General features: G+C 44.7%; 197 protein-coding genes (2 of these 197 only partly in view). 75 read left to right on the top strand and 122 right to left on the bottom strand.

The features are described from left to right. Positions 1 to 75: the 3' end of a PhnA domain-containing protein gene (locus AACR11_RS04545; RefSeq protein ID WP_005451748.1), read on the top strand. 483 nt of this gene lie to the left of the window's left edge; 75 of the gene's 558 nt are visible here — the last part of the coding sequence; its start codon lies off the left edge, out of view; its stop codon occupies positions 73 to 75. Between the two features lie 194 nt (positions 76 to 269). Further along, a complete protein-coding gene (locus AACR11_RS04540) occupies positions 270 to 1,175 on the top strand; it encodes a homocysteine S-methyltransferase family protein (protein ID WP_033001381.1) in 906 nt (301 codons plus the stop codon). Between the two features lie 5 nt (positions 1,176 to 1,180). On the opposite strand, the gene AACR11_RS04535 is transcribed toward AACR11_RS04540, so the two are convergent. The 4 genes from AACR11_RS04535 to AACR11_RS04520 form a co-directional block, all read right to left on the bottom strand. Beyond that, positions 1,181 to 1,879, bottom strand: coding sequence for a DUF1223 domain-containing protein (locus tag AACR11_RS04535; protein WP_079325565.1), 699 nt, complete (start codon positions 1,877 to 1,879; stop codon positions 1,181 to 1,183). Between the two features lie 137 nt (positions 1,880 to 2,016). Next, positions 2,017 to 2,208, bottom strand: coding sequence for a hypothetical protein (locus AACR11_RS04530; RefSeq protein WP_005451745.1), 192 nt, complete (start codon positions 2,206 to 2,208; stop codon positions 2,017 to 2,019). A gap of 278 nt (positions 2,209 to 2,486) precedes the next feature. Beyond that, entirely contained in the window at positions 2,487 to 3,506 is a 1,020-nt protein-coding gene (locus tag AACR11_RS04525) for a TerC family protein (protein WP_017819595.1), read from the bottom strand. 529 nt (positions 3,507 to 4,035) lie between these two features. Continuing rightward, positions 4,036 to 5,778, bottom strand: a complete 1,743-nt coding sequence (locus AACR11_RS04520; RefSeq protein WP_029789361.1) for a bifunctional metallophosphatase/5'-nucleotidase — start codon at positions 5,776 to 5,778, stop codon at positions 4,036 to 4,038. Positions 5,779 to 6,315: 537 nt separating this feature from the next. On the opposite strand from AACR11_RS04520, the gene AACR11_RS04515 reads away from it, so the two are divergent. Next, a complete protein-coding gene (locus AACR11_RS04515) occupies positions 6,316 to 7,950 on the top strand; it encodes a DUF2813 domain-containing protein (protein WP_005451741.1) in 1,635 nt (544 codons plus the stop codon). A 127-nt stretch (positions 7,951 to 8,077) separates the two neighbouring features. Here AACR11_RS04515 and AACR11_RS04510 read toward each other — a convergent pair whose 3' ends face one another. Then, positions 8,078 to 8,557: a DUF1097 domain-containing protein gene (locus AACR11_RS04510; protein WP_005451739.1), complete on the bottom strand. Its 480-nt coding sequence runs from the start codon at positions 8,555 to 8,557 to the stop codon at positions 8,078 to 8,080. 297 nt (positions 8,558 to 8,854) lie between these two features. After that, the gene (locus AACR11_RS04505) at positions 8,855 to 9,760 is read right to left on the bottom strand and encodes a LysR substrate-binding domain-containing protein (RefSeq protein ID WP_005441888.1); all 906 of its coding nucleotides are present in this window, start codon (positions 9,758 to 9,760) and stop codon (positions 8,855 to 8,857) included. Positions 9,761 to 10,046: 286 nt separating this feature from the next. On the opposite strand from AACR11_RS04505, the gene focA reads away from it, so the two are divergent. Then, positions 10,047 to 11,498, top strand: a complete 1,452-nt coding sequence (focA, locus tag AACR11_RS04500) for a formate transporter FocA (RefSeq protein WP_005451736.1) — start codon at positions 10,047 to 10,049, stop codon at positions 11,496 to 11,498. Positions 11,499 to 11,595: 97 nt separating this feature from the next. Here focA and AACR11_RS04495 read toward each other — a convergent pair whose 3' ends face one another. The 3 genes from AACR11_RS04495 to AACR11_RS04485 form a co-directional block, all read right to left on the bottom strand. Next, complete coding sequence (locus AACR11_RS04495; protein WP_005451734.1) at positions 11,596 to 12,165, bottom strand: YceI family protein; 570 nt, start codon at positions 12,163 to 12,165, stop codon at positions 11,596 to 11,598. Further along, positions 12,162 to 12,701 (bottom strand): cytochrome b, encoded by a 540-nt coding sequence (locus AACR11_RS04490; RefSeq protein ID WP_005451730.1) that lies wholly within the window; start codon positions 12,699 to 12,701, stop codon positions 12,162 to 12,164. Before AACR11_RS04490 ends, AACR11_RS04495 begins: the two co-directional genes overlap by 4 nt. Positions 12,702 to 12,875: 174 nt before the next feature. Next, positions 12,876 to 13,118, bottom strand: a complete 243-nt coding sequence (locus tag AACR11_RS04485; protein ID WP_009696700.1) for a DUF2164 domain-containing protein — start codon at positions 13,116 to 13,118, stop codon at positions 12,876 to 12,878. Positions 13,119 to 13,248: 130 nt separating this feature from the next. On the opposite strand from AACR11_RS04485, the gene AACR11_RS04480 reads away from it, so the two are divergent. After that, positions 13,249 to 13,881 carry a hypothetical protein gene (locus tag AACR11_RS04480; protein ID WP_005451726.1) on the top strand — a complete coding sequence of 211 codons (633 nt, stop codon included), beginning with the start codon at positions 13,249 to 13,251 and terminating at the stop codon, positions 13,879 to 13,881. A 197-nt stretch (positions 13,882 to 14,078) separates the two neighbouring features. Next, a complete protein-coding gene (locus tag AACR11_RS04475; RefSeq protein WP_009696701.1) occupies positions 14,079 to 14,867 on the top strand; it encodes an EAL domain-containing protein in 789 nt (262 codons plus the stop codon). A gap of 30 nt (positions 14,868 to 14,897) precedes the next feature. On the opposite strand, the gene AACR11_RS04470 is transcribed toward AACR11_RS04475, so the two are convergent. Then, positions 14,898 to 16,154, bottom strand: coding sequence for a DEAD/DEAH box helicase (locus AACR11_RS04470; protein ID WP_005451722.1), 1,257 nt, complete (start codon positions 16,152 to 16,154; stop codon positions 14,898 to 14,900). A gap of 75 nt (positions 16,155 to 16,229) precedes the next feature. Beyond that, positions 16,230 to 16,826: an acyl carrier protein phosphodiesterase gene (locus AACR11_RS04465; protein WP_009696702.1), complete on the bottom strand. Its 597-nt coding sequence runs from the start codon at positions 16,824 to 16,826 to the stop codon at positions 16,230 to 16,232. A gap of 609 nt (positions 16,827 to 17,435) precedes the next feature. Between AACR11_RS04465 and AACR11_RS04460 the strand changes: the two genes are divergently transcribed. Continuing rightward, positions 17,436 to 18,866, top strand: a complete 1,431-nt coding sequence (locus tag AACR11_RS04460) for a methyl-accepting chemotaxis protein (RefSeq protein WP_009696704.1) — start codon at positions 17,436 to 17,438, stop codon at positions 18,864 to 18,866. A 538-nt stretch (positions 18,867 to 19,404) separates the two neighbouring features. Here AACR11_RS04460 and AACR11_RS04450 read toward each other — a convergent pair. The 3 genes from AACR11_RS04450 to AACR11_RS04440 all read right to left on the bottom strand — a co-directional run bounded on the left by AACR11_RS04450 (position 19,405) and on the right by AACR11_RS04440 (position 22,650). Next, positions 19,405 to 20,073, bottom strand: coding sequence for an HAD-IA family hydrolase (locus AACR11_RS04450; RefSeq protein WP_026000203.1), 669 nt, complete (start codon positions 20,071 to 20,073; stop codon positions 19,405 to 19,407). A 240-nt stretch (positions 20,074 to 20,313) separates the two neighbouring features. Then, a complete protein-coding gene (locus tag AACR11_RS04445) occupies positions 20,314 to 22,068 on the bottom strand; it encodes an HD domain-containing phosphohydrolase (RefSeq protein ID WP_005451713.1) in 1,755 nt (584 codons plus the stop codon). Positions 22,069 to 22,140: 72 nt separating this feature from the next. Continuing rightward, complete coding sequence (locus tag AACR11_RS04440; RefSeq protein WP_009696706.1) at positions 22,141 to 22,650, bottom strand: hypothetical protein; 510 nt, start codon at positions 22,648 to 22,650, stop codon at positions 22,141 to 22,143. Between the two features lie 213 nt (positions 22,651 to 22,863). Between AACR11_RS04440 and AACR11_RS04435 the strand changes: the two genes are divergently transcribed. From AACR11_RS04435 to glgC, 4 genes are all read left to right on the top strand, one after another. Beyond that, positions 22,864 to 23,337 (top strand): CreA family protein, encoded by a 474-nt coding sequence (locus AACR11_RS04435; RefSeq protein ID WP_005451711.1) that lies wholly within the window; start codon positions 22,864 to 22,866, stop codon positions 23,335 to 23,337. Between the two features lie 130 nt (positions 23,338 to 23,467). Continuing rightward, positions 23,468 to 24,772, top strand: coding sequence for an inosine/guanosine kinase (locus AACR11_RS04430; protein WP_009700365.1), 1,305 nt, complete (start codon positions 23,468 to 23,470; stop codon positions 24,770 to 24,772). A gap of 237 nt (positions 24,773 to 25,009) precedes the next feature. Beyond that, positions 25,010 to 26,758 (top strand): formate--tetrahydrofolate ligase, encoded by a 1,749-nt coding sequence (locus tag AACR11_RS04425; protein WP_029789362.1) that lies wholly within the window; start codon positions 25,010 to 25,012, stop codon positions 26,756 to 26,758. A gap of 387 nt (positions 26,759 to 27,145) precedes the next feature. Continuing rightward, a complete protein-coding gene (gene glgC / locus AACR11_RS04420; RefSeq protein ID WP_079325563.1) occupies positions 27,146 to 28,360 on the top strand; it encodes a glucose-1-phosphate adenylyltransferase in 1,215 nt (404 codons plus the stop codon). Positions 28,361 to 28,461: 101 nt separating this feature from the next. Here glgC and AACR11_RS04415 read toward each other — a convergent pair whose 3' ends face one another. Both AACR11_RS04415 and AACR11_RS04410 read right to left on the bottom strand, forming a co-directional pair. Next, complete coding sequence (locus AACR11_RS04415) at positions 28,462 to 31,623, bottom strand: chitinase C-terminal domain-containing protein (RefSeq protein ID WP_029789364.1); 3,162 nt, start codon at positions 31,621 to 31,623, stop codon at positions 28,462 to 28,464. A 277-nt stretch (positions 31,624 to 31,900) separates the two neighbouring features. Then, positions 31,901 to 32,782, bottom strand: coding sequence for an AraC family transcriptional regulator (locus AACR11_RS04410; protein WP_005451701.1), 882 nt, complete (start codon positions 32,780 to 32,782; stop codon positions 31,901 to 31,903). A 181-nt stretch (positions 32,783 to 32,963) separates the two neighbouring features. On the opposite strand from AACR11_RS04410, the gene AACR11_RS04405 reads away from it, so the two are divergent. The 7 genes from AACR11_RS04405 (at position 32,964) to AACR11_RS04375 (ending at position 39,427) form a co-directional block, all read left to right on the top strand. Continuing rightward, positions 32,964 to 34,112, top strand: a complete 1,149-nt coding sequence (locus tag AACR11_RS04405) for an iron-containing alcohol dehydrogenase (protein WP_005451698.1) — start codon at positions 32,964 to 32,966, stop codon at positions 34,110 to 34,112. 266 nt (positions 34,113 to 34,378) lie between these two features. Continuing rightward, on the top strand, positions 34,379 to 35,017 hold the full coding sequence (locus AACR11_RS04400; RefSeq protein WP_005451697.1) for a lysoplasmalogenase: 639 nt from the start codon (positions 34,379 to 34,381) through the stop codon (positions 35,015 to 35,017). Positions 35,018 to 35,152: 135 nt separating this feature from the next. After that, positions 35,153 to 35,887 (top strand): amino acid ABC transporter ATP-binding protein, encoded by a 735-nt coding sequence (locus AACR11_RS04395; protein WP_029789366.1) that lies wholly within the window; start codon positions 35,153 to 35,155, stop codon positions 35,885 to 35,887. 3 nt (positions 35,888 to 35,890) lie between these two features. Then, on the top strand, positions 35,891 to 36,688 hold the full coding sequence (locus AACR11_RS04390; protein ID WP_005451693.1) for an amino acid ABC transporter permease: 798 nt from the start codon (positions 35,891 to 35,893) through the stop codon (positions 36,686 to 36,688). Between the two features lie 9 nt (positions 36,689 to 36,697). Further along, the gene (locus AACR11_RS04385) at positions 36,698 to 37,516 is read left to right on the top strand and encodes a transporter substrate-binding domain-containing protein (RefSeq protein WP_079325561.1); all 819 of its coding nucleotides are present in this window, start codon (positions 36,698 to 36,700) and stop codon (positions 37,514 to 37,516) included. A gap of 78 nt (positions 37,517 to 37,594) precedes the next feature. Then, positions 37,595 to 38,515 carry an amino acid ABC transporter permease gene (locus AACR11_RS04380; RefSeq protein WP_005451690.1) on the top strand — a complete coding sequence of 307 codons (921 nt, stop codon included), beginning with the start codon at positions 37,595 to 37,597 and terminating at the stop codon, positions 38,513 to 38,515. Positions 38,516 to 38,608: 93 nt separating this feature from the next. Next, positions 38,609 to 39,427, top strand: coding sequence for an EAL domain-containing protein (locus tag AACR11_RS04375; protein ID WP_009696716.1), 819 nt, complete (start codon positions 38,609 to 38,611; stop codon positions 39,425 to 39,427). Positions 39,428 to 39,542: 115 nt separating this feature from the next. On the opposite strand, the gene AACR11_RS04370 is transcribed toward AACR11_RS04375, so the two are convergent. Further along, positions 39,543 to 40,079: an RNA-binding S4 domain-containing protein gene (locus tag AACR11_RS04370; RefSeq protein ID WP_009696717.1), complete on the bottom strand. Its 537-nt coding sequence runs from the start codon at positions 40,077 to 40,079 to the stop codon at positions 39,543 to 39,545. Between the two features lie 126 nt (positions 40,080 to 40,205). On the opposite strand from AACR11_RS04370, the gene AACR11_RS04365 reads away from it, so the two are divergent. Next, positions 40,206 to 41,159, top strand: a complete 954-nt coding sequence (locus AACR11_RS04365) for an endonuclease/exonuclease/phosphatase family protein (RefSeq protein ID WP_029789370.1) — start codon at positions 40,206 to 40,208, stop codon at positions 41,157 to 41,159. Here AACR11_RS04365 and cra read toward each other — a convergent pair. Then, positions 41,149 to 42,144 carry a catabolite repressor/activator gene (cra, locus tag AACR11_RS04360; RefSeq protein ID WP_005451680.1) on the bottom strand — a complete coding sequence of 332 codons (996 nt, stop codon included), beginning with the start codon at positions 42,142 to 42,144 and terminating at the stop codon, positions 41,149 to 41,151. The genes AACR11_RS04365 and cra overlap by 11 nt on opposite strands. 419 nt (positions 42,145 to 42,563) lie before the next feature. Here cra and fruB point away from each other — a divergent pair, with 419 nt between their 5' ends. The 3 genes from fruB to fruA are packed head-to-tail and all read left to right on the top strand — an operon-like array spanning position 42,564 to position 46,451. Further along, positions 42,564 to 43,697 (top strand): fused PTS fructose transporter subunit IIA/HPr protein, encoded by a 1,134-nt coding sequence (gene fruB / locus AACR11_RS04355; protein ID WP_005451672.1) that lies wholly within the window; start codon positions 42,564 to 42,566, stop codon positions 43,695 to 43,697. An 11-nt stretch (positions 43,698 to 43,708) separates the two neighbouring features. Further along, positions 43,709 to 44,698, top strand: coding sequence for a 1-phosphofructokinase (gene pfkB / locus AACR11_RS04350; protein WP_029789371.1), 990 nt, complete (start codon positions 43,709 to 43,711; stop codon positions 44,696 to 44,698). A gap of 19 nt (positions 44,699 to 44,717) precedes the next feature. Then, entirely contained in the window at positions 44,718 to 46,451 is a 1,734-nt protein-coding gene (gene fruA, locus AACR11_RS04345) for a PTS fructose transporter subunit IIBC (RefSeq protein ID WP_017819581.1), read from the top strand. A gap of 175 nt (positions 46,452 to 46,626) precedes the next feature. Here the strand turns inward: fruA and AACR11_RS04340 are convergent, their stop codons facing one another. Further along, on the bottom strand, positions 46,627 to 47,121 hold the full coding sequence (locus tag AACR11_RS04340) for a hypothetical protein (protein WP_029789372.1): 495 nt from the start codon (positions 47,119 to 47,121) through the stop codon (positions 46,627 to 46,629). Beyond that, the gene (locus tag AACR11_RS04335; protein ID WP_029789373.1) at positions 47,112 to 47,939 is read right to left on the bottom strand and encodes a winged helix-turn-helix domain-containing protein; all 828 of its coding nucleotides are present in this window, start codon (positions 47,937 to 47,939) and stop codon (positions 47,112 to 47,114) included. Before AACR11_RS04335 ends, AACR11_RS04340 begins: the two co-directional genes overlap by 10 nt. A gap of 306 nt (positions 47,940 to 48,245) precedes the next feature. Here AACR11_RS04335 and AACR11_RS04330 point away from each other — a divergent pair, with 306 nt between their 5' ends. Then, complete coding sequence (locus AACR11_RS04330) at positions 48,246 to 48,809, top strand: porin family protein (protein WP_079325559.1); 564 nt, start codon at positions 48,246 to 48,248, stop codon at positions 48,807 to 48,809. A gap of 126 nt (positions 48,810 to 48,935) precedes the next feature. Here the strand turns inward: AACR11_RS04330 and AACR11_RS04325 are convergent, their stop codons facing one another. The 4 genes from AACR11_RS04325 to AACR11_RS04310 form a co-directional block, all read right to left on the bottom strand. Further along, positions 48,936 to 49,652, bottom strand: coding sequence for a hypothetical protein (locus AACR11_RS04325; RefSeq protein ID WP_005451660.1), 717 nt, complete (start codon positions 49,650 to 49,652; stop codon positions 48,936 to 48,938). A gap of 239 nt (positions 49,653 to 49,891) precedes the next feature. After that, positions 49,892 to 52,951 (bottom strand): multidrug efflux RND transporter permease subunit VmeV, encoded by a 3,060-nt coding sequence (vmeV, locus tag AACR11_RS04320; protein ID WP_005451657.1) that lies wholly within the window; start codon positions 52,949 to 52,951, stop codon positions 49,892 to 49,894. After that, on the bottom strand, positions 52,951 to 54,012 hold the full coding sequence (locus AACR11_RS04315) for an efflux RND transporter periplasmic adaptor subunit (protein ID WP_079325557.1): 1,062 nt from the start codon (positions 54,010 to 54,012) through the stop codon (positions 52,951 to 52,953). Before AACR11_RS04315 ends, vmeV begins: the two co-directional genes overlap by 1 nt. Further along, positions 54,012 to 55,085 (bottom strand): efflux RND transporter periplasmic adaptor subunit, encoded by a 1,074-nt coding sequence (locus AACR11_RS04310; protein ID WP_029789377.1) that lies wholly within the window; start codon positions 55,083 to 55,085, stop codon positions 54,012 to 54,014. The genes AACR11_RS04315 and AACR11_RS04310 overlap by 1 nt, the downstream gene beginning before the upstream one ends. 163 nt (positions 55,086 to 55,248) lie before the next feature. Between AACR11_RS04310 and AACR11_RS04305 the strand changes: the two genes are divergently transcribed. Further along, positions 55,249 to 55,974: a TetR/AcrR family transcriptional regulator gene (locus tag AACR11_RS04305; protein WP_079325555.1), complete on the top strand. Its 726-nt coding sequence runs from the start codon at positions 55,249 to 55,251 to the stop codon at positions 55,972 to 55,974. Between the two features lie 194 nt (positions 55,975 to 56,168). Here AACR11_RS04305 and gcvT read toward each other — a convergent pair whose 3' ends face one another. Both gcvT and AACR11_RS04295 read right to left on the bottom strand, forming a co-directional pair. Next, positions 56,169 to 57,287, bottom strand: coding sequence for a glycine cleavage system aminomethyltransferase GcvT (gcvT, locus tag AACR11_RS04300; protein ID WP_009696728.1), 1,119 nt, complete (start codon positions 57,285 to 57,287; stop codon positions 56,169 to 56,171). 260 nt (positions 57,288 to 57,547) lie between these two features. Next, positions 57,548 to 58,171: a helix-turn-helix domain-containing protein gene (locus AACR11_RS04295; protein ID WP_005431308.1), complete on the bottom strand. Its 624-nt coding sequence runs from the start codon at positions 58,169 to 58,171 to the stop codon at positions 57,548 to 57,550. A 379-nt stretch (positions 58,172 to 58,550) separates the two neighbouring features. On the opposite strand from AACR11_RS04295, the gene AACR11_RS04290 reads away from it, so the two are divergent. The 6 genes from AACR11_RS04290 to AACR11_RS04265 all read left to right on the top strand — a co-directional run bounded on the left by AACR11_RS04290 (position 58,551) and on the right by AACR11_RS04265 (position 67,101). Further along, positions 58,551 to 59,846, top strand: a complete 1,296-nt coding sequence (locus AACR11_RS04290; protein ID WP_005451650.1) for a serine hydroxymethyltransferase — start codon at positions 58,551 to 58,553, stop codon at positions 59,844 to 59,846. Between the two features lie 51 nt (positions 59,847 to 59,897). Further along, the gene (gene gcvH / locus AACR11_RS04285; RefSeq protein WP_005451648.1) at positions 59,898 to 60,278 is read left to right on the top strand and encodes a glycine cleavage system protein GcvH; all 381 of its coding nucleotides are present in this window, start codon (positions 59,898 to 59,900) and stop codon (positions 60,276 to 60,278) included. A 129-nt stretch (positions 60,279 to 60,407) separates the two neighbouring features. After that, positions 60,408 to 63,272, top strand: coding sequence for an aminomethyl-transferring glycine dehydrogenase (gene gcvP, locus AACR11_RS04280; protein WP_038898897.1), 2,865 nt, complete (start codon positions 60,408 to 60,410; stop codon positions 63,270 to 63,272). 433 nt (positions 63,273 to 63,705) lie between these two features. Beyond that, a complete protein-coding gene (locus tag AACR11_RS04275; protein ID WP_029789379.1) occupies positions 63,706 to 64,602 on the top strand; it encodes a HamA C-terminal domain-containing protein in 897 nt (298 codons plus the stop codon). Continuing rightward, on the top strand, positions 64,599 to 66,803 hold the full coding sequence (locus tag AACR11_RS04270) for a DEAD/DEAH box helicase (RefSeq protein WP_223295803.1): 2,205 nt from the start codon (positions 64,599 to 64,601) through the stop codon (positions 66,801 to 66,803). Before AACR11_RS04275 ends, AACR11_RS04270 begins: the two co-directional genes overlap by 4 nt. A gap of 46 nt (positions 66,804 to 66,849) precedes the next feature. Next, positions 66,850 to 67,101, top strand: coding sequence for a hypothetical protein (locus AACR11_RS04265; RefSeq protein WP_339367126.1), 252 nt, complete (start codon positions 66,850 to 66,852; stop codon positions 67,099 to 67,101). On the opposite strand, the gene AACR11_RS04260 is transcribed toward AACR11_RS04265, so the two are convergent. The 8 genes from AACR11_RS04260 to AACR11_RS04225 form a co-directional block, all read right to left on the bottom strand. After that, entirely contained in the window at positions 67,098 to 67,955 is an 858-nt protein-coding gene (locus AACR11_RS04260; protein WP_029789381.1) for a hypothetical protein, read from the bottom strand. The two genes, AACR11_RS04265 and AACR11_RS04260, sit on opposite strands and share 4 nt — an antisense overlap. A 337-nt stretch (positions 67,956 to 68,292) precedes the next feature. Beyond that, on the bottom strand, positions 68,293 to 68,772 hold the full coding sequence (locus AACR11_RS04255) for a hypothetical protein (protein WP_223295802.1): 480 nt from the start codon (positions 68,770 to 68,772) through the stop codon (positions 68,293 to 68,295). 16 nt (positions 68,773 to 68,788) lie between these two features. Continuing rightward, positions 68,789 to 69,229 carry an ankyrin repeat domain-containing protein gene (locus tag AACR11_RS04250; protein WP_029789383.1) on the bottom strand — a complete coding sequence of 147 codons (441 nt, stop codon included), beginning with the start codon at positions 69,227 to 69,229 and terminating at the stop codon, positions 68,789 to 68,791. An 87-nt stretch (positions 69,230 to 69,316) separates the two neighbouring features. Continuing rightward, on the bottom strand, positions 69,317 to 70,018 hold the full coding sequence (locus AACR11_RS04245; protein WP_029789384.1) for an SDR family NAD(P)-dependent oxidoreductase: 702 nt from the start codon (positions 70,016 to 70,018) through the stop codon (positions 69,317 to 69,319). 29 nt (positions 70,019 to 70,047) lie between these two features. Next, the gene (locus AACR11_RS04240) at positions 70,048 to 70,341 is read right to left on the bottom strand and encodes a putative quinol monooxygenase (RefSeq protein WP_029789385.1); all 294 of its coding nucleotides are present in this window, start codon (positions 70,339 to 70,341) and stop codon (positions 70,048 to 70,050) included. A 144-nt stretch (positions 70,342 to 70,485) separates the two neighbouring features. Beyond that, a complete protein-coding gene (locus AACR11_RS04235; RefSeq protein ID WP_029789386.1) occupies positions 70,486 to 71,700 on the bottom strand; it encodes an MFS transporter in 1,215 nt (404 codons plus the stop codon). Positions 71,701 to 71,915: 215 nt separating this feature from the next. Continuing rightward, complete coding sequence (locus tag AACR11_RS04230; protein WP_029789387.1) at positions 71,916 to 72,410, bottom strand: YcxB family protein; 495 nt, start codon at positions 72,408 to 72,410, stop codon at positions 71,916 to 71,918. Positions 72,411 to 72,651: 241 nt separating this feature from the next. Continuing rightward, the gene (locus AACR11_RS04225) at positions 72,652 to 72,912 is read right to left on the bottom strand and encodes a DUF5062 family protein (RefSeq protein WP_005376453.1); all 261 of its coding nucleotides are present in this window, start codon (positions 72,910 to 72,912) and stop codon (positions 72,652 to 72,654) included. A 423-nt stretch (positions 72,913 to 73,335) separates the two neighbouring features. Between AACR11_RS04225 and AACR11_RS04220 the strand changes: the two genes are divergently transcribed. Next, positions 73,336 to 74,283, top strand: a complete 948-nt coding sequence (locus AACR11_RS04220; RefSeq protein WP_029789388.1) for a hypothetical protein — start codon at positions 73,336 to 73,338, stop codon at positions 74,281 to 74,283. Positions 74,284 to 74,408: 125 nt separating this feature from the next. Here AACR11_RS04220 and accD read toward each other — a convergent pair whose 3' ends face one another. Continuing rightward, positions 74,409 to 75,278: an acetyl-CoA carboxylase, carboxyltransferase subunit beta gene (gene accD, locus AACR11_RS04215; protein WP_029789389.1), complete on the bottom strand. Its 870-nt coding sequence runs from the start codon at positions 75,276 to 75,278 to the stop codon at positions 74,409 to 74,411. A 109-nt stretch (positions 75,279 to 75,387) separates the two neighbouring features. Between accD and AACR11_RS04210 the strand changes: the two genes are divergently transcribed. Next, the gene (locus AACR11_RS04210; protein ID WP_009696751.1) at positions 75,388 to 76,281 is read left to right on the top strand and encodes a LysR family transcriptional regulator; all 894 of its coding nucleotides are present in this window, start codon (positions 75,388 to 75,390) and stop codon (positions 76,279 to 76,281) included. Positions 76,282 to 76,349: 68 nt separating this feature from the next. On the opposite strand, the gene AACR11_RS04205 is transcribed toward AACR11_RS04210, so the two are convergent. Both AACR11_RS04205 and AACR11_RS04200 read right to left on the bottom strand, forming a co-directional pair. Beyond that, on the bottom strand, positions 76,350 to 76,610 hold the full coding sequence (locus tag AACR11_RS04205; protein WP_009696752.1) for a nicotinamide mononucleotide transporter: 261 nt from the start codon (positions 76,608 to 76,610) through the stop codon (positions 76,350 to 76,352). Between the two features lie 149 nt (positions 76,611 to 76,759). Then, complete coding sequence (locus AACR11_RS04200) at positions 76,760 to 77,242, bottom strand: tetratricopeptide repeat protein (RefSeq protein ID WP_005451637.1); 483 nt, start codon at positions 77,240 to 77,242, stop codon at positions 76,760 to 76,762. Positions 77,243 to 77,417: 175 nt separating this feature from the next. Between AACR11_RS04200 and AACR11_RS04195 the strand changes: the two genes are divergently transcribed. Beyond that, complete coding sequence (locus AACR11_RS04195) at positions 77,418 to 78,032, top strand: 3'-5' exonuclease (protein WP_009696754.1); 615 nt, start codon at positions 77,418 to 77,420, stop codon at positions 78,030 to 78,032. A gap of 84 nt (positions 78,033 to 78,116) precedes the next feature. Here the strand turns inward: AACR11_RS04195 and AACR11_RS04190 are convergent, their stop codons facing one another. Both AACR11_RS04190 and AACR11_RS04185 read right to left on the bottom strand, forming a co-directional pair. After that, complete coding sequence (locus tag AACR11_RS04190; protein ID WP_029789390.1) at positions 78,117 to 78,347, bottom strand: hypothetical protein; 231 nt, start codon at positions 78,345 to 78,347, stop codon at positions 78,117 to 78,119. 151 nt (positions 78,348 to 78,498) lie between these two features. After that, positions 78,499 to 78,837, bottom strand: coding sequence for a winged helix-turn-helix transcriptional regulator (locus tag AACR11_RS04185; RefSeq protein WP_005451632.1), 339 nt, complete (start codon positions 78,835 to 78,837; stop codon positions 78,499 to 78,501). Between the two features lie 187 nt (positions 78,838 to 79,024). On the opposite strand from AACR11_RS04185, the gene AACR11_RS04180 reads away from it, so the two are divergent. Next, positions 79,025 to 79,465, top strand: a complete 441-nt coding sequence (locus tag AACR11_RS04180; protein ID WP_029789392.1) for a YybH family protein — start codon at positions 79,025 to 79,027, stop codon at positions 79,463 to 79,465. 2 nt (positions 79,466 to 79,467) lie between these two features. On the opposite strand, the gene AACR11_RS04175 is transcribed toward AACR11_RS04180, so the two are convergent. Continuing rightward, positions 79,468 to 79,887 carry a PaaI family thioesterase gene (locus AACR11_RS04175; protein ID WP_029789393.1) on the bottom strand — a complete coding sequence of 140 codons (420 nt, stop codon included), beginning with the start codon at positions 79,885 to 79,887 and terminating at the stop codon, positions 79,468 to 79,470. Between the two features lie 294 nt (positions 79,888 to 80,181). On the opposite strand from AACR11_RS04175, the gene AACR11_RS04170 reads away from it, so the two are divergent. Continuing rightward, positions 80,182 to 81,942 carry an ABC transporter ATP-binding protein/permease gene (locus AACR11_RS04170; RefSeq protein ID WP_009696758.1) on the top strand — a complete coding sequence of 587 codons (1,761 nt, stop codon included), beginning with the start codon at positions 80,182 to 80,184 and terminating at the stop codon, positions 81,940 to 81,942. A 440-nt stretch (positions 81,943 to 82,382) separates the two neighbouring features. Here AACR11_RS04170 and AACR11_RS04165 read toward each other — a convergent pair whose 3' ends face one another. The 4 genes from AACR11_RS04165 to AACR11_RS04150 form a co-directional block, all read right to left on the bottom strand. Then, the gene (locus AACR11_RS04165) at positions 82,383 to 83,795 is read right to left on the bottom strand and encodes a coniferyl aldehyde dehydrogenase (RefSeq protein ID WP_029789580.1); all 1,413 of its coding nucleotides are present in this window, start codon (positions 83,793 to 83,795) and stop codon (positions 82,383 to 82,385) included. A gap of 128 nt (positions 83,796 to 83,923) precedes the next feature. Further along, entirely contained in the window at positions 83,924 to 84,334 is a 411-nt protein-coding gene (locus AACR11_RS04160; protein WP_005451623.1) for a GNAT family N-acetyltransferase, read from the bottom strand. 3 nt (positions 84,335 to 84,337) lie between these two features. Next, positions 84,338 to 84,892 carry a GNAT family N-acetyltransferase gene (locus tag AACR11_RS04155; RefSeq protein WP_029789579.1) on the bottom strand — a complete coding sequence of 185 codons (555 nt, stop codon included), beginning with the start codon at positions 84,890 to 84,892 and terminating at the stop codon, positions 84,338 to 84,340. A 13-nt stretch (positions 84,893 to 84,905) separates the two neighbouring features. After that, positions 84,906 to 85,358, bottom strand: a complete 453-nt coding sequence (locus AACR11_RS04150; RefSeq protein WP_005451621.1) for an NUDIX hydrolase — start codon at positions 85,356 to 85,358, stop codon at positions 84,906 to 84,908. Between the two features lie 150 nt (positions 85,359 to 85,508). On the opposite strand from AACR11_RS04150, the gene AACR11_RS04145 reads away from it, so the two are divergent. Next, the gene (locus AACR11_RS04145; RefSeq protein WP_029789577.1) at positions 85,509 to 86,408 is read left to right on the top strand and encodes a DMT family transporter; all 900 of its coding nucleotides are present in this window, start codon (positions 85,509 to 85,511) and stop codon (positions 86,406 to 86,408) included. A gap of 85 nt (positions 86,409 to 86,493) precedes the next feature. Here the strand turns inward: AACR11_RS04145 and AACR11_RS04140 are convergent, their stop codons facing one another. Further along, entirely contained in the window at positions 86,494 to 86,808 is a 315-nt protein-coding gene (locus AACR11_RS04140) for a DMT family transporter (protein WP_005451619.1), read from the bottom strand. A gap of 622 nt (positions 86,809 to 87,430) precedes the next feature. Between AACR11_RS04140 and AACR11_RS04135 the strand changes: the two genes are divergently transcribed. Further along, complete coding sequence (locus tag AACR11_RS04135; RefSeq protein WP_029789575.1) at positions 87,431 to 88,795, top strand: endonuclease/exonuclease/phosphatase family protein; 1,365 nt, start codon at positions 87,431 to 87,433, stop codon at positions 88,793 to 88,795. 70 nt (positions 88,796 to 88,865) lie between these two features. Here the strand turns inward: AACR11_RS04135 and AACR11_RS04130 are convergent, their stop codons facing one another. From AACR11_RS04130 to AACR11_RS04065, 14 genes are all read right to left on the bottom strand, one after another. After that, on the bottom strand, positions 88,866 to 89,405 hold the full coding sequence (locus AACR11_RS04130) for a phosphatase PAP2 family protein (RefSeq protein WP_009701640.1): 540 nt from the start codon (positions 89,403 to 89,405) through the stop codon (positions 88,866 to 88,868). A gap of 184 nt (positions 89,406 to 89,589) precedes the next feature. Next, entirely contained in the window at positions 89,590 to 90,684 is a 1,095-nt protein-coding gene (locus tag AACR11_RS04125) for an NADH:flavin oxidoreductase (protein ID WP_020197252.1), read from the bottom strand. A 268-nt stretch (positions 90,685 to 90,952) separates the two neighbouring features. Further along, on the bottom strand, positions 90,953 to 91,825 hold the full coding sequence (gene cyoE / locus AACR11_RS04120; protein ID WP_029789574.1) for a heme o synthase: 873 nt from the start codon (positions 91,823 to 91,825) through the stop codon (positions 90,953 to 90,955). An 8-nt stretch (positions 91,826 to 91,833) separates the two neighbouring features. After that, positions 91,834 to 92,145 (bottom strand): cytochrome o ubiquinol oxidase subunit IV, encoded by a 312-nt coding sequence (gene cyoD / locus AACR11_RS04115; RefSeq protein WP_005443825.1) that lies wholly within the window; start codon positions 92,143 to 92,145, stop codon positions 91,834 to 91,836. Continuing rightward, the gene (cyoC, locus tag AACR11_RS04110; protein ID WP_005451611.1) at positions 92,145 to 92,744 is read right to left on the bottom strand and encodes a cytochrome o ubiquinol oxidase subunit III; all 600 of its coding nucleotides are present in this window, start codon (positions 92,742 to 92,744) and stop codon (positions 92,145 to 92,147) included. The genes cyoD and cyoC overlap by 1 nt, the downstream gene beginning before the upstream one ends. Continuing rightward, positions 92,734 to 94,770 carry a cytochrome o ubiquinol oxidase subunit I gene (gene cyoB / locus AACR11_RS04105; RefSeq protein ID WP_009704651.1) on the bottom strand — a complete coding sequence of 679 codons (2,037 nt, stop codon included), beginning with the start codon at positions 94,768 to 94,770 and terminating at the stop codon, positions 92,734 to 92,736. Before cyoB ends, cyoC begins: the two co-directional genes overlap by 11 nt. A 5-nt stretch (positions 94,771 to 94,775) precedes the next feature. Beyond that, the gene (cyoA, locus tag AACR11_RS04100) at positions 94,776 to 95,657 is read right to left on the bottom strand and encodes a ubiquinol oxidase subunit II (protein ID WP_079325551.1); all 882 of its coding nucleotides are present in this window, start codon (positions 95,655 to 95,657) and stop codon (positions 94,776 to 94,778) included. Positions 95,658 to 96,286: 629 nt separating this feature from the next. Further along, positions 96,287 to 97,045 carry an SDR family oxidoreductase gene (locus tag AACR11_RS04095; RefSeq protein ID WP_009696178.1) on the bottom strand — a complete coding sequence of 253 codons (759 nt, stop codon included), beginning with the start codon at positions 97,043 to 97,045 and terminating at the stop codon, positions 96,287 to 96,289. Between the two features lie 59 nt (positions 97,046 to 97,104). Continuing rightward, on the bottom strand, positions 97,105 to 98,010 hold the full coding sequence (gene mmsB / locus AACR11_RS04090) for a 3-hydroxyisobutyrate dehydrogenase (RefSeq protein WP_029789570.1): 906 nt from the start codon (positions 98,008 to 98,010) through the stop codon (positions 97,105 to 97,107). 11 nt (positions 98,011 to 98,021) lie between these two features. Beyond that, positions 98,022 to 99,146: an enoyl-CoA hydratase/isomerase family protein gene (locus tag AACR11_RS04085; RefSeq protein WP_029789569.1), complete on the bottom strand. Its 1,125-nt coding sequence runs from the start codon at positions 99,144 to 99,146 to the stop codon at positions 98,022 to 98,024. Positions 99,147 to 99,154: 8 nt separating this feature from the next. Further along, positions 99,155 to 99,943, bottom strand: a complete 789-nt coding sequence (locus AACR11_RS04080; RefSeq protein WP_009701914.1) for an enoyl-CoA hydratase — start codon at positions 99,941 to 99,943, stop codon at positions 99,155 to 99,157. Positions 99,944 to 100,011: 68 nt separating this feature from the next. After that, complete coding sequence (locus AACR11_RS04075; RefSeq protein WP_029789567.1) at positions 100,012 to 101,166, bottom strand: acyl-CoA dehydrogenase family protein; 1,155 nt, start codon at positions 101,164 to 101,166, stop codon at positions 100,012 to 100,014. Positions 101,167 to 101,183: 17 nt separating this feature from the next. Beyond that, entirely contained in the window at positions 101,184 to 102,677 is a 1,494-nt protein-coding gene (locus AACR11_RS04070; protein WP_029789566.1) for a CoA-acylating methylmalonate-semialdehyde dehydrogenase, read from the bottom strand. A 36-nt stretch (positions 102,678 to 102,713) separates the two neighbouring features. Then, positions 102,714 to 103,925 carry a thiolase family protein gene (locus AACR11_RS04065; RefSeq protein WP_029789565.1) on the bottom strand — a complete coding sequence of 404 codons (1,212 nt, stop codon included), beginning with the start codon at positions 103,923 to 103,925 and terminating at the stop codon, positions 102,714 to 102,716. Positions 103,926 to 104,215: 290 nt separating this feature from the next. On the opposite strand from AACR11_RS04065, the gene AACR11_RS04060 reads away from it, so the two are divergent. From AACR11_RS04060 to AACR11_RS04040, 5 genes are all read left to right on the top strand, one after another. Beyond that, positions 104,216 to 104,599, top strand: coding sequence for a MerR family transcriptional regulator (locus tag AACR11_RS04060; RefSeq protein WP_005440681.1), 384 nt, complete (start codon positions 104,216 to 104,218; stop codon positions 104,597 to 104,599). Positions 104,600 to 104,714: 115 nt separating this feature from the next. Continuing rightward, positions 104,715 to 105,884: an isovaleryl-CoA dehydrogenase gene (locus tag AACR11_RS04055; protein WP_029789564.1), complete on the top strand. Its 1,170-nt coding sequence runs from the start codon at positions 104,715 to 104,717 to the stop codon at positions 105,882 to 105,884. Between the two features lie 21 nt (positions 105,885 to 105,905). Further along, entirely contained in the window at positions 105,906 to 107,510 is a 1,605-nt protein-coding gene (locus AACR11_RS04050; protein ID WP_029789562.1) for a carboxyl transferase domain-containing protein, read from the top strand. A gap of 25 nt (positions 107,511 to 107,535) precedes the next feature. Continuing rightward, complete coding sequence (locus AACR11_RS04045; RefSeq protein ID WP_029789561.1) at positions 107,536 to 108,381, top strand: enoyl-CoA hydratase-related protein; 846 nt, start codon at positions 107,536 to 107,538, stop codon at positions 108,379 to 108,381. Beyond that, the gene (locus tag AACR11_RS04040; RefSeq protein WP_029789560.1) at positions 108,378 to 109,274 is read left to right on the top strand and encodes a hydroxymethylglutaryl-CoA lyase; all 897 of its coding nucleotides are present in this window, start codon (positions 108,378 to 108,380) and stop codon (positions 109,272 to 109,274) included. The genes AACR11_RS04045 and AACR11_RS04040 overlap by 4 nt, the downstream gene beginning before the upstream one ends. On the opposite strand, the gene AACR11_RS04035 is transcribed toward AACR11_RS04040, so the two are convergent. Together AACR11_RS04035 and AACR11_RS04030 are read right to left on the bottom strand one after the other, a co-directional pair. After that, positions 109,271 to 109,822, bottom strand: a complete 552-nt coding sequence (locus AACR11_RS04035) for a DUF2301 domain-containing membrane protein (protein ID WP_029789559.1) — start codon at positions 109,820 to 109,822, stop codon at positions 109,271 to 109,273. The two genes, AACR11_RS04040 and AACR11_RS04035, sit on opposite strands and share 4 nt — an antisense overlap. Positions 109,823 to 109,896: 74 nt before the next feature. Further along, positions 109,897 to 110,775, bottom strand: a complete 879-nt coding sequence (locus tag AACR11_RS04030) for a DMT family transporter (protein WP_061066365.1) — start codon at positions 110,773 to 110,775, stop codon at positions 109,897 to 109,899. A gap of 344 nt (positions 110,776 to 111,119) precedes the next feature. Between AACR11_RS04030 and AACR11_RS04025 the strand changes: the two genes are divergently transcribed. The 5 genes from AACR11_RS04025 to AACR11_RS04005 all read left to right on the top strand — a co-directional run bounded on the left by AACR11_RS04025 (position 111,120) and on the right by AACR11_RS04005 (position 116,319). Then, positions 111,120 to 111,290 (top strand): hypothetical protein, encoded by a 171-nt coding sequence (locus AACR11_RS04025; protein WP_009696160.1) that lies wholly within the window; start codon positions 111,120 to 111,122, stop codon positions 111,288 to 111,290. 469 nt (positions 111,291 to 111,759) lie between these two features. Continuing rightward, the gene (locus tag AACR11_RS04020) at positions 111,760 to 112,128 is read left to right on the top strand and encodes a c-type cytochrome (protein ID WP_029789556.1); all 369 of its coding nucleotides are present in this window, start codon (positions 111,760 to 111,762) and stop codon (positions 112,126 to 112,128) included. 15 nt (positions 112,129 to 112,143) lie between these two features. Continuing rightward, the gene (ccoN, locus tag AACR11_RS04015; RefSeq protein ID WP_005451576.1) at positions 112,144 to 113,553 is read left to right on the top strand and encodes a cytochrome-c oxidase, cbb3-type subunit I; all 1,410 of its coding nucleotides are present in this window, start codon (positions 112,144 to 112,146) and stop codon (positions 113,551 to 113,553) included. Position 113,554: 1 nt separating this feature from the next. Further along, positions 113,555 to 114,166 carry a cbb3-type cytochrome c oxidase subunit II gene (locus AACR11_RS04010; protein ID WP_017819537.1) on the top strand — a complete coding sequence of 204 codons (612 nt, stop codon included), beginning with the start codon at positions 113,555 to 113,557 and terminating at the stop codon, positions 114,164 to 114,166. Beyond that, positions 114,163 to 116,319, top strand: coding sequence for a cytochrome c (locus AACR11_RS04005; RefSeq protein WP_017188963.1), 2,157 nt, complete (start codon positions 114,163 to 114,165; stop codon positions 116,317 to 116,319). The genes AACR11_RS04010 and AACR11_RS04005 overlap by 4 nt, the downstream gene beginning before the upstream one ends. Before the next feature lie 308 nt (positions 116,320 to 116,627). Here the strand turns inward: AACR11_RS04005 and AACR11_RS04000 are convergent, their stop codons facing one another. The 4 genes from AACR11_RS04000 to AACR11_RS03985 form a co-directional block, all read right to left on the bottom strand. Further along, complete coding sequence (locus tag AACR11_RS04000; RefSeq protein ID WP_029789553.1) at positions 116,628 to 117,161, bottom strand: hypothetical protein; 534 nt, start codon at positions 117,159 to 117,161, stop codon at positions 116,628 to 116,630. After that, a complete protein-coding gene (locus AACR11_RS03995) occupies positions 117,155 to 117,541 on the bottom strand; it encodes an MAPEG family protein (protein ID WP_005449392.1) in 387 nt (128 codons plus the stop codon). Before AACR11_RS03995 ends, AACR11_RS04000 begins: the two co-directional genes overlap by 7 nt. Positions 117,542 to 117,739: 198 nt before the next feature. Continuing rightward, positions 117,740 to 118,645, bottom strand: coding sequence for an EamA family transporter RarD (rarD, locus tag AACR11_RS03990; protein WP_009696156.1), 906 nt, complete (start codon positions 118,643 to 118,645; stop codon positions 117,740 to 117,742). A gap of 82 nt (positions 118,646 to 118,727) precedes the next feature. After that, positions 118,728 to 119,450 (bottom strand): sulfite exporter TauE/SafE family protein, encoded by a 723-nt coding sequence (locus tag AACR11_RS03985; protein WP_029789551.1) that lies wholly within the window; start codon positions 119,448 to 119,450, stop codon positions 118,728 to 118,730. A 355-nt stretch (positions 119,451 to 119,805) separates the two neighbouring features. On the opposite strand from AACR11_RS03985, the gene AACR11_RS03980 reads away from it, so the two are divergent. Further along, on the top strand, positions 119,806 to 120,351 hold the full coding sequence (locus AACR11_RS03980) for a type II secretion system protein (RefSeq protein WP_009696154.1): 546 nt from the start codon (positions 119,806 to 119,808) through the stop codon (positions 120,349 to 120,351). A gap of 47 nt (positions 120,352 to 120,398) precedes the next feature. Here AACR11_RS03980 and AACR11_RS03975 read toward each other — a convergent pair whose 3' ends face one another. From AACR11_RS03975 to AACR11_RS03960, 4 genes are all read right to left on the bottom strand, one after another. Beyond that, a complete protein-coding gene (locus AACR11_RS03975; protein WP_005449396.1) occupies positions 120,399 to 121,379 on the bottom strand; it encodes a chemotaxis protein in 981 nt (326 codons plus the stop codon). A gap of 272 nt (positions 121,380 to 121,651) precedes the next feature. Then, entirely contained in the window at positions 121,652 to 122,374 is a 723-nt protein-coding gene (locus AACR11_RS03970) for a nitroreductase family protein (RefSeq protein ID WP_029789548.1), read from the bottom strand. Between the two features lie 101 nt (positions 122,375 to 122,475). Beyond that, complete coding sequence (locus AACR11_RS03965; protein ID WP_223295801.1) at positions 122,476 to 123,915, bottom strand: methyl-accepting chemotaxis protein; 1,440 nt, start codon at positions 123,913 to 123,915, stop codon at positions 122,476 to 122,478. After that, positions 123,858 to 124,391 carry an MCP four helix bundle domain-containing protein gene (locus AACR11_RS03960; protein ID WP_223295800.1) on the bottom strand — a complete coding sequence of 178 codons (534 nt, stop codon included), beginning with the start codon at positions 124,389 to 124,391 and terminating at the stop codon, positions 123,858 to 123,860. The genes AACR11_RS03965 and AACR11_RS03960 overlap by 58 nt, the downstream gene beginning before the upstream one ends. 365 nt (positions 124,392 to 124,756) lie before the next feature. Here AACR11_RS03960 and AACR11_RS03955 point away from each other — a divergent pair, with 365 nt between their 5' ends. Beyond that, entirely contained in the window at positions 124,757 to 125,365 is a 609-nt protein-coding gene (locus AACR11_RS03955) for a response regulator transcription factor (protein ID WP_029789547.1), read from the top strand. Here the strand turns inward: AACR11_RS03955 and AACR11_RS03950 are convergent. The 23 genes from AACR11_RS03950 to AACR11_RS03840 all read right to left on the bottom strand — a co-directional run bounded on the left by AACR11_RS03950 (position 125,362) and on the right by AACR11_RS03840 (position 160,387). Continuing rightward, a complete protein-coding gene (locus tag AACR11_RS03950; RefSeq protein ID WP_005449401.1) occupies positions 125,362 to 126,249 on the bottom strand; it encodes a LysR family transcriptional regulator in 888 nt (295 codons plus the stop codon). The genes AACR11_RS03955 and AACR11_RS03950 overlap by 4 nt on opposite strands. A 265-nt stretch (positions 126,250 to 126,514) precedes the next feature. Beyond that, positions 126,515 to 127,876 (bottom strand): GGDEF domain-containing protein, encoded by a 1,362-nt coding sequence (locus AACR11_RS03945; protein ID WP_079325549.1) that lies wholly within the window; start codon positions 127,874 to 127,876, stop codon positions 126,515 to 126,517. A gap of 11 nt (positions 127,877 to 127,887) precedes the next feature. After that, the gene (locus AACR11_RS03940; protein WP_005449405.1) at positions 127,888 to 128,487 is read right to left on the bottom strand and encodes a response regulator transcription factor; all 600 of its coding nucleotides are present in this window, start codon (positions 128,485 to 128,487) and stop codon (positions 127,888 to 127,890) included. Between the two features lie 4 nt (positions 128,488 to 128,491). Further along, positions 128,492 to 129,646 (bottom strand): EAL domain-containing response regulator, encoded by a 1,155-nt coding sequence (locus AACR11_RS03935; protein ID WP_029789545.1) that lies wholly within the window; start codon positions 129,644 to 129,646, stop codon positions 128,492 to 128,494. Continuing rightward, the gene (locus AACR11_RS03930) at positions 129,639 to 133,295 is read right to left on the bottom strand and encodes an ATP-binding protein (protein WP_029789543.1); all 3,657 of its coding nucleotides are present in this window, start codon (positions 133,293 to 133,295) and stop codon (positions 129,639 to 129,641) included. Before AACR11_RS03930 ends, AACR11_RS03935 begins: the two co-directional genes overlap by 8 nt. Before the next feature lie 334 nt (positions 133,296 to 133,629). Continuing rightward, entirely contained in the window at positions 133,630 to 137,565 is a 3,936-nt protein-coding gene (locus AACR11_RS03925; protein ID WP_079325547.1) for a zinc-dependent metalloprotease, read from the bottom strand. Between the two features lie 68 nt (positions 137,566 to 137,633). Then, a complete protein-coding gene (locus tag AACR11_RS03920; protein WP_029789541.1) occupies positions 137,634 to 138,473 on the bottom strand; it encodes a hypothetical protein in 840 nt (279 codons plus the stop codon). Positions 138,474 to 138,507: 34 nt separating this feature from the next. Next, complete coding sequence (locus tag AACR11_RS03915) at positions 138,508 to 139,338, bottom strand: ABC transporter ATP-binding protein (protein WP_079325545.1); 831 nt, start codon at positions 139,336 to 139,338, stop codon at positions 138,508 to 138,510. After that, positions 139,338 to 140,210, bottom strand: a complete 873-nt coding sequence (locus AACR11_RS03910; protein WP_050558520.1) for an ABC transporter ATP-binding protein — start codon at positions 140,208 to 140,210, stop codon at positions 139,338 to 139,340. Before AACR11_RS03910 ends, AACR11_RS03915 begins: the two co-directional genes overlap by 1 nt. A gap of 13 nt (positions 140,211 to 140,223) precedes the next feature. Next, positions 140,224 to 142,047 (bottom strand): extracellular solute-binding protein, encoded by a 1,824-nt coding sequence (locus AACR11_RS03905; RefSeq protein ID WP_017817593.1) that lies wholly within the window; start codon positions 142,045 to 142,047, stop codon positions 140,224 to 140,226. A gap of 16 nt (positions 142,048 to 142,063) precedes the next feature. Continuing rightward, positions 142,064 to 143,122: an ABC transporter permease gene (locus AACR11_RS03900; RefSeq protein ID WP_029789537.1), complete on the bottom strand. Its 1,059-nt coding sequence runs from the start codon at positions 143,120 to 143,122 to the stop codon at positions 142,064 to 142,066. A 2-nt stretch (positions 143,123 to 143,124) separates the two neighbouring features. Then, entirely contained in the window at positions 143,125 to 144,150 is a 1,026-nt protein-coding gene (locus tag AACR11_RS03895; protein WP_029789536.1) for an ABC transporter permease subunit, read from the bottom strand. Positions 144,151 to 144,714: 564 nt separating this feature from the next. After that, positions 144,715 to 146,004 (bottom strand): ATP-binding protein, encoded by a 1,290-nt coding sequence (locus tag AACR11_RS03890; RefSeq protein WP_029789535.1) that lies wholly within the window; start codon positions 146,002 to 146,004, stop codon positions 144,715 to 144,717. A gap of 15 nt (positions 146,005 to 146,019) precedes the next feature. Continuing rightward, a complete protein-coding gene (locus AACR11_RS03885; protein WP_029789534.1) occupies positions 146,020 to 146,715 on the bottom strand; it encodes a response regulator transcription factor in 696 nt (231 codons plus the stop codon). Between the two features lie 765 nt (positions 146,716 to 147,480). Then, the gene (locus AACR11_RS03880; RefSeq protein ID WP_029789864.1) at positions 147,481 to 149,406 is read right to left on the bottom strand and encodes a diguanylate cyclase domain-containing protein; all 1,926 of its coding nucleotides are present in this window, start codon (positions 149,404 to 149,406) and stop codon (positions 147,481 to 147,483) included. Next, positions 149,403 to 149,942, bottom strand: coding sequence for a YfiR family protein (locus AACR11_RS03875; protein ID WP_017819176.1), 540 nt, complete (start codon positions 149,940 to 149,942; stop codon positions 149,403 to 149,405). Before AACR11_RS03875 ends, AACR11_RS03880 begins: the two co-directional genes overlap by 4 nt. Then, a complete protein-coding gene (locus tag AACR11_RS03870) occupies positions 149,936 to 152,092 on the bottom strand; it encodes a TonB-dependent receptor plug domain-containing protein (RefSeq protein ID WP_029789865.1) in 2,157 nt (718 codons plus the stop codon). The genes AACR11_RS03875 and AACR11_RS03870 overlap by 7 nt, the downstream gene beginning before the upstream one ends. A gap of 237 nt (positions 152,093 to 152,329) precedes the next feature. After that, positions 152,330 to 153,094, bottom strand: coding sequence for a Fe(3+) dicitrate ABC transporter ATP-binding protein FecE (gene fecE, locus AACR11_RS03865; protein ID WP_017819178.1), 765 nt, complete (start codon positions 153,092 to 153,094; stop codon positions 152,330 to 152,332). A gap of 2 nt (positions 153,095 to 153,096) precedes the next feature. Further along, the gene (locus AACR11_RS03860; protein WP_029789866.1) at positions 153,097 to 154,068 is read right to left on the bottom strand and encodes an iron chelate uptake ABC transporter family permease subunit; all 972 of its coding nucleotides are present in this window, start codon (positions 154,066 to 154,068) and stop codon (positions 153,097 to 153,099) included. Next, complete coding sequence (locus tag AACR11_RS03855) at positions 154,068 to 155,042, bottom strand: FecCD family ABC transporter permease (protein ID WP_050582048.1); 975 nt, start codon at positions 155,040 to 155,042, stop codon at positions 154,068 to 154,070. The genes AACR11_RS03860 and AACR11_RS03855 overlap by 1 nt, the downstream gene beginning before the upstream one ends. 56 nt (positions 155,043 to 155,098) lie before the next feature. Next, positions 155,099 to 156,022, bottom strand: a complete 924-nt coding sequence (locus AACR11_RS03850; protein ID WP_029789868.1) for a Fe(3+) dicitrate ABC transporter substrate-binding protein — start codon at positions 156,020 to 156,022, stop codon at positions 155,099 to 155,101. 86 nt (positions 156,023 to 156,108) lie between these two features. Further along, positions 156,109 to 158,229, bottom strand: coding sequence for a TonB-dependent receptor family protein (locus AACR11_RS03845; RefSeq protein ID WP_029789869.1), 2,121 nt, complete (start codon positions 158,227 to 158,229; stop codon positions 156,109 to 156,111). A 121-nt stretch (positions 158,230 to 158,350) separates the two neighbouring features. Further along, positions 158,351 to 160,387, bottom strand: coding sequence for a TonB-dependent receptor (locus tag AACR11_RS03840; RefSeq protein WP_029789870.1), 2,037 nt, complete (start codon positions 160,385 to 160,387; stop codon positions 158,351 to 158,353). A gap of 241 nt (positions 160,388 to 160,628) precedes the next feature. On the opposite strand from AACR11_RS03840, the gene AACR11_RS03835 reads away from it, so the two are divergent. Genes AACR11_RS03835 through AACR11_RS03815 form a run of 5 tightly spaced genes read left to right on the top strand, consistent with a single transcriptional unit; the run spans position 160,629 to position 167,850 of the window. Continuing rightward, entirely contained in the window at positions 160,629 to 161,843 is a 1,215-nt protein-coding gene (locus AACR11_RS03835) for an ATP-grasp domain-containing protein (RefSeq protein WP_079325543.1), read from the top strand. Beyond that, entirely contained in the window at positions 161,840 to 163,651 is a 1,812-nt protein-coding gene (locus AACR11_RS03830) for an IucA/IucC family protein (RefSeq protein WP_029789874.1), read from the top strand. Before AACR11_RS03835 ends, AACR11_RS03830 begins: the two co-directional genes overlap by 4 nt. Positions 163,652 to 163,657: 6 nt before the next feature. Then, positions 163,658 to 164,857 (top strand): MFS transporter, encoded by a 1,200-nt coding sequence (locus AACR11_RS03825; RefSeq protein WP_029789875.1) that lies wholly within the window; start codon positions 163,658 to 163,660, stop codon positions 164,855 to 164,857. After that, positions 164,829 to 166,655, top strand: a complete 1,827-nt coding sequence (locus AACR11_RS03820; protein WP_029789876.1) for an IucA/IucC family protein — start codon at positions 164,829 to 164,831, stop codon at positions 166,653 to 166,655. The genes AACR11_RS03825 and AACR11_RS03820 overlap by 29 nt, the downstream gene beginning before the upstream one ends. Then, positions 166,648 to 167,850, top strand: a complete 1,203-nt coding sequence (locus AACR11_RS03815) for a type III PLP-dependent enzyme (protein WP_029789878.1) — start codon at positions 166,648 to 166,650, stop codon at positions 167,848 to 167,850. Before AACR11_RS03820 ends, AACR11_RS03815 begins: the two co-directional genes overlap by 8 nt. A 103-nt stretch (positions 167,851 to 167,953) precedes the next feature. Here AACR11_RS03815 and AACR11_RS03810 read toward each other — a convergent pair whose 3' ends face one another. Next, positions 167,954 to 168,826 carry an aldose 1-epimerase gene (locus AACR11_RS03810; protein WP_029789879.1) on the bottom strand — a complete coding sequence of 291 codons (873 nt, stop codon included), beginning with the start codon at positions 168,824 to 168,826 and terminating at the stop codon, positions 167,954 to 167,956. Positions 168,827 to 168,976: 150 nt separating this feature from the next. Here AACR11_RS03810 and AACR11_RS03805 point away from each other — a divergent pair, with 150 nt between their 5' ends. Next, on the top strand, positions 168,977 to 170,197 hold the full coding sequence (locus tag AACR11_RS03805; RefSeq protein ID WP_029789880.1) for an ROK family transcriptional regulator: 1,221 nt from the start codon (positions 168,977 to 168,979) through the stop codon (positions 170,195 to 170,197). Positions 170,198 to 170,288: 91 nt separating this feature from the next. Here AACR11_RS03805 and AACR11_RS03800 read toward each other — a convergent pair whose 3' ends face one another. Both AACR11_RS03800 and AACR11_RS03795 read right to left on the bottom strand, forming a co-directional pair. Next, the gene (locus AACR11_RS03800; RefSeq protein WP_029789881.1) at positions 170,289 to 171,716 is read right to left on the bottom strand and encodes a sugar porter family MFS transporter; all 1,428 of its coding nucleotides are present in this window, start codon (positions 171,714 to 171,716) and stop codon (positions 170,289 to 170,291) included. Positions 171,717 to 171,802: 86 nt separating this feature from the next. Beyond that, positions 171,803 to 175,117, bottom strand: coding sequence for a DUF5107 domain-containing protein (locus AACR11_RS03795; protein WP_029789883.1), 3,315 nt, complete (start codon positions 175,115 to 175,117; stop codon positions 171,803 to 171,805). A 421-nt stretch (positions 175,118 to 175,538) separates the two neighbouring features. Between AACR11_RS03795 and AACR11_RS03790 the strand changes: the two genes are divergently transcribed. From AACR11_RS03790 to cqsA, 3 genes are all read left to right on the top strand, one after another. Beyond that, positions 175,539 to 176,027: a type II secretion system protein gene (locus AACR11_RS03790; protein WP_017819190.1), complete on the top strand. Its 489-nt coding sequence runs from the start codon at positions 175,539 to 175,541 to the stop codon at positions 176,025 to 176,027. A gap of 328 nt (positions 176,028 to 176,355) precedes the next feature. Next, positions 176,356 to 177,300 (top strand): ribosome biogenesis GTPase YlqF, encoded by a 945-nt coding sequence (ylqF, locus tag AACR11_RS03785; RefSeq protein WP_005447133.1) that lies wholly within the window; start codon positions 176,356 to 176,358, stop codon positions 177,298 to 177,300. Between the two features lie 533 nt (positions 177,301 to 177,833). Continuing rightward, positions 177,834 to 179,015 carry an alpha-hydroxyketone-type quorum-sensing autoinducer synthase gene (gene cqsA / locus AACR11_RS03780; protein WP_026000191.1) on the top strand — a complete coding sequence of 394 codons (1,182 nt, stop codon included), beginning with the start codon at positions 177,834 to 177,836 and terminating at the stop codon, positions 179,013 to 179,015. 133 nt (positions 179,016 to 179,148) lie between these two features. Here the strand turns inward: cqsA and AACR11_RS03775 are convergent, their stop codons facing one another. Next, on the bottom strand, positions 179,149 to 181,194 hold the full coding sequence (locus AACR11_RS03775) for a hybrid sensor histidine kinase/response regulator (RefSeq protein ID WP_029789884.1): 2,046 nt from the start codon (positions 181,192 to 181,194) through the stop codon (positions 179,149 to 179,151). Between the two features lie 286 nt (positions 181,195 to 181,480). Between AACR11_RS03775 and AACR11_RS03770 the strand changes: the two genes are divergently transcribed. After that, positions 181,481 to 182,098 (top strand): HAD family hydrolase, encoded by a 618-nt coding sequence (locus AACR11_RS03770; RefSeq protein ID WP_017188910.1) that lies wholly within the window; start codon positions 181,481 to 181,483, stop codon positions 182,096 to 182,098. Between the two features lie 74 nt (positions 182,099 to 182,172). On the opposite strand, the gene AACR11_RS03765 is transcribed toward AACR11_RS03770, so the two are convergent. After that, positions 182,173 to 182,721 carry a GNAT family N-acetyltransferase gene (locus AACR11_RS03765; RefSeq protein WP_005447141.1) on the bottom strand — a complete coding sequence of 183 codons (549 nt, stop codon included), beginning with the start codon at positions 182,719 to 182,721 and terminating at the stop codon, positions 182,173 to 182,175. A 293-nt stretch (positions 182,722 to 183,014) separates the two neighbouring features. Between AACR11_RS03765 and AACR11_RS03760 the strand changes: the two genes are divergently transcribed. The 4 genes from AACR11_RS03760 (at position 183,015) to AACR11_RS03745 (ending at position 188,567) form a co-directional block, all read left to right on the top strand. Continuing rightward, complete coding sequence (locus AACR11_RS03760) at positions 183,015 to 184,139, top strand: acyl-CoA desaturase (RefSeq protein ID WP_050924210.1); 1,125 nt, start codon at positions 183,015 to 183,017, stop codon at positions 184,137 to 184,139. Between the two features lie 375 nt (positions 184,140 to 184,514). Next, positions 184,515 to 185,882, top strand: a complete 1,368-nt coding sequence (dcuC, locus tag AACR11_RS03755) for an anaerobic C4-dicarboxylate transporter DcuC (protein WP_005447145.1) — start codon at positions 184,515 to 184,517, stop codon at positions 185,880 to 185,882. Positions 185,883 to 186,108: 226 nt separating this feature from the next. After that, positions 186,109 to 186,699: a LemA family protein gene (locus AACR11_RS03750; RefSeq protein ID WP_029789887.1), complete on the top strand. Its 591-nt coding sequence runs from the start codon at positions 186,109 to 186,111 to the stop codon at positions 186,697 to 186,699. Next, positions 186,699 to 188,567: a M48 family metallopeptidase gene (locus AACR11_RS03745; RefSeq protein WP_029789888.1), complete on the top strand. Its 1,869-nt coding sequence runs from the start codon at positions 186,699 to 186,701 to the stop codon at positions 188,565 to 188,567. The genes AACR11_RS03750 and AACR11_RS03745 overlap by 1 nt, the downstream gene beginning before the upstream one ends. Before the next feature lie 65 nt (positions 188,568 to 188,632). Here AACR11_RS03745 and AACR11_RS03740 read toward each other — a convergent pair whose 3' ends face one another. Beyond that, positions 188,633 to 188,989 carry a hypothetical protein gene (locus AACR11_RS03740; protein WP_005447150.1) on the bottom strand — a complete coding sequence of 119 codons (357 nt, stop codon included), beginning with the start codon at positions 188,987 to 188,989 and terminating at the stop codon, positions 188,633 to 188,635. A 576-nt stretch (positions 188,990 to 189,565) separates the two neighbouring features. Between AACR11_RS03740 and AACR11_RS03735 the strand changes: the two genes are divergently transcribed. Continuing rightward, positions 189,566 to 190,798 (top strand): L-lactate MFS transporter, encoded by a 1,233-nt coding sequence (locus AACR11_RS03735; protein WP_005447152.1) that lies wholly within the window; start codon positions 189,566 to 189,568, stop codon positions 190,796 to 190,798. Positions 190,799 to 190,893: 95 nt separating this feature from the next. Continuing rightward, positions 190,894 to 192,492 carry a VRR-NUC domain-containing protein gene (locus tag AACR11_RS03730; RefSeq protein ID WP_079325541.1) on the top strand — a complete coding sequence of 533 codons (1,599 nt, stop codon included), beginning with the start codon at positions 190,894 to 190,896 and terminating at the stop codon, positions 192,490 to 192,492. A 282-nt stretch (positions 192,493 to 192,774) separates the two neighbouring features. Here AACR11_RS03730 and AACR11_RS03725 read toward each other — a convergent pair whose 3' ends face one another. Both AACR11_RS03725 and AACR11_RS03720 read right to left on the bottom strand, forming a co-directional pair. Beyond that, a complete protein-coding gene (locus tag AACR11_RS03725; RefSeq protein ID WP_029789890.1) occupies positions 192,775 to 193,848 on the bottom strand; it encodes a tetratricopeptide repeat protein in 1,074 nt (357 codons plus the stop codon). Between the two features lie 10 nt (positions 193,849 to 193,858). After that, the gene (locus tag AACR11_RS03720) at positions 193,859 to 195,181 is read right to left on the bottom strand and encodes an anaerobic sulfatase maturase (protein ID WP_029789891.1); all 1,323 of its coding nucleotides are present in this window, start codon (positions 195,179 to 195,181) and stop codon (positions 193,859 to 193,861) included. 176 nt (positions 195,182 to 195,357) lie between these two features. Here AACR11_RS03720 and AACR11_RS03715 point away from each other — a divergent pair, with 176 nt between their 5' ends. From AACR11_RS03715 to AACR11_RS03700, 4 genes are all read left to right on the top strand, one after another. Beyond that, the gene (locus tag AACR11_RS03715) at positions 195,358 to 196,146 is read left to right on the top strand and encodes a formylglycine-generating enzyme family protein (RefSeq protein ID WP_005447158.1); all 789 of its coding nucleotides are present in this window, start codon (positions 195,358 to 195,360) and stop codon (positions 196,144 to 196,146) included. A 154-nt stretch (positions 196,147 to 196,300) separates the two neighbouring features. Next, complete coding sequence (locus AACR11_RS03710) at positions 196,301 to 197,281, top strand: HAD family hydrolase (protein WP_029789893.1); 981 nt, start codon at positions 196,301 to 196,303, stop codon at positions 197,279 to 197,281. 138 nt (positions 197,282 to 197,419) lie between these two features. Next, on the top strand, positions 197,420 to 198,067 hold the full coding sequence (locus AACR11_RS03705) for an AcfA family outer membrane beta-barrel protein (protein ID WP_029789894.1): 648 nt from the start codon (positions 197,420 to 197,422) through the stop codon (positions 198,065 to 198,067). 17 nt (positions 198,068 to 198,084) lie between these two features. Next, the gene (locus tag AACR11_RS03700) at positions 198,085 to 198,420 is read left to right on the top strand and encodes a YgiW/YdeI family stress tolerance OB fold protein (RefSeq protein ID WP_029789896.1); all 336 of its coding nucleotides are present in this window, start codon (positions 198,085 to 198,087) and stop codon (positions 198,418 to 198,420) included. Between the two features lie 73 nt (positions 198,421 to 198,493). On the opposite strand, the gene yegS is transcribed toward AACR11_RS03700, so the two are convergent. The 20 genes from yegS to AACR11_RS03600 all read right to left on the bottom strand — a co-directional run bounded on the left by yegS (position 198,494) and on the right by AACR11_RS03600 (position 218,127). After that, entirely contained in the window at positions 198,494 to 199,396 is a 903-nt protein-coding gene (gene yegS, locus AACR11_RS03695) for a lipid kinase YegS (RefSeq protein WP_029789897.1), read from the bottom strand. A 9-nt stretch (positions 199,397 to 199,405) separates the two neighbouring features. Then, entirely contained in the window at positions 199,406 to 200,311 is a 906-nt protein-coding gene (locus AACR11_RS03690) for a LysR family transcriptional regulator (RefSeq protein WP_029789898.1), read from the bottom strand. Positions 200,312 to 200,450: 139 nt separating this feature from the next. Beyond that, positions 200,451 to 200,876 carry a bifunctional diaminohydroxyphosphoribosylaminopyrimidine deaminase/5-amino-6-(5-phosphoribosylamino)uracil reductase RibD gene (locus tag AACR11_RS03685; protein ID WP_029789899.1) on the bottom strand — a complete coding sequence of 142 codons (426 nt, stop codon included), beginning with the start codon at positions 200,874 to 200,876 and terminating at the stop codon, positions 200,451 to 200,453. Between the two features lie 201 nt (positions 200,877 to 201,077). After that, entirely contained in the window at positions 201,078 to 201,515 is a 438-nt protein-coding gene (locus tag AACR11_RS03680) for a F0F1 ATP synthase subunit epsilon (protein WP_005431788.1), read from the bottom strand. Between the two features lie 15 nt (positions 201,516 to 201,530). Beyond that, positions 201,531 to 202,916 carry a F0F1 ATP synthase subunit beta gene (gene atpD / locus AACR11_RS03675; RefSeq protein ID WP_017188899.1) on the bottom strand — a complete coding sequence of 462 codons (1,386 nt, stop codon included), beginning with the start codon at positions 202,914 to 202,916 and terminating at the stop codon, positions 201,531 to 201,533. 23 nt (positions 202,917 to 202,939) lie between these two features. Further along, the gene (atpG, locus tag AACR11_RS03670) at positions 202,940 to 203,800 is read right to left on the bottom strand and encodes a F0F1 ATP synthase subunit gamma (protein WP_005431811.1); all 861 of its coding nucleotides are present in this window, start codon (positions 203,798 to 203,800) and stop codon (positions 202,940 to 202,942) included. A gap of 21 nt (positions 203,801 to 203,821) precedes the next feature. Next, positions 203,822 to 205,360, bottom strand: coding sequence for a F0F1 ATP synthase subunit alpha (gene atpA, locus AACR11_RS03665; protein WP_009699258.1), 1,539 nt, complete (start codon positions 205,358 to 205,360; stop codon positions 203,822 to 203,824). A 12-nt stretch (positions 205,361 to 205,372) separates the two neighbouring features. Continuing rightward, positions 205,373 to 205,915 carry a F0F1 ATP synthase subunit delta gene (locus AACR11_RS03660; RefSeq protein ID WP_005431763.1) on the bottom strand — a complete coding sequence of 181 codons (543 nt, stop codon included), beginning with the start codon at positions 205,913 to 205,915 and terminating at the stop codon, positions 205,373 to 205,375. Between the two features lie 8 nt (positions 205,916 to 205,923). Continuing rightward, on the bottom strand, positions 205,924 to 206,394 hold the full coding sequence (locus AACR11_RS03655) for a F0F1 ATP synthase subunit B (RefSeq protein ID WP_005431830.1): 471 nt from the start codon (positions 206,392 to 206,394) through the stop codon (positions 205,924 to 205,926). A gap of 43 nt (positions 206,395 to 206,437) precedes the next feature. Continuing rightward, entirely contained in the window at positions 206,438 to 206,674 is a 237-nt protein-coding gene (gene atpE / locus AACR11_RS03650) for a F0F1 ATP synthase subunit C (protein WP_004727739.1), read from the bottom strand. A gap of 49 nt (positions 206,675 to 206,723) precedes the next feature. Continuing rightward, a complete protein-coding gene (gene atpB / locus AACR11_RS03645) occupies positions 206,724 to 207,491 on the bottom strand; it encodes a F0F1 ATP synthase subunit A (protein WP_005533315.1) in 768 nt (255 codons plus the stop codon). Further along, entirely contained in the window at positions 207,492 to 207,890 is a 399-nt protein-coding gene (locus AACR11_RS03640; RefSeq protein ID WP_005447171.1) for an ATP synthase subunit I, read from the bottom strand. Positions 207,891 to 208,489: 599 nt separating this feature from the next. Beyond that, positions 208,490 to 209,797: a BatD family protein gene (locus AACR11_RS03635; RefSeq protein ID WP_029789902.1), complete on the bottom strand. Its 1,308-nt coding sequence runs from the start codon at positions 209,795 to 209,797 to the stop codon at positions 208,490 to 208,492. Continuing rightward, on the bottom strand, positions 209,794 to 211,545 hold the full coding sequence (locus tag AACR11_RS03630; protein WP_029789904.1) for a vWA domain-containing protein: 1,752 nt from the start codon (positions 211,543 to 211,545) through the stop codon (positions 209,794 to 209,796). Before AACR11_RS03630 ends, AACR11_RS03635 begins: the two co-directional genes overlap by 4 nt. Beyond that, on the bottom strand, positions 211,538 to 212,629 hold the full coding sequence (locus AACR11_RS03625) for a vWA domain-containing protein (RefSeq protein WP_029789905.1): 1,092 nt from the start codon (positions 212,627 to 212,629) through the stop codon (positions 211,538 to 211,540). Before AACR11_RS03625 ends, AACR11_RS03630 begins: the two co-directional genes overlap by 8 nt. Further along, positions 212,622 to 213,173 (bottom strand): DUF4381 domain-containing protein, encoded by a 552-nt coding sequence (locus AACR11_RS03620; protein WP_029789906.1) that lies wholly within the window; start codon positions 213,171 to 213,173, stop codon positions 212,622 to 212,624. Before AACR11_RS03620 ends, AACR11_RS03625 begins: the two co-directional genes overlap by 8 nt. Next, positions 213,174 to 214,136, bottom strand: coding sequence for a DUF58 domain-containing protein (locus tag AACR11_RS03615; RefSeq protein WP_029789907.1), 963 nt, complete (start codon positions 214,134 to 214,136; stop codon positions 213,174 to 213,176). Between the two features lie 12 nt (positions 214,137 to 214,148). Further along, on the bottom strand, positions 214,149 to 215,132 hold the full coding sequence (locus tag AACR11_RS03610) for an AAA family ATPase (RefSeq protein ID WP_009697249.1): 984 nt from the start codon (positions 215,130 to 215,132) through the stop codon (positions 214,149 to 214,151). Positions 215,133 to 215,197: 65 nt separating this feature from the next. Beyond that, positions 215,198 to 216,514 (bottom strand): anaerobic sulfatase maturase, encoded by a 1,317-nt coding sequence (locus AACR11_RS03605; protein ID WP_029789909.1) that lies wholly within the window; start codon positions 216,512 to 216,514, stop codon positions 215,198 to 215,200. A 95-nt stretch (positions 216,515 to 216,609) separates the two neighbouring features. Next, positions 216,610 to 218,127: an arylsulfatase gene (locus AACR11_RS03600; RefSeq protein WP_029789910.1), complete on the bottom strand. Its 1,518-nt coding sequence runs from the start codon at positions 218,125 to 218,127 to the stop codon at positions 216,610 to 216,612. Between the two features lie 127 nt (positions 218,128 to 218,254). On the opposite strand from AACR11_RS03600, the gene AACR11_RS03595 reads away from it, so the two are divergent. Next, positions 218,255 to 219,124, top strand: a complete 870-nt coding sequence (locus AACR11_RS03595) for a LysR family transcriptional regulator (RefSeq protein ID WP_033001469.1) — start codon at positions 218,255 to 218,257, stop codon at positions 219,122 to 219,124. Here AACR11_RS03595 and AACR11_RS03590 read toward each other — a convergent pair. Next, the gene (locus tag AACR11_RS03590; protein WP_029789911.1) at positions 219,111 to 221,417 is read right to left on the bottom strand and encodes a multiheme c-type cytochrome; all 2,307 of its coding nucleotides are present in this window, start codon (positions 221,415 to 221,417) and stop codon (positions 219,111 to 219,113) included. The genes AACR11_RS03595 and AACR11_RS03590 overlap by 14 nt on opposite strands. 149 nt (positions 221,418 to 221,566) lie before the next feature. Beyond that, positions 221,567 to 223,114, bottom strand: coding sequence for an arylsulfatase (locus tag AACR11_RS03585; RefSeq protein WP_005447192.1), 1,548 nt, complete (start codon positions 223,112 to 223,114; stop codon positions 221,567 to 221,569). 346 nt (positions 223,115 to 223,460) lie between these two features. Between AACR11_RS03585 and AACR11_RS03580 the strand changes: the two genes are divergently transcribed. The 5 genes from AACR11_RS03580 to AACR11_RS03560 form a co-directional block, all read left to right on the top strand. Continuing rightward, positions 223,461 to 225,026 carry an arylsulfatase gene (locus AACR11_RS03580; protein WP_005447193.1) on the top strand — a complete coding sequence of 522 codons (1,566 nt, stop codon included), beginning with the start codon at positions 223,461 to 223,463 and terminating at the stop codon, positions 225,024 to 225,026. 265 nt (positions 225,027 to 225,291) lie between these two features. Next, positions 225,292 to 226,050 carry a response regulator transcription factor gene (locus AACR11_RS03575; RefSeq protein WP_079325539.1) on the top strand — a complete coding sequence of 253 codons (759 nt, stop codon included), beginning with the start codon at positions 225,292 to 225,294 and terminating at the stop codon, positions 226,048 to 226,050. Then, positions 226,047 to 227,387: a sensor histidine kinase gene (locus AACR11_RS03570; protein WP_005447208.1), complete on the top strand. Its 1,341-nt coding sequence runs from the start codon at positions 226,047 to 226,049 to the stop codon at positions 227,385 to 227,387. Before AACR11_RS03575 ends, AACR11_RS03570 begins: the two co-directional genes overlap by 4 nt. 108 nt (positions 227,388 to 227,495) lie before the next feature. Continuing rightward, positions 227,496 to 229,421, top strand: coding sequence for a TonB-dependent receptor domain-containing protein (locus AACR11_RS03565; RefSeq protein ID WP_029789916.1), 1,926 nt, complete (start codon positions 227,496 to 227,498; stop codon positions 229,419 to 229,421). Between the two features lie 131 nt (positions 229,422 to 229,552). Next, positions 229,553 to 230,686, top strand: the start of a protein-coding gene (locus AACR11_RS03560; RefSeq protein WP_029789917.1) for a fatty acid cis/trans isomerase. 1,224 nt of this gene lie beyond the right edge of the window; 1,134 of the gene's 2,358 nt are visible here — the first part of the coding sequence; it begins with the start codon at positions 229,553 to 229,555; its stop codon lies off the right edge, out of view.

Below are 230,686 nucleotides of genomic sequence, written 5' to 3'. Positions count from 1 at the left end.
CCTAAACTTGTTTCAGGTAAGGCAAACGGTGGTCAGTCAATGTACGTGATCGCTGAGTACTGCCGTAAGAAGTAATCCCAACATTACTTTCGAATTGAACGGGGTTCCAGTTGGAATCCCGTTTTCGTTTCTGCAGTCCGCACCTTTTGTCTTATCTAGCTCACTACTAATCTACCCACCTACACGACCTATCCTTTTCCGCTCGTCACTTTCGCTCATAGCCATTTTCATTTAAGGTTCAACAAGGAAGAATTAAGATGGACTGTAGTATGAAAAAGTTAACCATCCTTGACGGCGGTATGGGAAGAGAGCTGAAACGCATGGGAGCCCCATTCTCTCAACCACTTTGGAGCGCACAAACACTGATTGAATCGCCAGAATTCGTTTACCAAGCGCATAACAACTTTATCCACGCTGGCGCAGAGATCATCATTGCCAACAGCTACGCTTGTGTACCATTCCATCTGGGACAAGAACTTTACCAACAACAAGGTAGTGAACTAGCACGCTTTGCAGCCCAAATTGCTCGTGAATGTGCAGATAAGTCACCGGAACGCGTTCTAGTAGCTGGTTGTATTCCACCAGCGTTTGGGAGTTATCGACCAGATCTGTTCGAACCCAAATTAGGTGAAATCATTTTCAAGACTTTGTTTGAAGCTCAAGAAGATTATGTAGACCTTTGGCTAGCGGAGACCATATGCAGTTTAGAGGAGCTAAAGTGTTTACAAAGAGTCTTCACAAGCAGCACCAAACCTACTGCGTATGCCTTTTCTTTAAGTGATGACTCATTGGAAACCGCGTTGTTGCGCTCTGGGGAAACCGTTATCCAAGCCATTGAGCATATTGCACAAAGTGCAGACAACACCAATACCATCAGCGTTTACTTTAACTGCTCGGTACCTGAAGTAATGGCAAAAGCGGTCAGTGATACCAAAGCAGTTTTAGACCAACACAAGCTAGATATTGAAATTGGGGTTTACGCGAACAACTTCACCGCAATCAAATCTAATCACGAAGCCAACAGCGCATTACAAGCGATGCGAGAACTCTCACCAAAAGAGTACTTAACTTTTGCACAAAAATGGCATCGGTGCGGGGCAACCATTATAGGTGGGTGCTGCGGTATTGGACCAGAACACATCAAAGCGCTTTCGGATTGGAAGGCATCCCTCTAGTTCATTTATCGAATCTCACCCGCGACAGTCTGCACACGATTAAAAGTCCCTGGCTCAGTCACCCACGCCGCAACAGCATCAATGTTGTTGATGGGCTGATTGAGCTTAAACGTCCACTCTCCACTCTTTGAGCGACCTTGTTGTTTCTCCAATGCAACGAAATCATGCTCTAGTACTTTCCCTCGGTTTTCACCGCGCTTAACTGATGTAGTTTCATTACTTGAGAGAAACACAATCGTTGCGTCATACGAGCCTTTCTCTTCAAACCGTAAAGAGAATTGGTTGCCAGAGCGCTCTAGTGTCAATGATTGGGCTTTTACGTTGTCGTTGCTGGGTAATACGCGCTTGCGCCAATTAAAAAAGCCGCGCCATTCTTCACTATCAACGACAAATGCTGGAGTATAGACACTCCCTACCGCGCCATAAGCGCGATACAAACGTTGCAGCTGAGAGAATTCAGGCTTTGCAAATTTGTCTTTCCAACCAAGATAGTCCCAATAATCAACGTGGTATGCGACAGGAATGTACTTTTCCCACAAATCAGGGTTGGATTGAAACGTAGAAAGGTATTTGTCTGCAGGTGGGCAACTTGAACAGCCTTCTGAAGTAAATAGCTCTATCACTTGTGCGGGCTGTCCTTCATGAACCCAACTTTGTGATGCAGAAAGACTGGTAATAGCAGCAAGTGCAATCGCGTTAATCATAGGCAGCTCCTTTTCTTTGATACTGACTATGACCGTACGAGCAAGAGATAGCTTTCAATGCGGTCTTAGGTGTAGCGATTTCAGATACAAAAATGCCGGCGATTAAGCCGGCATTTCGAATTCGCTTTCCATTCAGATTAACGGTACATACCGATGTCTTTCTGAATGTGTGCAGATAGGTCTTCTGCGTAGTAACTGCGAGGTGCAGAGTTGTCTACGAAAAGAATATCCAGTAAGTGAGCAATCAATCCTTTGAAGTTAACCGCGTAGGTCTTCTTATCCATAGAGGTTGGTAAAGCTACATTTGTCATTTGCATTGCTTGTGCCATGATTGCCTCTCTATAAAGCAGTAATTTATTTTGTTGGTTGTATATTAGTCATTTTTTCTTTGAGCAAAAAATGACAAAATTTGGTTATTCAGATTAGTTTTTCTTATAAAACAATTCCGTTACAAACCATAAGAATACAAAATCCAACTAACCGCATACTTATTCAACAAAGCGAATCTTTAGTTGAATAACTTGGATTTACACAGGTAAATCCAAGTTTATTTGCAACATTTAATTAACCAAATATTCTTTTAAAGGATTTTGAATTTACAAAATACTTAAGAGTTTTGATTAGTAATTTTAACGCTAGAGCTATTGGTTTCTTTGTTCTTATAGATAGAAGCAATAACCGCTGTCGTCATCACTGTCACTAGGAAAGTTAATGACCAAACCGTTGGGATTTCGTATTGCGTACCAACCAGTAGCATCTTCACACCAATGAACATCATGATCACTGACAGCGCTGGTTTTAGGTACACAAACTTGTCCAACATTGCTTGCAGTACAAAGTACAGAGAACGTAAACCAAGCAGAGCGAACACGTTAGCTGCTAATACCAAGAACGGTTCACGCGTTACCGCAAAGATTGCAGGGATCGAATCCAGTGCGAACATCACGTCCATCACTGCAATCACACCAACAACGATCAGCATTGGCGTTGCAACCCACTTACCTGCTTGTTTCAAGATCAAGTGGTTACCTTGATACTCTTCTGTCACTGGTAAGAATTTACGAATGAACTGCTCAGGGTATGGGTTCACCTCTTCTTCTTCGCCTTTATCTCGCGCCAGTTTAATACCAGTCCAAATTAGGAATGCTGCGAATAGGTAAAGCACCCAATGGTATTGAGCAAGTAATTGAGCACCTACTGCGATCATGATTGCACGTAGAACTAACGCACCAATCACACCCCACAATAGAGCGCGTGGACGCAAATGCTCTGGCACCTTGTATTGCGCAAAGATGATTGCGAACACAAACAAGTTATCGACACTTAACGATTTCTCAAGCAAGTAACCAGTTAAGAATGATATGGTCGCTTTTTCGTGTGTATAAACGCTATGAGGCGCGTAATAATCCCAGAAGAAATAGATAGAGCCTGCAAAGACAAACGCTAATAAGAACCAGAATACGCTCCAACCAATTGCTTTTTTCATGGTAATTACGCCGCCACGAGTCTGATAGATATCGAGGGCGACTAAAACCAAAGTAAATAGACCGAATGCACCGTACATTGTCAGTGATTCTTGTAGTGGAACAGACTGGGATAATTGGGTGGTATTTTCGATAAGAGACATGCTTCCTCCCACGCGGAAGGACATTATTCGGGCTGACCTTCCGCAAACAATACAAACCAGCAGTCACATTACCCATGTGTCTGCTAGCCAATGAATGCGTTGGTCTCGTTGAAGTGATCACGTGATGAATCAAGTGACACCTTTATTTACCGGATAAGCTGATGCTTAACGAGATGACGATAAATAAACTTGCGCTAACTACTCCCCAAACGCCGCCATCATACCCCTGCTTGCGTCGATCTCCAACAAAAAATCGTTATCGATAAAAACAAAGTATTTTGTGAAGAATGTTTATCAACATCATGAATTCAAGCCGGTTCAGATACAAAAAAGGAGCACTTATGCGCCCCTCATTTGTTGAATAGTCGATCTTTAAAAACCAGTTAGCGGTACAAAGTAAACCAGTGTTGACCAAACTGCGACCCAAGCAACGACAACCGCTGCGTCAGCCCAATCTTTTTTCCACATACTCTCGTCCCTCTTCATCGCATGTGCATTAGGGAGTGAGCAAAAAAGATACCAATAACGGTTATTGATTCTTCTGCGAGTAAAGTTTGTGACTTTGGTTCAAACAGTTTGGTTCATCCGTTAGTAGTTCAACAAAGCAATCTGCCATGGAAAGATTACTGACAAAGCCTTCACCTTTCATATCCAGCAACGCTTCATAACCTTCTTTACCTTTCATAGTATAAGCAGACGAAGTACCACGGTACCAAACCTCTTCTTCCATCTCACACCAACGCTTACCATCAAAAATTTCTAGGTTTTTAATGCGTTGTCCTTTTGGCGCATCGGCTTGATATTCAAAGTTCAAATTATGTGTGTATGGGTAGCTACCAGAACCAGTACCTTCAACACCATTGTTAAGTGCATTATTGATCGCGCCTTCCAATGCTAAACGAACAACTTTGCCTTGCACGTCATAAAAACCGATAGGAACGGCAAATGGCAACAATCGTCCGGCAACGTCTGCCACGGTAATATTTCCCGGATTGAGAGAAGTACGCACACCTCCCGCATTATGAATGGCAAACTGAACCTTGTGCCCACGCTTGTTAAGCGCATACAAGAATGAATGCGCTACTGCTGGAGCAAGTTCGCTTCCGCCAAATTCGTCAGGAATACGTACATGGCGCTTCTTCTCTGCCACATTTGCAATTACTTGTGATTGAAGCTTACGCACTCTTGGGATGTACTTATCATTTAAGATCGCTTGTGTCTCTGGGTGCTTTTTACAAACAACTACGTTTGGTTGACCATGAATAAAGTCACATGCTTCTTCAAACACACCTTGGTCAAGCTGCTCATTTAGTGTCGAATCCCAGAAAATGCGTCTTCCGAGTAGCAATTCATTTTGACCACTTAACATGGTCGCGGTGCCATTTTCATCAAATTCAAGAACACAATGCCCCATGGTTAATGCGTGATAACCAGCTTGAACGACATAAGTATCGTTTACCTTGACGCCATATGGGTCATCTTCGCCTAAACCAATAGCGGTAAAGTTACCTTGTAACCTATGGCTGTGACCACCGACTATGATGCCAATGCCATCCACTTGAGCTGCAAGATCGAGATCCCCTTCATAACCTAAGTGGCTCAAAAGGATGATGTTTTTAATACCCGCTTGGTGGATGTTTTCAACAGTATGTTTTGCTGTTTCTATTGCAGAGATAAATGGTGTGTCGGCATCTGGGTTGGCAATATCGCTCATCTTGTCGATAGACAAACCAAAGATGGCAACTTTCTCTCCGTGAAATTCTTTCACCAGATATTGCGCGCTTTGAGTCTCAGTGTCGAAGCTCAATACGTTATCGCAATCGCCCATGCGGTGATCTTTAGTTGGCAATTCATTGGATAAGTCCCAGTTACCTGCAAGCAACGGGAAGTTGGTGCGCTGACAAAACAAAGCGACCGGTTCATTACCCATATCAAGTTCATGATTGCCCAGAGCCATCGCATCGATGTTAAGCGCGTTTAATAGGTCGGCGTTTGCTTTGCCTTTGAATAACGAGAAGTACAGAGTGCCCTGAAAACAGTCGCCAGCGTGTAAAAACAACATGCCCTGACCTTGACGTTGGGCATCATCACGAAGCTGTTCTACGCGTGTTGCGATACGTGAAAACCCACCAGCGCTCACGTAAGGCTCTAGTGTGCGTTCGTTATCAATATTGAGTTTTAGCTGTAATGACGTTGGCTCAAAGTAGGAATGAGTGTCATTGATGTGTGCCAGTTTGATTCTGACTGGCTTATGATTTTTATTCATTGTCATCTTCTCTCTTTTCATTCCGAAATGCCCAAGTGACCTCAAGACGCAGTATTCAGAGCGATGTCACTGATTTAAGTTCAAGGAAAACGATGCAGCGTAATAGTCATCTATTTCCCAATTGTTTGACAAAGAAATTGAATCAGTGACACGCTCCCTTCGGGCGAGTTGACTTGGTTTGTATACGTTGTTAACGCTTTTTAACTTAGGGTCACTAGGTTTTCAAATCGTTGCCTAGTCTACAAACCAAGTCATTCTCGCTGAACTAAGCATCTCGAGGTTACTTGGACATCATTATTAGAACTGAATCATGACAGAATCATGAATTTTATGAAACAGAGAAATTGTCATTTCATTTTTACGTGATCAAGATTCATCTTGCGTACAAGTTTGAAAGTGACTTTACGCCTAAACGGTCTCTATTCATAGGATGAATGCTCTTAAATTTGTGAACTGAGCTTAACTTGCCATGATCAATTTCATATATGCTTATGAGGAGCAAAAGAACTCTCGATAATTCAAATAATTGCAAGGAGGAGTGAGATGAGACTAGAACGCATCGAAATCTCTGGGTTTAGAGGCATTAAACGCCTTTCACTCTCTTTTGACGAACTGACGACCTTAATCGGTGAGAACACTTGGGGTAAATCCTCCCTACTCGACGCCCTGTCTCTCGCCTTACCTGCAGATGGCTCTCTCTATCAATTTGAAATGACGGACTTCCACGTCGACTATTCCATCTCGCACCCACAAACACAGCATCTTCAAATCGTACTCTGTTTTAAATCTCAAGATAAACAAGAAGTGAATGCTGGACGTTATCGTCGCATTAAACCTACATGGTGCATCAACGAAGACAACGAACACGTCATTTATTACCGTTTAAGTGCCAGTAGAGATGGCCACCACATCACAACCAAGTACGCATTCTTGGACTGTGATGGCGAAGCGAAGCAACTGCATCATGCAGAGAAACTCGCAATTGAACTGATGACCCTTCACCCAGTAATCCGATTACGCGACTCACGCCGTTTCCCCGAACCCAATCACATTAATGGTGACAACAAAAATGCTCGTATAGAAAAACGCATTAATAATACCTGCCGTCGCTTGTTTGCTATGCCTGGTCATGTGAACAAAGGTGAAGTTCGCAGCAGTCTTGATTCAATGCACACGTTAGTCGAGCACTATTTTGCATTCCGAAGCGTGAAGAAAGGTCACCCGAGAAAACCGCGAGACGGTCTGTTCTATGCCAGCCCTTCTGCTGAAAAAGGGTTATCGCAGTTTTTGAAAGAGACGAATAACAAGCAAACTCGCTTACTACTTATGGGATTGTTAAACGCGTACCTACAAGCCAAAGGCCCGACAGACTTAAGACGTTGTGCACGTCCCATCTTGATCATTGAAGATCCAGAAGGTCGTTTACATCCTACTCATCTATCCCGCGCTTGGAGCTTGTTGCAACTGCTTCCGATGCAGAAGATTCTCACCACAAACAGTGCCCGTTTACTTGGCTCTGTACCGTTGGCATCGATTCGTCGATTAGTTCGTTTGTCAGATCGAACCATTGCAAAGTCACTCAACACAAACCGCTTTAGTGTCGACCAACTCCGTCGGATTGGCTTCCACATTCGTTTTCATCGTGCTGGTGCCCTATTTGCTCGTTGCTGGCTATTGGTTGAGGGTGAAACAGAAGTTTGGTTATTTAACGAACTGGCACGTCAATGCGGGTATGACTTAGCGGCAGAAGGCGTACAAATCGTTGAATTTGCCCAGTCTGGGTTGAAGTCTCTGATCAAAGTCGCCAAAGAATTTGGGATAGATTGGCACGTCGTCACTGACGGAGATCCTGCGGGTAAGAAATACGCTCATACAGTAAGAGCGCATTTGGATAACGACCAAGAACGCCATCGCTTAACGGAATTACCTGACAGAGACATCGAGCATTTTCTCTATAACAATGGTTTCGAACTTTTCTTTAAGGACATTATCAAAGTTCCTCATGAGCATCCAATCCCAGCAAAGAAAGTCGTAAATCGCGTTCTGAAGAAACAAGCAAAACCCGATCTCGCCTTAGCGATTGTCGCTCATTGTGAGGAGCGAGGTGTAGATTGCATCCCTGTGCTACTGCGCTGGACGTTGAAACGTGTCGTTACCATGGCAAACGGAAACACCTAACAAGCGTATAAATAAAAAAAAGCACACCAACCTGGTGTGCTTGTATCAAGAATCAGTAATTTTGATTAACTGTATTGAGCGGGATAAGTCTCAACACACAGCGGATACAAATAAGATCGGGGGTTCACTACTGTACTTGCTCAGCGAGCGAAGAAGTAGCGGCTGATTTCGCATGTAACCAAAGTCCTGTTGCTTTCATTAAGTAGCCAAACACGCCACCTAAAATCAGCGATGGCACTACAAGTTGCCAATTGCCGTCTGCAGCAAAAGTGGCGCATGAGCCAATGAAAGTGCCAGGGATGTACGCTAGCCAAGCTTGTTTCGCTTGAATACACATAAAGAACGCAACTACAGCAGTAATTACATAACCGATAATCTCTACACCTACGTAAGTTGAACCGTAAATGATTACCAACGCCCAAAATACGCCTGTCATATTGGTGATCAAACTTTCTGCTAGCCCTTTTAAGCCACTTGTCGGGGATGCAAAGTAACTTGTACAGCCAAGAAAGCCTGCCCAAGACAACAGACCAAGAGAGATAGCGATCCAGCCCCATACGCCAGAGAGAATGCCAGTTGTAATTGAAATTGCTAAAAGTGTGGTCATGGTATTCTTACCCGCTTGACTAGTTTCGTACCACTTGGTTCGAAAACTGCCTTCATACATTGAAATCAGGCAGTCAATACTAGGCACATCCCTCATTGACTTCGGTGATCAAGATCGCATTAACATCCTATAACGTTGCATGTTTTACACGTTAAATTTGACGCAACCGATAAATCAACAGATTTCGAAAATAACAAAATCACAATAAATTGGGCGAAATAAGTAATAGATGACAAAAAAGGCCCTGCACAATGCAGAGCCTTTACTAAGATGCGATCATTTTGTTTCGAATATCGCTTAAAGCACTGAAGGTTTGCCTTTCATCATGCGTAAGCCTTCACGTTTGATGCAGTCAACCAATGGGTTTTCCGCCATATCAGCACGCCATATAAACGATAATGTTCGATCCATCTTCAGATCAGGTACGTTCAGCGCAACCAAATCACCAGCTTCAATGTAACGTTCTACATCAAGATAAGGCAGGCACGTCAAATACTGACCATTGGATACCAAGCTTCTTAGAACTGGAACATGTTCGTATTCACGCCACACGTCCAAATCTTCAATAAGATGGTGAATCGAACTATCAAAAATCTTGCGAGTACCAGAACCATGTTCTCGCAACACCCATTTCGCTTGTTCAAGTTGAGCTAAGCTCACTGATGAGTTACGCGCAAATGGATGGTGGGACGCTGCGACTACAGTAAGATGGTCTCGACACCAAATCTCTTGGTGTAAACGGTTATCGTCACAGCGACCTTCAATCACGCCCAGATCGTATTTGTAATCCAAGACACCATCGATGACGGCCTGAGTACTCTGTACACCTAAGGAGATACGCATCTCTGGAAAATCATTATCAATGATACTGATAAGGTCAGGAACTAGGTGTTCTGCAGGTGTTTGACTCGCGCCTAATCGAATGTGTCCACTCAACAAGTGTTGCTCGTAAAAACCCATTTCAATTTGTAGCGCGTCTTGCAGTAAACGCTTTGCTTTTGGTCTTAACCACATCCCCCAATGTGTTAAAGCCATTTGTTTGCCTTGCCTTTCAAATAAAGGTCTACCAAGCATTTTTTCCAACTGAGCAAGCGACATGCTCGTCGCCGATTGTGTCAGAGCCAGTTTATCCGCGGCCTGGCTTACACTGCCGGTATCTGCAACAGCGTCAAAAACCGCTAATTGCTTAAGTGAGTAGCGCAAAGTGTCCTCCCTAATTGGCGAGTATTCCCCATACTCTCGCAACCCAAAAATACATGCGTCGATACGCAATGAGGTTCATTTTACCTGCCTTTAAGAACTTATCAAATAATTTGATGAGGATTCTAAATATTATCAATTTTACCTGTAGCTCTGACCTGCTTAATCTGGATATGCGGTTCGGGAACACCGCAACAAAAAACAATAACACCTTCTCTTTCGAGTACAGAAAACGTCTCGATTTCACTAACCAAGGAGTTCATATGGAACCACAGACTAAGGAGTCATTATGGCGGTGACCAGCTCTCAAAATATCCAGTATTTCTCTCCAAAAGAAATGATGGCTGAAGCTGAGAAGTTTGCACTTAGTAAAGCAAACAAAACCAGCGGCATGACACTGGGTTTGGCAATTATGGCAGGCGCATTCATAGGTTTAGCATTCTTGTTTTACATCACAGTGACAACAGGTAGTGCGGATGCAGGTTGGGGTCTTAGCCGTCTTGCAGGTGGTTTAGCATTCAGTATGGGTTTGATACTCATCGTCATTTGCGGTGGTGAGTTGTTTACCAGTTCAGTGCTTTCGAGCATCTCATGGGCAAACAAACAAATCTCATTCGGCAAAATGTTGTCGATTTGGGGCAAGGTTTATGTAGGTAACTTCATCGGTGCAATGTTTTTACTTGCATTGGTAAGTGCGGCGGGCTTGTACCAAATGGATGCAGGTCAATGGGGCTTAAACGCACTCAACATCGCACAGCACAAACTACACCATACATTGGTACAAGCTTTTGCATTAGGCATTTTATGTAACTTATTGGTTTGTCTTGCAATCTGGCTGACATTCAGCTCGGCAAACGCTATGACCAAAGCAGCAATGACCATCATGCCAGTCGCGATGTTCGTTAGCAGTGGTTTTGAGCACTGTGTGGCAAACATGTTCATGGTACCGCTAGGTATCGTTATCGCAAACTTCGCACCGGAATCTTTCTGGACTGCGGTTGGTGTACCAGCTTCTCAATATGCAGATCTGAATGTCGGTCACTTCATCACTGCAAACCTAATTCCAGTGACTCTAGGCAATATCGTTGGTGGTGCAGTATTGGTTGGTTTAGCTAACTGGTGCATTTACCGTCGACCAGAACTTAAAGCAGCAAAAGTTGCATCAATTACAAACACTACAACACTCACGTCAGTTAAGGAACGCACTATGAAAAACGCATCGATTGTAAAAGAGATCATGAACCCTAGCCCAGTTACTCTGAGCGTAGAAATGCCAGTATCAACTGCACTAGATACCCTGTTGGACAACAATCTAATCAGTGCTCCTGTTGTTGACATTGAAAACCGTTTGGTTGGTTTCTTCTCAGCACACGACGTAATGGTTGAATTATGGTGCCAAGATTACATCCCAGCTCAAGAACAAAAAGTTGTCGATTTGATGAGCCGTGACGTAGTAGCAATTGATGCAAATGACCGCTTAGTCGACGTTGTTGAGTTCTTATGTATCGATAAAGAACAACTTTACCCAACGACGAGCATGGGCATGGCGACTCGCTTTACTTCTCTTTCTTTAGAAGAACGCGCGAAAAGTATCAAAGTAAGCAAGCCTCAAGTGCTGCCTGTACTAGAAAACGGTCTGATGGTTGGCGTGGTGACACGTAGTGAAGTTCTTAAAGCTCTTCGTCCGGTATATGGCGAGCGTCTAAACCTAGTTGAAGATAACGTTCTAGAAACAGCATAAAACTATTACAACTAGCAACTAACAACAAAAGTTGGCACCAATAAAAAAGCGCTCTATTTAGAGCGCTTTCTTTATTTATACACACAAGAGCAAGAAATTACTTCTTAATACCTTCGATGTGCAATTCCATATCAACGTAGCTCGATGAGCCCATTACAGGGATTTCGAAATCAGCAAGCTCAAGACGGGTTTGACCAATGAAGCCCGCACGCTCACCACCCCATGGGTCGTTACCCGCGCCAACAAATTCTGCTTCGATTGTGATTGGCTTAGTGACACCGTGAAGAGTGAGGTCACCTGTTACATCTAGCTTACCGTTGCCTTTGTCTACAACTTTTGTACTCTTAAACGTAGCTTCGCTGTATTTACCTGCATCGATGAAATCACCGCTACGGATGTGTTTATCACGCTCTGCATGGTTTGAATCAAGGCTAGTTGTATCAACCACTACGTTTACTTTCGAATCAGCAATGTTGTTTTCATCAAAAGAAAAGTCACCAGAAAATGTATTAAAACGACCTTTGATGAAACTGTAACCTAAGTGGCTTACTTTAAAGTTAATAGATGCGTGAGCGCCTTTCGTATCGATAACGTAATCTGCAGCGTTAGCACCAAACGGTAGTGCCATAGCGATTGCTAGTCCTGTAGCGAAAAGTGACTTTTTCATTTTGAAGCTCCTAACATTTTTCTTAATGTGTTGTCTTTATCGATAAAGTGATGTTTTAGTGCAGCAGCAGCATGCAAACCAGCCATTAGGATTACAGCCCAAGCTGCATAGAAGTGAATTTCACCCGCAATATCTGATTGACCAGGAAATAACTCCCCTGCGCCTGGTACCGTAAACCAATTAAAGACTTCGATACCGCGACCATCAGATGTTGAGATGAGGTAACCTGAAATAAAGATAGTGATGAGCAATAAGTACATCACACCATGTGCCGCCTTTGCTGCAGCCACTTCATAAGGTTTACCTTCTACTTTTGGTGACGCCGTCACATGTTTCCACACGATGCGAGCCAAAGTAAGTATTGCCAATAGAATGCCCACAGAGCGGTGATAATGTGGCGCCGTACGATACCATTCGCTGTAGTAGCTAAGGTCGACCATCCACAAACCCACAGCAAACAAACCGATAATGCAAAGTGCTGATAACCAATGCATAAATCGTGCAGGTAGGTTGTAGTTCTTTACCAGTGTTTCCATCTCACGTTCCTAGATATGTTCCTAAGTTGATGTTGAGCAAGAAACACAACATTAACTTATTTACCTTGTATGAAACAGATTATTTACCATCCTTTACATCTAACCAATATTGCTTGTTAAAACATCTTGTTCGAAAAATTTGAAGGAACTTAAAATCGTTTGTAAAACGTAAACTTAGATCTGAACTTCTTGTTCTATTTCATACAGTTCATCGCTCATTTCTAACATACGCCGTTCAATTACTGTTTTTGCATCTTCAATCCCTTTGTTGTAATAGATCGGTGCGAGTTTTTCTGTGATGAAATCAATCAAAAATTCGCTGTCAAATTGCCCGATTTCAAGACTCAGTTCGTCCTGCATGTAATCTTGAATGGCTGTCGCCAATGTTTCTTTTTGTGCTCTTTCTAGTTTGATCATATTTTACCTACGGAACTCTATTCTCAATTTTGATGTTTAGATCAAGAAGTTGCCTATCTAAATTAGTCTATCCTAAAAGGACTATGCTAACCTTTCGCCGTTCATATTGTTAACCGTTAAGGGATATTCTTTGCTACTCGACTTAGTCATTCAAAGTGTCAATGATTTTCAGGACGATTGTCTCAAACTGTGTGAGAAGCATTATCCTGCGGTACATAACCAAGGTATGAGTGAACACCATCTCGGTCTTGCATTTGCACGACGTATGGAGCACACATTTCGTCACTTTGGTTACAGTAGTATCATCAAACCAATTGAAGTACTTGATGCCCCAGATTTACCTCACCATTATCGCATCTCATCTGAAATTGGTACGGTCTGGGTATTAAGCCATCATATGGTCAGTGCAGGCAATTCATGCCGCGAAAACCTACTTTCTTCTATCACTGAATGGCAAAGTGAGTACGGCTATGCATTGCAGCCGAATGACTTACTATTTTTGGTGAGCGATCATTGGATCAGCCGCAGTAAAACCAGTCGAGAGTTATTACATTGGTGGATGGGTGAGCTACCTGAGCCAATTAATGAATATACCGAGCAAGGCATCACATTGTTTACCAGCGAGTCACAGCTTACCCATTCCCTGGATACGCGCTTTGGTATCAGCCCTTGCTACATTAAATTTGGACATCCTTTGCGCCGCTCAAACAAGCAACAACTGGTCAGAAAGTACCTTCAACTGTACGCGGTTTTACAGTGGTAACATCAAATTGCAACAGGTAGATTATCAGCCTATTCATCTATTTGTTTGAGGCTGATCGATATTTCCATTCAATACAAGCTAACTCTCTTGCCTTGACCCCTTCAGCACAATTAGATTCGACTTACTGAAGTAAAACTAGATGCACAACAATCAGTTAGGCATCAGTGAAAGTATCTTGGTCTAGGTTACAAACAATAATGATGAGTATCTCGCAGCTACTGGGCTGCATTTCAAAACAATTAGATGGACAATACGTCGCACAATATAAGCAACTGACGTTGAGAAGCGTATTTCAACCCATCTATCAGAAAGATCTTTCTATCATCGGTCTTGAGGCGCTGGTACGTATCAGCAATCAAGATGGGCTCATGATTAGACCAGACCAATTCTTTCACTCAACGAGCATCCCCAGTGAAGATCAAATCAATGTTGAGCGCTTAAGTCGACTCATTCACATCAGCAATTTCGGTCAGTCCAAGTTTAGCAATAAAAAGCTGTTCTTAAATGTCTTACCAAAAGCAGCAGAGATGCTGGCAAAAGACATGTCTTATAGTAATTTGCTAAATCAATCCATCGTCGAAGCCGGCTTGCGCCGAAAGCAAATCGTCATGGAGTTAGTTGAACTTGATGCAAGTGATGAAAACTTCCTCTACAAAGCTACGAAAGAGCTCAGTGATAATGGCTATATGCTTGCCATTGATGATTACGGAATTGATGCCTCAACGATTGAGCGCGTTAGATGCGTAAAACCGAACATCATAAAAATAGATCGGTCATTGCTATTGAGGTACGAAAATGGCGACTTTTCGTGTTTGATGGAGGCACTCTCGCTAGCGAGAGATGTGAACTCAAAAACCGTTATTGAAGGAATTGAAACCGAGCATCAACTTAACTTAATGAAAAAACTCGGTTTCGATATGTATCAAGGCTACTTATTAGCGATGCCTCAAACGCTTGAAGCGTACCAAGAAGCAAAGACTGCGTAATCAAGGTTATTGATAATCGCAATCACCTTTTTATTTTCGGTTTTTTCCGCGGTTTTTATGGATTGCCAGTTTTGCCTTCATCTTACGTTTTTCTGCAGAACGACTCTTACGACGACCACCACCACTATTACGTTCAGGTTCAATTTCTTCTATTAAGCTTGGTTCAAAGCCTTCTAACCACTCTTGCGGTAAGCGTTGGTCAAGCAGGTTTTCAATGGCATGCAATAGATACTCTTCATCACGACTCATCAAAGAAACCGCAAGACCAGATTTACCCGCACGTCCCGTACGACCAATACGGTGAACGTAGTCTTCCGCCTTAAATGGCATATCGAAGTTAACGACTTGCTCAAGTTGTTGAATATCTAAACCGCGAGCGGCAACATCAGTTGCAATTAACGCACGTACTTTACCTTCTTTGAACTCGTCAAGCGCACGTTGACGAGCACCTTGAGATTTATCTCCATTGATAGAGACCGCTTTAATGCCATCCAGTTTAAGCTCTTTAGCCAATTCGTCACTGCCTTGCTTAGTCTTGGTAAATACCAATACCTGCTGCCAGTTACGTGAACCAATTAAGTACGCTAGCAGTTCGCGTTTACGCTTCTTATCGACTGGGTAAACCATTTGTTTCACTGTTTCTGCCGTCGTATTTGCTGGTGATACTTCCACCTCGACCGGAGAATCCATCAATTTGTAAGCAATGGTTTTAATGCGCTTCTCAAACGTCGCTGAGAAAAGCATGGTCTGTTTCGTTTGCGGTAAACGACGAAGGATACGTTGCAGATCAGGCCAAAAACCCATATCCAACATACGATCCGCTTCATCCAAAACAAGGATGCCTGTTTTAGAAATGTTTACGTTGCCATTAAACAAATGGTCAAGTAGGCGCCCCGGTGTTGCGATAAGGATGTCTGCGCCCTCTTCAAGCTTTTTCTTTTGTACGCCAATACTCGTGCCACCGTAAACACACACTATTTTAAGATCAGTATTTGCTGAGTATTGCGTGAGGTTGTCCATCACTTGCTGAGCCAGTTCTCGAGTCGGCACGAGAATCAGTGCTTGCGGCGTGCCATTACGTTTCTGTTGCTGAACAGTCTGGATGATTGGCAAGCCAAATGCCGCTGTCTTACCTGTACCGGTTTGTGCAGCAGCAAGCAGATCTTTACCTTCCAGTACGTGTGGAATCGATTTTTCCTGAACAGGAGTCGGCGTAACAATATTCAAACCACCTAGGGTCTCAACCAACGGTTGTTCAATGCCAAGATCAGCGAAATTAACGGACATGATAAACCTCTTAATTTTTGGAGCGCAGAGTTTACCAGAGCGCCTTTGGGCATACTACCTTTAGCAGTCAATGCGTTATGAATTAATTAGCTGTTGATGATACTCAGCAGATTGACTCAACACATCTCGATACAGCGCAGCAAACTTCCCTTCCAATTGTTCATATTCATTATCCAGAACCTCAAACGTCGTCGTGAGGTCTGCCATACGCGGCGTTCTTTGCGACATCCGATGAAGGGCAAATTCGATGTTTTCTAAGTATTGATAAGACTGCAACCAACCACCACTCCACATACGACTATGTAACAACAAAAATCGTGGAGGCAGTTGTTCTGATATTTGTTCATTCACTTGAAGATAAGCATATTGAACAAAGGAATCTAAAGATTGCTCGCTAAATGAATACCAATGCTTGGCTAAACAGTGGTCCCAAAACATATCAAGAGCGATAGGTGCAAAGCGTCGTGCAACGCCAGTAAAGTGTGGTTTGCATTCTTCGACAATAGCGTGGTGATCGGTGATACGATCCACAAAACGATGGAGTTTAATACCATTGGAAATATCAGCTTGATATTGCTTGCTTGGATCTCCCTTTACGAAATCTCCAAGCAAGTTTCCCATTAAATGGCTATTACAGTGATCTGCAATATGCAGGTGGGCTAGAAAGTTCATTAGACGCTGTGAGTGGCCTTTTGGCTCGTCTTACATGAACTTAGTATAACGTCTGTAGTGACGCGGTGAGAGTACTAATTGTACTTATTCGGCTTCTTCTTCTGAGCCAATGTAGTCCGACAAGATAATACCGATTTCGAGTGCATCAAGCATCTCTAGGCATTCGTCGTTTTGGTATTGGTCGCTCATTGTGACCTCCTTTGTTTTACATCTCCTGAAGCATTCATGCTTCGATTCTACTGCCATAACTTCTTCTTTATCGATGACAGCAACTCCTTTTTATAACCTTTATATGACACATTCATGACAGCGAAAAGTAAAGTTTTGGAAAGCTATGACAGAAATCATAAGTAAACGTTTGCGGTCAATATTCCCAAAAAACCAGACACCAACGTCAAAGCACTACCATTTCATATGCATGCAATTGTCAGATTTTAATTAGTTTTCTGTCATTAATGGATATGATGTACCGTTATAGGTAGCTTCAGATCTCATATTTTGAAATCGATTAGCCACTTGTTACATATTTTGCTGATAAGCCGCGCATATTTTGTTTCGATATAACTATAAGTTTGTTCAACACCGTTTTCATCTCAAATGGAGCTATAAATGAGAGAAGTTGAGTTTAGAACGATAGACAGATTGTTTATCAAAATGTCTATCAACGACAAAATGTGGGTCATTTTCCTTCTGTTCCTAGTGACTTTAACTTCAGTGGCAGGCAGCCGCTATTTCAATGACATTCAACAATTTGAGCAGCAGTCGATCATTGCTGCGCAAGCTCGGCTTTCGGGTGTGGTCGAATCACAACCAGATAGCCTACGCAGCATCAATGGCGTTGTGAACGTAAGCTCGGTCAACGATGCGAAGTTTGAAAACGGTACGGTGACCGTTTATTCTTCATTAAAATCAGGTCAAGCTATTCAACTCACTGAAAACTTATCTAGCCAATATCAACAAGCGAAGTCAGGGGCTTTAACTACGTTCCTTCTAAGCTTACTTTGGGCTGTACCGTTCGCCCTATTCTCTTATTGGGTAGCAACCTTTATTGGTGGTGCTTTGTGGGTGTTGTACACAACAACTGAAAAGATTGGCGACGGCGATTTAACGTCACGATTAGGTTTTCATCCAGGGCGCGATGAGTTCGGCACTATCGGCTGTGCGCTCGATAAGTCAATGGATACTCTGACCGAGCTAGTAAACAGCGTAAAAGATAACGCAAATACCCTAAGCGAAACATCGGCTTCCTTCGAACAAGACATGAAGCTAAGCGAAACGCAAATCGCACATCAATACCAGACATTAGATTCTGTTGCGACGGCAATGGAAGAAATGACAGCATCAGCCAAAGAAGTATCGAGTGTTTCTCAGCAAGCAACGCTTCAATCAGACCAAGATGCGCAACAGATTGAGAACAGTCGTAACCGCGTACAGAGTGTTATCACCGAAATTGAAACTTTATCGAGCTACATTGAGCAAGCGTCAGCTTCTGTTGGCAGCTTGAACGAAAATACAACGCAAATTAACGACGTTATCACCACCATCAATGCGATCTCTGAGCAAACCAACCTACTCGCACTAAATGCAGCCATTGAAGCGGCTCGCGCTGGCGAACAAGGTCGTGGCTTCGCTGTGGTTGCTGATGAGGTTCGAACACTTGCAAGTCGTACCCAACAGGCAACGGTTGAAATTCAAGCTATGATCGAGAAGCTCCAGGTCGAGAGCCAAAACATTGCTTCTATTACAGATCGTACCGTTCAACAAGCGCAAACTAGTAGCCAACTGATTGATGAAATCGGCGGTGATGTAACAGCAATTGCTGACTCAGCACGTTCACTGATGGATATGAGTATTCAAATCTCAACCTCTGCGGAAGAACAAAGCGCAGTAGCAAACGACATTGCATCTGAACTGTCAGACATTCGTTCTCAATCTAATACGATCAGAGAAGTAGCAGAACAATCAACAAGTGGGGTTGCTGCGTTAACGCAAGCGTCTGTCTCACTTGGTGAAGTATTGAAACGCTACCGCACAGCATAATCGAAATTAAGACAAAAAAGGGCTCCGAGTAAGGAGCCCTTTTTATTTGTTGTGGATTTTATTGTTATACCCAAGTGACTTCAGAGCGTTGTCATTGATTCGAGAGCAAGGAAAACAACGCAAGGTACTATATGTAACCTTGATTCACTTGTAACTTTGATGCACTTGAGTATACAAATTTTGCTAATCAAGCATTATCTGGATATCAAATCACTTTACTTTGAAGTGAATCGAAATAATTCTCTGAACTTGATGAAAGAATGTTCAAAGGTTAGACGTTCCGCTATTCTAGATCTTGCCAATAAAATTTGCTGCTGGTGAACAATATGAATAATTACAACAAAACAAAAGACACTGATGATCTTCAGTGTCCCCTATGCCAATGCGATGAATATATGATTTCATCAGATGGCGAAAAATTCACATGTGCTTCTTGTGGATTCCATACAAAAAACTTTTCGTCTATCCAATGTTTGCATCAAACCCCGTTATTACAAACTAAATTCAAACACATCCATAGTTTAAGCAATGTTTGTCACTAAACTGAGCAGCCTAAGAGCTGCTCTTTTAGTTCATCAAGGTGTGAAATTTGAATAACGCGCTCATCGTTTACTAGATTAATCGGTGCGCCGTTATAAAGCTGAATGGTTCTTACGCCTGCATTTAAACCAGCTTCCACTCCTTTAGGCGTATCGTCAATGTACAAGCAATCACTAGGGAGAAAGCCCATATTCATTGCGCTGTACATAATGAGATCCGGTTCCGGCTTCCAACTATTCGCATCAAATGCAGAAAATACTTTGCCTTTAAATGCGTCCAATAGCCCTGTCAGCTCTAGTGAATACTCAATCTTGTCTTTAGGACCATTAGAAGCAACACAATATTCAATGTTGTGTGAATCTAAGAACTGAATAAGCCGTTTTGCCCCGTCCATTGGTTGCAAGTGACGCACAAATAGCTTTTGTAACTCTTCTCTATATTGCGGTTCAAGAACATCAATAGAGGCATTTACGCTCATCAACTCTTTCGCATCACGGAGAATGTCTGCCAACTTACCGCCTTTAAAATGCTCGACACACTCATCGAAGCTCATTTCAGCGCCATACTGACTAAACACATTCACCAATGCTTGGCAGCACAAACGTTCACTGTCTACCAAGGTCCCATCACAATCGAATATGACGCATTTAATATTGTTAATAGCCATACGCCAGTCCCCCGCCAACGAATATTACACACTCTGCTGTTCAATTAAGTTTGAACTTATTGACTTATTTATTTGTACTAAATATGTATACCCATGATAGGTAAGTTTAGAAATGTTTAAACGACAGACTTGGCATTTCGTAGAAATGAGAAAGAGCAATTAACATTTTTTTAAGCAAGATCACCGAATGAAGCGCCAAAATTAAGAAAGATGAAACTTCATTTAGCGTGGTAATTAGCATTAAACTTCGTTATCTGGGTACAAATAACGCACTTCTATAAAATCATCCAAATTATTTAACAGAAGCTGAGTCAAGACAGGGTCGAAGTGTTTGCCCTTTTCTTGCCTGAACAGCTCAACGACCTCTTCAGTTGTCCATGCGCGTTTGTAACATCGCTCGGTAAATAGAGCGTCAAAGACATCTGCAATCGCAACAATGCGCGCAAACAAGTGGATATCTTCACCTTTTAAGCCATTTGGATACCCAGTTCCATCCCAACGCTCGTGATGTTCGTGTGCGACGATGGCTGCAAGTTTGGTGATTTCACCTTCACGATTATTGAGTAACTCAAAGCCTTTCGTAGTGTGACGCTTCATGATCTCCCATTCATCTGCATCCAACTTACCTTTTTTATCTAGGATGGATTCAGGTACAGAGATTTTCCCCACATCATGCATTGGACTTATGACTTCAATCATTTCCACTTCGCGATGGCTAAGACCATAAAATTCCGCCAGAGTGGCAGATAGTCTCGCGACGCGCTTTACGTGCTGCCCAGTTTCCCCAGATCGGCATTCAATCGCCTCGCCCAATATGTGAATCATTTCCTTTTGAACACTCAACGTTCGCTTTTGTAGCGTTACGATCTTTCGATTCTTTTGGTCAATGACTTTACGTTGGCGCATGGTCATAAACTGACTGACGATGACCAGAAACAACAGAATAATCAGCGCACAAGCAAACAAGAGCAATTTGATGTTTACTTGAATCGCCGGTGGTGGCGCATTAATGATGTGTGCGCTTTCAGGAATATCGTAACGGCTGATTCCGTATTTTTGGATAGCAGTAAAATCGAGAACTGCCTCGGATATCAGCTCATCATCCACTTTGGTCATGGACAACCCCAATTTCCCAGCCATCAACTCAGCAGCCTCGTAGCCGTATTGTTCAGAGCGGTTGACAAAACCACCTAAAATGCCCGGTTCTTCGAGGTACATTTCCCACAGAACAAAAACTGGAGCGGCGCTTTTTGCACCAATAACATGCGCCACTTGTTGATAAGAGTGGTAATGCCCTTGCTCTGCCTCTGTATTAAAATGAGTGAGTAGAACCGCATCATTTGGGCTTATGTTCTCTAGTTGCTTTGATGCGTCATCAAGGGTTTCATCACGTAGCTCGATTAGGTTGATCTGAGGAAACTTTTTCATTTCCGCAACGACACGCTCATGAATAAGCTCAGACGTCATGCTACGATCAGCTAAGTAATAAAGGTTCTTGATTTGAGGACGTAGCTGGTTGATAAGCAGAATATTTTCGGCGACTCGGTCTTGTTCATAAAGCACGCTACCAGAAGAACTCAACGTATCAAGCGTGGCGTCCGCGTCATTTATTCCAACCGCTACGAGAGGGGTAAAACGTTCATCATTCGCAAGGTATCGCTTTGCAAACTGCAATGCGGCATCGTCAGAAATGATGACACCATCAAATTCATAGTCTTTGTATTTTAACTTAAGGTAATTGGCCATCCGTCTAAAATAGCCATCGGTATGCACTCGCTTTGCATCCAGATATTCAATCGACAGCTTTACTTCGCTGTTCGTTTGTTTGAAGCCCTCTTCTATGCCTTTTTGAATATCACTGGTCCATTGATATGAAGGCTCATAGGAGTGTAACACCAGTACTCGTTCGATTTCCCAATCAGTATTGTCAGCATTGACTGCGGCCGTCCCTAGGCACAACAAAAGACCCAATAAACGCGTCAAACGCTTAAACATGTTTTACCCAGCCGAGAAAAAGAAGATTTTGCACATTCTAAACATCGATTCCCCTCAGGGAACCGATATCGATCAATTTTCAATGACTATTGTTTCACTCAACTTTTGATCGTGGTTCAGCTTTTTTCCTAAATCACAGACAAACTGGCGTTTATCTAAATTTTGAGAAACCACTAAATCAGAAATAAGGGTGTTGCCTTCATATTGACTTACAATCGCGGCACCAACCGGCTCCCCTTCTTTAAATCCGACATACAACTCAAATTCTGGTGTAAGGATGATTTGGGTAAGGAACTCAACAATCATTTCTTGTTCGTGCTTGTCTGCCCAACGCTGCGATTGAAGAATTGAAAACATCACGGTAAGTCGATGAAAATCAACTAAGAATATGTCTTCTACCGATAAGTTTGACTCATTGTCTAAGAGCAACGTATTACTACTCACCTCGTAGGTTTTCTGCTCAAGCATACGATTGTAAATTTCACGACCTTCCAAACTTTCTTTAGTAGGGAATTCAACTTCTACTAAATCATGCAGCCACTCGTTTTTTCTTTTAATGCTTTCTAACTGTTGTTCGTTCATTTTCTTACCTTAAGCGCTGCTAGTTCAATTTTGGACAGCGTAAAAAAGACAGGACTTTGATTAGAAATGTAGTGCTCACCTGCTCTGGAGCGGTACATTAGCATGAAGCCTCTTACAAACCTAGCTAAACTCCTGAGGTAACGCCAAATTTTGTTTTAATCGTGTGCGTCTGATAAATTGAATCAATAAATTAGCCTATTTAAGGGATGAAAAATGAAAAAAAGCTTGCTTGCTTTAGGTTTGGTAACGGTCTTGGCTGGGTGTAGTGATAATGAAGTGGGCGACGTCTCACTAGGCATGTTCACAATGAAAGACATTAAAATTGGTCACCTACAAGATGAAGTAGTAACTGGCGTAACTTGTCATATTGCTTCTATTGAAGCGAACCTAAGTTTGTCTGATCCGAGTGACAGCTCAATCTCTTGTCGTCAAACCGGTGATATCACACCAGAAATGATTGCAAAAATAGACAAGAGCAAGTCAGGGGAAGTGGTATTCAAAAAATCGAAAAGTATCTTCTTTAAAACGATGAAAGTGCGTCGAATCTACGATCCAGAGAATCAAACGTTACTTTACTTATCATACACCACGAAAGAGACCGAAGGCAGCTTCAAACATAGCTTGTCAACGGTGCCATTATGGGGCACGAAAGCTTACGTCGAACCGACTGTAACTCCTACAAATTAACCCCAAATCGCTGCTAAAAACACCAGCCCGCTGCATTTTTCAGCGGGCGAATTTCTTTGTAATAAAACACAACGATTTTCAAAATTTTGTGATACAATCCCGCCTCTTTTTTTCTCACTCAAGAACAAGCATGAAGTTTCCTGGACAGCGTAAATCTAAACACTACTTCCCAACTCACGCTCGAGATCCATTAGTCAACCAAATTCGACAGGCGCCTAAGCTGTACCGCCCTACGATTGTCGGCGTTGGTCAAACCATCGTAGATATCGAAGCGCGCGTAGACGATGCGTTTTTAGAAAAATACAACCTTAGCAAAGGTCATTCTCTCGTTCTTGAAGAGAGCAAAGCAGACGCACTATATGAAGAGTTAGTAGAGCAAGGTCTGATTACTCATCAATACCCAGGCGACACTATCGGTAACACTCTGCACAACTACTCTGTATTGGCAGACAGCAAATCTGTACTACTTGGTGTTATGTCTAAGAACATTCAAGTCGGTTCTTTCGCATACCGTTACCTGTGCCGCACCTCTTCACGCATGAACCTTAACCACCTGCAAACTGTAGATGGTCCTATTGGTCGCTGCTACACCCTAATTTCTCAAGATGGTGAACGTACTTTCGCAATTAACGAAGGTCACATGAACCAACTAGCTCCTGACAGCATTCCTGAAGAGGTGTTTGAAAAAGCCTCTGCTCTTGTCGTTTCATCTTACCTAATGCGCGGTAAAGAAGATGACCCAATGCCAAAAGCCGTTCAAAAAGCGATCGACTTTGCTAAGAAGCACGACGTCCCTGTTGTACTAACGCTGGGTACAAAATACGTGATCGAAGGCAACGCTGAGTGGTGGCAAGAGTACATTCGAGACAACGTATCTGTTGTTGCAATGAACGAGGAAGAAGGCGCTGCGCTTACTGGAGAAACTGATCCACTTGCTGCCGCAGACAAAGCACTCGAGTGGGTAGACCTTGTTTTGTGTACTGCTGGTCCTGATGGTCTATACATGGCTGGTTACACCGAAGAACAAGTGAAACGCGAAACAACGCACGATATCCTTGAAGGCTCAATTGATGAGTTCAACAAGTTCGAATTTAGCCGTGCTATGCGCAAAGAAGACTGTAAACAGCCGATGAAAGTGTACTCTCATATCGGTCCTTACCTAGGTGGACCACTTGAGATTAAGAATACCAACGGTGCTGGTGATGCCGCGCTATCTGCTCTTCTGCACGACATGGCTGCCAACTCTTTCCACCAGAAAGAAGTTCCTAACTCAGAAAAACACGAAGTACGTTGTCTGACTTACTCTTCGCTATCTCAAATTTGTAAGTATGCTAACCGTGTAAGTTACGAAGTGCTAACCCAACACTCTCCTCGCCTATCCCGTGCTCTACCAGAGCGTGAAGATAGCTTAGAAGAAACCTACTGGGATCGCTAAGAACCAAGCACTTAGAGCGAAAAATATGCGAAGGTCACCGTTTGGTGACCTTTTTGTTTTGATCTAGCGCAGTATTTAGTGTTTTTTGTTATTATGTAGCACGCTAAGGCGCACGAACTGCTTTACACCTCTTATTTTACCAGTATTATTCTCGCGCAAACGTTTGCGCAACAGCAATACAGTCTTTCGATTGCTTGATGTTGAACGCCACGTGTTAGCCATTTTTTTGGAGTATCCATGCAGTCTGATATTGAAATTTGCCGAAACACACCGTTGTCTTCTATCGCTACTGTCGCAGCAAATGCAGGTCTTTTGCCGCACGAATTTGATACACACGGAAAACACAAAGCTAAAGTTCATCCCCAATGTCTTGAGCGCCTCAATACAAATCAAGACGGGAAGTTAGTGTTGGTCACTGCGATTACCCCTACTCCTTTGGGTGAAGGTAAGACCGTTACAACAATCGGCTTATCTCAGGGGCTATCTAAAATCAATCAATCGGTCATGGCATGTATTCGTCAACCGTCAATGGGTCCAGTATTTGGCGTTAAAGGTGGGGCTGCTGGCGGCGGTTACTCTCAAGTTGCACCAATGGAGGAGTTAAACCTGCACCTCACTGGTGATATCCACGCGGTTACCGCAGCGCATAACCTTGCGTCCGCCGCGCTTGACGCTCGTCTCTATCACGAACAACGAGAAGGCTACGCGGCGTTCGAGGCACGAACTGGACTAAAAGCACTTAAAATCGATGTTGACCGAATCACGTGGAAACGTGTAATGGACCACAACGATCGTGCACTACGCATGGTGAAGATTGGTCTAAATGAAGAAGGCAAGACCATTAACGGTTTTGAACGTAGTGAAGGTTTTGATATCTCCGCAGCCTCTGAGCTTATGGCTATCCTTGCCCTAGCAAAAGATCTTAAAGACTTACGTCAGCGTATTGGGCGTATTGTCGTGGCATACGATATCGAGGGACAACCGGTTACCACAGAAGACTTGCAAGTCGCAGGTGCAATGGCTGTCACACTCAAAGAGACAATAGCTCCAACATTAATGCAGACTCTAGAAGGTGTGCCAACCCTTATTCATGCAGGTCCATTTGCTAATATCGCTCACGGTAATTCCTCTATCATTGCAGACGAAATTGCTCTTAAACTATCTAGTTACGTTGTCACTGAGGCAGGTTTTGGTTCAGACATGGGGTTCGAAAAAGCTTGTAATATAAAAGCGGCGGCGGCTGGTCGAGCTCCTGATTGTGTTGTGATTGTTGCGACATTACGCGGCCTAAAAGCAAACTCCGGTCACTACGATTTGCGTCCGGGCATAGCTATTCCGGATTCGATTTTCAACCCCGATCAAGCGGCATTAGAAGCAGGGTTTGAAAACCTGAAATGGCACATCAATAATGTTCATAAATACGGTATTCCTGCTGTCGTTGCGATCAACCAATTTCCGCAAGATTCTGTAGAAGAGCTGTCTGAATTAGAGTCTTTAATAGAACGCTTTAATCCTGAAGTAAAAGTTGCCATCAGCACCGCATTTGCAAAAGGCGGTGACGGTGCCGTTGAGCTTGCTAAGCATGTTGTTGAAGCATGCGAGAATCCATCGGAGTTCACCCCTCTTTACACGAAAGAGCAATCATTGAAAGAAAAGCTGATGGCGGTCTGTGAAGCTGGTTATGGTGCATCAAATATCGAGATGAGCGATCTAGCAAAACAGCAGCTCAAGCACTTTGAAACGCTTGGCTTTGACGGCTTAGCTGTGTGCATTGCTAAAACGCCGTTGTCGCTCAGTACAGATTCAGCAATTAAAGGCGCACCTAGTGGCTTTAACGTTCCGATTCGCGAACTTCGCTTGTGTGCCGGAGCAGGCTTTGTATACGCACTTTCAGGAAACGTCATGACCATGCCAGGGCTACCAGACAAACCTGCATTTATGAACTTAGACCTTGATGATCAAGGTAACATCATCGGTCTGTCATAACCTCACTGCTGTTTTCTACAATGGACAGGAGCCTTTGAGCTCCTGTTTTAATTTCTGCTCGTTCCCCGTTACCTCATTGTTTTAACGCCGCTTTACATTGTAAATCGGGTTATAGACAACCTTTGGTCACTCCGACCTCACCAATTTAGTGCACGACATATTTCCCCACTCCCTAATATAGTGCAAAGTTAACGCTTCATTTATCAAAATATATTGATTTCATTGATAAAATTCTATGGCTCGAATCTTGTACTAGGGTATATAACAAAACGATTTCTAAAAACCAAAGGACACTCACTGTGCACATCGAATAGCAATCAGCAGTTGGCTAACTCCTCAAGCTTTAGAGCGCTTTCGAGGCACGTAAGATAAGGGAAAGGGAAGATTATGCAAGATGCACTCGCGGTAATTTTAGCCGGTGGTATGGGGTCAAGGTTAAGCCCTCTCACCGATGATAGAGCCAAGCCAGCGGTTCCTTTTGGCGGTAAGTATCGTATCATTGATTTCACGCTAACTAACTGTCTTCATTCAGGTTTACGCAAGATATTGGTTCTCACTCAATACAAATCACATTCACTACAGAAACACTTGCGAGATGGTTGGTCCATCTTTAATCCCGAACTTGGTGAGTACATAACGGCAGTTCCACCTCAAATGCGCAAAGGTGGTGCATGGTACGAAGGTACAGCCGATGCGATCTACCACAATATGTGGCTACTTTCGCGAAACGATGCAAAGTACGTCGTTGTTCTTTCTGGTGACCATATCTACCGCATGGATTACGCAGCGATGCTCGAAGAGCATAAAGAAAACGGTGCGAAGTTAACGGTCGCTTGTATGGATGTTCCTGTTGAAGATGCAACCGCCTTTGGGGTCATGGGCATCAAAGCGAATGGTTTGGTCGAATCTTTCGTCGAAAAACCAGAAAACCCACCTACTCTGCCAGATGATCCAACTCAAAGCTTGGCTTCTATGGGTATCTATATTTTTGATATGGACGTACTACAAGACGCTCTTGAAGAAGATGCGAAACTCGACGATTCCAACCATGACTTTGGCAAAGACATCATCCCAAAGCTCATCGATACTCAATCCGTTTACGCTTATAAATTCTGTAGCAGTAAAGGTCGTGTAGACAAAGATTGCTACTGGCGCGATGTAGGTACAATTGACTCTTTCTATGAAGCCAATATGGACCTTTTAGAACCCGTACCACCAATGAATTTGTATCAGCCTAACTGGGCGATTCGCACTTATGAAGCGCAATTTCCACCAGCGAGAACCGTTTCATCAGCCACTGGTAATGAAGGTATCTTTATAAACTCAATCATCGCCAATGGCGTTATCAATTCGGGAGGCTCTGTTCAGCACTCAGTGATAGCATCAAATGTGCGCATTCATGATAGTGCAACTGTCGTAGATAGCATTATTTTTGATGATGTCGAAGTTGGAGAAGGCTGTCAGTTGGTGAGTTGTATTATCGACAAGCACGTTCGAATTCCCCCTCATACTCAAATTGGAATAAACAAAATTGAAGACGCAAAGCGATTCCATGTTTCTGAAAAAGGCATCGTAGTTATTCCGGAAGGTTACCAGTTCTAGCTTTTTGCTCTCATGTAATCATCAATCGAGAAAAACCAAGCTCACCAAATAAAAAAGCGCGCGATGTAAATCGCGCGCTTTTGTCATCCACTCAAATTGGATTAGATATTACATACTGTTGACCAGCTACCATCACTACCCGGCTCTGATGCAGTCCACCAGTTTGCTTGGTATACCACACCATTGTGAATCACTTTGTCACCTTGGTTAGCGTGGCTTGGGTTACCTTGCCAATCAGTTTGTGGCAGGTCTGGGTAAGTAACTAACCCTGCAGTGTCACAAGTACCAGGCTCAGTACCACCACCACCGGTGCCAGAGTTTAAGTCACCAATTGGTAGATCTGGTTGCTCAAACTTAAACGCAAACTCTTTACCGCCAGAAATTACGGTGTAATTAGCAGGACCAGAGATTGGTAGGTAGTAAACCATATCGAGCTCGTAAGTACCGCCTGCTGGTAAGTCTTTCCATGCAGGTAGAGAGAAAGATACGCGATGCATAACACCATCTAGACCACCGATGTTGTTTGCACGAGTGTGACCAGAAGCAATCACACTTAGACCACCACCAGATTGATCTTTCGCGTTATCCGGTGCTGATACAGGAATATCAAACTGGAATTCTGTACCACCAGGAATCGCTTGACCAGTGTTGTTCGTAAACGTGATCTTAGGATTGATTGGGTAGTTTTGGTCACCAACTTTAAAGCCACCAACGCTAACAGCGATGTCTACTGCTTCTGTTGGAATCGGACCTGTCGCGATCTTGTTTCCGTAAGGCGTTGCAGACTTAAACTTATCGTAAATCGCCTTGGTCATCGTGTTACCCATGTGGTACTCACCATTACCTGCAGCACACGCTTGTTCAGTTGCATCTATCGTTGTACGGTTGCCGTTCGCATCTAGTACGTAACAGTTGTAGTCACCCGCAAGCTCCCAGAACATGATACCGCCGATCTCTTTATCGATAACGTAGTCCGCTTTCACTTCAACAGACGCTTTATCTTCTGTTGAAAGGAATACGCTCTTCTCTGCGTTCCATAGCCATGGAGCTACCGCAACATCATCATAGTTACGCGTGTAGGTACCAACCAGTTGGTCTGAAGGGTCGTTAACTGGATCTAGACCATACGCTTGAGCATAGGAACCCCAAATGCCTTTCTCTAGGTTCTTCGCGTGCCACATTGGGTTAGAACCTGCGCCCATTTCGTTGCCTTTAGGGTCAGTATCGTGCCACATGTTATCGATACCTAGAGCACCGTGACCACAGTTGTTCTTTTCACCTTCACCTGTACCAGGCGCACATTCAGACTGGTTTGGTAATGCTGCACGACCCCAAAGGCCGTTTTCACCACCTGTCACACCTTGCCAACCACGAGTATAGTAAGGAACACCAATGTTAATACGACCAGCCGGCATTGAACCGCGGAAGTAATGGTATGCCCAATCCGTGTTCAAGTAGCCGATACCACCGTAAGCCGCAGTGCCATATACATTCCACTGTGCTAGCTCAGAGTCTTTACCTGTATCGAACAGTGCCGCGTTATGACCCACGTGGTCGTTCCAAGCACCGTGTAAGTCGTAAGACATGATGTTTACGTAATCTAGGTACTTAGTAACGTCGAAGGTTTCCATACCACGTAGCAAGTAACCTGAAGAAGGCGCTGCAATCGTTAGCATGTAGTGATGACCATCTTGTGCTGATGCTGCATCCAACTTCTCACGAAGCACTTTCATAAGTTCTTGGTAAGACGCCCACAAGTATGGACGACGTGGTTCCATGAAGTCTTTATCGTAAGGATTACCCGCTCCTGCCATAGAAGTTGGGTACTCGTAGTCAATGTCTAGACCATCGAACTTGTAGGTACGCATCATTTCAACAGCAGATGTCGCAAACTTCTCGATACCCGCATGGTTGATTGAACCGTCTGCGTTAGTCGTCATCGTGTAGAAGCCACCGTCAGCAACACGGTTACCGTCTGCACCGAAGTGACCACCCGTTTCAGCCCAGCCACCAATAGAAATCAACGTCTTAACATCGTGTTTCTGTTTGTAAGTCGCTAATGCGCCAAAATGACCTTTAAAGCCTAGCGCTGGATCTACTTCAACACCCGGCCACGTTTTGCCCGTCGCTGGGTTAGTTGGATCATTCACATCGCCAACATTAACTTTGCCGTCAGAGCCGATGCTCACGAACGCGTAGTTGATGTGAGTTAGTTGATCCCAAGGGATGTCTTTAACTAGATATGCTGCTTGTGGGTCATCACCACTACGCCAGCTAGTAAAGTAACCGATGACACGACGTGGGTGATCGGCACCCATTTTTTCACGACCTTCTTCGTCGTAAATAGTACAGTAAGGTACATCTAGACCCGTTGTTTGGTACAGACCGTCAGGACGACAGTTCGACGTCACTGCGCCGCCATTGACGGTCAATGAAACAAGTGAAGAATCTGTTGTTGCGCCAGCATCGTCCGTTGCTTTCGCGTAAACAGATACACTACCCGCTTGTGCAGGCATAAAGTCAACGGCATAAGGTGCTGCTGTTGCGGTGCCGATCAACGCACCCGCAGCGAAGAATTCAACTTTAGCGACTGTGCCATCTGCATCAGCAGCATTCGCAGTTACCGTGACTGAGCCACCAAGTTCGATAGAAGTTGCAGATAGAGCAACATCAACGGTTGGGGCTTCGTTGCCTGGCTGACCTGCATTTACATTAAGAGTGACAGCACTAACCGCACTCACTGCATTTTTGTCATCATACGCTTTGGTAGAGAACTCGTGAGCACCTTCAGTTGCCGTCCATGAAGCCGTGAAAGGCGCTGCTGTTGCAGTGCCAACCAGCGCACCATCAACAAAGAACTCAACTTTACTGATTGTGCCGTCAGTATCTACGGCATCCGCAGCTAAGTTAACCACGTCACCGGCGGTGATCGAAGCCGACGCAGAAGGTGATGTTAACGTAACCGTCGGTACTTCATTCACAGGTGGATCGACAGGTCCCGTATCACCACATGCTCCTAGGTTTTCCCATTCACCCCACTGACCTGATTGCGCAGGGTTGTTGTTTTGGGTCCAATAACGCGCTTTGTAAGCGTTGTTTTCGTGTTGAACTTGGTCACCGCCATTGTAAACCTTTGACGAATCCCAAACTTCTAGAGGGGCACAATCAACCGCCGCATAGGTGTTGAAAGCCATTAGACAAGATGCAGTTAACGTACTGAGTGTAAATACACTCTTCACTGCTTTCCCGTTTCTAAGGTGCATATTGCTCTTCCTTAAGTTATTGTTAATACAATACAAAATACGCTTAACTACCGCGCACTATTACTTTTGTTTCGACGTAAAATAACTTAAGTACAACTACAGAGTTTCACACTATATATTTATAAATTTTCAGCAACACCTCTCAAGAATCCACTAAAACGTTGCAACAAAAGACATCTTATTTTGCACCAATAACTAATTTTATTACTCAAATAAATATGTCGATCGCAATTTATTAAAAAAGACGAAAAAAGTCGTAATTTTGAAATAAAGATCACTAAGCCTTTGTTGATCTTGGAGTTTCGTTAAAGTGGCGCTTGTACTCTCGACTGAACTGTGATGGGCTACTGTAACCAACTAAACGTGCTGCATCGTTTACCCGTCTTCCTTCTAACTGAATTAATTCGCGTGCTTTATTTAAGCGAACCTTTTTGATGTATTGCAGAGGTGATTCAAGCGTTACGCTTCGAAAGGCTTGATGAAACGCTGAAACACTCATGTTCGCTTCTTCAGCTAGCGTCTGAACATTTAGTTGTTCATGGTACTCTTGATGAACGCGGTTAAGCGCTTTCGCCACGCGCGCGTATGACCCTTCTTGATGTGCTAATTCGAACAAAACATGCCCTGACTCACTCACTAATGTTCGATATACAATCTCTTCCAATAACATGTCGCCAAGCATTGCAACTTCAAGGTCATCGCACAAAGCCGTCATCAAACGTTTACACGCATCCAGCATCTGCTCATTCATTCGAACTGACTTCAAACCACAACGGGTCTCGTCTTCACATACATTACTATAGCGTTGCGATTCCAGTTTCTTTACTAGCTTTTGCAGCATCGCAGGCGAGATATCAATTGAAATCCCGAGCAACGGCTCATTATCGACGGCAATGGCTTCACATTCTAAAGGCATAGGAACTCCAACCACCAAATAGTCATCTGGTCCGTAGCGAACTGGCGTCTGACCGATATGGATGTTCTTGTGTCCCTGCCCGAGAACAATGATTCCAGATTGATAAACAAAAGGTTGGCGGTTGTTACCTTTGCTACTGCGATAAAACCACACGCCGTCAATAGCGGTTTCTTTAATGCCTTCTAATTTATCCAAATCAAATTTAGTGGCGTACTGTTGCATGATCTGAGCAAGTGTCTTCATTGTGTCACTCCAATAACTTTCCACGCACTATACTTGGAGTTCTGATTACAGTTCCAGCACAACGAACACACATTTGTAGAAATAGGCAAAAAAATTACAGAAATCGACCTACTAAGGCGCATCGACGCGTACTAATATGCATGTATTCACTCTCCTCACAATGGAAGCAAGAGGTCTAATAATGAACTTTTCATACGTCAACCCAACTCAAATCTTCTTCGGACAAGGTCAAATCGCCGCAATTACAAACGCGATCCCTACCGGTCAAAAAGTACTTGTCATTTATGGTGGCGGTTCAATTAAGAAGAACGGTGTTTACGACCAAGTCGCGCAAGCTCTAGAAGGTCGCGAGTGGCTTGAGTTCTCAGGTGTAGAGCCAAATCCAACCAAAGAAACGCTAGATAAAGCCGTTGCAATCGTAAAAGAACAAAACGTTGATTTTATCCTTGCCGTAGGTGGTGGTTCGGTTATTGATGGTTCTAAGTACGTTGCAGCATCGGCAAAATACGACGGTGATGGCTGGGACATCATGGTTGGCAAACATCAAGTGACAGAAGCGACACCACTAGCTGCGATTTTGACACTTCCAGCTACCGGCTCAGAATCAAACATGGGCGCAGTTATCACCAAAAAGGAAACTCAAGATAAATTGGCGTTTCTTGCTCCTGCCGTGCAGCCTAAATTTGCGGTCCTTGATCCTGATGTAATGAAAACACTCCCAGAGCGTCAGTTGATCAACGGTGTCGTAGATGCATGGGTACACGTTTGTGAGCAGTACCTAACACTGCCTACTGGTGCAATGGTTCAAGACGGCTATGCAGAAGCACTACTGAAAAACCTAAAAGTTCTGGGCGAACAGTTTGAAGAACGTGACAACGACCAATGGCGCGCAAACCTGATGTGGACAGCAAACCAAGCACTCAACGGTCTAATTGGTAGTGGTGTTCCACAAGACTGGGCAACGCATATGATCGGTCACGAACTTACAGCATTGTGGCATGTTGACCACGCTCGTTCACTTGCAATCATTCAACCATCCCTACTTCGCAACCAAATGCAATTTAAGCGTCCTAAGCTTGAGCAAATGGGTCGCAACGTATTTGGTTTGTCTGATGGTGATGATTTGGCAGAGCGCACGATCCAAGCGATCGAAGCTTTCTACCACCAACTAGGTGTAGCAACCCAATTAGAAGGTTACGGTGATGACCGCGAAGCAGCAATTGACTCAGTGATCGCACAACTGAGCAAACATGGCATGACTGTTCTTGGTGAAAACCAAGCAATCGATCTTGAAAGCAGCCGCCAGATTCTTGACCTAGCAGTCGCTTAACGACTCAACCTATCAAAATACTGCCTTTTTTAACGGTATTGTGTCCTCGTAGACACAATACCGTTTTTTTATGTTAATTTAGCCGAACACTGACAATGCAATAAATATTGAACTTTTCTGCTAGAAAAATAACAAATAGGCGATAGTTCGATGTGTTTATGTAAGCCAATGACTAAAAACAAACCAAGTGCTTACTATTCGAAGTGTCCTTTTTAGCTTGCTCATCAAACATTGAGCGTAATGTCGTCTATTCAAGAGTTAATCGTATGTGGCTGATTGTCATTGCTTGTGCGCTCATACATATCATCAGCATTAAGACTGGTCCAAAGTGGCTGTTCTTTCTGACCAAACCACTGCCACTCATCGCTATGATTGGCATGTTACTCATGTCTCCAGCCAGTCACCTTCCTTACACAAAGTGGGTAATCTCCGGACTTTCGTTGTCTCTGATCGGTGATTTAATCATGATGCACCCAAAAGATAAGTTTGTTTTTGGGATCAAACTGTTTTGTCTCGCACAGATCAGTTACGCCTTGGGCTTCATTAATATGGCAGCCTGGCACTTCACCCCTTGGCTCCCATTTGCTGTATTCGGCGCTGGACTTTGCGCTTACTCATTCTTTAAGCCCGACTTGGGTAAAGAAAAATGGTCCGTTGCTAGCTACATCTTTGTTTTGATGACGATGCTATGGATGGCGATGGAGTATTACGCAAGTGGTAAAACACAATCGTCAGCTTTCGCGGTGCTTGGCAGTTTCATCTTCACTATGTCTGGCGTTGTGCTTGCCTTTGAGCGCTTTGGCAGCACTTCGATATTTTCACGTCAAGTCGTCATGACAACCTACTATTCAGCTCAGTTTCTGATCACCATGTCTGTCTTCGCGATAGTGATCCGTTTTCTTTAAAATTGACTACATTATCAGGTAGTTTTGTAATGAGTTATTTGCTCACCAGTTGGACAGTTTAACCCTTATAAACAGGTGCAATACGGTTAATAACTTGTTATTGTAGAAAGAAATTTATTCTAAAAGTTGGCAGCCTTGAAAGAAAAAAATATCGTTGTTGAATTCAGCGGCGTAAACAAGTGGTATGGAGAATACCACGCACTTAAAGATATTAATTTTTCAGTACATACCGGTGAAATCGTTGTTGTTTGTGGTCCTTCCGGTTCAGGTAAATCCACTCTTATTCGTTGTATCAATCACTTAGAATCTATCCAAGAAGGTGAACTCAACGTCTTTGAGCAACCAGCTAACGCCAAAACCCATAAGCCGGGTAAAGTCGGCATGGTGTTTCAACACTTCCATCTATTCCCGCATCTGACCGTTTTAGAAAACCTTACTCTCGCGCCAATTCGTACATTAAAACTGTCGAAGCAAGAAGCAGAAGAGCGAGCGATGCACTACCTCAAGCGCGTCAACATTGAAGAGCAAGCAAACAAATATCCGATTCAACTATCAGGCGGTCAGCAGCAACGTGTTGCCATTGCCCGTTCGCTTTGTATGGAGCCGGACCTTCTCTTATTTGACGAACCAACATCAGCACTTGATCCAGAGATGATCAACGAAGTATTAGATGTCATGGTAGAACTGGCGCATAGCGGCATGACCATGATTTGTGTGACGCATGAAATGGGCTTTGCAAAGAAAGTAGCGAATCGTGTTGTGTTTATGGACGAAGGTGAAATCATCGAGATGAACTCCCCCGTTGCACTATTTGAAACACCACAACACCCACGTACGCAAGCATTCTTAAATCAAATCCTGAGCTACTAGCCTATGGTTGTTCGAATCCTTAAACCGGTCTTACAAGCCATATTACAAATCGCGATTCTTTTGATTGCGATTATTTGGGTGCTCGATTCAGGAGCTCAAGCCATGGGCTACCAATGGCAATGGGAGCGCGTGCCCGACTACATTGCCTTCTACGAAGATGGTGAATGGTGGCCAGCAGAATTGGTCGATGGTCTCATCGTTACCTTAAAAATCTCTGCCATTAGTCTATTCTTCACTTTGGTCATTGGTTTAATCACCGCTTTATTGCGTTTGAGCAATTCCAAAGTAGGCAACGCGATTGGCACAGCTTATGTGGAACTGATTCGTAATACGCCGCTGTTGGTACAAATTTACCTGCTCTACTTTGTGTTTGGACCAGTCATTGGTTTAGATCGATTCAGCACTGCGGTGTTGGCGTTGTCGCTTTTCCAAGGTGCATATACGGCCGAGATCTTCCGAGCAGGCTTGAACAGCATTCCAAAAGGTCAATTTGAAGCAGCGAAGACCTTAGGTTTATCGCCTTTGTTTGCATACAAAGACGTGATCCTACCGCAGGTGCTTCAGCGCACCCTGCCGCCATTGACGAACGAAGTCGTGTCATTGATTAAAAACTCTTCGATTGTGAGTGTTATGGCAATCTTCGACTTAACGACCGAGGCAAGAAACATCGTATCGGAAACGGCGATGCCATTTGAAATTTGGTTTACTGTGGCAGCAATCTACCTTGCTCTCACATTATCACTTTCTGGCTTATCCGCTTGGCTAGAACACAAACTAGGAGCCAGTTGGCGCAAATTATAAGGAGATAACATGAAGTTATTCAAAGCGACCATTACTGCATTATTGGGGCTTGCGATTGCTCTACCTTCGTTAGCCAATGAGCAAGCAGCAACACCAAACGTAGATCTAATCAAGGAACGAGGCACACTTCGCGTTGGTATGTCGACATTCGTACCTTGGGCAATGCGAAATAAACAAGGCGAACTGATTGGCTTTGAAATTGATGTCGCTAAACGCCTAGCCGCAGATTCTGGTCTGAAGGTTGAGTTCGTACCAACAGCATGGGACGGTATCATCCCTGCTCTACTAGCCAAGAAATTTGACGTTATCATTGGCGGTATGTCGATTACTCCAGAACGTTCTAAGAGCGTACTGTTCACTGAACCTTACTCACACTCGGGTGTTCAAGTTGCAGCGAACAAAGAACTGGCAGCTGGCTTTAGCGAGTTTTCTGACTTTGATTCTCGCCGATTGAAAATTGCAGCTCGTCGTGGTGCTTTTACCGTTCAAGTAGCGCGTGAAACATTCCCGAAAGCAAAAATCCTTCAATTTGATGATGACGCACAAGCATTCCAAGAAGTTCTAAACGGCAATGCACATGCGGTGATTGCATCGAGCCCTAAACCTGAGCATGAAGCGATCAAACACGCGGATAAGTTGTTCATTCCATTTACTGAGCGTCTATCCAAAGGTAACGAAGCCTTTGCCGTTCGCTTAGGTGAAGAAGACAAAAAAGCCTTCTTCAACAAATGGATTGAAGCACGTACCCAAGACGGTTGGTTAGATGAGCGCTACGAATACTGGTTCTCAACACTGGATTGGCAAGACCAAGTGGCACACGGTCAATAAACGCAAAAACTAATACATCGAATACACAGACCGACTCGAATGAAGGGTCGGTCCTCTCTTTACTATCGGAGTCAAACCTTGAGCGGACAAACCACCACTCGTGTTGCACCAACCAAAACAAAGTCCGGCTTTTTCTTAAACCGTTTTAACCTACTTGATTGGGTGTTGCTTGCCATCTGCGCGTTAGTTGGGGGTTGGCTTTACCACCGCTCCACCGTAGGGGTGAACTACATCTGGCATTGGAAAGAAGCCATTGATTTGTTGTTTACTCCGCGTGCTGATGGTGGGCTGCCATATTTTTTTCAAGGCTTGATTTCAACGTTACGCCTGAGTTTATGGGGCATTAGCTTCGCACTTATATTAGGCACCCTACTTGGCTTAGCCCGCTTCTCGGAATCGGCTTGGTTTCGCACACCTGCCAACGCGTTTATTCAGTTGGTGAGAAATATTCCACCATTGGTATTCGTCTTTATTTTCTACTTTTTTATTTCAAACCAATTAATCCCGTTACTTGGGTTAGAAGATCTACTTCGCAACTATCGCGGCGAACCCAATGCACTGCAAAGCTTCTTCTTTGGTCCGGCGAATTTGTGGGAGAACCTAGCGTCAGGAGTTCTCTGCGTAGGCTTGCTCTCTTCCGCTTACATTGCTGAGGTGGTTCGTGCTGGTTTACAAAGTGTCGATAAAGGACAGTGGGAAGCCGCAGATTCTCTCGGTTTATCTCGTTGGGTCAAATATCGCTTTATCATTGCCCCACAAGTACTCAAAGCTATTACGCCAGCATTGGCAGGCCAAACTATCTCCTTAGTCAAAGACACATCTATTGTCTCACTGATTTCGATTCAAGAAATGACCTTCGTTGGTACCGAGATGGCAAACTCTTCCGGTTACATTTTTGAAATTTGGCTAATTGTGGGCTTGGTTTACTTTCTGATTTGTTTCGGTCTATCAATGTTTTTTAGATACATCGAGAAAAAATCGGAATCTATTTCAAATTAACTCAAAGGGCTTCAAAATTAAGACAGCCTAGCGCTTCAAATCCGAATTCCATCCTGTTACATTCGCTCTCATGCTATTTTTTTGGCGTTTTTCATGGAGTTAAAGAAGCAGTCCGATTACGAGCAATACATAAGGCAGGACAGCCTTGGCGAATATTACGTCGTGCTCAATCAATATACTTTCCATAGTGTTTATCAACCAATCTTCGATAAACACCAAAACATGATCGGGATGGAAGCCCTATTGCGCATTCGAGGCGCAGACGGAGCCAACATTCGTCCAGATCTTTTCTTTGCCGATGCCAGCATAGATACCTACTTCCGACTTTGTATGGAGTTTCTATCTCGGGCAATTCATATCCGAAACTTTGCACGTCATTTCGCAGGTTCGCCGATAAAACTATTTCTAAACGTCATGCCGCAAACCTTATTAACACTGACCAAAGACATGGGCTTTAAAGATAACGGTTTGCTGTATAAGCGGTTGCATGAGCTAGGTATGGAACCTTCTGATGTGGTCTTTGAAGTGGTTGAAGAGTCGTGTGGTGATACTGAATTACTGATCCAAGCGGTACAACTAATGCGAGCTAATGGCTTTCTCTTCGCCATTGATGACTTTGGTTCCCACCATTCTGATATGTCACGCGTTAAGCAACTCTGTCCCGACATTATCAAGATAGACCGTTCTTACCTTCTTGATTACTGCTCTGGCGATACGCTTGCGATTGCCAATGCAGTTGAACTGGCTGAAGAGATGAATGCGAAAGTTGTTATTGAAGGGGTTGAGGAAAACATGCAGCTCTCCGCTATGCAAGCGCTTAATCTTGATTACTACCAAGGCTTTTACCTAGCTAAGCCAAACTCGATCAACCACTGGACCAAACACGCGCAAAACAGCGAAGTTTTACACTAACCAATCAGCCCCAAATTCTTATCTGTCAAATCAACAACCGCAAAATACAAAAGCGCCGCCTTGGTCAATAACCGAAGCGGCGCTTGTGAAATTATCCGTGTTATAGACAAATCACTTAGAAGAAGTCGATAGAGTTACGCCCACTCTTTGGATCGCGACTCACTTGAGGCTTGTCTTCTTTCTTACCTTTCTTGGCAGATTGAGACAATGCTTCTTTCTGTGCCTTACGCTCTTTGTGCGCCGCTTTACGACCCGTCGATTGAGGACCTTTAGCTTTTTTCTCATTCTTATTCGAACGAGATTTTTCTTTACGCGCGTTTTGTGCGTCCTTCTTCGCCTTCTTCTCTGCTTTTTGCTCCGCAGTTTCTGGCTCAGTTACTGGCGCATCGCACACAACGACATAGTATTCTTGGTTGAACTCGAAGAAATCGCCGTCGTACATCTTGCGACGTTTGCGCGTTTCTAGCTCACCATTTACCGCAACATAACCTTCTTCGATGATGTGTTTTGCTTCACCACCGCCACTCACCAAGTTTGCGATTTTGAAAAGCTTGTACAGCTCAATTGGGTGCGCGTCGACGTCGATACCGATCGCTTCGATCTCAATCTCTTCGCCTTCTAAATACTCTTCGTGTTCGTAATCTTGGGTCATGTTCGTTACTCATTTTTCTTGATGAACGGAGTTTAAACGGAATGCGTACAAATAGAAACGTGATCTTCACTCAACTTGCCCAATTGGGTATATACTCACCCAATAACTCCTTGAACGAGCAATATTTTGTCTAATAAGAACTGCATTACCTTTGCCACCGCCAATCTGTTCAACTTTGTTGCTCCACCTGGCGCGTATTATGACTTCGAGAACATTTACTCCCTCGACGACTGGCAGGACAAACTCACTTGGACAAAATCACAGCTCGAGCAACTCGCCCCGGATATCATCGGCTTACAAGAAGTGTTCAGCATTGAAGAAACCAAAGCCTTCTTTACTACAATGGGATACCAGTACTTTGCCAGTATCGATACGCCGCATATTGAGGGGGACTACATCTACTCTCGTCCTGTAGTGGCAATCGCGTCCCGCTTCCCAATTGAAAGTTATGAAGCCGTCACTTTCGATAAAGAAACGCTCAACGCCTTCGGTGATTTCTCTGCGCCCCCTTTCAGCCGAAAACCAATTCGAGCAATCATCGTTCACCCTATCATTGGGCATATTGCAATTTATGTTACGCATTTAAAATCACAAAGACCGGCTGATTCAGAGACACCTGCAGATGCAAGCAAACCAATTGCGCGCTGGCTATCAACACAACAACGCGGTTGGGAAGCAGCCATGCTACGCGACGCAATGCAAAAGCAGTATGCACGCAACTCAATGCCCACCGTGTTAATGGGAGACATGAACCAAGCCATCACATCCACAAGCGTTAATAAGGTTTTGATTGAACATTACGGTGACAGCGTCACTGATTTACAACTAAATGATGGGTGGGAATTGCAAGTAGCGCCAACTCTGGAGCCACGCCCAGCAACGCATTACCACTTCGCAAAAGGAAATGTGTTGGACTACATCTTGCTATCGCAGGAATTCGATGCTCATGCAGATATATCGATAGCGGAAGTGACGAGATATCAAGTGCTGGATGCGCACTTAATTAACCCGTCTTTTGAGCGAGATAAAAACGCCAGCGACCACGCGTTTGTGGCGCTGACGGTAGAAATTAAGCTTTAGCGTCGATGTGGCGTTTCACAATCTTACGTGGAATCAACTCAACCCCAGCCTTGTAGCGTTTTGCAGACGCATTAAGCGCCAACTCCATCGCACTGTCGGCAATGAGTTCAAACTGCTGCGGTAACGAATTGATTTTGATTGGCAAAAAGTCTAATAAGCGGTTATCACCAAAGGTTGCTAAACGCACTTTCGCCATCAGCTCCGGCTTTTCTAACATAACGTCTAACACCCCTTCGAGTAAGGTGTATGACATAGTCACTAACGCATCAGGTAATTCGTCATTCGCAATCCAACTTTCTAGCACTTTCTTGCCTTCTTCTCGCGAGAAATGCTGACCATATCCTACCAGCACATCTTTGCTTTCTTGTTGGCAAGCAGAACGAAAACCCAATTCACGCTCTTTAGAAACTTGAAGTTCTGCTAAAGCGCCAATAAGCCCAATCGATTTGATTTCAGAGGACAAAACCGACTCAGTCAACTCAAATGCCGCGTCAAAATCTTCACTAATCACACAGCAAAAATGCTCATCATCCATTGGACGGTCAAGTGCAATAACTGGCGTGCCCGAGTTTTGCAGCTTTAAGTAATACTCACTGGCAGCCGGCATGCTACTTGCGACAAACAATGCGTCAATACGACGGCTAACCAATGCCTCAGCCACTTTCTCTTCCGTTTGCGGATTATCATCCGAGCAACCAATCAGGATTTGGTAACCTGCTTTACGAGAGTTTTGCTCTATCAGTTTTGCTAAACGTGCGTAACTGGTGTTCTCTAAGTCTGGAATGATCAAACCGAACGAACGCGAGTTTCCCGCACGTAAAGAAGAAGCCGCGTGATCCGGTTTGTAATTATGCTGCTCTACCACCGCCATGACTTTCTTTTGAGTCTTTTCGCTGATGCGGTATTTCTGCGCTTTCCCGTTAATCACATAGCTTGCTGTCGTCTTTGAAACCCCAGCTAATTTCGCTATTTCATCCAGTGTCATATTCTAAGCCCTATTCTGTGCGCAGGATCATATTAATACATCAACGATCCTTCGATAAGTTGAATTATATGCTGAACCGATTCAGTATAAAAGCTGAAAGGATTCAGCAAAACTTAAAAATTGACGAGAATCACCAAAAAACAGCAAGTGAGGTTTGCTTTGCTAGGCTTTAGGGGCAATCAATCACTTGATGATTAAGTTTTGATTTTAAAAACAGTTTCGCTGAGTGTTTTAAAAAATTTAACCAACTGCTGAATCGATTCAGTTCATTGTTAAAGCTAAGCAGTTTCGTAGCAAATAACGCTGGTTAACAGGAACAGCAGTTCAGCAAAGAATAGATAAACAAGGTTACGCATCGAAGAACGAGCCGCGTAGCCAAGATGAATTAGAAATAGATACCTTAAGGCTGGAGAAGCACCATGCTTAAGCTAAGTAAGAACGACATTACCCTATCTCAATCCGCTACAGATAAGTTTGAAGCGATTAAAAACATCGCTCAAAGCCTGACAGACAAGGGGCTGGTAGAACAAGGCTATGTAGAGGGCATGCTAAACCGTGAAAACCAAAACTCAACATTCTTGGGTAACGGCATCGCGATTCCTCACGGCACCACAGACACACGCTCAATGGTTAAAACCACGGGTGTTGCGGTTCACCACTTCCCAGAAGGTGTTGAATGGGGTGACGGCAATAAGGTTTTCGTCGCTATTGGTATCGCGGCAAAATCAGACGAGCACTTGGGCATCCTAAAGCAGCTAACAAAAGTATTGGGCGCAGACGGTGTTGAAGAGCGCTTACGCAATGCGAAAAGCGAAGATGACATCATTGCCCTACTTCATGGTGACGTTCAGCTAGAAGCAGATTTCGATGCCTCTCTAATTCAACTTCTCTTCCCTGCAAGCGACATGGTTCAAATGAGCGCGGTTGCAGGTGGCCTACTTAAGAATACAGGTTGTGCTGGTGCAGAATTCGTTGCGGATCTTGTGACGAAAACACCGACGCACCTTGGTCAAGGTCTGTGGCTAGTCGGTAGCGATAAGCAAGTAACTCGCACTGGTGTTTCTTTTGTATCAACAGCGAATGACTGTGAGTTTGAAGGCGAGAAAGTTCGTGCTCTAGTTGCGTTTGCTGCTTGCAATAACGCGCACCAATCGATCCTAAGCACAATTTCAAAGCTTGTGTTTAACAACGAACACAACAAGTTACTTGATGCTTCTGCAGAGCAAGTTCTAGCGTTATTCAAAGGCGAAGAAGTAGCAAGCGAAGCATCTGAAGATGGCAACACTGCAGTTTTCAAGATTAAGAACGCGCACGGTTTGCACGCTCGTCCGGGGGCAATGCTGGTCGCGGAAGCGAAGAAATTCGAATCAACGATCCGCGTTGCTAACTTAGATGGCGACGCTAAACCGGTAAACGCAAAGAGCCTAATGAAAGTTATTGCGCTTGGTGTAAAACACGGTCACCAGCTTCAATTCTCTGCTGAAGGTCCAGACGCAGCACAAGCTCTCGAATCCATCGGTAAAGCAATTGCTTCTGGTCTTGGTGAAGGTTAAGGGACGGATTCATGACAGCAACAATTTCATCGACAAAAGCAACAAACAAAGTCGTGACCATTACGCTTAACCCTGCCCTTGATCTAACGGGTTCACTGGATTCACTAAAAGTGGGATCGGTCAGTCTAGTAGATAAAAGCAATCTGCATGCTGCTGGTAAAGGCGTAAATGTCGCCAAAGTTCTGAGTGACTTAGGTGCGGACGTAACAGTGACTGGCTTTCTAGGCAAAGACAATCCTGAACTGTTCCATCAGCTTTTCGACGACATCAAGGTTCACAACGAGTTTGTTGAAGTCGAAGGCGCAACGCGCATCAACGTAAAACTGGTTGAGGCAGATGGTCAAGTCAGCGATATCAACTTCCCTGGTGTGCAAGTCACGCCAGAAGAAATCGCTCGCTTTGAACAAACCCTATTCCGCCTTGCAGAAACACACGATTACTTTGTTCTTGCCGGCAGCCTACCTGGCGGCGTAAGCGCAGAGCAATGTGCAACGTGGATTGAAGCGCTGCACCAACAAGGTAAGAAAGTGCTTTTTGATAGCAGTAAAGCCGCATTACGTGCAGGCATCGAAGCGCATCCTTGGTTGATCAAGCCAAACGATGAAGAACTCAGTGATTTTGTTGGCGAACATCTAGCCACACCAGAGCAATGCCAAACCGCGGCGCAAACACTTAGCGATAAAGGCATTGAGAACATTGTTGTGTCAATGGGCGCTGACGGTGTGATGTGGCTTAACCAAGGTGAATGGCTACGCGCACAACCACCAAGAATGAATGTTGTAAGCACAGTTGGTGCAGGCGATACGCTTGTTGCGGGCTTGTGCTGGGGTCACATGCAAGTGATGCCGAAAAACGATTTACTCCGCTTCGCTACCGCGCTTTCTGCTCTTGCAGTTAGCCAAGTTGGCGTAGGCTTAACCAGTCAGGAAGAACTGGAGAACATCAAGCTCCAAACACAAGTAACCGAGCTTTACCCTAATACTAACTTAGACAAAAACTAAGGAACAGAAGGTTATCAGTATGAATATTGCCATCATTACAGCTTGTCCAAGTGGTGTTGCGAACAGCATCATTGCGGCAGGTCTACTAGAACAAGCAGCCGCTAAGTTAGGTTGGAATGCGAAGATTGAATGCCAATCAAGCGTGATTGAACCAACTCGACTAACAGACGCTGACATTGAACAAGCAGAAGCGATCGTAATTGCGGCTAACACTCCAGTTGATACTTCTCGTTTCGTAGGTAAAAAAGTCTACTTATCAGATATCAGCGACGTAGCTAAAGACGCATCTGCTTTCCTACAAACTGCAGTAGAAAGCGCAGCAACCTTAGCGCAAGCAACAACTGTTGCGGCACCAGTTGAAAGTGCATCAGCGACGAAGAAAATCGTTGCAATTACGGCATGTCCAACAGGCGTAGCGCATACCTTCATGGCGGCGGAAGCACTGGAAGAAGAAGGCAAACGCCGCGGTCACCAAATCAAAGTGGAGACACGTGGTTCAGTAGGCGCGAAAAACCAACTCACTGACCAAGAAATCGCAGACGCAGATTTGGTAATCATCGCTGCCGACATCGAAGTGCCACTAGACCGCTTCAACGGCAAGAAGATGTACCGCACTAAAACAGGTCCAGCTCTGAAGAAAACCGCAGAAGAGATGGACAAAGCGTTTGAACAAGCAACCGTATACCAACATTCTGGCTCATCAAGCGCGTCATCAGCGACTGAAGAGAAGAAAGGCGCATACAAACACCTAATGACAGGTGTATCGCACATGCTCCCTGTGGTTGTTGCTGGTGGTTTGATCATCGCCCTATCCTTCGTATTTGGTATTGAAGCGTTTAAAGAAGAAGGCACATTAGCGGCTGCTCTGATGAACATTGGTGGCGGCTCCGCTTTTGCTCTGATGATTCCTGTACTTGCAGGTTACATCGCATTCTCAATTGCTGACCGCCCAGGTCTGGCTCCGGGTCTTGTCGGCGGTATGCTTGCAAGCTCAACTGGCGCTGGTTTCCTTGGTGGTATCGCTGCGGGTTTTATTGCTGGTTATGCCGCGAAGTTCCTTGCAGATAAAGTGAAACTTCCACAATCGATGGAAGCACTTAAACCGATTCTGATCATCCCATTTGTGGCAACCTTGTTCACTGGTCTAGTTATGATTTACATCGTAGGTGGTCCGGTATCAGGCATCATGAACGGTCTGACAGACTTCCTAAACAACATGGGTTCTGACAGTGCTGTACTACTAGGTATTATCCTTGGCGCAATGATGTGTTTCGACTTAGGTGGTCCAGTAAACAAAGCAGCTTACGCATTCGGTGTAGGTCTATTGGCTTCTCAAACTTACGCTCCTATGGCTGCAATCATGGCGGCAGGCATGGTCCCAGCACTTGGTATGGGTCTTGCGACATTTATTGCGAAAAACAAATTTGAACAAAGCGAGCGTGAAGCAGGTAAAGCATCATTCGTTCTTGGTTTGTGCTTTATCTCTGAAGGTGCAATCCCATTTGCAGCGAAAGATCCAATGCGTGTAATCCCATCATGTATGGCGGGTGGCGCACTAACGGGTGCACTATCTATGCTATTCGGTGCAAAACTAATGGCACCACACGGTGGTCTGTTCGTACTGTTAATCCCTAATGCAATTTCTCCGGTATTGATGTACTTGGTAGCAATCGCAGCAGGTACAGCGGTAACAGGTTTCACTTACGCGTTCCTAAAGAACAAAGCAGAAGCGAAACAACAAGCTGCTGCTTAATCTCCAACGGTCAGCTTGTGCTCACCTAAGCAACGATTGATTAACGATTAACAATGCCTCCCTCGATTTGGCATTCGACACCTCCCTCTGCTTCGGCATTGGGAGGTGTTTTTTATTGTAGAGAGGCGAACAGAAGCGTGGTCAGATAACTAAATATGAAAAAACGAATGGATGACTAAATGCGGTAACAAACAAAGTTACTTTCCTCTGCTTCGCTTTGATTGAAAAAGAACAAACGGTCATTTTCAACTTTATAAATAAAGTCCGTTTTCGTTCCAACATACGAGTTCATATCGCGGATAAACACTTCACTTTCTGTCGGTTGGTGATTCCAGCTTACCTTTTGATAATCCACTGATAACTCATGTCCATCGACCTTATACTTCCCATTGAAAATCATTTCGTATTCTTTACTTTCACCCGTCTTAGTCAGAAGTGAACCTTTTTGAAAGATATACATATCCCTATCGGAGCTAAACACCACTACAGAGCGATCTTTGATGTACTCGTATCGTCGATAGCCTTTCGTGATAAAGTCCTCTTCATAGGTCGCACAAGCCCAGCGGGACCCAGTAATCTCATCCGACTGAAAGTACTTTTGATGTACGACAACGCCAACTAAAACGAGTGTCAATCCGATATTAAGCACGGCAAGTTTGTTTATTTGCATATTGCGTCCGCCCTCCTCATGCTCTCCAAGATGGTCTCTTTTAACGATTCAATCTCAAGTGAGAAGTTAATGTAGTTGACGTTCTTATTGCTATTTTTAGCAAACGCAAAGGCACGCAAAATGTACGCACCTTCTTGATAAGCGGATTCGGAAACTCGTAAATAAACAATTGCCGGACAGACAGGAAATGAATCCTCATTCAGACTGGTTGCCAAAGCCAAAAGATTAAGCTCATCATGTTTGAGGTCGTAAAAATAAAAGTCCGTTTCAGAGACGGAAAAGTCGTGATATTCAGAATTATTGAGGAAATCAGGATGTGGCGCGAAAGGACGAAAATACAATGCTGATCCAAGTGCTAAAACAAGTAGCAAGCTCAGTATTGGTGCCAAGTTCAATGCCTTACCTCGCGATTCAGTTGGTCTTTGAACGGAAGTTCTAACCGTTTCGGCGGACTCTGGTTCCAATGTTTCTAAATCCGGGATCTGCACTTTTTGTTTAGTGGGTTTAGCGTCGTCATCAATTTCTAGTAAATAGCCAATTTTGCTAACGGTTTTTATCTTTACGCCTTTTGCATCCAACTGCCCTAGCTTCTTTCTCAAGCCCGAGATGACATTAGTTAGTGCTTGATCCGTGACTACCGAACCATCCCAACACGTTTCAAATAACTCCTCTCGAGTGACATGAACACCCTGCTTTTCAATCAACAGGTTCAACACTTGATAAGGGAGCGGTCTTAACGGTACATCACTGCCTCGTGAATTGGACAATTTCCTTGTCGTCGGATCGAGGATTAAATTGGCGAAATAGATTCTATGCATACAGTCTCACTATTTTCTCAACTCCTTGAATTATAGGTTAGGTTTGCAAAATCAAATCAGAAATCTCTCAGTGTTCACAATTCACACCATCGCACTGAATCACCCAGCAGCTCTGCATTGCATCATTAATAAATTACGATGAACAGCCACTGATTACACAAAAAACACACAATTTCGTAAGTATCTAAATCGATTGAAATTATTTGGTTTTTGTTTACTTTTAGTTTAGTTTTTCATCGCCTCACTCGGATAATGAACACTGTTTTAAACACAACAAGACAGACAGTAATACAGAGGTAAATAACAATGAGAAAAGCAGTCATCCTTCTTCTAGCACTAGGCAGTATTCAAGCCCAAGCAAATGACTCAAAAGACGTGTCCGGTTTTTATTTGGGAGGTGGTATCGGTAATACTACCTATAGCGATGATGACCCATTCACACAGCTCGATGGTGACGGTACAACCTTTAAACTTATCGGAGGGTATCAGTTCAATCGTATCGTTGGTGTTGAAGCTCAATACACAGATTATGGTGCTATTAAGCTTAAGCACACCCCGTTAGATTTGGATGTAAACAGTGTCTCCGTCGCGGCAAATATTGGTTATACCTTCGACAACGGTTTGCGACCATTTGCGACATTAGGCTTGGGATATATCTCGGTTGATATCCCGGAAGGGTTAGGACCTGACGAAGACGAGTTATTACTTCGCGTCGGCGCTGGTCTTGAATATACACCACATCAGCTTAGCAACATCACTTTCCGTGCGGCGTATGAGATGGACCACTTCAACGTCGATTCAACCCGTTCGAGCAAAGATACCGAAATCCAGATCGGCTCCTTCTATGCGGGCGCAACGTACAAGTTCTAATAATCAAAGAAAAAGCAAACACATAGAAACCACAAAGGGCGACACTAATTTTAATAGCTGTCGCCCTTTTCTTGTTCGGGTCTGTTTAACCGATACTTATTTTTTCATCATGTACTTTTGTACGACCTACTTCTGCATCGGTACCGCTTCAATATCGACATCCCCCGTGTTCATGTCTACCGTCGCTTGGTAGACACTGTGTGGGTCGCCGTAATGCTTAAACGTAAAATGATAAACATTGGCTGGCGTCCAAATTTCTTGGTCTTCTGCCGGCATAATGTCATAACCATCTTGCTGGTACAGTTCAGTTGCCATCACATAAGCAAGCGCAGTCTGTACCTTAGTATCACGGTCAATTTTTGGCTCTAACGACGGGTTACTTGGGTAAGTGTTACCATTGAAGCTCATTTGACGATAAGCGCCGTTGCTCCACACAATAAAGTCTTGCCAACCATTGCTGTAACTGTCAGCCAACACAACAGGCGTTCTAGTAACTGACATGCGGTTAAGAACCTTGCCGTTGTTGTCAAACATATACGCGCTACAACCGCCACTGCCGCAGAAATAGCGATCTTGAAGCAATACAAAGTGCTCCGCTACTCCATCGCTATTTAAATCCGCGGAGCCTGTTAGGTAACGAATTTTATCGTTTTCTAGAGAAAGCCCTTCTGGATTCAAAATGCTTTGGTCGATCCAAGTCGCGATAGTTGCCGCATCGACACTTTTGATTTCCACAGGTGCTTCAGAAGCTGTGGTATTTGTAGAAACACTGTCTGTAGAAGAACAGCCAATAAGCGTTAGTGAACCTAGAAGGAAGAGTCCGTGTAATCCACGATTTATCATTTGCGTTCGCTCTTTTAATCATGATGTTTTGTTAGTATACGCATCATTTATCAATCGCTTGCAAGAAAATCATAAAAATCCGTTAAGTGTTCACCAAACCACCCACTTTGTCTTTTTCGCTTTTATCTACTCTTTTTCTTCTCAAATCTCGTTTCTCATCCCTATACGCCAAGATCAAAAAAGCCCTGAGGAAAATCCCCAGGGCTAGGCAGGAATCTGACAGAAGTCAGGTTGGTCCCTTATGCAGTGGTTGGTTTGATCTTAAACAGAATTGCAAACATGACTGGAACGACAATCAATGTTAGCACTGTAGCAAAACCAAGGCCTGCCATAATCGTAATCGCCATTGAACCGAAGAAAGCATCAAACACGAGTGGAATCATACCCAGAATCGTTGTCAGTGCTGCCATACTTACTGGACGAACACGGCTAATCGCACTATCAACAATGGCTAAGTAAGGATCCTTGCCTGATTCAAGCTCAAGGTTAATCTGGTCTAGAAGTACGATACCGTTTTTCAGAATCATACCGCTTAAGCTCAGCAGACCAAGGAAAGCAGTAAAGCTGAATGGCATGTTTGTCGTCAGAAGACCAAACGCCACACCGATGATAGACAACGGCACCGTGAACCAAATAACCAGTGGTTTCTTTAATGAGTTAAACAGAAGCATCGTAATGATGAACATCAATAGGTAACCCATTGGCAATGAGCCAAACAGCCCTTCTTGCGCATCTTTTGATGACTCGTATTCACCACCCCAAGTAATTTCGTACCCTTCTGGAATGTGTAGCGCCATCACTTTTGGTTGTACACGAGCAAACAAGCTTGCCGCGGTATCGTCACTCAATACGTCGTGGTCAGCCAGTACCGTTAGAGTACGTTTACGGTCACGACGTTGAATCAACGGCTCATCCCAATCCAATTTCACACCGTCAATCACTTGATCAACTGGGATGTACGTCTGTAACGATGGACTCCAAATGTTCACGTTTTGCAGCGATTCAAAGTCAACACGCTCCGCTTCTGGTAGACGCGTCATGATAGGCAGAATATGCGTACCATCGCGTAAGAAGCCTAGTGTGCTACCGCCAAACGCCATTTGTAGCGTACTTGAAAGATCTTGCTTCGAAATACCTAAGCGACGCGCTTTTGATTCGTTAAATACCGGTACAAGCTCTTTAGTACGCTCACGCCAATCATGACGAATATTGCGAGCGCCTGGGTCAGTGTGCAGAATGTCTTCTACTTGTACTGCTAGCTCACGCAGCACTTGTGGATCTGGACCAGTAATACGTGCCTCAATCTTAGAAGCTGGCGACGGACCAAACTCCATCAGCTTGAACTGGAACGTTGGCTTATCAAACGTCTTCGCTAGATTGTCGTCTAGCTTGTGCAGAAGCTTGAACATGTTGTCACGGTCCGTAGTACGAACTTGGAACTGTGCGTAAGCTTCGTAACTCTTTTCCGGCTGGTAAGTCAGAGCGAAACGCTGCAAACCTTGACCAATCGAGGCAGAAACAAAATCAATATCATCTTGAGTACGAATGTAGCTTTCTACTTCTTCTGCTTTCTTGATGGTTTCACGAATATCTGTGCCTTCAGGCATCCACATATCAACGTAGAACATCGGTGTATTTGAAGGTGGGAAGAACTGTTGCTTAACACTACCAAACGCAACCACTGCACCCACAAGCAACGCCACCATGCCTGCAACGGTCAACCAACGGAAACGAAGAGCAAGCTTCAAAGACGCACCAAATGCAACGAATAACCAGCCTTTGTATGGGTCTTCGTCTTCAGCATCCGCGCCTTTGTCTTCTTCTTTCAATAGAAGATCCGCTAGGAAAGGCGTTAGCGTAATTGCAGTAATCCAGCTTAAAAATAGCGAGAAACACAATACCCAGAACAACGAGCCCATAAACTCACCCGTCGCGTCTTGAGATAAACCGATAGGTGCGAAAGCAGTGATCGCAATAACGGTAGCACCAAGTAATGGCCACTGGGTTTGTTTTACAATATCCGTTGCCGCTTGAACTTTAGTACGACCCTTCTTAAGACCAACCAATATCCCTTCGACAACAACAATGGCATTATCCACCAGCATACCGAGGGCAATGATAAGTGCCCCCAGCGAGATACGGTGCAGCTCGATATTGTTGTAGTTCATTAATATGAAGGTGCCGAATACCGTCAACAGCAGAACCAAACCAATGATCAAACCACTACGCAGCCCCATGGTGAACAACAGTACAATAATTACGATCGCAACCGCTTCTGCCAAGCTAATAACAAACGCTTTTACCGAGTCATCCACTTCTTGTGACTGGTTGTAGAAATAGTTCATATCGATACCAGCAGGCTTGATCGTTTCAAGGCTTGCCAGTTCCGCTTCAATACGTTGCCCCACTTCTACCACGTTCACACCTGATGCAAACGAGATACCAATGTTGATCGCTTTCTTACCGTTGAACAATAGAACATTACCCGGCTTTTCTTGAATGCCACGGCTGATGGTTGCAACATCTTTTAGGCGGATCAGATTACCTGTATCACGACCGTGAATAATCAGGTTTTCCAAGGCTTCTACGGTGTTTAGCGTGCCGCTAGGACGAATAATTAGACTCTCGCCGTTCACCATCACTTCACCAGCAGAAACCACATTGTTCTGTTGGTTCAGCAAACCAGAGATCACGTTCATGTCGAGGTTAAGCGCAGCTAAACGATCAAGAGAGATTTCAACGAAAAGCATCTCTTGCTGATCACCAGCAATGTCCACTTTGCCCACACCGTCGATAAGTTCAAGCTCACGCGTAAGTTGGTCCGCGTAACGCTTTAGTTCGATGTAATCGTAGTCATCACCTGTGAGCATTAACATCACGCCGTACACGTCGCCAAAGTCATCAATGATTTGCAGAGATTGAACACCTTGCGGCAAAGTTGGTTGCAAATCGTTGATCTTACGACGCATTTCATCCCAGATCTGCGGCAGTTCATCAGGACCGTAGTCCATCTTCATGCTCACCATAATCTGTGACATACCACTTGAAGACGTTGACGTAATCTTATCGATATAAGGCAACTTACGGATCTCTTTTTCAAGCGGATAAGTCAGTTCTTCTTCCACTTCTTTAGAGGTCGCGCCCGGATAAGTCGCAATCACCATCGCATCCTTAATGGTAAATGCCGGGTCTTCTAATCGACCAAGTTCTAAGAACGACGTTACACCGCCGATCGCAAGAATAACGATAAACAGCCAGCTGATGACTTTGTTCTTAATTGAGTATTCAGCAATGCTCATTATTGTACTTTCTCCACCACGTCCACATGCTTACCTTCACGAAGTTTGCGTAAGCTGGAATTCACTAATACATCGCCTTGAGCAACACCCGAGGACACAATCGCACCTTCACCATTAACTTGATTGATGGTCACGGCAACTTTTGTGACCGCGTCACCATTTAATTTCCAAACGAAAAACTCACCGTCATGACTGCCCGCTTGCAGCGCTGTCATTGGGATGTTGTAGCCATCAATAGACGTAATGCCTGCCGCTACCATATCAACCGACACGCTTACGCTTGTGCCCGGCAAAATCTCTTGCTCAGGCTGAGGCATCGTCAGGTACATTTGGTAAGTTTGTGTTTGGGCATTTGGCTCACTGGTGTGCTCCAAGTAGTTCAACTGATACCGCTTTTCATCACCAGAGAACGTTGCTTGAGGTTGGTAACTCATGCTTTGAGTGTTTGGATTCACCATTGCTAATACGTTATCTGACAGTTCAATACGAACGTACACTTTGTCACTTTGATAAAGGTTTAGAACCGGCTCACCAATCGCAACACGCTCGAAACGCTCTTTAAATACGTCAGAAACTTTGCCTGCAAACGGGGCAAACAAACGGGTGTAATTCAACTGGTTTGTCGCGTTATAGAAGTTCGCTTCTGCCAGCTCCTTGTTTGCCGTTAGTTCGTCTAGCTCCGCTTTCGAAATCATTTGGCGGCTGTGCAACTCTTCCCCACGTTTAAGCTGACGAATAGCAAGCGTGTATTGCGCCTCGGCATCATTGACTGCTTGCTTCTCTTTACTGTCATCAAGCTTAGCGATCATCTGACCTTCTTTGACTGTGTCACCAGCTTTCACCAACACATGTTGCACCTCACCGGCTCGACGAAACGCAATCGGAGTTTGTTCAGCAGGCACTACTTGTCCCTTAAAGGTACGGAACTGGCTCTTTACTGGAACATCGACAGAGACCGTCGACACATACAAAGGTTGTTCAACAACTGCCCCTTCGTTGCTGTTACAACCAGTCAGCACTGCAAGCGCAATAGCAGAAACTGTAAATAGTGAACGTTTCATTAAATACCTTCCTCACGAACCCAAGCTTTCACCACTTGACCTTCAACTAGGCGCTCAACACCCGCGATGACAACATAATCGTTCTTGTCTAGACCCGACTCCACACCACCATTTTTATTTAGTGACAAGGTCACTTTATTCACCTGTTGTGTTTCACTGTCCATCACCCAAACTTCGCCTTGAGTTTCGCTTTTGCTTACCCACGCCGCGCTTGGCAGCATTACAGCATCCGAAACATTTTGCTTAGCGATATGAACTTGACCTGTCATGCCCGTCAGCAAGTTACGATCAGACGGACGAGTAATGGTCACAATCGCTTCATAACTGTTAGTGTCTGCGTTTGGCTGAGTCGAAATCTCTTTGAATGTGCCTTGAATGCGATTGTTTGGTTCGCTGTCCATCGTTACCCACATTTCCGCGTCTTTTAATGTGTTCAGTGACACCGCTTCTGCATACGTGACGGGCAAAGTGAACGACACATCCAACGTGGTATTGTCGATAAGGTTTAGAATTTCTTGTTTCGCCGCGACAACTTGGTACGGCTTCACGTAGGTGTAAGAAACCACACCATCAAACGGTGCATGAATCTCTGTGTAGCTTAAGTCTGTTTTTGCTTGCTCAAGGTTTGCCAGTGCGGCTTTGTACTGGGTTTCTTGCTGGTCATAGCTATCAGTACTGATCAGCTTCTTGTTGTACAAACTTTTCGAGCGTTCCCATTGGGTTTTCGCTAACGAATATTGCGCTTGCGACGCATCAAGCGCCAATTGCAGATCTTTTGGGTCTAGCGTTGCAAGGACATCGCCCTGCTTCACTTCCTCGCCCATTCTGACGATCAACTTCTCAATTTCGCCACCAACCTGAAATGAAAGTTGGGCTCTGTACGTTGCATCTATTCGCGCAAGGAATGCATCGGAATCGGCAACAGTCAGATCATTAACAGCAAGTAATTTTACAGGTTTGATTAATGGCTCGGACGGTTCTGATACGGCTTTGTTACACCCTTTCAGCATCGTAGCGAGGCTCAATGCCACCGCTGCTCCGACAAATGTGCGCTTTAGGTATTGTTTTCGCACTGGCTTTCTCCATCGACTTTTTATTTACTACACAGCCGTGCAGTATAAGAATAATGAAAAAATGATCAACATATTTTCCATGTGGATAATAAAATAATTAGTCAAATCGTCCGGTTTCTGGTAAAAATAGGCGCGTTGAATAATATTCGGGAAAATTCGAACTATGACAGAGAGAAAGCAAGGCCGTAGGAGTGCTGAAGCCGCTGAGCAAACTAAGTGCCTGATTCTTAGAGTCGCGGCAGATATGTTCTGTGAGTTAGGTTATGAACGAGTTTCGCTTCGAAACATCAGTGAAAAGGCTGGTGTCTCCCAAAGTTTGATTCGCCACCACTTCGGAAGCAAAGAGAAAATCTGGCAAGCCGTAAGTGATGCCATGGACGAGTTCATGCAGGGTTACATGGCGCAGCTGGTTAACGAAATGCCAGCAAACACCCCGTCTAATCAAAAGATTTACCTATTCATGGTAAGAATGCTAGCGTTTGCGCTGGTTAACCCTCACCCAGTGCAGATGATTGCTGACGCGATTCGCCAAGGCGATGATGCGCTACTGCAATACTTCTTAAGATCGAAAGACGAATTTGCAGCGATTTTTACCGACCTCTTTGCTGACTACAATGTTGAGTACCCTGAATACCAAATCGATCAGTGGGAATCAAAATGGCAAATGCTGGTATTTGCTCATGGCGCGATTAGCCTAGCTCCAATGATGCAAGAGACATGGCCAGAAGACGCAAACAACCGCGACAAGATGCTGATCAGACACTGGGAATTGTTCAACACCATCATGGCAAGCCAATTTAGTGTGAATAAAGAAGACATGATTCACCCAGACAAATTGAGTGAAGTGGTTATCGATATGTGTTGCCCGATTGAAGAATTAAGCGCGTAATCAACACCTTCAGAATAACGTAAAAATGCCGAGCAATTTGCTCGGCATTTTTGTTTATACTTTTCGTTTCAAAGAGGAAACGAAATGGAACCTACTTAATAGTTGCTTATTCCTAAACGCGACACTATAGCTATACAGCGCGTGGGAAGTAGATTCCTAGTCTCGCTTTGGCTCGCTGAAATGACGAGCTTTAATTAACCACGGTAGTAGCGTTGCGGTACGAAAGGCATTTTTTCTACCGTCATTGGTAGCATCTTGCCGCGTACTTCTGCAAATAGCTCTGTACCGATAGCCGCAAGATCGGCGCGCACGTAACCCATAGAAACTGGCTTACCAGCATTTGGACCTGCTGTACCACTGGTTACTACACCAATCTTGTTGCCATCTGCATCGTACAGTTCTGCACCTTCACGCACAGGCGCTTTTGTTTGACCAACCAAGCCAATACGCTTACGAGCAACGTCTTTTGTTTCGATCTGCTTAAGAATGATGTCTGCACCAGGGAAACCACCCGCACGCTCACCATCTGCGCGACGTACTTTTTGGATGCCCCATAATAGGCTTGCTTCAACAGGAGTCGTCGTTGTATCTAAGTCATGACCGTATAGACACAGACCACATTCAAGACGAAGTGAATCACGAGCACCAAGGCCAATCCACTCTACTTCCTCTTCGCCAGTTAGCTTACGAGCAAGCTCTTCTGCTTTGTCAGCCGGTACCGAGATTTCGTAACCGTCTTCGCCAGTGTAACCACTACGAGAAACAATGCACTCAACGCCTAGTAGTTCAACTTTGCGAACATCCATGAACAGCATCTCTGCTACTTCAGGAGCAAAACGCGCTAGTACTTCTGCTGCTTTAGGACCTTGAATCGCAAGCAGTGCACGATCATCGATGATTTCCAGCTCAACGCCGGAAGGAAGATGCGCTTGAAGGTGTGCAATGTCTTGCTCTTTACATGCTGCGTTCACAACCACAAACAGATGGTCACCAAGGTTCGCGACCATCAAGTCATCCATGATACCGCCCTGCTCATTAGTGAAGAACGCATAACGTTGCTTGCCTGCGCCTAGATCTACGATATCAACAGGAACTAATGTCTCTAGGAAAGCTGCCGCACCATCGCCAATCAAACGAAGTTGACCCATGTGAGAAACATCGAACAGACCTGCTGCATCACGTGTGTGTAAGTGTTCTTTCTTAACGCCTAGTGGGTATTGAACTGGCATGTCGTAACCCGCGAACGGGACCATCTTTGCGCCTACTTCAACATGAAGTGCATGCAGTGGTGTTTTCAGAAGTTCTTGAGTCATTTTCGTCTCCATTTAGATAGACCCGAGAATGCTGTCGGCATTCAATGTGTTTCCAATAATAAACACGCTTGATTCAATTTTGCACGAACAAGACATCGCTCGACTTTCAAAAGTGTGACTTTTAACATTTTAATCACAACAAAACGCACAAAAAAGGCGCTCTGTTGAGTGAGATATCATCAACAGAGCGCCATCATAACGCATTAAAAACAGATAGCAATCGTTTGCTTTCACTATAGGAAATTTACAACTATTTATCACTATTTGGCAGTCACCCACAAAATGTGCGCGTCTTCCTCACTCACACTGGTCAACATATGACCCATGTTCGCATCGTAATACACACTGTCGCCTTCGCTTAATACAACAGGCTCATAGAACTCAGAATAAAACATAACCTCACCTGATAAGATGAGTAAAAACTCTTCCCCATCATGGCGAACCCAGTCTTTGTATTCGTCAAAACTGCGCGCACGGATTTGGCTCTTAAAAGGCATCATTTTCTTATTGGAAAGTTGAGTCGCCAGCAGCTCGTGCTCGTAAGTTTGGGTTGGGTGCGGTTTGCCCTCTTTCTTTTTGGTCACATCGCGACGCCCTGTCGCCACCTTTTTCCTTGGCGGTTCAAATAGTTGCGGCATATCGATCTGCAATCCGTGAGCTAGCTTTTGCATCGCTTGGAACGTAGGAGAAATCTGTTCATTCTCGATCTTACTTAGCGTAGAACGCGCAAGTCCAGTACGTTGGCTCGCCTCTTCCAAAGTGATACCAAGTTTAGAGCGGATATCTTTAATGCGCTGACCGAGCTTAAGCGGTTCAATATTTTGGTCTTGTTGCTCTTTCGCCAACGTCATTGACGGGTATTCATCGTAAATGCTTTCTGCCATAAATCCCTCTGTAAATATCCTTTATTCCTTCCTATTAGCATTGTGCATGAACCCTATAATGGATAAAAGTCCACCGAGTTAATTAAAGCGTGCTCTTGTTAACAAAACCAGAAATCTCGTTTCCTATAGGAAATTTTTGGTTGATTGTTCGTTCCGCAAGCGCTATGTTACCAACTTGTTAGATGTAGAGATGCACATTTCCGTAAGAGATTGGACAAGAGAAACCACAATCCGACGGAGTTTTAACCCACTTATTCGGGTCGAAAGTCACTCTGTTCTGCTATGCAGTTCAGCTGTTTTGAGGACAAATGAGCCACCATCGCAATCAAACAACTATTTCTACTGCGGGTTCATTTTCAGATTTGGAAGGTCAACTACCATGAACAAGAGTTACCCTAACCACAGCTTGGAAAACTTTTTCTCTACCAACCTCTCCGCGACAGATGACGCTGTCTTTGCTGGAATTCAGGCAGAATTCGCTCGCCAAAACGAACAAATCGAACTTATCGCTTCTGAGAACATCGTGTCTAAAGCGGTAATGCAAGCTCAAGGCACATGCCTAACAAACAAATACGCTGAAGGTTACCCAGGTCGCCGTTACTATGGTGGTTGTGAGCACGTAGATACAGTGGAAGCCATTGCTATCGAACGCGCGAAAAAACTTTTCAATTGTGAATACGCAAACGTTCAACCACACTCAGGCGCACAAGCAAACGGCGCAGTAAAACTGGCACTACTTCAACCTGGCGACACTATTCTTGGTATGTCTCTGGACGCAGGTGGTCACCTAACACACGGTGCACGCCCTGCACTTTCTGGTAAGTGGTTTAACGCAGTTCAATATGGCGTTGACCGCGAAACACTAGAAATCAACTACGAAGACGTTCGCCAACTAGCACTTGAGCACCAACCTAAAATGATCATCGCAGGCGGTAGTGCTATTCCACGTACTATCGACTTCGCAAAATTCCGCGAAATCGCAGACGAAGTAAACGCGATTCTTATGGTCGACATGGCGCACATCGCCGGTCTTATCGCAACAGGCGCGCACCCTAGCCCGCTTCCTCACGCACACGTGGTTACGACTACAACCCACAAAACACTGCGTGGTCCACGTGGCGGTATGATTCTGACCAATCACGAAGACATCATTAAGAAAATCAACTCAGCGGTATTCCCAGGTCTACAAGGCGGCCCACTAATGCACGTGATTGCTTCTAAGGCAGTGGCGTTCGGTGAGGCGCTTGGTCCTGAATTCAAAACTTATATTGATTCAGTGATCAACAACGCAAAAGTTCTAGCGGAAGTATTGCAAACTCGCGGTTGCGACATCGTAACCGGTGGTACAGACACGCACCTAATGCTGGTTGACCTTCGCCCTAAAGGCTTGAAAGGCAACAAAGCAGAAGAAGCACTAGAGCGTGCAGGTATCACGTGTAACAAAAATGGCATCCCATTCGACACAGAGAAGCCTATGATTACATCGGGCATCCGTTTAGGAACGCCTGCGGGTACAAGCCGCGGCTTTGGCGCTGAAGAATTCAAACTCATCGGTAATTGGATTGGTGACGTACTGGACGGTTTGGTTAACAACCCAGAAGGTGACGCAGAAGTAGAAAAACGCGTACGCAAGCAAGTGAAAGAGCTTTGCAGTCGTTACCCTCTTTACCAATAAAAGATTTATTAAATCAGAAACTATCCTGACAAGTTATTTGGAGATTAAGCAATGGACAAAACACTGAAGTTTACAGATAGCCACGAGTGGGTACGTGACAACGGTGACGGCACAGTAACTATCGGTATTTCAGAGCACGCTCAAGAGATGCTAGGTGACGTAGTTTTCGTTGACCTACCAGACGTGGAAGATGAAGTCGAAGCGGGCGAAAGCTTTTCTTTGGTTGAGTCAGTAAAAGCCGCTTCAGACATCTACTCACCAATCACTGGCGAAGTAGTTGAAATCAACGAAGAGCTAGAAGACAGCCCAGAGCTAATCAACGAAGAACCATACGAAGGTGGTTGGATTGTGAAAGTGAAGCTTTCAAACCCATCTGAGTTGGATGACTTAAAAGATGCGGAAGAATACCTAAGCTCTATCGAAGAAGAGTAATTAGGATGAGACGAAAGCTGTCCCCTAGCATAACGATTAGTGGACAGCTTTTTTTCTAGGTTCGGACGTATAATTTAGATTATCAGTAGCGTAAATCCGTTACCCGAACCAAGGAGTAGGTAAAGGACAATGACTGAATTACTTCAAAGCCTCAGCACACAGAATGAGTTCGTTGCTCGCCACAATGGACCAAACAAATCTGACCAACAAAAAATGTTGGAAGCGATCAACGCAGTAAGCCTTGATGCACTTATCGACGAAACTGTACCAGCGCAAATTCGCCTAGAGCAGCCAATGAGCTTGGCAGAAGCGAAAAGCGAAGCAGACATGCTGGCAGCAATGCGTAAGTTCGCCGATCAGAACCAAGTTAAACGTACATTCATTGGCCAAGGTTACTACAACACCTTCACGCCAAACGTAATCCTACGTAACGTGATGGAAAACCCAGGCTGGTACACCGCTTACACCCCTTACCAACCAGAGATCTCACAAGGTCGTCTAGAAGCGCTTCTAAACTACCAACAAATGGTAATGGATCTTACCGGTATGGAAATCGCGAACGCGTCACTGCTCGATGAAGCAACGGCAGCAGCAGAAGCGATGACACTTTGTAAGCGTGCGGGTAAGAGCAAGAGTAACGTATTCTTCGTTGCTGACGACGTTCACCCGCAAACCATCGAAGTGGTAAAAACTCGTGCGAAATTCATCGGCTTTGAAGTCCTCGTTGGTTCTCTAGAATCACTACCAGAGCAAGACGTATTCGGCGCGCTAGTTCAGTACCCAGGCACAACAGGTGAAGTTCGTGACCTAACGGACATCATCGCAAAAGCACAAGCGAACAAAACGCTGGTAACGGTAGCGACTGACCTATTGGCTTCTGCCCTACTAAAACCTGCGGGTGAAATGGGTGCAGACGTAGCAATCGGCTCGGCACAACGTTTCGGCGTTCCTATGGGTTACGGTGGTCCACACGCAGCCTTCATGGCAACACGTGACAAGCACAAGCGTACTATGCCTGGTCGTGTTATCGGTGTTTCTATCGATACCAACGGCAACCAAGCTCTTCGCATGGCAATGCAAACGCGTGAGCAACACATCCGTCGTGAAAAAGCGACATCAAACATCTGTACCGCTCAAGCTCTACTAGCGAACATGGCGTCTTTCTACGCGGTTTACCACGGCGCAGAAGGTCTACGCACGATTGCTCGTCGTACGCACCACATGACAGCCATCCTAGCTGCTGGTTTAACTAAAGGCGGCTTCGAGCTTGCTCACAACAGCTTCTTCGACACCATCACCATCAATACTGGTGCACAAACTGAAGAGCTATACGCAAAAGCACTAGCGGCAGACATCAACCTACGTAAGTTGGGTACTCAGCTAGGTGTAAGCTTCGACGAAACCACAACCGTGGCAGACGTAGAAGCCCTATTCGCAGTATTCGGCGTGAAAGAAGAAGTCGCAGCACTATCAACTGAAATTGCTGGCAACGAATTTGCAGCGATTCCAGAAGCACTGCGCCGCACAACAGAATACCTAACGCACCCTGTGTTTAACACACACCACAGCGAAACACAGATGATGCGTTACCTAAAACAGCTAGAGAACAAAGACTTCTCACTAACGCACGGCATGATCCCACTGGGCAGCTGTACGATGAAGCTGAACGCAGCAGCAGAGATGATTCCAGTAACTTGGCCTGAGTTTGGTTCGATCCACCCGTTCGCACCAGCAGAACAAGCAGCCGGTTACGCCGCACTAGCAAAAGATCTTAAAGAGAAGCTATGTGAAATCACAGGCTACGACGCATTCTCACTACAACCAAACTCTGGTGCATCAGGTGAGTACGCAGGTCTTATCGCGATTCAACGCTACCACGAAAGCCGTGGCGAAGGTCACCGCAACGTATGTTTGATCCCAAGCTCTGCGCACGGTACTAACCCTGCGACAGCATCTATGGTGTCAATGAAAGTGGTTGTTGTTAAGTGTGATGAAGAAGGCAACATCGACGTCACTGACCTAGCAGCGAAAATCGAGAAGCACAAAGACAACCTATCAAGCATCATGATCACTTACCCTTCTACGCACGGCGTATACGAAGAGCAAGTGAAAGAAGTGTGTGAAATGGTTCATGCAGCAGGCGGTCAGGTTTACCTAGACGGCGCAAACATGAACGCACAGGTTGGTCTAACAACGCCGGGCTTCATCGGCTCTGACGTTTCTCACCTAAACCTACACAAAACCTTCTGTATCCCACACGGTGGTGGCGGTCCGGGTATGGGTCCTATCGGTGTGAAATCGCACCTAGCGCCTTTCCTACCGGGTCACATTGAAAACGGTGCAGATGGCGAAAACTTCGCAGTATCCGCAGCAGATATGGGTAGCGCGTCTATCCTGCCTATCTCTTGGGCTTACATCGCAATGATGGGCGAAGCTGGCCTAACAGACGCAACGAAAGTAGCGATTCTGAACGCGAACTACGTGATGGAGCAATTGCGTCCTCACTACCCTGTTCTTTACCGTGGCTCAAACGGTCGTGTAGCGCACGAATGTATTATCGACATTCGTCCACTGAAAGAAGAAACAGGTATCAGCGAAGAAGACATCGCGAAGCGTCTAATGGACTACGGTTTCCATGCACCAACTATGTCGTTCCCTGTAGCAGGCACGCTCATGGTTGAGCCAACGGAATCGGAAGATCTAGAAGAGCTAGACCGCTTCTGTGATGCAATGATCGCAATCCGTGAAGAGATGGCGAAGGTTAAGAACGGTGAATGGCCGCTAGATAACAACCCGCTTGTTAATGCGCCACACACTCAAGTTGACCTAGCGAAAGATGAATGGGATCGCCCTTACTCTCGTGAGCTTGGCTGCTTCCCTTCTAAAGCAACCAAATCTTGGAAGTACTGGCCAACAGTAAACCGCGTAGATAACGTATACGGTGACCGTAACCTAATTTGCTCGTGCCCAAGCATCGATAACTACGAAGATTAATTTTTGTAGAGTCTAAATAGACAAAGGCCTGAAAGCGCTCCCGCTTCTCAGGTCTTTTTATTTTCTAACTGCAGTTTAGAAACTATGTAGCAGATTTTTCGTTTCAGTCAGTAAACCATCCGCACCGCAATAAAAATCACACCAGTAGATCTGTCTACTATTTGGGGATTTCATAATAGATAGACTCTGAACATGCCCACAACCTACACCCTATAAGTAACCCTCAAAATTTCTTTAAAGTTGGCTATAAGACTTTTACAGTCCTCTTGAGAAGCAAACGCTAACTAGAGGTTCGGACTATGCGTATTTCTAATTCAAAAGTTATCAAAGTCACAAATACAATTAGTTAGCTAAAAACAATTACTACCCACACTAAATATGGGTGTATTATGCCGATTATTTCATAATACTATCTGGAGCATCATAGTAGCCCATGGATCCCGTCTTAAAACCCCAACTATCCAATGCAGATGAAATAAAGAGTATTCTAAAAGAGTTACCAACGACGTTTTATCTAGAAGATGGTCGTCAAGTGAACACGCTACTTGTTTACCTTCCTTGTCACGAAGATGGAAAAGCTAGCTTGTCTGAGTTTTTTGAATGTATCAAAAATGGCATCCTACAAAACTATGTTTTTACATGTACCGAAATTGAAAAAAAACTTGGTAAAAGCAGTGAGACTGCGATGGACGAACTCTTTAACAAAGCTTTAAGAAAAATAAGTAAACATACAGCCCAAGGTGAACTTGGTGAACTAATTTTGTTCACATTACTTGACGTTTACTTATCAGCTCCAAAGATACTCAGTAAGGTATCGATGAAAGATAGAGCAACTATGCCTGTATTTGGGGCAGACGCCGTTCACGCTCAAATGGTTGATGGAAACTTTAGAGTTTATTTAGGTGAATCGAAACTTTACCAAAAGTTCAAGGCTGCAGCAGCAAGTGCTGCGTCCTCAATCAAGAGTGCAAAAGAAAAGTTTGGGGATGAGTTTGATCTCATTGAAAGCCATATGGACTTTCCTAATTTAGACGATGAACTTGAGGAATTGATATTAGATGCTCTAAACCCTTATACATCATCCGATAGTATTCAGCACATTCACTCTCCTTGCTTCATCGGCTTTACTCAGCCAGACATTATTTTTCAAAATGCTCCCGACTACATTGGTTCATATGAAAAAATAGCTAATGAGTACATCAACGACTTTTTTGGAAAAGTACAGAATAAGGGTCTTGATGTTAATGAAGTTACATTATTAATGTTGCCATTTACTTGTGTAAGCAAGCTGGTCGAAGAATTTATTGCTTACACAGGAATATATAAATGAACACTTTAGCAGATAAGGTAAACATCAAGATTTCTTCACACCCTGAGTTTAGTAAGGATAAAGAAACCCTCTTCAATACTTACGTAGCTTATCTTTTAAGAAACGAAATAGAGCTTGATAGGAACTTCGTAAAAAGAATAGTTTCTGTGATTCAATACTTTAGTAAGTCTACCGAACAAGAAACAAGGAGAGAGGCAGCTATTTTGCTGGCCATGCTACTTGATGTATCGGGAGACCTGTACCCTGAGTTAGTACCCATTGCTAAAAGCATGTTTATTGATTCAGGGGATTTTCCGAATATTTCTCTTCTAGAGCACCGTTATCCAGATGTGAAGATGGATTTGGGGTTTTATAACAATGCTAGGTTTGAGTTTAAGAAAAATCTCAACTCGGTTAAGGAACTTGACTTTCCATTGACCGATTTTCAAAGAATGCTGTGGGAAAACCTGGAGTCTGATGAGGATGTCCTCACTATCGCTCCTACTTCAGCGGGAAAGACTCATATAATATTGACATACTTAGTTAGAGAGGTATCTGAAAGCCCTAACGGTTCTTTCGCAGCAATTGTAGTCCCAACTAGGGCACTCATTTCTGAAGTATCTGGAAAGGTTTACGAAATAGCTAAAGGCTTTGGACAACACGAAAATATCGAAATATGCACAGTTCCACGAGATGACAAAGAATTTAGCGATAAAACGATTTTTGTTATGACACAAGAACGACTCTACGAGCTAATTCAGCGAGGAGACCTAAGCTTCAACTATTTATTCATAGATGAAGCTCATAACATTTCAGATAAAAGCCGAGGTGTACTTCTCCATTTGACTTTAGAAAAGCTTCTTGAAGACAGCTTTCCTCAAATCATTATTAGTATGCCTTCAGAAAGCTACAAGAACGCCTTTAGTTCAGTGTTTAGCGATATTGACTTCCACAAGGAGATAACAAGGCACTCACCTGTAGCAAAGATAATAATGTCAGTAAAACTGGCTGGTAGAAACATAGAGATATCGAGTAAAAACCTAAACCATACTGTAACTATACCAAAGGCTTTTACAGGGGTTAAGCTAGCAGACATAGTCTTAAGACTTGGTAAAGGACAAAGTAATATAATCTACAGAAATAAAACTAATTACTGTGAAGATACCGCAAGGGACATAGCAGAGCGAATCGATGAATTTGATGTTACAGATAACCTCGAAGAAGCGGCGGATTACATTGAAAGATTCATCCATGAAGAATTTAGTCTGGCAAATAACCTAAGAAAGGGAGTAGCTTTCCATTACGGCCCTCTACCAAGCTCTGTTAGAGTAATGATAGAGAATCTTGCGAAAGATGGAGAAGTTAACTTTATTGCATGTACTAGTACGTTAGCCGAGGGTGTAAACCTACCAGCTAAAAACTTATTCTTACAAAACCCAATACAGACCATTGTTGGAAAACCATCTGAACGCTTAGAAGATGTAAAGCTCAACAACATCACAGGTCGTGCTGGTCGAATGCTAGAACACTTCTCAGGAAACATCTTTCTCATTGATCCTGAAAACTGGACATTCAAAGATTACTTTGAAGACGATGAAGACGAAGAAAACAAACTACCTACATACTATAAAACCCTCAACACAGAGCTCACTGGAGTATTATATGCTCTATCTGGCACATATCCCCACGATGAGTCTGATCAATATAGGTTTTATACCATTGCGAACAAACTCATTAGGGAGTTCTCTAATGATGGACTAGAAAGCACCTTAGGCTCGAAAGAGTTATCTTTACGAGATGATGATATTGAGTTGCTATTGAAATCAGTAGATAAAGCTTACAGGTCGCTAAGAGTAGCACCGTTTACATTAGAAGCTAACCCAACTGTCGGTTACATCCAACAAAATAAATTGTTTAGCTTCTTAGATAATCTTGAAGACTTCAACGATTGGGTATTACCACATCCAAAGTCTCCTGATTTATATGAAGTACTACTTAGAGTAGCTCTTAAACTAAACGAACTGGGCGTATACATTAATAGTGATGAATACACAATCAATTACATATGCGTCATTTCATCTAAATGGGTTTCAGGAAAAAGCCTTAAAGAAATTATAACAGAACAGATTGCATGGGATAAAAGTAATACCGATTCTAGCAATGTTAACAAGTCTGTAAGAAACGTTATTAAAGTAATAAATAATGATATTAGGTTTATTTAGGCTTAGAAATGCTTTAAGCTGCTATCACTTGCTACTCACTAATAAAATGAATCAGAAAGGTACTGATAAGACAAGCGTAAAATTACATACCTATCTGGAGATCGGTGCTTGTGATGAAAACATGGTTAACCTTATCAATATGGGGCTCTCAAGAGAAGCTGCAAATGAGATAGAAGATTTGTTAGGAAGCACCTCAAAGATAGAAACCATATACCAGTTACTAGAGATGCTCGATTCTAAACCTCTTGACAACCTCCATCCAGTCACCAAGAGGGAGATAAGAACGCTAGCAGGCTAGCTGAATATTTGATGGATAGAGTCTAAAGCCGATCTTAAAACCTGCAATGAAGTATCTTGGTCAATATACTTATTTCTCAGCTTAAGATCGGCTTTATAATTCATAAAGGCGTTTCCAAAATCTAAATTAACTTTTTGGCCATCACTATCAACTCCTTTAACCTTAAGCAAAGTACACGCATCATTTTCAGACAAATAGTTAACAATTTCTATTAAACTTTCTTTATTTATGATGCTTTCAGGTTCATCGCTACAGTCTAAGTCGAGAGATAATTGAATATTATTGTCTATATAAGGAGCTGAGCCTAAATTCTTAATTAATAGTGGGGCATCATCAGATAAATCTGACAATGAAGACGAGTTTATTTTAAAATGAAGGCTACTATAATCTGGAAGTTCTCTTAGCTTATCGTATTCCTTTTCTTTCGGTATTAAAGATAGATCGATTTTCTCCGTCCGACTAGAATTAAACTGCTCTAAAGCGAATTTAGCCACACTTTTCAAGCTGCCAATAGGGCCTGTCGTAAAGCCAAGTATGAGTTTTTTCTCTGGAATTACACTGAAGTAGTAAGGATCGCCGATAATTCCTTGGTTTAAAGCTAGACCAGAAATTTCGCCATCTCGGGTTGCCTTTGTTTGCCAAGTATTCCTTTCTTTAACAACAGAAATAATGAAGCCATCGTTATGATTAGGGAGAGTTTTAATCAGATGCTTAACAGTTCTATTGGTTATAATTCTGGAGCACGATCCCCCTTCACAACTAACAGCGTAGTTGGCTGAAAAGCTATCGAAAAATGAGCTTGTTGCATCAATGGAAAAAAAACGTACAGTCACACTTTTTTTTAATTTGTTCATTTTAACTCCACTCAATTCCTAACAGAGTTATCGCCTGTATTAATGAACAGTATTTTAGCACGGTAACAACGATTGCGAAAGTTGAGTCACGATAATTTAAGACCTATATCTATGATTTTTCGGGCCTTGCTGTAGCCACTATTATCCCTACTCTATTCTGAAACGATAGATCTCACCTCCCATAACACATCACCACTAAACACCAAGCTTCAAGTTCGAAAAAGGCGAACCACTTGGCTCGCCTTTTCATTATTGGATGAGGTAACTGAGTTAGGATTGAGACATTTATTAGGGTGTTAAACCGAAGCTATTCAAGAGTGGATTATTCCTACCTCCCCTAGTCGCCAGTAAGGTTATTGCTCTTTACCACCGCAAGGTAGTTTTCAATCACTGGGTGATCGAACTGTTCCGATTCGTACATCACCCAGCGTTGGGCTACGGTGAGATCAGTAAACGACCCATCCTTGAAATCACCACGCCAACGGACATCAAACTCAGCGACATACTTACCTTCGCTAAGGTAAGAGACATCAATACTCTCGATCTCGTGGTCGTCAGACAACAATAAGTCATGTATCCAATGGTGCCATTCCATAAATTCTTGGCGAGAATGGATTTTGTAATCGGGAAAGTCGACTTGGATATTTTCATCAACGAGATCGGCAAATGCTTCTGCTGTCACTCGCACCTTTCCTACGGTTGCACGCTCATACATTGAGAACACGCGATATACAAAGCTCTTGATGTCGTTCTTGGTAAACTTGTGTTCCGCATACTGCTGAATCAATTTGTCGTAATCCGCCTTTTGATAATGCATTGTGGACACCTATTCCTTATTTAAGGCTTTGTAAGTAAGCCACGATTTCTGGTTTGTCTTCAGCGATTGCCTTTTCAAGTGGCGTATTACCATCTTTGCCTTTAATCGTGATATCACCACCATTGGCAACCAAGATTTTTAGTGCAGGTAGGTTGTTAGCCCATACCGCATCATGCAGTGGTGTGTATCCGTTTCTAGGGCCTACGGCGTTAACGTCATAACCTGCTTCAATCAGAAGTTCGACGATTCGCGTATTGTCTTGGAACATCGCGGCATGCAGTGCAGTTCCGCCGTAAGAATCTCTCTCATCTGGATCGGGATTGGTTTTCAATAACTCAATCACTTGAGCTTCATTGCCGTTGTAAGCAGCAAGGTGAATGGTATCTGCACAAAACGCTTGAAATGCTGCGGTGATGGCAACGGCTGCCAACGAGAAAATGACAATTAACTTTTTCATATTACCCACTATTTTGGTTTCTTGTTTTATCAGCTTCGATGCATCATAGAAGCCGTAACCTTGATTAAAGCTTATACCCATTAACGACTAGAATTCGATTTCTTCACCATCTCGGAAGAAGCCACCTGTTGGTCCATTTGCCGGCAAGTTTGCGGCCCAAGTTATGCCACTTGCCCCCTGCTCTACAGGTCGACCACCGCTTCCGCCCATGTCTGTCGCTACCCAACCCGGACAAACAGCGTTAACCAAAATGCCACTGCTTTTGAGTTGATTGGCCAACATTAAGGTCAATGAGTTAAGGGCGATCTTTGACATACTGTACGCAGGAGTGCTGCCAGTCTGGTTCTTAATTGCACCCGCCCCACTGCTGACGTTAACGATTCGAGCTTGTCGACTGTTTTGAAGCAAAGGTAAGAAGGCTTGTGTCATCCGCCATGCGCCATAAACATTGGTGTCCATCGCTTCTTGAACGGTATTGAGGTCTGCGTTCACGACGTTTTGCCAAGTGTCATAGTGAATGGCGGCATTGTTGATTAACACATCGACAGCAGAAAAACGTTGCTGAACAAACTCAACCAATTGGTCAACGCTCTCTTGGTTAGTAATATCAAGTTGCGCCGCTAGTAAGTTGTTTAAACCCAACTCTTCTACTGTTTGCTGTGCGTTGCTCAACTGACGAGCCGTAACAATGACGATGTCACCTTGCTCTGCCAATTGACGACCGACTTCTTTACCAAGGCCACGGTTTGCGCCAGTAACAATCGCGACTCGCTGGGTTGTGTTTTTCATGTCGAGTTCCTCGTCAGTTCTCTATCTGCTTACGCTTGGGTTTCAGTTGCTTCGAAGGTTTTCATCTCGACCGAATCAAACCATGGTCGAGCGAGCTCAAAATGCTCTGTCATGTGCGCTGTAGCCAGATGTGCCTGTAGTTGTTGTTCTGACTGCCATTCTTCATAAAGGAATAGTGTATTTTCGTCGTCTGCACTGATGTTTTGTTGATAGGTAATGCAGCCATCTTCCGCACGAACCACTTTTGCCAGCTCCGCCATGTGCTCGATAAAAAGCGATTTAAACTGAGGTTTTACTTTGCCTGTCACTGTAACGATGATCATAATTTTCTCTCTTACCTTGTGTAATCTGCGCTTCGATAGGATCTAGATTACTTAGTGTGTGTCGCAATAGATTGAAGAATCCTGCTTCGATTTTTGTACTTTATTGCTAGTGACTCTGAGCTCTGCTGGGTTTGGATCAGAGACTCATGCTTTCACTGTTTTTTTTATTGAGAATACCGCCAATGCAAACAGTGCGAACAACGCGTAAACCAGAGATACTTGGCTAAGATCGGTGCTATCAATCACATGAGTAAACAAGGCTGAGATTAGCGCACCAGCACCGAATGTTGTCGCTGTGTATAAACCGCTTGCCACACCTGCGTTTTCTTTGAAATCTGCCAGTGCATTTGCCGGACAGCTGCACAGAAGCATGGTGCAACCGATAGCAATAATCACCATAGGACCAATGAGAGAATACCAAGCTTGAATACCGCTCATAACAAACATCAATACACCGCCCGCCACAATCAATCCGAGTGAAAGTGCGATTAAAGCTTTAATGCTTAAGCGAGCGTTAATGGCTGGCGATAAGAAGCTACCAAGCATGAAGACTATCGCGATTGCCATAAACATTTGCCCAAACGCGACTTGTGATACTTCTAGCTTGCCCATTAGGTACATTGGCGCAACGGTCAGTAGGTAGATGAACAGGCTCTGAGCCACAAGCGCAAAGAATAGGAATGTCTTAAAGCGCGTATTCACAATAACGGCTGCGTAACGACGAATAAAGCCAGTGTTCGATGCTTCTGCTACCGATGATTGCTGCGCATTTTTGTCATTTGGCAGAGTCAAGAATATCCAAACAATGCTAACCACACTAAGTACCGACATGATCGTGAACAGCGTAAACCAAGAATTCGTCTCGACAATGTACGCACCAGCCAGCGGAGCACTAACCGGAACAAACGCGAGAATACCATTCAGGTAGCTGTAGGCTTTATTCAGGTGCTCGCCTTCAAATCGCATACGGATCAGAGCAAAGATCGCGGTAAAGCACGCGCTACCAGCAAAGCTTTGTAGCGCACGAAACGCCAAGAACTGCATCGCTTGGTCACTATCAATGGTCGAAATCATAAAAGAACTGAAAGCAAACAAAGCTAGACCAATCAGCGCAATGTTCTTTTTGCCGATGGTGTCAGCCATACCGCCCCAGAACAATTGCCCAAGCCCCCAAAACAACATGTAGATGCTGATCGCCATTGAAGGCACGCCTTGGTCAGAGAAGAATTCTCCGATTTGATATACCGCAGGTAAGAAGATGTCTAAGCCAAGTGGCAGAAGAGTGAAAAGAGGTAAACCCGCAAGAAGAGTCAGCCCGACACTGTTTGTCATTGGGGCTGTTTTTGCTGCTATCGTCATAATAACTGTCCTATCTACACCCTGAACTTTTCAAGGTGCTTTTCCAATAAGTTACGCACTCTGCGTCAATGGAATAAATGATATAGATAAGATGAGTTAGAACTAGATGATGAATAGCTAAATTATTATTAGGCAAAAGCTAACAATCTAGCTATTCAAAGCCAAGATCAAAAAAGGCGAACTCACTGGCTCGCCTTTTTGAAAGTAAAGATTTGTTAGCTCACTTTCGATGCAGTGTGCTGCTCTACCATAAACGCGATGACTTCTTCGTTTAAGCAAGATTTGCTGATGTATTGGCGTTGTTTACCAAGATGAAGGATAAAGCCCAAATCGGTTTGTTCGAGTTGGTCGATTTCATTCCAAGCGAGGCTGCGATCGATTTTACCGCTTTTGTAGCGCACGCCATCCGCGTTAACTTCAAACACCACTTTGTTGCCACGGCTTGAGCTGATGGTTTGGCGCCACAGCCACCAAGTTCTTTTGAAGTAAACACTGCACGCTTCAATTACACTCAATACGATAAAGAACCAACCCACATAACCGTTTGGTAGTAGCTCAAACTCCAATAAGACCACACCAAAAATAAGAAACAAGATCCCTTTCAGGTATGCGTGTGGGAACTTAACAGGCTGGCTAGTTTGATCATAACACTCTGCAAAGAACGGTTTGTCGAGTGTGTATTCTGTGGTGAATTCGAAATCTTTAGACATGTATGGTTACTTTAAGGTTTCTGTGAATGAGTCTACTTGGTTGCTCTCTCGCAACGCGTGCATTGTAGCGCTTCTCTTGGTTTATCTTTAGTCCTTTTGATTCTGTTTTGTAAATCAATAATAACGAAACATTCGAAGACCTCGGTACACTTACCAAGATCAAACAAAGCGAACCATTTGGCTCGCCTTGTTAATTAATGTTCTATGTTAATTAATGACCTATGCGACTTCTTGAGGTTTTCTACTTTAGAGGGTCGTTGTCTGGCAATGCACTGTGTATCCAGACTGCCAGTCGGTGTTTGATGCTTGCGCCGTCTAGCTTGCTTTCCGGTAGTGGCGTGATCTGTTTTGCATCAACCAAGAATAGGTAAATCGCTTTTACTCTTAGAGGTTGTGGTGACTGTGGAAGGTCAAAGCCTTGTAGCTTCGCCATCTTCCCACCAATCTCTAGTGCCTTCTTAACCAGTTTGTCTTCATTGTGAAGCTTGGAGCTTTTTGACATTGATAAATCCTCTTCTTCGCTTCAATTAAGAATACATGAAGTGTCACGTATGGCGTGTTAGTAAGCTCGCATATTAGTAAGATTCCCTGACATTGCAGCGCAACTGATTAAACAACGACCTAGCATGCTGATATTGGCGATACAGCAATGTAGGCAGGTCACTTCACCACATTGCTTCTGGTTTCAAAATGTCCCCTCTTTTTATGGTCTCTGAGCGTTTTCATTGGCTTTTTCTTTGAATCAATCTCAAACAAATAAATTTAAATGATAATTATTATCATATTTATACTTACTTTATAAAACCCTACTGATAAGCTCAGCTTTGCTTCTCGATGCTGAAATTGAGGGCGCTTACATCGGTCGAGTTAAACCTCTCTTCCGATTGAAAAATTAATAAAAACCATAAATAACAGGCTATTAACTATGAACATTAAAAGAAGCTTCGCCGGTCTGGCAATTTTCGCTGCATTTAACGCTACGGCTTACGAACACTATTCTGTGTTTAAAGATTACATTGACCAAGGTCTGGTCACTGCAAACCAATCTCGCTTAACACAAATAGCAAAGTCTAACCAAGGGCAACTGACTGTAGCTGGCGCGTACTCATACGATCAGCTAGGACGAGTAACACAGCGCGACTACGCAGACAGTACATTTGACTACGCCTATAACGATGCAGGCTTTTTGGAATCTGCGCGTGCGCTAATGAAGCACGGCTCAATCAACAGTTACGTAAGACACACCAAAGAAAACTTCATCTCTCAATACAGCTATAACGAACTTGGTCAAGTTGATGTTGAGAATAAGCAAGTCTTTCAGGATGAGGCTGCCGATCTTAACGGTACACCTATCGCGACATATCGAATTCAATATACGTATGGTGCTGATGGCAAACTTCTTCAACGCCGCCAAGTACCGCAGTCTGGCGACGATATGTCTGTTCGCGAATTTCATTACTCCTACCATGAAGATGGTAAGTTAAGAAAAATCCGTGAGGTTAAGCTCTCGACACCAAAGGAAAAGAGTACCCTCTTGCTGCAATACTACCCGAATGGCGAAATCAAAAAAGCAACTCAGAAGTTGTTCGGCAAAGGCACCAAAACCTTTGAAATGGAGTATGTGGATGATGGTTCATTGGTTTATGGTGTTTACTATGTAGATCCAGTGAAAGAGTGGAAAGTAGACTTAGATTTCTTTGGTCTTGCCTTCCATCCAATCAAATCAATGAAACAAACGGCTGGCGATGCAGTCAGCACATACCGCTATCAATACCAGAACAGCGACGGTGATACTCTGCCAGATGTGGCACTGCTAGAGGTCACACTGCCAAGCTTTAGCCAAACTATTCAGTACAATATGACGAATAGATAACGCTAAACCCTTCTCGAAGATATTCTCGTATCAGACTATCAAGGAAGACCGCGCTTCTGGTCTTCCTTGTTTCCCAGTAAAAAAACCGTGACAAAGCAGCAAGCTTATATGTCAACAAGACAAAGTTACCCTGCATCTATCTGGATACTTGTATTGGTCAACTTTGCTATTAGCCCACCTACTCGTTCTCGCATATCCCGCCTTTGTACGATCATATCAAGAGCGCCATGCTCAAGTAGAAACTCACTTTGTTGAAAGCCATCCGGTAGCTTTTCTCGCACGGTTTGTTCAATCACACGACGTCCTGCGAACCCGATTCTGGCTGCAGGTTCACCAATGTTGATGTCCCCCAGCATAGCTAAACTTGCAGAGACGCCGCCGAACGTTTGATCGGTCAATACCGAGATATAGGGCAAGCGTGCATCAGACAAACGCGCTAAGGCTGCACTGGTTTTTGCCATCTGCATTAACGACATTAAGGACTCTTGCATACGAGCGCCACCACAAGCTGAAAAACAAACTAATGCACAATTATCTTCTATTGCTGTATCGACGGCATCAACAAAACGAGCCCCTACGACCGACCCCATTGAACCTGCCATGAATGAAAACTCGAATGCACAGGTGACAATGGGTAAACCTAGTAGCTCGCCTTTCATTGCAACTAATGCATCTTTCTCTCCAGTATTCTTTTGAGCAAGTGCGATACGTTCTTTGTAGCGCTTTTTATCCTTAAAATTGAGCATATCTGTTGGCTCATACTCACTGCCAATTTCTATCCGCTCCCCTTTATCCAAAAAGCTATCCAAACGATGCCGCGCTGACATCCGCATATGATGTTGGCATTTTGGGCAAACGTCTAGGTTCTCCTTAAGGGCGAGCCGATACAAAACTTGTTCGCAAGAATGACACTTGGTCCATACCCCCTCTGGGATGGATGCTTTGCGCGTACTGATGATGCTCTTTTTATCTAATAGCTTTTCTAGCCAACTCATTAGGATCCTTCAACTTAGAAATAACGTTATCGAGCATTGTATAAACCTGTTTCAAGTAATAAAGTGCACTTTACGGGCTTTATAATCCAATAATATGGGATAAACCAAAATGCTTGAGAGAATTGATCAGCAATGGCTAAAGAGCTTCCATTGTGTCTATGAAAACAATAGCTTTAAGAGAGCCGCCGAGTTTTTATCCCTGCCGACTTCAAACGTCAGCCGCCATATTGCTTTACTAGAAGAACAACTTGATGTGCGATTGTTTGATAGAACAACCCGAAGAATATGCGCTACAGATGCCGGAGAGCACCTCTACATACGCACGCAACCTCTTTTGGACAAACTGAATGACGCGCTCGAAGAAGTCATGCAATACTCACATCAAGTCACGGGACAACTTAACGTTTTAATGCCAGATTCACCGGAGTTGGCGCGAGCGGTTGTCTCTTTCTGTTCTCAACACCCTGCGATTTCATTGAGTTGCGAGACCAACCTAAGCCCTAAAGAGGATTTGCTTGATGGGTTTGATGTTATCTTGAGTTTTCATCGTGGAAAACTTGAAGACAGCAATTGGATTGCCAAAGAGATTAAGCGCTGGTCTAGCGTTGTTGTCGCCTCACCTATCCTACTGCAAACATGCCAAAAACCTTACAAAATTAACGATTTAAAACACCTTCCTTGTATTAGCAGTTTTACGGCATTGAAAGGAACGCCTTGGGTTTTCAAAAACTCAGAAGGAGAGCAGATAACTCAACGAGTACAATCTGCATTTAAGGTTAATAGTGGGCAACTTGCTAAAGTCGGCGCGTTAGCAGGATTTGGCTTTGCTATTCTTCCCGAAGCGTTCTGCTATGAAGACGTACAATCCGGAGTACTGGAAGTCGTTGAACTTGAATACAAGCCAGAAGATTTGGTGTTATACGCCTTTTACGCTTCCAGAAAGCACGTAGCGAAGAAGATCCCGATGTTTATTGAGCATTTGAAACGTTTGTCGAGCATTTGAAACACTCAATACATAACAAGAACACTAAATAAACCCGTCCCCTCTCCTGCACTTGTTCAATTTACCGCTTATTGCTCAACTGGCGTCACTTTTGATTCGTCGTCAGGTTGAGACCACTTGATGATGGCTCGTAGGTTCATAGAGAAGAAGATGATATTGGCGATTATCATTGCCACGCTGCCTGTGAGATACCCGACTGCAACCCAACTGGTGTTTCCGCACATCATTAAGATGAAACCAATTTTGTTCTTGTTTCCGATTTGCCAAATGGCAAGAAACGTAAGTACCATCGCAACCCAGTCGATCCCATAGTACTGAAAGTATTCCATTGTCCTCTCCATGGATGTAACACTTTAAAGCGGTGAGCAAGCGCCTTAATGAAGCTTTAACACACCACTTTAATGATAAAAACAACACAGCGTAAATGCCGCGCGTAGTGAATCTTTTTTGAATATTTGATGATTACTAAAACCAAAAGCTACCAAGTTTTATCGAGATCTCGAGCGTACAAAGAAATGGCTCGCTGATACTCTTTAATTGCATCGCTGTTGGTGGTGGACACTAAGAGTTCGAGTAACAATGATGTGGCTTCTTTATGTCGACCCACATTGTAAAGACACATTGCATAAAAAGGCTGAACTTCGATCGCATTAGGGTATTCATCCAACGTTTGTTCAAAATAGCTTAATGCTTCTGAATACTCGCCAAGGCTTCGGTAGGTACTCGCTAAGCCGAACAACGCATCAAATCTTTCTACCGAAGAGAGTGTTCCTGAAAGTGCAGACAAGTAATGACCGATTGCTTCTTGCTCTTTGCCTTCATTGTCGTACGACCAAGCGATTTGTAAGTGCGCTTTTGCGGCAAAATGTTCATCGTCTAGTAGTGTTGTAAGTAACGCTCTCGACGCTTGATACTTAGCTTCTTTTCGCAGCTCAATTGCTTGTTTGATGATCGTTTCCATAATTTCCCTCGAAGCTAAAAGCGCTCGTTTAAAGAGCGCGCAATCGCAATGTCTTTGTTGGAATGAATCAAGAATAGTAAATAACCTAACTCACACAGTCTACCCATCATAACCTTTCTTTTTGTATCCGTTTCGTTGATACTCTTGCCCCTTATCGTTCAGTTGGAAAACTTTCATGCCCCAAGCTAACTCTGTTGTCGTACTCGACTTTGAAACCACTGGTCTCTCTCCGAATATGGGTGACCGCGCCATTGAAATCGGTGCAGTAAAATTAGTCGACGGTGAGGTTGTCGATAGTTTTCAGCAACTGATGAACCCAGGCTTTAGAGTCAGTTCTTTCATCGAGGGCTACACTGGCATTACCAATAACATGTTACGCACCGCACCAAGCTGCGATGAAGTGATGGCATCATTCAGCGAGTTCATTGCCGGTGAAAACCTTATCGCCCACAACGCATCTTTTGATAAGCGCTTCCTCGATGCGGAGCTTGAACGAATCAACTGTGGTTACTCAGGCGAGTTTGCATGCTCATTGCTAGTGGCAAGACGTTTAATTCAAGATGCTCCTTCTCATAAACTCGGAGAACTAGTTCGCTTCAAAAACATCGATAATGACGGCGTTTTTCACCGAGCGTTAGCCGATGCACAGATGACAGCAAAACTCTGGATTGAAATGGTCGAGGGCTTGGAGCAATCCGGCATTCACAATCCAAGCTTTAAGTTTATGCAAACCGTGAGTAAAACAGCGAAAGGGAAAGTCGATCTGCTACTCGCGAAAAACCGTGCTTAGATCTCGCGACTATGATGTTTGTTCTCAAGCATCATAGTAAAGGTAAATAATCTATGGTTGTTTATGATTAGAAATACCTAATCGTTAAGAGTCACGCTCGTTTTTCTTCATAAAACCTTGATACAGAGCTTCGAGCTTAGCATTCAGCCCCTCATCATTTTTTGCAGATACAGTACCTATCAAAGTCGCGCCGCTTGCCGTACCTATTGTTACATCAAAGTTTTCATTATCAGTACTTTCGACAAAGACATAGTTGTCGTTCTCTCTGTCGTAGAAAGAAGCAAAATTATCGTCAATAGATGTATTAAATTTCATAAATCAACCCGTCAAAACCGTAATGATTGTGACTCTTTTTTAAGGTCGGTAATACAGGTATATGTTAATTCTCAGTCTCATTCCACAATCAGATGCAATCAACATATCTATTAGTTTCTACATAAGGGTTCTAAGGGGTTAGATACGTAACCTACTCGGCATCCCAGTCATCAACTTTTTGGACTATGATGTCGACAACACTAGCAAACTCTCTGCCTTTTGGGGTTAAACCGTAATTCACAGTCACAGGGATAGTGTCTTCTTGTTTTCGCCAAACAAACCCATATTCGCACAGTAACTTCAAGCGTTCGGTGAGCACCTTGCTTGAAACCAGCGCCAATTGCTTGCGAATTTGACCGAATCGCATCTCTTCTTGTTGCCCGAGCAACCAAACGATGTGAGCGGTCCACTTAGTCGATATCAATGTTAAGTATTTATCCACGCTGCAATAGCCAACAGGCTGTACTTGATGATTTACTTTTGACGACATCGCCCTTCCCTAATCCGTTTTTTACCGCCAGTGTAATCAAACACTACACCTCAGACCATTAGTTACCTGAGAGTAACTAGTTACTTTTAGGAAGCTAATTTTAATTCGGAACTGACCGTTCTATCTTGAATTGGCAATTAGGCAAAGGGGCGAAAGCTGCCTGAGCCAATAATTAGAGGATTACGTTATGCGATATATTTTTCTGTTTATTTCTTTTGTCTCACTTGGTTTACATGCGGAGACGCTCTATCCGAAGCCACAAACACCATCAGAGTTACACGCATTATTTGGTCAATACTTTGCGGATAAAGATTTGGAGGGATTAGGAACACTTTTCCATCAAGATGCGGTATTTATTTTAGATAAAGAAGGCAATCAAGCCAAAGGGCAAGAAGCGATCAAACGCGTATTGGAAGGTTTTATGAAAGGCGATGTCACCATGCATACAAAGCGCATTTCCATCCACATTAATGATGACATTGCCATGGTGCGTTCAGATTGGGAAATAATGAACACTTCGCAAGGTGCAACTCAGACAAAAAACGCGATACAAGGAACGGCATTGGAAGTCATGCATTATGCAGATGGAGGTTGGGTTTATGTTATCGATAATCCCAATGGCTTTTGAGGTCAATATTCGGCGTCGACAACATGCTGCATGAACTTCGCTTCTGCTTTTGAGTAACATTGTTCCCCCACATAGATTTCGCTTTGCAGTAGAAACATTCCTCGTTTGCTCTTTACGCAATGCGCCTCAACGCGAATGATGGCATTAAGGGGAACCGGTTTGATAAAGCGAACCTCGAGCTTTGCTGTCATCGCACATATCTCTTGAGCAAAAAGGCAGTGGGTCATAGCCGTGTCATGCAAAGCGCAGATTGCTCCGCCTTGCATGACACCTTGATATCCCTGAACTTTCTCTGTTGGTACGATTTCGCACTGCACGCCGCCATTCGGCATCTGGGAAAACTGAACAGTATCGTTGGCGTTGAAAAATGGCTGGCAACACACTGCACACTGCTGGTGGTTTTTGGGGTTGTGGTGTGACATAAAATCCTTCTGTATCTGAGACGTCTCTGAACTTAAGCTGCTTTAATAAGAGCGTTCACGAATCATGCATCTAACTCAACATTCAAAGGCGAGAGGCGCTTATTCATTGGTAATGGGATATGAACTGTAGCCCTCATTATTAGCATATGCCAATAACAAATAGTGAGAAATTAGGTTCCATGAGACTGTGTTCTTTCTAACGAATGAACCGTGACTCGAATCGGACGCGCCACTGGTCACGTCTCAAAAAGTCGCTTACTATGCCAAGTACCTATAAAGCTTTGTGAGCTACTCATGAGCAGTAAAAATAATAAAAACCTTGGTATTCTTCTTAAACTCAACACCTTTATTTCGCCTTATAAATGGCGTGTCGCTGCTGCCCTAGTCGCACTTGTCGCGACAGCAAGCCTAACGTTGTCCGTCGGTTATGGCGTACGTATCTTGATTGACCAAGGCTTTGCTCAGCAATCATTACAAGAGCTAACCAACGCAATTCAGTTTATTGTTGCCGTCACTTTATGTATTGCCGTTGGGACGTTCTTCCGCTTCTACCTGGTTTCTTCGGTTGGAGAACGCGTCAGCGCAGATATTCGCCTTGCGGTGTTTAATCATGTGATTACCCTGCATCCGAGCTATTTTGAGACCAACAGCAGCGGCGACATTATGTCTCGCCTCACGACTGATACGACTCTACTTCAGAGCATTATTGGTTCGTCGTTTTCCATGGCGATGCGCAGTGCATTGATGTGCTTTGGTGCGATCATTATGTTGTTCGCTACTAACGTTAAGCTCACCTTGATAGTTTTGGCGTCTGTGCCTTTTGTCTTGGTGCCGATATTAGTTTATGGTCGGCGCGTTCGTGCTTTATCGCGTCAAAGCCAAGACACAATGGCGGATGTGGGCAGCTACGCTGGCGAAGCGATAGAACACATTAAAACGGTGCAAAGCTTTAGCTCAGAGCAGCATGAACGCGCAGCGTTTGCTGTCGAAGTAGAAAAAGCCTACGAGGTAGGCAGACAACGCGTCAAACAGCGCGCAATCTTGATCTCCGGCGTTATTGTGATTGTTTTCAGCGCTATTGCAGGCATGCTTTGGGTAGGTGGCAGTGACGTTATTCATGGCAAGATGTCGGCTGGTGATTTAGCTGCGTTTGTGTTCTATGCCATCATGGTTGCATCCTCTACTGCCACTATTTCTGAAGTGATGGGAGAATTGCAACGAGCCGCTGGTGCAACCGAACGATTGATTGAGATCCTGCAAGTTGAGAGTGATATCAGTGCACCAAGCCATCACCTTACTATTACCGACCGCATGCCTGCAGAAGTCACGTTTGACTCAGTGAACTTCAACTACCCTTCTCGCCCCGATCAGCCAGCTATTAAAGGATTAAATCTCAAAGCAGAACAAGGGAAAGTGTTAGCCTTGGTTGGTCCTTCTGGTGCCGGTAAAACAACGTTGTTTGAGCTGCTACAACGATTTTACGACCCGCAGCAAGGACATGTATTGTTTGGAGGTGAAGATATTCGACAGTTCGATCCTAACGATCTTCGCCGCCAAATGGCATTAGTCCCACAGCAACCCGCATTGTTTAGCCATGATGTATTCCACAATATTCGCTACGGTAATCCGGAAGCCACAGACGAACAAGTGATTGAAGCAGCAAAGAAAGCCCATGCTCATGAATTTATCGAAAAGCTACCTGACGGCTATCATAGTTTTTTAGGTGAGCGTGGCGTAAGGCTATCTGGCGGTCAAAAACAGCGAATTGCCATTGCTCGTGCAATTCTAAAAGATCCGAAAATTCTGCTGCTTGATGAAGCCACCAGCGCACTGGACAGTGAGAGTGAACATCATGTTCAACAAGCGCTTGAAGCCTTGATGAAAGACCGCACTACGTTGATCATCGCACACCGCTTATCGACAATTCAGCACGCAGATAAAATTGCAGTACTCGACGGTGGCGAACTGATTGATATCGGTAATCATCAATCATTGATGCAAAGCTGTGAACTGTATCAACGATTGGTCGCGTTGCAGTTTAAACATCTAGAATAGCGACGGCGTTTAACGCTAGCGATGTTAACGAAACAAAGAAACTATGCCCAAGTGACTTCAAGATGCAGGATTCAGAGCGTTGTCATTGATTCGAGAGTAAGGAAAACAACGCAGTGTAATAGCCAGCTCTTTCCAAGTTGTTTGACGCAGCAATCGGGTCAATGACACGCTCCCAAAGGGCGAGCTGCCTTGGCTTGTATACTTTGTTGCCGATTCTTGATTTAGACCCACTAAACCTTTAAATCGCCGCCGCGTCTACAAACCAAGTCAGTCTCGCTGAACCTAGCATCTCGAGGTTACTTGGGTATAAATATGAAAAAGCGCACCACGACGATATGTTAAGGTGCGCTTATTTGTTTGCCCAGCAGCTAATATGAGTCAGTCATAGACCTCCGGCTCTGCCGCAGAATGTTTTTCTTGAAGTTCCAATATCAATAGCGTTAACGCATAAAGAACTTTTGCAATGCTTTGATCGCCATGCCACGACGTTCCAGCAACATGCCTACACGAGGTAGCCACGTTGGTGTACTCAGGATGGTTTTGGCGTGACTAAAGGTTCTAAACCCTTCCTCGCCATGGTAGTGACCGATACCAGATTCACCAATACCACCAAATGGTGCGTCTTCCGCGCCAACGTGCAAAATCGTGTCGTTCACTCCGACCCCGCCACTGTGAGTGTTACGGATAATTCGCTCAATAATGCTCTTATCTTCTGACATGATGTAGAGCGCAAGTGGGCGTTGATTCTGGTTGATGTAGCTGATGACCTCTTGGATATCACGGTAAGGCTTGATTGGCATAAGAGGACCAAAGATCTCTTCCTGCATAATGGTCATCTCTTCCGAAACATTGGTGACTAAGTGCGGATATAATCGTCGACCTTCTGCTCTCGTTTCAGGCACGGTATGTAACTCCGCGCCCTTGGCTTTGGCATCTTCCAATACCGCCTTTAATCGGTCGTACTGACGCTGATTGATGATATGAGTAAAACCTTGTTCTTCTTGACCTTTGAGGTACAGCGCTTCAAAGCGTTGTAAGAAGAGCGCGACGAACTCGTTAACCCTTCCCTCTGGTACAAAGGCATAATCTGGCGCAACACAAATTTGTCCGGCATTGATGCATTTACCGAACAAAATCGCATCAACTGCTTTGTTCAAGTTAGCATCATCTGCCACGATAACTGGAGACTTACCACCAAGCTCCAAGGTAATTGGGGTTAAATTCTCCGCTGCAGCACGAGCAACCGCGCGACCAACATTAGTAGAGCCAGTAAACAGTAGGTGATCGAACGATAATTTGCTGAACGCTTGAGCCACTTCGGCTTCACCCTCAACCACCTCGACATCTTCAGGCAATGCTCGACAAATCTCAGAAATCACCTTGTTGGTCATCGGTGTAAATTCGCTGAGTTTCATCATCACTCGGTTACCTGCCGCAAGCGCGGTGACTAATGGCGATAAGCTGAGGATTACTGGGAAGTTCCAAGGCGAGATGATACCCACTACACCAACAGGTTGATATTCAACGGTGACTTTAGACGGGGCAAGTAACAGACCAGAATGACGGCGACTTGGCTTACACCACTTGTTGAGGCGTTTTAAGGTGTAATTGATTTGGGCAACCGTCGGCAATACGTCCGTCATTGCTGTATCAAATTCTGAGCGGTAACCAAAGTCCTCACTTAAGGCTTCCACCAGCGCTTGCTGGTTATTCAAAATAGTCTTCTTAAGAAGGTTAAGCTTTTGCTTTCTTGCCTCTAAACCCGGATAAGGTTCGGCATTGTATGCAGCTTTGAGCTTATCCAATTTTTGTTGCAGCAGTTGACCAACTTCGACGTCGACGATCGCATTCATGATTTTCTCCTTGTGCACCCAATCTAGGGCAATGTCGCACTTATGTATGATTTAAAGTTAACATAAGGGCAACATCCTGACTATTAACGCAATAAGGAAGTTAGAGTTCAAACTCAGATTTGTTTCGGTTAAAGCGCAAGTTTCATCTTGTAGTAAGAGACGTCAGATTTGTAGAAGCGTTCGCCTTCAACGTTCATCCCAAATTTTTCGTAAAAAGCCAGTGCGGATTCTCTCGCATCGCACCAGAAATATTCAACAGGTGAGAACTTAAGACTTTCTAACACATATCGAATCATGGATGAACCAATACCCAACCCTTGATACTCAGGCAAGATAGCAAACTTGCGCAATCGAGCTTGATTGTCATCTCGGTATATCGACGCCACCCCCACCAATACGCTGTCGACGAATGCGCCAAAATGCTCCGCTTCCTCGTCGCCCTCTACTTTGCAATGTTCGATGGGTTTATTTGCCCAAAGTACTTGATGGCGAATTGGCATCGCATCTTGCCAAGTGATTTTATCTATACTGATGTTCATGCGTTACGACTCTCTCAAATGCAATTCATAAATGCCCAAACGCTGACTAGCGTCGAGCATCTCAAAATCATGATCAATGTATTCCTTTAGCGTCGCACCAGCGCGCTCTGCAATTTTGATGCTTGGTATGTTGTCTTCCATGCAATGAAATTGGATCGCTTTGGCATTGCCTCTTTCTCGAATCAGTGGCACCAAACTCATCAAGACCAAATCAATTATTTGATGACCCCGACCTTTCTCCGCCAACCAATATCCAATCTCGGTCGCTTTGCTTTGTGTTTCGATGCCTTTGATACCAAGCACACCGACAAACTCTTGATTTAGTTTTATCGCAAACCAATAAGCATCGAGAGCATTGGAATTAATCCGTTGAGAAATATACGCCACCGCTTCTCTACGGTTAGTGACCCAGTCTGTCCAAGGTAGATATTGAGATAAACTCTCCCGACTCTCATTAACCACAGAGAGCAAGGTAGAAGCATGCTTAGTCAGTAAAGGCTCAATGGAAATACGCTCAGTAATTTGTAGCGCCTGATGTTGTTCATAGCCTTGGTACATAGTGATTCCGTAGTTAACTTTGCTTAATCAAAGTGAATGGCGTCAGTTCGCTTTCAACATAGTGTTTCCATACATGCTCGTACAGGTGATGTTGATTGGCAAATGGTACGAGTTGTTTTGCCTCTTCTAACGTGCACCAACGGTAGTCGGTATGTTCATGATTAAGCGTTACTGTTTGATTTGGTTTGCAGAATAATACAAAACAAGGAATAACCATGATTCGATTCTTGTGCGCTTCATAAAACTGTTCGAGAAAGTCTGCAGTATGAAGCTCTACATCTTCAATCTGTGTTTCTTCCTTAAGCTCTCGTACGATCGTTTGCCAGCCAGTTTCCCCCTCTTCGACACCACCAGCGACATGACACCAATAGCCGCCTTTCACTCGTTCTAGTAATAGCATTTTCTTTATGCCGTCGAATTCAGAAATCACCACACCGGACACATGCGTTGCTTGAATAGGAATCATCCACTTTTCCTTTAGAAATTATTGTTTTTTACTCTGAGCAAGACAGTCTACCTCGGTTCAAAAAGAAACGCGGGCTTTATCCCAGCGCACTGATCTTTTTGTGAGTTTAGTGTGCTAAAGTGCGATCTCCCGCAATAAACGAGCAGTAAGATGCCTAACTCACTCAACTCAATGATTCCCATTGGCGTGCGCTTTATGGTGCTGTCCGCGTTTGGTTTTGCACTGATGTCTGCCACGGTCAAGCACGTTAGCTTACACGGCATTCCCGTATTTGAAATCGTAGCCGCTAGGGCGCTGGTTTCGTTAGTGATCAGCTATCTCGATGTAAAACGTAAAGGTATATCCGTTTGGGGTAATAATAAGCCCTTGCTCTTTGCTCGCGGTGCCGTTGGAACCATGGCTCTGATGTGCGTGTACTATTCCGTTACGACTTTGCCCCTGGCTGAAGCGACCATTTTCCAGTATATCCACCCTGTATTTACTGCCTTACTCGCCGTTTTCTTCCTTAAAGAACGTATCCAGTTCTCGACGTTTATTTGTATCGCCCTTTGTTTACTTGGGGTCTACGTCATGGTGCGACCAGAAACTGGTCCAGACGCCGAACATGCCTTACCAATGTTCAGTGTGATGATTGCTATCTTAGGCGCATTTGGCAGCTCTATTGCGTATGTAATCGTACGTAAGCTAAGCCAGACAGAAGACAGCTCTGTCATCATCTTTTACTTCCCATTAGTGGCGCTGCCTGCATCGATTCTTTTGATTGGCGATCAATTCGTCATGCCGGATTTGTATCTAACAATGATGCTTGTTTTGGTCGGTGTGTTTACTCAGATAGGACAGCTGGGATTAACGAAGGCAATGCAAACACAAGAAGCTGGTAAAGCATCGGCTTACTCATATGTACAGATCATTTTTTCTGTTGTGTTGGGTATCTTCTTCTTTGGAGAACTGCCTGCGGCATGGACATATCTGGGGGGAGCTCTCATCGTGACTGGCGCTTTGATTAATGTCTTTGGACAGCACCTAAAACTGCCATTTATGAAGCGATAATAAGCTCTTTATAAAGGAGCCCCTTTGTTTCAAACGACAAAAGCCAGAGCAAGGCTCTGGCTTTTCTTTTGACAGCTCAACTAGATTAAGCGGCGAACTTTAAGCCAGCAATACCGGCAACAATGAGCAGCAAGCTGATGAGCTTGATTAACGTGGCTGGTTCATTAAATAAATAGATGCTGGCAATCGCAGTTCCTATAGCCCCTATTCCGACCCAAACACCGTAGGCAATGCCTAGAGGTAATGTTCTAAGTGCAATACCAAGTAACCAAAAGCTTAACACCATAAACCCGACCGTAAAGGCAGACGGCGCAAGCTTACTAAAGCCTTCCGAGTATTTAAGACCGACCGCCCATGCCACTTCGCATAGCCCCGCGAGAAATAGAATTGCCCAAGCCATTGAGAGATTCCAAATGATTGGGGTCGTCCCCGATAGTGATAAGAGCGGTGAGGTCGTCCTCACTTCTTGTGAATCCACATTATAAATAAAAAGCGCTTACCAACAACATTGAAGTGACTTCACGCAAACGTCGAACCGATTAATAGGAAAAATAAGTTCATTTGAATTAAATAGAATATACCCAAGTAACCTCGAGATGTTGGGTTCAGCGAGAATGACTTGGTTTGTAGACGCGGCGGCGATTTAAAGATCTAGTCATTCTAAATCAAGAATCGGCAACAAAGTATACAAGCCAAGGCAGCTCGCCCTTTGGGAGCGTGTCATTGACCCGATTGCTGCGTCAAACAACTTGGAAAGAGCTAACTATTACACTGCGTTGTTTTCCTTGAATCAATGACAACGCTCTGAATCCCGCATCTTGAAGTCACTTGGGTATAAACACCTTTATTTAACAGCTTGTATATAAACTTCTGCTGTTGAAAGTGATGCATTTATTGCACAAATCACACAAAACCGGAACAAGCATGCAAATTCGCAATCGTTTGTGTGATTCATGTCGCTTACAAAAGCTACTGATAACTTTAGTATTTGCGCGAATCCAATTATAAGGTATGACATACCCATGAAATATATAAAAACACCTCTTGCTCTCCTCATTGGTGCGACCCTACTTACCGGATGCAATGACGATACTGAATATGTGAATGTTCAACCTAAAGAAGTAAAGATCGCCACTTATAACCTCTCTTTTGATCGCTATACTTTCGAAGCTCTTGTTGCAGAAATGCAAGTTGAACCAGCAAAACAAACTCAGCTCGTTACTGCGTACCTTGATAAATCAATTGCTGCGGAAGACAAAGCAATGGCTGAGAAAGTCATTCAGATCCGTAACGTAGCGGCAATCATCCAGAAGAACCGTCCTGATGTTCTGATGATGGCGGAATACAACAACGATGGCACTGGCGAAAACAAAGCCGCGCTAGAGGGCTTCCAGAAAAACTACCTTTCTATCGCACAAAGCCTTGAAGGTGCAGGCGGTAAAGCTGACCTAGAGCCTATCGAGTACCCGTACGCGGAGTCTTACTCGACAAATACTGGCTTAAATAGTGGCTTAGACTTAGATAACGATGGCGTAAAAGGCAAACTACCTGGTGACGCTTGGGGCTTTGGTAACTACCACGGTCAATACGCGTTCGCTTTAATGTCTAAATACAAAATCGACACAGACAACACACGTACTTTCCAAGAGTTTAAATGGAATGATATGGAAGGCGCTAAGATCCCTACCATCACGCTATGCGACGACCCAAGCAAATTCCCTGAAGGCATGGACTGTGGTGACGATTGGTACACTGCTGAAGAGTGGGAGCAAATTCGTCTGTCTTCTAAAAACCACGTAGACGCACCAATTATCATCCCAACAGAAAAAGGCGATGAAGTTGTTCACCTGCTTATGTCACACCCGACCCCACCAGTGTTTGATACAGGTAAAAACAAAGTACAAAACGGTGCAGAGGTTGAGTTCTGGCATCATTACGTACAGGGTAAAGACTACTTCTACGATGATGCTGGTAAGAAAGGCGGTCTGGCAGAAGGTGCGAAGTTCGTCATGATGGGCGACCAAAACCTTGACCCATTGGATGGTGATGGCTTTAGTGAGATCATGCAAGCATTCCACAATGATCCATTAGTTAACCAAGACGTGATGAATGGCGAGCTTTACCCAACAAGCTTTGGCGCAGCAGAACACGCAGTGGACGACAGTTCTACTCACCCAATTCCAAATCGCATTACTTCAACATTTGGTCTAGGTGTTGACTACGCTATGCCATCAGCAAACCTAAACGTTGTGGATTCTGGCGTTTACTGGGCTGCATCTTATGAAGAAGGTCGTAAGCTATTTAACGATCCTCGCATTGGTGAGAAAGGGAGCGGTAAGGACGTTTCTTCTGACCACCGCATGATCTGGATTAAAGCTCAGTTCTAATCACGAACGTTTTAGAATTTAGTAACACAAAGCCTCGGTTTATGCCGAGGCTTTTTTATCGGGTCTCAAATTACCAGCGGTAAGTAACTGAAACACCGACATCTTCACTTGTCACCCAAGGCACGAGTTGAACATTCTCATCATAAGCATCTGTAAACACGTAAGCACTCAATGTGCCCAATGCAGCACCAGCTAACACATCTCGCCAATAGTGTTTCTTCGCCTCTACTCTGCCATAGCCGACTAATGTGGCAACACCGTATGCAGGTAAACCTGCTTCCCAACCATAACGCAAATAAAGAGTAGTAGCCGAAGCAAAAGCATTAGCCGTATGGTTAGAAGGAAAACTGTCGTTGCCGCTTTTATCTGGACGCTCAGCATCAATGGTGGTTTTACCAATTAAGCCAACACCAGACGCAGCACCAATACTAAAGCCAGCTTGCCAAAAGCCATCCCAGTCCCCTTTGTATACCGGAACAGCCGCCGCCGTTGCGACCAAGCCATACGCGCCAATATCGGTCAACACGTCCCAATCTTTCTCACTCATGGCATAAGTAGATTGGGCACAAAGAGTGGAGACTACGCCAACCAAACGTACAATTTTCTTCATTAATACAACCAATTAGATTTAAAAGTGCGAGCGAAAACTATCACAGCTCTCGCGATTGTTCGACTGCAAACTGTAACAATTAAAGCGTGAATTGTTTGTGAAAGGAGAATCAATGACTGGACTAAAGGGAGTGACCGGAGACATAAAACGGGCAGTTACACACAAACTGCCCGTTTCGGATGTTTTACTTTCTGCGCTTGTAAACCACGCAGAAATTGCCACGCTTGGTGCGACACTTAGAGCAACGTTCGCAGTCCACTTCAGCGCGGTTACCGTCTTTCCAGCGCTTGATCAATTGTGGCTCAGCCAATAACGGACGAGAAAGCGCGAAGAACTGAATCTTGGTGTTTTCAGCCAAGTCTTCGATCGCACAGAAGTCGTTTAAGCCACCTACGGTAATTACCGGTACGTTCACATCTTGGCTGATAACTTGACCGTATTCATGGAAGTAGCCTTCTTCTTGTAGCGTGTAACCGTCGAACGATTCACCTACCATGGTGCTTGCGTTACCGTGAATGTTACCCGATACAATGATCGCATCCACACCCACTTCTTCTAGCTTCTTACAAACAATGCGCGTTTCATCGAACGTCAAACCGCCATCGAAGAATTCCGTTGCTGTCAGTTTCACCAGAATCGGGAAATCGTCACCAACTAGCTTGCGTGTTTCGGCATAGATCTCCATAAGGAAACGCATGCGGTTCTCAAGGCTACCGCCGTATTGGTCTTCCCGACGGTTGTAGTATGGGCTTAAGAACTGGTTGATCAAGTACGTGTGCGCCGCGTGGATTTCTACACCATCAAAGCCAGAATCTTGCGCACGCTTGCTCGCTAGCGCAAATGCTTTAACGATGTAGTCGATCTCATCCTGAGTCATCGCTTTGCCTTCCGTTTTGGTGCCACGTTCTGGCACTTCACTTGGAGCAAAAATCACACGCTCGCCAACGTTGAATGTTGTTTTTGTGCCGCCGTAAGCGATCTGCATGACGATCTTAGCGTCGTGCTCATGGACAAGGTCAGTCAGCTTTTTGTATTCATCGATGAAAGAGTCGTTGTAGATCCCCATCATGCCTGCGTTCGGCTTCTCTTCTTCTACGATGTTTGCGTAACCAGTAACAATCAGACCCACTTCACCTTTGGCAAGTTCTTCATAAATGTCGTACAACTTCTCGGTCATGTGACCGTCTTCTGTCGCCATATTTTCCCACGTTGCACTACGTACAAAGCGGTTCTTTAGTGTCATGTTGCCAATGCGGGCTTCTGAAAACAAAATGCTCAAGTCCAGTCCTCTTAAAATCTGTCTTTTTAGTTCTATACATCACTACCGAGCAGGAACGAAAAAGGAACAGCGATACACAAAGCATGGCTGTTCCTTCTCTGAATTTCTGTTCAGTGCGATGAGCGACGCGAACCTTACCGCCGAAACTGCGGCAAAACTTTAATCTGGATTAAGGTTTGGTGAGATAGATCACCGATTCCGCATTCGTTGGTTTTGTTCTCATCACAACTACTGATGTCATCAATCGTTAACTCAGATTTACTTTCCTTTAATGAATAAACGGCAGTGGAATCAACTCTAAGCCAAGCACGCCGCTGATGCTCATCACGACCAATAACGACACCTTAAACACCGCTTTGGACCATTGGATGTAGTTGTTGTAATTCACTTTTTGGAATGTCACTCGTGTCCACATAAAGCACACCGCCGCCGAGACTGCTAAATACTCGTACCCAGCTTCACCCAACATAAACAGCCCGATAGCAACCACACCAAAAGCAACCACGTACGCTTTCATATGCTGATGTGCTTTAGCAATCCCCTCTTTAACGGGAAGAACAGGAATGCCTGCATCGCGGTAATCTTGCATGCGGAACATCGCAATCGCGTAAGAGTGCGGCATCTGCCAGAGACAAAACATGATGAAGAGTAAAATCGCTTCTAAGCTGATGTAGTTCGTCACAGCAAGGTAGCCCACTAGCGGAGGAACCGCGCCAGAAATGCTGCCAACTAAGGTGCCGTAGACCGAATTTCGCTTGTACCACATGGTGTAGAAGAAGACGTAAAACACGTAACCCAAGAGTACAACCACAGCCGAGAGCGGATTCACCAATTGGAACAATAACGCTGTGCCATTAAGCAACAATACCAAAGCGTAAACAAATGCCGCGTCGATGTTGATGTTTCCCATCACCAATTCACGGTTTTGCGTGCGCTTCATTTTTTGGTCGATATCGCGGTCGAAAATGTTGTTCACCACGCATCCTGATGCAATCACAAGCCCGACGCCAACTAACGTTGTTAGCAACAACAGAAAGCTAGCGGGTTCTGATTTTGCGGCGAGAAAGAACCCCGCCGCAACAGAAATCAGGTTGCCGAAAATGATGCCCGGTTTAGTAATAGACAAATAACTTTTCAGCATACCCTAGCCTACAACTTCATGTTGACGTTCATGTTGTAGATGATCCAGATCGATCCAGCGATCAGAATCAACACAACAATAGCGGTAAACATCAGTGACACCACGTTCCACTGACCTTCTGACGTTTTCACTTCCATGTGCAGGAAGTACTTAAAGTGCACGAAGATCTGCACAATCGCACAACCAAATAACACGGCATAAGTCGCGGTATCTGGCAGCACTTGCGCCCACACACAGTAGAAAGGAATCACGGTCAGGATCAGAGACGCAATAAAGCCTTTTACGTAATCAGAGGCACCTGTATCTAGATGTTGTTCCATTACATAACCCCCAATAAGTAAACGATGGTGAATACACAAATCCAAACGATATCTAGGAAGTGCCAGAACAAGCTCAAGCACTGGAATCGCATCGACATGTTATCGTTCAAGCCTTTGGTTGACAGTTGGTGGTAGCACACAGCTAGCCAGATCAAACCAAAGGTTACGTGCAGACCGTGCGTTCCAACCAAAGTGAAGAACGCAGATAGAAACGCACTTTCTTGTGGACCATAGCCTTCAACAATCAGGTGATGGAACTCATACACTTCCATCCCGATAAAGCCAGCACCAAGTAAGAAGGTAACTTTTAACCAACGTTTTAACCCTGCAACGTCTTTGCGCTTCATCGCAATCATGCCGAAGCCAAACGTGATACTACTGAACAGCAGCAACATGGTTTCTACAAACACGAAAGGCAGTTCGAAAATGTCTTTACCGGTTGGACCCGCAATAGAGCCGCTTTCTAGTACTGCGTAAGTCGCGAACAAGGTCGCAAACAATACACAGTCACTCATTAGGTAAATCCAGAAACCAAACAGCTTAATGCCAGCAGAATCGTGGTGATGATCGTGGTCGTGAACCGCAACATTAGCTTGCATAGGTCACCTCCAGATCGTCTTTTTTATCGTTGTCTTTCACTTCGTTTTTCTTCGCTTCTTCAAGTTGAGCTCGACGCTCCGCTTCAATCGCTTTGATTTCTTCAACTTCAACGTAGTAATCCACGTCATCGTTGTAACTGTGTTGGATACACGTCACGATGATGCCAACAAAGCTTGCTGCTGCCAGCCACCAGATGTACCAGATCATCGCGAAGCCAAACACCAACGCCCATGCAGAAACATAAATACCTGTTGGTGTGTTCTTCGGCATGTGAATGCGTTCGTATTCCACTTCTTTGGTTGGATCGAATTCGCCACTCTGCTTTTGGTACCAGAACGCGTCTAGCACATCACCTTTTGGTAGGTGCGCAAAGTTGTAGAACGGCGGTGGTGAAGACGTTGCCCACTCAAATGTGCGACCGCCCCATGGATCACCCGTTAGGTCACGGTTTTGTTCGCGGTCACGAACACTCACGTAGATTTGAATGAACTGACAAGCCACGCCAAGCGCAATCACTGCCGTACCTGCTGCGGCAACTGCCAACAGTGGGAAGTACTCTGGGTTAAGGTCTTGGCTTAGACGACGCGTCATGCCCATAAAGCCCAGTGCATAAAGCGGTAGGAACGCCATTAAGAAGCCAACAATCCAGCAAATGAATGCACGTTTGCCCCATGTTTCGTTCATGGTGAAGCCAGTTGCTTTCGGGAACCAGTATGTGATTGCAGCGAAACAACCGAATACCACACCACCGATGATTACGTTATGGAAGTGCGCAATCAGGAACACTGAGTTGTGCAGAACAAAGTCCGCGCCTGGCACTGCCATTAGTACGCCCGTCATACCACCTACAGAGAAGGTAATTAGGAAGCCAACCGTCCACATCATCGGAGTTGTAAAGCGGATTCGCCCTTTGTACATGGTGAATAGCCAGTTGAAGATCTTCACCCCGGTAGGGATGGAAATAATCATGGTGGCGATGCCGAAGAATGCATTCACATTTGCACCTGAGCCCATGGTGAAGAAGTGATGCAGCCAAACGACGAACGCCAAAATCGTAATTACAATGGTCGCCCATACTAGCGAGGTGTAACCAAACAGCTTCTTGCGTGAGAAGGTTGCCGTTACCTCAGAGAACACACCAAAAATAGGCAAGATCAGTATGTACACTTCTGGGTGACCCCATGCCCAAATCAGGTTGACGTACATCATTACGTTGCCGCCAAGATCATTGGTGAAGAAGTGCGTACCGATGTAGCGATCCAGCGTCAGTAGCGCGATGGTTACGGTTAGGATTGGGAATGAAATGATGATTAGGATGTTGGCACACAGGGAAGCCCACGTGAACACTGGCATCTTCATCATTGGCATAGACGGTGTACGCATGCGCAAAATAGTCGCGAAGAAGTTCACGCCCGTCAGCGTGGTGCCGACACCGGATATTTGCAGCGCCCATATCCAATAATCCACCCCAACTCCGGGGCTTGCCTCGATACCAGACAGCGGCGGATACGCCAACCAACCAGTACGACCGAACTCACCTAAGCCAAGTGACATGTTAGTGAGGATCACACCCACAACAAAAAGCCAGAAACTTAGGTTGTTTAGGTAAGGGAATGCCACATCGCGCGCACCAATTTGCAGCGGTACGATGATGTTCATCAAACCAATCACCAACGGCATCGCCACGAAGAAAATCATGATTACGCCATGGGCAGTAAAGATTTGGTCGTAGTGATGTGGTGGTAAATAACCACTCTCGCCTGCCGCAGAAAGCAGTTGTTGGCTACGCATCATGACCGCATCAGCAAAGCCACGAATCAACATCACCATTGCCACAGCGATGTACATAAAGCCTAGTTTTTTGTGGTCTACCGAAGTAAACCATTCATTCCATAAGTATTGCCACTTACCCGCTTTGGTTATCGCCGCAACGACAGCCAAACCAACGATCGCGATCACCGCTAGGGTGACGACAATAATCGGCTCGTGATAAGGGATTGATTCAAGTGTTAATCTTCCAAACATTGCGATTATCCTAGATTTTCCGGCAAACAGTTCATTGAACCCGGATGCTGGGTCACGACGTCGGTGAACAAAAATGGTGGAATACTAGAGAACATCTTCACAGGCTCCGCCACCGTTGGTGATGCAAGCGTACGGAATTGCTCCCAGTCTTCGATTCGGTCAGGGCTGGCTTTCACTTGCTGTACCCAATTCAGGAATGCAGTGCGATCTTCCATTGCTGCTGCGGTAAATTTCATCTGCGAGAAGCCCTTACCGCTGTAGTTAGAAGCAAAGCCTTTGTAATCCCCTGTGTGGTTCGCAATCAGATTTAACTTGGTCACCATGCCTGGCATCGCGTAGATCTGAGTACCGAGACGCGGGATAAAGAACGCGTTCATGATGTTGTCTGAGGTCAGTTTGAACTGAACCGGAACATCTTTCGGAAACGCCACGTAGTTCACTGTCGCAATGTTCTCTTCTGGGTAGATGAACAGCCATTTCCAGTCGAGTGACACCACCTCAATGGTGATGGGTTTGACGTCACTTGCGATGGGCTTGGATGGCTCTAACTCGTGAGTAGAACGCCAAGTGATGGTTGCCAGAATCGCGATGATGATGATTGGAATCGTCCACACCACCACTTCGATCTTGGTCGAGTGCGCCCACTCTGGAGCGTATTCCTCGCCAGTGTTCGACTCTCGGTAGCGGTAAGCAAAATAGATTGTCATTAAAATCACGGGGATCACGACAATCAGCATCAGTAAAAGCGCTGTAATGATCAGTTCTTTTTCCTGAACGCCAATACTACCTTTCGGGTCAAGTAGAGCAGAGTTACACCCTGAAAGCATAAGAATGGTTCCTGCCAAACTTATCCTCGCTAAGATGCGTTTGTATCTTGAAGCTTCCATTAACTTTCTCGATGGTTAGCCAACAACAGAGCAAGCCCTGCGATTGGTTGTCTTGGTCATTAGAATATTTTTGTGTTGAGCTTGTGCAGCAATGGACTTCTTGGTGGGAGGTATCAAGTTGCTTGATGGTTAAAACCACACTCACAACGTGAGTTTATTGTTACACTTTGAAATACATTGTTACATTCGAGCGCATTATGCGGAGGGAAAAAGGAAAGCTCATTAGCCACAGATGGAAACTAACGTTCCATTTATGAAAGCTAATATTGATAAAGGAATAGCAAAACAGGTGCACAACATTAACGTACTACAGTGCATATTCTTTTCTTTACAGTAACTTAAGCAATGCAAACGAGAAGAGTAATCAGTTGCGTATTCGGCACGAGAGTGTGAGCTACATTAGAAAGTGCGAATTAAGGAAAGCGTGACCAGTATCATAGTTATGAATTCACATACTATTTACATGGCATTTGTGTAGCAAATGATTACTCAGACAATCCAATTTGCCAGATTAATACCAAGTGCTTTTTAAGAGTGATATTTGGTTCAATTGTTAATCGAATGAGCTCACTAAAACGAAACGAGCGCTACTTAACTAGCGCTCGCTACCAGAAACCAATGGCTCAATGCTACATTCTCATCCCGCCATCCACTTCGAGCACTCGCCCTGTGAAGTAGTCGTTTTCAAGAATGTATTTCACAGCATGAGCGATCTCGCCCGTCTCCCCCATCCTACCGACGGGTATCATCTTTTGCAGTCGGTCTATGGCTTCTGGTTTCATTTGATCTGCCATTGCCGTTTTGACGACACCGGGCGCAATAGCCGCAGAGCGAATGCCATATCTGGCGAGTTCTCTTGCCCATGTTGTTGCCATGGTTGCGACCGCAGCTTTCGATGCAGAATAATTGGTTTGTCCAATATTGCCCGCTCTCGCCACGCTGGAGATGTTAATGATGGCGCCTTTCGAGCCACTCTCGATCATTTTGACTGCCGCTTCTCGACCACACAAGAAGGTGCCCGTGACATTGACGTTCATCACTAGGTTGAACTGCTCAAGCGACATCTTGGTGATCTCACCGTCTTTGGCTTTGACTAATAACCCATCTCGCAAGACGCCAGCGTTATTAACTAAGCCATTTAGCTGCCCAAAGTCTTGAAGAATCTCATTAAAGGTATCCTCCACTTCAGATTCATTGGTGACATCAAGTCGATAGATCAATGCTTTGGCACTGAGCATCCGGCATTGTTCTTGGGTATTCAGCAGTCCCGTTTCGTTAACATCAAGCAATGCTAAATCCGCGCCCGCTTGAGCAAGGCTGACCGCCATCATCTGCCCTAACCCTTGCCCCGCACCTGTGATTGCAATGACACTGTTTTTTAAATCCATATCTGTACTCCATTACTGGATGACTTCCATGTTTAAACGCCTGATAGGGAATCTCTCTTTTAGCCCTTCTGGTTCTTATAGAATTCAAACAAGCTAGAGAAATCGAGTTCTGCATGACCTGCTGCGTTATGGAATGCATAAAGGTTACGAGCTAAAGAGCCCATAGGAACAGAAGAGTTGGTTTGCAGCGCCGCATCCAATCCTAAGCCAAGATCTTTGAGCATCAACTTGCTCATAAAACCGGGATTGTATTGATTACTCGCTGGCGCAGAATCCATCACACCGGGGCATGGGTTATAGAGCTCCAACGCCCAGTTTCGACCAGAGCTTTGCAGCATGATATTGGATAAGACTTTCGGGTCGAGACCATGGTCAATACCGAGATTGAGTGCCTCGCAGGTTCCCGACATCAAGATACCCAACATCAGGTTATTACAGATTTTTGCCATCTGACCGTCGCCCGCTTTCCCAGCGTGGAACACGTTCTTACCCATATATTGCAAGATCGCATTGGCTTTGGAGAAGGCTTCGTCCGAGCCACCAACAATAAAGGTCAGCGTTGCTGCTTTTGCGCCTGCTACACCACCAGATACGGGAGAATCGACAAACAACAATCGTTTGTTCTGAGCTTCGTTCGCCACCAAGCGTGCGGAATCTGGATCGATGGTCGAACAGTCGATCAGCAATGCGTTGTCCTGCACAATGTTGAGCAGACCGACACCACCGTGTAAATCCCCCAAATACACCGCGCGCACGTGTGCACCTGCTGGTAGCATGGTGATGACCGTTCCAGCGCCATCTACGGCTTCTTCTAACGTACTGGCAGCCACCGCGCCAAACGGTTCAAGTTGCTTCGCCGCGTTCACATCCACATCGAACACTTGCACATGAAACCCTGACGCCAATAGGTTTTGTGCCATTGGACTGCCCATGTTGCCCAAGCCAATAAATGCAATGGTACTCATGTTGTTTCTCCTTATTTTCCTAGCTGTGCAAGTGGATGTTCCTCTTCTGACCAAAGAGAAGTGAACAAAGTATCGATGACGCTTTCATCGACTTCACTGACGCTGTTAAACATCCATTTTGGATTGCCATCTTTATCAACTAATCGAGAGCGCACGCCCTCTTCAAACTCACCGAGTAATGCGCTGCGAACTGACAAGGTTAGCTCTAGACGGAAACAATCCGCCAATGACAAACGATGGTACTCTTTGACTTGTCTAAAACAGATATGTGCGGTGATCGGACTGCCCGCAACAAACGATTTTTGTGCGTTCTCAAGCCATTGGGTGTCGCCTTCCATTGCTTGAATACGTTGGGCAATCTGATTTAAGTCACAGCCTTTGCAGGCTTCTTTAATTTGGTCGAGATAAGGGCAAATCTGAGTTGTCGGCTTGCTGTCGATGACTTGATCTTCCATCAATTGAAGTAACGCACTGACAAGCGATTTGGCATCGGCAGAGCCCCAATCGACTTGTTTCAGCTCTTCAAGCAATGCTGGATATTGCTCTTCCAACAGCAACCATTCTGCCAAACCAATAGTGACAGCGTCACTTGAATTCACCATTGCACCAGTTAGACCAAGGAACAAACCTACCTCTGGGTCGATTTGGCTTAAGAACCAAGTGCCACCCACGTCTGGGTAAAGCCCGATATTAATCTCTGGCATCGCGAGACGAGATTTAGGCGTGACGACTCTATGGCTGGTGCCCATAAATAAGCCCATGCCACCGCCCATCACAATGCCCTCTCCCCAACCAATGATTGGCTTTTGGTAGGTATGAATCAGGTAATCACATTCGTATTCGAGCGAGAAGTAGTTAGAACAGAACTCGGCAGTCTCTTCTTTGCTTTTGTCGTGCATGACGTGGTACATGGTTCGTACATCGCCCCCTGCACAAAACGCTTTTTCACCCGCCCCGTTGAGGATGACACACACCAAATCAGGGTCATCTTGCCATTCGATAAGTTGGTCGTTGAGCTCTGCCAACATGTCGTAAGTCAACGCATTCAAAGAAGCTGTGTTGTCTAACGTCGCGATACCAATTCGGTGCACGCCGTCTAAGCAATCTATTTCGCTAATGGTTACTTTCCCTGTCATGCGACCTCCTATTGATTCTTCCAGTTGGGTTTACGTTTTTCTAAGAAGGCACGAACCCCCTCGGTTTGATCTTCGGTATCGAATAAGTTTAGAAACAGTTCTCGCTCTTTAATCAGACCATGTTTGAGTGGCGCTGAGCGCATGTTTTGGATAAGCGCTTTGCATGCGGTTACCGAAGACGGTGATTGATTGGCAACCGACTCTGCAAGCTCAATGGCTTTATTAAGCGCTCCACCTTTTGCCACCACTTCTTCTGCTAACCCGAGTTCTCGCGCTTGTGCTGCACCGACTTGTTCACCGCACAATATGATGCGTTTCGCCCAACCTTCACCGACCAATGCGGTTAGGTTTTGCGTACCACCAGCACAAGGCAGTAAGCCTACTTTCGCCTCTGGCAGTGCCAGCACAGCTTGCTCTTCCACCACGCGAATATCACACGCCAATGCGACTTCTAATCCGCCTCCCATGGCGTAACCGTTGATGGCAGCGATAGAAACCCCTCGAAATGCAGACAGCGTTTCAAAGGCTTCGCCAAAGATACGCGCCATCTCTAACGCCACCGCTTTATCGCCATCGGCAAACAACTTGAGGTCTGCCCCTGCAGAGAAAAACTTCTCACCATTTCCTGTGAGCACTAGAGCGTAAACGTCTTTATTGTCGTTTAGCGCCAGCACTAGCTCTTTCAACGCGGTTAAGCTTTGTGACGTCCAAGTGTTGGCGGGCGGGTTGTTCATGGTCACCACCGCAACATGATTGCTGATGGTATGTTGAATCGCTTGTTGTTCTGTTAGTGACATATCTCTGAATCCTTTCTTGATGAAAATGACCTGAGCTTTATGAATAAAAGCAGAGCTTGTCGTTGCGTCTATAGCAGAGCCGATTCCTCTGCGAGCAATCGACGCGCGATGATCAACCGCATGATCTCGTTAGTACCTTCCAAAATTTGGTGTACTCGAACATCACGGAAATAGCGCTCCATTGGGTATTCTTTGATGTAACCGTAGCCACCGTAAAGCTGCAGCGCTTGGTCACAGACTTGAAAGCCAACATCGGTTGCAAAGCGTTTTGCCATGGCACAATAAGTCGTGGCGTCTGGGTCACCTCGGTCTAACTTGCTAGCGGCGTACCGTACAAGTTGGCGGGCAGCGACAAGCTCGGTTGCCATGTCTGCCAGTTTGAATTGCAATGCTTGGAATTGAGCTAATGATTTGCCGAACTGTTTACGTTCTTGCATGTACTGCGCCGCTTGATTCAACGCTTGCTGAGCCGTACCGACAGAACAGGTCGCAATGTTGATACGTCCGCCATCCAAACCTTTCATGGCGAACACAAACCCTTGTCCTTCTTCCCCGAGCAGATGTGATGCGGGAATAGAAACACTTTCGAAAGTCACCGCGCGTGTCGGCTGACTGTTCCAACCCATTTTCGGCTCTTTACGTCCGTAGCTAATGCCGTCTGCATCGGCAGGGACAACAAACGCGGATACACCTTTCGCGCCCGCATCGCCGGTTCTCGCCATCACGACTAAAACGTCGGTATCACCTGCGCCAGAAATAAAGGTTTTGCCGCCGTTGAGAATGTAGTTATCACCTTGCTTAGTCGCAGAAGTCGTTAGAGACGCCGCATCCGAGCCTGCATTTGGTTCGGTTAAACAGTAAGATCCAAGGAATTCACCCGTAATGAGTTTTGGACAAAACGCGTCTTTTACTTCTTCGGTCGCAAAGCTCGCGACCATCCAAGTCACCATGTTATGAATGGTCATAAATGCAGTGGTCGATGTGCACCCCATAGAAAGTTGCTCGAAAATGATAGACGCATCTAACCGGCTTAAGCCCAAACCGCCTTGTTCTTCTGGGGTGTAGAGGCTCAAGAAACCGAGTTCTCCTGCCTCTCGTAGGATGTCTTTGGGGAAGATTTGTTTTTCATCCCACTCTGCTGCCATTGGAGCTAAACGCTCTGCCGCAAACTGCTGAGCCGTGTCGGCAAACATACGTTGATCTTCGTTGAGTTCAAAATCCATATGAGCTCCTTACTTCGTTAGCGCAAGTTAATGGTGAGGTTTGGACCGGTTGGGATATCGTCATCAAACCAACGAGCCGTCACAGTTTTGGTCTCGGTGTAGAAGCGCACCGCTTGTTTGCCGTAGGCGTGCAAATCTCCATAGAAGCTGCCGCGCCACCCAGTAAACGAGAAGAATGGCAAAGGCACTGGAATCGGCACGTTTACACCTACCTGACCGACTTGAATCTCATGTTGATACTTTCTCGCCGCCGCACCATTCGCAGTGAAGATAGAAGTGCCGTTGCCGTATGGGTTGCGATTCACGAGATCGATCGCTTCTTGTAACGTGTCGACCTCAATACACACCAAAACAGGTCCGAAGATTTCTTGGGTATAAATCGACATCTCGGTGGTGACGCCACTGAATAAGGTTGGACCGACCCAGTTACCTTCAGGGAAGCCTTCCACTTCACATTGGCTACCATCAAGTTCACACACCGCCCCTTGTTGTTTGCCTTCTTCAATCAAACCGAGCACACGCTGTTTTGCTTGTGCACTGATCAAAGGACCATACGCTGCGTTTTCATCATCCCAAGCGCCAGGATGCACTTTCGCCATTTCTTGTTTTAAATCGGCAATCCACTCTTTCGAACTGCCTACAAACACAGCAACAGATATCGCCATACAACGTTGCCCTGCTGCACCAACCGAAGAACCAACTAAGTTATTCACCACTTGTTTTTTGTTCGCATCCGGCATCACTACCATGTGGTTTTTCGCGCCAGCAAAGGCTTGAACACGTTTGAAGTTCTGTGTGCCTGTGGTGTAAATGTATTGCGCTACGGGTACCGAACCGACAAAAGAAACGGCTTGGATATCGGGATGCTTCAGCAACAAGTCGACCTGTTCTTTTCGACCATGCACGATTTGCAGCACACCTTTTGGAGCTCCCGCTTCTTCAAACAACTCAGCCAAGCGAATGGACGTGAGAGGCACTTGCTCAGAAGGTTTAAGAACAAAAGTATTTCCGCTAGCAATCGCGATTGGGAACATCCACAAAGGGATCATGGCGGGGAAGTTAAACGGCGTAATACCGCAGCACACTCCAAGCGGTTGAATCAGCGAATAACTGTCGATATCTGTAGCAACGTTCTCGGCGGTTTCTCCCATCATGTTACTGGCGATATTGGCAGCTTGCTCGACCACTTCGATACCACGCCACACATCCCCTTTTGCATCCGCAAAGATCTTGCCCGTCTCGTGAGACAGCAGCGTCGCCAGCTCATCATGATGCTCTTTAAGTAGATGTTGGTAGCGCAGCATTAAACGCGCACGCTCAGACACGGCGACATCTTTCCAACAGGTAAAGGTGGCTTTTGCACTCTCAATTGCCGCGTGCATCTCTTCATCCGTTGCGCATGGCAAGCGCGCAATCACGTCATTGGTGGCAGGGTTTGTCACTTCTACCCAATCCGTTGCTTGAGATTCACGAAACTCACCATCGATGAATAAGGGAACCGTGCGAGTCATAATCTAGTCCTTTGTTAACGTTTGTCGTAATTGGAATTAAAGCGGTATCTCGATACCAATAGCAGTGGCTTCACCACCACCAATACAAAGTGATGCAACACCTCTCATCACCTTTTTATTGTTGTTGTCACCATCTACACCAAGCGATTGCAGTTGGCGTAGGCTATGAATGAGGGTAACCAAAATACGAGCTCCACTTGCGCCAATTGGATGCCCAAGCGCACACGCACCGCCTTTGATGTTTACTTTGTCTTTATCGATGCCTAATTGGCGTATCGCGATTTGCGTGACAACGGCGAAAGCTTCGTTGATCTCCCAAAGATCGACCTCGTCTACTGACCAATCGAGTTGAGATAACAACTGCTCAATCGCAAAGACGGGCGCGAGGGTAAATTCAGCGGGCTTTCTGGCGTGGGTCGAGTGCCCTTTGATGATTGCTAATGGCGTTAAACCTTGATGCTGTGCCACCTGCGAGTCCATTAACACCAAGGCTGCAGCACCATCGGATATCGCACTTGAGTTTGCAGCCGTCACCGAGCCGCTCTTATCGAATGCGGGTTTGAGTTGGGGAATCTTGTCGAGCTTGATGGAGCGTGGATGCTCATCATAATCCAATGTTGAAGTGCTATGACGAGTCGTGATTTCTATCGGCGAGATTTCGTCGTCAAACAGACGCTGCTCTTGCGCTTCCAAGGCTCTTGTCGCGGATAGGATCGCCCATTCATCCATTTGTTCACGAGTAAACTCAGAGCGGTCAGCCGTTTGCTGCGCATAGACTCCCATCAAGTGCCCTTCATACGCATCTTGAAGACCGTCGAGAAACATATGGTCGTGAGTAGATTGGTGACCCATTCGCATGCCGTTACGCGCTTCTTTAAGCAGGTACGGCGCATTGGTCATGCTTTCCATACCACCGGCGATGGCACTGCGAATGCTGCCCGCTTTGATAAGATCGTGAGCCAGCATGACACTTTTCATGCCAGAGCCACACACTTTATTGATGGTGGTACAGCCTGTTGTCAGCGGAAGATCTGCATCTAGCGCTGCTTGCCTAGCTGGTGCTTGCCCGCACCCCGCAGGTAATACGCAGCCCATATAGACTTCGTCGACTTCGCTAACACCACTCGCATCCATTGCCGCTTTGATAGCAAATGCCCCTAATTGAGGCGCTGAATAACCTTGTAACTGACCTTGAAAGCGCCCGATTGGCGTTCGCTTTGCACTGACAATCCAGATGTCGTTTCCCATGATCTCGTCCCTTCTGACGATAATTCACAGTTCACAAACTCATCCCTCACACCTGCTACCACGGAGCTTTCACACAGAATGTGGTGTCACTCCAGCCTCTCATAAAACGATGAATTTTCGCACTGTGATTTCTTGACGTTTACGTAAGCATAGCACTAACATTTACGTTAACGTAAAGAAACACATTAATAACAACACAAATTTACTCTCATGCTTTTAGCTAGCCCGTTTAGTTCAAGGCTTGAAGGGATTTTAAGAAGCCAAAACTATTCATTAGAGGGAAAAACCGAGTGGATAAATTCAAGATAAGTGACCTCGCCAAAGAGTTCGACATCACGACCCGAAGCATTCGTTTTTATGAGGATGTCGGGCTGATAGAGCCGGAACGAAAAGGCAATATTCGCGTATATCAACGCAGAGATAAGATCCGTCTCAAGCTGATTTTACGTGGTAAGCGACTGGGCTTTTCGCTTGCGGAAATTCGAGAGTTGTTCGAGCTTTACGATACCCAACAAAGCGATGGTCAGCTGCTTAAAATGCTAACCATCATTGATGAAAAACAAGCGCACTTACAGCAGCAACTGGATGATATTAGCGTTGTGATGAACGAGCTAGAAACCGCCAAAGAGCGATGCAAACAAGCGCTAAGCGACAATAAAGCTAACAGCCAATAACTACAAACTTATAACGACTAAAACAAACAAGAACAACCATAATTTCCAAGCCCAAGCAGTGTAACTCGAACCTTATCCGTACTAACAACCGCAGTACTTTCAACAGGGAAATGTTATGAAAAGCAGCTACACCCCACTCAACTTTGGGCTTGGTGAAACCATCGATATGCTCCGAGACCACGTCAACGCGTTCGCCACCGAGCATATCGCCCCTATCGCCGCAGACATCGACCGCGATAACCAATTCCCCAATCATCTGTGGTCCAAATTCGGTGAAATGGGCTTGCTTGGCGTAACCGTCGACGAAGAGTTTGGCGGTGCAGGCATGGGCTATCTTGCTCATGTTGTTGCGATGGAAGAGATCAGCCGAGCTTCGGCGTCTGTCGCACTCAGTTACGGCGCACATTCCAATCTTTGTGTTAACCAAATCTTTCGCAATGGCTCCCTTGCTCAACGAGAAAAGTACCTACCTAAACTCATTGATGGTTCTCACGTCGGTGCATTAGCCATGAGTGAGCCGAACTCAGGTTCTGATGTGGTTAGTATGCAGCTACGAGCTGAAGACAAAGGTGACCACTTTCTGATGAACGGCAACAAAATGTGGATCACTAACGGTCCTGATGCCGATACTTTAGTGGTTTACGCGAAAACCGATCCCAATGGCGGATCTCGCGGCATCACCGCTTTCATTATTGAGCGAGAGTTTGAAGGCTTTAGCCATGCGCAGAAGCTCGACAAACTTGGTATGCGCGGCTCCAACACCTGCGAATTGGTGTTTCAAGATTGTGTCGTGCCAAAAGAGAATGTGTTAGGCGAGTTAAACCGTGGTGTCGAAGTTTTGATGAGCGGTTTGGATTACGAGCGCGTGGTACTCGCAGCTGGACCGCTTGGCATCATGCAAGCCTGTATGGACGAAGTGGTGCCGTATGTTCATGACCGCAAACAGTTCGGCAAATCCATCGGTGAATTCCAACTAGTGCAAGGAAAGCTTGCTGACATGTATTCACGCATGAACGCCGCCAAAGCTTATGTTTATGCTGTCGCAGCCGCCTGTGACCGAGGTGAATGCACGCGTAAAGATGCCGCTGGCGTGATCCTTTACAGCGCAGAGCTTGCCACACAAATGTCGCTCGATGCTATTCAGCTGTTAGGCGGTAATGGCTACATCAACGAATACGCGACTGGGCGTTTGCTCCGTGACGCCAAACTGTATGAGATTGGTGCTGGCACCTCTGAAATTCGCCGCATGCTGATTGGACGAGAGTTGTTCGAAGAGTCTCGCTAACCCACCGACAAGGAAGTCACTATGGCAATCATTAAAAGCAAAACCAAGCCAACCGACGAGCTATTTTTGTCGAATAAAGCGGTCATGACCGAGTTGGTGAACAACCTCAATGCCAATATCAAAGCCATCAAGCAAGGTGGCGGACAAAAAGCCATCGACCGCCAGCGTCTGAAAGGAAAACTGCCCGTTCGTGAGCGTGTCATGCTCCTTTTAGATGAAGACAGCGAGTTTCTTGAAGTCGGACAATTCGCAGCGTGGAACGTCTACGAAGAATCAATTCCATGCGCAGGTGTCGTCGCGGGCATCGGCACCATTGAAGGCATTCAATGCATGGTGATCGCCAATGATCCTTCCGTCAAAGGCGGTACCTACTACCCACTCACGGTGAAAAAGCATCTACGCGCGCAAGAGATCGCACAACGTTGCCAACTACCTTGCGTCTATTTGGTGGATTCTGGTGGTGCAAATCTCCCTCATCAAGCGGAAGTCTTTCCTGATAAAGAGCACTTTGGGCGTATCTTCTTCAATCAAGCCAGAATGTCGGCGCAAGGCATACCTCAAGTCGCGGTTGTGATGGGGCTTTGTACCGCAGGCGGCGCTTATGTACCTGCGATGGCAGACGTTTCCATCATGGTCAAAGAGCAAGGCACCATCTTCTTGGCAGGACCACCGTTAGTAAAAGCCGCAACGGGAGAAATCGTCACCGATGAAGAATTAGGCGGTGCCGACGTGCATTGTCGTAAGTCTGGCGTTGCCGATTACTACGCAGAAAACGACCAACATGCATTACAGCTTGCACGCGAAGCTATCTCCAATACCAATCAATCACTCCCCATTCAAAGCGACAAACCGGTTTTACCACCGCGTTACGACGCCGAAGAAATGTACGGCATCGTCAATGCGAATCTGCGCTTGTCTTTTGATGTTCGAGAGATCATCGCTCGCGTGGTCGATGACTCAGACTTCGATGAATTCAAGGCGCTTTATGGTAAGACTTTAGTGTGCGGTTTCGCACGAATCCACGGCAATCTGATTGGCATTGTGGCGAACAACGGCATCTTGTTTTCTGAGTCCTCACAGAAAGGCGCGCACTTTATTGAGCTGTGTGCCAAACGCAAAATTCCCCTACTATTTTTGCAAAATATCACTGGGTTTATGGTGGGCAAAAAGCTTGAAGCAGAAGGCATTGCCAAGCACGGCGCGAAACTGGTGATGGCGGTTGCATGCGCGGATGTGCCCAAGTTCACCGTGATTATTGGCGGCTCTTACGGCGCAGGCAACTATGGCATGTGCGGTCGCGCTTATGACCCCACCATGATGTGGATGTGGCCAAACGCACGAATCTCAGTAATGGGCGGAGAACAAGCCGCAGGCGTGCTCACTCAAGTGCGTCGAGAAGTGAAGAAACGCCAAGGTGAAGAATGGCCAGAGCCCGAAGAAAGTGCATTCCGAGAATCTATCGTAGACTTGTATGAGTCTCAAGGGCATCCCTACTACGCCAGCGCACGTTTATGGGATGACGGCATTATCGACCCGAAAGAGACGCGTCAAGTATTGGCTCAAGCCTTAAAAGTCGCGCTCAATGCGCCAATTCCTGACAGCAACTTTGGCATATTCAGAATGTAGCAATGTAGAGAAGAAAGGACGTCACATGCAGGATCATCAACCGAGTATCATCCCCAATACCCAACGACAAGATGAAGTACTTTGGAACGTCGATGAATTCGGCGTCGCAACGCTTACGCTCAATCGCACAGAGAAGCACAATGCGTTTGATGCCTGCATGATTGATTTGCTGATCCACAGACTGGATTACCTCGCTTTGCGTACCGATGTTCGCTGCTTGGTGCTTCGAGGAAATGGCAAACATTTCTCCTCTGGGGCTGATTTGAATTGGATGAAATCCATGGCAAGTAGCACCAGAAAGCAAAACCTTGAAGACGCGCAAAACCTTGCACGCCTGATGCATACATTGGACGCTTTCCCTCAGCCTACTATTGCGGTTGTGCAAGGTTCCGCTTTTGGTGGCGCACTAGGTTTGATCTGCTGCTGTGATATTGCCATCGCGGCAGACGATGCGAACTTCTGCTTGAGTGAAGTCAAACTGGGACTGGTTCCAGCAACCATCTCTCCTTATGTCATGCGAGCAATGGGCAACCGTCAAGCTCGTCGTTACATACTCAGCGCCGAAGTGATTAACGCAGCTAAAGCAGAAAAGTTTGGCATTGTGCATGAGGTTCATAAGCTGGACAACATCGAAACCGTGGTAGAAAGCTTGATTGATTCTTTGCTGCTCAATAGCCCAGATGCGATGCGAAAAGCCAAAGCGTTATGTCATCAATGCCACCAAAATCCGATTGATGGTCAGCTTATTCAATACACGAGCCAGCTTATCGCCGACATTCGCGTATCGCCGCAAGGACAAGATGGCTTGCAAGCCTTTCTGGAGAAACGAGAACCGGGTTGGATAAACAAGCCAGCTAAGGGCAAGAAATGAATTTGCCAAACAAGGTAAATATTGTCGAAGTAGGTGCGAGAGACGGTCTGCAAAACGAATCTCCGGTGTCCACGCAAGCCAAGATCCGCTTAATCGACCTACTCTCGGATACAGGACTCACCCATATTGAGGCAGGCTCTTTTGTGTCGCCTAAATGGGTACCTCAAATGGCGGATTCGCTCGATGTTATGAAGAAAATCACCCGCCGCCACAACGTCATCTACTCAGCACTAACGCCTAATGTGCAAGGCTTTGAAAAGGCGCTAGAAGCCGGTGCTACCCAAGTCGCCATCTTCACCTCCTCATCGGAGGGCTTTTGCCAACACAACATCAATTGCTCGATTGCAGATAGTCTTACCCGCTTTGAACCGGTAATGGAATTGGCAGCAAAGCATAACATTCCCGTTCGGGGTTACTTATCTTGCGTGGCAGATTGCCCTTATGACGGACCAACCAAACCCGAGCAAGTCGCAAGAGTCGCTAACCTGCTGATGGAATTAGGGTGCTATGAGGTTTCACTTGGAGACACCATAGGTACAGGCACGCCGATACGCATCGCTAAAATGCTTGAAGCAGTGCAAGTAAAAGTCCCAACCGACAAGCTCGCGGTGCATTTTCACGACACATGGGGACAAGCGTTGGCGAATATCTACCAAGCCTTAACGATGGGCATCAATACCATCGATAGCAGTGTCGGCGGCCTTGGGGGCTGCCCTTACGCTCATGGCGCTTCAGGTAATGTTGCTACCGAAGATGTGCTCTACCTTTGCCAAGGCTTAGGAATCGAGACCGGAGTAGATTTGGAGTTGCTTGCCAAAGCAGGATGGATGATCAGTGAAGAATTAAACCGCCAGCCTACCTCAAAAGTCTCGCTGGCGTTAAAGCAGCGTTAGACCTCGTAATTCGCTTTGATACCGATATCGAAATGCAGCGGCATACGCCACTTAGCAAAAGACAGGAAGCCCATTACTAATCCTGCCAATAACATAGTGATGGCAGCAAGGATTGGAAGGTTAAACCACAGCGCAAACGTTGCGACAGCGAGAAACGCGGGTACCATCTTCAAGCCTGGCACTTTAAAGCAAAAGGACTCTTTAAGTGCAATGCCCGAAAAGGTCACAAAGATAAAGCCAAGCCCTAACCAAGTGCGCTGAAACTCCAAGTCACTCACCATCAATACCAAGCCAATCCAAGACGCCCAACTGATCACGGCACGTACGTGTTTGCTGTATACGTGAACGTTCGCGGCAGATAACGCACCAGACACACAAAGTGCAATGACTGAGGTTTGGTAAACCAGCGGTGAACTAGAAATTGCACCAGAGATAAGAACCGAAAAAACAAGCAGCGCCATAGCAAACAAAGTAATACCAAAGCGATACAAGCACACGCTGATTTTATCGAGTGAATCCAGCGTCTCTTGATGTTCTGTGTTTGCCATGGAAAGCATCCTGCCTAAAAATGGAAAGGAATGAAAAGCCAACGAGGGTGAAATCGCTGGCTCTATAAACTTAATTACGCCCGTTTTGGAAAGCGGAGTCTACCGCCAGTTCGGTAGATCACCAAAGAGAATAAGATAAGCGCACAACCAACGAGTTTATTGGAGGTCAGCACTTCGCCGTACCAAATCACACTCAAGATCACTGTCCAGACAGGTTCAAGGATCATAATCAGTGCAGCGTTACCCGCTTGGACAAACTTTTGTCCCATGGTTTGCATCACATAACGCAAGCTGGTTGCCAAAAGCGTACTCAGCGCAAACCAAATCCAGATAGACGTCGATACTTCAGTTGGCACCGTTTCCACCAAAGATGAAATCAACAAACCAATCAAACCCGTGACAAACAATTGGATGCACGTCAGTAACAACACAGGCAATTTTTGCGAATACTTGCTGTTTACGTTGAAGTGCAGAGCGAGCATCAAAGCAGCGCCTAAGAACCAAAGTTGACTGCTAGATTGTTGCCAACCACCAGCTAAAGACAAACACCCTAAGCCAAGAATCGCGATTGGTAGTGACACCCAAAAAATTCGTTGAGGTCTTTGACGAAACATAATCCACGCGACAATGGGTACGAACAGCATTGATAGGCTCATGATGAATGCGCCCTCACCTAACGTATCACTGATTGAAATCGCATAGATCCAACACATCAGCGCGCCTCCCAAAAGCACACCAACGCCTGCCGCGGCAAAAATATCTTTCTTGTTGGCAGCACGAAGCGGTTTGATACACAGAGGCAACAAACACAGTGAAGCGATAGTGAATCGCAGACCGATAAATCCGAATGGAGGGAGACCTTGAATGGTTTCTTTAGAGAAGATCCACCCTAATGCCGCGATCATCGTAGTAGCGACGAGCACGAATGCAGCTTTGCGTTCTGAGTTAAACATAATTACTCACAAAAAAGACCCTACGAAGGATTCGTTAGGGGTTCATATATCATTGATTTTAATGCGTGATTGCTAGTTATATTTACATCGCAAATGCTGGACTAAATGTGTACTTAGACTGAGGAGTGTTAACGTTTGCGAAGCGTTCACAGTATACATTGTGACTAATTCATCATCGAGAAAATTACTGTGAAACCCTGTCATTATTTTGTTATTTGAAACCATCAGAATTACAAGTAATCCTTTAGGTAAAAACTCAAATACAGTACGGAATAATCTAAGTCTAAATTCGGGGCAAAATGTTACAATAGCAACGAAACAAAATAGACGTCAGGAGGTACTTTATGAGACATTCAACCGTACTCTTTTTCATTCTGATCGCCTTGCTTATCATTGCTCCAATTGCGCTCGGCTCGCTGTTTAGTCTTATCTCCTCTTTTCGCGTGAGTACTATCGAAGCCGATCCAATATCCATCACACATATCTACGACATGATGATCTACCGTGGTCGATAATGTGTTTTGAAAGATCTCCTATTCTCTAACCGCTCTTGCTTATACCCAAGTAGCCTAGAGATGCTAGGTTCAGCGAGAATAACTTAGTTTGTAGACGCGGCGGCGATTTAAAGGTCTAGTGGGTATAAATCAGGGCGGTTTTCAATTTCCTTCATCCTCTTAAAACAATACTGAGCCCACTCAAATCAAACAAAACTCGCCATTTTTCAAAAGGCAAAAGCTAAGCACCTCTTTTCACTTTAGTTTTATTGGTAATGATTTTGTCCAATCCATCGAGTTGTCGCGTATTAGTAATGAAAACCACAACTAAATCGGCTTGTACATAGCGATATCGCCAGTACCTGCTTACTCTTTAACCTACAACAATAAAAAACAAACCCGTTCATTCACCTCACGAATAAGAGCGAAGAGCCTGTTTGTAAAACGCCCAAGTTAGTGAAAACGCATTCAAATTACTAGGGAATCAGTGATGAGATTAAAGAACACACAATGCATGAGCACAGTGCTGAAGACGGCTCTCGTCGTCACTATGTGCTTCTCTTCGATCACCTTCGCATCCGACACCAATACCGATGCTCAATTTGAGGTTGGTAAGGAAAAGGCGAAAGTATGTATGACGTGTCATGGTACCGACGGAATTTCTACTATCGACGCCTACCCGAATTTGCGCGGTCAGAAAAAGAGCTATCTAATTTCGTCTTTGAAGGATTACAAAGCGCGTGAGCGCACAAGTGGTCTGGCGGTATTAATGCAGCAGCAAGCTGATGCACTTTCTGATCAAGATATCGAAGACATCGCCCATTACTACTCACAGTTAGGTAACGAGCCGCAGCCTTAAACTAGGAGCGTCCTTATGGAACAAGCAGCAACTCAATACAACACTCAAGTTGTGAAGTATTTTGTGTTGGCATCGTTAGTGTGGGCTATTGCAGGGATGATCATCGGTGTCATTCTTGCCGCGCAGTTATATTGGCCCGTGCTCAACTTTGATTCTCAATACTTCCAATTCGGTCGCCTGAGGCCATTACACACTTCCGGCGTGATATACGGTTTTGTCGTCAACATTTTGATGGGTACTTCTCTTTACATCGCTCAACGCACCGGACGCTGTAATCTCTTCAATCAAAGTTTATCTTGGATGGTTTTCTGGGGATGGCAATTGGTACTGTTCTTAGCACTCGTTACGTTACCGGCTGGCTACACGACGTCTAAGGAGTATGCAGAATTAGAGTGGCCAATCGACGTACTGATCGTCTTGGTCTGGGTGCTCTACGCTGTGCTGTTTTTCGGCACGATTGCGAAGCGGAAAGTTGACCATATCTTCGTTGCGAACTGGTTCTTCGCCGCCTTTATCATTGTTATTGCGATGATCTTCATCGTGAACAATCTTGCCATGCCTGTCTCTTTGATGAAATCCTATTCCGTCTTTGCCGGAGCCCAAGATGCTATTGTTCAATGGTGGTGGGGGCACAACGCGGTAGGCTTTTTGCTGACTGCCGGTGTGATTGGTATGAACTATTATTTCATACCTAAAGCCGCTGACCGCCCTATCTACTCTTACCGTTTGTCTGTGATCCACTTTTGGGGCTTGGTTGGTTTTTACACTTGGGCAGGTACTCATCATTTGGTTTATTCATCAGTACCTGTTTGGGTGCAAAACATTGGCATCATCATGTCTCTCATCCTTTGGCTTCCTTCTTGGGCAGGCGCTTTCAACAGTGCGATGACACTTCTACAAAACAAAGAGAAGCTCAAATCTGACTACATTTGCCTGTTCTTCTTCTCGGCAATTCTTTACTACTGCTTGGCCACATTTGAAGGGCCTCTATTGGCGATTCGCTGGTTCAACATGCTAGCGCACAACACCGAATGGGTGATCGGGCACGTTCACTCTGGCGCATTAGGTTGGGTGGGCATGTCCGGCATTGCGGTGTTCTACTACTTTATCCCGCGTCTCTGGAACAAAACCGAACTTTGGTCGCAGCGTTTGATCAAGTGGCACTTCTGGCTAGCCCATGCTGGTGTCGCCATCTACGCTATCGCACTTTGGGTAGCAGGCATTGGCGAAGGCTACATGTGGCTAACCCAAAACGAGAATGGCGAACTGGTTTACAGCTTTATTGAAGCCATGAACTTTAAAGCGCCATGGTTGTTCTTACGTTTCTTCGGTGGCGCACTCTTTGTACTTGGTTTGTTCCTGATGGCGTTTAACTTGTATAAGACCGTGCGTTCTCCATCCGTACTAGTGGCAAAGGAGGCATAAGATGAGCAAAGACTTTACTCACTCGGTTATCATCTTAATCATCACCACGATGGTTGTAGCTTCTTTTTCACTCGCGGTTTGGGTTGTACCGAATATTCTTCGCACGGATGACATCGCCAAAGGCAGTTTAGCTAAGCCCCTAACCGCAATTGAGCTTGCGGGTCGCGATATCTACATCAGCGAAGGTTGCCATGTGTGCCACACACAAATGGTTCGCCCATTGGAACCTGAAATCAAGCGCAATGGTCGCGCTAACCAAGAGTCTGATGATATTTACGAGTTCCCAAACTTGTGGGGGTCTAAACGTACTGGACCAGACTTAACCAACCTAGGTCGGAAATATTCGGACCAATGGCATGTATTACACCTTATCGATCCACGCCAAGTTGTACCAACATCCATCATGCCTGCTTACCCTTGGTTGTTTGAGCAAACTCTGTCTGGTAATGCCATTGGCAACAAGATGGAAACACTGCGTACGTTAGGCGTACCCTATACCGACCAAGAGATATCAGACGCACGTCTACAAATTCGAGGTAAAACCAAGGGTGAAGCTTTGATTCGTTACCTTCAAAGCCTTGGTCAAGACACAGCACAGGAGGTGGCACCATGAGCACATTCTGGAACTGGTGGGCAGTTGCCTGCACCATAATATTTTTTGCCCTTATGGTGAGTGTTATCGTCAAGTATTGGCGAAGCAACCACAAAGCAGATCAAGACCACACCATTGCTTCTTTTGATGGTATAGATGAGAAAGATGCCCCACCACCTAAGCTGCTGTTTATAAGTTACGCTGTCGCGTTTTTACTCTCTGCAGGCTATTTAGTGTTGTATCCAGGGCTAGGTGAATGGAAAGGATTGGTGAATTATGACCAAGGAAATGACAAACTCAGCTCACCTTCGACCACACTCGATCAGCAGTTTAGCCGAGTAACAAACACCTCTTTGGCGGTACTTGCACAAAATACCGACATAGTACGCACTGGACGCATGCTGTTTCAGACCCATTGCGCCGCTTGTCATAGAGATAACGCGCAAGGGCAAAAACACTTTCCTAACCTTATCGATAAAGAATGGATGTATGGTGGAGATGACGATGCCATTATTCACTCCATCGCAAAAGGGCGTAACGGTGCTATGCCGGGATGGGTAGAGGTAATGAGAAAAGACGAAGTAAATAAAGTCGCCTATTACCTTGCCTCTCTCAATCAACGCCACAGTGACGTGCCAGAGGTAAAAGTTGAACTTGGTAAACGTCTGTTTGTGGAATACTGCGCTTCATGTCATGGAGATGGCTCCATCGCAAACCAACAAACCGGTGTGCCTGATTTGTCAGACAGCGTTTGGCTTCATGGCGGCAGCATCGAAGAGATTCAACACACCATCAATTACGGTTTGAATAATCTGATGCCAGCGTTTGAAAACCAGCTTTCCGAAAACGAGATCCTCGCCATTGGCGCTTACATCCATAAAGCAGGCGAAGAGGAAGAGCAAAAACTCTCAGCGCTTAATGCCGAGTCTGTCGAACGTGGCGAGTACTTGGCACACGCCGGTGATTGTGTCGCTTGTCATAGTGCGGAAGGTGGCGAACCTTTTGCGGGCGGTCTGCCGTTTGTTACGCCTTTTGGTACCATCTACTCCACTAACATCACGCCTCATGCCAGTGAAGGTATTGGTGAGTATAACTATGATGACTTTCGTGATGCACTCGTGAAAGGTAAAGGCAAACACGGTTATCTCTACCCTGCTATGCCTTACACCTCATATCAATATCTGACTGAACAAGATATGACGGATTTGTGGGAGTACATGCAGTCTATCCCTGCCGTGGCGCGTCGTAACGATGAAAACCACATGATGTTCCCATCGAACATTCGTCTTGGTCTCCTTGGTTGGAACATTGTCTTTATGGACACCGATCCTATCGACTACAACCTACCTTCAGAGCTTGAGGGCGTGGTGGAGGACGTCGAGAAGTGGCAGAAAGGTAAATATTGGGTGGCAGGTTTAGGGCACTGTTCAGAGTGCCATACGCCGCGTAACATTGCTCAAGCGCTAATCCCTGAACGCATCTTCCAAGGCAACTTGATAGATGGTTGGAACGCACCTGACATTACGTCTACAGAGCTGTATGTGGGCGGTTGGGATGAGAAAACACTAACCGACTTCTTGCACACTGGCCACTCAGACAAAGGTACCGCTTTTGCTGGGATGGCTGACGTGGTCAAAAACAGCTTGAGTTTGATGACGCGCGAAGACATCGAGTCCATGTCTTATTACCTACTCAGCGGTGACGTAAACAACTTCATTGCTGCCGATGCGGTGCCTTTAGAGCCGAAAGGGTTCGATGAAGCTGCCTATCAAGATCCGATCTATGCTACTTACAAGCAAACGTGTGGCGCGTGTCATGGGAACGATGGTAAAGGTCGAGACCCTATTGCACCAACGCTCTTGAATAATGGCATCATCATGCACAGTGACCCATTCAACACTATTGCGGTAACGGTGCGTGGCTTGCAGCCTACCTATATTGATCCGGAGCGTAACTTCATGCCGATGGCAAGTTTTGAGGATATCCTCTCTGACGCACGTTTAGCCGAGCTCATTACCTTTGTACGTAGGCATCTCGGGGATCAACAGCAGGAAGTGACGGCGGCAGATGTGCGAGAAGTGAGAGAAACATTGGAAGCGGCTGGATATGCTGGCGGCCTGCACACCACCCCAGACATGTACGACAGGCGCGACAACACTATCAACATTCGTTAGGGTCAGCAGACTTCAGGACCTGTTTTCCTAGCTAACAGGAATAAAAAAAGCCAATCACAATTGGGTGATTGGCTATATATTTCTGTGAACAATCTGGTTCACTAACAACGTCAGTTGGCTAGGTGACCCTCGGCTTAAAAGGGTCATATAAACTAAAGCATTAGACATGCCAACTTTTCGATGCAGTAAAACCGATTGTTATTTAATCATTTGCAGTCAAATTGAACGAATAATCACACTAACTACTTTCCACTTATTGCATATTGCGAACAAGACCTTGCAATATGCAAATACAATCTTCAATTCATTTATGGCTTACGGGCGAGATCTCGCGCTAAAATTAATGCCAAACCGAAGACTTGAAGAAACAAACCAATACTTTTATACCAAGCCATCTTTTCTTCCAAACCTGTCATCACTTCCGTGGTTTCCAAGTTGGCAAGGTAATAGCTGTCTATACGATTACGGTAGTTATTTTGCGCCTGATTGATCTCAGACATCAGATTAGGTAACTGTTCAATTTGGATTGGACTGACTTCCTGCCCTGTCCATGCTAACAAATGCCCTCTCAACACTTGGTTCATTTCTTCTGAAACAGGTTCACTCTGATCAAGGTGCAAATGCAACAACAATACTTCCCGCTTTCGCTCCAATGTTTCGACACTATTCCAAGCGAGTTGTATCGAATAGAGGTTATCGGCTTTTTGTTCAGCCAGTAAACTGATCTCTTTACCGAGTTTATCTAACACAACACTGGTTAAGATAATCGCAGCAATATTAAGAACCAGTCCAACAAACACCAATAGCCATGCAGGCGGTAAGTATGTCGATTTTTTTACCATAAGCTCCCGTAAGGTAAATAGATCAAGTTAAGGGCTACTAAACCAATCATAGTAAAGAAGGTTAACTTCATCCCTGTAATTCGGCCTTTTAAATCCTCACCGAGAATTCCCTTTGCGTGAATCACACGCCCAATCACAAATACAATACCAGCAAGGTGTATCCACAGTAGCGAAGCGCCGTTATATTCTAATAACGCCATTAAAATGAGAGTGATAGGAACGTATTCACTTGCATTGCTTTGTGCGCTGCGAGCGATTTGAAGCGCCTCAACTCCACCATCGGCGTAAGCGATTTTGTTGCTGCGGCGTTGCTTGATGACTTGAAAAGCGAGCCAGATGAGCAGTAATGCGAGAATAGATGCGTAAAGCGCGGTAACCATAAAACTTCCTTCTTTAAATATTATTGTGAGCTAATTATTCTATAAAAAACACATTTATAAAATACATACATTCTTGATTTAGAGTGACTAGATCTTTAAATCGCCGCCGCGTCTACAAACCAAGGCATTCTACCTGAACCGGGAATCCCGAAGTTGCTTGGGTATAAATTAGCCCTATAAATCTAAAGAAAGAAATCATCAAAGAGAGTGGTTAGCGAGCTTTTTACGCTTAGAAAGCTTGGCGATACCTTCGCAGATCGTGAACAGCAGACCCACCCAAATAAAAGCAAATGTCACCGCTTTTACACTATCGAATAGTTCACCAAAGAACACGACAGCCAATACAAATTGAAGACTCGGTTCAATGTATTGCATCAACCCTACTGTCGACAGGTTAGTAATTCGGATCGCAATCGAATAAAAAATCAGTGGGAGAATAGTTACTGGCGCACTTCCTAAATAAAGCATGAACGTGGTCATATCGACGGTTGAAGATAACTCACCGATCGTCCATTGCTTAAACATCAGATATGCCAATGCGATTGGGGTAAGCACCACCGCTTCAATAAAGAGTGTTGTACTCCAATCAAAGTTAATCTTTTTCTTAAATAAGCCATAAAGAGAAAAGAATAAGCCCATTGTCAGCGCTACTAATGGTAACTGACCATATTGGATAACCTGATAAACCACACCGATAGTTGCTAAAAGAATGGCAATGAACTGACCTTTTGACAGCTTATCACCAAGGACAAAAACACCCAGTGCGACAGAAACCAAAGGTCCAATAAAGAAGCCTAAGCTCGCATCAATAACACGGTTATTGGTTAACGCCCAAGTGAATGCAACCCAAGAAATACACATTAGGCTACTTGCAACAAAGGTATACCAAAGGGACTTTTTATCTTTCCAGATAGCAGCCCATTTCGGCATGTGATGCGTGATCGCCAGTACCAATAGAAACCCCACAGGTACAGAGCCAATGATGCGCAGCGCCAACAGTTCATCCATTGATGCATTTGGCAGAAAGCGATAGTAAACAGGCAACAATCCCCAGATAACAAAGGAAAGTGCAGCCATAAAATTGCCGTAACGATTGTTGTTCATAACTGACTCGACAAATAAAAAAGTGACGCGATTCTATAGAGCAAATTTGGTTTGTAAAGCGAAACAAAAGGACCAATATTCGCTATAAGGCTAGGCCTTGAATTACCGCGGTAATTCCACTAGTAAAACACAGCGCTAGCGCGCCGAAACGCACTTTTTCTTTAGGCAAGGACTGTGTTGTTTTTATTGCCAACCAATAGCCGAATGCGGCTGCAGGCAGTAAGGGCAAAGTAATGATCAAATGATGAAGATTGAAGAATCCCACCGGAATTTGAACCACCAACGAGATGATAGAGCTAAACACAAAGAAAGCAGAAAGGTTACCACGTAACTGATTCGCTTCTTGATGCTGAAGTAGTAACGCCATTGGCGGTCCACCGATAGCGGAGCTTGTACCAAAGAGCCCCGAAAAGAAACCTGCAAACGTCATGCGTCCTGGTGTTGGCTCAATGCGAAAAGGTAAGACACTCACAGCCACAGCAAAAAGCACGAGAAAACCAATCCAAAGCGTTAACGCTTCTGTCGAAACATAAAACAGCAGCGCCCCACCCGCTAACGATCCGGGAATACGACCGAACAACGCCATCTTTAAACCACCGAGTTCAACATTACTGCGGTGCTTCATCGCATTCATTAATGAAATAAACAATGCAACTAAACAGATGGGAGCAGGAACGTATTCCGGAGCCCATAGAATAAGTAGTGGAGCCGCGACAATAGCCAAGCCAAAGCCAATAGCCGTTTGTACATAAGAGCCGAGGAAAATCAGCCCCATTGCAAGCAAATTAGTAGAATCGAATTCCATCGATGCGTTCTTATATTTTATCTATTTATTAGAGAGTTAGTTAAATATGAATTATCTATTATTCACCTACTCTCGCCCTGCGTAGGATTCATCAAACCTATCTAAAACACAATCAAAATATTTCAATAACCGAACTTTAGAGGCTCACTTTCTGCAACTTCGAATTTTGTACAAAGATGCAATGTTTAATTTATCAATACTCCTCTATCCAGAACACAAAATCGACATTATAATCAGCGGCTTTTATAGAGTGAATGCACTATCAAAATTCACCACACGTAGAATTTCACAGTCTAAGGCACTAAATAATAAATAAATATTAGACTATCGTATCAACCTAACTTAAAGATGGTTTATGAAAAGAAAATCAGGTTTTACTTTAATTGAGCTTGTTGTTGTAATCGTAATTCTTGGCATCCTTGCTGTCACTGCCGCACCCCGCTTCTTAAACATTCAAGATGATGCTCGCGAAGCGCGTTTGGAAGGAATGAAAGGTGCAATTGCATCAGCTCTGAACATTGGGTATGGAAAAATGGCGATCGCGGGTCTCGAAGGTCTCTCCTATGTTTCTAATGATACTGACTATAAAAATCATGATGGAAGCATGCTAGTCCCGATGCAAGGTTTACCCTTTGATGGATGTGAAAAAAGTTCAAGCACGCATTGCGCGTTTGAATATGGTTATCCGCAAGCAGATACAACATCATTAACTGTACTTGTGCAAGAACTAGGTAGTCATGTTGAATCAACTGATTGGATGATACGAATGCTTCCAAACAGAACGGCTTACATAACAGCTCGTGATGACAAATCCGCTAACGAAAATGAATGTAGTATTATCTACGCTCCGCCAGAAAACGCTAAAGCCAAATACACTCTAAAAATAAACAAATGTTCATAACCAAAAAAGGCTGCCAATCGGCAGCCTTTTGTCATCTTGTTCTCTGCTTATGCAAAGTTAAACACGTATTTATCCATCATATTGACCATACGACCAATCTCTGGCTTAGTAATCGTGTCATTTGCCCCTAGTGATAGTGCTTTCGCACGGTTATCTTCACTCATTAGAGAAGAAAACATCACGATTGGCATTTCATTGTAGGCTTCCGTTTCACGTAGTCGTTTTACCAAGTGCATACCATCCATACGCGGCATTTCAACGTCGGTAACAACAGCATCAAGCAGCTCACGCACTGGCAGTTGTTCTTGTTTCGCTACTTCGATGAGACTCATTAATTTCTCGTAAGCTTCGCCGCCGTCTTTACATGTGATCACGTTATAGCCTGCTGATGCTAAAGTATCTTGAATCAGTGAGCGAATAAACGCTGAATCGTCCACAACCATAACGGTTTTCGCATTACGCTTACCAACCATACGCTGGTTAAGGTCAACCGATTTATCACCCGTTACGTCGTATTTTTCCATACTCAGCTCTGGGTTGATGTCTGCAATGATTTTCTCGAAATCGAGGATCATGATCAGATTGCCATCTTTACGAACAACAGCAACCACACAGTCCTGTTCACCTGCTTCTAGGAACTGGCTCGGTGATTCTACGTCATTCCAAGAGATACGGTGGATGCGTGAAATGCTGTCAATCAAGAAGCCATTCGTCATCTTGTTGAAATCCGTCACAATCACAAACTTACGCTCTAAGTCGCGACGAGTCGGAACGCCAAGCCAACCAGCAAGGTCCACCAACGGAGTTAACACTTCACGGGAAGAGAACACGCCAATCATATGCGGTTGTGCGTTCGGATAATCGGTAGTCTCTGGTACGCGAATCACTTCGCGAACTTTAGCGACGTTAATACCGTAATAACATGTTTTTGTGCTGCCATCTGGCATCTGTTTTTCTAGGTGGAACTCAATGATTTCAAGCTCATTGGTACCACTCTCAGTCAATATAGTGCTGGTTACGTTACTCATAAACACAATTATCCAAAATACGCACCAAGAAAAAGGCTTGATGCAATGCCACAGAGAATCACTTCACAGGCGAAAAAATCCAAGAGTCCTTTTGTAGTCGTTGAGACAGAATTTGTAAATAATCAAAAGGATGCTGACTGCACACTTCTATATCAAATGCTTAAAATTTGTCTCATTTTTGTACAAAACACATTCAAGTATTCAATATTGCAGCTGGGTTCCTTAAGTTAACGGCAGGGAAAACAAAAAGTTTAGCCATAATTAGTAAAGAATCAGTGAGTTTTAATGACCGCTTCGTTATCTACGCGATGACGCTCGCCATAAACCCCTTCTTCGGTTCTGATACCACAACTGATGACCATGGTGATTTGATCACTGTCTCTTAGATTAAGCAACTGTTTTACACGTTTTGAATCGAAGCCTTCCATTGGGCAAGTGTCATAGCCTTTTTCTCTCATCGCGTACATAAAAGTCATCGCTGCCAAAGAAACACTCTTGTGCAAACAAACACGTACGTCACTTTTAGCCACTTCTCTTACCATCGGCTTGTTTCGACCTAGCCACCAGCTGTATAACTTGCGTACCGCCCCGCGTATGCCAAATGCATCATTGTTATAAACCATTGGGATAAGTTTTTCGTAATACTTTAGAGCGCGCTTGGCCGCAGCGTCGTCACGGCCTTCAAAAGCTTGGCGCACAGTCTCTGCGTTGCGCTTTGCGCGCTCTTCCCAGTTATGAGTAGTCGCCACAAAAACGACTAACTCATTCGCCGTTTTTGCCGCATTTTGTCCCATGCAGAAGTCGGCTAGTTTCGCTCGCTTCTCCGCTGAAATCACTCGATGAAATTCCCACATCTGCATATTACTGCTGTTTGGGCTAAGCGTGGTCAACGCGAGCGCCTTGGCTACATCATCATGGTTAAATTCAGCATTCGTATCGTACTTTCTAACGGAACGACGTGAATGAACAATAGATTCAAAAGAAGATTGGCTCATAACGGACTCAAAACTTAGGTAAAAGCGCGATCTTTACTGATTCATTGCTTAGCTGCAAGTATAAATACACCATCAGGTAAAATTTCGCTCCTTACATCTCTCTATTGCAGCTTAAAGAATCGAATTTGATCAGATAAGTTAACCGACATTCTTGCTAGCTCATCTGTTGCCTGATTGCAGTCTTGAATCATATTAACAGTTTGCTCCACTTGATCGCGTACAGATACCACGCTTTGATTGATCATTTCAGCCGTGGCACTTTGTTCTTCCGTCGCCGTAGCGATTTGAGTGTTAAGCACATTCGTCTGTTCAATATTCCCCGAAATACTCACAAAGGCTTCATTCGCTGAGGCTGATTGCTGTACCGTTTCTTCTAGCATGCGTTGCCCAGCATTAATGGAATCAACCACCTGAGTCGTATTCTGTTGCTGCGTACTGATGCGATGACCGATCTTTTCTACCGCCTTCTGGGTTTCTTGAGCCAGTTGACGCACCTCATCTGCTACAACAGCAAAACCACGACCTTGATCGCCAGCACGCGCGGCCTCAATCGCTGCATTGAGTGCCAGAAGGTTTGTCTGTTCAGCAATGGTTTGAATCACTTCCGTAATATCCGCAACCTCTGCTGTCCCATTGGACAAGGTAGCCACCTCTTGGCTCATGGTTCCCATTTGCGTGGCTAAACCGCCCACCTGCTCCATGGCTCGTTGCATGACAGTCTGCCCTTGTTCAGAGACACTCGTCGCCAACGCAGCTTCTTGTGATGCCCCACTCGCACTTTGGGCGACTTCGGTGATGGCTACCGTCATTTGGTTCACCGCGGTGGCAACTTGATCAGTTTCTAATTGCTGGGCTTGTGCATTCGTCAGAATTTCTCCGTTTACTGCCGACAACTCTTCTGATGCCGAAGCAAGCAAGTCACTACAAGACACCACACCTGACACCGTTTTATACAGCTGCGCTTCCATATGGTGCAACGCATCAAGCATTTCAGCGATTTCATCATTCCCTTTCACCTGATCATGCCTCATCCCGATTTCACCACGACTCAGCTTTTCAGCTACTTGCTTAGCAAACTGAACATTCGCGGTAATATCATGCGAAATATACAGAGATAAGAAGGTGACGATTGGCAATCCAATCAACAAGGCTAACGTCACATTGATTATTGCCTCTTCAGTGGATTGTTGAATCTCATCTTTCAATGCATTTTGATCATTAACGGCATCGACTCTGATGCCATTCAGTTGTTCAGCAATATCAAAACCAATCTCTTTAAGTACTTCCCAACGATCGTTTCGAGTCCGAATCGTGCTGGCAACTTGAGACAACGAGTGAGCAAAGCCTTCTGTCAGTTCAATGAGTTGTTCTTGGCTTGCGAAGCTTAACTTGGACAAATCACTTTTCCATTGCGATAGCTGATCTTGAAACTGTTCGTAATCTTGCTCGTTATTGGTTAACAGATACTCCGTAGCTTCTTGCGTCAACGCTTTAAATACCATAGCTGCGCGAGAAACTTCCGAACGTTGCTTACTAAGCACTTCTGACTCAGTCGTCGCGATATTTTTGCTTCAATCTGCTTTTGAAAAGAAACCAGTTCAAGAACAGAAGCGTCACGTTCTCGCATTAATTGCGAAACTTCAGTTAAGTTTGTTATATAACTTTCGAGTTGCGAAGTGACTTTTTCAAAGCGCCCCTTCCGTTCATTATCTGTCGACTTCAAAGCCTGCTTTTGTGCCTCTTGTTGCGCTAATTTCAAGCTTTCAATTGCTCGATTAAAAAATTGAGGGTCGCGGTTTGTACGATACGTCAATGCATTGATTCGAGCCTTCAACAGATTTGCTTCAACGTCTGTCGCTTCAAAAGCTGCCTCATCGATTGATTGAAAGTGAATAAAATTTGAATTGACCTGTTTGGTCGTAAAAAAGCCAACAGCAGACACTGTAGACAGCACCAAAATAACGGCACTCAAGATCAGATAAAATTTATGTTTTATTTTTTTAATTCTATTAAGCATTCCGCATACTCCATAACAACAGCAAGTGGAAATACTAAAAACCTAACGGATAAGTCGCAAACTCGCCCCAACACACAAACAACACTATCTTGTTGTTATAATTGAACTTATTCGAATATGCACGCCTTTTCTGACGGCAAAGAAAGATTGGTACTTCAACTGAGGTCGGTGATTCTTTCGTGCCGTATCTCTTTGATTCTATTATCTACCACGCGACACTTTCTAAAAAATGAGACACTCCTTTTCAAATAATGAAATTGTCATTTTCACCCACACGGCAAGGATTTTTCCTACAATCCCTTCTCGTTAAATGAGTGCTGAATGGAAGCGGCAAGTAAATTGAAATATAAGGTGAGGCACAAAATATGAATAACGTTCTTATTATCGACGACCAACCGTTATATAGCGAAGCGCTCGCTTCTCTTGTTCAAAACGCTTTCCAAACTGTGAACGTTGTAGAATCAACTGACAGTGCCGAAGTTATGGAGCTCATTCGCAACCAGCCTGTTGACTTGGTTATTTTAGATGTAGTTTTAGGTGACAGAGACGGTATGCGTTTGGCAAAGAACATTCTGGCAACTGGTTATCAAGGAAGAGTCTTATTTATTTCCTCTCGCGATTACAGCAGCTTGTCCAAAGCCGCGTTTGAAATGGGTGCGCATGGGTTTTTAAATAAGAATGAATCGAAAGAGACCATTATGGATGCAATTGTTAGCGTGACGCGTGGTTATTCCATGTTTAAAGCAACGCACAATCAATCAAGCGGTAACGTTGCTTTATCGAACCGTGAAGCAATGGTCTTCCATTATTTGGCTCAAGGCTATTCAAATAAGAAGATTTCTGAACAGCTGTCATTAAGTGCAAAGACCATCAGTACTTATAAGACTCGCATATTGAAGAAATACCATGCCGAGTCCGTTGTAGAGCTACTTAATACACTTCCGCAAGATGAATGCGGCAGCTTGTGCTGCTAAGAAATGACGTACTTCGCGATAGCATCGGTTAATAGCTGATGCATCGAGTTGTAGCGATGAGATTGCTTCATTTGTATCACGACCTTTGGTCGCCCTTGAGGGTAAAAACTCTCCGGTACAGGGATAAAGGTATAACCTTCAATTGGCTTTTGATACTCAAGTAATATTGTCGCTGCAGCCTTGCTTCTTATGACTTTGAGTAGACTCGTGATATTACCAATCGTCGCAACACGGTTTATATTAATCCCACTTTGTTCGAGCGCTCGCTTGGTCACCTGCTCCCTATCCTTCCAACCGGCTAACTCAAGCAAAATGAAATCGAGCTTACACGCGGTTTCTAGATCGTTGATCCCAAGCTCTTCGGGTACCACGATGACAGCTGGCGCATAACCAATAAATTGTTGATGGATGGTTTTTGGATACTCTTCGTTAAAGTAATGCAATTGCATATCTACTTTATCAACCAAGATATCGTCTATTGTGCTATCCGTACTGCTTTCTACATTGATGTAGGCATTAGGAAATAATTCCATTAAATCAATAAGAAGCAGATCACCAAATGACTGTTGTGCTGATTGAGGCAAGCAGATTGAGATGCTTTTCTCGTACGAGAGAGGGTCGAACTCACGGCGAACTAGACAAGATTCTAACTGCCCTAGCGCATCAGTAATTTCTGGTAATTTACGCTTTAGATAATCCGTTGGTTCAAAGTGATGTGCATGGCGGATAAAGAGTTCATCTTCCAATTGAGTACGCAGGCGAGTTAGGTATTTGCTGATAGAGGCTTCGCTCTTGCCCAATGCTTTCGCAACGGGTTTCAATTGACGATGACGCTCCAGTAGCACCAGTATTTTAAGTAGGTTTAGGTCGAGATCTTTATTCACAGCACAGCTACCAAATAGGGTCAGAGATGAAAATTGAGTTCTTTATTTACCTTCAGCCAAATACACAGAAAGCAGCCTAATGAGTAAGGCTGCTTTACTATAGAAGACCAAAGTCACGTTTTGGTCAAGTTTATCAAACTCTTATACCGTTGCTTAATGACATTAAAGTCAGTTAAAGCAATTTTCAGGTTTAAGACACTGTCTTAAGTTAGTTACTTAGCTACTTAACCTACTTGGATACTGAGTTACTTGTTTACTTAGTTACTTAACTACGGTGACGCTTAGATTCATAAAGGTCCTCATCAGCGCGCATGATGACGTTGTTCAGCGTCTCATGTTCAGTGCTCATTGCAATACCAGTACTGACACTCACTTCTACATCCATACTTTTTAAGCGATTTTCTTTCACTGCAGCGCGTAGTTTCTTCGCCAAAATTAACGATTTGCTCTCACTGCAATCGGGTAATATCGCAATAAACTCATCGCCTCCCGTGCGAATAAGATAATCCGTCGACCGAAAGACCTTTTTCATGGAGTCAGCAATTATCGATATGACTTCATCTCCAACGTGGTGCCCAAATTTATCGTTAATTCGTTTAACTCGATCGCCATCAATGGCAATCACAGTAAACGGTGTCATCTTAATCTTGTTCTTAAAAGCCTGTTCTTTGAACACTTTTCGATTAAACAACCCGGTTAGCTCGTCTTTCGTTGCGTCACTGATTGCGTTAGCCAGTTGAATTTTGCTCTCTTTTGACTCTTGCGCTTTTGAATAATACGCAAAGATCACAACAAAAAAGACAAAGAACAAACAGCCAAAATCGATAAGTATCTTGCTAAACGGGTATTTGTACACAATCAGGTTATTATTATCTGCTACGTACGTTTGAGTGTATGCAAACTCAGGCCAAGGATAATGAGGAAAGTACACCACAATGTGCTTATTTCCGTTATTAATATCGACTTTGAGTTGCTTTCCTTCTGCCTTTAGCGAATCGAGAAAGATTTGCTCTCCAAATTCACCAACCAGCTCCCCTTTGAAGTAGACCGGGCTAATAATGCTAAAGGCTCGACTATCCGAATAGGTGGTTTTAAAAGGTTTAGAAATCAGAATACGGTCAGACAACTGATCTTTCCATGCCGCCAACGAACAAGAATTTGTCTCTTTACACCAATCAATATCAAAAGGCTCCGTCAAATCTTGTAGTCCATCAATAGCATTTTCAAGAATCAACTTGTTTCCTGTGTATGAACGAAAATAAAGGACGATATCAATCCGCTCGTAGACATTGGATAGATAACCTTCAGCTTCATGTAGCACTTTACGCGCAACGGCTTCCACAAAGTCTAGCTCGCTCTTTGGATCAAGCTTGTAAATCGCATCTTGAAAGCTGAACTCGGTCGCATCAGTAATCTCCTTAGCCGAAGTTCCTTCATAACGCGCTAGCTCAGACTCCAATAAGAGCCCTAGCATGATGACTTTTTGTTTGGTTTTTGAAATGCCTTGTGTGTAGATTTTAAATTGCTTCGCCTCATGAGAAATGAGCATGGCTCCAATCATGGTCATTGAGGTTACAAACAAAAGCACAGCAAAGAAGAATGACAAATAAACGTTTCTCAGGTTCATTCTTTCTCCTACTACGTACCGAGCACTTTAGAGAGTTCAACGATATTCTTCACATTGTACTTATCCAAAACTCGGCGCTTGTAGGTACTTACCGTCTTATCACTGATCGAGAGTACATCCGCGATGTCTCGATTGGTTTTCCCTTGCAGCAATAACTTCATCACGGCACTCTCACGGCTGGATAACGCTGGTACATTACGATGCTCTTCAACGCTCTGCTTGAATTTGAAAAACGAATAACCTTTGGAAACAGCCTCAATCGCGTCTTTTAAGATTTCGTGGTTTTCTGATTTACATACATAACCATCAGCACCAGAACGAAATGCCATTTGGCTATACATATGACTTGTCTCCGCAGAAAAGAAGATCACTTTTCCTGCAAAACCGTGCGATTTAATGCGCTTGTAGAAATCGTAGCCATCGCAATCAGCGAGATTTACATCCAAAATGAGCAGCCCAATTTGTTGCTCTTTCAATATTTTTAAGGCGTCTTTTGAATTGGTTACCGTTAAAACATCATTTGCAGTGCCTAGGCTCTCGACCAAAGATTTAATGGCAATGCAAACCAGCGGGTGATCATCAAAGATCAGATAGTTCAGTTTATTCATCATGCTTTTATTTCAGTATCGTTATTGCTTCTAATGGCATTGGTTTATCGATGTAATAACCCTGAAATACGTCAACCGTGTATTGGCGCATCGCGTTTAGCGTCGGTTCGTCTTCCACCCCCTCTGCGACAACACTAATGTTTAAGCTTTTTGCGAGTGCACAGATGGCTAATACTATGTTTTTCTTTTTAGGGTCATTGACCAAACCTTGAATGAAAGATCGGTCTATTTTCAGTTCGTTAAAAGGCAGTTGAGCGAGCTTTTCCAACGATGATGATCCCGTACCAAAATCATCAATGCTGACGGTTACTCCACTCATTCGGAATTTAAGTAGGTTCTTGTAAAGTGCGGCATTGGTCTCAAACGTGTCTCGCTCAGTAATTTCTATCGTAAACTGGTCTGGACTGATGCCATGCTCACGGCAACGTTCGATAAAGCGAGTCGCAAATTCCGGATCTTCTAAGTTGTCATGATCAACATTCAGTGAAACATGTAACCTCAGCCCACGGTTCTTCATGTCGTATAACGCATTACTAAACACCGCATCAAACAACTCCGCAGATAAATGGCAGCGCTTCACAATAGAAAGGAAGTTGTACGGAGTTAAAACGCCGTAAATGGGATGAAACCAACGCGCTAAGGCTTCATAGCCTATGATCTCTCCCGTGTTTGCGTCCGCTAGTGGCTGGTAGTAGTTTTTAACTCGCCCCTCAGCCAAAGCAAACAAAAACTCTTGGTCTTGCACGCAAACTTGTTGCTGAAATGAAGTGAATTTCGCTGGTTGAACACCCGACTTGTTGAGCATTTCGACCACTTGCTCTTCATCGTAAGGTTTTAGAAGTTTACCGAGAACCTCGAAACTGAACGATTCGCACATCGCTCTAACGGTGGCGACAATCATCAGTTCCATTGCGCTCACTAACACAACCTTTCCCTGGTAGCCGATTTGGTTGAGCATCATCATCATGTCGACACCATCTTTATTCGGCATCTGCAAATCACAAAAAATAATGTCCACGTCCGATGTTTTGACGTGCTGAATCGCGCTATCAACATTATCGAATGTCGAGACGTCAACCCCATACCGAGATAACATTTGCTTTAGCAAAGTGATTTGCAGTGGATGGTCATCAATCACCATCGCTTTAAGATCTTTATTCATGTGCTTTAATCCAATGTTCTGCAAGGTTGATTTCTTGTTCTATGCGCTCAATAAGGTCGGTGACATGAGCTTCAAACTCACCATCACTGGCCTTCTCGGCTTCAATGCATAACTCCGCTAAAATGGCTACTCCAATGGCGCCAAGCGCGCCTTTTATACCGTGAATAATGCGTTTTTTATCTTGTTTGCTTTTCGCAGCTTTTAGATTTGTCACATCGTGCGTCATTGAGCTTTTAAAAACGTTGGCTATCTCCTTAGCGTCTTGCTTTCTAAATTTCTCAATCCATTCTGGCCACTGTGCCATTTTCTCTTGCCCTAAGAACGGCAGCAGTTTTGACCTTAACTTTTCAAGGTCATAAGGTTTATAAAGAATGTCATCGATGCCAATATGTTTAGCCCGTTCGTTCGCTAAGCGAGAGTCTTCCGCGGTGACACCAATAACAGGAATTGAAGCCAGCTCTGGTGCTGCTTTGAGCTTCTTCACCAACTCAAAACCGTCCATTTCGGGCATGTGAAAATCCGTAAGAACCAACGCCACCTGATGATCGCGATTCACGTATTGCCATGCTTCAAGACCATTACTTACGATGACAGGCTCAATGCCAAGTTCTCGCAGTTGCATCGTGATCACGCTTTGGTTGATCGGGTTATCTTCTGCGACCAAAACAGTGCCGTGCTTCCAATCAAGATTGCTATTCGTGTCTTCCGTTTCAGCTGTCGGCTTTAAGGTGCAATCTTGACGCAGCAACGCCAGTAAGGTATCTGGATACTTGGCTTCTGACGGTGTTAACTCGCAGCTTCCTTTACTGCCACAATCAAGGTTTAGTCCTTGGTATTTCCCTTGCGGTGAAAACTGCCCCACCAAATTTGGCTTCACATCTGTCGACGCCATCCCCCACGCAAGACACCAATCACGGACATTGGCAGGCAACATCGGTGAAAATGTATAAGACAGTGCCGCTTGAGGCTCTGGTTCACAGAAGGTAATAGGCAACTTCACAACCATCGTGGTGCCAAGACCGAACTGGGAATTAATACATAACTCCCCTCCCATGCAGTCCACGAGACGGTCGACAATACTCAAGCCAAGCCCTGTTCCTCCGTACCTGCGCGTAATGGTGTCATCTGCTTGAACAAACGGCTGCAAAATACCTTCGAGTTGCGTTTCCGTCATACCGATACCTGTGTCCGCGATTTTTAAGATCAGTCGCCCTTCATGAACGGCAATGCTGACGCTGATTTCTCCTTCGTTGGTAAACTTAACGGCATTGGAGAGTAGATTGGTCGCGATTTGGACTAAGCGCACTGCGTCCACTTTCAACCATGGATTTAAGAAGGGTTTGAAGGTCACTCGATACTCTAACCCTTTACTGGACGCTTTTGGTTCAAAGCTACGAATCACGTCACACAAGGCGTTTACAGCATGAGTTTTTACTGGCGTCACTTTCAACTGACCAGCTTCTAGCTTGGAATAATCAAGGACTTCATCCACCAGCAGGTTCAAGTGGTTTAGTGAGCGCATCGCTTGGGTGATAAGCTCTTTACTCCCCTCACTGCTGGTCTGACGGTCTAACAAGTCGAGTAGACCATGTGCAGCGGAAAGTGGTGTTCTTAACTCATGGCTCATGGTTGCCAAGAAATTCTCTCGAGAACGAACCGCAGTTTGCGCTTTTTCTTGCGCATCAATTAACGCAAACTCTCGCTCTTTTTGCTCAGTGATATCTTGAAGTACGGTCAGGACAAATTTCTTTTTGCTACTTGGAGAAAGAATGGCTTTACGTTCTCGGTAAACATGCTGAATACCAAGCTTACAGCCATTGGATGCTGTTATATCTGCGATGCGTTTACCTGCAATCACCTGACGCAATTCGATCACATTGTCGACCAAAGGTTTGGCACTTTTTCGACTTTGAATCGTGCAGCCTTTGCAACGATGGTTTTTATATAAAGAGCAATTGCTCATTTGAATTTGGTTATCTTCGCCATGAATAAAAACAATGCTGTTGATTTCTTGAATAATCTCCATCAACCACTGCTTCTCTTTCTCCTCATTCGTTGCGTTTAGCTCTGCCAAATTGACTTTGAGCTTAAGGTGCGCCAACACGAAATACGCAACCGCCAAGAGGATCACAAACACAACCACAACAATCAGTATCATGGTGAAGATATGTTCTTCATCGTAACCGTAGACGAGATTGAAGTTTCGGTAAGTTCTATTAAGCTTTTCTATCTCTTTGGCATCAATGGTATCAATGATGCTGTCGAGTATTTTCTTTAGCTTGGTGTTATGGTCCGCTACCGCAAAAGCAATCGACAAGGTCAGCGTATCTTTTTCACTGATCAGCAACCCATCAATGTTGTCCTGCGCGATCATGCTATGCACGATGTCATCAGGGATATACGCAACTTCAATCTTGCCCTGTTTGAGATCAGTCAACAGTTGCCTAAGGTCTTCATAGCGAGTAAAGCGCTCTTCCTTCCATGAGTCGAGATTGACCAAACCTTGTTTTTTTAAACTCATTAGAATGCCAGATCGCGCGTCGTGTGCGGGATGCTCTTTCGGGTCCAATGCTTCTATTGCAACAAAGTTGTTGTGCATGAACGGCTTGGTGACTAACCAATCTGATAAGGGTGGATTCTCTACATAAGCCACAGGAACTAAGTCGGCATTGAACGCCGTCAATCCACTGTTTAAGCTGCTGCTAGGCTTTTGATATTCGAACTTCAAGCCAGTGCGAGACTGGATCAAATCGATAAAATCAGGCAGAAATCCGTCCAACTCATCGGTGTGAGGGTTTCTAAATAAGAAAGGAAACGCTTCTTCACTGCTGCTGTAGGTAATGATTTGCTTGTTTTCTAAATCTCTTCGGTATTCCACCAGCAGTTTGTCGTTGACATGATATGGGTTCGTAGACGCAACCGAGCGAATGTTTTTACCATTGCGTTCCCAGCTTAAAATTTTGTTAATACGGTCAACAAGCGCTTGGTTTGATTTGGAAGCTATAAATCTCGATTCTTCTTCATTCAGCCAACTGGGAATATCAACCGCACCATTGACAATGTCGTTCTCGTCTAAATATTGGTTGATAGCAACGTAACTTGAGATCAAAGCGTTTGCGCGACCGCCTCTGACTTCTTCAAAGGCTTTAAGGCGACTTTCCACTGTGCGGACTTTCGTTGCCCCCATGTCTTCGAGGTATTCACAGTAAACGGTGCCGATAACACAAGCCCATTGGAGTTCTCGTGGATCACGTTGGTAATAGCTGTCTTCACGATACCAAACCGCAATGGTGCTAGAGAAAAAAGCATCCGAGAAGATAAAGCGAGATTCTCTGTCCGGCGACTTACTAAAACCAACAGCACCGTCTATCGTGCCATTCTCAATATCAGCGAACAGTTCTGGAATCGTATTGTATGAACGTAACTCAAGTTCAAGATTGAGCACTTTGGCGATGTTAGTCAGGTAATCGAGGTTGATCCCATAATAAGTGCCAATTTTGTTGCCGATTTCTGGATCTTCTGAGCGTAGCGCTATCACACCGACAAGCACGGTTTCACTAGACTCATCGCTAGCAAAGGAATATGACGGAGAGGTTGTGCCGATAAATGCGACAAAAAGTATGACGGTTTTTCTTAAAATGCTGAACATAACGACTTCCACAACTTGGGAGATCAGACTAATTTGCACAGCATAAATGTCAAACTTCGACAATTTTTGAATTGTGTTTACTTCATTGTTATAAAAGCATTTTTTTGATTTTAGTCAGGACATTCTGACAAGATTATCCACCTTGGACTACAACATATTTGGGTAGGATATCCCATCATTAAACTGAAATGTGCTGTTCAACAACTAAACAGCTCAACGTTTATCGCATGCTCAACAAATTGCGCAATATAAAAAACCATGCAAAAAAACCGGTCAGCCAAAAGCTAAACCGGTTTTTACGCATATGACACCCTTGCCTACTTAGCCGTTTTACTTAGTCACTATACAAAGGGAACTGTTCAAAGGCACGTCGATACGTTACATACTCATTCGAGCTCCAAAGCCTTAGCTCTTCTGGATCGTAGTCATATACTTCTTTGTGAGAGGCGTTGAGAGAACTCGTATTGTTCTCAGCAATTTGGTCACCAAAGATCTGTGCTACATCAAACATTTTTTCTAATTCATCACCTTCAAACTTACCAATCGCACTGTTTTGAGCTGTTTGTAGGCGAGTTAGAGAGTTACACTTACGCTTCATATGATCTTCATCGGACTCACCATCCACCTTAAAGCGCAGACATTTGTTGCCATCTTCTTCGTACTCTTCAAACATTTTGTCAAACATAGTAAAACGTGCAAAACCTGTTGTATCTCGAAGGGCTACAAGTGCATCTTTATCACCAATTGCAATGATACGGGCTTCATTGCGGTCACGTGTATTTTTAAATACAGACAATGCATTTCGAACGCGATATGGCAAACTATTTAGTTTCTCAACACGAGCTTTTTGCTCATCTTGGTACAAAGCACGTGAAGCAACCGCATTAGCTAACGAGTTACGTGAGTTCAAGGAGTAATTCATACCCTTCCATGTAAAGTTAATACCGTTCGGATCTGCGGTTGCACTGTTCGCTAGGTTGATCGCAATTGAATCACTTAGCCCACGTACAGAGTCACCCAACCCGTACTCATTGGCACGATTGTACTTCATCAAGTTTGCTAGCAAAGTACCGAAGTAAGGGACAACCGAGTCTTGTGGCGACCCTTCCGTCCAATATTCGAATGCTTCTTGTCCGCCCATGACAAAATAACGTTTCATTGGCCACAAGTATGATGGAACCGCCTCGATTGTTTGAGTCAAACTCGGCTGGTAGCGAAGCACCGTTTCAACGTAATCACCATTACCATCAACGAATATCGCTTGACGCGCTTCAGGTCGACCCGCTAAATCAGATAGGTGCGTATACAGTTTAGTGATCTTGTCTGACAGATCAATCAGCGCCAAGCTTGAGTTTTCTGTGGCAATGTAAGGCGAATCACGACGAACCAACATTTGTGCAGCTAGCAGTTTGTCTGGCCACACGCCCAATAAGTCTACTGAGTTAGAAGCTGTCTGATATGGATTATTTGCTTTTAAGCTCGACCAAATATGACCATCACGCGTTTCTGAGCGCATCACGATTTCGTTGGCTTGCTTTTTAAGTATTTGAACGAGTTCCTCATCGAAACAGCTAGTTGGAACATCGCGGTTCAGTGACATACCCGTTTGGTATGTCAGCCAAAGGTCAGACAATTTTGCGAAGCGATAACGATTAGGTACACCATCAATACCACTTAGCTCTTCAAGCTCACAAACTTTATCTGGTGCTGTCAGTACATCTAAGAAGAAGTCAGCAGCTAAGTTTGCCGCATTGTATGTATCACAGATAGGACGGAGCCCTGCTGACATACTGTCTAGCGGTTTAGGGTTTCCACGCCAATCTAAGCAATTGTTTTCTGCAATCTCCTCAAACACTTGCCCCTTGTTATTGGTGGTATTAGCACCAATGTAGCGTGCGAAGACAAAATCGATCTCACCAACATTTTCGACTATGTCACGTATCTTTTGGAATTCATACATACGTTGCCAAAAGTATTCGTATTGGTGATATTGAGAGAAAAAGTCACGACCATTTCGACGGTTCGCCGTTTCGTAACTGTCGTAGTAACGCTGAATTCGGAATTCAGTGATCTCTGTTAGCGATGTGCCCTCATCAAAACGATCACACGTTAAGCTTGTTGTCGTATGTTCATCTGTACAAAAACGGTAGCTCGCCAACTCAGGTATATCGTCAGTACCCACATTCGCACGCAAGTGAGCAATTACGCCTGTAGGATAGGTGTTGTAATCCTCGCTCATCTTGCGATCGTATTCTGCAAGTGAGTATGTCTTACGAACTTGGGCACCCGTCTTATCTCGAACTGATTCACCAATAAACTCATTGGTTTCGATTTCACGGGCATAGGCAAACTTTAGAGCCGCTTTATCGTATTTACCAAACACCAACAACTCATCAAAAATTGATGCACCGTAGTCCATGATCGAGCTGTAAGCCGCAGGTTTAGCTTGATGACCAAGGCTGCTGTTTGCTAGCTCATCAGCTGTGTAGAAATGCGCCTTATCTACTGAACCCATAAAGTTATGTCTTAAACCTAAATTGTGTCCAAGCTCATGGATCAATGTAGACTTAAACATATGCTCAGAGATCGCTTCACTGGCTAACTTTTGTTGCTCTAAACTCAATTCACTCCATTTTTTCATGGTGTTTTGCTTGGCATCAGCAAAATAACCACCATCAGCGTAGTCGATACCAGAAATCAAACCTTTCGCATTGGTACTTAACCACATAGCGTCTTCACTATAAACGTTCTGCTCTGAGAATCGCTTAAGCATATCTTGGCGCTTGTAGAAGGTTTGTAGAGCGAGCTCTTTATTGTCCACATCGAACTTATGATCTAGGTCTGCTTTAGGCACTTCATTTACAAACGTACCTTCTCCAACAAAAGCCATTTCATCTTCAGTCACTTGGGGTACGAACTGATCTGGACCGCGGTCAGCCGTGATCATGTCGTTAAACACATCAATGTCAGTGCGCTCAGCGACCACAGGTGCGGTATCGCTGTCAGCATCGCCACTATCTGTCGCAGTGTCATCTTTCGGTGCAAGCTTAGCGATTTCTTGACGATTATAACGCATAGCTAAGTCGTCCCAGTAACGACGAGTAGTGGTACGAATAACACCAAGGTATTGGTTAACATGGGCATGAATGATTTCACCCGTTAACGGGTTAGTTGCAGATGGACCGTAACCCAACAAGCCATTGTCAACTGGTTCATCAATCAAGTTGAAAACGTTGTAACGTAGGTCACCAGATTTAATACCTGCTTTCTCTTTGGTATTGACGATTCTGATTGGTGGTACACCAGTTCCTTCGAGTGACTCGTTAACTTCTTTCATCGTGTCAATAGTCAGCTGACGGTAGACTTCATTACCTTCATCAAAGTAAGTATCACTTAGGTAATAATCGATCGATTCAAGATTTGGGTTAAAACGGTTAATGTAAGCAAAACGTGAGCCTTGAACATCGCTCTCACCTGTGTGTGTTTTCACTGCCTTGCTGTCATTAAAGAAGCCGTAATACGCGCTATCTTGCCCTTGATAATAAACAGGTTTGTAATTAGGGCTTGCTAGTTTATCCAGCTTGACAAGAGAGTAGAAAAAACGAGTCTTGAATGACAAGTTTTCTAAACCGCCGAACTTATATTGATCATCCGGGTTTGCTGTATATGTACGCTCAATTTCGACGTTAATTACACCCTCTTCCGGGTTGTATTCGTATGAGATAACACGTGGATCGGCACTCTCTGCTACGTTGCTCGCGGTGTACCAAGTGCTAAGCGTGTCTTCCGATAACGATTCAATATTCTCGTAATCCGGAATGAAGTGTGTCGCAGTCGACCAATCGACGTTCTCGTCTCTATTGATCTCTTCCTTGTTGGTACATTCACCGTAACCATTTTCAGCACAACGATACTGCCTGAATTCACCTGGAATTTTCAATACTGGTACGCGGTTGATTTCGGAGTCCCAACGACTAGGTTCCAGAGAATCAACTTTGTCACGGTCAAGCGCTTCGACGTAAATACCATTGGTTTCGTCAAAACGTAGCTTCACTAATTTTGGATCGCCTTGAAAAAAACCACGCTGCGTTAAAGCGTAACGCGGTGCTTCACCAGTTGAAGGCATGTACATCCACAACGATTCTGTATCTAGAGATTGAACTGTCACCTCTTTTGCGGATCTTTCAACTGTGTCATAAGCGCGATCCTCGGCTCCACATCCACTGAGTCCAGCAGCGATGCTTGCTACAATTATTGTTTTTCTAAACATAATGTCCCTGTATTTATAGTTATATCGTTTCTTAAGTAACGATGTCTTTTTATTAATTAGCTATCTCGCTAAAACTGATAATTAACCACTGCGTAATAGGTCATCTTTTTTAAATCAATCAGATCATTCAGCGGGTTTTGCCCTTTATCTGGATTGTAATAACCTACACTGTTTGTCATACCAACTGACATAGAAATGCTCTCTGTCATTTGGTAACCAATTTCTTCTCCATGTAAAATAGTCGGATCCAGTGAGTTACCTTGATAATTCCACGACTGCCTCGGCATTAAGAAAATATTGAAGTAAAAGTCGTCTGCAAATGCATAATCCACAGAAAATTGATTACTCAGCCTATACTCAATCAACTGATAACCACCAGCGGTTTTGTATTCATGGAAGTTTTTTCGTAGCAGAACTGTATTGCTAAGCGTCAGACCGTCTAACCACTCATCAAATGCAGCACTCCACCGAAGTTTTAAACGTGTTCCAAACTGAAGGTCATTTCTTTTAGAAGACTTTGAGGTTGGAAATATCGCTCTAATTTCACCGCTTACCGATGAACCTTCTGTCGGATTAAACAATCCGTTGTAAGCCCATGATAACGAGGTGTCATTCCAGAACTGACCGCGAGTACCATAAACATCTCCATCCTGTTGGTGATATCCAGATACCACGAGTTGCAACCTAGATTTGTCAGAAACCGCATAGCGTAATACGCCCGTAGCCGAAGCTGAACGATTAGCTAAGTAAGCACTGTCTTCGTAGCCATTACGCGAATAATCGGCACTCACATATCCTGACCATGCGCTCTTTTTGTCACTCTCGTCCCACTCATCATTCAAGTTGTTTGCGAGCACAAAAGAGGGCGTTGCCAAAAATAGAATTGGCAATACTTTTGTTTTATTCATACTGTCCTTCTGCTATTTAAATCCGTTTGTCTTTTTAATAGTTATTAGCCACCTGACTTATATTTTTTATTCGTTGTGAAGGGTGTGTAATTGGAATAGCGGATAACAACTCTTTCGTATATTCATTCTTTGGTGATGAATATACTTCTTTCGCGGTTCCCATTTCGACAACTTTCCCTTTTTTCATTACTGCTACGTGGTCTGAAATATGTTTAACCACCGACAAGTCGTGTGAGATAAATATGATTGATAGGTTCATCTCTTTTTGTATCTTTAGCAGTAAATTCAATATCTGAGCTTGCACCGACACATCCAAAGCCGATACTGACTCATCACAGATAAGTAGTTTTGGCTTAAGTGCGATTGCTCTAGCGATACCGATACGCTGTCTTTGGCCACCAGAAAACTCATGAGGATAACGATTCACTGCAGTGTGCGGCAAACCGATCTTGTCGAGTAGTTCCAATACCCATCGTTTTCTTTCTGCTGGTGTACCAATACCATGAATCTTATAGGGCTCTTCTAAGATACCACCTACAGTGTGTCTTTGATTTAGTGACTCCAATGGGTCTTGAAACACAATCTGCATCTCGCGTCGAAGCGGTCTCATCTGCTTCGAGTTCAAATGCGTTATCTCTTTTCCTTCGAAGAAAATCTTACCTTCCGTCGGCTCGTACAGTTTGAGAATAGTGCGACCAAGTGTGCTTTTACCGCAGCCAGACTCACCCACTAGTCCGAGCGTTTGGCCTTGCTCTAAACTAAATGAAACATCATCTACTGCTTTGATCACATAACCTTTTTTGAAGACCCCCTTACCCGTTAGGTAATACTGTTTTAACCCTTCAATTCTTAGTAGCTCAGCCATTACGATGCCCCCTGGTATTCAGGGAAAAGTGAAAGATCAATAGGAACAACCTGTATCGCTTGTTTGGACTCTGAATCTGAGTCAGGTATCAGACTAAGCAATCTCTTGGTATAAGGATGTTTTGGGTAATCGAAGAGCTCGAACACATCAGCGTTTTCGACAATACGTCCGTCATACATCACGGCAACGTCATCACAGATCTCAGCCACAACACCTAAGTCATGTGTAATGAAAATCATCGCCATGCCTGTCTCTTCCTGAAGCTCCTTCATTAACTTTAGGATTGAGGCTTGAACCGTCACATCCAACGCCGTCGTCGGTTCATCACAGATAAGCACATCAGGCTTACAAGCAAGAGCCATTGCGATCATCACTCGCTGTCTCATACCACCAGAAAGGTTATGCGGGTACTCTTGAAACCTAAGCTCTGGCATAGGAATTTTTACTTTTTCCAGCAAGCCGATCGAGTAATCCACCTTTTCTGCTTTAGACATATGACTATGGTGCAGGTCAAGTACTTCCACCAACTGATTACCAACCGTTTGAACTGGGTTAAGTGCCGTCATTGGGTCTTGGAATATGATTGAGATGCGGTTACCACGCATCTGGTACAAATCCCTTTCGACCATCTTGGTCAGATCCGTATCGCGATACCAAATCTCACCTTTAGTTATCTGCCCGTATGGTTTAGGTAACAGTCCCATGATCGACATTGATGTAACGCTCTTTCCACTACCCGACTCCCCAACTAAGCCCAAAGTTCTACCTGCTCGCACGTCAAATGAGACACCCTTTAAGATCTTGACGGTACCTTCATCGGTGCTGAACTCCACCTCTAAATCGCGTACCTTTAGTACTGTTTGTTGCTTCATTTAGTATTTCGTCCTATAACCTGTAACGCTCGTCAATCACAGTGACAGGTTCGAAAGTTTCGCCCTCTTTATAAGCCAGCTGAGTTTGTTGTTTTAATTCGGTATCAATCCAGAAATTGCTGGTACCTAAAATGTTGAACATCGCACCAGTTTTCTTAGTCATCGGGTTATTGGGGTACTTGACCCAGCGCCAGTGTGCATCACGCGTATAAGGGACCATGTAGCCAGGCACAATCACAAAGGCATTTGAGATTAATTTCTGTATCTCTCTCGACAGTTGATATTTCTTATCGGCATCAAACTCGGAGTTGAATGCCTCAATCTCACGATCCAACTCTAACGAACTGTAGTTCGTATGGTTGTTGGTCTGGACCCGGTTTGCATTGCTAGAGTGGAAGTACTCTTTATATGCTGGTAACTCTCCGCCACCCATATTTAAAAATGCCAGTTGATGTTTTTTCTCTAAGATATATTTGAATGCTGCCGAACCATCCACCAAGTTCAGATTAAGCTCTAATCCTGCTAACTTGGCTTGCTCTTTTAGATACGCAATACGAGGCGTCCAAATATTGTAACCGTAGGTAATTTTGAAGCTGAGGCGCTCACCGTTTTTATTGACTCGAATACCGTCAGGACCGATGTTGGTAAAACCAGCCGCTTCGAAATAACCGATAGCTAGCTCTGGTTCGAACGCAGGTGCCTTCGCATCTGGCAGGTCGTAATCGCCATGACCATAGCCCATTGCATGAGGCTTGCGTGAGTAGTCACCGCGAAGTACATTCTTGATCATGCCGTCAAAGTCTGTTGCGAAAGTGATCCCTTTACGAACGTTAATGTCACTTAGTAGCGGCATCGAGGTGTTCATCCACAAACCACCCGCACCTTGCGATGTTTGGTTAAAGCCCCAAAACTTTTGAATGTAGCCTTTCGCAAAGGGGGCTGAATCCGTCTTCTCATGCCACAATTGCGGAAGTACCATGGTAAAGGTGTCCAACTTTCCCTTCTCAAAGTGTTTACGTGCAATATCTGAATCGCGAATCACCTTGATGCGCAATTTGTCGACATTAAAGCGGTTCTGATAATACTTGTTGCCATATCCCCACCAATTGTCACCTACATGTTTGAAAGTAATACTGCGACCTTTGTTGATCTTTGAGATGTAGTAAGGTGATGTCGTTGGCTCCGCTTTGAAGTTGTATTTGCGAACAAAGTTGTCGTCCATACCATCGCCGTTTTGGTCATTGATATTGGCAAAGTAATGCTGCGGGCGCGGCTGTAACCCGTGATTTGGTGTGTTAAGTAGCACCATCAGTTCATCATTACTCTTTGGCTCAGAGACTGTGATAGAGATCGTGTAGTCATCGAATTTCTCAACGCTTGCGATAGTGTTTCTGAAGAAATCGTTGTACCAAGGATCAATAATGTCTTTAGAGCGGTAGTACGTTAGCATGAACAGGTAATCATCTGCCGTTACCATTTCACCATCAGACCATTTGACTTTAGGATTCAATTTGAAGTAAGCGGTTTTGTAGTCATCAGAAAACGCCCACTCATCAGCGAGTTGAGGGATCCACTTCCCCGTATTTGGGTGACGTTGAGCAAGCTTTGGCGTGCCATCCATAATGTAAAAGCGAATGCCGGAGTTCGCGTCAGGCCCCACAGAGCGCAAAGTTTGAGGAAAACTCAGCATATAGCTACGCAGAGTTCCGCCACGTTTAGCCTCGTCCGATGCAAAAACAGGATCTTGCCAATTGCTTTGCCATTGCAGGTCACTCGGCAACTCGGCTGCCTGAACCAAGCCGCTGAGCAACAGTGAAATAAGTGCAAATCTATACATGATTACTTCCTTGTTTCTATCTATATAGAGTGTATTTTTTCGGGTCGAAGGCGGTGCGAATAGCTTCACCAATGAAGGTCACCATTACCAACACAGAAACAATCGCTGTTACCACAGACACCACAATCCAAGGTGAATCTAAATTCGACTTACCTTGTTGCAACAGCTCTCCCCAACTTGGCGTTGGTGGAATAAGACCTAGCCCCAGATAATCCAACGCAGTTAGAGCAGTTATGTTCGCTGCAATAGTGAAAGGAGCTAGCGTCACAATCATCACCATGGTATTGGGCAAGATATGGTGGAAGATGATCCTAGCAGTGGAAGCACCTAAAGCTTTGGCAGCCAACACGTACTCTCGTGCTGACTCCTTGTATGTCATGGTTCGCATATACCAAGTGATACCCATCCAACTGAATGCCACGTTGATCAGAACAAACAACATAAAGGTGGGTTGCGCTATAGAGACCAAAATCATAATCACGTAGAGGAACGGTACCATAGACCAAGTTTCAATTAGCCTCTGCACCACTAAATCGAATTTCCCGCCAAAGAAACCCATCGCACACCCAACCGTGACACCAATGACGTAGGCGATACTCATTGTCAGCAATGCAAAACCCATCGCCGTTCGAAAGCCGTAAACCAAACGTGCGAGAATGTCGCGACCAATAACATCGGTACCTAGGTAGTGTTGCGCTTCAAAATCCGGAGCATTCGGCGGAAAGCTACCTGAAAAGTCCTGCTCAAACGCATTCCAAGGAACTAATGGCAATAACACAAAGTCACCATTGTTCTCATATTCAAAGTTCTGTTGAAGATCGCGATAATTGGTTTCTGCCGCATAGTCCAAACCAAAGTTGCTACCCGAATACACATCCGAGAAGATTGGGAAGAAGTACTCACCTTGGTAACGAACGACTAGCGCTTTACTATTGATGAGTACTTCTGCACACAGAGACAAAATCAATAGTGCCGACAACAACATAAGTGACCAGTAACCACGCTTGATCTCCTTGAAGCGCTTGATTTGTTTCCTGGTCAACGGATTGAGAGTGAATAGATTTAATCGAGACATGATTACGCTCCAAACTTCACGCGAGGATCGACAAGCGCAACGCACACATCAGATAAAATATTGCCAAATAGCAGCACCAATGCGTTAATCGCAACAATGCCCATTACTACTGGGTAATCACGCTCTACAATCGACTCGTAACCAAGCAGACCTATCCCATTGATATCGAATATCACCTCAATTAAGAATGAGCCCGTCATGAAAAACAGTAACGAGTTGCCAAAGTGACTTGCAATTGGAATCAAGCTATTACGAAGTGCATGCTTACGAATTGCTTGTCTAAATGGCAGACCTTTAGCAATCGCTGTTCGAATGTAATCCGAAGAAAGGTTTTCCATCAGGTTGTTTTTCATCGTCATGGTCAACGTAGCGAAATCACCAATTAAGTAACAAATTAAAGGCAATACTGCGTGCCAAAGAATGTCCGTCACCTGCTCAGAAAGTGTGGTGAAATCATCAAAGTCGTCATCGACAAATCCCCCCATAGGGAACCACTCTAGGTGATAGCTGAACAATGTGATAAGTAGCACACCAACTACGTAACCCGGTAGAGCATATCCAACGAAAATCATGATCGACGAAACGGAGTCAAAAACACTACCGTGCTTTAATGCTTTGTAATAACCAAGCGGGATCGAAATGAAGTAACTAATAAAGAAAGTGATACCGCCATACATCGCAGACACTGGCAACCTCTCGAAGATCATCTCAGTTACTGGCTCGTAGTAACGAGTCGATTCACCTAAGTCGAATTGAACCAAACGATACAACCAATCAACGTAAGCTTCTGTTACTGGCTTGTCTAAACCATAAAACTTGTTTAAGTCTGCCAACTGCTCTTCAGATAACGCAGAGTTTTGTCCCACTACAGCACTAACCGAAGCGCCATCACCTTGTGGCTGCATATTTGCCAACATGCGCTCCACCGGACCTCCCGGCACAAAGCGAGTAATTGCGAAGATAAGTATTGTGATCCCTAGAAACGTCGGTACAACTAACGCGAAACGTTTCAATAAATATGCAACCATTTTATTTCGTCAAACTCTATTTATAACAACTGCACATCAATATAATTAATGATAAAACGTAGTCAAATGGTTACATTTGCGTACATAGGAATACAAAAGACTCTAGATGATTAACAAAGAAACAAAAGCAACATCGTTACTCAAGCGCTCATTTTAAGCTTCAAAGTCGCTCCATCAGATTTTAGTTTGAGCTATTTAGGAAGTATGTAATGACGTTTTAAATTGAGCTTTTTTCTGTATTTTGATAGTTACTCACTCTAGAGTATCCGATTACTGATTAGTTAATTGGGGATAAATTTAGGTCAGCTTGATCGGTCGAGATATTGGGGGGCGGAATATGATCTCAAAACATAATAAATGATTCATAGTGTCTGACGTAAACTCCCCCTGGCTTTTAACCGATACGTATGAGACGCTCGCGACAAAAATGGCATATACGATCCAAAGAAGTGTTACAGAGCGATTAGAGTTATTTCTTAACTCTAATCGCTCTGTAAGAAGGCAGCTTTCTTGGAAAAGGGAAACATAGAGACGAAGATAATACCAAAGCAAAGATACGCGACTTCACCCGTCAATACGAGGAAAAGAGAGCGAAAAGCAAGCGCCATCAAGATAGCTATCTCTGACTGCTACTTGAGCCTGGTGCCGTTCACATACTTGTTTTACTATCGCAAGTCCAAGACCATGACCTGTTTTTCCTTTACTTCTTGCGGTATTTGCACTGTAAAACGGGTCAAATAAAAACGGCCAATGTTGAGGTTCGACACCTTTTCCATCGTCATGAACTTCCACGACGACTTCCACATCGTTATACCACAGTTCAATAACAATCTTTGATTCAGCAAATTTAAACGCGTTACGAACGATGTTATCAATAGCACGATTAAACAACTTAAGGTCGACATGTAACGGAACAGTCTTGTTAAGCGGCACCTTCACCAAAGTAAGTTGAGTCTCTTTTTGCCATAGTGCGCATCGCTCTTCTAGCCAATGATTCAAATCTACGGGTTGCAATTGTAGTTCAGAATTACCACGCTCTAGTCGAGAGTAATAGAGCAGCTCATCGACCATATCTTCCATTTCTTGTGTATCTGCAAGAATGCGTGAGATAGCTTTCGCCTGCTTGTCCGTTGGCGCTAAATCACTGAGCAACTCAGCTTGCCATTGAATGCGAAAAATTGGTGTTCTAAGCTCATGAGCAACTGCATTAGTTAGTGACTTGTTGCTATTAATTAAGTCACGTATTTTATCTGCCATGACGTTAAAGCTACGGTTAAGAGTACCAAGCCTAATACTATTTTTTTCTGAAGCGCACTGCATTAAGTCGCCATTAGAGAACGCGATAGTTACAAGTTCAAGATTTTTTAAGCGAAGTTTTATCCGCCAAACTAAGAATAGACCACTAAAAGCAAACCCAGTAATCGCAAATACCCAAATCAAACGATTTTCCAGTTTTATCTTCTTTCTGAGGAACGACTCTTTATCATCCGATAATTCATATACGCTTTGACTTCCCGGTAAACGCAACCAAAGAAAGTCTTCCTCATAGTAATAAGCGTATATTTCTCGATTGGTAAACGCTTTTTGCACCATTTCCGGTGCATCTTTATGGTCCACGATACGCAACAGTTGCCGCGTTTTATTTGCGTAGTCCTCCAAGATAGCTTCGGCTTCATCTATCCCCTTTTCACTCGCAATGATATTGATCAGCTCTTGGGAAGCCTGAGCTTGATGGTCTCTTAGAATATATTCATAGTCTGTGCCAACCTGATAAACGAGAAATGCATAGGAGTATATACTTATAAGAAAGATTAGCGTTAAACCCGCCAAGTATTCAAAATAGATTCTTCGCATTAAAAATGGCCGCCCTTACCAGCGCTCCGGAACAAACAAGTACCCTTTACCGCGCACGGTAATAATCTTTTTTGGTGGCATACTTATATCGTTTAGCTTCTTACGAAGAATTACTATTTTATTATCGATGAAACGATCAAAACCGTCATACTCTACTCCGCGAATCTGCTGAGTTAAAAAGCTTCGTGACAGCACTTGCTCGGGTGAGGAAGCTAGTAACCAAAGTAATTCAAACTCACTCTCAGCCATCGTAATGTCTTGACCTGCATAAACACACGACTTAGTCGTTTTATTTAGAGACAATTTACCGAAATGCAGTTCATTATCGTTAGGTGATAGTTCGTGGTTTCGGCGAAGCAATGTGCGAACCCTTGCCAACAAAACTCGTTGTTGTACAGGTTTGCTTACAAAATCGTCAGCACCAGTTTCTAGCGCCGCCACATGATCAAAATCGTCGTCACTTGCTGTTAAAATCAAAATCTTGCCATTAAATTGACTCCTGCGCACCTGACGGCAGATCGTGAGCCCATCTACTTCAGGGAGCATTAAATCCAGAAGCACAATATCAGGTTGAATCGCCAATATTTGTTCACAGGCTGTTACTCCATCAGCCACCCTGACAACATCAAATGACTGGCTCTCAAAATATTCTTGTAGCATTTCACTTAAAATTTGGTCGTCTTCCACGATTACTAACTTAGGGTTGGTCATAAATCCTTCTTACCATGATGCTTGCTACCCTTTCGAATCGCTTCCTTGAATTGGAATTTAGAACATTCTTCTTGCATAGCTGTGATTTATTTAAACAATTTATTATTTATAAAAATAATATCAATACGTGTATAACATAGAAATAACTATGAATGTAGCTAAAAATAGAAAGTGAGCATGTTTACTTTGACTAACCGTAAAGTTCATAGAGAATGGCTATAAACGTGCAGGTCGATGAGTTTTTCATCAGTCTGCTCTACATGAGCAAACTCGATAAAAGAAGCTAACACAACATAATTAATAATGAGAATTAATTACATCCTTAGAAACCATTTGGGGGTTGAGCTATCCACTGCATATTCAATCAAATATGAGCCGCAGTTAAAAAAGCAAAGTGTGGCAGATTAGGCTTTTATTTATGACGGAGAGATTGTGCCGATAAATGCGACAAAAAGTATGACGGTTTTTCTTAAAATGCTGAACATAACGACTTCCACAACTTGGGAGATCAGACTAATTTGCACAGCATAAATGTCAAACTTCGACAATTTTTGAATTGTGTTTACTTCGTTGTTATAAAAGTATTTTTTTGATTTTAGTCAGGACATTCTGACAAGATTATTCACCTTGGACTACAACATATTTGGGTAGGATATCCCATCATTGAACTGAAATGTGCTGTTCAACAACTAAACAGCTCAACGTTTATCTCATGTTCAACAAATTGCGTAATATAAAAACCATGCCCAAAGACATGGTTTTCCTTCAATCAAGTAAACAAACCGTTTCAGCGCCGCTGTGGTACCGGTTTTTCCCCGCTTTTTTCGCTAAATACATCGCAACATCCGCTTCGTTGATCTTTTCATCTAACGTCGCAGAGTCTTCACGAGACCAATAACTGATACCTATGCTTGCAGAAACTTCACACGTCACGTCTCCCAGAAGAAACGGTTTTTCGAGGCTCTCGATGATCCTCCTAGCAATAGGCTCACTGCTCGACGCATCACGGACCCCAATTAAAAACTCATCTCCAGCCAAGCGCGAAACCAGATCGCGTCGTGCAACGCAGTTCATTAATCGTTGCGCCACGACCTTCAACAATTGGTCTCCAATTGCATGTCCATATTGGTCATTAACGGCCTTAAAACCATCCAAGTCCACAAATAAGATGTGTTGTGATGCGCCAACATCATGCTTCTCTTGGAGTCGACGAACCGCTTTAGCGCGGTTGGCAAGACCGGTCAGGGGATCATGGTTTGCCTGATAATTGAGACGTTTGAGTTCAATATCTATCGTCAAATCAGTAAAGGAAACCACAAAGGCTTCAGCTCTGCCCGTTTCACTTTTTAATACTCGCACTTTCAACTCACATGGTATCACCCGACCTTGCTGGTTTTTCAGCTCCACATGCGTTTTGTAATGTCCTGTTTTTAATAAGCGTAACTTGATCGCTTTTGTTGCTTCAAATGGAGAAAGCAATTCCAGTGTTTTAAGCGCATCCACTTCACCAAACCACTGCGTCGCTGAGTTGTTCTGCGTCTTAATATTCAAAGCACGATCGAGTACTAAAATAGCGTCTTGGTTTTGGTCAAACATCAAATCCAAAAGTTTGCGTCTTTGTTCTGACAGCGCGTGCTCCGTGATATCTCGAAGCTGAATCAGACTGCTCTTTTCAGTATCCATCGGGTTGCAAGAAATAAGGTAGCGCTTAGTTTTATCGACACTGCGTACCTCGATTCCTTCTACCGTGGTATGCGTGTCAATAGCAAACATAATGCGCTCGATTTTTAGCTGAGGCTCAAAGTAGTTCATCAACAAATTGCGGGCATTGGAGTTCACTTCTATGCCACGAAGTTCGCTTTCTGCCACTGGATTGAAATAGGTTACTTGCTCATTCGACGATACAACAAGAACGCAACGTTGCATCGCATCGAGCGCGCTTCGAATATAACGGTTTTTGTCTTCAACTCGTTTCAATACTTGAGCCACTTGAGATTCTCGCTCAGCAAGGCTCATTGTCATTTCGTTAAAACACTCGGTCAGTTTCCCCACTTCATCTTGATGATAAACCGGTAATGCTTTGCGAATAACACCGACCCGCCCCATATGTTCAACTGAGCGATGTAAAGACAACAAAGGAAGCGAAATTAATGAATGCAATAATTTGGCTAATGCCCAAGCACAGATTGAGAGTAACAGGACAATCACACCCAAGGATAACCACATTTTACGTTCATGAATTAGCAAGCTTTCAAGCGAAACCCAAATCTCAAGTGCACCGAGCTTCTCCCCTCCTAACAATACATCATTGTGGCGCATGACTACGCTTTGATTAGCGCACAACAATTCACGACCATGCCAAGCACACTCTTTTGGTAAATCTTCAATAGAAGCGATGGTTTGATCGTGTTGGTTGATCACCACAGCAGAAATAATATCTGGGTCAAAGCTTAAGTTAATCAATTGCTCTTTTGCAGAATACGCATCGTCAAACATCAGGGATGCTTGAAGTGTATTTGCCACGCCTTGACCAAGGATATTGATTCGGCGATCTAAAGCACTCTCTTGCGCAATCACCAAGTATTGTATGGCTAAGGTGCCTAAACCAATCACGATCAAAGTTATCATCAACCATGTTGGAAGCATCATTTTGTGGCGCAAAGGCAGCCGAGCAAGGCGAGAACGGATCATGGAGCCACCTCATCTTCAGCTAAGATAGAAATACTCAACAATTGCGCGCGTAGTTGGACTTTTGTTGGAGCAATGTGGCTGCGAGATATCATGGGCCGGATGCGGTTGTTCTCTTTCACAAATGCCACCATACCGCCTTTTTTAATAAACTTATCTCCGTCACCAATTAAGAGTGAATGGGGAAACTGTTTTCGTCTGGTGGCTATTTTTGAACTATCCGCCTGAGTTAAATATAAAATATGGCAAGAACTTGGCGTCTCGCCTTTGGATAAATCATAAAACCGTGACAATTGAGGTTTGCGTGCGACGATCCGTTGGAGGTGCTCTGCGACCGAGTCATTTTCAGATACGCAATATTCTACAGGAGCAACAGGTTCGCCCGTCGCCACCCAATCCGCCAACAGGGCAAAACGATACAAATACACGGCTTTTAAATCCGCATCTTCGTAGTGAGCAAACGCAAATGTTGCACTAAGCAGCGCCCAAAAAGCTATCAGCCATTTAACGACGACAACCTTTTCTGTTCGTTTTACCATTTGGCGTAATTCCAATCTAGCGTTAGCCAATATTGAGTGCCATTAGCAAAAGAGCTGTAGTTAGTTGGAAACTCTTTGCTCTGGTCAGCGCCTAAATTCTCTACTGATGCCGTGATCTCTGGCAGGCAGTCGTTATACTGCCAGCTAATGGATGCATCAAAAGACACGACTTCGGGCCAGTTATAATCTTTGTTCGCCACGTTGATTGGGTTTAGTGCAGACTCGTAGTCTTTATGCAACTTGGATTCAGACACATATTGCCCACTGACACTCACCCACCATTGAGCTGTGATATCCCACATCACTTGCGCGTTCACAAAATGATTTGGCTCGTTTTCGATACTGCGTTTTACCGCATTGTTTGTACCACAAATATCACCTTCACAATGACCAACAATGCGTTTGTAACTGTAGTTAGCATTGATCTGTACATCATCTCGGGGCTGCCATTTGACCGCAACTTCACCACCAAAGCTTTCACTCCAAATAGGATCAACCAGCGTGGAGGTATATTGCTCCACAACGGTGCCAACCGTACCTGGAGAAGAACCACCCGTGATGATGTTCTGAGTAGCAGATTCTGTCTTATAAACTCGAATATTCTCATGACGGGTATAGAAACCTCCCACGCTAAATTGCAATGCATTGTCATCCCAAAGACGATAGCCCACTTCATAAGTCGAGACTGACTCTACATCTAAATCTTCATTTCCTTCGAGAAGCACACTGTAGTAATAATCGTAATATTGGTTATTGCTAAATAGCACATGTTGCATGTACTGATTTTCACGCATGTAGGTACTCAGCTCCAAACGCGATGGGGTTACGATTGCTTTACCCCAGCCAGCCCAAACCCTTTGGTTATCGGCAAGCTCATAACTCAAGCGGACTTGGGGTTGTGGGTCGATATCATGAGTAAGGTTGTTATATTGCCATCGACTACCAAGGGTTAATTTGGTTCTGTCCGTCAGTGGCACACTCCAGTTTGCGTATAGACCATAAGATTGATTTAAGAAATCAGGATCTTCTGCCACACGCAAATATGGCATGGTGAGTTCATCATACTTTGAAAACGTACCGAACTTTTCGTCAATAAGGCGAATGTTTCCACCAATGGTAAACTCCGTTCCCCAAAGATCGGAAAAGGTATAGTGAGAGTCTAAGTCGGTTCGAAAAAACTGCGCATTGGCATGAGTGCTATCATTAGAACTGTACGTAAACCAGACTTCGTTTTCCCAGCTATCACCATTGGCACGATCGAAAATATGATGACCGCCGACGAAATACTCCTGCATCGTCATTTCTGTTTCGTAGGTACGCATGGGTTCAGAGCCCGGCATGATCATATGCGGCTGATAATTACCCCAGTTGTAATCTTCACGAGAACGAATACCGCCGGCTTGGACACTTAGGGTGTGTTCACGCTTCTGGTAATCCAAACGCCCACCAAAACGCTCGGTATATACATTGAAATGTTGAAACGGTTGTACCCTAGCCTCTTCACTGGTCCAAGGCATATGGTCTACAAATTCACCATACAGACTGTAATTGGCATACTCACCAACTGCACCAGCATGATGAAGTTGATACTCACGATAGTCGTAGTTGCCGAAACTGGCGGCTAGCAGCCCTTTTGGTGAGCCCTCTGCTTCTTTTGTAATAACGTTAATTACCCCAGTGACGGCATTTCCCCCCCAAACCGTCCCAACAGGACCGAGTACAATCTCGATTTGAGCAATGCTGTCCATACTGACTGGAATGAGATCCCAATCCACACCAGACGACATCGGGTTGAACACGCTACGTCCATCGACCATCACCAACATTTTATTGTTGAGCGTTTCGTTATTGCCTCGAACCGTCACGCCCCAATCATAGTTAGAATATTTAGCGACATGAAGACCGGGTGCCAAAGATAACGCATCAGCGACAGAGCGAGCTCCTGAGCGCTTGATCTCTTTAGCGGTGATAACATAAACGGACGCTGGCGTATCCGCCAAAGACTGAGAGGTACGAGTAGCTGAGACCACTTTGGTTTCCGCTAGAGAGCACAAAGGCATCTCCAACAGAGAATCGAGGTCATAGTTGGCAAACACAGGCGTAACAACGCCAAATGAAGAAGCAAAAACGAAGCTGAACGACAAACGCATAAGGTATTTCTCAACGTTTGAACGCTTGGTTAGCTAATTAGCGGGGGGAGTGGTTCAAACGCTAAATGACAATGTATCTATATGAGTACAGTGTACCATTAGCACCCTATCGGTTCATTTTAAACCACCTTATTTTACGCTGAGTAATTTTTATCGAAACGATTAAACTTGTAGCAGTTTTCAATCAACAGCAACCAATAATTGGTCACTGTTGAAGGGCAAGTTATCTTGCGTCTATTAGACAGCAACACACATCGGAGTATCAGAAATCGGGTCACGGAATACTTTCGCTTTCAGGTCAAAAACCTCATCAAGTAATGACTCAGTAAACACTTCATCCGGTGAGCCCTCTGCAATAAGTTGACCTTGTTCAAGAACAATGAGATGGTCGCAGTAACGGCATGCTTGGTTAAGATCATGCAAGACAACCACCACGGTTTTTCCATTGGCATTCATTTGTTGCATCAAATTCATCAACTCGACTTGATGCGACATATCAAGGTAGGTGGTAGGTTCATCTAACATCACGACCTCTGTATCTTGTGCCATGACCATCGCAATCCATGCTCTTTGACGTTGCCCGCCGGATAATGATTCAACCGGTTTATCGGCAAATTCGAATACGCCTGTGTCATGCATTGCTTGTTCCACAATCGTTTTATCATCCTTCCCTAACCTTCCCCAATGGGACAAATAGGGAGAACGGCCGTACTCAACCAGTTTTCTTACTGTGATTCCTTCTGGGCTTACTAAGATTTGGGGCAACAGTGATAACGAGCGAGCTAGGCGTTTATCTCCATAACTCGACAACGGTTTTTCATTAAAAAAGACATCACCAGATAAAGGTTTGTTAATCCTTACTAAGGTCTTCAATAACGTCGATTTACCGCAGCCGTTTGGTCCTATCAACGCGGTAATTTTCCCTTTTGGTATTGAGACTGACAAATTCGGAATGATTGTATTTTTGCCATAGGCGACGGAAAGGTTCTGCGTCTTTAGCATGATTACCAACCTCGATAACGATATAGAAGAAAAATAAAATAAGGCGCTCCGATAACGGACGTAAGCACTCCAGCAGGTAATTCAATCGGTGGTTGAATCCCACGAGCCAAGGCATCAGCACAAGTAACCAGTAATGCGCCAACCAGTGCAGATCCGGGAATCAACAATTTATGGTTATGCCCAAACAACAAACGTGCCAAATGTGGCGCTAATAGTCCGACGAAGCTAATCGTTCCGGCAACAGATACACTGATACTGGCTAGAAGCACCGCTGCTAACAACGCAACCACTTGGATCTGCGTTGGCTTCGCCCCTAAAGTGGTTGCGCTTTCTTCACCCAACCCCATGACATCTAATCGCCATGCTAACCACAGCGCTAGCGGTATCAGCAATAGGAGCGCCCCCCAAATGAAAGGCACTTGCTGCCAGTTTCGCCCCCAAAGGCTACCTGTTAACCAAACCATCGCAGTGTTGATTTCAATGGGATGCGTGACCAATAAGAAGTCGATACCACTGGCGAGAAAAGCACTAACGGCGATACCAATTAACGCTAATCTTGCAGGTGTAGGTTTTGAACGCCAAGCCAGCATCGCAATGAAACCTGCTGCAAATAGACCTCCTGCCATTGCGATCAAAGGTAGCCAACTGAGTGAGATATTAGGAAACCATACTAAGCTTGCCGTTGCCGCTAACCCCGCTCCTGCACTAATTCCCATCAAGTCCGGAGAAGCTAGCGGATTTCTAATCACACCTTGAACTAATAATCCTGATAACCCGAGCCCAGCTCCAACGCCAATTGCGAGTAAAGTGCGAGGAAAGCGGTATTGATGAATAACAAAGTCGTCGTTTGAAAAAGAAACAAGGAGCGTCATGACTTGAGAAGCAGAAAGCGAAGCGGCTCCAACTAATAAGCTCGCAACAGCAGCCAAAGCAACAAGCCCAAACAACAATGCCAGTTTTGTTTGATGAAGCATTACGACCTCCTCATCGCAACAAGGATAAAACAAGGTGTGCCAATCAACGCAGTAAGCACGCCAACCGGTGTTTCAGTGGGAAACGCGATGGCACGTGATAATGCATCAGACCAAGCAACCAGAGCCGCCCCAATCAGTGCCGAGCATGGGATCAGTAAATGATAGTTATGACCTACTATTGGTCTTACTAAGTGAGGAACAAGAAGACCAACAAAGCCAATAGGTCCCGCAATGGCAACGCACGTTCCCGCCAATAAAACAATAGTGATGCCCGTAACGAGCCGAGTCATCTGGATGTTGCTACCTAATCCAACCGCGACTTCTTCTCCAAGAGCCAGTAAATTGAGATTGCGAGCCAACCCCATTGCGAGAACCAATCCAGTCAATGCTGGCGGCCACAGTTGGTTCCATTGTTCCTCGTCCACACTTGCTAAAGACCCCGTCAGCCAATGCAATACACTGTAAGCCATGTCATCCGCAAGAATAAGCGCCGCTCGGGTAAGACCAAGCAGTAGAGCGCTAACTGCTATACCTGCTAAAACCAAACGCAGAGGATGCGAGCGAATAGAAAAAAAACCACCAAGCATCATTACAGAAACGCCACTAAGTAGTGCGCCAAGTACAGCATTAAGAATTGGGTTGATATCGCTGACTATCGGCACGCCAATGGCAGCGAAAGCCATAAAACACGCTGCACCAGCGTTAATACCTAAAATTGAGGGCGATGCCAACGCGTTGCGCGTCAAACCCTGCATCAATAAACCAGCAACAGCGAGGCAAGCTCCAATTGTTAACCCAGCAAACGCTCTCGGAGCACGTAACGTAGCAAGGATTTGATGGCTCATGTTGGTTTCATCAAATGAAAACCAATACCCCACTAAATCATTAAGTGTGAGTGAAAAGTTTGACCAACCAAGCATTGAAGCTACGTACCCTGTCAGAACCAAAGCCAAAACAATAACGACAACAAACATCGCTTTCCATGGCACTTGAGGCTGATGAGGGCTTTCTTTCAATATCGTTGCTTTGTTCATGACGAACCCAAAATCTGTTCTAAGTTCTGCGCCATTTTCTCTGCTGCTAGCATGCCTCGATTAAGAGACCAAAGCTCCGGTGACACTTCAACAATATGTTGTGCTTTTGCTGAAGATAACAACTTGAACAACGGGTTCTTTTTCCATTCATCAATGATGTTTGGTTGCGAGTATGCACCAATCAGCAACCAATCCGGGTTTGTTTTTAATAGCAATTCAAAGCTCGCAGGCAGATAAGCCTTTTCCGTAGCCTGCACTAGTGGGCTCGTAATGCCTAGCTCGCTAAGAACACCACCAGCATAGGATTTAGGGCTGTGGAGCCACATACCTTTGTCTGACACCACCGCAAACTGTACCGTCTGTTTAAGCGCAAAATGCCGCTTATACTCAGCCATGGTTTGTTGATGCAATTGAATACGCTTGTTCATCGCTTTTTGCTTGTTAAGTGCGATTCCTATCTTACGCGCAGACTCTAGATTTTCATGATACGTTTCACCACGGCTTTTTAGCAGCAACGTGGGTGCGATGCGATTGAGGTCTTGATAGATCGTGCGGTGGCGCTCTGCATCCGCAATGATCAAATCCGGTTTTAGCACAGCGATAGCCTCTAAACTCGGCTGAGAACGCATACCAACAGATTGCCATGGCTGAACTAAATCACGTACTGCTGTGATCACTCTTGATGCATCGTTGTCATCTGCAACACCGACGGGTGACACACCAACTGCTGCTAACGCATCCACAAAAGAAAACTCCAAAACGACAACGCGTTTAGGTGTGCTTTCTAATTTAAATGTCCCTTGTTCATCTTGTACGTCACGAGTTTTTGCTGAACTTGGAAAAGACATAACGCTTATGAACAATAAGAGAAATGCAGCAAGTCGTAAGTTCATCGATAGAAACCGAGATTCGTTTTCCATGTTTTTATATCCCCAACACTAAGATCGTGAAAGTCGCCAACGTAAATTGGCGACTTTGAATTGTGTTAACATCAAACAATAACGAGTTAGAACTGGTAATTCAGATCCAAAGTGTAAGAACGTCCTGGCGCCGGGTATCGACCAACAGGGCTGGTATCAATACCTCGGAAATAGTAGTCCTCATCAAACAAGTTGTTCACAGCAACATTCATACGTAGCTTACCCTTGTCATCCTTGTATAGATCAGTACCAAGGTTGAAGTTCCAAACCATGTAAGCCGGTACTTTACCCTTCGCTCCCGTCGCGTCTTCTTCACTCGTATTTGCGTTGTCAGAATATGCGTCACTGAAGTAGTAGCCAGATAGTGTTATATCTACTTTTGAGAACGCGTAGGTAGCATCCCAGCTAAGCTGATGTTTTGACGTATAAGGAAGTCGATTACCCTTGTTGGCGCCCTCTTCTTCTAGCGTTGCGTCTAAGTAGTTGTAGCTTGCACCTAGGCTAAGTGCTTGTACGGATTCAGGAACGTAACGAGCCGATAGCTCAATACCTTGGTGAAGCGTCTTACCAATGTTTTCAAAGGTTTGGGTTGCACTCTGCCATTGTAGTTGGTCTTTAAAGTCAATGCGGTACAAAGCAGCGTTAAAGCTGGTTGAATCATGTGTATAACGAGCACCCAACTCGTAGTTCCACGCAAGCTCACTGCCCTCTTTACCTAAACCTCGAATGTATGCAATTTGAGGTGCGCGCAACGATTTCTGAGCGTTCGCATAACCAACCCATTGCTCAGTCAGATTATACGCGACCGTTAGACCCGGTAGCCATTCCGTCACTTTGTTATCTGTACTCTGTGCTTTTCCTAAGTCATCAAACGTCATGTCGACAGACTCGTAGCGAATGCCCGGAGTTACTTTTAACGCATCATTAAACAGACCTACTTCATTGCTAATATAGCCAGCAAATGCATCGGTATCCAAATGCCAATCACGAGGTACTTTCGTCGCACCACCAGCAATTGGAGTTTGAGTCAGCTTGTAGTCGATGTCTTCATTTACATAGCGAGCACCAACGATCCAGTTTTGCGTCACCGCACTGCCTTCGCCAAAGTGCATCGCGAGCTTAGGTTCTACTCCATATACTTTGAACTCTCGTGGAGAAGTACGCACGTCAGTTGAAGGCAAAGCTGGATCTGCCCAGTGACCACCTGCGCCATTAAAGCCCCACTGGAAGAAACGCTCAGAGTTATGACCAAAGGCTTGAACTTGCAGCTCTGCACTGTCCGCAATGTTTAAGTCTTGAATGTATTTCAAACTCCAACGCGTTGATTTCCCCTGATATTCATCGTAAGGACGCTTAGATTGGTTGCGATCTTTTTTATAATCGTCTGGCGACAAGGCACCGGGCATTTGTGTGTCCGCATCATACCTTTGAATGAATGCTTGCAACTCTTGAGTGTCGCTCAACAACCAGTTTGCTTTAACTTGGAAGTTTTTTACGTCTGTATCAGAATGTTCTCTGAAGCTTTCGCCTTTTAAAAAGTTACCTTCTAATTGAATTGCAAACGTATCCGTTAACCACCCGCCCGTTCTTAAATAGAAGTCGTTCAGTGGCGTATCGCCGCCTTCAAACACAGTTAAGCGATTACTTATTTCAGTCTGCCAAGTGTTTGGAATCGGTTTAGTCACCAAGTTAATGACGCCACCCACGTTGTTTGGACCATATTGAACAGCCGCACCACCACGTACAATATCGATGCGATCAATCATGGATAACGTTGCTGGGAAAATGGATTGTCCGGTGTGACCATATGGCGCCAGCGTAAGAGGGACACCATCCATCAAGAACTGAGCATGACCACTGCGACTTGCTTTTAAGCCTCGAACCGAAATGTTAGGCAGTACACCGGTGCCAGTTTCATCTTGCACCTTAATACCAGGTACACTTTGCAGCGCTGAATCGATTGAATGAGCGGCCGTCTTTTCAATTTGCTCACTCGTCAGGACCGTACGTGCTCCTGGGTATTCTTTTACATCTTCTATTGCTGAATTGCCGATAACACTCGCAGTGACAACAACCGTCTCCATCGTAGTGGTTTGAGGTTCAGAGGCAGCAAATGCATTCATGGAGGTGACAGAAGCAATCGCGGTCGCAAGCACACTTAAACGCAGCTTAGCTTGGGGGTTACCATCCATATTTTGGTAAAGCATGGGGGTCTCCTTTAAGAGAAGTAAGGGTCAAAGAGAAAAAAGCGGCTTTGACCCTATGGGCTAACAATCCTCAAAACGAGGTAAGAAAGCTCGCTAACAAGTAGCGAGAATTCGAAAATAATTAGAATCGGTATCCATAGCTGAGCATGAATTCCGCTGGCGCACCGTAACCAATCTGGTTCAATCCAGACTTGCCATTGGTGGCACCTAGGATGTATTTCTCATCAAACACGTTGTAAGCGTTTGCTTGGATTTTGTGACGACCTGTTGTGTAAGCAGCCATCAAATCCACTGTAGTGTAATCACCAAGTGCTACCGCTTCATCGTTACCAGCGTAGCGGTCACCTACGTACTTAACACCACCGCCTAAACGCCAGTTGTCATCAAGCTGATACGTGCTCCACAATGAGAACAGATGGTCAGACACGTCATTTGGTTTTTTACCCGTGTCTTTGTCTTCCGCATCAAGGTAGCTATAACCAACTGAGATATCCCATTGCTGCGTGATCTGACCGCGCGCTTCCAATTCGATACCCTGGTGGCGAGCTTCAATCTTATTGATCACATCACCATCGATATTGGTTTGCGGTTGTTCTTGGTCGATTTGGAACACAGCAGCGTTCAGCATTAGAGCGTTGTCTAATAGATAGGCTTTTGCGCCAACTTCTTTCAGGTCGGTATGGAAAAATTCAGCCAGTTTTGGATTGATGTAAATACCAGAGTAAGGTAACTGCCATGAACGCGCTAAACTCGCATACACAGACATGTCATAGTTAATTCGGTAGACCAAACCAGCACGGTAGCTGACTTTGTTATCGTCGAGATCTTCTTTCGCTGCCCCGGCTTTTTGTTGCTCAAGATCCATTGAGTCATAACGCACGTTACCAATCACAGAAAGATCACCAAACGTGTAAACATCTTGAATGTAGATGCCCGCTGTTGTGGTCGTGTTATCACGGAAAGGTTTAAAGCCAGGGTTTGGCGTTGGTCCTACTGTAGGGTTGTAAATATTTTTTGGAGGCAGCGTCTTGTCACTGGCTAAAGTCAAATCAATATTGATCTGGTTATAGTCTGCGCCAATCATCATTTGGTTGGATTCTGTCTCCCAAACTAACTCAGATTGCAGAGTCGTTGTTGTGCGAGGGTCGTAGCCAAAATTGTTCACCGTTTGAGAAACTTCATCACCCACAACAGCGCCTTGACGAGTGCCCTTTTGTTCCAGTTCAATGCGGTTGTATGAAGCACGGTTTGTCCAAGCCCATTCATCGTTTAAACGCCATTCATAATTAACTGCCATACGAAGGCTGTCCGATTCTTGGTAGTCATTGGTTCCACCAAAGAACGTGCTTTCTGAAACGTCAACTGGCTTGCCGTTTTTTGATGGCACACCTCGGTAAGGAACTAGCTCTTGATGAGCATATTCAACATCAAAATCAATGGTATGCCCATCAGCAGGCAATACGCGAATCGTCGGTGCAATAAAGAAATCATTAGAATCGACATGGTTTACGTAAGAGTCTGCTTGGCGATACTCTAAGTTAATACGACCATTGACCTTGTCGCTAAATGCCATAGAACTATCAATCTGACCAACAAATTGATTGTTACTGCCAACACTGCCATTCACATTCGTGAAATTGTCACCATTAGCACGTTTGGTCACCAAATTAATGATGCCCCCCGCCGAGCCTCTGCCATACAGCGCACCAGCAGGTCCTTTTACCACCTCGACACGTTCAATGTTTGCCAGACTACGGTAGGACTGCAATGTACCGTCATCTCTCATTCCATCACGATACATATCATTAAGGGCGTCGAATCCACGAATCACAAACTGATCTCGGCTACCCTCGCCTAAGGTATTGTTCACACCAGCGACACCATCTAGCGCGTCAACTAAGCGCACTGCTCCGCGATCTTGCATTTCAGTCTTAGTCACAACCGATACCGCTTGCGGAACGTCTAACCATTCAACGTCCGTTTTGGTGCCTGACTGTGGCATGTGCTCGGCGTAACCTTCGTACCTATGACCAACAACTTGTACGGTTTCATTCGCTTCAACGTTTTCTGATGCCGATACACTCGGCACGACTGCCACTGCAGTTAACGTTCCACCTATAGCTAATGCTAATGGGGACAAGGTCAACTTCATTTCCATTTTTTTAATTCCGTTAGTTTATAAAATTGCCAACAGGTGCGAATGTAAACCAATATCATTTGTGTTTGCAATATAAAAATTATGATCTATATTTGTTTGCCCCATGTAACTGGGGAAATAACAAAATAATCAATAAAATCAGAATAATAATAAAACCTTTCCCTAAAATACCGCGAAAGAGACGCATTGGAAGCCGGCTGTGAGCACGCAGTAACAACGTTAGAAAAATTAGGAAAGTCCCATGAAATCAACGATGATCATCGTGAGTCATGTCGTTAATGATGCAGTCACCCACGGCTTCGTACCTGCAGCAAAAGCGATGGGTCTTCACGTCGTGTTGATCACTGACCATAAGCTCAACCATCTCAAGTTGGCCAGTGAAGATAACCAGTTCAACCCCGATGACATTCTAGAATGTGATGTTTTCAATCCACTTGAACTCATCGAGGTCATCACGGAGCACGAATTACACCCTAGCGCTATTTTTAGTAACAGCGATCACTTGCAAACCTCAACAGCTATCTGTGCTCAATTCTTTAACTTGCCCGCTAAAGACTGGACTGTGACGTTAAAAGCTAAGAACAAGCACCTAACTCGCCAAGTCCTCAATGACAAATCATTGCCGAGCACACCAAGTATCTTGCTGCATCAAGGTGACTCATCGCCTCGCAAGACACTCAATTTCCCTGTCGTCGCAAAGCCAAAGGAAGGCGTTGCAAGTTTGGATGTTCAACGCTGCGACACCGATGCCGCACTTGGGGATTATTGCGATGTATTCTGGCAAAAACACCCAACCACTCCTGTCTTGGTTGAAGAGTTTTTGCAGGGCCCGCTTATCACAATAGAAACATTAGGGGATGGCGATAACTTACTCGCCGTTGGTGGGTTTGATGTCGAACTGTCTGCCCCACCGCACTTTATCGAGATGGCGGCGTGTTGGAATGGTACTCGCAGCGTCCAATTTCGTGACGAATGCCTCCGCCAGTTGAAAGTTTTTGGTGTCGGATTCGGCGTGTGCCATAGCGAATTTATTATCACCGATTCCGGTCCCGTGTTGGTGGAGGTCAATTATCGCAGTATCGGAGATGGACGCGAGTTTCTACTTAATAACCTGAGCCATCATCAGTGGTTTAGCACCATTTTAAAACTGCATCTTGGAGACAAACTTGAACTGGACTTTACTATCCAAGGTAGCGCTCAAGTGCACTATGTTGTCGCCGACACGAGCGGAACCATAGCAGGTACATCAACATCTTTCATTCACCAAGAAGGCGATATTGTTACGCAACAACAGGTTCTTAAGCCCGCTGGAGAGCACATCCAACAAAGCTATTCAAACAAAGACTACCTAGCCAGGATTTCCATTAGCTCACCATCCGGACAGTCATTGCAGCCTTCACTCAAACAGGCTCTCGCCACTTTCAACCTTGTGCCAGTCGAAGAGGTAACGGCATGAACGACAACGTTTTATATCTCACCCAGCGTTTAATCGATACGTGTCTACGCGAAGATTTATTTGGTTTAGTTTCTCAAGGCGCTTTCATTAATGCTTTACCCAACAAATTGAACATCAATGCTTATGGCGCAGACCAAACTTGGCTCGCCTTCTCAACACAAGATTTAAATCTTTACTTACCTGTTACGCCTTTTTATTACATGCAGCGATGGGTCTACGGCGTGACTAACCACCATGCGCCAACCTGCTGGTTTGTAGAGAAAAATGGAACCGTTGAATCACAACAACATTATCGCGATTGGATTGAAGTATTAAAAGCTTGTGCTCACGAAAGCTCTCATTCGTTACTCGATGGATATCTACAAGAACTCGAATGTGCGGAAAAGCATAAAGGCTTATGTGACAAAGCATTCGAGCAAAACTCAGCAGCATTGATGCAGCCAATATCGGAACTCAATGGTTGGGAACGTAAACTGTTACAAGCAGACCAAATCGCTTCATATTTGGATCATCCATACTATCCGACAGCTCGAGCAAAATTTGGACTGAGTGATAATGACTTAGCGCAATATGCACCGGAGTTTGCCAAGAGTTTTACTTTGCGTTGGTTAGCCATTGATAAATCACTAGTGACCTTAACCTCTGCGCCTCCTGAGTGCTGGCCGACAATGGAGCAAGTTGGATTGCCTGCCGACTTCTCACTGAGTCATGACTTGTTCCCTGCTCATCCGTTAACTTTACGCAGTTTAGAGTCACTACCTGAAGGCGTGATTGAAGCGCCACTCGCTTTTCTCGAGGTGACACCAACCTTATCGGTGCGCACTGTGGTAGTGAACCAAACACCGAATGTTCATATAAAAGTGCCACTTATTATGCGTTCGTTAGGAACTAAGAACATTCGTCTTATTAAACCATCGACACTGTATGACGGTCATTGGTTTGAGCGTTTGTTAACGCATTTAGAGCAAAGTGATAGTGAGCTAAGTGGCACGCTTTTCCACTGTAACGAAAAGCATGGTGGGCACGTTGACGATGATAAAACGTTCGCTTACATTGTGCGCGAATACCCTGTTCACCACTGCGAAGACCAAGCATTAGTGCCTGTTGCAGCCCTTGCCAGCCCAATGCCTGATGGTCGCTTGTTCCTTGAGCATCTCGCTGAACAATACTACCAGCAAGATACATTGGCTTGGTTTACCGACTACGTTGATCTGTTATGTAAAGTGCATCTGACTCTTTGGTTGCGTTATGGCATTGCTTTGGAATCCAATCAGCAAAACGCCATCATTGCGTTCAATAAAGAAGGCAAAATGACGTTAGCTATGAAGGACAATGACGCCGCTCGTATCTGGCCAAATCGTTTCAAAGCGTTTGAACAGCATTCCCCTGTTCAGTGCGATCAACTACTGGATCAACGAATTAAGGTCGATAATGAACTCGCGCTGGGTCAGATGTTTACCACGATTACGCTACAACTGGATATTGCCGCAATTGTTGAGGCAATGGCAGCGAAAGGGATTGCTTCAAGCGCCTCTTTGTACGCAGTAGTCGCACGAAGCCTCGCTTATTATATCGACTACTTAGGCGCACAAGGTCACGAAACAAAATTGGCACGCGAACTCTTATTTGATTCCCCAGATTTGTACGCCAAATATTTGTTGAGCTCAGGGAGTCTACTTTCCAAAGAAGCATCAGGTGCAAGCGATATCAACAAATATTATGGGTTATCCGCGCCCAACTTCTTGTTGTTAACCAGCGAAGACGCTCAACATGCTTATCTCACTGCCATTAAACAGAGCGTGAGCTAATTAATCATGACCAAACTCATCTACAGCGTACTGCTTTGCCATTTTATCGCTGCATTTGCTGCGTTAGGCATGCCGTTGTTCTTACCGACGGTGTTACCCACTTTTGGAGCCCACATAAATGCAGACTGGGCAGGTGTTTTGTTTATTCTCCCTACCTTCTGCACTGCTATGGCCGCTCGTTTTTGGGGGCAGTTTGCCGACCAATACGGCAGACGCCGTTCTCTACTGCGCGCTCAAGTTGGTCTCGCCGCGGGGTTTATGCTGTGTGGCTTAGCAACAACGCTACCCATGTTTGTGTTTGGTCTCATTATTCAAGGAACGTTTGGCGGAACAATGGCAGCGTCTAATAGCTACCTTTCAAGCCAAATAGAAGATACGAAAGCGCTGAGTAAAACGCTCAATAAAACCCAACTATCTGCTCGTTTGGCTCTGATAGTGGCACCCATTGGGCTAGGATGGACGTTATCGGAATCCAACCCGCTGAATGCATACCTGTGGTTAGCCGTATTGCCACTTGTGGCATTTGCGATCACGCTTACCCTACCCATCGATCAAACCGAAACGCCTTCCCCCCAATCGGACGCTCTTGTAGACAAATCTGATGTTATGTCGGACTGCTCGTTACGTGCTCTACATTGGGTGTTTGGCGCTCAGTTTAGCTTTGCTTTCGCTATGGTAGTGACCTTCCCGTACTTCTCGCCTTATGTTGAGCAATACGGCAACGTGAATCCGGCATGGATCGGCTTCTTGTATGCGCTTCCTCATGGAGTTTATCTTGTGTTTGCAACCAAGATTCATGCACTTTCAGAGAAGATCAACCGCCACCAGCAGCAACGTACACTTTGGTTGGGGTTTGCCTTACTCTCCCTCAGTTGCCTCATGCACCTCGTTCAACATGAAGTCTTACTGATTGTAGCTCGCATCGTGTTTGGCTGTGGCATGGTTTGCTGTTACCAAGGTTTACATCAAGCGCTTGCAACCCGACTTAATAGGCAACAATGCGGCAAAGTGTTTTCTCGCTTTGATGCAATGTCTAAATGGGGCGGAGTTGCCGCAGGTCTTAGCGCATCTTCTATTATCCGCTTCTATTCGCTCGACGTTCCTTTTCTCCTTTCTGCGTTGGTCAGTGCTTTGACTCTTATCGCACTGATCATCCATTCAAAATTTGGGCATCAACATGTTACAAACGCCATTGTCTCCAAGTGAAACGCTTGCGAAAAGCCAAGCACAACTCAACAATAGAAAAGCTCAGCTCAACACCATAACGGGCGTCGTCAACTGCTATCTACGCGAATACGCGATCCCTAACAAGCAAGTTGAATGGCAGTACCGTTCAACATCTTTACCACAAACATTGAAGCGTAACTATTCACAACAACAGCGCGTGGGCATCCATCTTCCCCATCAAAACGGTGTTTTGTTGTTGCCTGCTGAGTACGTGAGTCAGCTTGGTAAAGTCAAACTGATTGATATGCCCTGGAGCAAAATGCCGGGCTCTGGATGGCATAAATTAGATGCAATCCAAACACTGACACTGTTACTGAACTATCTAAAACAAGTGTTAACGATTCCATTCAACAATGAGCTTGTGGCTCAAATGGAAAATAGCCTGTTGGTAACGGAGCAATTTCTAAACGCAAACACAAGACCTCAACAGCACAATGCTTTTATCGCTTCAGAGCAGTCATTGCTTTGGGGGCACTCCTTCCACCCAACGCCAAAAAGCCGTTCCGGCGTGAGTATGGATGATCTATTAGCATGCTCACCAGAAGTGGGAGCCAGCGTCCCGCTATATTGGTTTGAAGTGGATAATACATTGCTCGATGTGCTTCGCTCGGATGAACGTCATACTCCTAAGTCGATGATTGAGCAATTGGCACCAGAAAAGCCGCACTCTGGAGACGCCACCCTCTACCCTTGCCATCCATGGGAGAGCTACACGATCTTGCAAAACCCATTAGTTCAACGAGCGATTGAACAAGGAAAAATGACGCCATTAGGGCTAAGCGGAGAAAAAATGCTGCCAACATCATCGGTGCGTACCATGTACCACCCTGAAACAGAATGGTTCGCCAAGTTCTCGATTAACGTCCGCTTGACCAACTGTGTGCGTAAAAACGCATGGTATGAACTCGATAGTGCGGTGCAACTGAGCTCGATTTTGCGTCCGATAAAAGAAAGTGAGCAGTTACAGAATCCGGTTTTCAAAGTGATGACGGAACCTTTTGCCACCACCATCAACTTGGAATCGATTGATTCCGAGCAAAAAGAAGATCTGACGAAAGCCCGAGAGTCGTTTGGTATCCTATATCGAGAAAACCTATCCTTGTGTGAAATTGATGTACTAGAACCAACGTTAGCGGGAGCACTATTCGCCTATGATCGCAATGGCGACAGCTGTATCGCTGCTCAATTAGAAACTAAAGCACAAGCATCAGAAACAACGTATCACAACATCGCGACTTTATGGTTTGAGCGCTACTTACACTGCTTAATTCCCGGCGTATTCAACTACTACTTTAAACATGGCGTCGCATTTGAGCCTCATTTGCAAAACACACTCATTGGGTTTGAAAAAGGCATGCCCTGCTGCGTGTGGATACGCGATCTAGAAGGCACCAAATTGCTTCCAGAATTCTGGTCACCGGAGTCATTGAACCAGCTTTCTGAACGCGCTCGCCAATCGGTTTATTACAGCCGGGAACAAGGTTGGAATCGTATTGGTTACTGTACCTTCATCAACAACATCAGTGAAGCCATTTTCTTTATTGCGGAAGGAGACCAAACGCTTGAGAAAACGCTTTGGAACTCGGTTAAAAGCGCAATTGTTCGCTGGCAATCCGTCAATGGCAAACAACCTGAGCTTGAATCCTTGATAAACGGCGGCAATTTCCCGAGCAAAAACAACTTTACTACGCGCTTAATGCAAAGAGCGGATAAAGAATCCAACTACACCCAAGTTCCAGTGCCATGGGCGAATCACCAAGGAGCCAATCATGCTTAATTCTTCACAGCTTCCGTTGCACGTCCAACAAGAAGTTTTGCAATTGGCAGAGCAACACATGCAGCCACTATGTGCCTACCTTTATGACCTAAAGGCGCTGGAGCAACACATTAAACAGATGAAACACGTTCTACCCAAAAATGTTGAGCTGTTTTATGCCGCGAAAGCCAACCCATCAGAGCCAATCTTGAAAACACTCGCGCCTTATGTCGACGGTTTCGAAGCTGCGTCCGGCGGAGAGCTTGCTCATCTGCACGAACAACAACTCAATATGCCCTTGATCTTCGGCGGTCCGGGCAAAATGCCAAGCGAACTTAAGCAAGCGATTGAGCTCAACGTAGATGCAATTCATGTCGAAAGCCTCACTGAATTGCATCGCATTGGTGCATTAACAGAAAAGCTGAACCGTTCTGCCTCGATTTTTCTACGAATGAACATCGATATTGGCGATATCACCTTAAGCAAACTCGCCATGGGTGGGAAACCCACGCCTTTTGGATTGGATGAAAGCGAGTTAAGTAACGCACTCACTCTGCTGCGTGATTTTCCAAACGTGCACCTAAAAGGTTTCCACTTCCATTTAATGTCTCATCAACTCGAGGTAGATCGTCACCTAGCATTAATGCAACGTTACTTCCAAGTCGTTAAAGCTTGGCAAACACAATTTGAGCTGGATGAAGTAATGATCAACCTTGGCGGAGGTATGGGCATTAACTACCAAAATGATGAGCAGCACTTCCCTTGGATTGAATTTTGCGACAAGTTAGAGTTTTTGATCGCGAAAGAACAAGTTCAAGATTGGAAACTGCGATTTGAATGCGGACGTTACATCTCTGCACCATGCGGCTATTACGTTATGGAAGTGTTAGACATCAAGCAAAACTTAGGCGAGAACTTTGTCATTGCGCGTGGTGGTACACATCACTTCCGCACTCCTGCGGCACAAAGTCACGATCATCCATTTGCGATTTTAGCGAGTAATAAACCCAAAGCCATATCACAGCCGATTACGCACTCACACGCGACATTCGTCGGTCAACTTTGTACGCCAAAAGACGTTCTTGCGAGAAATCAAAACATTACTCACCTCGATATTGGAGATTATGTCGTGTTCACGCTTGCTGGCGCCTATGCTTGGAACATCTCTCATCAAAACTTCTTAATGCACGAACCTCCACTATTCCACTATTTCTAACACTCGCAATCAAATAGTTCCGCAGAATAAATGGTTCCACAGAATAAGCCCCTATCGCTAGGGGCTTTCATACCGATTTTTTATGGCACATTTCTCATCAAGTTCATGTCACAACTCGTATACACATACTGATTTGCATACTTTCTTGCGGCGATAAAACGCTCAGGCTTTCACAACCAAAGTTATGCGCATCAACATAATGACTTTGAGGCTCAAGGCAAAGGAAGTTGCTTTCACCCGAGGGCTTATAAACTTGCAGGTAACGGCAAGGGCTCGACACTAATACCGACACGCCATTTTTGTGCCTTAGCATCGCCCTAACTCCGCTATCACTCATCTGATATCCATTATTGATCCATAAATCGGGCACTGTTTTTTCGCTATTGAAGTTGTAATCTGAAGGTATGTGCCTAACGAAACGATCAGGAAGATTCTGCTTATCTTCAAACCAAAAACCTATCGCCGGGAACTCTACAAGTGTATCTTGCTGAACTGAGAAAAATGGATGGAAGCCAGCCCCGAAAGGAAAAGCATCATCCCCAAGGTTGGTCAGAACCATGGTAACAATAAGGGCGTCATCACACAGTTGATAAGACTGTTTGGCATGGTATTCACATACGCCGTCGATACTTGACGTTAACTCTAATTCCAAAAAGTCATCACCTGCGTTTTTGGTCAGTAATCCCCAATCAGAAATCCATCCATTTCCATGCAAGAAAAACATATCATCGATGGCACGACTAACCGGCAGCACGACTTTATTCCCACGCCAAACAAATTGATTTCCGCGAATACGATTCGCCATTGGCAGCATGGGAAACATACTTGAATCTCCGGCAAAGCCGTTGGAGGTATTGACTCTGGCTCTCAACACATCAAAGGTGAATCCGTTAATATACTGAAATGAATCAACGCACCCTCCAGCCTCATTCACGACCAACTTCAACTTGCCATTATTCAGAGTGTGAGTAGCCATCGATAAACCTTCACTTCATTATGATATGTTTGTTTATAACTACTTTATGCAGTTAGATATTCAACAACTGATAACAAAGTCACAGAGATAACTAAACAGAATTTAGTTAGCGCCTTCTACGTTAAATCATCCAAGAGCCATGTTCGAACAATGCCTAACAAACCATTTCAATCTGGCGCCCATAAGGGGTTGAATAATCAAAAAGTTCGACACTACAACTGTCGCCTTGTGATGGCATTGCTGTATAAAAGCAAAGGCATGACCAAATCAGAGTTAGCTCGTGAAACACAACTTAGCATTCCTGCTATTAGTAAGATTGTTGATGCTTTAGTTGAGCAAGGTCGAGTAGAAAACTTCAGTGTATCCAAAGCAACAAAGGGTAACTTTGGCGGCTTGTACAAAGTATCAAGTGATCGCCCTTACACCGTGTGTATGAGTGTTTCTCCTACCCGTATCCAAGCGGTAATGGTCGATAATGAAATGACTCCCTCTTCGGACTTTATTGATCAAGCCATTACCCCACAAACACCTGACGAACTAATTGAGGATATCGTGACGGCTATTGTTGCTTGCCGTCAGTCCAAGCCAAATACCAGTTATCGACTCTCTATTGCCGTACACGGGCAAGTGGATACTCATGTAGGATCTTCCATGCGAATGCCGCAAGCTCCTTGGACACAGCCTATCGAGCTAAAATATCTTCTTGAACAACGCTTGCTCGTTGAGGTCCTAGTCGACAATGATTGCGTCATGCTAGCCTTAGCTGAAAAGTGGTTAGACGGGCATCATGGTGAAGATTTTTGCGTACTCAACGTTGATTACGGTATCGGTTCTTCTTTCTTGATCCACAATGACATATACCGAGGAAAGATGTTTGGCAGTGGGCAGATTGGTCACATTAAAGTCGCGAATAACGGCATCATTTGTGGCTGTGGTCGAGAAGGTTGCTTAGAGACGGAAGCCAGTTCCACAGCGCTTTGTAAGCAATACCTTTCCCGTCAGGAAAACGCATCCAAGCTTGTGCATATCAATGACTTTGTATTCGATGATTTTGTTAAGCTGTATCAAAACGACGACCCAATTGCACAGGAAGTCGCAACGCACGCAGCCACAATTCTTGGACAATCTCTCTATAACTTTCTTATCACACTCAACATCAACAAAATCATCTTGTATGGAAACACTTGTGCTCTAGGTGAATGTTGGTTAAAGACAATTACACAACAAACACTCATTAATCCATTCGAAGACGAGAATGCTCGTAAACAAGATCTCACCGTAGTCTCGTTCGGGCATTTAACGCAAATTGAGCGAATAGTCGGGATGAGCTACCTATGGGTTGAGCAAGAGTTAGATAACCTCTATACGTAACTCCCAATTTAAGCGCAAAGAAGGTCACCTTAATAGCGACCTTCTTGAAGCTTACTCTGTTATTTTCACTCAATAGAAAGCACTGAGTGAGTTATGCGTTCACCTCTTTACCTACCGCAGCTTCACGAGTAACAAGGATTTTTTCCAGTTCTTCCAAAGAGCGCCCTTTCGTTTCTGGAACGCGTTTGTAAATGAACACAAAACCACAGGCACAGATAACACCGTAAAGTAGGAAGGAACCTGAAGCACCTAACCCCGCATTAAGCAGTGGGAACGTATAAGTGAGTGCGAAACACGCGACCCAAAGTGCCAACGTGCTGACCGACATCGCGGTGCCACGAACCTTATTCGGGAACATTTCAGAAAGAAGAACCCAAGTCACTGGTGCCAACGTCAAAGCGTAGATAGAAATCGCGATAAGGACGAGCATCAATACCGGCAAACCAAGCATTCCATAGGCATATGCGGCTGACATCAAACCATAAATCACCGTCAAGCCAGCCGACCCGATAATCATCAACTTACGTCGACCAATTTTATCAACAAAAGGAATCGCCAAAATGGTGAACACGAGATTGATCAATCCTGTTGCAACGATCGACCTCAAGGTATCGTTGATATCAAAGCCTGCAGAGGCAAAGATTTCCTGTGCATAGTTAAAGATGACGTTGATACCACACCACTGCTGGAAAGCAGCAAGAACAACACCGATCACCAAAATTGGCTTCACATCTGGCTTAAACAACGCACTAAACGGAAGTGAACGAGTTTCTGCAGACAAGGTACTTTCGATCTCTTGCACAGTGCGAGACGCATAACTTTCGCTACCAATACGCAGTAATGTAGCTTTCGCTTTGTCTACCATGCCCATTTTTACTAACCAACGTGGAGATTCAGGCACAACAAACATGAGCAATAAAAACGCAAATGCAGGCACAAGTTCGGCGCCAAACATGTAACGCCAACCCATTTGACCATTCCATGATTGCAAAATATCCGCTTGCGCTGCATTGGAAGCAACAGGCTCCGCAATCAATAAGTTAATGATTTGAGCAGCAAGTACACCAATAACGATGGTCAGTTGGTTTATCGCGACAAACTTTCCTCGTTTATCAGCAGGTGCAATTTCAGCAATGTACATCGGTGACAATGCTGACGCTAAGCCAATACCAACGCCACCTATAATTCGGAACACCACAAACGCATTAAAACTATCGGCAGCGGCCGTTCCCCATGCAGAAATAACAAATAATAGTGCCGCTAAAATCAACGGACGTTTACGCCCATATTTGTCAGACACGGTGCCGGCAATAAATGCCCCAACCATACAGCCGATTAACGCTGAGCTCATTGCCCATCCAGACAATGACGCATTCGTAATGTTGAAATAAGCCTCATAGAATGGTTTGGCACCACCGATTACGACCCAATCATAACCAAATAATAATCCACCACAGGCGGCCACCAGACTGATGAGCCATATGTTTCTCATATTGAGTTGATCGCTTGTTTTACGCATAGTAAATCCTTGTAGAGGTACATATCTATTAAAGTTATTGTTTTAGAGTCACCCCAGGTGACAGGTCACCCGGAGTGACCTATCCATTAATTTTGACTGTTACAGCCAAACGCATAGCGATGTTGTGCGATTTCTTTTAATAGATTCGCTTTTGTATGAGCAGGCGCTTGTCCTAACAGTGCCTGCAATGTAAGTTCAAAATCTTCAAATCCATGACGTTCATCTGTCAAAGCTAAGCCAAATTGACCCATTGCTTTTACAAATAAACAGTGTTGCTGATGTTCTGTTGTTAAATTGCTATCAAAGACAATTAACGCTGGGAGTGATACAGCAAAAAAGTCGACCTCTACGGGCGCATTCCATTCTGAGTCCGCCCAAGACACCATATCCTCAAACAGTGATACGGCTTGTGCGGTATCTCCCAATTGGTGCATTGCAGCCGCTTGATAGAACAAGTAATCAGCGGGTTGATCGTTATAGTAACGGCTTTGGTTAATCTCTTGTTTACCTTGAGTTGCAAGAGCAAAGTGCTGATTGGCACACTCTCTTTCGCCTAACTCTTGGTAGCAACGCCCTAAGAAATAGTGGATATCATTGTCAGTTTGACCAACGAGACGACCTTCACCCAAATTTGTTGGATAAGTCAGAGCGTCATTCAATAACTCAAGCGCGTTATTGAAGCTTCGTTGTTGCATAAACTGCAATGCGTATCTCAGCTTATTGACGATGAACTGCCCTGTCACCTTACCTTCTCCCCCCTCCCAAGGGTGGAACTGCCTTGTAGATAAGCATGTCTGTGCAAGTTCGAGCTCACCACAGATGTTATACAAATTAAGCAACTCTGCAGTTAAGTCATCTCGCTGATTGACCACTTCTAGATTTGCCCTCAAGAAAGCAAGTCGTTCTAATGGCGTATCACCCGCCGCTTTTTTCAAGTAATCCAGTTCATAGAGAACTCGGGCATCGCTCGGAGACAATTCGAATGCTAACCCCATCAAAGAAATCGCTTTATCCAGCTCTCGACGCTTGTTATAGGCATGGACAGATAGATTTCGAAGTACGGGCGCATAGTGTGAGTTGAGCCTTAGTACTGTTTCCCAATGATATACCGCTCTTGAATAGCTTCGTTTCGCATAGAAGAAGCAACCCAGTAGATATTGGGTAAAGTAATGCCCTGAAAAAGCACTTAAAACCTCAACTTCGGCTAAGGTATTCGGAAATAAAACATTGTCGTTAAATCGATCGGCAGCGACATCTAATAAGGCTTCCGCCTGTTCGGGTTCATCGACTAAATACGCTTTATAAATCAAACTCATTGAACCTGTGCTCTCGTTCAGAGCTAAGACCGCTTTAGCGCGCTCTTTTGCATCAATCGAAAGATAAAAGTTAATAAGATGAATCGTGTTAGCTTCTCTTTGATTCATAAGTTGCTTAAACGCTGATAAGTCAATATCAGAGCGAGTTAACTGATACTTTTCGAATGAAATGCCATAACCAAGAGGCTGCATCTCACTTTGTTCATCAATAAAACGAAGAGCCTCTGCGTGTCGGTTCAATGCACTAAGCAAAAACACCTTCAATGTTGCAGCTTGGTAGTGAGTACCATTCAGTTCCAGTGCTCTTTCCGCGTATTCTAATGCTTCATTTAAACGGTCTTGCTTTGTGGCAATGCGAGCAGCGGCGAAAAAGCCAGTATCACGACAATTACTACTCCACGTTGCTTTAAATACATCGCTAAAGGCAGAATCAAGACGCCCCAGTTTTTCATTTGCACAGCCACGAAGGTAGCTTGCTCTGCCGCATAAAGGGTTTTTGTTGAGCTTGTGAGCACGCTCCAAAGCGGCATCAGAATATTTAAGTGTGCCTTGATAATCCGCGCGATCATAAGCAAGCGAAGCCATCGCGACGTTGGTTGCATAATGATTTGGGTCGCGTTTGAGGGCTTCTTGGTAGTAGTCCGCAGGATCACTCGTTGCATGGTGATATTGCTGTAAATGCTGTCCAATGAAATACAGTTCTTCTACGCTCGATACATCTTCAGGTTTTTCTGGTGCGGAGGCAGGATCGGGCGTTGGTTCATCTTTAGCGTCAATATGCTCTAGATAGGACAGGCATACTCTCCCCTCCTCATTCAAGATTGTGATGGTTAAGCGCGTGCTCTCAGCAAGCTCTATGCTTTCTTCAACCACATCACCTGGAGTCATTGTCAGTTGGTGTTTAGCAAGTACACTCGCTTTGTCCGAAATAACCACCTCGTAGTTGGCAATCTCAGAAATAGCGTAAACTGCCCATTCAACGAAACTCCCGCTTCGATCCAACTTAATCGCGACTTCCGTGTTCGCATTATGAACGTTGTCTAAATTGCTATATGGAAGGAAATGTTGAGTGAATTTTTTCTCTTCATGACTATCAATCCAAGTAAAATCCGGTTGGTTATCGGTGTAAACCCCAGTCATCAATTCGATGTAAGGTCCATTGCTGTCGGTCAACTGGCGATCCCAGGCTAATCCAAAATCACAGTTTCCCCATGTCCATTGCTTTTTGCCAGGAGAGACATGGTGATTAGCCACATGCAACAACCCTCCTTTCTCATCATGACTGTAAGCGCCAACAAAGTCATAAGCGGACTTATCTGCCATATAAGAAGTAGGAACAGGCAAATTCTTGTAGCGCGAGATGTCCGTACCCGGCGAATAGTTGACTTTGTAATATTCCCCAGTCGCTATTGGGAAATCCGAAACATCTCGTTTGCCATGGTCATATACCGCAGTGACATCTGGTGGGAAGATACTTTGATGATCATCACCACCTTTTACCGCTGGGTTAGACCACCATAGGAACTGTCGAGGAGTATCGTTGCCGTTATATACCTTGCCTGTTATCTCGACAAGCGCCTTGTTCGGATAAAGTTTGAAGCCAGCGGTTACTTGCAAACCGTACATATGTTCAACTTCACCAATCCAAACGGTAACGGCTCCATCTTCATGCTCTTCAATCTTAAAATCTGTCGGCATGAACGTTGTCGGACGATGATGTTGAGGCCAGTTAAACTCGATGCCACCAGAAATCCAAGGACCAAGTAGTCCAACTAAAGCCGGCTTAACGACTTCGTTGTAGTAAATAAAATCGCGCTTTTTCATCTTGTCGTACGCACGATGAATGCGCCCACCAAGCTCAGGCAATAGCATGATTTTTATATAATCATTTTCGATATATACCGCTTGATATGTCTGTTCTATTTGATGATCAGATATACTGTCGATCACGCCGTAAGGGTATACGGAGCCAGAAGAGCCTTGATAAACACGGTTTTCCAAAAATAACGGATTCGAGTCAACTTTGCCCGTCGGGTAAGTCGGTAAAACAATCTCTTCTACCCATGCTTTTGCATTCGTACTCATAATCTAAAACTACCTGTAAGTCGTTGTGATTGATTTACAGGCAGTATAAAAAGCGAACAGCAAAAAGGATGTATGAAGCAATCACGTGGTTAACTAAACGAAGTTTAGTAATAAATGTGACATTTAAACGGCGCACAAAGTAGGCTTGATTCTTGGAAGAAGCATTGTTCTTATTAAGGGAACTCATTAAAAAAAATAACCCTTCAGGATAAATCTTAACGATAACCACTATTTATATATAACCACCAAACACATAAAATATAATTTGTTTTTCTTAAACGCTACGCCGATTGGTTAGATAAATATAAGACCCAAAAAAACTAAATTATGTAGGCTTTTTCTGAAAACAAAACAACTTCATTGAAAACATAAATCACGCCGTTATTATTTTCGAAGTTAATTAAAGCCGAAGGACTATAGAATGACATTAAGACTTAAGAATAATAATGGTTTCACGTTGATTGAATTAGTCGTTGTTATCGTTATTTTGGGGATCTTAGCTGTGGTTGCAGCGCCTAAATTCCTTAACCTTCAAGAGGATGCTCGTGATTCAGCACTAGCAGGGTTAGCAGGCTCTATTGATGGGGCTGCTGGCATTGTATATGGTAAAGCAGCAATCGAAGGTAAGGAGTCTTTAGATGCCGAGCAAACGGTTAGTGAGGATACAGTACCAGGCGGAATTAAAACTTTGTATGGTTACCCAAGAGCCACAATGGAAGACCTAAAAAAAGTAATTGACGGTCTAGATGAAGATGATGGTTTTATAAAAAAAGACATTGGTATTGGTGCTACACCATCATGGATTAAATTAGGATTTGATGGTTACGACCACAAATGTGTAATGTATACAGAAGCAACTAAAACCTCAGCAGCGACAACATCGATTCTAACAGATAACTGTTCTTACTAACTCATGGATATAAATTATTAAAATCCATTCTATATTTTATTTTAAGCCGTTTATATAACGGCTTTTTTAATCCTATAGATAGGGTAATTTAATTTTCATTCTAATACTTAATTGAATAAAGGGTATAACACCTCCCTTTACCTCCATCGCACTTAATTTCCCTCCTTTAGTTCATGAACCACCTCCCTTAGATAGTTCACCGTAGATAGTCTCCGATAGATTAAGTACAATGTAACGATTATCGCGTAAGGCTATGATAAAAAGGCGAACAAGTACCCAACTTTGTACCCAGCAAGACAACAAGCAACATTTAAAGGTTTATTTTCAGATGGTTAACAACTCTATCCAGTGGTTTCCTGGCCACATGCACAAAGCGCGTAAAGAAATCGAAGAAGCAATCCCGCAAGTGGATGTGATCATCGAAGTACTGGATGCTCGTATTCCTTTCAGTAGTGAAAACCCGATGATCTCCCAAATTCGCGGTGATAAACCAGTAGTAAAGGTACTGAATAAACGTGACCTTGCCGATCCGGAGTTAACTCAAGTGTGGATTGATCACCTTGAGAAAGAGCAAAACGTAAAAGCAATGGCAATCACTACGTCAGAGACGAGTGAAGTACATAAGATTATGGAGCTTTGCCGCAAGCTAGCGCCTCACCGTGAAGAAATTGGTAAGAACATTCGTACCATGATCATGGGTATTCCAAACGTTGGTAAATCGACCATTATCAATACTCTTGCAGGTCGCACGATTGCCGTAACAGGCAACCAACCAGCGGTCACTCGTCGTCAGCAGCGTATTAACCTACAAAATGGCATCGTACTTTCAGATACCCCAGGAATTTTGTGGCCAAAAGTTGAAAACCCGCACAGTGGTTTCCGACTCGCAGCAACAGGTGCGGTGAAAGATACCGCAATGGAATACGATGAAGTGGCATTTTACACGGTCGAATACCTAGCTGCTCATTACCCAGAGAAGCTTAAAGAGCGTTATCAAATCGAAGAGCTTCCAGAGTCTGATATCGAAATCATGGAAGAAATTGGTCGTCGTCGTGGAGCACTTCGTGCGGGTGGTCGTGTTGACCTACACAAGGTATCTGAAATCCTTCTACACGAACTTCGTCAGGGCACCTTAGGGCAAATCACCCTTGAGTTGCCAGAGATGATTACTCAAGAGCTGATCGAAGTAGAAATCGAAACCGCTCGTAAAGAAGAAGAGAAAGCAAAACGCAAAGAAGAACGTCGTAAGCGTTACCTACGAAACAAACGATAGTTCCTATTCAATCACTGTTTTAAAGCGCGTTTTATACGCGCTTTTTTTCGCCTATTTTCCAGGTTTATAACAATCTGAAAAGAGCTTGATACTCCACTTGGTTGTTGTACTTGCTCTCGAATCTATGACAACACTCTGAAATCCTCACCTTGAAGACATCATCTCGAAGTCACGTGGGTATATCTTTTTTATCAGCTTGAAAATCCACGGACTCGTTAACCACATTAAATGGAACGAACCACGCTAAAACGCCACAAAATGGCGTTGTGATTTGACATCTATTCGTTAATTTTTGTAGAAAAAACTAAACAAATTCATAGTGATTTACTATGTATTTTAACGGTTATTTTCTAAGCTCCATCATAGTTAGACTCCCGAAAGGTAAGGAATTCCAAACCGCACCCAACCCTTAAATACCGAGTTTGCAAGCGTACGCAAACTTATGCAACATTGGCAATGACACATCTCTCATATCAGTTAAAACTATATAACTGTCAGCGCTGGCGTTTTTCGTATTACTAAGAGAAATTATTATGAGTGATAAACTGAAAACGAAACCTCTTCCTTCTTTTGTTGAGGAACGCCTAGACTTTTATATTCAAGACTTGATCGAACAAAACGAGAACCAGAAACACTTGGTTTTGGGTAAGCGACCACAATCCGGAGCGGTGGTCATGCAAAGCAACGACTACTTATCGTTATCCCACAACCAACTGATTCAAAAGGCACATCGTGATGCAATTACCGAGCATGACGACAACGTAGTAATGTCTGCAATCTTCCTGCAAGATGATACTTCCAAGCCTGCATTTGAAACCCAACTCGCCGATTACGTGGGAATGGGAAGCTGCTTGCTCTCACAATCAGGATGGGCGGCAAACATCGGGTTGTTGCAAACGATTTGCCCACCAAATACGCCCGTTTATATCGACTTTTTTGCGCATATGTCGTTATGGGAAGGCATTCGAGCAGCGGGAGCACACGCGCATGCATTTATGCACAACAATATGAACCACTTGCGTAAACAGATCCAACGTCATGGCTCCGGTGTGATTGTTGTCGATTCGGTCTATAGCACGATTGGTACTATCGCCCCACTTCACGACATCTACGAAATGGCACGTGAATTTGATTGTGCATTGGTCGTCGATGAATCCCACTCACTTGGAACTCACGGTCCAAATGGCGCTGGTCTTGTGAAAGCGTTAGGGTTAACCGATCAAGTTGATTTCATTACGGTAAGTTTGGCTAAGACATTCGCATACCGTGCGGGGGCTATTCTTGGTCCTGAAAAGCTGGCTAAGACACTCCCATTTGTCGCGTATCCAGCGATTTTTAGCTCGACGGTATTGCCGCAAGAAGTGATTCGCTTAGAAAAAACGCTTGAGGTGATTAAGGGGGCTGACGATAAACGAACCTTACTGTTCAACCGAGCTAAAGAGCTAAGAACAGGATTAAAACAAATTGGCTTTAATATCCGTAGTGAATCTCAAATTGTCGCTTTGGAGTGCGGTAGCGAGAGAAATACGGAACGTGTACGTGACTTTCTTGAAGAACGTAATGTGTTTGGTGCAGTATTCTGTCGCCCAGCAACAGGTAAGAATAAAAACATCATCCGATTTTCAATCAATGCAGATATGACTTCTCGCGATGTGGACCACGTACTTACCGCTTGTCAGGAAGCATTTAACCATCCAGAACTAGAATTCGCATAATGAATCGATAACGGCACAATTGAATGGAAGCTTGTCGCTGCCGAAAAACAAAGAGCTCAGCACAATGCTGAGCTCTATCGTCATTCCGTTCTTCAATAATGATGCTAGGCAATGAGTACGTTAGGCGATGGAATTAAATCCAGTTCGCTATCTTATCGAACAGTCTGTTTTTATCTGCCGGTTTGACAATAAAATCTGACATGCCAGACGAACCAATTTTATCGAGAGTCACTGGTGAACTGTCTCCCGTATGGGCAATGATAGGCACGGAAGCATAAGGTTTGTTTGACGCTCGAATTCGACGAGATGTCTCTACCCCATCCATCACTGGCATTTCGATGTCCATTAAGATGAGATCAATGTCATTTGTATCTAACGCGCTTATAGCTTGCTGACCGTCTTCGGTTTGGATCACTTCAAACCCTTGCTTCTCAAGTAACATTGCCGTGAACTTACGCAAGGATTCGTTATCATCAACGACCATAATCGTGCGTTTGTTCGTTGCATCTAACGGCTTCGTTGATACCTGAGGAACCACATAGTTGGCGTCATATAGCAAACTATCAATAGTTGCTTTTGTGTTGAGTAACCACGCTTGTGTTTCCACCCAAGTCGGCGCAAAAGATGCCTCTCTGGCTCTCTGAATTGGGTGGTGCTCAAACAGATAAACAATACGAGCTTCAGTGAATGAAAATAGTGACTCCATTTTGTCCATATGACTGCCTCGGGCGTCTAGGCTTTCGATATCGACAAAGATCAAATCGTATTCAAATTCATATTCTTTCTTCTTGAGCAGAGCATCAACGTCTAACACCGTAAGGCTAAAGCCCATAAACCGAGCAATGTCCGTCATTTTAGACACTAGAATGTTTTGCTCACTCACAAAGAGTGTGGTTTTTAGCTTGGTTAACTCACTTTTGATCTCTTTGACTTCATTTGAGTTAATAGCCGGGAAGGTCATCGTAAATTGCGACCACTCGCCCACTTCTGACTGACACCGAATGTCACCCCCAAATGAACGCATCACCTTTTTACAGAAAGGCAAACCTAAGCCGTAACTACCCGATTTGCCTGTAGTGTAGAAGTCTTGGAAAATGCTTTGCAACACATCAGGCGCGATGCCTGAACCATTATCCGTAACCACAATTTGATTGCTGAAATCGTCACTGTACATGGTAACGTGAATATGAAAATCTTCCGAACTTCGGTGGTGAAATGCATTCTTAAACAAGTTGTACATGACGTACTTCAACAGCGTATCACTGCCCAAGAAATCAAATTCACTACGCACATCCAACGAAATGGCAAAACGGTCAGTCGCTCGTTTGTAGCTAAAACTTTCAATTGCACTTTCAACGACAGATTGAGCCGAGTGTTTCTGGAACGTCGAACGCGACACTCGGTTTTCATCAATTGAAGTTAGCAGTAAATCAATGGTCTCGTTACCTGAGTGAATGATTTTCATTGCATCGTCACTGACTTCACGCAATAAGGTCACATCTTCGTCACTCAGCTCGTATTGCGCTTTTCTTCCCTCTTTCGGGTTGGGCAACACTGATTGAATCACATCAATTGAAGTCAACAAGCCGCTGAGTGGGTTTCGCATTTCATGGGCGATGCCCGCACCAAAAGACTTAGCCAAGGAAACTTTTGCTTCGTGCTCCACTTGATTTCGGAAGTAGAACAAGTTACCAAATAGATAAATGAACAAGAAGATTGGTACATGCGTCCAATCCATGGTGAGCTCAATATGAAAGCCTTGAGCTACCCAAGCGAAAAACGTCGCCAAGCCAATACCAGCAAAGGTCTGGGCAAACATAACCCAAGTAATATGAACCAACAAGATATGAAGGAATATCGCCGACATAAACGACATTACCCAAACATTTGACCAGTTGTTCATCAACAACATATAGAAGAAGAAACAAGGTAAACAAAGGGTAATTGCGACTTGATAAAAAGCCGGCAGATACTTTCGCCACTCGAATGGCAGGCGGTTACGATAAATGATACCAAAGAACAAGAAAGAGCAGAGAATTCTCAGTGGCAAGTTTTCGTACGGTTGTGGGAACATGAATTCCCATACCACGTAATAAATTGGGAAGCCCACAAAGCCCATCCACCCTACTAAGGTAAGGTTTGGCTCTGCGTACTGATAAACTTTGCGAATCGCGTCCATATTATTACTTAATTAACTCAGCCCTAACGTTTAACTGTCTATTACATTGTTTTCTTATAATTATATATTAGTTATCGCACATAAACAGCGAGGTGTTGTTCAAAAGTTTATGACGGTCTGCTTTAAATTCAATCCGTTACATTCATAAAGGTGATAATTAGTCAAATAACATCGAAAAGTATTTGAAAAACCGGATTATACGCAACAATTTTTACATAAACATATTGCAATTAAGATATTACCGGAATTTGAACACGTACCTAATCAAATTAACCCAAGGATACCTATGCAAGCTAACTCAATTAAGAATGTCGTATTTGATATCGGCAACGTCATGGTGAGGTGGTCACCTTTAGAAATCGTCAGATTAACATTGGGCAATCACGTTGATGCTGAAGCAAAAGCTAAAGCACTATTCGCAAACGATATATGGTTAGATTTAAACAAAGGCTTAATCACAGAAGCTGAGGCGAAAGAGCGTTACCAGTCAGAAAAACAGCTGTCTCACAACGAATGTGCGCGATTCTTTTACTATGTTAAGCAAACACAACTTCTGATCTTTGGCAGCGTAGAACTTCTCACACGCATCAAAAGTGCTGGTTATTCCGTGTATGCATTAACCGATAATGTTGTTGAGATTGTTGAACACTTAAAAACAACCTATGAGTTTTGGCCTTTATTTGATGGAACGACGGTTTCCGCCGAACTTGGTTTGCTAAAACCTCAGCCTGAGATCTATCAGAGCTTGCTTGATACTCATCAACTTATCGCCGCTGAGACGGTTTTTCTTGATGATATGCCTTATAACGTAGAAGGCGCTCGAAAACTTGGAATCTCCGCGATTCAATTTGAGAATGCTGAACAATGTGAACAAGAACTCAAAGCACTAGGACTCACCTTCTAAGTGGTATCCCTATGCAGACAAAAAAGAGCAGCGACGTGCTGCTCTTTGTATGTTTGAAGGAAACTCAATCTAAGTTACGAGTAAATGACATTCTCTTCAATGCCACTCACTAGTGATTGCGCGTTAGACCAACGAAACACTTTTTCGAGTACTTCATTTCCGCCCGGAGTTTTCCAGTTTCGCTCCTGACACTCTTGCCCGCCAATATGTTGATAAAACTCAACCGCAGGTTCATTCTGAGAGACGACTTCAAGATACAAACCACTGTCCTTAAAGTATTGCTGGTGCCATTCCGCTACCGCAAGAAGTAGCTGTTTGCCTATACCTCTTCCGCGATAACTGTCATCTACGTGCAATGCTTCAATAAAGCTGCCACGTTCAAAATCATGATTACCAAACACACAAACAAAACCAAGAAGAAGACCACCCTCTTCGGCTAAAACAATGTGTTGGTTGAATGGTGGATTGGTTAAGCGCGTTTGCCATATCAACAGTTTGTCGTCGATGGCTTCGCTATCCAAATAGCCATCACTCAACACACCACGGTAGTGGCGCTTCCAACTGTCTGCGTGTAACTGCGCGATGCGTTCATAATCCTTATATTCCGCTAATCGTAATTCCATTACGTATTCCTATGTTCTTGTATTGCTTCTCTAACGAGCTTTGGCATTTTCCACCTCATTAACTGCATATTATTGGCAGATTTTACAAATCTATAGCCACAGCTCATTGATTAATACTACTCATTATTAGTTTAAAAGCAAAATATCCCACCAACGAAACCCAATTATTGCGAGTTTTCGCTTAACGATAGAAATGTCACAACTCGAAACAAAGTCATCGAACTTTAGTTTGACTTACACGTGTACGCTGATATTCTGGCGTACAGTTGTTAGCTCAAAGTTAGGAGCACATTGTGAAGCATAATAAACCACCACTTATCTGGTTGAATATATTGATATTTTCCGCCAGTTTTATTCTCACCTTTATTGTACTGCCTTGGTATGCATACCACTTCGGTTTAGGCTGGGAGCATCTGATCTGGGGCATTATTGCCTTTAGTTTCACCAACCTCTCTATTACAGCGGGCTATCACCGCCTTTGGAGTCACAAAACCTACGAAGCTCACCCAGTTTTACGATTCATCTTTGCCATCGGTGGTGCTTTCTCTCTTCAAAACAGTGCAATGCATTGGTCATCCGATCATCGTGTTCACCACAAACATGTCGACGACAACGACAAAGACCCATACTCAGCAAAACGTGGGTTCTGGTATTCACATATCGGTTGGATGCTTCGTGATTACAACAAATCAAAAGAGAACGAGTACACTAATTGTCGAGATTTGAAGCGAGATAAAATCGTCGCGTGGCAGCATAAATATTATGTCCCTTTGGCTATCGCAACGAACATTGGTTTCCCACTGGCTCTTGGGCTTCTATACGGTGATATCTGGGGAATGTTCCTAATTGTCGGTGCTGCTCGTCTGTTCTTGAGCCATCACACCACTTTCTTTATCAACTCATTGGCGCACGTTTGGGGTAAACAAACCTTCACCGATAAAAACACAGCTCGTGACAATGGCATTTTGGCATTCTTTACTTTTGGTGAGGGCTACCACAACTTCCATCACATCTTTGAGAACGATTACCGTAATGGCGTTTACTGGTGGCACTACGATCCAACCAAATGGCTGATCAAATCTTGTTCTTGGCTGGGGTTAACAACGAAGCTTCGTACGACGTCAACGTTTCGCATAGAAAAAGCACGCGCGACGCAGTTATTGAAGAAAGCCAAAGAAAAACTAGAGAGTAAGCCAAACAGCCAGTCGATTCGTGATCAGCTTCAGAAGGAGTTCGACGCATTAGTACATCACATGCAGGAGTACTACGAAGCGCGCAAAGAAGTGCTTGGTGAGAAAACTGCAACAGTAGTGAAAAAGTATGAGCGATCTGTTTCTAAATTAAAATACCAACAAATTAAGGAAGAATTTGAACGTCAACAACGCAGTTGGAATCTCTTAGTGCGTCGCTACGCGTAACGTGTAACTCGCGCTTCAATATAAAGACGTCAAAACAAAAGCTCCGTTAATTCGGAGCTTTTTTGTTCAACCAAGCCCCTTTAACGTGATCTAGCTCGAACTATCGCTTTTCTCACTTTTTAATCATTTAGTACGATTTTTATTCGATTGAATGTTCATATTTTCGTTTCTTTAAAATCCAGAAAACTAGTACATAACACCTAAAAAACGTAATTTAAACAATATAATCCAATGCAATTATTTATTAATCTATTATTTGTTTTAGATCATGCTAGCTCTAATTTAGTCTCGTGCCACAGGAAAGAATTCTGTAAATTCCCAGACATAAACTGAAACAGTTTCTTTCTTTTTTTCATAATATCTGGAGACAACCCTATGTTAGAGCTCTTAATTGGCTTGGTAGTGACCATTGCTGTGGGTTATTTCATTGTCAAAGGCTACAAAGCTGCTGGCGTGTTATTAACCGCAGGTATTAGTTTGCTTCTTATGACTGGCATTCTTGGCCATGACGTTCTGCCATCAAAAGTAACCTCAACGGGTAATATGGTGACGGACGCACTAGAGTACGTAAAATACATGCTTCAATACCGTGGCGGCGGTCTTGGTATGCAAATCATGCTACTTTGTGGTTTTGCGTCTTACATGACACATATCGGCGCAAACAATGTTGTTGTAAAACAGTTCTCTAAACCGCTTTCTGTTATCAAGTCTCCATACGTCCTTTTGGTAGCGGCTTACATCGTGGCATGTTTGATGTCTCTTGCAGTGAGTTCAGCAACAGGTCTGGGCGTGCTATTAATGGCGACCCTATTCCCTATGATGACGGCAATGGGTATTTCTCGTCCAGCAGCAGTGGCAGTGTGTGCTTCACCAGCGGCAATCATTCTGTCGCCAACATCAGGCGACGTGGTTATCGCAGCAGAAAAATCTGGTCTCGCGCTTGACGTATTTGCGGTTCAAACCGTACTTCCTGTTTCTATCTGTGCAATCATCGTAATGGCGGCAGCCGCTTTCTTCTGGAACAAATACCTAGATAAGAAAGACAACACACCAATGGAAAGAATCGACGTATCTGAGATCAAAGCAGATGCTCCAGCATTCTACGCTGCGCTACCTTTCCTACCTATCATCGGTGTTTTCCTATTCAACGGTCGCACAATCCCTGGTCTAAGCCTAGATATCTACACGATCGTGGTTGGCTCGATTTTCTTAGGTGCGGTTATTCATTACGTTGTTAATAAATTCGACGGTAAGAAATCTCTTGAAGATCTAGACTCGTGCTACACAGGCATGGCGGATGCGTTTAAGGGTGTAGTAATGCTTTTGGTTGCTGCTGGTGTGTTTGCTCAAGGTCTTATGTCTATCGGTGCGATCGACAACCTTCTTCACCTAGCGGATAACGCAGGCGCAGGCGGTATCGCACTAATGCTTATCCTAACAGGTCTAACCGTGGCGGCAGCAATTGCAACGGGTTCTGGTAACGCACCATTCTACGCGTTCGTTGAACTTGCTCCTTCACTGGCTGCGAAAATGGGTTTGAACCCTGCGTTCCTAATCATCCCAATGCTACAAGCTTCTAACCTAGGTCGTACTATCTCGCCAGTATCTGGCGTAATCGTTGCTACTTCAGGTATGGCAAACATCAGCCCATTTGAGGTAGTAAAACGCACATCAGTGCCAGTTCTAGCGGGTCTGATTACTGTGATCATCGGTACTATGGTTCTTGTACCAATGTCAGCGTAAGCGCTAATCACAATCATCTAGTTCGTAAAAGCTCGGCAGTTTTGTCGGGCTTTTTTATTTCTATTCCACAGACCTTGTCACCACCTTTCCCCTCTTTGACACCTCGTACTGAATACACAATACGTCCCATAATTACAAAACATTGCACATTATAAGTAAGTCTAATTTGCTTAATATCTCAACTACTTATATAAAGTCCAAATACATTCACAAAATGGAACTTACTATGACTTCACTTATTGTTTTCATCGTCATCATTTTGCTTATCGCGGTGTTTGCGGTCAGTATTTACAACAAACTAGTGACGCTGCGTAATCGCTTTAAAAACAGCTTTGCTCAGATTGAGGTTCAGTTAAAACGTCGTTACGACCTGATCCCAAATCTTGTCAGCACAGCGAAAGGTTACATGGAACACGAAAAAGAAACCTTCGAGCGAGTCATCCAAGCGCGTAACCAGGCAATTTCGGGCTTGAAAGCAGCAAGTAACGCACCAGACAGCGATGCGGCAATTAGCCAACTGGCACAAGCAGAAGGCATGCTACAAAATGCACTAGGTAAGTTAAACGTCGTCGTTGAAGCTTACCCAGAACTGAAAGCCAACGAAACCATGACTCAGTTGCAAGAAGAACTAACCAGCACGGAGAATAAAGTCGCTTTTGCTCGCCAAGCTTTCAATGATGCTGTTACCAGCTACAACACTTACAAACAAACTTTCCCACCAGTCTTGTTTGCCAATATGTTTGGCTTCCAAGATGGTAAGTTGCTGGAGTTTGCAGACAGCGAAGCAATCCAAGAAGCGCCAAAGGTTGAGTTCTAATGGATTTTTTCGACCATCAAGATACCGCACGTCAGCGTACCGGGCTTTTGGTGTTTCTGTTCTCCTTAGCAGTATTAATCATCACAAGTTTGGTCAGCGTACTATCCATTACTATTTATTACGTAGTAACCGGCGAGCCATTTGATCAACGCACCGCTATTACTTACACCTTGCTGTGCTTTGCAGGTGTGGCACTGGTCGTCGCAATCAGCTCTATGTTCCGCCTATCTGAACTTTCTTCCAATGGCGGTAGTGGCGTCGCTGAAAGTATTGGAGGTAAGCTTATTTCCTCAAATACAACGGACACAAAACACCGCCAATTACTTAATGTGGTAGAGGAGATGGCGATTGCTTCTGGCATTCCTGTCCCCCCTGTTTATGTGATGCCAGAAGAGCGAGGCATTAACGCTTTTGCTGCAGGTATGAGCGTTGATGATGCCGTTATAGGTGTCACGCAAGGTGCGCTCGACAGCTTTTCTCGTGATGAACTGCAAGGCGTCATTGCTCACGAGTTCAGCCACGTATTGAATGGCGACATGCGCATGAACACGCGCTTGATTGGCGTCTTGTTCGGCATTACTTGTATTGCGCACTTGGGTCACTTGGTTCTCGACAATACACACTACACTAGCCGTTCATCAAGAAGCTCTTCCGATTCCGATAAAGGCTTCGCTGTCATCATGCTGATCGCGGTTGTGTGTTTGGTGCTCGGTTGGGTTGGTACTTTATTTGGCTCAATGATCAAAGCAGCTATCTCACGACAACGTGAGTTCTTGGCGGACGCGAGTGCAGTTCAGTTTACTCGTAATGACCAAGGTATTTCAGGTGCGTTGAAAAAGATTGGCGGTCACGCATCTGGCTCTAGCTTGGATGCGCAAGCGAGCAGCCAAATGAGCCACATGATGTTTGGACAAAGCAGCTTGTCTGGCTTCACCGGTTTCTTTGCTACTCACCCGCCTCTCGAAGAACGAATCCGTCGCATTGAACCCAACTGGGACGGCAATTTTTCGCGCAGAAATCATAGCCAAGCTTCGACGTTTGCTCATGAACAAGTCAGCGGATTTGCTTCGGATGCCGATTTCGGCTCTCAAGACCATGAACCACAAAGTGTCACTCCAACTTCCTCAGAACTAAGTGACACAGGAAAACAACTGATCAGCCAATTGCCCCAAGACTTGGTAGACATTGCGCGTGAACCCTACAGTTCGCGCTTTATTGCATTGCTCCTGATCTTTGATGGCAGCGATGTGCAACGTGAGATGATCAAAGGTCATATTCCAACGGTCTCGCACGCAAAGCTGTTACCATGGCTGGATTACGATTTGCCCCTGCACTTAAGGCTTCCTCTGCTAGAGCTCGCCATCCCAGCACTTAAATCAATGAGTGAAGGTCAGAAAAACAGACTTTGCCAAGTGTTGCGAGAGTTGTCTCAAACGGACAATCACTACTCACTGGGTGAATGGTGCGTCATTAACTTGCTGGAAAAGCAGCTTCTTGCGCCTTTTGGCTCTACTCGCCAAAACAAGACATTCAAGCAACTCCAAGAAAGCGTGCACTGGTTGCTACGTGAATTGGCGTGGGTCACGCATTCAGAACGAGAAGGCGCACAACGCGCATTCAACGCTTCGCTCACCTCGCTAGGATTTGCAGAAACGACATTGGAAGCGCCAAACAACAACTGGCGTTTAAGTCGCGCTGCATTGGAGCTGTTGTTGCAACTTAAACCCCTTCAACGGCGACAGTTCGTTAAGGCGTGTCGTTTAGCAATTGAGTCTGATGGTAAGATCACCGTCGCGGAAGGCGAATTGTACCGCGTGATAGCGTGTTTCTTGGAAGTTCCAGAACCGCCGCTTACCGTGACGCTTTAACTGCAAAAAGTAAAACGCCAGCGATGATCGCTGGCGTTTTTGTATTCGGCTATAAGTGACGCTGATTAAGCAGCTTTAAAGCGCTCTGGAATCTTAGTGATGCTTTGACGATAGCTGAACCACAAGTAGGTTACCGCTAATGAGAAGAACAAGTAAGACAAAGCAAACACGATTGGAGATGTAATCAGCTCGGCTGACATACCCCACATTACGCCAATTACCGTAATCGTCAATTTAGATAACATGCCACAGATCAGTAAGAACAAAGCAAGCTGTGGGAAACGCGAACTACGGAATGCGAAGAAGTAGCAGCTACCTACTGCAAGCGATGCAATAGAAAGACCTAGCATGAATGAATGGATGTGATCTGCTGATGCGACACCTGCAGAAACAGAAGCCATAAGTAATAGGAACAATTTCATAAGTCACCTCACTACGAGTAGAGAAAAGCATCCTTTCATTAATGAAAACTCATTTTGCGCCCTATTTTGCTTATCTATTTAGCAATTACAAGCACATTTTTTGCTCAATTTATGTTCACTCCCTCCTTTTGAATCAAGTTATTACAAGCAGTTAACATTCTCTAATTTATAAACCCTTTAGATCCTGCACTTACAGAAAACAGTCTCTATTTTGCCCACTTTTGTTACAGAACATTAACACTAAAATATTTTGAAACTTTTTGCTTAAACTGTGAGCCAAATACCCATGCTCTAGCTATAAACCTTGTTTCACTTAGGATCTCACTACCAAACCAACGATTCTTTACGTTAGATCAACATTTCCTTCATATATAAAACGCTCTCATTACAACCATTTTTAATGCTTCGAATTATTTTTAGTAATAGGGGTAAAAAGAGATTCCAATCACACATTTATTGGTTATAATCCGCGCTCATTACGTTATGCGTTGAAAAATGCAAACTTATTTTGAGTAAACCCTATCTTTAAACCGACTCCTCTTTGCTATCTGCCAAGAGGTATTACTGAGAACAAAAATGAGCAAGATTGATAAAGCTATGCGCATCCTGCTAGCAGGATTCTGTATCAACCTTTGTCTTGGCATCCTGTATGCTTGGAGTGTATTCAACAAAGCACTAGTGACTGAGTCAGGCTGGAGCGCAGCAGAAGCATCTGCACCTTACGCGACTGCAACTATTACTTTCTCTATCTGTCTTCTTGTTGCAGGTATTCTTCAAGACCGTATGGGTCCACGTTTGATCCTTATCCTAGGTACTGTTCTAACAGGTCTAGGCATGATCGCGTCTGGTTTTGTTAACTCACCACTAATGCTGAACATCACTTTCGGTGTGGTCACTGGTGCAGGTATCGGTTTTGGTTACGCGTGTCTTTCTCCTTCAGCAATGAAGTGGTTCCACGCATCTAAGAAAGGTATGGTTAACGGCATCATCGCAGCAGGTTTCGGTCTAGCAGCTATCTACCTAGCTCCTGTGACTTCTGCGCTGATCGACAGCATGGGCATCCAAACAAGCTTCCTAGTTCTTGGTGTCGGTATCCTTGCTATCGCTGTTCCACTAGCAGCAACAATCAACAACCCACCAGCGGATTACACGCCAGCAGAGCCTAAAGTAAAAGAAGGTCAAGCGCCTAAGGTTGTGAAGAAGTCTGACGACCTAACTTGGAAAGCAATGCTTAAAACGCCACAGTTCTACTCTCTATGGATCATGTACGCGTTCGCAGCTTCTGTTGGTCTTATGATCATCGGTAACATCACTACTATTGCAAGCGTTCAAGCGAACCTGCCAAACGCGGTTTACCTAGCGTCTATCCTTGCGGTATTTAACTCAGGCGGTCGTGTAGCAGCAGGTATGCTTGCAGACAAGATCGGTGGCGTTCGTACTCTTCTTCTAGCGTTCGTTCTACAGGGCATCAACATGGTTCTGTTCGCAACGTTCAAAACTGAGTTTACGCTGATCATCGGTACAGCAATCGCAGCAGTAGGCTACGGTACGCTTCTAGCAGTATTCCCTACTCTAACGGCTGAATTCTACGGTCTGAAGAACTACGGTACTAACTACGGCGTGCTATACACAGCATGGGGTATCGGTGGTGCAATCGGTGCTGCTGTTGTTGGTTTCTCAATGACTAACGGTGACGGTTACACGCTTGCTTACACTATCTCAGCGGCAATGATGGCGGTATGTATCGTACTGGCGTTCATCACTAAGCCACTGACTGAAGCGAAAGTAGCACAACTGAAAAACGCTTAATCGACAGTCCAGTTCTATTTATCTAATAGATCTGCAGAAATTGATTCGAAAAAGGCTTAACCTATGGGTTAAGCCTTTTTTATTGTTAGTTGGTTATGGAAAACACCGTCGAACTCGCGCCAGATTACTATCTCGATAACTTCTTTAAGCTCACACAGCACGCTACCAAGTGGTACAGCGATTTACTTAGCGAAGATGAACACCAATGGCTATCCGCGTTTAAGAGCTTAAGCAAGCCTGCACAGTGCCTTCTTGTACGCCTATACAGCCGTAAAGGGTGCTGGTTTCGTAGCGACAAACTCAACTATCAAGAAATTGAGAACATCCAGTCGGCTTTGGATGAATTGGCAACTCATGGTTTTGTCTCGATCTCCCCTGACCTAACGATACAGGAGTTAGCAGCGAATCTACTGACCAAGCCAGAGATCGTCACGCTCTATCCTGAGCATCCTAAATCTCTCAAGAAAGAGGCATTAGTGGCATGTCTAAGTGAAGAGCGTTTCGAGCTATTTGAGGCTCTGGATTTCACGGTGATTAAGCTTAACTCCGCACACATGATTGATGTTTTGCTGACGCTGTTTTTTGCTAATACCCATCAAGACCTCAGTCAGTTCGTGCTTGATGACTTAGGCTTACACCAATTCGAACAATACCAGTTAAGTAAAGCGCGTCGATTCTTCGAGAGTAGAGAGCAAATCGACCGGCTTATTGAACTCAGCCAACTCTCCAACCTTTATTGGCAATGCGACAGAAAACAAAAAGCGAACCTCGATATTCTTATCGAAGCAATGCCAGAACAGGTTGAACATCGCTACGTCGACCGTAAACGTGAGCACATGATTAACGACATTGCCCGTGATTACGAACGCATAAGCGAACTTGAGATTGCAATTGCGCTGTTTGAGACGACCACACTCGCCCCAAGTCGAGAGCGTCGTGCTCGCATTTACGACAAGCTAGAACAAAACGATTTATTTAGTGACATTGTCACGGAGATACTCACCCAGCCTATCGATGTCTCTGAGTTTGAGGTAGCACAGAAGCTCGAACAACGCGTTAAACGTAAACAAGGCTTGAAAGTCCCGAGAGCCACCAAGCCAAAATGCAGCGAATACCACATCGAATTGGATCTATCACAGCAACGTGTTGAACTGGCAACCAAAGCACATTTCGAAAGTTTAGGTTGGACCGTTTTCTATTCTGAGAATACCCTACTCAACGGCTTGTTAGGCTTAACTTTGTGGGATGCGATTTTTGCACCAATAGAGGGGGCATTTATTAACGCTTATCAACATCGACCATTGGATTTGTATCACGCCGATTTTGCCGACAAAAGGAAGCAACTTATTGACAATGCACTTGAGCAAGTTCAACAAGGGAAGACGCAGGCGTTGTTTGATACATACCGAGATAAAGTTGGGATCAGTAATCCCTTCGTCAGTTGGGCATACGTGAACGAAGAGCTGATATCCCTAGCTCTTGAACACATCCCTAATGACCTGTTGGTCGAACTGTTTAACGTGCAGTTAAGTGATCTGAAACTCTATCGAAACGGCATGCCGGATTTGATTGCATTTAAAGAAGGGAAATTTGAATGGATAGAGGTGAAAGGCCCAGGCGATAAACTCCAAGATAACCAATGGCGTTGGATCAAGGAGTTCAATCGCCTCAACGTACCGTTCTCAGTCTGTTAAAGATGCAGGATTCAGAGCGTTGTCATTGATTCGAGGTCAAGGAAAACGACGCCGCGTAATAGCCAGCTCTTTCCAAGTTGTTTGACGCAGAGATCGGGGCAATGACACGCTCCCGAAGGGCGAGCTGTCTTGGCTTGTATACTTTGTTGCCGATTCTTGATTTAGAGTGACTAGATCTTTAAATCGTCGCCGCGTCTACAAACCAAGTCATTCTCGCTGAACCTAGCATCTCGAGGTTACTTGGGTATAACAGCACAAGCTTAGAAAAGAGCCAGAATGGTCTTAGTTACTTACTTTGGCGTTCTTCTGCCCTTTCTTCTCTTTCAATTGATCAATCACGTATCTTGGTGCGACTTTCTCTAGTTTGCCCAAGCACTCGTCTGTTTTCGGGTTGTCGTAGCGAACATAAATGTCACAAACCGCATAAAGCTGCTCCGGCGCGCCAGAAATCAAATACGCTTGCTCAAAAGACGTCACCGATTTGTCTAGGTTGTACTCTTCTTGCAATACACCATTGAGGTACCAGAAGTAACTGTTATCTTTCGCCATGTTGGCTGCTTTCTCAATCTCTAAAGCTGCACTCTTCTTGTCATCAAGACGCACAAGCGTTAACGCTTTCGAGTAATGCAAAGATGCGTTGTCAGGATGAAGCTTAATTGCAGAATCCAGCGTCTTTACTGCATCGGCATCGCGTTGCTGCGCTCGGTAGTTGTCCGCCAAGCTTAACCAGATCTGTGAATTCTCCGGCTGATTGATCACCAAAGCTTGATAGATTTTATCCGCTTTATCCCATTCATGATGCCAACGATAGACATCCGCCAATAACAGTTTGGAACCGTTATCTTGCTTGTTCTCTAAATAGCTGATCAGTTCAGCAACCGGGGCTTCAAGCGTTTGCTTTTGCTCGCTGCTCACGTTAGAAAAATCACGCACTAAGTTGGTCGCCGCAGTAATGCGAACCATGGTTTCTTGGTCACTCAATAATGGCTCAATCATGCGCCAACGATGTTCAATCGTATATGGCTCTGCTCCAACAATCGCGGCTTCACGAACCGCAGGGTCTTGGTCTTGAAGGCTGCGTGCAACCGCTACCAGCGCGTTTTGACTTGGGTAGTTCGCCAACTCGTGCAGTGCTTCAATACGCTTTTCAACGGGTTGTTTGATGTCCTGCGCTTGATAAGACAGCTTCGCAACCATTTGCTGTGGCGACATCTGCGCTGAGTTTGCTTTTTGAGCGCTTGTCACGCTCGCTGATGAGACTTGGTCTGGTGCGAGCAAGGTTTCATCTTGTGCAATGACAGATTGGCTTGCGGTGATACCTAAAGCGACAACTAACAGTGTTTTTGAGAATGTCATATCAATCCCCTTAAAATTTGGTTTCGAATACAGGACGCTTCACCGCTTGTTGGCGTAACACTGCATCACTGTATTTGCCATGTGCCACAGGGTTACCCGTTGCACGAAGAATGTATGCCATTGCCTTATCAGCATGAGAGAAGAACTTTTTCCAACCTGCACACAGGTAGTTCAACCCGGGTTCACCGTCTTTGGTGCGGATGAAACGGTTTTTCGGACACTCACCGTGGCAAGCAAATTGGTAATCACACTGTTGGCACTGCTTGGTTAACGAGCGAGTCTTGGCAAAGCCAAACTTTTGCTGATCAGGACCATAGGCCAACTTGTCTAATTTTTCGTGGTGGATGTTGCCAATCCTGTACTCTGGATAAACGTAGTGGTCACAAGCAAAAACATCACCGTTTGGTTCCATTGCCAAGCCTTTGCCACAAATCTCGCCCAGTGTACAAAGTGGGTTTTTGCGCCCCATCCAAGTCTCTACACTCGCTTCAAAGTACTGCACAAACACTTTGCCAATGTCGTGTTGAATCCACTCATCAAAAATCGCGATAAGGAAGTTACCCCACGCCTCGTCTGCCACACACCAAGGCTCTACTACAGAGTCTTTGTGACCAGGAATAAGACGCTTGTCGCCTTGTTTCAGTTGCTCTTGCGGCTGCCATGTTTGAGGTGCGGTAGTACGGAACGTTTTTTGTTCCACGATGGGAATGAACTGCATTTGCGGTGAGCGTACTTCATCACGCAGGAATCGGTATACCTCAAGAGGATTGCGGCTGGTTAGATTGTTTACACAAGTCAGCGTTGCGAACTTCACTTCGTGTTTGTGCAGCAGTTCAACAGCCTTCATCACTTGGTTAAAGGTACCACGACCTGCGCGGTTGGTTCGGTAAGCGTTGTGCATCATTTCTGGGCCGTCGATACTCAAACCGACCAAGAAGTTATTTGCTTTCAGAAATGCACACCAATCGTCGTTGAGCAATGTGCCATTGGTTTGTAGATCGTTAGAAATGACCACGCCTTCAGGCTTGTACTTAGATTGAAACTCAACAATCTTTTTAAAGTAATCCAAGCCCAACATTGTTGGTTCACCACCCTGCCAAGAGAAGATGATTTCCGGCGTGTTCTGCCCTTCAATGTACTGACGAATGTAGGTTTCTAGAGTCTCTTCATCCATCACAGGCGTGCAGCCTTTTTTGTACTCAAGTAAGTCCTGTTTGCTGAGGTAATAGCAGTAAGTGCAATCAATGTTACAAGCCGCCCCAATAGGTTTTGCCATGACATGTAAACGCTTAGAGGCTTTACCGTTGAACTGAGGACCTTGAGTAATGTGCATACGTCACCTTTTTCGTTATGAAATGCAGCTGAGAACGCTCATAAGCGTGCCATTCTCACCTTGATGACCTAATCATAAATCCCATTAATACAAGAGGCTTGTTATACCGTTTATAACCTTTTTTCATAGCGTTTATTGCTAATATTTATCGTGACTTTTTTGGCGAGAAACTATTGATGAAATCATTTAAAAGCAAATCGTTAACCGCACTTTCCATTCTATCATTCAGCGTATTAATGAGTGGTTGTGCAACTCAATCACCGCACCCTATCGCGCTCAACATTGATCAAGACATGGTGTTGGTGGAAGGCGGTTCATTTGTCATGGGATCGGACAGCGACTCCGCCAAGAAGGCAGAAACCCCAGCACGCGAAGTAAAGGTAGACGGCTTCTACATTTCCAAATTCGAGGTCACTCAAGAATTGTTTGAATCTGTCATGGGTTCTTCAATGAGTTACTTCCAAGGTGCAAACATTCCGGTTAATAACTTGAGTTGGCAGCAGGCAAATTACTTCATCGAGAAGTTGAACGAACTCACAGGTGAAAACTACCGCTTGCCGACAGAAGCGGAATGGGAGTTTGCCGCGAAAGGCGGTAAGAAGAGCCAAGGTTTCACTTACGCAGGCTCAAACAACATTGCTGATGTGGCGTGGTATGCCGACAACTCTAAAAACCAAGCTCACCCCGTTGGTCAGAAGCAACCCAATGAACTCGGTCTTTATGACATGACAGGCAACGTTGGTGAATTTGTTATTGATGCTTATGACGACACCTTCTACCGCTTTGGTCCAACCGAAAATCCAAACAACGCTAAAGACGAAAAAGCAGGCTTAGCACACAAATCCGTACGAGGCGGCAGTTTTGCCTATGATTCTGATGAATCAGAGAATTTCCGTCGAGACTTCGCCAGCCAGTCTATAATTATGTCGGACATGGGACTTCGCCTTGCGAAAGATGCTGATTAAGCACGATTACGCATGAGAAACGACGTGACTGCCCCTTTGCGCATTCTTACCAATTAAGACGTCTCTTGGTTAGGGAAAGAGGCTAAACCTACGTTGTTCTCATTTAACCTCAAATGTATACAAACAATACATTCAAACTTAGGTAAATAATAATATGAAGAAACACATCTGTGCCCTTGCAGTCTTATCTGGTTTATCATTCTCAGCGATGGCTTTAGATTGCGATCCAAACTTACTACCTTCTTGGAAAGATGGCGCGAGTAAATCCGCAATTGTTAACTATGTTGATCAATCTACTGATGCTTCGAAAAAAACCTTCATTGCGGAACAAGACCGCATCGCGGTGTTCGACAATGACGGTACGTTATGGTCAGAAAAACCGTTTTACTTCCAACTGGCATATGCGCTAGACGAAGTGAAACTGATGGCAAAAGACCATCCAGAATGGAAGACGCAAGAACCATTTAAATCTGTACTGAATGACGATATTGAAGGCGTCTTCAAAGGCGGTGAAAAAGCACTACTTGAGATCGTCAAGGTCACTCATAGTGATATGACGGTAGAGGAATATCAGCAAAAAGTCGCCGATTGGCTGAAAGTCGCGAAAGATCCACGCTTTGGCAAAGCTTATACCGAACTTACATACAAACCAATGCGCGAAATGGTCACCTACCTGCAAGAGCATGGTTTTAAGACTTACATCGTATCAGGTGGCGGTGTGGACTTTATGCGCGTTTGGGCACCAGAGGTGTACGGTATTCCCGAAGAGCAAATCATTGGCAGCGCGCTAAAATACAAGTACGACTACAACGACGGTAAGCCAACCGTGACCAAGTTAGGTGAAATCCTCACGATTGATGACAAAGCCGGTAAAGTTGAGAACATTCAGCACATCATCGGTAAGAAACCCGTTCTCGCGATTGGTAACTCAGACGGTGACCACGCGATGATGCAATGGGCAACCAGTCAACCAAACTCTATGGCGATGATCGTTCACCATACCGACGAAGAGCGTGAGTGGAAATACGACCGCAAGTCCAGTGTGGGTCATTTAGATAAAGCAATGGATGAAGCCAATCAGCGTGATAACTGGCACCTCATTGACATGAAAAATGAGTGGTGCACGGTGTATTAACCATACCTTTGCAACTGACAAACTCCTCCTTAGTGAGGAGTTTTTTTATTAATTTTCAAACGTTAGTCTTTTCTTCACGAACACTTCACGACTCTTCACACAAAATGCCTCCCATCGAAACGAAGAGGTAAATATATAATGAAAAAAACAGTCCTGACGATTCTCGCAGCAAGCTCATTTTCGGTTGCAGCAGCACCTTACGTGGGTTTGGAATACGGATTCGGCACCACAGATCACGATTTTGAACCATCTTTTCAAGCTGACGGTGTGAATCTGAATCCTGAATTGGAAGACGGTATTTTTGGTGGCTTCATTGGCTACTCTATCAATGATTCTTGGGCTGTAGAACTGGGTTATAACCAATTTGATCTTGATGATGGTCGTTCCAAAAATCTTGGAATTGTCGATATCAAGGGTCAAAAATACCATCATGAAATGGATTGGGACGCTTCAATCAAAGCCAAACAAATTACGTTAGCGCCTGTGTTTAGCTATGCATTAAACGAAAAGTGGACAACAAAAGTTAAAGCAGGTTTGACTTACACTCAGTACGAATCCAAAGCAAGCCAATCAGAAGAACATGAGCTTGTTATGAATGACGACGTCGAAATGAACAACACCTTGTTCCACCGTTCTGAAAAAAATAATGAGCTCGGTGCAATGCTATCTATCGGTGCGGAATACAAAATCTTCCCTCAATTGACCATCAGCGCGAACGCAAAATACCAGCTTGATAGCTACGCAAACACAGCATCAATCAACGTAGGCTCTACTTACTACTTCTAACTTAGGAAGCCATTAGCATGAAAAAACTGATTATTACGACAACATTAGCCCTAATTTCTGGCTCTGCATTGGCTGCCTTCAGCGGTCCTGAAACCGCAGCAATCAGCACTGTAAAAGCGGCGCAAAATGCATCTGATGATAGCTATGTACTGTTGACAGGTAACATCGTTCAAGCACTTGGTAATGAGACTTACCTATTCAAAGACAACACAGGTGAGATTCAAGTCGAGATCGATAACGAAGACTGGATGGGTCAAGACGTATCACCGCAAGATCGCGTTGCCATTCGTGGTGAAGTAGACTCTGAATGGACAAAGACTCAAATCGACGTCGATACGATTCAAAAGCTATAAGCCACACGTTCAAACGAGATCCTTACTCTTGTTAAGTACAAAGCCACCGCATTGGGTGGCTTTTGTGCGTCTCTTAACAAACGCTCAAGCATGGGCAATTAGGCGGTAGGACCAAGCGAATACTTTTAGATCTAACATCAAATCGAATTTTACGGGAGCGATAAGGCTCACCATCAAGATTTAAAGGCAGTGCTTTAGGGAAATCGATCTCCAACCAACTCGCCTGAGTGTGCTTAACAAACTGCCCGGTTTCGGTTGGATTCTGCATTTCATCAATGACCTGAGGTAGGTCATGGGGCAAGAATGGATGCACCAAAGTAATGTCCATTAAGCCATCATCTATCAATGCATTTGGCGCAAGCTCTTGACCTCCTCCCGCAAGGCGACTATTACAAAACGCCCCAACCAAGATCTCCCCTTGATAACTGCCCTGCTCAATTGTGAGGGAGCCATCATAAGGTTTAAAGCCAAGCGCCTTCACTAGACCGGTTAATGTGTAGGCACCACCACCCAGAAAGTTTTTCAGTTCAACTGGTGTTTCAGCGGTAATTTCTGCACCAAAGCCAGCTGCAGCAATGTTCATAAAATAGCGATCATTAGCTTGAACGCAGTCTACCGCAACAGCGTCACCATTGACGGCAAGTTCGATGGCTTCTCGAATCATGGTTGGGATTTTCGTAGCAGTCGCGAAGTCATTCGCCGTACCCATGGGGATAATGGCCAATTCTGGACGAACGTTCGCCTCAATCTGATTCAAAGCTGTTACCGCTTCGTTAACGGTGCCATCGCCACCAGCAACAACAATACGTTTCATTCCTTGATTGACCGCTTCACTCACTAAACGAGTCATGTCTTGTGATTCCCAAGTGACCCGAACTTGCAGATCCACACCTTGTTCTCGCATTCGCATGATCTCACTGCGAAGCTCAGGCGTTCCGGCTTTCTTACCGTTTAGAATGGCTCGTATTGTCTTCATACTGGTCCTTTACTCTTCGATTGCTTTCCCTGCTTGCTTGAGTTGAGCTCTCAACCATTGATGCGCACTTTCATTGTGACGACTAGAATGCCAGATTGCACAAAGGTCATGAACTTTGTCACTAAAAGGAAGCGGGACGGCTTTAATATTATACGTTTTTGAAAAGTGTTTAATGGTCGACAACGGCAGCATACCGATGTATTCACTACCATTAATGACTGGCAGCATTTCCATTGCACCAGATGCGCGATACACGATATTCCTTTGCGCTAGATCTGCAATATCTTCCTCATTCATCAAACTTTTACGCGCATGCCAACGCGAAACCACGACGTGCTCTTCCGCCAAAAATTGTTCTACAGAACAAGAGTCATGAATTCGTGGATGCTCGGCACTGCACACCACCATCAAACGCTCGGAAAACACAGGCTCTACTTTGAGGACAGTACGACCACGCGGTGGCATATCGATAATCAAATCATATCGTTGTAAACGCAGATCGCTTTCGTAATCTTCCGTGAACAAAGGATGCACTTCCAAACCGACACTCGGCGCGTTTTTACGGATTTGGCGCAGGAGCTGCGGCATTAACTCATAACTGGCAACTGAGACGCAGGCGATGGAAAAAATACGATTGGATACTTTAGGATCAAAACTGCTCGAGGCGGATAAGGTAGAAGTAAAGTTTTTCAGCGCAGCGACCATCGCAGGATAAATATCCATAGCAAAACTGGTCGGCTCGACACCCGATGTGCTGCGGTGGAACAGTGGCTCATCATAAATGTCACGCAAACGAGCGAGTGCTTTGCTCACCGCAGGTTGGCTGATATCAAGACGAGCAGCAGCCTTAGACAGGTTCTGCTCTTCATAAATCGCCACGAAAATGGGGATAAGGTTTAAGTCGGTGCTCTTCATTTTGCAAACATAAAACAGGACATGACCTTATTTTAGCTAACAGTATGATAGTTAACGACTCAGAACTCTAGATTTGAGCGTCTATGCATGTTTTCGCGAGTTTTAACCTCGCATTGACGAAGAATATTCTGAAAATCACTCAGGATTTTCCTAGGTAAGGGGTCAAGAATGCACTCGCCTCTTCACCGCATAAGCCAACTTCTACTTCAACGCCACCTTCTTTTAGGATTTCGATACCGCGACCAGCATTACGGGGATCAGGATCAAGCATAGCAACCACTACTTTTCTGATACCACAAGTCACTAAGGTTCTAGCGCAAGCTGGCGTGCGACCCACAAATGAACATGGCTCTAGTGTTACGTACGCGGTGACGTCACTTAGGTCTCCGTTGTATGCGTTTAGGGCTTCCACTTCTGCATGATTACCACCAATCGCTTGTGTGTGCCCTTCTGATACGATTTCACCGTTTTTGACCAGCACACATCCGACAGGCGGGTTTGGCTGACAGGCAGGCAGCGCGTTGCGTGATACTTCCAACGCACGAAGCATAAATTGTTGGTTCATTTGAATTTGATACTCGTTATTCAGAATTTGGGTGATGGATTCTAACGCCAGCATGCTTTCCTCGCTATATAAAAGTGTTTGCAATACTGATACGTCTTATCTCAACAAACGACTCATTGCTAAACCTAATCCCCATAAAAAACGGGGCAAACCGTAGTTGCCCCGTTTGGTTACCCTTCAGACCGCATTCCGAAGTGTTGACTAACGAATTCTCATCGTTAGTTCAACTGCACGAAGCTGAGCCAATGCTTTGTTCAACTCCATGTGTGCCTGTGCAAAGCTGATATCGTCTACATGAGCACGAATGTTTTCTTCCGCAGCTCTACGAGCTTCTTCAGCCCTTGCTTTGTCGATATCTTTACCGTGAAGCGCAGTATCCGCTAATACAGTAACCACATCAGGTTGGACTTCGACCAAACCACCAGAGACATACAGGATCTCTTCAGGCTTGGACAAGTCACCAGTAATACGAGCAACGCCCGGCTTGATTTTACTGATAAGCGGTGAGTGACCCGGACGAATACCTAACTCACCATCCGCACCCGCTACCGCGATAGCATGCGCCGGACCTGAGTAAAGAGTGCCCTCCGCACTTACCACATTCAGTTGAAACGTATTTTGTGAAACCGCTATGGCCATATTGCCTCCCGCGCTTTACAGTTTTTTCGCTTTTTCAAGCACTTCGTCGATGTTGCCGCAGTACATAAATGCCTGCTCTGGGATGTCATCGTACTGACCATCAAGCAGTGCTTTAAAGCCTGCAATGGTGTCTTTTAGTGGAACGAATACACCCGGTTGACCCGTAAACACTTCTGCTACGTGGTAAGGCTGAGTTAGGAAACGTTCGACTTTACGAGCACGAGATACCAAGCGCTTATCTTCTTCAGACAACTCATCCATACCTAGGATGGCAATGATGTCTTTTAGCTCCTTGTAACGTTGCAGCGTTTGCTGAACTTTACGCGCCACATCGTAGTGCTCTTGACCAACCACTTGAGGGTCAAGCTGACGTGATGTCGAATCCAATGGGTCAATCGCTGGGTACAGCCCCAAAGCAGCGATGTTACGAGATAGAACAACGGTCGCATCTAAGTGCGCAAACGTGGTTGCTGGTGAAGGGTCAGTCAAGTCATCCGCTGGTACGTAAACCGCTTGGATAGACGTGATAGAACCATTTTTAGTCGACGTGATACGCTCTTGCAGCACACCCATCTCTTCTGCCAGCGTAGGTTGGTAACCTACTGCAGATGGCATACGACCAAGCAACGCCGATACCTCAGTACCTGCCAATGTGTAACGGTAAATGTTATCCACGAATAACAATACGTCACGACCTTCATCACGGAAACGCTCTGCGATGGTCAAGCCTGTTAGCGCAACACGTAGACGGTTACCCGGTGGCTCGTTCATCTGACCGTAAACCATGGCTACTTTGTCGAGAACACCCGCTTCCTTCATTTCGTAGTAGAAGTCGTTACCCTCACGAGTACGTTCACCTACACCGGTAAATACCGACAAACCTGAGTGAGCTTTAGCAATGTTATTGATAAGCTCCATCATGTTTACCGTCTTACCTACACCCGCACCACCGAACAAACCGATCTTACCGCCCTTCGCGAACGGACAAATCAAGTCGATAACTTTAACGCCCGTTTCCAGTAGCGCAGTGCTGTTAGATTGCTCTTCATAGCTTGGTGCATCACGGTGGATTTCGTAAGACACTTGCTCACCGATTGGACCACATTCATCGATTGGGTGACCCAACACATTCATGATACGACCTAGGGTTTCTTCACCCACAGGTACCGTGATTGGGTTGCCCGTAGATTCCACTTCTAGGCCACGTTTCAGACCATCCGAAGAACCCATTGCGATACAGCGAACCACACCGCCACCCAACTGTTGCTGAACTTCCAGCATCAGTGAGCCGTTGCTACCATCGTTGATTTTCAGTGCGTCGTAAACTTTCGGGCCTTTGCCTTGTTCGAACTCGACGTCGACCACCGCACCGATGACTTTGACGATTTTGCCAATACTCATAATTTAAACCTCAAATTCTCTCTCTAAACCGCTTGTGCGCCGGATACAATTTCACTCAACTCTTGAGTAATCGCCGCTTGACGCGCTTTGTTGTAAACCAGTTGCAGGTCTTCAATCAGTTGCGCTGCGTTATCCGTCGCGGCAGACATTGCCATCATCCGCGCGGCTTGTTCACAAGCGATACTCTCAACCACACCCTGATAAACCAGTGATTCCACATAGCGTTGAATCAGGTGGTTGAGAATGTCTTGAGGAGACTGCTCGTAGAGGTAATCCCAACGAGCCTCTTTATCACGTGAAATGTCTTCTTTAGGGAACGGCAACATCTGCAATACCGTTGGTTTTTGCACCATGGTGTTTACAAACTGGTTGTAAACGAGGAACAAGCGGTCGATTTTGCCTTCGGAGTAGTGCTCCATCATGGCGTTAACCGCACCCAACATATCTTCCAGTTTTGGTGCATCACCAAGCCCAGAAGTCTGTGCCATTACTTTCCCGAGGGACTGGAAAAAGCTGATTGCTTTCGAACCAATGAGCGTCGTATCTACTTCAACTCCCTTCTCTTGCCAGTCCTGCATTTCTGCCAATACTTTTTTGAACAAATTACTGTTCAGGCCACCACACAAACCTCGATCGGATGAGATGATGATGTAAGCCACTCGCTTCACTTCGCGTTCTTGAAGGAAAGGATGGCTGTACTCCAGCGTACCGGACGAGACGTGACCGATAACCTTACGCATGTTCTCCGCGTAAGGACGGGACGCCTGCATGTTCTCCTGCACTTTGCGCATCTTGCTGGCGGCGACCATTTGCATCGCACTCGTAATCTTTTGCGTGCTACTCACGCTAGCAATTTTGGTGCGAATCTCTTTGGTATTTGCCATAACGGACTCCTGTTAGTGGTCCTACGATTGCAGCGCAGTGAACTCTTTCAGCAAGCTGTGTAGCTCACTCTCGATCTCGTCGTTGTAATCACCGGATTGGTTGATCTTGTCCAGTAGCGGCTGCGCGTTTGTACGACCAAATGCCATCAACTCATCTTCAAAGCGAGATATTTGGTTTAACGCCACATCAGTGAGATAACCCTTCTCTGCTGCAAAGATCGCCAGTGCTTGCTCAGCAACGGTCATTGGTGCGTACTGCTTCTGCTTCATGAGTTCCGTTACTTTCTCACCGTGGTCAAGCTGACGACGTGTCGCTTCATCTAGGTCAGAAGAGAACTGAGCAAATGCTGCCAATTCACGGTATTGCGCCAACGCGGTACGAATACCCCCCGACAGCTTCTTGATCACTTTGGTTTGCGCTGCACCACCTACACGAGATACCGAAATACCTGGGTCAACCGCTGGACGTAAGCCTGAGTTGAATAGCTGAGTCTGTAGGAAGATTTGACCATCGGTAATCGAGATTACGTTGGTTGGTACGAATGCTGATACATCACCCGCTTGGGTTTCGATGATTGGCAGTGCGGTTAGAGAACCGGTCTTGCCTTTCACTTCACCGTTAGTGAATCGCTCTACGTATTCTTCATTAACACGTGCTGCACGTTCTAGAAGGCGTGAGTGGAGGTAGAAAACGTCACCCGGGAAGGCTTCACGACCTGGTGGGCGTTTTAGAAGTAGCGAGATTTGACGGTAAGCCACCGCTTGTTTTGATAGATCATCGTATACGATCAACGCATCTTCACCACGGTCACGGAAGTATTCGCCCATGGTACAACCTGCGTATGGCGCTAGGTATTGCAGCGCTGCCGCTTCTGATGCTGACGCAACCACCACAATAGTGTTTTCTAGTGCACCGTGTTCTTCTAGCTTGCGAACCACGTTGGCAATCGTCGATGCTTTTTGACCAATTGCGACGTAAATACATTTAACGCCCAGTTCTTTTTGGTTGATGATGGCATCAATCGCCATCGCGGTTTTACCTGTCTGACGGTCACCGATGATCAACTCACGTTGACCACGACCAATTGGCACCATGGAATCTACCGCTTTGTAACCGGTTTGGATTGGTTGGTCGACAGATTTACGGTCGATAACACCAGGGGCAATGACCTCTACAGGGTCCATACGATCGAATGACACTGCGCCTTTACCATCGATTGGTTGACCTAGCGTGTTCACTACACGACCTAGCAGACCGTTACCGACTGGCACTTCGAGAATACGACCGGTGCCTTTTACTTTCATCCCTTCTGACAAGTCCGCATATGGACCCATCACAACGGCACCGACTGAATGACGCTCTAAGTTCAGTGCCAACGCAAAGCGGTTATCTGGCAGTTCTAGCATCTCGCCTTGCATAACGTCTGCAAGACCGTGAATTGTGATGATGCCGTCACTCACAGAGACGATAGTACCTTCATTTCTCGCTTCACTTTCGAGGTTGAAGTTAACAATTCGCTCTCTGATTAATTCACTGATTTCATTTGAATTTAATTGCATTTCTATACCCCGTTACACATGTAGGTTGGTTGCCAATCGGCTTAGGTTGGTGAGGACACTGCCGTCATACACGGTCTGCCCTGCTGTGATCACCACACCACCTACAAGGGATGGATCCAGTTGTGTTTCTAGTGTGATGGCTTTACCGTACTTTTCGGTTAACGCTTGTTTAAGCCTTGCCATCTGTTCCTCATCCAGAGGTTCTGAAACACGCACTGTTACTGTCATGGTTCGTTCGTAATCCGCTTTCATCTCTTGGAACTGAACGTTTACTTCACTGAGCGCTTTTAGACGCTTGTTCTCTTCCATAATGCGAAGAAAATTCTCGAAGTTTTGATTCAACCATTCACCACCAGCATGAAGAATCAGATCCAACAATGGTTGTTCAGAACCGTCTTCATCAAGGTCATTCAAGACCAGAAGCGTGTTAGGTTGTTCCAAGACCACTTGGGTAATCGCAAACATTTGTTGCCAATCGTCCAAGCATTCTGCATCGCGTGCGTAATCAAACGCCGCTTTTGCGTAGGGTTGAGCTACCACTGTCAATTCGGACATGTGCCCTCCTACATTTCGTTGATGAAGCGGTTCACCAAGTCGCGGTTAGCCGAGCTATCCAGATTGCGATTAATCAGCTTGCTGGCACTTTCAATCACCAGATCCGCCATTTCATCTTTCAGCTCTTGGCGAACTTTGCTGCGTTCGCTTTCCACTTCTGCTTTGCCTTCTGCGACAATGCGCGCTTTCTCTTGATTTGCCAGATCAACCGCTTCCGCAACCATCTGTTCTTGACGTTGCTTACCTTGGTTGATGATAGCTTGAGCTTTTGAGCGAGCTTCTGTCAGCAGCGCTTCACCGTTCGCTTTTGCCAGTTCTAACTCTTGTGCTGCTTTTTCTGTTTGCTCAAGACCTTGGGCAATTTCAGCACGACGCTCATCAAGCAGTTTTACAAGTGGTGGCCAGACATATTTCATGCACAGCCAAACGAAAATCACGAAGGAGATCGCCTGACCAAACATTGAGGCATTTAAGTTCATAGCACCCTCTCTTCTATAACGTTATGAAAATTATTAATTCGAATTACGCTACAGCGAAGATGATGTACAAGCCGATACCAACACCGATCATTGGCACCGCGTCCACAAGACCCATCATGATGAAGAATTGAGTACGAAGCATTGGGGTCAAATCAGGTTGACGAGCCACACCTTCAAGGTATTTACCTGCAAGGTTACCGATACCTGCTGCGGCACCCGCTGCACCAAGACCGATCAGTAGTGCACCCGCCACGTAAAGAACTGCGCTAACGATATCCATAACAACTCCTAGAATTGAATTTTTTAATTAATAAACAAGATTTTTGAAATTAATGCTCTTCAACAGCCATGCCGAGATAAACCACGGTCAGTACCATAAAAATAAATGCTTGAAGAACAACAATAAGAATGTGGAACAGTGCCCAAGGAACACTTAGTGCCCATTGCATCCACCATGGCATTAATGCAATTAGAATGAAGATCATTTCACCTGCATACATATTGCCAAATAATCGAAGACCTAAAGATATTGGTTTAGAAATTAACGTCACCAATTCAAGAACTAAGTTCACTGGATATAACAACGGATGTGAAAATGGTTGAGTAGTTAACTCTTTAATAAAACCTTTCACGCCTTTGTTTTTAAACGTATAACCTAACACCAAAATAAATACGCCTAATGCCATCGACATCGTAATATTGACGTCAGCGGATGGTAAGTCACGGAAGTGTTCAACCCCTACAGCACGAGTAAGTGCAGGAATTAAATCAATCGGTAACAAATCCACGGCATTCATTAATAACACCCAAACAAATATTGTCAGTGCCAAAGGACCAATTAACTTGTCCTTCGCTTGAAATATTTCTTTTACGATGTCATCGACGAACTCAAATATTATCTCGATCAAACACTGGAATCGTCCTGGTACTCCTTTCGTTCCTTTCGTCACCGCATAACGGAATGAAAGGATGAAAACGAGCCCCGTCAACCAGACCATGATCATGGAATCAAGGTTAATTCCAAACCAACCGTCGCCGGCGGTGAGAAAGGTCAAGTGGTGCTCAATATATTCATGAGCGGACTGGACAGTCTCCATTTATGCCTTCCTTTCGAAGCGGTCTCTGAACAGCGGCGTTAAGAAGTGACCAAACATCGTCACACAAAAGCCTATCAGGACCACGATGTTGCGAAGAGCCATAAATCGAAACGTCAAAACAAACATCACTATGGTGTAAATGACTTTGATATTTCGACTCAGATGCATGAGGTCACGCAAACTCTCTTCTGGTTTCACCCTAGATTTAATGGACGCGAATACCATGCCAAACAGAGATGGAAGAATCGCAATCAGTACCCCAGTGATTGCTGATTCAGCGCTTAGAGTCCCGCTTCGCATGTACTCATACGCGATGAATACCAGACCCAAAGCTGCTTGAGCAATCAGAATCCTCTTGCCTGCCACCAATATTGGGTCGTCGTGAATATTAGCTTCCATAAATCACCCTTTAAAATAATATCGAATTAAAACTTCTGATAATTAAACTTCACAAAATAAAGCTGCCTAGTGACGACGAATTATATTAAGATAAATTTAATACACAGAATTAAATTTAATCTGATAATTATTATTCACATATTTAAAAATCAAAACGGAATCACTCCGTATTTCCGTTTCCCCAGAAATATACACCGATAATTTTAATAATCTAAATCGAAAAACTTGCAAATTATCATTCCATTTTTGAAGTGTTATTTTATTTGAACAAATCAAAAATGAAATATACATTGAATAAGCCGTCTTTATCAGGGTTAAGACGAAAAGCTTGTCACATGGAAGTGACACTCCATCACGAAAGGAATTAATGTGATTTATTGGTTATATAATCTTAAATATACTATTTTTAATATATAGCCGATTAATAAACCTGTTTAATATAAATATAAAATAGATCAAAAGCAGAACGTCGAAGTGACAAGAATTAAATATATGTAGAATATATTATTTTGTCACGCTCATTGTAGCACGCAAAAATAACAACATGACGTTTATTAAAGGATATAAAAAAGGACGCTTTACTAGCGTCCTTTTCGTTTTTATTTCTTATTGCTTGCCTGCTTATCGAGTTGTGGCAAGGCTTTAGGTATCACCCACTTGAAGCGTTTTGGCTTCAACGCTTGTATCCCTTTCCAAAGAGCATTCATCAAGCTTGCGTCCTCCTGCCCCTCTTGTAGGCGCTGTGAACGCTTCTGCCAAACGTCAGAGTCACTGGCTTTACTCATTTCAAGACCACCTGTGTTGCTTCTCAGCTGCTTATACAAGCTTGCTCGAACATCACCCCATCGGTTTGCTTTCACCATTCGTCTGAACACCAACCAAGGAGGCGTAGGACGAGAACGATAATAACGGTGAATGCTCAAGACGGCGATAACGAGAACAAATAGCGTCACTGCGCAGCCAATCAACCAGCCAGAATAAGCTCGAACAAAGGATTTGAATGTATGCTTGGCTTTGAAGGTCTTACCCTCAATCACCACCGTTTCCAGCTGTTTACTCTGGCTATTCCACCATTGGAACGTATGCTCAGGCAAGGTGAACTCACCACCCTGTTGGATCACATACACGCTTTCTTCGATGCGACTCGATTGGTAATCGCCACGTGTTTGCTTATCATCTAAGCGGTTTGGTTGAGGGTAGGCTTGATAACTGGCAGTAGAATCATTGGATAACAAGTCTGGAAGCAACACTGACAAACTGTCTTGTGCATTGATTGTTATGGTGCGAGTGATTGCATCGCCGACTTTCAGATCATCGTTAGACGTTGTCCATTTCTGATCCACACTCACCTTAGTCGCAGTAAACCATTCAGACTCATCACTGAGCAATCCAGAAGGCATAGACGCTTCAAACTTAATTGGCTGCGTATAAAGCGTACCAGCGACTTTCGAACCATCAGGCGCAGAGAGTTGCACTCCAACGGCGACCGGTGGAATCACAAACTGACCCGAGGCTTGCGGATACAAAGTTATTTCCCAACGCTGACGAGACCAAGTCTGTCCCCCTTTGCGCTCGGTATAGTTGGTTGCTAATTGGTTACGCTGCTTTGCAATCACGTTAGGGATTTCTACGCTGCCAATGCGTGTACCACCTGTGAACCAACGAGGCGTTGCGACTTCGATGTACAAAATCACCTGCTCATTCACACTGAACTTAGGTGCTTCTTTCGTATCTGCCCCTGCTCCCTGCTTGCCAACCCATGCTAACAATTCAACATTTTCGCTGCGCTGCAAGTCTTGAATGTCTTGTGCGTTCGCCAAACCAGTAAAAAACAAAGTAAACACCATCAAGATAGTGCTTAGACGCCCAACAATAGAGTCAGCGCCAAGCTTGAATACATTCATCATTGTGCTTGCTCCTCTTCTTGTTGTCGTTGCGGTCGTGGCTTCGGCTCCGTTTTCACGGGCTCACGCAGTTGAATTTGGAACTTAGCACGCAAGAAGTACTTGGGATCAGCCTCTACGCGTTTTAACCACTTATCCGCCAGTTCTTGGCTGCCAAGAATTTCGTTCGCATTGAGTTTCTCTTTCAGCATTAACTCAGCAGCGGTTTTTTCGTCTGCCCCATCTGCCGTTTGCGGGTTGTCACCCAGTTCAAACGACTCTTCGGGTCCATCTGTTGTCCCCGCTTGGCTTTCACTGGTGCGGTTTATCTCTTCGACAATACCACCAATGACTTTTAGGTTGTGCTCGACGTCTGGTCGCAATTGATCGCTCAAGGTGTCTTTGTCTGCCAGTGTTTGCAATAAATTACGCGCTGCCAAATACTCACGTTGACGCGCCAACGCACTCGCAGCGTTGTACAAGCCATAGTCTTTTACCGCATCTGATGGATTGTTTTGCATCTCCAAGAAAGCCGTATGAGCCAGTTTGTATTCGCCTGCGTAGTAATAAGCCGTCCCTTTTCGCAACGGATCCGTAAAGTGCTTTGCTGCCTCAAGGTATTCGTTTTTGTTGAACAGCCGCTGCCCTTGTTGGTTTGGCGTGAGCCATAAATCCCACCACCATTGAGACGCTTTATCCCAGACGGTTACTTCTTGCACCACTTCAAGCTTATCCGCTTTGAGCGAGACGGTTTCCGCCATGACTTTTGGCGTCATAAACAAAGACGTTGACACCATCGCGACAACACACCATTGCACTAACCACCCTTTGCGGAACCAAAGCATCATGATGAGCGCAATTGGGAACAACAGTTGATAACCCATGTCTTTCCAAGGCATTGAGGATTCACCATTGAGTTGCATGTTTCGTTCAACAAAACGATTCAGCTTATCTATGTCACTATTGTCTACCGTCACTTCCACAAGGCGTCCACCAGTCGCGCTGGCAAGATTATTTAACGAGCCCAAATCGACCGGGTTGTTAGAAACAATGCCCGAGTTTCCCGCTGCCAAGATAAGCAATTGATAAGGCTTGTCGGCAAAGTAATTTTTGTAAGCGGTAATAGTTGCAGGATTAACCCCATCCGTGACCAACAGAACCGTCGAACCCGGTTGGTCTTGTAATTGTTGGTCAATCAAAGGCAGCGCCGTTTCAGCAAGTTTACCTTCAACCGGCATGATTTCTGGTGTTATCGCAGCAAGAAACGGTTCGAATACTTTACTGTCCTGCGTCACAGGCATCGCAACATGAGCAGACCCCGCATACACAACTAGCCCAGTACTGCCTCCTTTTCTTGCTGCCAATAGGTCGCGGATCTTTTGCTTAGAGCGCTCCAAACGGCTTGGCGGAAGGTCTTTTTGCAACATCGAATCGTTGTTATCCAACACCACCAACATGGAGGCTTTATCCTCTCCAAATGGAGAAGCTTGGCGCTCCCACGAAGGGCCGGCACAGATGACGATGGCAATCGCCACTATCACCATAAGTAGCTTGAGCGGCAGTTGCTTTCGCCAACCATAGTCACCAATCGTTAAGGCTTTACGTAAGTGTTCTGGAAGAATGTCTTTCCAGCTAGGTTTGGCTTCTTCTCGCCACCTCAACCAAAGCAAAAGAAACATTGGGATGAACGCCAATAGCCACATTGGACGAATGAAATGGAACTGTGTGAAGAACTGTTCTAGTCCCATGCTAGAGAAAGGAGAATCAAACATGGCGATCTCCTTTTCCGTTTTCTGCTTGCGTGGAAGCTCCACTAGTCACTGATAGTCGACGACGCTTAAATGTCGCTAACGTGAACGCGGTCAAGTACATCACAACGACTAAAGCCATTAAATAATGATGCAAGCTTTGCTTGGGGCGATACGTGGTACTTTCATAAAGCTGGGGCTCTAACTTACCAATCTCATCATAGGCTTTAGCAAGTTCGTCACGGTTGAGCGCTTCAAACGCCTCACCACCGGACTCCTTCGCAATACGTTTGATCGTATTCATATCTAGCGCAGTTTCACCCACGGTTTGTGGATCACCCATGGCAATCACGTGGATACGTACATCTTTGGCTTTTGCTACTTTCGCCGCATCAATAGGCTCAACGAAGCTTCCAGTGTCATTACCGTCCGTTAGAACAATGGCGACTTTCTCTTTGTTCTCTTCTACGTCGGTACGCGACTTTTCGCTTTGCTCAAACACCTTAATCGCTAAACCAATTGCATCACCTAAGTGAGTGCTTTTCCCTGCCATCGCTACATCCGTTTGGTTAAGCAGCTCTAACCACACTTTTTGATCAGGGGTGAATGGAGTTTGGACAAATGCTGCGTCGCCAAACAAAATCAGACCTAAACGGTCGCCTTTGCGCGTTTTGGCAAAGTCACTCAACACTTCTTTAGCGGCGTCAAGGCGAGTGATCTTTTCTCCGGTTTGGGATGTAAAGTCTTGCTCTGCCATTGAGCCAGACAAATCGACCACAACCATGACATCACGCCCTAAGCTTTCACGCACCTGTGGCTCGCCAAGTACTGTCGGTTTTGCCATTGCGGTTACGACTAAAAGCCAAGAAATAATCAGCGTCGCACGCTGCCACCAGCTCGGAGTCAGTTGGCTTGCGCCTTCTGATGGCGTTTCGCCAATGGCGTCCACAAGCTGACTAAAAAACGGCACTTTGATGGCCATTTGTTTGGTGCGGTAAGCTGGAACGAGGAAATACACCACCAAAGGCAGTGGCAAGATGATGAAACAAAGCGGATGCTCAAACTCAAAACTGCTCACGCCCAGCCATGAAGCAAGAAGATCACCCATGGCGACCTCCTTTTAACGCCCGCGCTTTGTAGGCAAGCGTGCGCTTCTCAATAGTGTGAGCGTTCTCGTTGTGCTCTTTCACCCACTTAGTGGCGCGTTCAAGAAGTTGTAAACACTCTGTTTTTTCCAGTTCAACACTTGGGTCAACGATACTTTGCAGCCATCGCTTCGAGACTTCGTCATCAAACATTTTATGCTTAGGATTAAGCTCATCTAACTTGCGCAGGAACGCGGTGTCAAACAAGCGAGCATGACGGCTATCGAGATGAATCAATACAATTTTCAAAATCGAGAACAGGGCTTTGGGCATACTCGCGTCATCTGGATTCAAACGAGAAATGGCTTCAATAGCTTCTTTACGGTAGCGGTTATCCCACCAATGGTGCAGCAGTCGGTAACCCAGATACATAAGTACAATCGCACCAATGACGGCAAGGATCTTCCAACCAATGGTTTGTGGTACCCAGCTTACGCTTTCTGGCACCGCAACGTCATGCAGCTCACGCAGAATATACGAGCTTGGAGGCGTGTGTAAGTCTGTCATTTATCGACCTCCAACGAGTTTTTGGAATTGAGTAATGTGGTCACCTGATGTATCGATTTCGATATGAGGCAGCTTTTTCATCGCCATTAGTTGCGCCAGTGATTGACGTTTTAACTGCGCTTTCTCAACCAAACTGGCACTGGCGGCGTCGACTTTGGCTTTGCTGTCTAAGTTGAGCTGGTAACGACCGTCACCAATCACCCATTTCACTTTTGCCAAATCTTGAGGAAGCGACTGCTCTAAAGGGTCGCTCACCATCACCGCGAGAACATCGTTGTGCTGTTGAAGCTGCTTAAGGTGATCTAGGTGGTGCTCTTCGCAATCACGCCAATCACTAATAAAAATCAATGTGGATTGTTTTAGTTTCATGCGTTTGATGAGCTCTATCCATTTACTGAACGTCACGTTATCTGCATCAATCGAGTCCACATTTAAGCGCTGGTTAACTTGAGAGAGTCGTTTCAGTTGTGCAAGCAGATCGTTTTGTGAACGCTGGGCTTTGCTGTGATATAGAGCGGAGTCAGAAGCGATAACAAATCCCACTCGATCACCGTCTTTTAATACTCGCCAACCACACATAGCCGCGACTTCAGCAGCGACCACGGATTTCATGACCTCGGTAGAGGCGAAAAACATCGCACTGCGCTGATCAACGCAAACAATCACATTGCGGTCTTTTTCTTCGGTGTAACTGCGCACATGGGGCTTGCCTGTGCGCATGGTGACTTTCCAATCTAGGTTTCGGATGTCGTCCCCTAGCTGGTAATGACGCAGCTCTTCGAAGTTCAGACCACGCCCACGGAATAATGAGTTGTGCCGCCCAGAAAGCACACTGCCCGCTTTTAAGTGGGGCAGCAGGCTGAAGGATTCGGCTTGTGCTTGTAAACGCACTAAGCGAGCGTAATCACAATACAATCGAGGATCGAGCCCTTGGGATTGAGGAGCAAGCGTTGGCTTTGCCATAGTCCCTCCTGCTTATCCGATTTCTACACAATCAAGCAGCTCTTGCACCACTCGCTGGTGATCAACACCATCGGCAAGTGCATCGTAAGAAAGTGAGAATCGGTGTCCAAGTACCGATGGCACCATCGCACGTACGTCATCAGGCGTTACATAGTCACGCCCTTGTAGCCACGCGTAAGCACGAGCACATTTGTCCAACGAAATTGATGCGCGAGGACTTGAGCCGATTTCGATCCATTTTTGTAGCTGGGAATCGGCGTAACGCTCTGGTTTACGTGTCGCCATCACAAGCGCCACAATGTAGTTCTCAACCAAATCGGAAACCGCAACGTTTGGCAGTTGACGTCGCGCTTCAATCACAAGCTCTGGCTCAATGTGTTTTGGCGTCACTAATTCACTACTGGTTTCTGAACCCAGCTCTTCACTGCGCACTAAACGAATAATGTCACGCTCAGCTTCATCTTCTGGATAGTCGACGGTCACTTTCATGATAAAGCGATCCATCTGCGCTTCTGGCAATGGGTAAGTGCCCTCTTGTTCAACTGGGTTTTGCGTCGCAAGCACCATAAACAACTCTGGCAAGACGTGCGTCTTATCACCCACTGTAATCGTACCTTCTGCCATCGCTTCTAGCAGTGCAGCTTGTACTTTTGCTGGCGCACGGTTTACCTCGTCCGCCAATACGATGCTGTTAAAGATTGGACCTGGTTGGAAGTGGAGTTGAGGCTTGCCATCTAGTTCTTGGTACACTTCGGTACCTGTAACGTCTGAAGGTAACAAGTCGGGGGTAAACTGAATACGACCAAAGCTGGTATTAAGTAGATTGGCAAGCGATTTCACCGAGCGCGTTTTTGCCGTCCCCGGTAAACCCTCCAAAAGTACGTGACCATTGGTCAGTAACCCTATCACCAAAGCCTGAACCACATGGCTTTGTCCAATCACACTTTTTTCAGTTTGTTCGATTAATTCATTAATGGCTTGTTGTGCGTGGTTCATAGTCTACCTATTGAGTTTACGGGAGCCTGAGCGTTAAAAGTTGAGTATAAGACTGAAAGTAATAACTAAAGGTTATATTCGCTATATTCACTTGAGTTGTAAGACTTTATTAACGTAGATATACCAACCAAAATTGGCAGCGAATGGTCAAAGAACATTTTTATTCCTGGACACAAGTAGTTTAGACCAGCCTCACCATTCGGCGCGGTAAGTAGCCGATTTTTTGGGCATTCTCCCCAGCAATATTTCAAATACGGGCAATCGAGGCAGTATTGCGGCAAAGAAGACTTTTTCGCCATGCCAAAGCTGTATTGACGAGTTGAGATAGCAATTTCATTGAGAGAGCGGTCATGAATGTTTGCCAGTTGATATTCCGGATAAACGTAATGATCACAACTAAACACATCCCCATTGTGTTCAATCGCTAGACCTTTGCCGCAGAACTCTGCGCTAACACATAACTGCGAAGGCATCCCCATCACTTGCGCGACGGCGGTTTCGAAAAGGTTGACCAAGACTCTGCCAAGATCGTTGTTCACCCATTCTTCAAATACAGCAATCAGAAACTCGCCCCACTCTTCTGCATCGACCGACCAATCCGTAACGACCGACATCAAATGCCCCGGCTTTGCTAATTCGCTGCCAAGTTTTGGAGACATGTTTTCTTTCCAGAAATGGGGAGCGGTTTGAGTGAAAGATCGAGGTTCAACACAAGGTGTGAATTGGATATAAGTGACACGGAGTTCTTGAGTAAGAAAGCGATACACTTCGAGCGGATATTTGGCGTTAAAGCGGTTTACTGTCACCAAAGCGTTGAATGACACATTATGACGCTTCATCAAATCAACGGCTTGCATGACGCGTTGAAAGGTCGGCTTTCCACTTCGGGTTTTACGGTATTTATCGTGGATAAACTCAGGACCATCTATCGATAGACCAACCAGAAACCCATGGTCATGCAGAAACTGACACCAAGCCTCGTTCAATAAAAGACCATTGGTTTGAAGGTCGTTTTCGATACGAACGCCGTGTTTAGCGTATTTGTTCTGCAGTTCGACAATCTTCTTATAGTAATCCAAACCTAATAATGTTGGCTCACCACCCTGCCAAGAAAACACAATCTCGTCACCGTCTTGGCTTTCGATATAGCTCTTTATGAATGCCTCAAGTGTTGCATCATCCATTTTTGGTTGAGTGCCTTGATTGAGTAATTCATCTTTGTGCAGATAAAAACAGTACTGACAATCGATGTTGCATTTTGCTCCGCCCGGTTTCGCCATCACGTGAAAACGTCGTTCGACTTTATCACTATTAGATGCAAATGCCGTTTTGAGAGGAGTTAATGCCATTTGAGTGGTATGAATGTGAGTTTGTTTTTTCATAAAGAACGATCTCGAAAGCAGAAGAAAGTCAGCGCCCAAGTTGGGCGCTGTATTTAAGGACAATAACTAGAGTCTATCGACCTATGGAAAAAACGTTATTTCGGAACAAACGAACCCGGAGCCATACGCGGCGGGTATTCTTTGAAAGTATCCATGACCTCTTTCACTTTCTCGATGGCAGGCATCATCAAAAACGAACGTTCGTACATCCAACGGTCGTAACCCATACCAGTATCGCCACGCTCAAATGGGTCGATACTCAAATCATAAATTTGTGGTACGCGGAGTTTGGTGAATGGTTTCTTCCAGATATCCAAGCCCGTTTCATTTTCTTGGATCATGAAGTGATATTTGTACTTACCGTAGCGCAGAGCCAACAAATCTCCGTCGTCGCTCCAGTAGACAAACTCGTTACGAGCAGACTTGTCCGTTTTCCCCGTTAGATATGGCAGCTGATTGTAGCCATCTAAATGGACGTTGTAATTCATATCGCCCACTTTCTTACCCTTGAGTAGCTCCTCTTTGACGTTACTATTGCCCGCCGCAGCTACTAAGGTTGGTAGGAAATCTTCCAGAGACACAATGCCATTAAGCGTTGTGCCAGCTTGGATATGACCTGGCCATTTGATCAATGCAGGAACGCGGAAACCGCCTTCCCAGCCCGTGTTTTTCTCGCTGCGGAATGGCGTCATACCTGCGTCCGGCCATAAGTTGATCATTGGACCATTATCTGTGGTGTAAACAATGATGGTGTTGTCGTCGACACCAAGCTCTTTAACCTTATTGAGCAAGTGACCAATCTGATCGTCATGTTGCTTCACACCATCGGCGTAGAAGCCAGCGCCAGTTTTGCCTTTGTATTCATCAGGAACGTGCGTGAAGTTGTGCATGCGCGTGGTGTTAAACCACGTAAAGAATGGTTTGTCAGCTTTGACTTGTTTCTCGATAAACTTCTCTGCTTCATCTAAGAACTCATCATCGACTGTTTCCATACGTTTGCGGGTCAATGGACCTGTATCTTCAATCTTGCCATCCGCATAAGAATGGATCACTCCACGAGGACCGAACTTCTTCTTAAATTCAGGATCTTGTGGGTAGTCTACGTTCTCCGGCTCTTCTTCTGCATTTAAGTGGTAAAGGTTACCAAAGAACTCGTCAAAACCGTGGTTGGTTGGCAAGTGTTCGTCACGGTCACCTAGATGGTTCTTACCAAATTGACCCGTTGCGTAACCAAGGTCACGTAACAATGTCGCTATAGTTGGATCTTTCTCAGAAATCCCCTCTTTCGCTCCCGGCAAACCAACTTTAGACAAGCCAGTACGCTTTGGCATTTGTCCCGTAATGAACGCCGAACGACCTGCGGTTGAGCTTTGCTGAGCGTAGAAGTTCGTAAACTTAGCGCCATCTCTAGCAATACTATCAATGTTTGGAGTGCTGTAAGCCAGCATACCGCCGTTGTAAGCACTTAAGTTCCAGTAACCGACGTCATCACCAAAGATAACGAGAATGTTGGGTTGTTCTGCTGAATAAGCGGTCGCTGATACCGCTCCAATCGCAAGAGTGCAAGCGTTTAATACCAACTTCTTGCCGCGTTTTTTATCGTGGTTTGCCATAAAAGAGCTCCATAAATCCGTTGCTGCTAATCTTGGGGAGAAATCAGATGCCAAGATTTGATTAAGATAAAACTTGTAATTTGACGGATAAATAGAGTTCAGATACGTTAATACATAAATTCAGTTTATGGATAAGAAGATGGACTTAAACTTGATTCAGACTTTTTTGGTTGTCGCTGAGTACCAGTCATACACCAAAGCAGCAGACCATTTAGGAGTTACACAGCCTGCTGTTAGCGCCTCAATAAAGCGACTAGAGCAAGTAGTAGGCAAGCAGCTGTTTGTGAAACAAGGTCGTGGTATTGCACCAACCTCGACTGCCTATCAATTGATGCCGCAGTTTCGCCAAGCCGTAAGTATTGTCGACAACGCCATTTCTGAACGTACCTCTTTTCAAGTTTGCTGCTCCGAAACCTTGCTCCATAGCTTAAATCCGATTGAGAACGTGGTATTCCACGAATCTCCACCGGAAAAATACTTACTTTTTGAACAGATTCGCCAACAGAAAATGGACTTGGTGATTGATACTATCATCACTAAGGACTCCTCATTCGTGATAGAAACGGCTTACGACGAGCCCGCCATGGTGATCTGTCGCCAAAGCCACCCTAGAATTCAAGGTTCGCTCAGCAAAGAAGCCTTCTATCATGAGAATCACTGCATGTTTTCAGGAAAATGGAATAACACGTCCGGTTTTGAACAGTTGGCAAAAGAGCCGATTCAGGAGCGAAATGTCGAGATCGTGACGTCATCATTAGCAGGTATGGCAATGTATGTAGCACAACGTGATTGCCTCGGTGTCGTGTCACGCTCGTTTGCGATGAAATGGAGTAAAGCACTTAAATTACAAGTGCTTGATTGTCCAATAGAAATAGAGCGTATTCCTTATAAATTTGTCTACCATAAGCGCGACGAGCACAACCCTGCCCATCAACGCTTAAGAGAACAAATTCAACATCAGTTGGAGTCTACCAATCCAGCACCTATTGATTTATAGAGGCTCTCAAGCGTTGAACAACCTCCGCTGGAGCCACTTCTGCAAGCTGCTTAACACATTGTTCAAAAGCAAAAGCTACGGCCCCTTGTTTATAGTTGCGCGCTAACACTTCACACTCGGCGTACAAATGCTGCGGATTTCCACCCACTTGGTAGGCTGTGCTCAGTGCTTTGCTTGCCGCGAGTATGTCACTCTTCTCTAGGGCCAAGCCATACACATACCAATACTGCGGGTTGTGTTCTGCCGTTTCAGCCGCTTGTTTCAAATATTGGTTTGCCTTAACGCCATCTCCAACACGAAGCCATGCCAAACCAGCGCTGTAAGGCAAAGCACTCGATTTAGGTTGCGCTTCAATCCCTGCCATCAAGGTTTCTAGTGCTCTTCTATCGTTACCTTGTGTACGGTACAAATCCGCTAAGTTGGCGTAGCTGTTTTCAAAGTAAGGCTCTATTTCAATGGCTTTTTGATAAGACGCAATGGCTTTACCTGTTTCTCCAAGATCTCGATAGACATTTGCTAGGTTGGTTCGTCCAAAACCTCGATCCGCATTGAAACGCTGGATTGCCATGTAGTCTTCCAACGGCTGTTTGATCTTGTCGCGTTGCAGCGGATTCATTTCTGGATAATGACGAACCAAAGCAGCCGCGGCTTCAGCGCGAACGGACAATACTGGGTCAGTTAGTAATGGTTCGAGAATTTGCCAACGATCGCTAAATTCATAACCAGAAGAACCAGCAACGGCACCCAAACGGATCATATCGCTTTCATGTTTTACTGCCCTCGCTAATGAAACCAAAGTGTTCTGTCCGGCATTGCCACCCATACGTTCTAAAGCAGACGCACGAATAATATCGCTTAACGATGCGTCTTGAGCCGAATATGCTAATGCATCAGGCGCACCACGATGACCAATAGAATCCGCGTAAAATGCGACCGCGAAGTGTTGTTGATTTCGGTATTTTGAATTCGGGAACCATTCGCCTATTTTCTTATCTGCCCACTGATTGGTTTCGTCTTCATGACAAGACGTACAGACGTTTGGCGTATTAATATGCATACTCAAATCTGGGCGCGGCACATGCCAACTGTGATCACGACGCGGGTCCACTTGCATGTAAGTCGTTTCTGGCATGTGACAAGTTGTGCATTGCGATGCCTCAGTATTTGCCTCATGGAAAGTGTGATTTTCCGGCATGTAGTCAGACGCAATATGGCACTGAGCACAAACCGCTTCTTCTGGGATCTTCAACTCTGCGGTATGCGGATCATGGCAGTTAGTACAAGTAACGCCTTTTTCTGCCATGGCAGATTGCAAAAATGAACCGTAAACGTAATCTTCGTCATAGATTTGACCATCGTGATGATAGAGCTCTGGTGTGATTAAGCTAAGACGATATTTATCTAGGAAGGAACCTTTTACGTGATCTTCAGTTTCGTTGAGCTGCGTACGACGACTATGGCACTGCGCGCACGTTTGAACTTGGTGCGTCATCGCTATTTCTTTTGGCTGGAGCGTACTGTGCCCTTCTTCGTAGACCCATTCTTTTACAGCCAGACCTAAATCTCGGTCAAAACCGTAGTGATTCGCTGAGACGATGGTATTTCCAGATTTTTCCGCTTGTTTGGCAAGCTCTACATGTTCGCTGGCAGGGCCATGGCACGCTTCACAACCCACATTGATCTCAGACCACGTGGTTGAATACGTATTGGTTTTGGCGTCGTAGTTCTTTTCTAGATTCGTTGAGTGGCAATCGGCACACATGAAGTTCCAATTTTGCCCCGTATTCGTCCAGTAGAATTCATCTTTTGGCGTGGTATCTGGATATAGGTGAAACCAGCGCTGACCACCTTGTTGCTTGGTTCTCGAATCCCATGCAAAAGGAATGAGCTGAACTCGTCCATCTTCAAACTCCACCATGTATTGTTGAAGCGGTTCCCATGCAAAGGTGTAGCTAATTTTGTAGTCGTGCCACTCTCCGTCTGGACCTTGGATATTGACCCAATACTCGTCCCCTTTTCGATAAAAACGGTTTGGCTTTCCTTCGAATGTAAACGTGTGCTCGTTAAAGTCACCCAATACGGACTGTGCATCAGCATGCCTCATCGCCATATCATGATGAGATCCTTGCCACGCTTTGGTTTCTTTTTGGTGACAATCTACGCAAGCTTCACTGCCTACGTAAGTTAGCGTTGATGATTCGGTTGATTGCGGTGTTTCCTGCGCAAACAGAGAAAAACTGACGAGCGCTGCAAGACCAGTTAAGGTCTGCTTCCAACTTGCCCACTGAGTCATAACTGTCCTTGTGTGATTCTTTTTATTCTCTGATCAAAGATAGAAGTGTTTTTTCTTTTTAGACAAGCAATTACATAGGTTTTAAGAAAAACTCAAACGAGGCGCAAAAAAAGAGGCTCCGAAGAGCCCCACATTTGGTTGCAATCAATCTATTTATTGTGACTTTCTTGCAGTTTCTCCATCACCTGATCAAGTGAGAAGCTCGCAGCTTTCTGCCTTGGAGGGAATTCTTGGAATGTTTCTAAGAACTTGCCCACATAAGCCTGTGCAGGAACAAGCATGTACGCATGGTCGATCAACCAATCGTAATACGTGTTCGACGTAATATCTGCGACTTCGTATGGGTCCATGCGTAGATTGAAGATCTTAGGCACACGCAACGGTGTAAACGGTTCAGCCCAAATTTGCAACGTACCTTTCGCGCGCTGCTCTAGGAATACGATCTTCCAGTTGCGGAAACGCAGTGAGCTCAAATCACCATCGTCTGTAAAGTAGAAGATTTCTTCACGTGGCCCTTTGTCCTCTTTACCAGTTAGGTAAGGTAGGAAGTTGTAACCATCAAGATGGTTTTTGAACGTCTTATCTCCTGCTTTATAGCCTTTCAGGAGTTTCTCTTTGATTTGATCATCGCCTGCTGCCGCTAGGAATGTTGGCATCCAGTCCATATGATGCATGATCTCGTTAGACACGCTTCCCGGCTCAATTTTACCCGGCCAACGAACCATAGCGGGAACGCGGAATGCGCCTTCCCAGTTAGTGTTTTTCTCACCACGGAATGGCGTTGTACCTGCATCTGGCCAGGAGTTCATGTGTGGACCGTTATCAGTGGAGTAAAATACGATGGTGTTATCTTGAATGCCAAGATCATCCACTTTCTTCAATAGCTGACCAACATGGTTATCGTGCTCAACCATGCCGTCGGCATAAAAACTGATGCCAGTTTTGCCCAAGTTGTCTTCTTTGACGTGAGTGCGGAAATGCATGCGTGTGGCATTCCACCAAACGAAGAACGGTTTGTCGGCTTTCACCGCCCGATCCATAAAATCAAGTGCCGCATCTAGCGTTTCTTCATCTACGGTTTCCATTCGCTTACGAGTGAGCGGTCCCGTATCTTCAATTTTGCCATCAGCAAAGGATTTAATGACACCACGAGGACCAAATTTCTTACGGAATTCTGGGTCTTTCGGGTAATCAACATTTTCCGGTTCCTCCTCGGCGTTCAAGTGATAAAGGTTGCCAAAAAATTCGTCGAAACCATGATTGGTAGGAAGATGTTCGTCTTTATCGCCTAAATGGTTTTTACCAAATTGCCCCGTCATATAACCTAAAGGTTTAAGCATTTCTGCAATCGTTGCATCTTCTGCTTGCAAGCCTAGGTCAGCCCCCGGAAGACCAACTTTACTCAAGCCGGTTCGCAGCACTGTTTGACCCGTAATAAAGGTGGAGCGACCCGCGGTACATGATTGTTCGCCATAGTAGTCGGTGAACATCATACCTTCTTTTGCGATTCTATCGATGTTTGGGGTTTTGTAGCCCATGAGGCCGAACGTATAGGCGCTGATATTCGACTGACCAATATCATCACCCCAGATAACCAGAATGTTCGGTTTTTCTGCTGCGATACTGCTACTTGTCGCGCCGATAAAAGCAGCGGCAAGAATCGCTAATCGGCGTTTAACGCCATAATTCGCTGTCATATAAACCTCTGTCTGTATTAGAAAAGTGCATCCTGCACACAAACATATAGCTCACAAAACAGACTAATGCGAATCCAATAGCATAATTAAAATTAAGTTAAAACTAAGGTCTTATAAGCTCTAAACCAAAGGGGAATTAACGTGACCCAAGTCTCGCTTCAGTTTTCCATACAAAAGGTAAGGTTTGAATATTAAACCAAGAAAACAAAGAGTTACGCGTCTGCATAACTTATGGTTATAAACACTATAAAGCGACATTCTTCAATTGCATCATTAACTTAATAGCCAACGAAGCGTAGGCGGTCCCTAAGCTTCTCTTCCAACTTTCAACCAATTTGGAGTTTTTATGGCTAACCAAATGAGCAAGCTGGCTGTCGGTCTCGGCGTACTGGCAACCTCAAGCGCAGCAGTGGCGGCAGACAAACCGAATATCCTAGCGATTTTTGGTGATGATGTTGGTTACTGGAACATCAGTGCATACAACCAAGGTATGATGGGTTACGAAACCCCGAATATCGACCGTATCGCAAACGAAGGTGCACTATTTACTGATCACTACGGTCAGCAATCTTGTACTGCAGGCCGTGCAGCATTCATCACAGGCCAAGAACCGTTCCGTACTGGCTTGCTTACAATTGGTATGCCAGGCTCAACTCACGGTATCCCTGATTGGGCACCGACCATTGCAGACTTGTTAAAAGAGCAAGGCTACATGACGGCTCAGTTCGGTAAGAACCACTTGGGTGACCAAGACCAACACTTGCCAACTAACCATGGTTTCGACGAGTTCTTTGGTAACCTTTACCACCTAAACGCTGAAGAAGAGCCAGAAACATATTACTACCCGAAAGACCCTGAATTCCGTAAAAACTACGGCCCTCGCGGTGTAATCAAGTCATTTGCTGACGGTAAGATCGAAGACACAGGTCCTATGACGCGTAAGCGTATGGAGCATGCCGATGAAGAATTCCTAGAAACGTCATTGGCGTTCATGGAAAAAGCCGTAAAAGCGGACAAGCCTTTCTTCATCTGGCATAACACAACACGCATGCACGTATGGACTCGCCTTCAAGAGAAATACCAAGGTAAATCAGGCATCAGTATCTACGCCGATGGCATGTTAGAGCATGATGATCAAGTGGGTATTCTACTGGACAAATTGGATGAGCTAGGCGTCGCAGACAACACCATCGTTATCTACTCAACCGATAACGGTGCAGAGACTGTATCGTGGCCTGACGGCGGTGCAACACCATTCCACGGTGAAAAAGGCACGACATGGGAAGGCGGTATGCGTGTTCCTCAGCTCGTTCGTTGGCCTGGCGTAATCGAACCAGGTACTAAGATCAACGAAATGATGGCGCACCAAGACTGGTTACCAACACTGATGGCAGCAGCAGGCGTTCCTGACGTGAAAGAGAAACTGGCTAAAGGCTACAAAGCAAATGGCAAAGACTGGCGCGTACATATTGATGGCTACAACTTCATGCCTTACTTCCAAGGTAAAGAAGAGAAAGGTCCGCGTGAATCACTACTGTACTTCACAGCAAACGGTGAGCTAAACGCAGTTCGCTGGAACGATTGGAAACTGCATTTCGCAACACTAGAAGGTAACATTACGGACGCGGTACGCTTCGCACCAAACTGGCCTAAGATCATCCACCTACGTGCTGACCCATTCGAGAAAGCGCCTCACGAGTCTGGTATGTACTTGCGCTGGATGGCTGACAACATGTGGTTGTTTGTACCTATCCAAGACGTGCTAGGTGAGTTCTTCAAGACACTACCGGATTACCCAATGCAGCAAGGTCAAATGATGAACCCTGCATCAATTAGCTACCAATCTCTTGGTCTACAAGGGAAAATGAAACAGCTAGAACAACTTCAGCAAGAAGTTAAGAAAATGAAATAGTTTCTTTTGCTACTACCGAAAAAGCCCGCCAGCCTGGTGGGTTTTCTTTTTTCACTTTTAGCCGTTGGTCGCTTGTTCTTTACTAATTGACCGCCCTATATCACACGTTCGCATCACCTCCCTCTCAGATAACGAAACTTCTAATTAGGTCGCACTTTGACGCTCTATTACTAATAACTGATAGCTTTCTCATTCAGCACATTGATTTTCACCAGTTGATTTTTGATAATAGTTCGCATTATCAAGTAATGAGTAATGCATCAACATGTTCAGTCCAACGTCAGCCACTAGCACTTCTCATCAAAACTGGTCTTCTAGTGCTCCCTCAACTGCTCCTTCTATTTTGTTAGTTGAAGATGATCCCGACCTCAACCTTCAACTCACAGAACTACTCAAAGAGCAAGGTTACAACGTGAGTTCTATGTACAGTGGTGACGATGGAGTAAGCGCATTTCATCAACAAACGTTCGACTTGGTGATTTTAGATGTGAACCTACCTAACCTTGATGGATTTGAAGTGCTCAATGTGATTCGATCTCAGTCGCAAACCCCCGTTGTCATGCTCACCGCTTACGGTGCGGAAGAATATCGGATTCAAGGTCTTAAATATGGTGCTGATGATTACATTACTAAACCCTGTAACTTCACCGAGGTTAGCTTACGTGTTGAAGCGATACTGCGCCGAACCCAACTGATTCAACAAGCTAACTCTGCCACAAAACTCAGTGATAGAGAGCTTCTTCTCAGTAAGCAGACGCATTCCGTTACGCTTCATCGCCGCCCAGAAATGGAACCTGTTCAACTCACACCGATTCAGTTCAAGTTACTTTGGACTTTAATCGAACATCGCGGTGAAGTGTTAAGTAAACCCTTTCTCTATCAGACCGTTCTAGAGCGTCAGTTCAGTCAATACGACCGTGCTCTTGATATGCACTTAAGCCGAGTACGCAAGCGCCTCATCGCAGAGGGAATGTCTAACGACCGCATCCAAACCGTTCATGGCAAGGGATACATTTTTAAATGAAAAAAATGCTGTTTTGGCGGCTATTTATCGTCTTATCCCTTGGAGTGGTGATCTTTTTCTCTCTGATTCATAGTGCTGCCATCCTCTCTAACGAGAAAATGAGCTATTTAAAGAAGTCTCATCGTCAACAAATTTTAGATTGGGGCAATACCGCACAAACCTTCATTGACCAACAAGATTGGCACGGACTTGATGTTTGGCTGGAAGAGCTTGCTATCAAAGAATCAACTTGGGCAACCGTGTTGCAATCCCATCTTGACGTAAAAGGAGGGAACCCGCTCAACCAACGTTTTTGGCAAGGTTATGGAATTGGTCGAAGTGTAGAGTGGAAGATTCACCTCGATTTCCCAGACAACCCAATTATGGAAGTCCCACTCTCTCCATTCGGATACCACTTTTTGATTCTGCTACCAGATCGAATGCGACCGGGAACCTACATGTCTCACGCGTTTTGGTTGTTTCGCTTTGTGATTCCCTTTCTTTCTCTACTAGCACTTACTGTGTATTTGTACCGCTATGTTATGCGCCCCTTACAGCAGTTTCATCGTGCCAGCCAAGCCTTCAGTCAGGGCGATTACTCTGCTCGTATTGGGCATACCATGAAACTAGGCAGCGACGAGATTAGCCAAGTCGCTCGTACTTTCGACAAAATGGCGGAACGAACGTCAGATGTGATTCAGCACAACCGCAACCTTATTGCGGACATGTCACATGAGATACGTACCCCACTCGCTCGAATTGAGATGGCAATTGACTGCGTAGATAAAAATATCGAACGCGAGCAAATGCTAGAACGAATCAAAAGCGATACTCAAAAAATGCGAGCGACCGCCGAAGACACACTGACCCTTGCGTGGATTGAAAATGAGCAACCAAACTTAAGAACCGAGTCGTTTGATCTCGCCGAGCTAATTGAAATCATCGTAGAAGATGCGCGTTTTGAATACCCGGATAAACAGGTTTCATTGCTGCAAGATCATTCTCTTCCTCTACAAGATTCGAACCAAATGGCGCTCAGCCAATCTTTGGAGAACATCATTCGTAACGGTCTGCGATACACGCAAACAAAAGAAACGTTAGACATTCGTGTTCTCACCAAATCCAATCATTATCAAATCTTGATTACTGATTCAGGTCCGGGTATCGACCCTAGTCTGTATCGACAAATCTTCAAACCCTTCTTTAAAGCAAATAACCAAGTTACATCCCGAAAAGGCTTTGGTGTAGGTCTTGCGCTTGCCAAGCGCCACATCGAAGCAGTAGGCGGCAAAATCACCGCTTACAACGCAGAACCAAAGGGATTGACGATGGATATTTCATTACCTAAACGACGCTAACTCCAGCTCACTGCAAGGATTGTAACAGTTGTAAAAGTCGTTTACTCAGAGTGGAAGAATAACCAAAATCTCACTCGATAATAATTCTCATTAACAATGGAGGTTACGGTGTCTGCTTCAACCGTATTTAAGCTAAGCCCACTTACCATCGCGCTTTTAGTTGCATCACAAGCGACATACGCCAAGGATGGCATCGAAATTGTCGAAGTTACTGGGCACACGCCTGAAGGCGTCGATATCACTATCGATTCCGATCAGCTCGCTAAATCCCAAGCGCAAGACTTGAACGACATTTTCCGTAAAGATGCAGAAGTTAGCGTCGGTGGCTCTTCTGGCGTTTCTCAAAAGGTCTATGTCCGTGGTCTGGAAGATACCATGTTGAATGTATCTATCGACGGTGCAGAGCAATCCGGTAACCTATTCCACCATCAAGGTCGACTCTCTATTGAACCTGAACTTCTCAAGCAAGTTGATGTGAGTGCTGGTGCAGGTCGTGCAACAGACGGACCAGGTGCACTCGGTGGCGCGATTAAGTTCACCACTAAAGATGCACACGATCTCCTTGCCGCAGGTGAAACCTATGGTGCGATGCTAAAAGGCGGTTATTACACCAATAATGAGGGTTACAAGGTTTCAGCAAGTTTATACGGAGAAGTCGCTGATCAGCTTGGTCTTCTGGCTTCATTTGGTTACGTCGACGGCGATAACATCGAAGACGGTAAAGGTCAGGAACAACCCTACACAGCGTTAGAGCAACAAATTGCGCTTCTAAAGCTTTCTGGTCAGTTGAATGACGAACATTACTTATCTATCAGTTACGATTACCGCAATGATGATGGTCGACGTTTAAATCGCCCTCACTTCCAGCCAAGCTTTAAAAATGCGCCTCTCGATCAAGAAACCGATCGTTCTACTTTTACTCTGAATCACAAATACGCAGCAAGCGAATTGTTTAATTTAGACACCACGCTCTACTACACCGATAGTCGCTTAGCTCATAAAGATCACCCCCGCTGGGGCACCAGTGATGGTTCGATCCAGACTACTGGTATAAAGATATTCAACACGAGTAAATTGACTGACCACACTTTGGTCTATGGCTTGGATTACAAGAAAGACAAATCGGAATTTGAAACCAACTACGATGGTAAAAAGGATGATGAAGAAAAAGGCACAGTCTATGGTCTGTTTGTCCAAGATGATTGGATGTTAACAGAAACCATCATTCTAACCGCTGGTGCTCGTTACGATTGGTACGAGTTAACCGATAACAAGGACCAAGACTTCGACTCAAACGGTTTTAGCCCTAACGTAGGTATTAATTACAATGCGTTGGAAGGCTTGAACCTATTTGCTAGTTATGCGGAAGCGTTCCGTGGTCAACAAATCAAAGAACTGTTTGTTATCGATTACCGCGAAAATGACCCAAATCGTAAACCTGAAGAAGCACGCAACTTAGAGCTAGGGGCAAATTACCAATACGATGATTTCTTTGCTGGCGTCACCTTCTTCGATAGCACAATCAAAGACGTGGTAACAAACCAAGGCGCGGTTTACACCAACGTGGGCGATTTAGATAACCAAGGTGTTACCGCTTACTTAGGCTATGCAATTGCTGATGTATCAGCTCGATTGAGTTACAACCAATCCCGTCCAGAGCTAAACGGCACACCGCTTTCTGATGAAGATTCCACATTGGGAACATCGATTGGTGATACTTGGGTACTTGATCTTATCTACCAACCAATGGAAACCCTTGAGTTTGGTTGGAATGCACGATTTGTTGAACGCTTGACCGATGTAGCGGATCCAACCGTCCATCCAGAAAAGCCAGGCTATGGTGTGCATGACGTTTACGCATACTGGATGCCATTAGCTGATGAAGAACTTTCCTTAACCCTATCGGTGAAGAACGTCTTTGATAAGTACTACTTCGACCATGCCTCATACATGGCATACATCGGAAGCCCAGTAGCACAAGGGTATGCGAGCCCTGGTCGAGACTTCCGATTTAACGTCACTTACGCGTTCTAGGTTCGAGTGAGTACATTGCCATTGACCTAACGATAACAACTCAGAAATCGGGGCGAATTGCTCCGATTTTTGGTATTTAGCGGCGTATTTTGCTTTAATTAACGCAAATTCAATTTACTCAAAATAACTCAATGAATTTACGTTTAATTTTTACACTGTCTATTGCCACTCTGTTTGCGGGTTGTGCGACCTATGCAGGACTAAACTACGATAAACTGTTTGGTCCTGAACAAGTTCGCGAGCGAACCGCAACGATTGATACGCCACAAGCGGATTTCTTTCAACATGATGTCAAACCTATTGTTGATAATCGCTGTGTGGTTTGCCATGCCTGCTACGATGCCCCTTGTCAGCTCAAACTTTCTTCCGTAGAAGGCATAGACCGCGGAGCAAGCAAAGCTTTAGTATATGAAGGCACTCGCCTCACTGCCGCTGCCCCAACTCGTCTATTTGAAGATGCACAAACCACTCAGGAGTGGCGTGACGCTGGCTTCCATCCTGTGCTTAACGAACGTGAGCAGAGCATGGCGGCTAACATGGATGCAGGTCTAATTGCACGAATGCTGCAACAAAAGGAACATCACCCTCTTCCCGACCAAGTTCAGCTAGAAGGCTTCGATTTTTCTATCGATCGTGAACAAACCTGTCCGACCATTGAAGAATACGCGCAATATGAGCAAGACAACCCAACATGGGGAATGCCTTTTGGTATGCCGAACTTAACTTCAGCGGAGTATCAAACATTGATGCTTTGGTTAAAGAACGGCGCGATCATGAACGCACATGTACCGTTAACCGAGCAACAACAAACAGAAGTAGACAAGTACGAAGCGTTACTCAACAAGGGCTCTCGTAAGAATCAACTTGCTGCTCGTTACATTTACGAACATCTGTTCTTATCTCACCTATATTTCTCTGAATTAGATGGAGAACAACCTCGATTCTTTATATTAGTTCGCTCTGCGACGCCTCCCGGCGAGCCTGTAAAACGCATTACCACACGTCGTCCATATGATGACCCCAAAGTGGAACGCGTTTACTACCGTATTATTCCAGAGCAAGGCACTATCGTGGATAAGACCCACATGCCGTTTGCCTTGAATAAACAACGCATTGATAACTGGGAAAAGTGGTTCATTGATGCCGATTACAAAGTGGCACAACTGCCAAGCTACGAGCCAGAAGTCGCTGCTAACCCAATGACTGCATTCATTGACCTACCAGTGAAATCTCGCTTCAAGTTCATGCTGGATAATGCACAAAAC

It is taken from the genome of Vibrio sp. L85 (assembly GCF_963871815.1).
In the GTDB taxonomy this organism is placed as follows: Bacteria; Pseudomonadota; Gammaproteobacteria; order Enterobacterales; family Vibrionaceae; genus Vibrio; species Vibrio harveyi.
Note: the sequence above shows the minus strand (reverse complement) of the source record. Positions and strands in the feature narration are given on the sequence as shown.

What these genes read in the sequence shown, in the direction of transcription:
- AACR11_RS04070 (WP_029789566.1), bottom strand. Translation starts at nt 102,677, where the DNA reads ATGACTCGCACGGTTCCCTTATTCATCGATGGTGAGTTTCGTGAATCT.
- AACR11_RS04025 (WP_009696160.1), top strand. Translation starts at nt 111,120, where the DNA reads ATGAGACATTCAACCGTACTCTTTTTCATTCTGATCGCCTTGCTTATC.
- gcvH (WP_005451648.1), top strand. Translation starts at nt 59,898, where the DNA reads ATGGACAAAACACTGAAGTTTACAGATAGCCACGAGTGGGTACGTGAC.
- AACR11_RS03735 (WP_005447152.1), top strand. Translation starts at nt 189,566, where the DNA reads ATGAGCAAGATTGATAAAGCTATGCGCATCCTGCTAGCAGGATTCTGT.
- AACR11_RS04245 (WP_029789384.1), bottom strand. Translation starts at nt 70,018, where the DNA reads ATGAAAAACACAACCCAGCGAGTCGCGATTGTTACTGGCGCAAACCGT.
- AACR11_RS04260 (WP_029789381.1), bottom strand. Translation starts at nt 67,955, where the DNA reads ATGAACAAATTAAAAAAAAGTGTGACTGTACGTTTTTTTTCCATTGAT.
- AACR11_RS04130 (WP_009701640.1), bottom strand. Translation starts at nt 89,405, where the DNA reads ATGAAGAAAATTGTACGTTTGGTTGGCGTAGTCTCCACTCTTTGTGCC.
- AACR11_RS04495 (WP_005451734.1), bottom strand. Translation starts at nt 12,165, where the DNA reads ATGAAAAAGTCACTTTTCGCTACAGGACTAGCAATCGCTATGGCACTA.
- AACR11_RS04510 (WP_005451739.1), bottom strand. Translation starts at nt 8,557, where the DNA reads ATGACCACACTTTTAGCAATTTCAATTACAACTGGCATTCTCTCTGGC.
- AACR11_RS03585 (WP_005447192.1), bottom strand. Translation starts at nt 223,114, where the DNA reads ATGACAGCGAATTATGGCGTTAAACGCCGATTAGCGATTCTTGCCGCT.
- AACR11_RS04185 (WP_005451632.1), bottom strand. Translation starts at nt 78,837, where the DNA reads ATGTCGTCAAAAGTAAATCATCAAGTACAGCCTGTTGGCTATTGCAGC.
- AACR11_RS04390 (WP_005451693.1), top strand. Translation starts at nt 35,891, where the DNA reads ATGGTTGTTCGAATCCTTAAACCGGTCTTACAAGCCATATTACAAATC.
- AACR11_RS04160 (WP_005451623.1), bottom strand. Translation starts at nt 84,334, where the DNA reads ATGAACATCAGTATAGATAAAATCACTTGGCAAGATGCGATGCCAATT.
- AACR11_RS04405 (WP_005451698.1), top strand. Translation starts at nt 32,964, where the DNA reads ATGAACTTTTCATACGTCAACCCAACTCAAATCTTCTTCGGACAAGGT.
- AACR11_RS03830 (WP_029789874.1), top strand. Translation starts at nt 161,840, where the DNA reads ATGAACGACAACGTTTTATATCTCACCCAGCGTTTAATCGATACGTGT.
- AACR11_RS04175 (WP_029789393.1), bottom strand. Translation starts at nt 79,887, where the DNA reads ATGTCACACCACAACCCCAAAAACCACCAGCAGTGTGCAGTGTGTTGC.
- AACR11_RS04010 (WP_017819537.1), top strand. Translation starts at nt 113,555, where the DNA reads ATGAGCAAAGACTTTACTCACTCGGTTATCATCTTAATCATCACCACG.
- AACR11_RS04140 (WP_005451619.1), bottom strand. Translation starts at nt 86,808, where the DNA reads ATGGCTTGGGCAATTCTATTTCTCGCGGGGCTATGCGAAGTGGCATGG.
- AACR11_RS03985 (WP_029789551.1), bottom strand. Translation starts at nt 119,450, where the DNA reads ATGGAATTCGATTCTACTAATTTGCTTGCAATGGGGCTGATTTTCCTC.
- mmsB (WP_029789570.1), bottom strand. Translation starts at nt 98,010, where the DNA reads ATGAGTACCATTGCATTTATTGGCTTGGGCAACATGGGCAGTCCAATG.
- AACR11_RS04035 (WP_029789559.1), bottom strand. Translation starts at nt 109,822, where the DNA reads ATGGCAAACACAGAACATCAAGAGACGCTGGATTCACTCGATAAAATC.
- cyoE (WP_029789574.1), bottom strand. Translation starts at nt 91,825, where the DNA reads ATGCTGAAAAGTTATTTGTCTATTACTAAACCGGGCATCATTTTCGGC.
- AACR11_RS04085 (WP_029789569.1), bottom strand. Translation starts at nt 99,146, where the DNA reads ATGACAGGGAAAGTAACCATTAGCGAAATAGATTGCTTAGACGGCGTG.
- AACR11_RS03625 (WP_029789905.1), bottom strand. Translation starts at nt 212,629, where the DNA reads ATGGGTGATCTTCTTGCTTCATGGCTGGGCGTGAGCAGTTTTGAGTTT.
- AACR11_RS03840 (WP_029789870.1), bottom strand. Translation starts at nt 160,387, where the DNA reads ATGGAAATGAAGTTGACCTTGTCCCCATTAGCATTAGCTATAGGTGGA.
- AACR11_RS04425 (WP_029789362.1), top strand. Translation starts at nt 25,010, where the DNA reads ATGCAGTCTGATATTGAAATTTGCCGAAACACACCGTTGTCTTCTATC.
- AACR11_RS03720 (WP_029789891.1), bottom strand. Translation starts at nt 195,181, where the DNA reads ATGCACATTACTCAAGGTCCTCAGTTCAACGGTAAAGCCTCTAAGCGT.
- AACR11_RS04080 (WP_009701914.1), bottom strand. Translation starts at nt 99,943, where the DNA reads ATGTCACTAACAGAACAACAAGCGATTCAACATACCATCAGCAATCAT.
- AACR11_RS03775 (WP_029789884.1), bottom strand. Translation starts at nt 181,194, where the DNA reads ATGGACGCGATTCGCAAAGTTTATCAGTACGCAGAGCCAAACCTTACC.
- ccoN (WP_005451576.1), top strand. Translation starts at nt 112,144, where the DNA reads ATGGAACAAGCAGCAACTCAATACAACACTCAAGTTGTGAAGTATTTT.
- AACR11_RS03935 (WP_029789545.1), bottom strand. Translation starts at nt 129,646, where the DNA reads ATGAATAAAGATCTTAAAGCGATGGTGATTGATGACCATCCACTGCAA.
- AACR11_RS04490 (WP_005451730.1), bottom strand. Translation starts at nt 12,701, where the DNA reads ATGGAAACACTGGTAAAGAACTACAACCTACCTGCACGATTTATGCAT.
- AACR11_RS04525 (WP_017819595.1), bottom strand. Translation starts at nt 3,506, where the DNA reads ATGTCTCTTATCGAAAATACCACCCAATTATCCCAGTCTGTTCCACTA.
- AACR11_RS04485 (WP_009696700.1), bottom strand. Translation starts at nt 13,118, where the DNA reads ATGATCAAACTAGAAAGAGCACAAAAAGAAACATTGGCGACAGCCATT.
- AACR11_RS03680 (WP_005431788.1), bottom strand. Translation starts at nt 201,515, where the DNA reads ATGGCCATAGCGGTTTCACAAAATACGTTTCAACTGAATGTGGTAAGT.
- AACR11_RS03765 (WP_005447141.1), bottom strand. Translation starts at nt 182,721, where the DNA reads ATGGAATTACGATTAGCGGAATATAAGGATTATGAACGCATCGCGCAG.
- AACR11_RS03710 (WP_029789893.1), top strand. Translation starts at nt 196,301, where the DNA reads ATGAAGAAACACATCTGTGCCCTTGCAGTCTTATCTGGTTTATCATTC.
- AACR11_RS03925 (WP_079325547.1), bottom strand. Translation starts at nt 137,565, where the DNA reads ATGTTTAGAAAAACAATAATTGTAGCAAGCATCGCTGCTGGACTCAGT.
- fruB (WP_005451672.1), top strand. Translation starts at nt 42,564, where the DNA reads ATGCTTAAGCTAAGTAAGAACGACATTACCCTATCTCAATCCGCTACA.
- AACR11_RS04195 (WP_009696754.1), top strand. Translation starts at nt 77,418, where the DNA reads ATGCCCCAAGCTAACTCTGTTGTCGTACTCGACTTTGAAACCACTGGT.
- AACR11_RS03580 (WP_005447193.1), top strand. Translation starts at nt 223,461, where the DNA reads ATGGCTAACCAAATGAGCAAGCTGGCTGTCGGTCTCGGCGTACTGGCA.
- dcuC (WP_005447145.1), top strand. Translation starts at nt 184,515, where the DNA reads ATGTTAGAGCTCTTAATTGGCTTGGTAGTGACCATTGCTGTGGGTTAT.
- AACR11_RS04445 (WP_005451713.1), bottom strand. Translation starts at nt 22,068, where the DNA reads ATGTTTAAGCGTTTGACGCGTTTATTGGGTCTTTTGTTGTGCCTAGGG.
- AACR11_RS04145 (WP_029789577.1), top strand. Translation starts at nt 85,509, where the DNA reads ATGCCTAACTCACTCAACTCAATGATTCCCATTGGCGTGCGCTTTATG.
- AACR11_RS04410 (WP_005451701.1), bottom strand. Translation starts at nt 32,782, where the DNA reads ATGAAGACACTTGCTCAGATCATGCAACAGTACGCCACTAAATTTGAT.
- AACR11_RS04250 (WP_029789383.1), bottom strand. Translation starts at nt 69,229, where the DNA reads ATGAAAAAGTTAATTGTCATTTTCTCGTTGGCAGCCGTTGCCATCACC.
- AACR11_RS03700 (WP_029789896.1), top strand. Translation starts at nt 198,085, where the DNA reads ATGAAAAAACTGATTATTACGACAACATTAGCCCTAATTTCTGGCTCT.
- AACR11_RS04290 (WP_005451650.1), top strand. Translation starts at nt 58,551, where the DNA reads ATGAACAAGAGTTACCCTAACCACAGCTTGGAAAACTTTTTCTCTACC.
- AACR11_RS04415 (WP_029789364.1), bottom strand. Translation starts at nt 31,623, where the DNA reads ATGCACCTTAGAAACGGGAAAGCAGTGAAGAGTGTATTTACACTCAGT.
- AACR11_RS03605 (WP_029789909.1), bottom strand. Translation starts at nt 216,514, where the DNA reads ATGAAAAAACAAACTCACATTCATACCACTCAAATGGCATTAACTCCT.
- AACR11_RS04340 (WP_029789372.1), bottom strand. Translation starts at nt 47,121, where the DNA reads ATGCAAATAAACAAACTTGCCGTGCTTAATATCGGATTGACACTCGTT.
- vmeV (WP_005451657.1), bottom strand. Translation starts at nt 52,951, where the DNA reads ATGAGCATTGCTGAATACTCAATTAAGAACAAAGTCATCAGCTGGCTG.
- AACR11_RS04315 (WP_079325557.1), bottom strand. Translation starts at nt 54,012, where the DNA reads ATGAAACGTTCACTATTTACAGTTTCTGCTATTGCGCTTGCAGTGCTG.
- AACR11_RS04540 (WP_033001381.1), top strand. Translation starts at nt 270, where the DNA reads ATGAAAAAGTTAACCATCCTTGACGGCGGTATGGGAAGAGAGCTGAAA.
- cyoC (WP_005451611.1), bottom strand. Translation starts at nt 92,744, where the DNA reads ATGCAAGCTAATGTTGCGGTTCACGACCACGATCATCACCACGATTCT.
- yegS (WP_029789897.1), bottom strand. Translation starts at nt 199,396, where the DNA reads ATGAAGACAATACGAGCCATTCTAAACGGTAAGAAAGCCGGAACGCCT.
- AACR11_RS03610 (WP_009697249.1), bottom strand. Translation starts at nt 215,132, where the DNA reads ATGAACCACGCACAACAAGCCATTAATGAATTAATCGAACAAACTGAA.
- AACR11_RS04475 (WP_009696701.1), top strand. Translation starts at nt 14,079, where the DNA reads ATGATGAGTATCTCGCAGCTACTGGGCTGCATTTCAAAACAATTAGAT.
- AACR11_RS04235 (WP_029789386.1), bottom strand. Translation starts at nt 71,700, where the DNA reads ATGACGATAGCAGCAAAAACAGCCCCAATGACAAACAGTGTCGGGCTG.
- cra (WP_005451680.1), bottom strand. Translation starts at nt 42,144, where the DNA reads ATGACACTGGATGAAATAGCGAAATTAGCTGGGGTTTCAAAGACGACA.
- AACR11_RS03875 (WP_017819176.1), bottom strand. Translation starts at nt 149,942, where the DNA reads ATGGTAAAACGAACAGAAAAGGTTGTCGTCGTTAAATGGCTGATAGCT.
- AACR11_RS04045 (WP_029789561.1), top strand. Translation starts at nt 107,536, where the DNA reads ATGCAGGATCATCAACCGAGTATCATCCCCAATACCCAACGACAAGAT.
- AACR11_RS03810 (WP_029789879.1), bottom strand. Translation starts at nt 168,826, where the DNA reads ATGGCTACTCACACTCTGAATAATGGCAAGTTGAAGTTGGTCGTGAAT.
- cyoA (WP_079325551.1), bottom strand. Translation starts at nt 95,657, where the DNA reads ATGGAAGCTTCAAGATACAAACGCATCTTAGCGAGGATAAGTTTGGCA.
- AACR11_RS03915 (WP_079325545.1), bottom strand. Translation starts at nt 139,338, where the DNA reads ATGGCTGAGCTACTAAGAATTGAAGGGTTAAAACAGTATTACCTAACG.
- AACR11_RS03945 (WP_079325549.1), bottom strand. Translation starts at nt 127,876, where the DNA reads ATGAACCTGAGAAACGTTTATTTGTCATTCTTCTTTGCTGTGCTTTTG.
- AACR11_RS03815 (WP_029789878.1), top strand. Translation starts at nt 166,648, where the DNA reads ATGCTTAATTCTTCACAGCTTCCGTTGCACGTCCAACAAGAAGTTTTG.
- AACR11_RS03995 (WP_005449392.1), bottom strand. Translation starts at nt 117,541, where the DNA reads ATGGTTACCGCGCTTTACGCATCTATTCTCGCATTACTGCTCATCTGG.
- AACR11_RS04020 (WP_029789556.1), top strand. Translation starts at nt 111,760, where the DNA reads ATGAGATTAAAGAACACACAATGCATGAGCACAGTGCTGAAGACGGCT.
- AACR11_RS04375 (WP_009696716.1), top strand. Translation starts at nt 38,609, where the DNA reads ATGGAGTTAAAGAAGCAGTCCGATTACGAGCAATACATAAGGCAGGAC.
- AACR11_RS03620 (WP_029789906.1), bottom strand. Translation starts at nt 213,173, where the DNA reads ATGACAGACTTACACACGCCTCCAAGCTCGTATATTCTGCGTGAGCTG.
- AACR11_RS04155 (WP_029789579.1), bottom strand. Translation starts at nt 84,892, where the DNA reads ATGTACCAAGGCTATGAACAACATCAGGCGCTACAAATTACTGAGCGT.
- AACR11_RS04450 (WP_026000203.1), bottom strand. Translation starts at nt 20,073, where the DNA reads ATGGCTATTAACAATATTAAATGCGTCATATTCGATTGTGATGGGACC.
- AACR11_RS04230 (WP_029789387.1), bottom strand. Translation starts at nt 72,410, where the DNA reads ATGTCTAAAGATTTCGAATTCACCACAGAATACACACTCGACAAACCG.
- AACR11_RS04000 (WP_029789553.1), bottom strand. Translation starts at nt 117,161, where the DNA reads ATGGTAAAAAAATCGACATACTTACCGCCTGCATGGCTATTGGTGTTT.
- AACR11_RS03795 (WP_029789883.1), bottom strand. Translation starts at nt 175,117, where the DNA reads ATGAGTACGAATGCAAAAGCATGGGTAGAAGAGATTGTTTTACCGACT.
- AACR11_RS03955 (WP_029789547.1), top strand. Translation starts at nt 124,757, where the DNA reads ATGAATAACGTTCTTATTATCGACGACCAACCGTTATATAGCGAAGCG.
- AACR11_RS04430 (WP_009700365.1), top strand. Translation starts at nt 23,468, where the DNA reads ATGAAGTTTCCTGGACAGCGTAAATCTAAACACTACTTCCCAACTCAC.
- gcvT (WP_009696728.1), bottom strand. Translation starts at nt 57,287, where the DNA reads ATGACTCAAGAACTTCTGAAAACACCACTGCATGCACTTCATGTTGAA.
- AACR11_RS04265 (WP_339367126.1), top strand. Translation starts at nt 66,850, where the DNA reads ATGAATCAGAAAGGTACTGATAAGACAAGCGTAAAATTACATACCTAT.
- AACR11_RS03855 (WP_050582048.1), bottom strand. Translation starts at nt 155,042, where the DNA reads ATGTTTGTTGTCGTTATTGTTTTGGCTTTGGTTCTGACAGGGTACGTA.
- AACR11_RS03975 (WP_005449396.1), bottom strand. Translation starts at nt 121,379, where the DNA reads ATGAGTAACGTAACCAGCACTATATTGACTGAGAGTGGTACCAATGAG.
- AACR11_RS04225 (WP_005376453.1), bottom strand. Translation starts at nt 72,912, where the DNA reads ATGTCAAAAAGCTCCAAGCTTCACAATGAAGACAAACTGGTTAAGAAG.
- AACR11_RS03820 (WP_029789876.1), top strand. Translation starts at nt 164,829, where the DNA reads ATGTTACAAACGCCATTGTCTCCAAGTGAAACGCTTGCGAAAAGCCAA.
- rarD (WP_009696156.1), bottom strand. Translation starts at nt 118,645, where the DNA reads ATGAACAACAATCGTTACGGCAATTTTATGGCTGCACTTTCCTTTGTT.
- AACR11_RS04305 (WP_079325555.1), top strand. Translation starts at nt 55,249, where the DNA reads ATGACAGAGAGAAAGCAAGGCCGTAGGAGTGCTGAAGCCGCTGAGCAA.
- AACR11_RS03595 (WP_033001469.1), top strand. Translation starts at nt 218,255, where the DNA reads ATGGATAAGAAGATGGACTTAAACTTGATTCAGACTTTTTTGGTTGTC.
- atpE (WP_004727739.1), bottom strand. Translation starts at nt 206,674, where the DNA reads ATGGATATCGTTAGCGCAGTTCTTTACGTGGCGGGTGCACTACTGATC.
- AACR11_RS03690 (WP_029789898.1), bottom strand. Translation starts at nt 200,311, where the DNA reads ATGAAGAGCACCGACTTAAACCTTATCCCCATTTTCGTGGCGATTTAT.
- cqsA (WP_026000191.1), top strand. Translation starts at nt 177,834, where the DNA reads ATGAGTGATAAACTGAAAACGAAACCTCTTCCTTCTTTTGTTGAGGAA.
- AACR11_RS03860 (WP_029789866.1), bottom strand. Translation starts at nt 154,068, where the DNA reads ATGCTTCATCAAACAAAACTGGCATTGTTGTTTGGGCTTGTTGCTTTG.
- AACR11_RS03850 (WP_029789868.1), bottom strand. Translation starts at nt 156,022, where the DNA reads ATGGAAAACGAATCTCGGTTTCTATCGATGAACTTACGACTTGCTGCA.
- AACR11_RS03970 (WP_029789548.1), bottom strand. Translation starts at nt 122,374, where the DNA reads ATGAGCCAATCTTCTTTTGAATCTATTGTTCATTCACGTCGTTCCGTT.
- atpG (WP_005431811.1), bottom strand. Translation starts at nt 203,800, where the DNA reads ATGGCAAATACCAAAGAGATTCGCACCAAAATTGCTAGCGTGAGTAGC.
- AACR11_RS03845 (WP_029789869.1), bottom strand. Translation starts at nt 158,229, where the DNA reads ATGCTTTACCAAAATATGGATGGTAACCCCCAAGCTAAGCTGCGTTTA.
- glgC (WP_079325563.1), top strand. Translation starts at nt 27,146, where the DNA reads ATGCAAGATGCACTCGCGGTAATTTTAGCCGGTGGTATGGGGTCAAGG.
- AACR11_RS04055 (WP_029789564.1), top strand. Translation starts at nt 104,715, where the DNA reads ATGAAAAGCAGCTACACCCCACTCAACTTTGGGCTTGGTGAAACCATC.
- AACR11_RS03660 (WP_005431763.1), bottom strand. Translation starts at nt 205,915, where the DNA reads ATGTCCGAATTGACAGTGGTAGCTCAACCCTACGCAAAAGCGGCGTTT.
- focA (WP_005451736.1), top strand. Translation starts at nt 10,047, where the DNA reads ATGGCGGTGACCAGCTCTCAAAATATCCAGTATTTCTCTCCAAAAGAA.
- AACR11_RS04295 (WP_005431308.1), bottom strand. Translation starts at nt 58,171, where the DNA reads ATGGCAGAAAGCATTTACGATGAATACCCGTCAATGACGTTGGCGAAA.
- AACR11_RS03725 (WP_029789890.1), bottom strand. Translation starts at nt 193,848, where the DNA reads ATGACATTCTCAAAAACACTGTTAGTTGTCGCTTTAGGTATCACCGCA.
- AACR11_RS04325 (WP_005451660.1), bottom strand. Translation starts at nt 49,652, where the DNA reads ATGATAAATCGTGGATTACACGGACTCTTCCTTCTAGGTTCACTAACG.
- AACR11_RS03835 (WP_079325543.1), top strand. Translation starts at nt 160,629, where the DNA reads ATGAAATCAACGATGATCATCGTGAGTCATGTCGTTAATGATGCAGTC.
- AACR11_RS03630 (WP_029789904.1), bottom strand. Translation starts at nt 211,545, where the DNA reads ATGTTTGATTCTCCTTTCTCTAGCATGGGACTAGAACAGTTCTTCACA.
- AACR11_RS03745 (WP_029789888.1), top strand. Translation starts at nt 186,699, where the DNA reads ATGGATTTTTTCGACCATCAAGATACCGCACGTCAGCGTACCGGGCTT.
- AACR11_RS04385 (WP_079325561.1), top strand. Translation starts at nt 36,698, where the DNA reads ATGAAGTTATTCAAAGCGACCATTACTGCATTATTGGGGCTTGCGATT.
- cyoB (WP_009704651.1), bottom strand. Translation starts at nt 94,770, where the DNA reads ATGTTTGGAAGATTAACACTTGAATCAATCCCTTATCACGAGCCGATT.
- AACR11_RS04005 (WP_017188963.1), top strand. Translation starts at nt 114,163, where the DNA reads ATGAGCACATTCTGGAACTGGTGGGCAGTTGCCTGCACCATAATATTT.
- AACR11_RS04520 (WP_029789361.1), bottom strand. Translation starts at nt 5,778, where the DNA reads ATGACAATGAATAAAAATCATAAGCCAGTCAGAATCAAACTGGCACAC.
- AACR11_RS04530 (WP_005451745.1), bottom strand. Translation starts at nt 2,208, where the DNA reads ATGGCACAAGCAATGCAAATGACAAATGTAGCTTTACCAACCTCTATG.
- cyoD (WP_005443825.1), bottom strand. Translation starts at nt 92,145, where the DNA reads ATGGAACAACATCTAGATACAGGTGCCTCTGATTACGTAAAAGGCTTT.
- AACR11_RS04335 (WP_029789373.1), bottom strand. Translation starts at nt 47,939, where the DNA reads ATGCATAGAATCTATTTCGCCAATTTAATCCTCGATCCGACGACAAGG.
- AACR11_RS04040 (WP_029789560.1), top strand. Translation starts at nt 108,378, where the DNA reads ATGAATTTGCCAAACAAGGTAAATATTGTCGAAGTAGGTGCGAGAGAC.
- AACR11_RS03600 (WP_029789910.1), bottom strand. Translation starts at nt 218,127, where the DNA reads ATGGCAAACCACGATAAAAAACGCGGCAAGAAGTTGGTATTAAACGCT.
- AACR11_RS04470 (WP_005451722.1), bottom strand. Translation starts at nt 16,154, where the DNA reads ATGTCCGTTAATTTCGCTGATCTTGGCATTGAACAACCGTTGGTTGAG.
- AACR11_RS04210 (WP_009696751.1), top strand. Translation starts at nt 75,388, where the DNA reads ATGCTTGAGAGAATTGATCAGCAATGGCTAAAGAGCTTCCATTGTGTC.
- AACR11_RS04205 (WP_009696752.1), bottom strand. Translation starts at nt 76,610, where the DNA reads ATGGAATACTTTCAGTACTATGGGATCGACTGGGTTGCGATGGTACTT.
- AACR11_RS04150 (WP_005451621.1), bottom strand. Translation starts at nt 85,358, where the DNA reads ATGATTCCTATTCAAGCAACGCATGTGTCCGGTGTGGTGATTTCTGAA.
- atpA (WP_009699258.1), bottom strand. Translation starts at nt 205,360, where the DNA reads ATGCAATTAAATTCAAATGAAATCAGTGAATTAATCAGAGAGCGAATT.
- AACR11_RS03640 (WP_005447171.1), bottom strand. Translation starts at nt 207,890, where the DNA reads ATGGAAGCTAATATTCACGACGACCCAATATTGGTGGCAGGCAAGAGG.
- AACR11_RS04535 (WP_079325565.1), bottom strand. Translation starts at nt 1,879, where the DNA reads ATGATTAACGCGATTGCACTTGCTGCTATTACCAGTCTTTCTGCATCA.
- AACR11_RS03800 (WP_029789881.1), bottom strand. Translation starts at nt 171,716, where the DNA reads ATGCGTAAAACAAGCGATCAACTCAATATGAGAAACATATGGCTCATC.
- AACR11_RS04255 (WP_223295802.1), bottom strand. Translation starts at nt 68,772, where the DNA reads ATGCATTATCAAAAGGCGGATTACGACAAATTGATTCAGCAGTATGCG.
- gcvP (WP_038898897.1), top strand. Translation starts at nt 60,408, where the DNA reads ATGACTGAATTACTTCAAAGCCTCAGCACACAGAATGAGTTCGTTGCT.
- AACR11_RS03740 (WP_005447150.1), bottom strand. Translation starts at nt 188,989, where the DNA reads ATGAAATTGTTCCTATTACTTATGGCTTCTGTTTCTGCAGGTGTCGCA.
- AACR11_RS03575 (WP_079325539.1), top strand. Translation starts at nt 225,292, where the DNA reads ATGTTCAGTCCAACGTCAGCCACTAGCACTTCTCATCAAAACTGGTCT.
- AACR11_RS04050 (WP_029789562.1), top strand. Translation starts at nt 105,906, where the DNA reads ATGGCAATCATTAAAAGCAAAACCAAGCCAACCGACGAGCTATTTTTG.
- AACR11_RS03715 (WP_005447158.1), top strand. Translation starts at nt 195,358, where the DNA reads ATGAAATCATTTAAAAGCAAATCGTTAACCGCACTTTCCATTCTATCA.
- AACR11_RS04165 (WP_029789580.1), bottom strand. Translation starts at nt 83,795, where the DNA reads ATGAATGCGATCGTCGACGTCGAAGTTGGTCAACTGCTGCAACAAAAA.
- AACR11_RS03685 (WP_029789899.1), bottom strand. Translation starts at nt 200,876, where the DNA reads ATGAACCAACAATTTATGCTTCGTGCGTTGGAAGTATCACGCAACGCG.
- AACR11_RS04170 (WP_009696758.1), top strand. Translation starts at nt 80,182, where the DNA reads ATGAGCAGTAAAAATAATAAAAACCTTGGTATTCTTCTTAAACTCAAC.
- AACR11_RS04400 (WP_005451697.1), top strand. Translation starts at nt 34,379, where the DNA reads ATGTGGCTGATTGTCATTGCTTGTGCGCTCATACATATCATCAGCATT.
- AACR11_RS04440 (WP_009696706.1), bottom strand. Translation starts at nt 22,650, where the DNA reads ATGAACGAACAACAGTTAGAAAGCATTAAAAGAAAAAACGAGTGGCTG.
- fecE (WP_017819178.1), bottom strand. Translation starts at nt 153,094, where the DNA reads ATGCTAAAGACGCAGAACCTTTCCGTCGCCTATGGCAAAAATACAATC.
- AACR11_RS04515 (WP_005451741.1), top strand. Translation starts at nt 6,316, where the DNA reads ATGAGACTAGAACGCATCGAAATCTCTGGGTTTAGAGGCATTAAACGC.
- AACR11_RS03655 (WP_005431830.1), bottom strand. Translation starts at nt 206,394, where the DNA reads ATGAACTTAAATGCCTCAATGTTTGGTCAGGCGATCTCCTTCGTGATT.
- AACR11_RS03730 (WP_079325541.1), top strand. Translation starts at nt 190,894, where the DNA reads ATGGAAAACACCGTCGAACTCGCGCCAGATTACTATCTCGATAACTTC.
- AACR11_RS04330 (WP_079325559.1), top strand. Translation starts at nt 48,246, where the DNA reads ATGAGAAAAGCAGTCATCCTTCTTCTAGCACTAGGCAGTATTCAAGCC.
- AACR11_RS04095 (WP_009696178.1), bottom strand. Translation starts at nt 97,045, where the DNA reads ATGGATTTAAAAAACAGTGTCATTGCAATCACAGGTGCGGGGCAAGGG.
- AACR11_RS03615 (WP_029789907.1), bottom strand. Translation starts at nt 214,136, where the DNA reads ATGGCAAAGCCAACGCTTGCTCCTCAATCCCAAGGGCTCGATCCTCGA.
- AACR11_RS03570 (WP_005447208.1), top strand. Translation starts at nt 226,047, where the DNA reads ATGAAAAAAATGCTGTTTTGGCGGCTATTTATCGTCTTATCCCTTGGA.
- AACR11_RS04030 (WP_061066365.1), bottom strand. Translation starts at nt 110,775, where the DNA reads ATGTTTAACTCAGAACGCAAAGCTGCATTCGTGCTCGTCGCTACTACG.
- AACR11_RS03885 (WP_029789534.1), bottom strand. Translation starts at nt 146,715, where the DNA reads ATGACCAACCCTAAGTTAGTAATCGTGGAAGACGACCAAATTTTAAGT.
- AACR11_RS03920 (WP_029789541.1), bottom strand. Translation starts at nt 138,473, where the DNA reads ATGAATAAAACAAAAGTATTGCCAATTCTATTTTTGGCAACGCCCTCT.
- AACR11_RS04370 (WP_009696717.1), bottom strand. Translation starts at nt 40,079, where the DNA reads ATGACCCAAGATTACGAACACGAAGAGTATTTAGAAGGCGAAGAGATT.
- AACR11_RS03895 (WP_029789536.1), bottom strand. Translation starts at nt 144,150, where the DNA reads ATGGTTGCATATTTATTGAAACGTTTCGCGTTAGTTGTACCGACGTTT.
- AACR11_RS03930 (WP_029789543.1), bottom strand. Translation starts at nt 133,295, where the DNA reads ATGTTCAGCATTTTAAGAAAAACCGTCATACTTTTTGTCGCATTTATC.
- atpD (WP_017188899.1), bottom strand. Translation starts at nt 202,916, where the DNA reads ATGAGTATTGGCAAAATCGTCAAAGTCATCGGTGCGGTGGTCGACGTC.
- accD (WP_029789389.1), bottom strand. Translation starts at nt 75,278, where the DNA reads ATGAGTTGGCTAGAAAAGCTATTAGATAAAAAGAGCATCATCAGTACG.
- fruA (WP_017819581.1), top strand. Translation starts at nt 44,718, where the DNA reads ATGAATATTGCCATCATTACAGCTTGTCCAAGTGGTGTTGCGAACAGC.
- AACR11_RS03705 (WP_029789894.1), top strand. Translation starts at nt 197,420, where the DNA reads ATGAAAAAAACAGTCCTGACGATTCTCGCAGCAAGCTCATTTTCGGTT.
- AACR11_RS04075 (WP_029789567.1), bottom strand. Translation starts at nt 101,166, where the DNA reads ATGGATTTTGAACTCAACGAAGATCAACGTATGTTTGCCGACACGGCT.
- AACR11_RS03890 (WP_029789535.1), bottom strand. Translation starts at nt 146,004, where the DNA reads ATGCGAAGAATCTATTTTGAATACTTGGCGGGTTTAACGCTAATCTTT.
- AACR11_RS03900 (WP_029789537.1), bottom strand. Translation starts at nt 143,122, where the DNA reads ATGTCTCGATTAAATCTATTCACTCTCAATCCGTTGACCAGGAAACAA.
- AACR11_RS03635 (WP_029789902.1), bottom strand. Translation starts at nt 209,797, where the DNA reads ATGATGAATGTATTCAAGCTTGGCGCTGACTCTATTGTTGGGCGTCTA.
- AACR11_RS04220 (WP_029789388.1), top strand. Translation starts at nt 73,336, where the DNA reads ATGAACATTAAAAGAAGCTTCGCCGGTCTGGCAATTTTCGCTGCATTT.
- atpB (WP_005533315.1), bottom strand. Translation starts at nt 207,491, where the DNA reads ATGGAGACTGTCCAGTCCGCTCATGAATATATTGAGCACCACTTGACC.
- AACR11_RS04200 (WP_005451637.1), bottom strand. Translation starts at nt 77,242, where the DNA reads ATGGAAACGATCATCAAACAAGCAATTGAGCTGCGAAAAGAAGCTAAG.
- AACR11_RS03770 (WP_017188910.1), top strand. Translation starts at nt 181,481, where the DNA reads ATGCAAGCTAACTCAATTAAGAATGTCGTATTTGATATCGGCAACGTC.
- AACR11_RS03805 (WP_029789880.1), top strand. Translation starts at nt 168,977, where the DNA reads ATGCCTAACAAACCATTTCAATCTGGCGCCCATAAGGGGTTGAATAAT.
- AACR11_RS03940 (WP_005449405.1), bottom strand. Translation starts at nt 128,487, where the DNA reads ATGATGAATAAACTGAACTATCTGATCTTTGATGATCACCCGCTGGTT.
- AACR11_RS03870 (WP_029789865.1), bottom strand. Translation starts at nt 152,092, where the DNA reads ATGCGTTTGTCGTTCAGCTTCGTTTTTGCTTCTTCATTTGGCGTTGTT.
- AACR11_RS04275 (WP_029789379.1), top strand. Translation starts at nt 63,706, where the DNA reads ATGGATCCCGTCTTAAAACCCCAACTATCCAATGCAGATGAAATAAAG.
- AACR11_RS04270 (WP_223295803.1), top strand. Translation starts at nt 64,599, where the DNA reads ATGAACACTTTAGCAGATAAGGTAAACATCAAGATTTCTTCACACCCT.
- AACR11_RS03590 (WP_029789911.1), bottom strand. Translation starts at nt 221,417, where the DNA reads ATGACTCAGTGGGCAAGTTGGAAGCAGACCTTAACTGGTCTTGCAGCG.
- AACR11_RS04460 (WP_009696704.1), top strand. Translation starts at nt 17,436, where the DNA reads ATGAGAGAAGTTGAGTTTAGAACGATAGACAGATTGTTTATCAAAATG.
- AACR11_RS03880 (WP_029789864.1), bottom strand. Translation starts at nt 149,406, where the DNA reads ATGATCCGTTCTCGCCTTGCTCGGCTGCCTTTGCGCCACAAAATGATG.
- AACR11_RS03980 (WP_009696154.1), top strand. Translation starts at nt 119,806, where the DNA reads ATGAAAAGAAAATCAGGTTTTACTTTAATTGAGCTTGTTGTTGTAATC.
- AACR11_RS03905 (WP_017817593.1), bottom strand. Translation starts at nt 142,047, where the DNA reads ATGTATAGATTTGCACTTATTTCACTGTTGCTCAGCGGCTTGGTTCAG.
- AACR11_RS04465 (WP_009696702.1), bottom strand. Translation starts at nt 16,826, where the DNA reads ATGAACTTTCTAGCCCACCTGCATATTGCAGATCACTGTAATAGCCAT.
- AACR11_RS04240 (WP_029789385.1), bottom strand. Translation starts at nt 70,341, where the DNA reads ATGATCATCGTTACAGTGACAGGCAAAGTAAAACCTCAGTTTAAATCG.
- AACR11_RS03750 (WP_029789887.1), top strand. Translation starts at nt 186,109, where the DNA reads ATGACTTCACTTATTGTTTTCATCGTCATCATTTTGCTTATCGCGGTG.
- AACR11_RS03825 (WP_029789875.1), top strand. Translation starts at nt 163,658, where the DNA reads ATGACCAAACTCATCTACAGCGTACTGCTTTGCCATTTTATCGCTGCA.
- ylqF (WP_005447133.1), top strand. Translation starts at nt 176,356, where the DNA reads ATGGTTAACAACTCTATCCAGTGGTTTCCTGGCCACATGCACAAAGCG.
- AACR11_RS04190 (WP_029789390.1), bottom strand. Translation starts at nt 78,347, where the DNA reads ATGAAATTTAATACATCTATTGACGATAATTTTGCTTCTTTCTACGAC.
- AACR11_RS03790 (WP_017819190.1), top strand. Translation starts at nt 175,539, where the DNA reads ATGACATTAAGACTTAAGAATAATAATGGTTTCACGTTGATTGAATTA.
- AACR11_RS04435 (WP_005451711.1), top strand. Translation starts at nt 22,864, where the DNA reads ATGAAAAAAAGCTTGCTTGCTTTAGGTTTGGTAACGGTCTTGGCTGGG.
- AACR11_RS04135 (WP_029789575.1), top strand. Translation starts at nt 87,431, where the DNA reads ATGAAATATATAAAAACACCTCTTGCTCTCCTCATTGGTGCGACCCTA.
- pfkB (WP_029789371.1), top strand. Translation starts at nt 43,709, where the DNA reads ATGACAGCAACAATTTCATCGACAAAAGCAACAAACAAAGTCGTGACC.
- AACR11_RS04180 (WP_029789392.1), top strand. Translation starts at nt 79,025, where the DNA reads ATGCGATATATTTTTCTGTTTATTTCTTTTGTCTCACTTGGTTTACAT.
- AACR11_RS03910 (WP_050558520.1), bottom strand. Translation starts at nt 140,210, where the DNA reads ATGAAGCAACAAACAGTACTAAAGGTACGCGATTTAGAGGTGGAGTTC.
- AACR11_RS03960 (WP_223295800.1), bottom strand. Translation starts at nt 124,391, where the DNA reads ATGCTTAATAGAATTAAAAAAATAAAACATAAATTTTATCTGATCTTG.
- AACR11_RS04065 (WP_029789565.1), bottom strand. Translation starts at nt 103,925, where the DNA reads ATGGGAAACGACATCTGGATTGTCAGTGCAAAGCGAACGCCAATCGGG.